This is a genomic window from Clostridium sp. CM036, from assembly GCF_055081135.1.
Genome location: NZ_CM143652.1, coordinates 1,326,445 through 1,557,130, shown reverse-complemented (window position 1 = coordinate 1,557,130; position 230,686 = coordinate 1,326,445). Strand labels below are relative to the sequence as shown.

Annotated in this window: 220 protein-coding genes, 2 tRNA genes, 10 pseudogenes, 1 CRISPR repeat array, 1 riboswitch and 1 other annotated feature (1 of these 235 cut by a window edge); of the genes and pseudogenes, 166 read left to right on the top strand and 66 right to left on the bottom strand. The window is 31.3% G+C overall.

All coding sequences use genetic code 11. The annotated features are described in order from the left end of the window. The first annotated feature begins 765 nt into the window (after positions 1–765). Positions 766–1,371, top strand: coding sequence for a type IV toxin-antitoxin system AbiEi family antitoxin domain-containing protein (locus ACWJKE_RS07385; protein WP_216303545.1), 606 nt, complete (start codon positions 766–768; stop codon positions 1,369–1,371). Between the two features lie 48 nt (positions 1,372–1,419). Here ACWJKE_RS07385 and ACWJKE_RS07380 read toward each other — a convergent pair whose 3' ends face one another. After that, a complete protein-coding gene (locus ACWJKE_RS07380; protein ID WP_216303544.1) occupies positions 1,420–1,671 on the bottom strand; it encodes a hypothetical protein in 252 nt (83 codons plus the stop codon). On the opposite strand from ACWJKE_RS07380, the gene ACWJKE_RS07375 reads away from it, so the two are divergent. Then, positions 1,631–2,077: a nucleotidyl transferase AbiEii/AbiGii toxin family protein gene (locus tag ACWJKE_RS07375; RefSeq protein ID WP_216303543.1), complete on the top strand. Its 447-nt coding sequence runs from the start codon at positions 1,631–1,633 to the stop codon at positions 2,075–2,077. The genes ACWJKE_RS07380 and ACWJKE_RS07375 overlap by 41 nt on opposite strands. 390 nt (positions 2,078–2,467) lie before the next feature. Continuing rightward, positions 2,468–3,337, top strand: coding sequence for a hypothetical protein (locus ACWJKE_RS07370; protein ID WP_216303542.1), 870 nt, complete (start codon positions 2,468–2,470; stop codon positions 3,335–3,337). A gap of 423 nt (positions 3,338–3,760) precedes the next feature. Here ACWJKE_RS07370 and ACWJKE_RS07365 read toward each other — a convergent pair whose 3' ends face one another. Beyond that, complete coding sequence (locus ACWJKE_RS07365) at positions 3,761–4,102, bottom strand: cupin domain-containing protein (protein ID WP_216303541.1); 342 nt, start codon at positions 4,100–4,102, stop codon at positions 3,761–3,763. A 284-nt stretch (positions 4,103–4,386) separates the two neighbouring features. Between ACWJKE_RS07365 and ACWJKE_RS07360 the strand changes: the two genes are divergently transcribed. The 15 genes and pseudogenes from ACWJKE_RS07360 to ACWJKE_RS07290 all read left to right on the top strand — a co-directional run bounded on the left by ACWJKE_RS07360 (position 4,387) and on the right by ACWJKE_RS07290 (position 17,663). Then, positions 4,387–4,692: a DUF4158 domain-containing protein gene (locus tag ACWJKE_RS07360; RefSeq protein ID WP_216303540.1), complete on the top strand. Its 306-nt coding sequence runs from the start codon at positions 4,387–4,389 to the stop codon at positions 4,690–4,692. Positions 4,693–4,867: 175 nt separating this feature from the next. Continuing rightward, positions 4,868–4,990: a hypothetical protein gene (locus tag ACWJKE_RS07355; protein WP_375294757.1), complete on the top strand. Its 123-nt coding sequence runs from the start codon at positions 4,868–4,870 to the stop codon at positions 4,988–4,990. Positions 4,991–5,209: 219 nt separating this feature from the next. Next, on the top strand, positions 5,210–5,884 hold the full coding sequence (locus tag ACWJKE_RS07350) for a response regulator transcription factor (protein ID WP_216303539.1): 675 nt from the start codon (positions 5,210–5,212) through the stop codon (positions 5,882–5,884). After that, complete coding sequence (locus tag ACWJKE_RS07345) at positions 5,881–7,617, top strand: sensor histidine kinase (RefSeq protein ID WP_216303538.1); 1,737 nt, start codon at positions 5,881–5,883, stop codon at positions 7,615–7,617. The genes ACWJKE_RS07350 and ACWJKE_RS07345 overlap by 4 nt, the downstream gene beginning before the upstream one ends. Positions 7,618–7,839: 222 nt before the next feature. Next, positions 7,840–8,445: a GDSL-type esterase/lipase family protein gene (locus ACWJKE_RS07340; protein ID WP_216303537.1), complete on the top strand. Its 606-nt coding sequence runs from the start codon at positions 7,840–7,842 to the stop codon at positions 8,443–8,445. Between the two features lie 12 nt (positions 8,446–8,457). Further along, positions 8,458–9,864, top strand: coding sequence for an MBOAT family O-acyltransferase (locus tag ACWJKE_RS07335; protein WP_216303536.1), 1,407 nt, complete (start codon positions 8,458–8,460; stop codon positions 9,862–9,864). Between the two features lie 14 nt (positions 9,865–9,878). Then, on the top strand, positions 9,879–10,166 hold the full coding sequence (locus tag ACWJKE_RS07330) for a DHHW family protein (RefSeq protein ID WP_216303535.1): 288 nt from the start codon (positions 9,879–9,881) through the stop codon (positions 10,164–10,166). 149 nt (positions 10,167–10,315) lie between these two features. Continuing rightward, a complete protein-coding gene (locus ACWJKE_RS07325) occupies positions 10,316–11,020 on the top strand; it encodes an N-acetylmuramoyl-L-alanine amidase family protein (RefSeq protein WP_462959301.1) in 705 nt (234 codons plus the stop codon). A 51-nt stretch (positions 11,021–11,071) separates the two neighbouring features. Next, positions 11,072–11,980, top strand: coding sequence for a polysaccharide deacetylase family protein (locus ACWJKE_RS07320; RefSeq protein WP_220286608.1), 909 nt, complete (start codon positions 11,072–11,074; stop codon positions 11,978–11,980). A gap of 28 nt (positions 11,981–12,008) precedes the next feature. Further along, positions 12,009–12,212: pseudogene (locus tag ACWJKE_RS07315) on the top strand (cell wall hydrolase); the annotation flags it as partial. A gap of 614 nt (positions 12,213–12,826) precedes the next feature. Continuing rightward, the gene (locus tag ACWJKE_RS07310) at positions 12,827–13,483 is read left to right on the top strand and encodes a response regulator transcription factor (RefSeq protein WP_216303531.1); all 657 of its coding nucleotides are present in this window, start codon (positions 12,827–12,829) and stop codon (positions 13,481–13,483) included. 3 nt (positions 13,484–13,486) lie between these two features. Next, positions 13,487–14,935: a HAMP domain-containing sensor histidine kinase gene (locus ACWJKE_RS07305; protein WP_216303530.1), complete on the top strand. Its 1,449-nt coding sequence runs from the start codon at positions 13,487–13,489 to the stop codon at positions 14,933–14,935. Further along, positions 14,925–15,680 (top strand): hypothetical protein, encoded by a 756-nt coding sequence (locus ACWJKE_RS07300; protein ID WP_216303529.1) that lies wholly within the window; start codon positions 14,925–14,927, stop codon positions 15,678–15,680. Before ACWJKE_RS07305 ends, ACWJKE_RS07300 begins: the two co-directional genes overlap by 11 nt. A gap of 294 nt (positions 15,681–15,974) precedes the next feature. Next, positions 15,975–16,703 carry an N-acetylmuramoyl-L-alanine amidase family protein gene (locus ACWJKE_RS07295; protein ID WP_462959300.1) on the top strand — a complete coding sequence of 243 codons (729 nt, stop codon included), beginning with the start codon at positions 15,975–15,977 and terminating at the stop codon, positions 16,701–16,703. Positions 16,704–16,754: 51 nt separating this feature from the next. Further along, positions 16,755–17,663: a polysaccharide deacetylase family protein gene (locus tag ACWJKE_RS07290; RefSeq protein ID WP_220286608.1), complete on the top strand. Its 909-nt coding sequence runs from the start codon at positions 16,755–16,757 to the stop codon at positions 17,661–17,663. A gap of 311 nt (positions 17,664–17,974) precedes the next feature. On the opposite strand, the gene ACWJKE_RS07285 is transcribed toward ACWJKE_RS07290, so the two are convergent. The 3 genes from ACWJKE_RS07285 to ACWJKE_RS07275 form a co-directional block, all read right to left on the bottom strand. After that, positions 17,975–18,649, bottom strand: a complete 675-nt coding sequence (locus tag ACWJKE_RS07285) for a helix-turn-helix transcriptional regulator (protein WP_216303526.1) — start codon at positions 18,647–18,649, stop codon at positions 17,975–17,977. A 135-nt stretch (positions 18,650–18,784) separates the two neighbouring features. Then, positions 18,785–20,041 carry a dicarboxylate/amino acid:cation symporter gene (locus tag ACWJKE_RS07280; RefSeq protein WP_216303525.1) on the bottom strand — a complete coding sequence of 419 codons (1,257 nt, stop codon included), beginning with the start codon at positions 20,039–20,041 and terminating at the stop codon, positions 18,785–18,787. 22 nt (positions 20,042–20,063) lie between these two features. Further along, positions 20,064–21,248: a MalY/PatB family protein gene (locus tag ACWJKE_RS07275; protein ID WP_216303524.1), complete on the bottom strand. Its 1,185-nt coding sequence runs from the start codon at positions 21,246–21,248 to the stop codon at positions 20,064–20,066. A 314-nt stretch (positions 21,249–21,562) separates the two neighbouring features. Here ACWJKE_RS07275 and ACWJKE_RS07270 point away from each other — a divergent pair, with 314 nt between their 5' ends. After that, positions 21,563–22,414: a polysaccharide deacetylase family protein gene (locus ACWJKE_RS07270; RefSeq protein WP_216303523.1), complete on the top strand. Its 852-nt coding sequence runs from the start codon at positions 21,563–21,565 to the stop codon at positions 22,412–22,414. Between the two features lie 149 nt (positions 22,415–22,563). Here ACWJKE_RS07270 and hcp (ACWJKE_RS07265) read toward each other — a convergent pair whose 3' ends face one another. The 3 genes from hcp (ACWJKE_RS07265) to ACWJKE_RS07255 form a co-directional block, all read right to left on the bottom strand. Continuing rightward, a complete protein-coding gene (gene hcp, locus ACWJKE_RS07265) occupies positions 22,564–24,282 on the bottom strand; it encodes a hydroxylamine reductase (protein WP_216303522.1) in 1,719 nt (572 codons plus the stop codon). A gap of 193 nt (positions 24,283–24,475) precedes the next feature. Continuing rightward, a complete protein-coding gene (locus tag ACWJKE_RS07260; protein WP_216303521.1) occupies positions 24,476–25,033 on the bottom strand; it encodes a hemerythrin domain-containing protein in 558 nt (185 codons plus the stop codon). A gap of 225 nt (positions 25,034–25,258) precedes the next feature. Then, entirely contained in the window at positions 25,259–25,969 is a 711-nt protein-coding gene (locus ACWJKE_RS07255) for a Crp/Fnr family transcriptional regulator (protein ID WP_216303520.1), read from the bottom strand. A gap of 344 nt (positions 25,970–26,313) precedes the next feature. On the opposite strand from ACWJKE_RS07255, the gene hcp (ACWJKE_RS07250) reads away from it, so the two are divergent. The 12 genes and pseudogenes from hcp (ACWJKE_RS07250) to ACWJKE_RS07195 all read left to right on the top strand — a co-directional run bounded on the left by hcp (ACWJKE_RS07250) (position 26,314) and on the right by ACWJKE_RS07195 (position 38,752). Then, complete coding sequence (gene hcp / locus ACWJKE_RS07250; RefSeq protein WP_216303519.1) at positions 26,314–27,960, top strand: hydroxylamine reductase; 1,647 nt, start codon at positions 26,314–26,316, stop codon at positions 27,958–27,960. Positions 27,961–28,337: 377 nt separating this feature from the next. Next, positions 28,338–28,556, top strand: coding sequence for a YuzB family protein (locus ACWJKE_RS07245; protein ID WP_216303518.1), 219 nt, complete (start codon positions 28,338–28,340; stop codon positions 28,554–28,556). Between the two features lie 78 nt (positions 28,557–28,634). Beyond that, positions 28,635–28,823, top strand: a pseudogene (locus ACWJKE_RS07240) (anaerobic nitric oxide reductase flavorubredoxin); the annotation flags it as partial. Between the two features lie 265 nt (positions 28,824–29,088). Continuing rightward, entirely contained in the window at positions 29,089–30,321 is a 1,233-nt protein-coding gene (locus tag ACWJKE_RS07235) for an FprA family A-type flavoprotein (RefSeq protein ID WP_216303517.1), read from the top strand. 20 nt (positions 30,322–30,341) lie between these two features. Further along, positions 30,342–31,067: an iron-sulfur cluster repair di-iron protein gene (ric, locus tag ACWJKE_RS07230; RefSeq protein WP_216303516.1), complete on the top strand. Its 726-nt coding sequence runs from the start codon at positions 30,342–30,344 to the stop codon at positions 31,065–31,067. A 36-nt stretch (positions 31,068–31,103) separates the two neighbouring features. Next, the gene (locus tag ACWJKE_RS07225) at positions 31,104–33,665 is read left to right on the top strand and encodes a RyR domain-containing protein (protein WP_216303515.1); all 2,562 of its coding nucleotides are present in this window, start codon (positions 31,104–31,106) and stop codon (positions 33,663–33,665) included. 109 nt (positions 33,666–33,774) lie between these two features. Next, positions 33,775–34,983 carry an NAD(P)/FAD-dependent oxidoreductase gene (locus tag ACWJKE_RS07220; RefSeq protein ID WP_216303514.1) on the top strand — a complete coding sequence of 403 codons (1,209 nt, stop codon included), beginning with the start codon at positions 33,775–33,777 and terminating at the stop codon, positions 34,981–34,983. Positions 34,984–35,050: 67 nt separating this feature from the next. Beyond that, entirely contained in the window at positions 35,051–35,212 is a 162-nt protein-coding gene (rd, locus tag ACWJKE_RS07215) for a rubredoxin (protein ID WP_165414173.1), read from the top strand. Between the two features lie 67 nt (positions 35,213–35,279). Further along, a complete protein-coding gene (locus tag ACWJKE_RS07210) occupies positions 35,280–35,468 on the top strand; it encodes a ferredoxin (RefSeq protein WP_216303513.1) in 189 nt (62 codons plus the stop codon). A 330-nt stretch (positions 35,469–35,798) separates the two neighbouring features. Further along, positions 35,799–37,292 carry a YjjI family glycine radical enzyme gene (locus ACWJKE_RS07205; protein ID WP_462959299.1) on the top strand — a complete coding sequence of 498 codons (1,494 nt, stop codon included), beginning with the start codon at positions 35,799–35,801 and terminating at the stop codon, positions 37,290–37,292. Further along, a complete protein-coding gene (locus ACWJKE_RS07200) occupies positions 37,285–38,121 on the top strand; it encodes a YjjW family glycine radical enzyme activase (protein ID WP_216303511.1) in 837 nt (278 codons plus the stop codon). Before ACWJKE_RS07205 ends, ACWJKE_RS07200 begins: the two co-directional genes overlap by 8 nt. A 196-nt stretch (positions 38,122–38,317) precedes the next feature. Next, positions 38,318–38,752: a hypothetical protein gene (locus tag ACWJKE_RS07195; RefSeq protein ID WP_216303510.1), complete on the top strand. Its 435-nt coding sequence runs from the start codon at positions 38,318–38,320 to the stop codon at positions 38,750–38,752. Positions 38,753–38,846: 94 nt separating this feature from the next. Here the strand turns inward: ACWJKE_RS07195 and ACWJKE_RS07190 are convergent, their stop codons facing one another. Further along, entirely contained in the window at positions 38,847–40,265 is a 1,419-nt protein-coding gene (locus tag ACWJKE_RS07190; RefSeq protein ID WP_268064117.1) for an IS1182 family transposase, read from the bottom strand. A gap of 636 nt (positions 40,266–40,901) precedes the next feature. On the opposite strand from ACWJKE_RS07190, the gene ACWJKE_RS07185 reads away from it, so the two are divergent. From ACWJKE_RS07185 to ACWJKE_RS07065, 25 genes and pseudogenes are all read left to right on the top strand, one after another. Further along, the gene (locus ACWJKE_RS07185; protein WP_216303509.1) at positions 40,902–42,326 is read left to right on the top strand and encodes a YfcC family protein; all 1,425 of its coding nucleotides are present in this window, start codon (positions 40,902–40,904) and stop codon (positions 42,324–42,326) included. 557 nt (positions 42,327–42,883) lie between these two features. After that, positions 42,884–43,891, top strand: a complete 1,008-nt coding sequence (gene selD, locus ACWJKE_RS07180) for a selenide, water dikinase SelD (protein WP_253198215.1) — start codon at positions 42,884–42,886, stop codon at positions 43,889–43,891. Between the two features lie 20 nt (positions 43,892–43,911). Then, positions 43,912–45,303, top strand: coding sequence for an L-seryl-tRNA(Sec) selenium transferase (gene selA / locus ACWJKE_RS07175; RefSeq protein ID WP_216303508.1), 1,392 nt, complete (start codon positions 43,912–43,914; stop codon positions 45,301–45,303). A gap of 25 nt (positions 45,304–45,328) precedes the next feature. Further along, positions 45,329–47,236, top strand: coding sequence for a selenocysteine-specific translation elongation factor (gene selB / locus ACWJKE_RS07170; RefSeq protein ID WP_216303507.1), 1,908 nt, complete (start codon positions 45,329–45,331; stop codon positions 47,234–47,236). An 81-nt stretch (positions 47,237–47,317) separates the two neighbouring features. Then, positions 47,318–47,414, top strand: a tRNA-Sec gene (locus tag ACWJKE_RS07165). A 231-nt stretch (positions 47,415–47,645) separates the two neighbouring features. Then, positions 47,646–48,359, top strand: a complete 714-nt coding sequence (locus tag ACWJKE_RS07160) for a CRISPR-associated endoribonuclease Cas6 (RefSeq protein ID WP_216303506.1) — start codon at positions 47,646–47,648, stop codon at positions 48,357–48,359. A 15-nt stretch (positions 48,360–48,374) separates the two neighbouring features. Next, complete coding sequence (locus tag ACWJKE_RS07155) at positions 48,375–50,027, top strand: transcriptional regulator (RefSeq protein WP_216303505.1); 1,653 nt, start codon at positions 48,375–48,377, stop codon at positions 50,025–50,027. Between the two features lie 2 nt (positions 50,028–50,029). After that, on the top strand, positions 50,030–50,980 hold the full coding sequence (locus tag ACWJKE_RS07150; RefSeq protein WP_216303504.1) for a type I CRISPR-associated protein Cas7: 951 nt from the start codon (positions 50,030–50,032) through the stop codon (positions 50,978–50,980). A gap of 5 nt (positions 50,981–50,985) precedes the next feature. After that, entirely contained in the window at positions 50,986–51,717 is a 732-nt protein-coding gene (locus ACWJKE_RS07145) for a hypothetical protein (protein WP_216303503.1), read from the top strand. 143 nt (positions 51,718–51,860) lie between these two features. Then, positions 51,861–52,611: a CRISPR direct-repeat array (repeat unit 30 nt; unit sequence ATTAACTATTAACATGAGATGTTTTATAAT). 154 nt (positions 52,612–52,765) lie between these two features. Continuing rightward, on the top strand, positions 52,766–55,174 hold the full coding sequence (gene cas3 / locus ACWJKE_RS07140; protein WP_216303502.1) for a CRISPR-associated helicase Cas3': 2,409 nt from the start codon (positions 52,766–52,768) through the stop codon (positions 55,172–55,174). A 903-nt stretch (positions 55,175–56,077) separates the two neighbouring features. After that, on the top strand, positions 56,078–56,266 hold the full coding sequence (locus tag ACWJKE_RS07135) for a hypothetical protein (protein ID WP_216303501.1): 189 nt from the start codon (positions 56,078–56,080) through the stop codon (positions 56,264–56,266). 380 nt (positions 56,267–56,646) lie between these two features. Beyond that, positions 56,647–56,871: pseudogene (locus ACWJKE_RS07130) on the top strand (IS5/IS1182 family transposase); the annotation flags it as partial. Between the two features lie 168 nt (positions 56,872–57,039). After that, a complete protein-coding gene (locus ACWJKE_RS07125; RefSeq protein ID WP_216304459.1) occupies positions 57,040–57,888 on the top strand; it encodes a site-specific integrase in 849 nt (282 codons plus the stop codon). After that, positions 57,881–59,068: an IS91 family transposase gene (locus tag ACWJKE_RS07120; protein ID WP_216304460.1), complete on the top strand. Its 1,188-nt coding sequence runs from the start codon at positions 57,881–57,883 to the stop codon at positions 59,066–59,068. Before ACWJKE_RS07125 ends, ACWJKE_RS07120 begins: the two co-directional genes overlap by 8 nt. 278 nt (positions 59,069–59,346) lie before the next feature. Next, a pseudogene (locus ACWJKE_RS07115) lies at positions 59,347–60,546 on the top strand (IS1182 family transposase); the annotation flags it as partial. Positions 60,547–61,041: 495 nt separating this feature from the next. After that, entirely contained in the window at positions 61,042–61,743 is a 702-nt protein-coding gene (sdaAB, locus tag ACWJKE_RS07110) for an L-serine ammonia-lyase, iron-sulfur-dependent subunit beta (protein ID WP_216303798.1), read from the top strand. Further along, positions 61,724–62,602, top strand: a complete 879-nt coding sequence (sdaAA, locus tag ACWJKE_RS07105; protein WP_216303799.1) for an L-serine ammonia-lyase, iron-sulfur-dependent, subunit alpha — start codon at positions 61,724–61,726, stop codon at positions 62,600–62,602. The genes sdaAB and sdaAA overlap by 20 nt, the downstream gene beginning before the upstream one ends. A 27-nt stretch (positions 62,603–62,629) precedes the next feature. Then, a complete protein-coding gene (locus tag ACWJKE_RS07100) occupies positions 62,630–63,673 on the top strand; it encodes a PTS sugar transporter subunit IIC (RefSeq protein WP_216303800.1) in 1,044 nt (347 codons plus the stop codon). 383 nt (positions 63,674–64,056) lie between these two features. Continuing rightward, a tRNA-OTHER gene (locus tag ACWJKE_RS07095) sits at positions 64,057–64,133 on the top strand. Positions 64,134–64,328: 195 nt separating this feature from the next. After that, positions 64,329–64,619, top strand: coding sequence for a hypothetical protein (locus ACWJKE_RS07090; RefSeq protein WP_462959298.1), 291 nt, complete (start codon positions 64,329–64,331; stop codon positions 64,617–64,619). 666 nt (positions 64,620–65,285) lie between these two features. Then, a complete protein-coding gene (locus ACWJKE_RS07085; protein WP_216303802.1) occupies positions 65,286–67,358 on the top strand; it encodes a penicillin-binding transpeptidase domain-containing protein in 2,073 nt (690 codons plus the stop codon). 91 nt (positions 67,359–67,449) lie between these two features. Beyond that, the gene (locus ACWJKE_RS07080) at positions 67,450–67,827 is read left to right on the top strand and encodes a BlaI/MecI/CopY family transcriptional regulator (protein ID WP_216303803.1); all 378 of its coding nucleotides are present in this window, start codon (positions 67,450–67,452) and stop codon (positions 67,825–67,827) included. A gap of 7 nt (positions 67,828–67,834) precedes the next feature. Beyond that, the gene (locus ACWJKE_RS07075; protein ID WP_216303804.1) at positions 67,835–69,613 is read left to right on the top strand and encodes a BlaR1 family beta-lactam sensor/signal transducer; all 1,779 of its coding nucleotides are present in this window, start codon (positions 67,835–67,837) and stop codon (positions 69,611–69,613) included. Positions 69,614–69,649: 36 nt separating this feature from the next. Continuing rightward, positions 69,650–70,582 (top strand): class A beta-lactamase, encoded by a 933-nt coding sequence (gene bla, locus ACWJKE_RS07070; protein WP_216303805.1) that lies wholly within the window; start codon positions 69,650–69,652, stop codon positions 70,580–70,582. A gap of 446 nt (positions 70,583–71,028) precedes the next feature. Then, complete coding sequence (locus ACWJKE_RS07065) at positions 71,029–71,535, top strand: GNAT family N-acetyltransferase (protein ID WP_216303806.1); 507 nt, start codon at positions 71,029–71,031, stop codon at positions 71,533–71,535. Positions 71,536–71,706: 171 nt separating this feature from the next. Here ACWJKE_RS07065 and ACWJKE_RS07060 read toward each other — a convergent pair whose 3' ends face one another. Genes ACWJKE_RS07060 through ACWJKE_RS07040 form a run of 5 tightly spaced genes read right to left on the bottom strand, consistent with a single transcriptional unit; the run spans position 71,707 to position 73,294 of the window. Further along, on the bottom strand, positions 71,707–71,829 hold the full coding sequence (locus ACWJKE_RS07060; protein ID WP_258280721.1) for a hypothetical protein: 123 nt from the start codon (positions 71,827–71,829) through the stop codon (positions 71,707–71,709). A 32-nt stretch (positions 71,830–71,861) separates the two neighbouring features. Beyond that, entirely contained in the window at positions 71,862–72,299 is a 438-nt protein-coding gene (locus tag ACWJKE_RS07055; protein ID WP_253198243.1) for an FAD-dependent oxidoreductase, read from the bottom strand. After that, positions 72,278–72,490: a hypothetical protein gene (locus ACWJKE_RS07050; protein ID WP_253198244.1), complete on the bottom strand. Its 213-nt coding sequence runs from the start codon at positions 72,488–72,490 to the stop codon at positions 72,278–72,280. Before ACWJKE_RS07050 ends, ACWJKE_RS07055 begins: the two co-directional genes overlap by 22 nt. Further along, complete coding sequence (locus ACWJKE_RS07045) at positions 72,469–72,993, bottom strand: oxidoreductase (RefSeq protein ID WP_268064185.1); 525 nt, start codon at positions 72,991–72,993, stop codon at positions 72,469–72,471. Before ACWJKE_RS07045 ends, ACWJKE_RS07050 begins: the two co-directional genes overlap by 22 nt. Before the next feature lie 40 nt (positions 72,994–73,033). Continuing rightward, on the bottom strand, positions 73,034–73,294 hold the full coding sequence (locus ACWJKE_RS07040) for a hypothetical protein (protein ID WP_216303807.1): 261 nt from the start codon (positions 73,292–73,294) through the stop codon (positions 73,034–73,036). A 553-nt stretch (positions 73,295–73,847) separates the two neighbouring features. On the opposite strand from ACWJKE_RS07040, the gene ACWJKE_RS07035 reads away from it, so the two are divergent. The 17 genes from ACWJKE_RS07035 to ACWJKE_RS06955 all read left to right on the top strand — a co-directional run bounded on the left by ACWJKE_RS07035 (position 73,848) and on the right by ACWJKE_RS06955 (position 92,893). After that, positions 73,848–74,627: an acyl-CoA dehydratase activase gene (locus ACWJKE_RS07035; protein WP_216303808.1), complete on the top strand. Its 780-nt coding sequence runs from the start codon at positions 73,848–73,850 to the stop codon at positions 74,625–74,627. Positions 74,628–74,644: 17 nt separating this feature from the next. Next, positions 74,645–75,790, top strand: a complete 1,146-nt coding sequence (locus tag ACWJKE_RS07030) for a double-cubane-cluster-containing anaerobic reductase (RefSeq protein ID WP_216303809.1) — start codon at positions 74,645–74,647, stop codon at positions 75,788–75,790. 239 nt (positions 75,791–76,029) lie between these two features. Beyond that, positions 76,030–76,098: riboswitch (glycine riboswitch) on the top strand. Positions 76,099–76,180: 82 nt separating this feature from the next. Continuing rightward, a complete protein-coding gene (locus ACWJKE_RS07025) occupies positions 76,181–76,558 on the top strand; it encodes a GrdX family protein (RefSeq protein ID WP_187351433.1) in 378 nt (125 codons plus the stop codon). A gap of 31 nt (positions 76,559–76,589) precedes the next feature. After that, positions 76,590–77,510: a thioredoxin-disulfide reductase gene (gene trxB, locus ACWJKE_RS07020; protein ID WP_216303810.1), complete on the top strand. Its 921-nt coding sequence runs from the start codon at positions 76,590–76,592 to the stop codon at positions 77,508–77,510. An 18-nt stretch (positions 77,511–77,528) separates the two neighbouring features. Then, positions 77,529–77,861 carry a thioredoxin family protein gene (locus ACWJKE_RS07015; protein ID WP_216303811.1) on the top strand — a complete coding sequence of 111 codons (333 nt, stop codon included), beginning with the start codon at positions 77,529–77,531 and terminating at the stop codon, positions 77,859–77,861. 32 nt (positions 77,862–77,893) lie between these two features. Continuing rightward, positions 77,894–79,180, top strand: coding sequence for a glycine/sarcosine/betaine reductase component B subunit (locus ACWJKE_RS07010; protein WP_216303812.1), 1,287 nt, complete (start codon positions 77,894–77,896; stop codon positions 79,178–79,180). A 25-nt stretch (positions 79,181–79,205) separates the two neighbouring features. Further along, positions 79,206–79,670 carry a glycine/sarcosine/betaine reductase complex selenoprotein A gene (gene grdA, locus ACWJKE_RS07005; protein ID WP_165413475.1) on the top strand — a complete coding sequence of 155 codons (465 nt, stop codon included), beginning with the start codon at positions 79,206–79,208 and terminating at the stop codon, positions 79,668–79,670. Positions 79,671–79,720: 50 nt separating this feature from the next. Next, positions 79,721–81,025 carry a glycine reductase complex selenoprotein B gene (gene grdB, locus ACWJKE_RS07000; protein WP_165413476.1) on the top strand — a complete coding sequence of 435 codons (1,305 nt, stop codon included), beginning with the start codon at positions 79,721–79,723 and terminating at the stop codon, positions 81,023–81,025. A gap of 76 nt (positions 81,026–81,101) precedes the next feature. Beyond that, positions 81,102–82,637 (top strand): glycine/sarcosine/betaine reductase complex component C subunit beta, encoded by a 1,536-nt coding sequence (grdC, locus tag ACWJKE_RS06995; RefSeq protein ID WP_220286630.1) that lies wholly within the window; start codon positions 81,102–81,104, stop codon positions 82,635–82,637. Positions 82,638–82,663: 26 nt separating this feature from the next. Then, entirely contained in the window at positions 82,664–83,821 is a 1,158-nt protein-coding gene (gene grdD / locus ACWJKE_RS06990; protein WP_220286631.1) for a glycine/sarcosine/betaine reductase complex component C subunit alpha, read from the top strand. Between the two features lie 104 nt (positions 83,822–83,925). Beyond that, positions 83,926–84,741 carry an alpha/beta fold hydrolase gene (locus tag ACWJKE_RS06985; protein ID WP_216303816.1) on the top strand — a complete coding sequence of 272 codons (816 nt, stop codon included), beginning with the start codon at positions 83,926–83,928 and terminating at the stop codon, positions 84,739–84,741. A 438-nt stretch (positions 84,742–85,179) separates the two neighbouring features. Then, positions 85,180–85,920 (top strand): hypothetical protein, encoded by a 741-nt coding sequence (locus tag ACWJKE_RS06980; protein WP_220286632.1) that lies wholly within the window; start codon positions 85,180–85,182, stop codon positions 85,918–85,920. Positions 85,921–85,991: 71 nt separating this feature from the next. Continuing rightward, positions 85,992–86,420, top strand: a complete 429-nt coding sequence (locus tag ACWJKE_RS06975; RefSeq protein ID WP_462959297.1) for a hypothetical protein — start codon at positions 85,992–85,994, stop codon at positions 86,418–86,420. A 433-nt stretch (positions 86,421–86,853) separates the two neighbouring features. Then, positions 86,854–87,903, top strand: a complete 1,050-nt coding sequence (locus ACWJKE_RS06970; RefSeq protein WP_462959296.1) for a PocR ligand-binding domain-containing protein — start codon at positions 86,854–86,856, stop codon at positions 87,901–87,903. 270 nt (positions 87,904–88,173) lie between these two features. Next, on the top strand, positions 88,174–89,331 hold the full coding sequence (locus ACWJKE_RS06965) for an iron-containing alcohol dehydrogenase (protein ID WP_165414189.1): 1,158 nt from the start codon (positions 88,174–88,176) through the stop codon (positions 89,329–89,331). A gap of 211 nt (positions 89,332–89,542) precedes the next feature. Beyond that, on the top strand, positions 89,543–91,948 hold the full coding sequence (locus tag ACWJKE_RS06960) for a glycyl radical protein (protein ID WP_165414188.1): 2,406 nt from the start codon (positions 89,543–89,545) through the stop codon (positions 91,946–91,948). Between the two features lie 15 nt (positions 91,949–91,963). Then, positions 91,964–92,893, top strand: a complete 930-nt coding sequence (locus ACWJKE_RS06955) for a glycyl-radical enzyme activating protein (RefSeq protein ID WP_220320229.1) — start codon at positions 91,964–91,966, stop codon at positions 92,891–92,893. Between the two features lie 110 nt (positions 92,894–93,003). On the opposite strand, the gene ACWJKE_RS06950 is transcribed toward ACWJKE_RS06955, so the two are convergent. Further along, on the bottom strand, positions 93,004–95,394 hold the full coding sequence (locus ACWJKE_RS06950) for a sensor histidine kinase (protein ID WP_462959295.1): 2,391 nt from the start codon (positions 95,392–95,394) through the stop codon (positions 93,004–93,006). A gap of 274 nt (positions 95,395–95,668) precedes the next feature. Between ACWJKE_RS06950 and ACWJKE_RS06945 the strand changes: the two genes are divergently transcribed. The 4 genes from ACWJKE_RS06945 to ACWJKE_RS06930 all read left to right on the top strand — a co-directional run bounded on the left by ACWJKE_RS06945 (position 95,669) and on the right by ACWJKE_RS06930 (position 99,579). Beyond that, on the top strand, positions 95,669–96,040 hold the full coding sequence (locus ACWJKE_RS06945; protein ID WP_462959356.1) for a GGDEF domain-containing protein: 372 nt from the start codon (positions 95,669–95,671) through the stop codon (positions 96,038–96,040). A gap of 81 nt (positions 96,041–96,121) precedes the next feature. Continuing rightward, on the top strand, positions 96,122–96,844 hold the full coding sequence (locus ACWJKE_RS06940; protein ID WP_216303822.1) for a LytR/AlgR family response regulator transcription factor: 723 nt from the start codon (positions 96,122–96,124) through the stop codon (positions 96,842–96,844). A gap of 708 nt (positions 96,845–97,552) precedes the next feature. Beyond that, complete coding sequence (locus tag ACWJKE_RS06935; protein WP_462959294.1) at positions 97,553–98,149, top strand: sensor histidine kinase; 597 nt, start codon at positions 97,553–97,555, stop codon at positions 98,147–98,149. 236 nt (positions 98,150–98,385) lie between these two features. Next, on the top strand, positions 98,386–99,579 hold the full coding sequence (locus ACWJKE_RS06930; RefSeq protein ID WP_216303824.1) for a phospholipase C: 1,194 nt from the start codon (positions 98,386–98,388) through the stop codon (positions 99,577–99,579). Between the two features lie 128 nt (positions 99,580–99,707). Here ACWJKE_RS06930 and ACWJKE_RS06925 read toward each other — a convergent pair whose 3' ends face one another. Continuing rightward, a complete protein-coding gene (locus tag ACWJKE_RS06925) occupies positions 99,708–100,361 on the bottom strand; it encodes a pentapeptide repeat-containing protein (RefSeq protein ID WP_216303825.1) in 654 nt (217 codons plus the stop codon). A 451-nt stretch (positions 100,362–100,812) separates the two neighbouring features. On the opposite strand from ACWJKE_RS06925, the gene ACWJKE_RS06920 reads away from it, so the two are divergent. Together ACWJKE_RS06920 and ACWJKE_RS06915 are read left to right on the top strand one after the other, a co-directional pair. Next, the gene (locus tag ACWJKE_RS06920; RefSeq protein WP_216303826.1) at positions 100,813–101,727 is read left to right on the top strand and encodes an ABC transporter ATP-binding protein; all 915 of its coding nucleotides are present in this window, start codon (positions 100,813–100,815) and stop codon (positions 101,725–101,727) included. A 7-nt stretch (positions 101,728–101,734) separates the two neighbouring features. Next, positions 101,735–102,571 carry an ABC transporter permease gene (locus ACWJKE_RS06915; RefSeq protein ID WP_216303827.1) on the top strand — a complete coding sequence of 279 codons (837 nt, stop codon included), beginning with the start codon at positions 101,735–101,737 and terminating at the stop codon, positions 102,569–102,571. 314 nt (positions 102,572–102,885) lie between these two features. Here the strand turns inward: ACWJKE_RS06915 and ACWJKE_RS06910 are convergent, their stop codons facing one another. Continuing rightward, complete coding sequence (locus tag ACWJKE_RS06910) at positions 102,886–103,326, bottom strand: hypothetical protein (RefSeq protein WP_216303828.1); 441 nt, start codon at positions 103,324–103,326, stop codon at positions 102,886–102,888. A 248-nt stretch (positions 103,327–103,574) separates the two neighbouring features. On the opposite strand from ACWJKE_RS06910, the gene ACWJKE_RS06905 reads away from it, so the two are divergent. After that, positions 103,575–103,922: a hypothetical protein gene (locus tag ACWJKE_RS06905; protein WP_216303829.1), complete on the top strand. Its 348-nt coding sequence runs from the start codon at positions 103,575–103,577 to the stop codon at positions 103,920–103,922. Between the two features lie 157 nt (positions 103,923–104,079). Here the strand turns inward: ACWJKE_RS06905 and ACWJKE_RS06900 are convergent, their stop codons facing one another. After that, positions 104,080–104,379 (bottom strand): HNH endonuclease, encoded by a 300-nt coding sequence (locus ACWJKE_RS06900; protein WP_216303830.1) that lies wholly within the window; start codon positions 104,377–104,379, stop codon positions 104,080–104,082. A 148-nt stretch (positions 104,380–104,527) separates the two neighbouring features. Beyond that, positions 104,528–104,944: a 2-thiouracil desulfurase family protein gene (locus ACWJKE_RS06895; RefSeq protein WP_220320224.1), complete on the bottom strand. Its 417-nt coding sequence runs from the start codon at positions 104,942–104,944 to the stop codon at positions 104,528–104,530. A gap of 350 nt (positions 104,945–105,294) precedes the next feature. On the opposite strand from ACWJKE_RS06895, the gene ACWJKE_RS06890 reads away from it, so the two are divergent. From ACWJKE_RS06890 to ACWJKE_RS06875, 4 genes and pseudogenes are all read left to right on the top strand, one after another. Beyond that, on the top strand, positions 105,295–106,551 hold the full coding sequence (locus tag ACWJKE_RS06890; protein WP_462954069.1) for a Y-family DNA polymerase: 1,257 nt from the start codon (positions 105,295–105,297) through the stop codon (positions 106,549–106,551). 130 nt (positions 106,552–106,681) lie between these two features. Next, a complete protein-coding gene (locus ACWJKE_RS06885) occupies positions 106,682–106,945 on the top strand; it encodes a hypothetical protein (protein WP_165414698.1) in 264 nt (87 codons plus the stop codon). A 100-nt stretch (positions 106,946–107,045) separates the two neighbouring features. Next, a pseudogene (locus tag ACWJKE_RS06880) lies at positions 107,046–107,852 on the top strand (IS1595 family transposase); the annotation flags it as partial. 119 nt (positions 107,853–107,971) lie between these two features. Next, positions 107,972–108,460: a hypothetical protein gene (locus ACWJKE_RS06875; protein WP_462959293.1), complete on the top strand. Its 489-nt coding sequence runs from the start codon at positions 107,972–107,974 to the stop codon at positions 108,458–108,460. Between the two features lie 149 nt (positions 108,461–108,609). Here ACWJKE_RS06875 and ACWJKE_RS06870 read toward each other — a convergent pair whose 3' ends face one another. Together ACWJKE_RS06870 and ACWJKE_RS06865 are read right to left on the bottom strand one after the other, a co-directional pair. Further along, on the bottom strand, positions 108,610–109,440 hold the full coding sequence (locus tag ACWJKE_RS06870) for an IS3 family transposase (RefSeq protein WP_462959355.1): 831 nt from the start codon (positions 109,438–109,440) through the stop codon (positions 108,610–108,612). A gap of 5 nt (positions 109,441–109,445) precedes the next feature. After that, positions 109,446–109,982 carry a transposase gene (locus ACWJKE_RS06865; protein WP_462958831.1) on the bottom strand — a complete coding sequence of 179 codons (537 nt, stop codon included), beginning with the start codon at positions 109,980–109,982 and terminating at the stop codon, positions 109,446–109,448. A 114-nt stretch (positions 109,983–110,096) separates the two neighbouring features. On the opposite strand from ACWJKE_RS06865, the gene ACWJKE_RS06860 reads away from it, so the two are divergent. Next, positions 110,097–110,780, top strand: a complete 684-nt coding sequence (locus tag ACWJKE_RS06860; RefSeq protein ID WP_258280590.1) for a helix-turn-helix domain-containing protein — start codon at positions 110,097–110,099, stop codon at positions 110,778–110,780. A 74-nt stretch (positions 110,781–110,854) separates the two neighbouring features. Beyond that, positions 110,855–111,673 (top strand): IS3 family transposase, encoded by an 819-nt coding sequence (locus ACWJKE_RS06855; RefSeq protein ID WP_253198320.1) that lies wholly within the window; start codon positions 110,855–110,857, stop codon positions 111,671–111,673. 378 nt (positions 111,674–112,051) lie between these two features. Here the strand turns inward: ACWJKE_RS06855 and ACWJKE_RS06850 are convergent, their stop codons facing one another. Both ACWJKE_RS06850 and ACWJKE_RS06845 read right to left on the bottom strand, forming a co-directional pair. After that, entirely contained in the window at positions 112,052–113,329 is a 1,278-nt protein-coding gene (locus ACWJKE_RS06850) for a sensor histidine kinase (RefSeq protein WP_462959292.1), read from the bottom strand. Between the two features lie 8 nt (positions 113,330–113,337). Then, positions 113,338–114,051 (bottom strand): LytR/AlgR family response regulator transcription factor, encoded by a 714-nt coding sequence (locus ACWJKE_RS06845; RefSeq protein WP_462959291.1) that lies wholly within the window; start codon positions 114,049–114,051, stop codon positions 113,338–113,340. Positions 114,052–114,386: 335 nt separating this feature from the next. Between ACWJKE_RS06845 and ACWJKE_RS06840 the strand changes: the two genes are divergently transcribed. The 16 genes and pseudogenes from ACWJKE_RS06840 (at position 114,387) to ACWJKE_RS06765 (ending at position 127,304) form a co-directional block, all read left to right on the top strand. After that, complete coding sequence (locus ACWJKE_RS06840) at positions 114,387–115,139, top strand: ABC transporter ATP-binding protein (protein ID WP_462959290.1); 753 nt, start codon at positions 114,387–114,389, stop codon at positions 115,137–115,139. After that, positions 115,117–117,177, top strand: coding sequence for an FtsX-like permease family protein (locus tag ACWJKE_RS06835; protein ID WP_462954064.1), 2,061 nt, complete (start codon positions 115,117–115,119; stop codon positions 117,175–117,177). Before ACWJKE_RS06840 ends, ACWJKE_RS06835 begins: the two co-directional genes overlap by 23 nt. 599 nt (positions 117,178–117,776) lie before the next feature. Next, the gene (locus ACWJKE_RS06830) at positions 117,777–118,307 is read left to right on the top strand and encodes a signal peptidase II (RefSeq protein ID WP_220286643.1); all 531 of its coding nucleotides are present in this window, start codon (positions 117,777–117,779) and stop codon (positions 118,305–118,307) included. A gap of 159 nt (positions 118,308–118,466) precedes the next feature. Continuing rightward, entirely contained in the window at positions 118,467–119,375 is a 909-nt protein-coding gene (locus tag ACWJKE_RS06825; protein WP_220286644.1) for a PhzF family isomerase, read from the top strand. 189 nt (positions 119,376–119,564) lie between these two features. Beyond that, positions 119,565–120,185 carry a DUF4303 domain-containing protein gene (locus tag ACWJKE_RS06820; protein WP_220286645.1) on the top strand — a complete coding sequence of 207 codons (621 nt, stop codon included), beginning with the start codon at positions 119,565–119,567 and terminating at the stop codon, positions 120,183–120,185. A gap of 67 nt (positions 120,186–120,252) precedes the next feature. After that, complete coding sequence (locus ACWJKE_RS06815; RefSeq protein WP_220286646.1) at positions 120,253–121,071, top strand: DUF2262 domain-containing protein; 819 nt, start codon at positions 120,253–120,255, stop codon at positions 121,069–121,071. 438 nt (positions 121,072–121,509) lie between these two features. Next, positions 121,510–121,620 (top strand): annotated as a pseudogene (locus tag ACWJKE_RS06810) (ATP-binding protein); the annotation flags it as partial. A 103-nt stretch (positions 121,621–121,723) separates the two neighbouring features. Then, entirely contained in the window at positions 121,724–121,846 is a 123-nt protein-coding gene (locus tag ACWJKE_RS06805) for a hypothetical protein (RefSeq protein ID WP_258280718.1), read from the top strand. A gap of 68 nt (positions 121,847–121,914) precedes the next feature. Continuing rightward, positions 121,915–123,196, top strand: a pseudogene (locus ACWJKE_RS06800) (esterase/lipase family protein). An 18-nt stretch (positions 123,197–123,214) separates the two neighbouring features. Beyond that, positions 123,215–123,406: a hypothetical protein gene (locus ACWJKE_RS06795; RefSeq protein WP_216303605.1), complete on the top strand. Its 192-nt coding sequence runs from the start codon at positions 123,215–123,217 to the stop codon at positions 123,404–123,406. Between the two features lie 118 nt (positions 123,407–123,524). Continuing rightward, positions 123,525–124,058 carry a flavodoxin domain-containing protein gene (locus ACWJKE_RS06790; protein ID WP_216303606.1) on the top strand — a complete coding sequence of 178 codons (534 nt, stop codon included), beginning with the start codon at positions 123,525–123,527 and terminating at the stop codon, positions 124,056–124,058. 73 nt (positions 124,059–124,131) lie between these two features. Continuing rightward, positions 124,132–124,362, top strand: coding sequence for a hypothetical protein (locus tag ACWJKE_RS06785; RefSeq protein ID WP_220320222.1), 231 nt, complete (start codon positions 124,132–124,134; stop codon positions 124,360–124,362). Positions 124,363–124,668: 306 nt separating this feature from the next. Further along, on the top strand, positions 124,669–125,232 hold the full coding sequence (locus tag ACWJKE_RS06780) for a flavodoxin family protein (RefSeq protein ID WP_462959289.1): 564 nt from the start codon (positions 124,669–124,671) through the stop codon (positions 125,230–125,232). A gap of 2 nt (positions 125,233–125,234) precedes the next feature. After that, on the top strand, positions 125,235–125,477 hold the full coding sequence (locus tag ACWJKE_RS06775; RefSeq protein ID WP_220286648.1) for a hypothetical protein: 243 nt from the start codon (positions 125,235–125,237) through the stop codon (positions 125,475–125,477). Positions 125,478–125,630: 153 nt separating this feature from the next. Continuing rightward, positions 125,631–126,107, top strand: coding sequence for a GNAT family N-acetyltransferase (locus ACWJKE_RS06770; RefSeq protein ID WP_220286649.1), 477 nt, complete (start codon positions 125,631–125,633; stop codon positions 126,105–126,107). A gap of 162 nt (positions 126,108–126,269) precedes the next feature. Next, positions 126,270–127,304: an L-threonylcarbamoyladenylate synthase gene (locus ACWJKE_RS06765; RefSeq protein ID WP_220286650.1), complete on the top strand. Its 1,035-nt coding sequence runs from the start codon at positions 126,270–126,272 to the stop codon at positions 127,302–127,304. Positions 127,305–127,503: 199 nt separating this feature from the next. On the opposite strand, the gene ACWJKE_RS06760 is transcribed toward ACWJKE_RS06765, so the two are convergent. Then, the gene (locus tag ACWJKE_RS06760) at positions 127,504–127,671 is read right to left on the bottom strand and encodes a hypothetical protein (protein ID WP_220286651.1); all 168 of its coding nucleotides are present in this window, start codon (positions 127,669–127,671) and stop codon (positions 127,504–127,506) included. 1,080 nt (positions 127,672–128,751) lie between these two features. On the opposite strand from ACWJKE_RS06760, the pseudogene ACWJKE_RS06755 reads away from it, so the two are divergent. The 7 genes and pseudogenes from ACWJKE_RS06755 to ACWJKE_RS06725 form a co-directional block, all read left to right on the top strand. Next, a pseudogene (locus ACWJKE_RS06755) lies at positions 128,752–128,838 on the top strand (hypothetical protein); the annotation flags it as partial. Between the two features lie 119 nt (positions 128,839–128,957). After that, positions 128,958–129,644: a response regulator transcription factor gene (locus tag ACWJKE_RS06750; RefSeq protein WP_220286652.1), complete on the top strand. Its 687-nt coding sequence runs from the start codon at positions 128,958–128,960 to the stop codon at positions 129,642–129,644. Beyond that, a complete protein-coding gene (locus ACWJKE_RS06745; RefSeq protein ID WP_220286653.1) occupies positions 129,631–130,620 on the top strand; it encodes a sensor histidine kinase in 990 nt (329 codons plus the stop codon). The genes ACWJKE_RS06750 and ACWJKE_RS06745 overlap by 14 nt, the downstream gene beginning before the upstream one ends. Before the next feature lie 82 nt (positions 130,621–130,702). Beyond that, complete coding sequence (locus tag ACWJKE_RS06740) at positions 130,703–131,386, top strand: ABC transporter ATP-binding protein (RefSeq protein ID WP_220286654.1); 684 nt, start codon at positions 130,703–130,705, stop codon at positions 131,384–131,386. Further along, positions 131,383–133,956, top strand: a complete 2,574-nt coding sequence (locus ACWJKE_RS06735; RefSeq protein ID WP_220286655.1) for an ABC transporter permease — start codon at positions 131,383–131,385, stop codon at positions 133,954–133,956. Before ACWJKE_RS06740 ends, ACWJKE_RS06735 begins: the two co-directional genes overlap by 4 nt. Positions 133,957–134,867: 911 nt before the next feature. Then, complete coding sequence (locus ACWJKE_RS06730) at positions 134,868–135,245, top strand: DUF3888 domain-containing protein (protein WP_220286657.1); 378 nt, start codon at positions 134,868–134,870, stop codon at positions 135,243–135,245. An 841-nt stretch (positions 135,246–136,086) separates the two neighbouring features. Beyond that, positions 136,087–136,257, top strand: coding sequence for a hypothetical protein (locus tag ACWJKE_RS06725; protein ID WP_220286658.1), 171 nt, complete (start codon positions 136,087–136,089; stop codon positions 136,255–136,257). Between the two features lie 578 nt (positions 136,258–136,835). Here ACWJKE_RS06725 and ACWJKE_RS06720 read toward each other — a convergent pair. Then, complete coding sequence (locus ACWJKE_RS06720; RefSeq protein WP_220286659.1) at positions 136,836–137,021, bottom strand: TetR-like C-terminal domain-containing protein; 186 nt, start codon at positions 137,019–137,021, stop codon at positions 136,836–136,838. Positions 137,022–137,083: 62 nt separating this feature from the next. On the opposite strand from ACWJKE_RS06720, the gene ACWJKE_RS06715 reads away from it, so the two are divergent. Next, positions 137,084–137,329 (top strand): hypothetical protein, encoded by a 246-nt coding sequence (locus ACWJKE_RS06715; protein WP_369811898.1) that lies wholly within the window; start codon positions 137,084–137,086, stop codon positions 137,327–137,329. A gap of 292 nt (positions 137,330–137,621) precedes the next feature. Here ACWJKE_RS06715 and ACWJKE_RS06710 read toward each other — a convergent pair whose 3' ends face one another. After that, positions 137,622–138,233 carry a TetR/AcrR family transcriptional regulator gene (locus tag ACWJKE_RS06710; protein ID WP_220286661.1) on the bottom strand — a complete coding sequence of 204 codons (612 nt, stop codon included), beginning with the start codon at positions 138,231–138,233 and terminating at the stop codon, positions 137,622–137,624. Between the two features lie 293 nt (positions 138,234–138,526). Beyond that, complete coding sequence (locus ACWJKE_RS06705; protein ID WP_220286662.1) at positions 138,527–140,128, bottom strand: DHA2 family efflux MFS transporter permease subunit; 1,602 nt, start codon at positions 140,126–140,128, stop codon at positions 138,527–138,529. Between the two features lie 531 nt (positions 140,129–140,659). Between ACWJKE_RS06705 and ACWJKE_RS06700 the strand changes: the two genes are divergently transcribed. From ACWJKE_RS06700 to ACWJKE_RS06675, 6 genes are all read left to right on the top strand, one after another. Next, positions 140,660–141,433: a GNAT family N-acetyltransferase gene (locus ACWJKE_RS06700; RefSeq protein ID WP_462959288.1), complete on the top strand. Its 774-nt coding sequence runs from the start codon at positions 140,660–140,662 to the stop codon at positions 141,431–141,433. A gap of 477 nt (positions 141,434–141,910) precedes the next feature. Then, positions 141,911–142,225, top strand: coding sequence for a hypothetical protein (locus tag ACWJKE_RS06695; RefSeq protein ID WP_462959287.1), 315 nt, complete (start codon positions 141,911–141,913; stop codon positions 142,223–142,225). An 84-nt stretch (positions 142,226–142,309) separates the two neighbouring features. Then, a complete protein-coding gene (istA, locus tag ACWJKE_RS06690) occupies positions 142,310–143,905 on the top strand; it encodes an IS21 family transposase (protein ID WP_462959286.1) in 1,596 nt (531 codons plus the stop codon). Continuing rightward, positions 143,902–144,666 carry an IS21-like element helper ATPase IstB gene (gene istB / locus ACWJKE_RS06685; protein ID WP_258876041.1) on the top strand — a complete coding sequence of 255 codons (765 nt, stop codon included), beginning with the start codon at positions 143,902–143,904 and terminating at the stop codon, positions 144,664–144,666. The genes istA and istB overlap by 4 nt, the downstream gene beginning before the upstream one ends. A gap of 126 nt (positions 144,667–144,792) precedes the next feature. After that, positions 144,793–145,296: a methyltransferase domain-containing protein gene (locus ACWJKE_RS06680; RefSeq protein WP_462959285.1), complete on the top strand. Its 504-nt coding sequence runs from the start codon at positions 144,793–144,795 to the stop codon at positions 145,294–145,296. Between the two features lie 343 nt (positions 145,297–145,639). Continuing rightward, positions 145,640–145,828 (top strand): hypothetical protein, encoded by a 189-nt coding sequence (locus ACWJKE_RS06675; RefSeq protein ID WP_220286665.1) that lies wholly within the window; start codon positions 145,640–145,642, stop codon positions 145,826–145,828. A gap of 113 nt (positions 145,829–145,941) precedes the next feature. Here ACWJKE_RS06675 and ACWJKE_RS06670 read toward each other — a convergent pair whose 3' ends face one another. Next, entirely contained in the window at positions 145,942–146,439 is a 498-nt protein-coding gene (locus ACWJKE_RS06670) for a hypothetical protein (RefSeq protein ID WP_258280716.1), read from the bottom strand. Between the two features lie 417 nt (positions 146,440–146,856). Here ACWJKE_RS06670 and ACWJKE_RS06665 point away from each other — a divergent pair, with 417 nt between their 5' ends. From ACWJKE_RS06665 to def, 3 genes are all read left to right on the top strand, one after another. Continuing rightward, positions 146,857–147,744, top strand: a complete 888-nt coding sequence (locus ACWJKE_RS06665) for an acyl-CoA thioester hydrolase/BAAT C-terminal domain-containing protein (RefSeq protein ID WP_258280764.1) — start codon at positions 146,857–146,859, stop codon at positions 147,742–147,744. Between the two features lie 478 nt (positions 147,745–148,222). Beyond that, positions 148,223–148,459, top strand: a complete 237-nt coding sequence (locus tag ACWJKE_RS06660; protein ID WP_220286667.1) for a helix-turn-helix transcriptional regulator — start codon at positions 148,223–148,225, stop codon at positions 148,457–148,459. After that, a complete protein-coding gene (def, locus tag ACWJKE_RS06655; protein WP_220286668.1) occupies positions 148,460–148,909 on the top strand; it encodes a peptide deformylase in 450 nt (149 codons plus the stop codon). Positions 148,910–149,106: 197 nt separating this feature from the next. On the opposite strand, the gene ACWJKE_RS06650 is transcribed toward def, so the two are convergent. Together ACWJKE_RS06650 and ACWJKE_RS06645 are read right to left on the bottom strand one after the other, a co-directional pair. Beyond that, positions 149,107–149,607 carry a dihydrofolate reductase gene (locus tag ACWJKE_RS06650; RefSeq protein WP_220286669.1) on the bottom strand — a complete coding sequence of 167 codons (501 nt, stop codon included), beginning with the start codon at positions 149,605–149,607 and terminating at the stop codon, positions 149,107–149,109. A gap of 82 nt (positions 149,608–149,689) precedes the next feature. Next, a pseudogene (locus ACWJKE_RS06645) lies at positions 149,690–149,833 on the bottom strand (thymidylate synthase); the annotation flags it as partial. Between the two features lie 569 nt (positions 149,834–150,402). On the opposite strand from ACWJKE_RS06645, the gene ACWJKE_RS06640 reads away from it, so the two are divergent. From ACWJKE_RS06640 to ACWJKE_RS06615, 6 genes are all read left to right on the top strand, one after another. Further along, positions 150,403–151,035, top strand: coding sequence for a CatB-related O-acetyltransferase (locus tag ACWJKE_RS06640; RefSeq protein ID WP_462959284.1), 633 nt, complete (start codon positions 150,403–150,405; stop codon positions 151,033–151,035). A gap of 337 nt (positions 151,036–151,372) precedes the next feature. Then, complete coding sequence (locus ACWJKE_RS06635; protein ID WP_220287052.1) at positions 151,373–151,666, top strand: hypothetical protein; 294 nt, start codon at positions 151,373–151,375, stop codon at positions 151,664–151,666. Positions 151,667–151,901: 235 nt separating this feature from the next. After that, a complete protein-coding gene (locus tag ACWJKE_RS06630) occupies positions 151,902–152,510 on the top strand; it encodes a class I SAM-dependent methyltransferase (protein ID WP_220287053.1) in 609 nt (202 codons plus the stop codon). Between the two features lie 237 nt (positions 152,511–152,747). Further along, the gene (locus tag ACWJKE_RS06625; RefSeq protein ID WP_369811897.1) at positions 152,748–153,269 is read left to right on the top strand and encodes a ComEC/Rec2 family competence protein; all 522 of its coding nucleotides are present in this window, start codon (positions 152,748–152,750) and stop codon (positions 153,267–153,269) included. A 120-nt stretch (positions 153,270–153,389) separates the two neighbouring features. After that, complete coding sequence (locus ACWJKE_RS06620; RefSeq protein ID WP_220287055.1) at positions 153,390–153,527, top strand: hypothetical protein; 138 nt, start codon at positions 153,390–153,392, stop codon at positions 153,525–153,527. A gap of 16 nt (positions 153,528–153,543) precedes the next feature. Further along, a complete protein-coding gene (locus ACWJKE_RS06615; RefSeq protein WP_220287056.1) occupies positions 153,544–153,756 on the top strand; it encodes a DUF3006 domain-containing protein in 213 nt (70 codons plus the stop codon). Between the two features lie 28 nt (positions 153,757–153,784). On the opposite strand, the gene ACWJKE_RS06610 is transcribed toward ACWJKE_RS06615, so the two are convergent. Next, a complete protein-coding gene (locus ACWJKE_RS06610; protein ID WP_220287057.1) occupies positions 153,785–154,018 on the bottom strand; it encodes a GNAT family N-acetyltransferase in 234 nt (77 codons plus the stop codon). 365 nt (positions 154,019–154,383) lie between these two features. On the opposite strand from ACWJKE_RS06610, the gene ACWJKE_RS06605 reads away from it, so the two are divergent. Beyond that, on the top strand, positions 154,384–154,875 hold the full coding sequence (locus tag ACWJKE_RS06605) for a recombinase family protein (RefSeq protein ID WP_220287107.1): 492 nt from the start codon (positions 154,384–154,386) through the stop codon (positions 154,873–154,875). Between the two features lie 75 nt (positions 154,876–154,950). On the opposite strand, the gene ACWJKE_RS06600 is transcribed toward ACWJKE_RS06605, so the two are convergent. From ACWJKE_RS06600 to ACWJKE_RS06590, 3 genes are read right to left on the bottom strand one after another with little or no spacing between them, the layout of a single operon-like run. Next, positions 154,951–155,130: a hypothetical protein gene (locus ACWJKE_RS06600; RefSeq protein WP_165414627.1), complete on the bottom strand. Its 180-nt coding sequence runs from the start codon at positions 155,128–155,130 to the stop codon at positions 154,951–154,953. Between the two features lie 8 nt (positions 155,131–155,138). Further along, positions 155,139–155,594 carry a hypothetical protein gene (locus ACWJKE_RS06595; protein WP_462959283.1) on the bottom strand — a complete coding sequence of 152 codons (456 nt, stop codon included), beginning with the start codon at positions 155,592–155,594 and terminating at the stop codon, positions 155,139–155,141. Then, complete coding sequence (locus tag ACWJKE_RS06590; protein WP_165414625.1) at positions 155,591–155,896, bottom strand: PadR family transcriptional regulator; 306 nt, start codon at positions 155,894–155,896, stop codon at positions 155,591–155,593. Before ACWJKE_RS06590 ends, ACWJKE_RS06595 begins: the two co-directional genes overlap by 4 nt. 269 nt (positions 155,897–156,165) lie before the next feature. On the opposite strand from ACWJKE_RS06590, the gene ACWJKE_RS06585 reads away from it, so the two are divergent. Together ACWJKE_RS06585 and ACWJKE_RS06580 are read left to right on the top strand one after the other, a co-directional pair. Further along, on the top strand, positions 156,166–157,227 hold the full coding sequence (locus tag ACWJKE_RS06585; protein ID WP_216303626.1) for an ArsR/SmtB family transcription factor: 1,062 nt from the start codon (positions 156,166–156,168) through the stop codon (positions 157,225–157,227). Between the two features lie 19 nt (positions 157,228–157,246). Beyond that, a complete protein-coding gene (locus ACWJKE_RS06580; protein ID WP_216303627.1) occupies positions 157,247–158,944 on the top strand; it encodes an ABC transporter ATP-binding protein in 1,698 nt (565 codons plus the stop codon). 304 nt (positions 158,945–159,248) lie between these two features. Here ACWJKE_RS06580 and ACWJKE_RS06575 read toward each other — a convergent pair whose 3' ends face one another. Further along, positions 159,249–159,800 carry a DEAD/DEAH box helicase family protein gene (locus tag ACWJKE_RS06575; protein ID WP_220287061.1) on the bottom strand — a complete coding sequence of 184 codons (552 nt, stop codon included), beginning with the start codon at positions 159,798–159,800 and terminating at the stop codon, positions 159,249–159,251. 561 nt (positions 159,801–160,361) lie between these two features. Between ACWJKE_RS06575 and ACWJKE_RS06570 the strand changes: the two genes are divergently transcribed. The 3 genes from ACWJKE_RS06570 (at position 160,362) to ACWJKE_RS06560 (ending at position 162,758) form a co-directional block, all read left to right on the top strand. After that, positions 160,362–161,117, top strand: a complete 756-nt coding sequence (locus ACWJKE_RS06570; RefSeq protein ID WP_220287062.1) for a PHP domain-containing protein — start codon at positions 160,362–160,364, stop codon at positions 161,115–161,117. A 238-nt stretch (positions 161,118–161,355) separates the two neighbouring features. Then, positions 161,356–161,868, top strand: coding sequence for a DUF3189 family protein (locus ACWJKE_RS06565; protein WP_216303632.1), 513 nt, complete (start codon positions 161,356–161,358; stop codon positions 161,866–161,868). Between the two features lie 500 nt (positions 161,869–162,368). Next, the gene (locus ACWJKE_RS06560) at positions 162,369–162,758 is read left to right on the top strand and encodes a VOC family protein (RefSeq protein WP_216303633.1); all 390 of its coding nucleotides are present in this window, start codon (positions 162,369–162,371) and stop codon (positions 162,756–162,758) included. Between the two features lie 198 nt (positions 162,759–162,956). Here ACWJKE_RS06560 and ACWJKE_RS06555 read toward each other — a convergent pair whose 3' ends face one another. After that, complete coding sequence (locus ACWJKE_RS06555) at positions 162,957–163,247, bottom strand: hypothetical protein (RefSeq protein ID WP_216303634.1); 291 nt, start codon at positions 163,245–163,247, stop codon at positions 162,957–162,959. A gap of 320 nt (positions 163,248–163,567) precedes the next feature. Here ACWJKE_RS06555 and ACWJKE_RS06550 point away from each other — a divergent pair, with 320 nt between their 5' ends. The 3 genes from ACWJKE_RS06550 (at position 163,568) to ACWJKE_RS06540 (ending at position 166,686) form a co-directional block, all read left to right on the top strand. Further along, the gene (locus tag ACWJKE_RS06550) at positions 163,568–164,485 is read left to right on the top strand and encodes an ABC transporter ATP-binding protein (protein WP_462954321.1); all 918 of its coding nucleotides are present in this window, start codon (positions 163,568–163,570) and stop codon (positions 164,483–164,485) included. An 18-nt stretch (positions 164,486–164,503) separates the two neighbouring features. Next, on the top strand, positions 164,504–165,298 hold the full coding sequence (locus ACWJKE_RS06545) for an ABC transporter permease subunit (protein WP_216303635.1): 795 nt from the start codon (positions 164,504–164,506) through the stop codon (positions 165,296–165,298). Between the two features lie 359 nt (positions 165,299–165,657). After that, positions 165,658–166,686 (top strand): DUF2087 domain-containing protein, encoded by a 1,029-nt coding sequence (locus ACWJKE_RS06540; RefSeq protein WP_258280714.1) that lies wholly within the window; start codon positions 165,658–165,660, stop codon positions 166,684–166,686. Between the two features lie 345 nt (positions 166,687–167,031). On the opposite strand, the gene ACWJKE_RS06535 is transcribed toward ACWJKE_RS06540, so the two are convergent. The 7 genes from ACWJKE_RS06535 to ACWJKE_RS06505 all read right to left on the bottom strand — a co-directional run bounded on the left by ACWJKE_RS06535 (position 167,032) and on the right by ACWJKE_RS06505 (position 172,345). After that, the gene (locus ACWJKE_RS06535; RefSeq protein WP_220320033.1) at positions 167,032–167,541 is read right to left on the bottom strand and encodes a hypothetical protein; all 510 of its coding nucleotides are present in this window, start codon (positions 167,539–167,541) and stop codon (positions 167,032–167,034) included. After that, complete coding sequence (locus ACWJKE_RS06530) at positions 167,525–167,842, bottom strand: hypothetical protein (protein ID WP_216303638.1); 318 nt, start codon at positions 167,840–167,842, stop codon at positions 167,525–167,527. The genes ACWJKE_RS06535 and ACWJKE_RS06530 overlap by 17 nt, the downstream gene beginning before the upstream one ends. Next, positions 167,818–168,363, bottom strand: a complete 546-nt coding sequence (locus ACWJKE_RS06525; RefSeq protein WP_216303639.1) for an RNA polymerase sigma factor — start codon at positions 168,361–168,363, stop codon at positions 167,818–167,820. The genes ACWJKE_RS06530 and ACWJKE_RS06525 overlap by 25 nt, the downstream gene beginning before the upstream one ends. Before the next feature lie 5 nt (positions 168,364–168,368). Beyond that, entirely contained in the window at positions 168,369–169,343 is a 975-nt protein-coding gene (locus ACWJKE_RS06520; RefSeq protein ID WP_220287066.1) for a hypothetical protein, read from the bottom strand. A gap of 288 nt (positions 169,344–169,631) precedes the next feature. Further along, positions 169,632–170,165: a cysteine hydrolase family protein gene (locus tag ACWJKE_RS06515; RefSeq protein WP_216303641.1), complete on the bottom strand. Its 534-nt coding sequence runs from the start codon at positions 170,163–170,165 to the stop codon at positions 169,632–169,634. Positions 170,166–170,460: 295 nt separating this feature from the next. After that, positions 170,461–171,891, bottom strand: coding sequence for an MFS transporter (locus ACWJKE_RS06510; protein ID WP_220287067.1), 1,431 nt, complete (start codon positions 171,889–171,891; stop codon positions 170,461–170,463). 19 nt (positions 171,892–171,910) lie between these two features. After that, positions 171,911–172,345: a MarR family winged helix-turn-helix transcriptional regulator gene (locus tag ACWJKE_RS06505; RefSeq protein ID WP_220287068.1), complete on the bottom strand. Its 435-nt coding sequence runs from the start codon at positions 172,343–172,345 to the stop codon at positions 171,911–171,913. A gap of 195 nt (positions 172,346–172,540) precedes the next feature. On the opposite strand from ACWJKE_RS06505, the gene ACWJKE_RS06500 reads away from it, so the two are divergent. The 6 genes from ACWJKE_RS06500 (at position 172,541) to ACWJKE_RS06475 (ending at position 178,206) form a co-directional block, all read left to right on the top strand. Beyond that, complete coding sequence (locus ACWJKE_RS06500; protein ID WP_220287069.1) at positions 172,541–172,795, top strand: hypothetical protein; 255 nt, start codon at positions 172,541–172,543, stop codon at positions 172,793–172,795. A 155-nt stretch (positions 172,796–172,950) separates the two neighbouring features. Further along, on the top strand, positions 172,951–173,286 hold the full coding sequence (locus ACWJKE_RS06495; RefSeq protein WP_216303644.1) for a cupin domain-containing protein: 336 nt from the start codon (positions 172,951–172,953) through the stop codon (positions 173,284–173,286). 380 nt (positions 173,287–173,666) lie between these two features. Beyond that, positions 173,667–174,869: a NupC/NupG family nucleoside CNT transporter gene (locus tag ACWJKE_RS06490; protein ID WP_216303645.1), complete on the top strand. Its 1,203-nt coding sequence runs from the start codon at positions 173,667–173,669 to the stop codon at positions 174,867–174,869. A gap of 308 nt (positions 174,870–175,177) precedes the next feature. Continuing rightward, entirely contained in the window at positions 175,178–175,774 is a 597-nt protein-coding gene (locus ACWJKE_RS06485) for a sugar O-acetyltransferase (protein ID WP_220287070.1), read from the top strand. Positions 175,775–176,416: 642 nt separating this feature from the next. Further along, entirely contained in the window at positions 176,417–177,100 is a 684-nt protein-coding gene (locus ACWJKE_RS06480) for a hypothetical protein (RefSeq protein WP_216303647.1), read from the top strand. A 215-nt stretch (positions 177,101–177,315) separates the two neighbouring features. Beyond that, positions 177,316–178,206, top strand: coding sequence for an ABC transporter ATP-binding protein (locus ACWJKE_RS06475; protein WP_216303648.1), 891 nt, complete (start codon positions 177,316–177,318; stop codon positions 178,204–178,206). Between the two features lie 345 nt (positions 178,207–178,551). Here the strand turns inward: ACWJKE_RS06475 and ACWJKE_RS06470 are convergent, their stop codons facing one another. Then, on the bottom strand, positions 178,552–178,782 hold the full coding sequence (locus ACWJKE_RS06470; protein ID WP_462959282.1) for a hypothetical protein: 231 nt from the start codon (positions 178,780–178,782) through the stop codon (positions 178,552–178,554). A 497-nt stretch (positions 178,783–179,279) separates the two neighbouring features. Here ACWJKE_RS06470 and ACWJKE_RS06465 point away from each other — a divergent pair, with 497 nt between their 5' ends. After that, entirely contained in the window at positions 179,280–179,642 is a 363-nt protein-coding gene (locus tag ACWJKE_RS06465) for a hypothetical protein (protein ID WP_462959281.1), read from the top strand. Between the two features lie 270 nt (positions 179,643–179,912). On the opposite strand, the gene ACWJKE_RS06460 is transcribed toward ACWJKE_RS06465, so the two are convergent. The 3 genes from ACWJKE_RS06460 to ACWJKE_RS06450 all read right to left on the bottom strand — a co-directional run bounded on the left by ACWJKE_RS06460 (position 179,913) and on the right by ACWJKE_RS06450 (position 183,393). Continuing rightward, positions 179,913–180,941: an alpha/beta hydrolase gene (locus tag ACWJKE_RS06460; protein ID WP_268064179.1), complete on the bottom strand. Its 1,029-nt coding sequence runs from the start codon at positions 180,939–180,941 to the stop codon at positions 179,913–179,915. 405 nt (positions 180,942–181,346) lie between these two features. Next, positions 181,347–181,964: a TetR/AcrR family transcriptional regulator gene (locus ACWJKE_RS06455; RefSeq protein ID WP_216302938.1), complete on the bottom strand. Its 618-nt coding sequence runs from the start codon at positions 181,962–181,964 to the stop codon at positions 181,347–181,349. 73 nt (positions 181,965–182,037) lie between these two features. Continuing rightward, positions 182,038–183,393 carry an MATE family efflux transporter gene (locus tag ACWJKE_RS06450; protein WP_462959280.1) on the bottom strand — a complete coding sequence of 452 codons (1,356 nt, stop codon included), beginning with the start codon at positions 183,391–183,393 and terminating at the stop codon, positions 182,038–182,040. Positions 183,394–183,896: 503 nt separating this feature from the next. Here ACWJKE_RS06450 and ACWJKE_RS06445 point away from each other — a divergent pair. Continuing rightward, positions 183,897–184,655, top strand: a complete 759-nt coding sequence (locus ACWJKE_RS06445; RefSeq protein WP_462959279.1) for a hypothetical protein — start codon at positions 183,897–183,899, stop codon at positions 184,653–184,655. 218 nt (positions 184,656–184,873) lie between these two features. On the opposite strand, the gene ACWJKE_RS06440 is transcribed toward ACWJKE_RS06445, so the two are convergent. After that, positions 184,874–185,089, bottom strand: a complete 216-nt coding sequence (locus ACWJKE_RS06440) for a Tn3 family transposase (protein ID WP_220287075.1) — start codon at positions 185,087–185,089, stop codon at positions 184,874–184,876. A gap of 851 nt (positions 185,090–185,940) precedes the next feature. On the opposite strand from ACWJKE_RS06440, the gene amrA reads away from it, so the two are divergent. From amrA to ACWJKE_RS06405, 7 genes are all read left to right on the top strand, one after another. After that, positions 185,941–187,314, top strand: coding sequence for an AmmeMemoRadiSam system protein A (gene amrA, locus ACWJKE_RS06435; RefSeq protein ID WP_220320082.1), 1,374 nt, complete (start codon positions 185,941–185,943; stop codon positions 187,312–187,314). A gap of 11 nt (positions 187,315–187,325) precedes the next feature. Next, a complete protein-coding gene (gene amrS, locus ACWJKE_RS06430) occupies positions 187,326–188,312 on the top strand; it encodes an AmmeMemoRadiSam system radical SAM enzyme (RefSeq protein WP_462959278.1) in 987 nt (328 codons plus the stop codon). A 46-nt stretch (positions 188,313–188,358) separates the two neighbouring features. Beyond that, positions 188,359–188,547 (top strand): hypothetical protein, encoded by a 189-nt coding sequence (locus ACWJKE_RS06425; RefSeq protein WP_462959277.1) that lies wholly within the window; start codon positions 188,359–188,361, stop codon positions 188,545–188,547. 151 nt (positions 188,548–188,698) lie between these two features. Next, positions 188,699–189,187 carry a hypothetical protein gene (locus tag ACWJKE_RS06420; RefSeq protein ID WP_462959276.1) on the top strand — a complete coding sequence of 163 codons (489 nt, stop codon included), beginning with the start codon at positions 188,699–188,701 and terminating at the stop codon, positions 189,185–189,187. Positions 189,188–189,362: 175 nt separating this feature from the next. Further along, the gene (locus tag ACWJKE_RS06415; RefSeq protein WP_462959275.1) at positions 189,363–189,800 is read left to right on the top strand and encodes a LytTR family DNA-binding domain-containing protein; all 438 of its coding nucleotides are present in this window, start codon (positions 189,363–189,365) and stop codon (positions 189,798–189,800) included. Positions 189,801–189,824: 24 nt separating this feature from the next. After that, positions 189,825–190,226, top strand: coding sequence for a hypothetical protein (locus tag ACWJKE_RS06410; protein WP_462959274.1), 402 nt, complete (start codon positions 189,825–189,827; stop codon positions 190,224–190,226). Positions 190,227–190,242: 16 nt separating this feature from the next. Then, complete coding sequence (locus ACWJKE_RS06405) at positions 190,243–190,848, top strand: methyltransferase family protein (protein ID WP_462959273.1); 606 nt, start codon at positions 190,243–190,245, stop codon at positions 190,846–190,848. Between the two features lie 327 nt (positions 190,849–191,175). Here ACWJKE_RS06405 and ACWJKE_RS06400 read toward each other — a convergent pair whose 3' ends face one another. Genes ACWJKE_RS06400 through murQ form a run of 4 tightly spaced genes read right to left on the bottom strand, consistent with a single transcriptional unit; the run spans position 191,176 to position 195,446 of the window. Beyond that, positions 191,176–192,021 carry a MurR/RpiR family transcriptional regulator gene (locus tag ACWJKE_RS06400; RefSeq protein WP_216302943.1) on the bottom strand — a complete coding sequence of 282 codons (846 nt, stop codon included), beginning with the start codon at positions 192,019–192,021 and terminating at the stop codon, positions 191,176–191,178. 33 nt (positions 192,022–192,054) lie between these two features. Then, the gene (locus ACWJKE_RS06395) at positions 192,055–193,134 is read right to left on the bottom strand and encodes a DUF871 domain-containing protein (protein ID WP_462959272.1); all 1,080 of its coding nucleotides are present in this window, start codon (positions 193,132–193,134) and stop codon (positions 192,055–192,057) included. 27 nt (positions 193,135–193,161) lie between these two features. Next, positions 193,162–194,523: a PTS transporter subunit EIIC gene (locus ACWJKE_RS06390; RefSeq protein WP_216302945.1), complete on the bottom strand. Its 1,362-nt coding sequence runs from the start codon at positions 194,521–194,523 to the stop codon at positions 193,162–193,164. 17 nt (positions 194,524–194,540) lie between these two features. Further along, positions 194,541–195,446 carry an N-acetylmuramic acid 6-phosphate etherase gene (murQ, locus tag ACWJKE_RS06385; protein WP_220287081.1) on the bottom strand — a complete coding sequence of 302 codons (906 nt, stop codon included), beginning with the start codon at positions 195,444–195,446 and terminating at the stop codon, positions 194,541–194,543. 392 nt (positions 195,447–195,838) lie between these two features. Here murQ and ACWJKE_RS06380 point away from each other — a divergent pair, with 392 nt between their 5' ends. Continuing rightward, the gene (locus ACWJKE_RS06380) at positions 195,839–197,491 is read left to right on the top strand and encodes a thiamine pyrophosphate-binding protein (RefSeq protein ID WP_220320041.1); all 1,653 of its coding nucleotides are present in this window, start codon (positions 195,839–195,841) and stop codon (positions 197,489–197,491) included. Between the two features lie 129 nt (positions 197,492–197,620). Here ACWJKE_RS06380 and ACWJKE_RS06375 read toward each other — a convergent pair whose 3' ends face one another. Next, on the bottom strand, positions 197,621–198,079 hold the full coding sequence (locus ACWJKE_RS06375; RefSeq protein WP_258280710.1) for a LemA family protein: 459 nt from the start codon (positions 198,077–198,079) through the stop codon (positions 197,621–197,623). Positions 198,080–198,200: 121 nt separating this feature from the next. Then, positions 198,201–200,132, bottom strand: a complete 1,932-nt coding sequence (locus tag ACWJKE_RS06370; protein WP_220287083.1) for a DUF2207 domain-containing protein — start codon at positions 200,130–200,132, stop codon at positions 198,201–198,203. Between the two features lie 94 nt (positions 200,133–200,226). On the opposite strand from ACWJKE_RS06370, the gene ACWJKE_RS06365 reads away from it, so the two are divergent. The 6 genes from ACWJKE_RS06365 to ACWJKE_RS06340 all read left to right on the top strand — a co-directional run bounded on the left by ACWJKE_RS06365 (position 200,227) and on the right by ACWJKE_RS06340 (position 205,221). Continuing rightward, positions 200,227–200,502 (top strand): hypothetical protein, encoded by a 276-nt coding sequence (locus tag ACWJKE_RS06365; RefSeq protein WP_220287084.1) that lies wholly within the window; start codon positions 200,227–200,229, stop codon positions 200,500–200,502. Beyond that, positions 200,495–200,659 carry a family 4 glycosyl hydrolase gene (locus tag ACWJKE_RS06360; protein WP_220287085.1) on the top strand — a complete coding sequence of 55 codons (165 nt, stop codon included), beginning with the start codon at positions 200,495–200,497 and terminating at the stop codon, positions 200,657–200,659. Before ACWJKE_RS06365 ends, ACWJKE_RS06360 begins: the two co-directional genes overlap by 8 nt. A gap of 191 nt (positions 200,660–200,850) precedes the next feature. After that, positions 200,851–201,945, top strand: coding sequence for a radical SAM protein (locus ACWJKE_RS06355; RefSeq protein ID WP_220287112.1), 1,095 nt, complete (start codon positions 200,851–200,853; stop codon positions 201,943–201,945). Positions 201,946–201,998: 53 nt separating this feature from the next. After that, positions 201,999–202,817, top strand: coding sequence for a DUF4037 domain-containing protein (locus ACWJKE_RS06350; RefSeq protein WP_220287087.1), 819 nt, complete (start codon positions 201,999–202,001; stop codon positions 202,815–202,817). Positions 202,818–202,979: 162 nt separating this feature from the next. Next, positions 202,980–203,345, top strand: a complete 366-nt coding sequence (locus ACWJKE_RS06345; RefSeq protein WP_220287089.1) for a hypothetical protein — start codon at positions 202,980–202,982, stop codon at positions 203,343–203,345. 217 nt (positions 203,346–203,562) lie between these two features. Then, on the top strand, positions 203,563–205,221 hold the full coding sequence (locus tag ACWJKE_RS06340; protein WP_220287091.1) for an oleate hydratase: 1,659 nt from the start codon (positions 203,563–203,565) through the stop codon (positions 205,219–205,221). Between the two features lie 124 nt (positions 205,222–205,345). Here ACWJKE_RS06340 and dhaS read toward each other — a convergent pair whose 3' ends face one another. Further along, positions 205,346–205,900, bottom strand: coding sequence for a dihydroxyacetone kinase transcriptional activator DhaS (dhaS, locus tag ACWJKE_RS06335; RefSeq protein ID WP_216302954.1), 555 nt, complete (start codon positions 205,898–205,900; stop codon positions 205,346–205,348). Between the two features lie 203 nt (positions 205,901–206,103). On the opposite strand from dhaS, the gene ACWJKE_RS06330 reads away from it, so the two are divergent. After that, a complete protein-coding gene (locus tag ACWJKE_RS06330; protein WP_216302955.1) occupies positions 206,104–207,831 on the top strand; it encodes an oleate hydratase in 1,728 nt (575 codons plus the stop codon). A 320-nt stretch (positions 207,832–208,151) separates the two neighbouring features. Then, positions 208,152–208,694 (top strand): annotated as a pseudogene (locus tag ACWJKE_RS06325) (glutathione peroxidase); the annotation flags it as partial. 225 nt (positions 208,695–208,919) lie between these two features. Here the strand turns inward: ACWJKE_RS06325 and pknB are convergent. From pknB to ACWJKE_RS06295, 6 genes are all read right to left on the bottom strand, one after another. Beyond that, positions 208,920–210,581 (bottom strand): Stk1 family PASTA domain-containing Ser/Thr kinase, encoded by a 1,662-nt coding sequence (gene pknB, locus ACWJKE_RS06320; protein ID WP_220287095.1) that lies wholly within the window; start codon positions 210,579–210,581, stop codon positions 208,920–208,922. A 211-nt stretch (positions 210,582–210,792) separates the two neighbouring features. Then, complete coding sequence (locus ACWJKE_RS06315) at positions 210,793–213,090, bottom strand: glycoside hydrolase family 65 protein (protein WP_220287097.1); 2,298 nt, start codon at positions 213,088–213,090, stop codon at positions 210,793–210,795. A 31-nt stretch (positions 213,091–213,121) separates the two neighbouring features. Beyond that, positions 213,122–213,769 (bottom strand): beta-phosphoglucomutase, encoded by a 648-nt coding sequence (gene pgmB, locus ACWJKE_RS06310; protein ID WP_216302959.1) that lies wholly within the window; start codon positions 213,767–213,769, stop codon positions 213,122–213,124. A 67-nt stretch (positions 213,770–213,836) separates the two neighbouring features. Further along, complete coding sequence (locus ACWJKE_RS06305) at positions 213,837–214,724, bottom strand: DUF4380 domain-containing protein (RefSeq protein WP_216302960.1); 888 nt, start codon at positions 214,722–214,724, stop codon at positions 213,837–213,839. A gap of 18 nt (positions 214,725–214,742) precedes the next feature. After that, a complete protein-coding gene (locus tag ACWJKE_RS06300; protein ID WP_220287099.1) occupies positions 214,743–215,552 on the bottom strand; it encodes an endonuclease/exonuclease/phosphatase family protein in 810 nt (269 codons plus the stop codon). 1 nt (position 215,553) lies between these two features. Next, positions 215,554–217,221 carry a PTS transporter subunit IIBC gene (locus tag ACWJKE_RS06295; protein ID WP_220287101.1) on the bottom strand — a complete coding sequence of 556 codons (1,668 nt, stop codon included), beginning with the start codon at positions 217,219–217,221 and terminating at the stop codon, positions 215,554–215,556. 356 nt (positions 217,222–217,577) lie between these two features. Next, positions 217,578–217,804: a binding site (T-box leader), on the top strand. Positions 217,805–217,843: 39 nt separating this feature from the next. Here ACWJKE_RS06295 and thrS point away from each other — a divergent pair. Beyond that, on the top strand, positions 217,844–219,613 hold the full coding sequence (thrS, locus tag ACWJKE_RS06290) for a threonine--tRNA ligase (RefSeq protein ID WP_220287103.1): 1,770 nt from the start codon (positions 217,844–217,846) through the stop codon (positions 219,611–219,613). Between the two features lie 119 nt (positions 219,614–219,732). Here the strand turns inward: thrS and ACWJKE_RS06285 are convergent, their stop codons facing one another. The 5 genes from ACWJKE_RS06285 to ACWJKE_RS06265 form a co-directional block, all read right to left on the bottom strand. Beyond that, positions 219,733–220,377, bottom strand: coding sequence for a YidC/Oxa1 family membrane protein insertase (locus tag ACWJKE_RS06285; protein ID WP_220287105.1), 645 nt, complete (start codon positions 220,375–220,377; stop codon positions 219,733–219,735). 26 nt (positions 220,378–220,403) lie between these two features. Beyond that, positions 220,404–220,649 carry a hypothetical protein gene (locus ACWJKE_RS06280; protein ID WP_216302965.1) on the bottom strand — a complete coding sequence of 82 codons (246 nt, stop codon included), beginning with the start codon at positions 220,647–220,649 and terminating at the stop codon, positions 220,404–220,406. 306 nt (positions 220,650–220,955) lie between these two features. Beyond that, positions 220,956–222,416, bottom strand: a complete 1,461-nt coding sequence (locus ACWJKE_RS06275) for an IS1182 family transposase (RefSeq protein ID WP_462952569.1) — start codon at positions 222,414–222,416, stop codon at positions 220,956–220,958. Between the two features lie 142 nt (positions 222,417–222,558). Then, positions 222,559–223,272: an NAD(P)H-dependent oxidoreductase gene (locus ACWJKE_RS06270; protein WP_220287512.1), complete on the bottom strand. Its 714-nt coding sequence runs from the start codon at positions 223,270–223,272 to the stop codon at positions 222,559–222,561. 102 nt (positions 223,273–223,374) lie between these two features. Next, positions 223,375–223,770, bottom strand: coding sequence for a ribosomal maturation YjgA family protein (locus tag ACWJKE_RS06265; protein WP_216302967.1), 396 nt, complete (start codon positions 223,768–223,770; stop codon positions 223,375–223,377). A gap of 425 nt (positions 223,771–224,195) precedes the next feature. On the opposite strand from ACWJKE_RS06265, the gene ACWJKE_RS06260 reads away from it, so the two are divergent. The 7 genes from ACWJKE_RS06260 to ACWJKE_RS06230 form a co-directional block, all read left to right on the top strand. After that, entirely contained in the window at positions 224,196–225,359 is a 1,164-nt protein-coding gene (locus tag ACWJKE_RS06260) for a dicarboxylate/amino acid:cation symporter (RefSeq protein WP_462959271.1), read from the top strand. A 163-nt stretch (positions 225,360–225,522) separates the two neighbouring features. Beyond that, positions 225,523–225,675, top strand: coding sequence for a hypothetical protein (locus ACWJKE_RS06255; RefSeq protein WP_220287513.1), 153 nt, complete (start codon positions 225,523–225,525; stop codon positions 225,673–225,675). Between the two features lie 13 nt (positions 225,676–225,688). Further along, positions 225,689–226,360 (top strand): response regulator transcription factor, encoded by a 672-nt coding sequence (locus ACWJKE_RS06250; RefSeq protein WP_216302969.1) that lies wholly within the window; start codon positions 225,689–225,691, stop codon positions 226,358–226,360. Positions 226,361–226,512: 152 nt separating this feature from the next. Next, the gene (locus tag ACWJKE_RS06245) at positions 226,513–227,373 is read left to right on the top strand and encodes a sensor histidine kinase (RefSeq protein WP_258280709.1); all 861 of its coding nucleotides are present in this window, start codon (positions 226,513–226,515) and stop codon (positions 227,371–227,373) included. 131 nt (positions 227,374–227,504) lie between these two features. After that, complete coding sequence (locus ACWJKE_RS06240; RefSeq protein ID WP_216302971.1) at positions 227,505–228,272, top strand: ABC transporter ATP-binding protein; 768 nt, start codon at positions 227,505–227,507, stop codon at positions 228,270–228,272. Continuing rightward, the gene (locus tag ACWJKE_RS06235; protein ID WP_220287517.1) at positions 228,262–230,238 is read left to right on the top strand and encodes an ABC transporter permease; all 1,977 of its coding nucleotides are present in this window, start codon (positions 228,262–228,264) and stop codon (positions 230,236–230,238) included. The genes ACWJKE_RS06240 and ACWJKE_RS06235 overlap by 11 nt, the downstream gene beginning before the upstream one ends. A gap of 323 nt (positions 230,239–230,561) precedes the next feature. After that, a protein-coding gene (locus ACWJKE_RS06230) for a sigma-70 family RNA polymerase sigma factor (protein WP_220287519.1) crosses the window boundary here: on the top strand, positions 230,562–230,686 show its beginning. 448 nt of this gene lie beyond the right edge of the window; the window shows 125 of its 573 coding nt (coding positions 1–125); its start codon is at positions 230,562–230,564; the stop codon falls past the right edge of the window.

Here is a 230,686-nt window from a genome sequence, read left to right as displayed (position 1 = left end):
TAGTTATCGTGTTTTCCTTCTTGGATATCGAAATATTCTTATAGTATATATATTTTATAAAACCTTATTATAATAATTATTATATTTTATATCTATTGTAGTTACTATTACTAGTAGTATAGATATTTCGGAAGGACAAGTTCTGGGCACGTATACCGTCACCCAAAAGAGAACAAGCTTTAACATAAGTATCTCTAAGCTTCCCATTGTTTTCGTCCCTCAACCACTGGTAACTAAGAAATTCTAATGATAAAGCTGGTCTTTTTTTGGGTACCCGACGGCGTGCATCGATTCTAGTTAAATTTAACTTTCACTTAATTTAATCATTCTATATAACTAATCAAAAACCTAAGTCTACGCACGCATCTGTAGTTTAATCATACCTTTAAATCTAAATACGTACATCGCCGATGGACAAGTTGTGATGAACCCACAACTTGCACAAGGTGGCTGAGTATTTCAAATATACGTGCGTAGTATTGTTTACATCTGATACATATTAAATTTAGCTATGGCAGCACTTCGCATAATAAATTTTGCTACCACTAACCCTAATCTATATTTTTTATTACTGTTTTAGTTAGGATTATCAATACTACAACTGCAGCTCCGTAGGAGATGATTTAACAAAAACAATACAAGTATGAATTTTTGCAGTAGTTTTGTTAATTAACATTGAAAAAAATCATAAATAATGTATAATTAATTTAACACATATACTGCATATTAGAACAAGTGAAGAATATTTGTTAGAGAGGTGAGAGTATGAATGAAATAATAAAACAAGAAATTAAAGAATTATTTTTCAAGAATAAAGGCTATGCTACAACAAAAGAAATATCAGGAATGGGGATAAATAGATACTATGTTAGCACCCTTGAAAAATCAGGTGTTGTTTCAAAAATAAAAACGGGATTATATAAGTGGGTAGATTATGGTTTTCAATACAATTTTGAATTAGTTGATGTATTTAAAATAGTCCCTAAAGGGATATTGTGCCTTACTTCTGCATTAGATTATCATGATTTATCAACTATTAACCCCTGGCAGTATGAGATTGCTATAGAAAGAAGCAGTAAAGTTATAATACCTAAGTATCCACCAATTAAACTTCTATATTTTTCACAAAAGCAGCTAAATATAGGTATAACTAATATAGAAGTAGATGGACATTTAATTAAGATATATGATATAGAAAAGACAATATGTGATTGCATAAGATATAGAAATAAAATTGGAATTGATATTGTAAAAGAAGGAATTAATGAGTATATAAAAAGGAAAGATAGAAACTTTAACAAATTAATGAAATATGCGGAAGTTTGTAGAGTTCAAAAAATACTAAAACAGTATTTGGAGGTGCTTGTATGAGTAAGCAAATAAAAGACATTACTGCATCGGTAAGAGCAAGACTTGCGATTATAGCAAAAAAGGAACAAAGAAGTTTATTGGACACTCCATCATTTGTGGCATTGGTACAACAACATCGCCAAACCCAATATCTAGTTGTAACACATTTCTCGCATTCCCTAAAAAACAATTAGTTTTTACTCTTATACCGTGATATTCTCCATCTTTTTTTATCTCTTCAACTTCAATTTCATCTCCACTAAAAACTAGTCCACTTGATATGAAAGCACCATTAATAAAAGTATATTCTTTAGAGTCCATTATTTCAGAAAAGTTTCAAGCTATGATTTCATTATCAGTAATTAATGGTAGAATGAAAGATTTCTACGATATATTTACTCTTCTAAGCACTAATAGTTTTGATGGACGGAAGCTACAGGAGGCTGTAGATAAAACATTGCAAACAAGGCACACGGTGATTGAAAGAGAAAATATTATTTTCACAGAAGACTTTATGAAAGATGTAAATAGAATTAAAATGTGGAAGGCTTTTTTAAGAAAGATAAACTCTGTTAATATTGAGTTTGACGAAGTTATGAGAGAAATTATAATATTTCTTAAACCTATTTATAATGTAATTGTTCATGAAGAAGAATTTTTCGAGTTTTGGGATCATGATAAAAAGCGGTGGGGTAAGTATAAAAATAATATTGAGGAAATAAAATAGCTGTTCTGATTTAAATGGAAGTATCAAGTAGTTATATATTTGTTTTTTAGCAAGTAAAATCTGTCCGCATACGCTTCCATATTTCACACTGGGATCGCACCTGCAACCTAATAAATGTAAGGAAAATATGCTTTACCATAAACATTTCTGCTCAACTTATTCTCATTTAAATCTTAATGGCAGATCATTCTAGCCATGTCTCTGCTTTATGTGATAGCATACGCAAAAATGATATTTCGTACTTAAGGAAATTAAAACCCCATAAATATAAATACTTTACTCGTTAAGTAACGGTAATAAGAGTATAATTAAATAAATGTTTTGTGTCGCAACAGTATAAAAGTCCGAAGTTAGAATTATTTATTTTTAAATGTATATGGGGGAAATTAGATGGATACAAAATGTATAAGTACAAAGCGATTAATTATAATAAATACTGTTCTCATTCTATTTTCTGCACTTTTTGCGATTATTGTTCATGCACTTTTGCCCACTTCTGTAGATGTTGCGCAGTTTGATAGTATTTTTGTTAAATGCTTTGGGTTTCCTACCGTAGCAATATTTTATTTCATTCTGCTATTTATACAGTGTGTAATGGTGGTAAGATACATAGGCGTGAGAGCAGATGCGCCTAAATTACAAATAGGGATTAGATTTGGGATAGCCTTCGCAATGATTTACTTATTTGGAATGCAAGAGATAGTAGTTGAGGGGTCTCTTTTTTCAAATTGGGGACTCGGTTTTGTTAAGTATCAGCTTATAATGGGAATAGGAGATGGTCTACCTGCAATATTGTTATGTGTGGCAATTGCTTATTTTACATTAAGTGAAAGTAAGAAAATTAAACCAATTAGTAAATTACAAATGACGAAATGCATAAAAACCATTGCTATTATTGCAATTACTATTTTTGTGGAGAGAACAATTGGTTATGAAAGCGGTCTTATAAGCAGTGACAGTGCTACATATCCAGTTCCGTGCTATATATGGACAGGTTTCTTTGGAATACTGATGGGTTATGTTTATGTGATTTTGTATCCTTTGTTAGTATTCGAAAAAAGGCAGTGTGGTATAGGTGTACCATTAAGGTTCATAGCAACTATAGGTGTGAATTGGATGATTTTTAATAGCTTTATTGGCTTAATAACGAAAGGTGCTATGCCTCAAATGTTATTACGGAGTGGATTAGATGTTGTGGTGTTGTTTTTGGCTTCAGCAGTAGCCGGTAACTATATTATTGAATTAAATGACGCTAAATAATTAACGTAATGTGAAAATATTTTAATTCACAATTTTCATATAGTATGACTAAAATCCTACCTTTTTCATTTTCTAGGAATATGTTTGAAATATGTTTTAGAGTAATTAAAGCACCGATATATTCAAAAAATTCTTTGAGTATATCGGTGCTTTGGTAATATATGTATTAATGTATAAAATCCGCATTTTGTGGTTACTACCCCCTAGGCGGAGTTCTTTGAAAATTTAAAAAATTAACCATAGTAAATATAATAAGAAATCTATAGTCTATTATTGAGATGATTACAATTAACCCATATCGATTATGATGTGGGTTTTTAACATATGATATTCTGAACGTAACACAATAGTGATTGAGTTACATTCACTTTGGGTCTATAGGCTAGATGTTCATATACAATAAATGACGTGGTATTTATATTACTAATCGTTTGAACGACGATAGTGAACTTCGTAAGTCAAAGCACCTACAGGAGCTTTAAAAGGTCCATGCTGCATGCCTGGTGGACGAACTGCAACCATTCCTTTAGTAAATGTTTGTTCTCCGCAAATCAAACCACCTTCAATAATATAAACTTCTTCCCAACACTCGTGAATCAGAATATTTGTTGTCTCTGTTCCTGGCGCAAATTTTAGAAGTCTAGTAAACTCACTCGTCTTTTTATCCTGAGTAACTATTAGTTCCAATACTCCTTCTGGATAACCTTTTGGCCGGTTCCAGCCTGACTTATTTGGATTAAAAAACTCTTTTTCTTCTTTCGGCATGATAGTCACTCCTTTTTTGTATTTTAGTTATTATTCTATGGCATATTGTATATTCCTTCTTATACGGGGTATAAAGAACATAGCTGTCCTGTACTGAAAACTCGATTCCTAAATGTGGTAATAACTAACCTAAGCTTTAATTAAAAGTTCCGAATCTTATTTTGGAACTTGAACTTAGGTGTATTTAAAGCATTTTATTGAGTATTTTAGATTCATATGGTAAGCTACTCTTAAAATAAGTTCCTACTCTTGTACTTATAGGAACTTTTAAAGGTAGGGCACATATGATAAAAGATTTTAATTTAAACCTAAGAGAGCTCCAATTAGTTTATAATAAATCAAATGAGGCAAAAATAGGATTTGCAGTGCTGTATAAATATTTACAAAATTACGGTAAATTTCCTGAGAGTAAAGAAGCAGTGTCAGAAAAAAGTATTGAGTTCATTGCAAAACAACTTAAAATTGATGGAAAAACTTATTTAAATTACGATTTTAATAGCAGAAATGCTTTTTTTCATAAGGAGCAAATTCGAGAAGAACTTTGCTTTCGTGAATATAGTAAAAATGATATGGAATCAATTAAAGAATAGCTTATACAAATAGTTTTACCTGTTAATGATGATATTGAGTATTTAAAGCAACAACTATATAAAAGGTTTTACGAAATAAAAATTGAGTCTACTACTGAAGAAACTTTAGAGCGTATAGTTTCTTCAGCTATAAATACATTTAGATATAGGTATAAACAATGTTTTTTTATCCAACATGGCTGATATTTATTTATCAAGTGCCAATAAAGATATGAATGTTGTAGATAAGAAATATGGTAATGGCGCAGTTAAATTTATTGGAGAATCTCTAAAATTTTATTCTGAAAATAATAAGTAATGAATTAAAATGGGATATTACGCAGATGATAATAGACTAAATACTCAATATTGCATATGCGGATTCACTATAGCTTAACGGGGGCGAATTATTAAAAAACCATACATTTTATTCCTTAGCGTGGGTTTTGTCGGAAATGTTGGCTGCACCCCAGTATAATAAGACTAAATGTGTAAATGCAAAAGATTTTACTTGTAATGACACAAATGGAGGTATGGGATGAATAAAATATTGGTTGTTGAAGATGAAGATATTTTACGTGAAGTGATAATTGACTATCTAATTGAGTATGGATATCAGGTATTAGAGGCCGAAGATGGGGAAAAAGCTTTAGAGCTATTTCAATTAAATTCTGTTGATTTAGTTATACTAGATATTGTTCTGCCGAAGATTGACGGCTGGTCAGTATGCCGTAGAATACGGAAAAATTCCAGTATCCCTATAATCATTTTGACTGCACGTTCAGATGAGGATGATTCTCTTCTGGGATATGAGTTGGGAGCGGATGATTATCTGATCAAACCATATAGTCCTCTGGTTCTAATGGCAAAAGTGAAACGATTTCTTGAAAAATACCCAGGTACTATGGATGGAATGTTGACGTCAGCCGGCGGTATTGTTATAAATATGGGGTCAAGACTTGTTTCTATTGATTGTAATACTATTAATTTGACTCATACAGAATTTGAGATTCTAGCTTACTTAATGCAAAATAGAGGGATTGTAATTACCAGAGAACAATTAATAGCTAAAATATGGGGTTATGATTTTTATGGTGATGAAAAGACAATGAACAGCCATATCAGAAACCTGCGTGCTAAGCTTGGAAGTAAAGGCTGCTACATTGTTACGGTTATCCGCTCGGGATATAAATTCGAAGAGGGGCAGCTATGAAAAAAAGTATTGTTTTTAAATGGTTTGTGCTAACAGTTCTATTATTATCTACTATGTTTTTATTCATTGGAATAACGCAAAATTACTTTTTTAAGAAATATTATATTAATGAGAAATTGGATACTCTCGAAATGTATATGAAGGAGTACCCAGATATAGTAGCGAAAAAAGGAGCGGAAGCAGCATCTGGTGAAATATATAAGAATAACCAAATCTGGATTACAAAAATGGACAAAAATGGTCGTATCGGCGATGTGGAAAATTACTATCTCGAAGTGAAATTGAAAAATGAATCTCAGGGTACTTTGCGGATACCAATGTACTCCTTTGAAGGAGAATATTCTTCTGATGTACTCGCTTCATTTAAGGTCGGCGATGAGGTGATTATTGATACAGTTAATATAGCAGATGAAAAGATACCTTATATGATAAATACTAATTCAACGGGCGTCGTAAATTTAAATATTGCAAACAAGCTGAATGGTCCTAATGCTGATAAAGCGTATAGTCACCTTGTAACTGACGTATTGAGGGGAAAGATAACGAAGACTGCATTTCCCGAACGAGGGTTGGATATTTCGTTTCCCTACCATGAACTTTATTTTTTGAAACAGATAAAAGAATTTCAAGCCGGTTTGCTAGCTAATAATGCGAAACCTCTTCAGGGTACAGAAGAATTTAGTGCAACAGAAAATCTTGTGGAATATAAGATAATTATTAAACCGGTTGTTGAAAATGGGGTAACGGGATATATTTTTGCTATGACATCTCTTCAGCCGGTAGATGAAGCAATATCGGTTATACAGCAATTCTATCCTTACTTTTTTGGATTTACATTTCTGTGTGTTATATTCTTGGCATTTATTTTTTCTAAGTGGCTGGCGAAACCTCTGATATCCATCAACCAGGTCACAGAGAAAATAGCAAACATGGATTTTACGGAAAAACTGCCGGTGCGTTCCGCCGATGAAATTGGTCAGTTATCCCAAAATATTAATTATCTGTCGAACCAGATGGAAGTATATATTGGTCAGCTTAAACAGGATCTTGATAAAGAGAGAAAATTAGAAACTATACGAAAGGAATTTATTGCAGGTGTATCTCATGAGCTGAAAACGCCTCTTGCGGTTATGAAAAGTTGTCTGTCTATTTTTAAAGACGGAATTGCAGCTGAAAAAAGGGAACATTACTTACAGGCGATGGAAGATGAAATACAACGGATGGACTTGCTGGTTGTAAACATGTTGGATCTAGCTAAATTTGAATCTGGTACCTATAAGCCTGAATTAGCTCCTTTTGAAATGGATAAAGCAATTACCGAAGTATGCAAGTCCCTGGCTGAGCAAATACAGGAGAAAAATATCTCTCTTATATTAAGACTTTGCCCTAAAATTGTAGTGGGGCATAAATGGCTAATCAGTCGCGTTATTACTAATTTTCTCAGTAATGCAATCCGGAATACGGAGAATGGATATGCAATCGTAATTGCTATAAGCTGCAATGGAGAGACAGCAGAAATCAGCATAGAAAATCAGGGGAAGCCAATATTAGAGGAAGACAGGAAAAAGATATGGGACCAATTCTACCGTGTGGAGGCACGGACATCCAAAGCAGGTACGGGTCTTGGACTTTCCATATCCAAGGGGATATTGGAGCTTCATCATGCAATTTATGGTGTGGAAAATACGAAAGATGGCGTCCGTTTTTTCTTTTCTCTACCGGTCCAACCATAAATCATTGATTATATCTTCAGAGAAAGATATATGCCTTCTTTAAGATACTTTTATTCAAAAAAATTAATATTTTACTGACGAAAAAGCTATGAAGGGTACTTCATGGCTTTTGTTCTGCAAAAAATTAGAAAGAAATAATATCCGAACTCTATCTTATCTGCACCTGTTCTGCATTTTACTATTGTAATATAAGTTTATCAAATAAAGAAAAGAGGTATTTTTATGAAAAAATTAATTATTAGTTTCCTTATGGGTATTCTTTTGATAGGTATGACTGCCTGCGGGAATACAAATGCTGCAAAGGATGTTACAGCTAAGTCTAAGAACAATGTGTTTATCGGAGATTCCATTACCGAAGGTTTTGTCATCAATGAAATTCTTCCTAAAGAAAGTGTAATAGCTGCGGCAGGAGCCACAGCCGGGTTTACGTATGATAAAATTGATGGCTTGACTAAAAAGAAACCGGACAACGTCTTTATCATGTTGGGATCGGATGACCTGTTCATGCCTGTGAAGGATCCTAAAGAATTATTCAGAAATGATTTAACAAAACTGATTAACAAGATAAAGGAAGAACAGCCCAATTGTAAGATATATCTCCAGTCCATAACACCTGTAACACAGGAGGCATTAAAACTAGAACCCCGCTATAAAAATGTAGATGAATACAATGAGCTTTTAAAGGAGTTGGCGGGCAAGTTATCAGTTAATTATATAGACATAGGAGCATTGGCAAAGGAAAACCCTGATTTATTTGCGGAAGATGGTGTTCACTTCAAGAAAGAATTTTATCAGCTGTGGTTGAAGAAACTTTCTAAATTATTATAGTGGAGGGACCATATGATATTCAGTAGTCTGTTTTTTACATTTGCTTTTTTGCCTATCACAGTAATTCTATATTATTCCTTAGGAAAGCACTTTAGGAATATTGTCCTGCTGACTGCAAGCCTGTTTTTTTATGCATGGGGAGAACCTATCTATGTGTTATTGATGTGCGGTTCCATAACGGTTAATTACTGTCTAGGCACTCTCTTAGGTAGATCTGATACCAGTAGCCGAAAAAGGAAGCTTTTTTTAATAATAAGCCTGGTGCTCAATTTAGGCTGTCTCGCTTATTTTAAATACATCGGCATGATCATAAGTACAATAGCATCAATTGGCAGTTGGAATTTGAATGCTGGAACACCAACGCTTCCCATAGGAATTTCGTTTTATACCTTTCAGACACTATCTTATGTGATTGATGTATATAGGGGAAAAATAAAGCAGCAGAAAAGCCTGATTCTATTTGCCCTTTATATTACTATGTTCCCGCAGTTGGTGGCAGGGCCTATTGTGAACTATGCAGACATTGAATCACAGTTAGCTTACAGGAGCATGAACTTCAAAAAATTCAACTCCGGGATGCAGCGCTTTCTGTGTGGTCTTGCGAAAAAGATGCTTCTTGCAAATAATATAGGACTACTATGGTCTGAAGTAAAAGCCATGCCAGGTACAGAAGTTTCAATGCTCATGGCATGGGCCGGGATTATTGCCTTTACATTACAGATTTATTTCGATTTTAGCGGGTATTCAGATATGGCTATCGGATTGGGAAAAATGTTTGGATTTCGTTTCAAGGAAAACTTCCAGTATCCATATATTTCGCAAAGTATTTCGGAATTTTGGCGCAGGTGGCATATCTCCCTAGGATCATGGTTTAAGGAATATGTATATATTTCTCTTGGTGGAAACCGTGTCGGTAAGTGGAAACTGATACGGAACATGTTCATTGTATGGTTTCTCACCGGGCTCTGGCATGGTGCAAGTTGGAATTTTGTTTTATGGGGGCTTTATTTTGGAGCTTTAATATTAATAGAAAAATTGTTTTTGCAGAAAAGCATGACAAGATGGCCAAAGGTTGTCCGTCATATATACTTATTGCTGTTTGTTGTTATAGGCTGGGTGCTTTTTGAATTTACCAACCTGACGGATATGCTCGGTTTTCTGCGGATCATGTCTGGAGTAGGAGGTAATGCGCTTATTAATAACCAAGCAATTGTGAAGCTAAAAGCTTATGCCATCTTATATATTGTTTGTATCATTGCGGCTTCACCTTGGCCTAAGGAACTGGCGTTAGTATTTGAAAGAAGTCATTACAATATTTATAAATTAGCAGTAACCGTGTATTATTGTGTACTAATGTTTTTTTCAACGGCATACATGGTTAGTTCAACCTACAACCCATTTATATATTTCCGATTTTGACCAGGAGGATTGATATGAGAATAAGTAACAAAAAAAAACTTGCCGTTATACAGAATATCGTGTGTATGTTGCCGCTTTTATTTATACTTGCTATGTTTATATTGAATCTTGCTCTACCGGCTAAAACCTATTCAAGAGAGGAGAGGCGTTACTTAGCACAATGGCCTGTTTTTCGTATTGAAAAAGTATTAGATGGCAGTTATGAGACTAAGGTTGAATCATATTTTTCTGATCAGTTCCCTTCTCGAAATTTTTGGGTTCATATCCAGAAAGGCTCCAATCAAATTTTATTTAAAAGGTAATTTTTATTACATTGCTGTGGATAGTAACATTAGCAACGATTGATCAATATGAGAGAAAAATGCTACAACTACAAGATCCTTCTGATACATATCAAATATGTCAGATAAACGATGAAGTTCAAGACAATGTAGAAAGAGGGTAAAAATCCATGAAAAAAAAGTTGTTGAAAATAAATATAAAAGCACTCTTTGTATTCTTATTAATCCTGGGATTGCTATTTATTAGTAATATGGTGAAAAAAGGAGAGAATGCTAATTCACAGAGTATTACTTCTAATTTTACAGTATGTATTGATGCAGGCCATGGCGGATATGATGTTGGTGCTACAAACTCATCGAATATTTTTGAAAAGGATGTAACATTAGCAATTGCTCTTAAAGTAGGCGATCTCTTAGAAAAAGATGGTATTAAGGTGTTATATACAAGGACTACTGATAAAGTGTCCTGGCCCTCTGATAATAAGCTAGATCTTAGAGCAAGAGTTAAAGTATCAAATGAGGCTAAAGCAGATGCATTTGTATCTATACATTGCAATGCTGCTACTGACTCTAGTTATCATGGAGTAGAAACCTGGTGTAGGTTTCGTAATACTGATGGTGAAAAACTTGCTAAAAGCATCCAAAAGGAACTTGGTAATAGTAAGTACTCCGCCGATAGAGGTTTAAAATATGAATCTAATGGACACTCATTGGCTGTATTGCGGCTTAATAATTCTGTTTCCGCATTAATTGAAATAGGTTTTTTAAGTAATTCTTCAGATGCTAATTTTGTAACATCTGAAAGTGGACAAGATGTATGTGCTAATAGTATAGCAAAAGGAATTTTAAATTATAAGTCATCAGTTAAAAAGTAATTAATTTTACACTAAAATTAATGTTTAGATATAACAAAGGAGAAAAAAATTATGAGAATAAAAAGCAATAAATTTAAGACAATAAGAAACACTGTAATTATAGTATTTTCTATTATATTATGTGCTTTATTTTATACAGGGTATACATGGGTTTCAGAAGTGAATGTTCAAGCCAAGGGAAATCAGGTATTACAGGCTAAGGCACAGGAAATAAAGGAAAAAGACGAAGCGGATAAGAAAGCTAAAGATTTAAATACTAAAGCCGCCAATGCTGCAGCTGATTATGATATACAAAAAGTATCAGATATATCTAGCGGTAGAGGCGTGAAAGATGGTAAGAAAATCGCGTTTCTTACTTTTGATGATGGCCCATCTACTACTGTAACACCACAAGTACTAGATGTATTAAAAGATAATAAAATAAAAGCAACCTTCTTTACTGTTGGAAACCTTATAGAATCTAATAATTCAAGTAAAGAGCTTATAAAAAGAATTTCCAAAGAAGGACATTCTATAGGAAATCATAGCTATAGTCATTCAATGAAAACATTATATCCTCATAACAGACTTGATGTAAGTATTTATATGGCTGAACTTGAGAAAACTAACAATATCTTAAAAGATATTTTAGGACAAGATTTTAATGCACGAGCAATGAGAATGCCAGGTGGATATATGTCTAGAGTATACTACGATGATCCTAATTTGACTGAATTGAATGCCAAGTTAAAGGAAAAAGATATGTATAGTATAGATTGGAATGCATATATTTTCGATGCTGAGGGTAAAAACAAAACTGCCCCCGAATTAGTAGAAGCCTTTAAAAAAGATGTAGGTACACAAGAAAAAATAGTAGTATTAATGCACGATACATATGGTAAGGAAGAAACTGCAAAGGCATTACCTGAAATTATAGACTATCTAAAAATAAATGGATATGAATTTAAGATTATAAAATAACTTTCGGAGGGCACTGTAAAGTAATTTTGGAGGAGGTGAAAATGGGATGAAAGCTGTTGCTTCTGTGGTCATGAACGGAATTAATGAAGCTTATGACGAATATCTTAGGATAGGTCAAGGTGATTTAAGAAAAGTTATATTCCAGACAGGACAATTTGATCGTGTAGCCTCCGAACTTGGTGGCATTGCTAACCCTAAAACCATTTGGGCAAGTCCACTAGAACAAATACATTAGGGGGTAATAATCGCAAAACGCGGATTTTATACGTTAAGACATATATTACTAAAACACCGATATATTCAAAAAATTTGTTGAATATATCGGTGTTTTGCTTCCTTTTTTCAGTTTATCATTTGCCATTTTTATCTCTCGCTTAGTTAGTATTATCAATACTATAATTGTATTTTAACTAACTTGTTTTGATCAAAAAAATAAGAGCTTTATCATTTAGTGATTAAACCCTAGATATATCAGTGCTTTACACTGATGGTATATACTTTTTCGAGTTAGAACTATTACATATAATTGAAGAGAGATTTTCTGATTCACTATCATCTTTACTAATTATCATAGCTGTAAAAAACGTCAAAACGGCAATTAATTTTAACGATGATAAATATTATTAAAACTTTTAAGATTTACCTATACAAGGAAAAAAGTTAAAGTAGATATCAGACAATAGGATTAAAATATAATAATTTATTAGATAAGTATCTAAAACTTTACAACAACTTTACATATAGGATAATCTTCTCATATATAAATAGTTTATAATTTTACTTGCTAATTATTTATATTAATAAATTTGAATAAATAAAACAATAATATTATTGGAGGTGATATGGTTGAAACAAAAGATTCTAATAGTAGAAGATGATTTAGCAATATCAAACTTAATCAAATTAAATTTAAATATAGCAAATTATGAAACTAAAGAAGTTTATGATGGCTTAGAAGCAATTAATATAATTGAAAATGAACCTTTTGATTTAATACTACTGGATGTTATGCTTCCAAATGCTGATGGTTTTACTATAATGGATAAAATAAGATATTTAGATATTCCTGTTATATTTCTTACTGCTAAAAACTCAGTTATTGATAAAGTAACTGGATTAAAATTAGGAGCAGAAGATTATATTGTAAAGCCCTTTGAGGCTCTAGAACTGTTAGCAAGAATTGAAACTGTTCTTAGAAGATATGGAAAAGCTAATGATGCTTTGGAATTTAAAGATATTAAAATATATTTAAAAGAAAGAATAGTAAAAAAAAGTGGCAAAATAGTAGATTTAACTCTTAAGGAATTTGAATTATTATGTATATTGGTGCAAAATAAAAATATAGCATTAACTAGAGATATACTATTAGAAAGAGTATGGAAATATGATTATTTTGGAGGAACTAGAACTGTTGATATGCATATAGGTTCAATTAGAAAAAAATTAGACCTAAATGATAATATTAAGACGGTTTATAAAATTGGCTACAGGTTGGAGGACTAATAGATGAAATTTTGGCAAAGAATATACATTTTATTTTTGACTTTATTTATTTTAACCTTTAGCTTTGCAGGAATTTTAATAATAGAAAAGATTCATAATGAAACATTAAAAAGAGAAGTAGATAGATGTTTAAGTGAACATTTGAGTATTTATTCAGGAGTGAATTTAAGTATTCCGGTGTATGACACTTTAAGAAGGTATTCCCGTAATACCAGCTCGGATGATGAAATTTTATCTAATGCCATCAATGATTATTACAAAAAATACAATGATAAAAATGTTTATGTAGAGATTTTAGATACAAATAATAAAAGTGTGTTTAGTAATATGAATTTTAAAATGCCTGATAAAAGAGAAGAAATCAATTCACTTCAACCAGATAAAAGACAATATATAATTAAGGATATAGGTAATAAATCATATATATTTATATCAAACTTGATAAATATAAATAATAAATCCTATAAATTTACTTATGCGCGAAATATTTCAGGAATTTATAAAGAAAGAGGAAATCAGTATGTTTTCTTTTTTAAACTAGACGTAGTAGTATCTTTAGTTTTCATGGCGTTTATGTATTTTGCAAGTAAATATATAACAAAACCAATCCAGAATCTTATAGGGGCTACTAAAAGAATAGTTAAAGGAAACTTTTCAGAAAAGGTAGAAATAAAATCTAAAGATGAATTTGGCGTGCTGGCAGAAAATTTCAATACAATGGCTGAGGTTGTTGAAGAAAAAATAAATGAATTAGAAAGAAATAATAATGAAAAGCAGAGGTTCATCGATAACTTGGCCCATGAATTAAAAACACCATTAACTTCTATAATAGGGTATGCAAATTTACTTCGTACCACCAAATATAATGAGGAAATTTTTATAGACGGTCTTGGCTATATATATGGAGAGGGAAAGCGGTTAGAGGAATTATCTTTTAGGCTAATGGACTTAATACTATTAAGAAAAGAAGAGTTTAAGCTGCAAAATGAAAGCATAAAAAACATTGTTCTTGAAGTAAAAGGGTCATTGCTTCCAAAACTTATTGAAAAAAACATAAGCTTAGTAATAGAGGACAATGATTTTGAAATGATGATGCAACGTGATTTAATGAAGGTACTACTAACTAATCTTATAGACAATGCTATAAAAGCTTCTAAGGTTAAATCAGAAATTCACATTGGTATTAACAAATATAAATATGAAGTTGAAATAAAAGATCATGGCATAGGGATTGCTAAGGAACATATAGATAAGATCTTTGAACCCTTCTATATGGTTGATAAAGCAAGAACTAGGGCAAGTAATGGTGCCGGATTAGGTTTATCAATATGTAAAAAGATATTGGATATTCATAGTGGATGCTTTGTAGTTGAAAGTGAAATAGATAAGGGAACTTCAATTAAATTAATATTTAATACTTGTAAAGGTGGTGACTCCTTTCATGAAACATAAAATAATACTTCTCGTATTATTGATTTCTAGTATTTTTTTAACTTCCTGTAGTGATTTTAGTAACATAAAAAAAAATCAACTGGTAGTTATAAAGCTTGATAAAAATACTATATCTACTTCAGATATAGTGAATGGAAAAAAAATCTTAACAGAGGAAGGGGCAAAATTAAAAGCTCTAGAAATTTTAGAAAAATATTTTAATGTGAAACTTTACCTGACAGAGGTTGGAAGTAATGTTCAGTTCTTTAGTTCATCAATGTTAAAAAGAGATTTAGAGCTGATAAAGCCAAGTAATTATTCAAAAACGCAATTGGAATATAGTAAATCTGTGTTAGAAAACGGTTTATATAATGTAGAATTTTTTACAAGAGTAGAAAAGAAAACACAAAATACAAATTACACAGGCTATTTTATGAAAATAGATTCAAAAACAGGAGAATGTATATATTTTAACAGTTATGATAGTGAGATTATACCTTCTTCAAACAGTAGTATTGATATAACCGAAGCAAAAAAAATAGCAAAAGAATTTATACTAAAAAATAATATTGGTAATATTAAAAATATAAAGTTCGTTAATCAAAATCCGAAAAGCGTAAAGGAGCCAGTTGGATGCAGTTTAGTATACGAGGATGCTGACGTAGCTAGTAATAAAGTAATAATTTCTATTGATGAGAGCACTAAAAAAATATACAGTTTCTCAATAGGAGTAATGGCGAAAATTCAATCTAATACTAGTTGGTAAGAAAATAAACAAATGGAATAAAATCATAAAACTTACTACTTTAGTGTAAGTGACATAAATAAGAAAAGGCATCCCATATTCGGAATGCTTTTTCTTATATATGTCTCTTTACAAAATACTCACTTTTAACAAAATCTTATTTTGTTAAAAGTGAGTATTTTTTTAGAACTAGATAATTCTTTTCTTTACATATGCTTTACAACTATTAAAAACTTCTGATATATTCTCCTATTATAATTAAATATATCAGATAAACGATAAAAAGCAAAAACAATGTAGAAAGAAGGGAAATCTATGAAAAAAAAGTTGTCGAAAATAAGTATAAAAGCACTCTTTGTATTCTTATTAATCTTGGGATTGCTATTTATTAGTAATCCAGTAAAAAAAGGAGCGAATGCTAATCCACAGATTATTAATAACCACGAGCAAAAGAGTAATACTTCTAATTTTACAGTATGTATTGATGCAGGCCATGGCGGATATGATATTGGTGCTACAAACTCATCGAATATTTTTGAAAAGGATGTAACATTAGTAATTGCTCTTAAAGTAGGCGCTCTCTTAGAAAAAGATGGTATTAAGGTGTTATATACAAGAACTACTGATAAAGTGTCCTGGCCCTCTGATAATAAGCTAGATCTTAGAGCAAGAGTTAAAGTATCAAATGAGGCTAAAGCAAATGCATTTGTATCTATACATTGTAATTCTGCTACTGACTCTAGCTATCGTGGAGTAGAAACCTGGTGTAGGTTTCCTAATACTGATGGTGAAAAACTTGCTGAAAGTATCCAAAAGGAACTTGGTAATAGTAATTACTCCGCCGATAGAGGGTTGAAATATGAATCTAATGGACACTCATTGGCTGTATTACGGCTTAATAATTCTGTTTCCGCATTAATTGAAATAGGTTTTTTAAGTAATTCTTCAGATGCTAATTTTGTAACATCTGAAAGTGGACAAGATGTATGTGCTAATAGTATAGCAAAAGGAATTTTAAATTATAAGTCATCAGTTAAAAAGTAATTAATTTTACACTAAAATTAATGTTTAGATATAACAAAGGAGAAAAAAATTATGAGAATAAAAAGCAATAAATTTAAGACAATAAGAAACACTGTAATTATAGTATTTTCTATTATATTATGTGCTTTATTTTATACAGGGTATACATGGGTTTCAGAAGTGAATGTTCAAGCCAAGGGAAATCAGGTATTACAGGCTAAGGCACAGGAAATAAAGGAAAAAGACGAAGCGGATAAGAAAGCTAAAGATTTAAATACTAAAGCCGCCAATGCTGCAGCTGATTATGATATACAAAAAGTATCAGATATATCTAGCGGTAGAGGCGTGAAAGATGGTAAGAAAATCGCGTTTCTTACTTTTGATGATGGCCCATCTACTACTGTAACACCACAAGTACTAGATGTATTAAAAGATAATAAAATAAAAGCAACCTTCTTTACTGTTGGAAACCTTATAGAATCTAATAATTCAAGTAAAGAGCTTATAAAAAGAATTTCCAAAGAAGGACATTCTATAGGAAATCATAGCTATAGTCATTCAATGAAAACATTATATCCTCATAACAGACTTGATGTAAGTATTTATATGGCTGAACTTGAGAAAACTAACAATATCTTAAAAGATATTTTAGGACAAGATTTTAATGCACGAGCAATGAGAATGCCAGGTGGATATATGTCTAGAGTATACTACGATGATCCTAATTTGACTGAATTGAATGCCAAGTTAAAGGAAAAAGATATGTATAGTATAGATTGGAATGCATATATTTTCGATGCTGAGGGTAAAAACAAAACTGCCCCCGAATTAGTAGAAGCCTTTAAAAAAGATGTAGGTACACAAGAAAAAATAGTAGTATTAATGCACGATACATATGGTAAGGAAGAAACTGCAAAGGCATTACCTGAAATTATAGACTATCTAAAAATAAATGGATATGAATTTAAGATTATAAAATAACTTAAGGCAGTATTTGTAATATAATGGTATAAAAGAACTTATAAGTGTTGCCTAATTAGTGTAGCGAAGGCGCGATAATTAATGATGCCCGTAACTTACTCGGAAATGGTGGGTATTAAATTCAAAGCGTAGATATGACAGGCGCCATCGCTGAAGATGAAGGGATGGTATGTGGAGGAATCATGGAGGTAATAATAGAGTCTTTTTAAACATCACGAGTACGGTTGCATTTATTTTTAGTTAAATAAAATATACTTGTCCATATCTAAAGGTTACAATTAAAATAATTACAAAAGCTATAAGTCTTAATCTTATTCTTGGTTTTTTATTTTCTGAACATATCTATAAATGGTGGCTTCTGATGAGCCTAATGTTTTAGCAAGTTGTTTAACGGCACCTTTTAATAGAAAGATTCCTTTTTGATGAAGTTCCTCGACTATATGAATCTTATCTTCTTGTTTTAAATATTCAATAGTAATACCTTTAGAAGAGGTTATTTTATTAATTGAACATTGAGCTAATTCTTCAATGATTGAAGAGAGATTTTCTGATTCACTATCATCTTTACGTTCTAATTCAGGTTCTTTTTTATAAAGAGAATATACCTTTGAAACAGTTTCCATCAAAGTATTAAGTGCTGTTTCATCAGTGTTCACAGATATAAGACCAATTAAATTCATATCATCATCTCTTATAAAAAAAGTTGATGAACGTAGGGAGTTATTTATTTTATTATCTCCGTTATAATTAGTAATAAAATCATTTTTTTCATTTGAATTTTCTTTTAGTATTTTTAAAATTAAATCTGTTGCAGGAGCACCAACTTCTCTTTTGGAAATATAGTTATTTTTTATACTAATAATAGAATGGTCTAAATCTGTTAAGTCGTGTAAAGCCACTTCACTATTTTTACCCAAAATCGCAGCAATAAAATCTACCAACGGAATATATTTATTTAATTTATTCTGTATAAGTTTAGATGACATTTTTTCACCTCATAAATATCTTTATATTTAGCCTTGTGCATATTGCAAAGTGTTGTCTTTATAGAATTTTAACTGAAGAGATATAATTCCAGTAAGTGTTATATTTTCACTGGAATTATAGTACTATCTCCTAACTTACATAAATGATTCTGTTTCTATATGAGATATTTTATTAGTGGCAATTTTTTTATCAGCCCAGTTTTTACCTTCAATAATGCGAGAAATAATCATTGCAACCCCAGTATCACCAGTAGCGTTAATTGCTGTTGCTGGTGCGTCTGTTATTGTTCCAATTAAAACCATAATTGGAATTGAAACAGCCGGAAATCCAAAAGCAGCTACAATAAATATTTCTCCAACATAGCCACCTGCCGGTATTGCACCCATTACTGATGAGGCTACTACAGATACTACAATAGCAGTCAATAAGTTTTTAGGATCCAGAAAGTTAATGTTAAAAATAGAACACATAAATGCAATTTTTAAAATTGAAATTAAACACGCTCCATCTTTATGAAGATTACAACCCATAGGAATAGTAATATTCTTAATATCTTCTGGAATGCCAATGTTTTTTGAGGCAATAAGATTACTCGGAATACTTGCAGCACTAGAGCACGTACCTAAAGATGTTAAAGCTGGCGGAACAATGTGTTTCCAAAAATTTCTAATTCCTCTATTCCCATCACCAATGAAAGCGAAAATAGTATTTGCTAAAAAGAAATATATTAGAGCCGCTATAAAATATATTATTAATGCTCTTGATAGTGGTCCTGCAATTTCATCACCATACTGCCCAATCAAAGTAGCGAAGAATGCACCTAGTCCTATTGGGGCTAAAAGCATGACATATCCAACCATTTTCATAATAACACTAGATAGTGAGTCAAATAATTGCATTACAGGTTTTCCTTTTTCTCCTATAGCAACAGTAGATACTCCAAAAAACATAGAAAAAACAATTAAAGCCATCAAATTTTTTCTTGACCATAACAGTGAAAAGTCATTTACTGTAAACATCGATAAAAAATTACTACTGCTCGTCATATCCTTTACTGTTTCATTCATAACGATATTTGCTCCATGAGCTGGATCAAACACTCCACAGATGACAGCCATATAAACGCTGGCTATGATTTCTGTTACAATAAACAATACCATCATGATAGATAACACTTTACCAAGTTTGTGCAAATTCTCCATATTAGCAATGGAAGATACTAAAGATACGAAAATCATAGGGACTACACAACAATATAATAAATTTAGAAAAACATCTGCTATAGGAGTAAGAAGTACAGCTTTTGGTCCAAGTATCCATCCTACAATGGACCCTACTAACATTCCCCCAAGGAGGATAAAAGAAAATTTATAGTTCTTTAAAAACTTCATTAGTGTTCCTCGCCTTCTATTTTTACAAAGAATTGATATTCTTTATGATGTTGTCTACAGCCATTTCAACATATTTGGGATCAGTAGCCATATTGAGTCTAACAAAACCTTTGCAATCTTTACTAAACAACTCACCTAAATCAACAGCAAGTCTACATTTGTCCTGTATAAAGGTTTTTGTGTCCTTAGGATCTATATATTCTCGTAAATCTAACCAAGCAAGATAGGTTCCTTCTAATGGCGTAATAATTATTTTTGGTGCTTTTTCATTTAGTCTGGTTTTAACATAGTTATAATTATATCGTATTACATCTAGTAAAGAATCTAACCACTCTTTTCCATGGCTATAAGCAGCTTCTGCTGCAGTGAGTCCCATGATATTTACTTCTGTTTGATTAACAGTTTTTGCATAAGCGTCATATTTAGCTCTTATTTCTTCATTGGATATGATTATATGGGAATTTAATAACCCAGCTAGATTGAAAGTTTTTGACGGTGCTGTAACTGTTATTAGATTATCTGCATACTTTCCGCAACTTACAATCGCTGCTGGAATTTGAACATTTTTTCCAACTATAATATCCTGATGAATCTCATCTGAAACAACAAGTACATTGTGTTTTTTACATATAGACAAAACTTTATCCAATTCTTCTTCTGTCCAAACTCTACCAACTGGATTATGAGGAGAGCATTGGATAAATAATTTGACGTCGTTTTCAACAATATTCTTTTCAAAATTCTCGAAATCAATAGTATATACTCCGTTAGTATTAATTAATTCCGATGTAATCAATTTTCTTCCATTATCGTTTACCGCATTGTGGAAGGGATAATAAACTGGAGTAATAATCATTACTGAGTCATTGGGTTTTGTAAAAGCATTAACAAACCAGTATAAGGCAAGAACAACACCAGTTGAAAAACGCATCCATTCTTTATTTATCTCATAATTATGTTCATTCTTTTCCCACTTAATGAAGGCATCATAATAGGATTCAGGTACATAAGAATATCCAAATATTCCGTGTTGAATTCTTTTCTTCAGTGCATCAACTACAACTTCAGGAGTTTTAAATTCCATGTCTGCAACCCACATAGCAATTAAATCTTTATCACCATAACGCTTATCTAGTGCATCCCATTTTAAGGAGTTTGTCCCTAACCTATCTATTGAATACTTTTCACAAAATTCTTTGATATTCATTATAAAAGCTCCTTTTTTTTTATAAATTAGCTATTGCGTAAACTTCGACTAATACTTTTTATACGTTTACAATATTATATAAACTAAATAGCCATTAATTTATTATAACAATATATTATCATAGCTGTAAAAAAACGTCAACATAATAAATTATCTTAATCTTGATAAATTTTTATTAAAATTAAGATAATTTATTTTAGAATAATTTATGGATTCGAAGCATATGGTTATGTGAAAGATGAAATATTGGCTGAAGATTATTTAGTTTTTGTACTAGAATTAATGGTTAGATATAACAGGGGGAGAAAAGAATTATGAGAAGAAAAAGTAATGATTTTAATACAACAAGTAGCACTGTAAATATAGTGTTTTTTATTGTATTATGCAGTTTATTTTATACAAGCTATACATGGTTTTCTAAAGGGGCGAAAGCCGCTAATGCCGCTAATGCCACTAATGCCACTAATGCTGCAAATGTTGCAGCTGATTATGATATACAAAAAATATCGGCCATAGCTAGCTGCAAAGGGGAGAAGGATGGCAAAAAAATGGCATTTCTTACTTTTGATGATGGGCCGTCTACTACGGTAACACCTCAAGTACTAGATGTATTAAAAAATAATAACATAAAAGCGACCTTCTTTACAGTTGGAAAATTTATAGAATCTAATAATTCGAGTAAAGAGATTATAAAAAGAATTTTCAAAGAGGGACATGCTATAGGAAATCATAGTTATAGTCACTCATTGAAAACCTTATATCCCCATAACAGACTTGATGTAAGTACTTATATGGCTGAAATTGAGAAAACTAACAATATCTTAAAAGATATTTTAGGACAGGATTTTAATGACCGAGCAATAAGGATGCCAGGTGGTTATATGTCTAGAGTGTACTATAAAGATCCTAAGTTGATTGAATTGAACGCTAAGTTAAAAGAAAAAGATCTGTATAGTATAGATTGGAATGCATACATTTTCGATGCTGAGGGTAAAAAGAAAACTGCACCCGAATTAGTAGAGGCATTTAAAAAATCTGTAAGTACACAAGAAAAAGTAGTAGTATTAATGCACGATACCTATGGTAAGGAAGAAACTGCAAAAGCATTACCTGAAATTATAGACTATCTAAAAATAAATGGATATGAATTTAAGATTATAAAATAACTTTAAATATGTTTGGAACATAATGGTATAATTGACTTAGAAGTGTTGCCTAATTGTAGGAAAATAAGAAAATTATAAATTTAACTAAAAAAGCACCCATAAATGAGTGCTTTTTATTACTGATATTAAGAACAAAGGTAATTCTAAAATTATGCTCCCATAAACATTTTTATATCATCATCTACATTACTTATTCCACCAATACCAAAGCTGTCAACCAATACCTTTACTACGTTTGGTGATAGGAATGCTGGTAGTGTTGGTCCTAAATGAATATTTTTAACTCCTAAATGCAGTAATGCAAGTAATACTATAACTGCCTTTTGCTCGTACCATGCAATATTATAAGAAATCGGAAGTTCATTTATATCATCTAATTCAAATACTTCTTTTAGTTTAAGTGCAATTACTACTAATGAGTATGAATCATTACATTGTCCTGCATCCAATACTCTTGGAATTCCACCAATATCACCTAAATTTAACTTGTTATATTTATATTTCGCGCAACCGGCTGTAAGTATAACTGCATCCTTTGGTAGCTTTTCAGCAAATTCTGTGTAGTAATCACGGCTTTTCATTCGTCCATCGCAGCCTGCCATTACAAAGAATCTCTTTATTGCTCCAGATTTAACAGCGTCCACAATTTTGTCCGCAAGAGCTATCACTTGATTATGAGCAAATCCTCCTACTATTTCACCTTTTTCAATTTCTTTAGGTGCCGCACATTTTTTAGCCTGTTTAATTATTTTAGAAAAATCTTTTGAATTTCCATTTATTCCATCTGCTATATGCTTAACGCCTTCAAAACCTGTTAATCCTGTAGTGTATATTCTATCTTTATAAGATGCTTTTGGAGTTACAATACAGTTTGTAGTCATAAGTATTGGTCCATTGAAGCTTTCAAATTCCTGGTTCTGTTTCCACCATGCATTGCCATAATTTCCAACTAAGTGCTTGTACTTTTTAAATGAAGGATAATAGTTAGCTGGAAGCATTTCACTGTGAGTATATATATCTACTCCCGTGCCCTCCGTTTGTTTTAATAACTCTTCCATATCTTTTAAGTCATGTCCACTAATTAATATAGCGGGATTATTTTTAACTCCTATATTAACTTTTGTTATTTCAGGATTCCCGTAACTCGTAGTGTTCGCCTTATCAAGTAAAGCCATTGCATCAACACCATACTTACCACATTCAAGTACTAAGGCCACAAGTTCATCAACGCTTAAATTATCGTTAAGCGTTGAAGCTAACCCCTTTTGAGTGAATGCATGAAGCCCATCATCGTTGTATCCAAGACTACTCGCATGCTTAGCATACGCAGCCATTCCCTTCAGTCCGTAAATAAGCAATTCTCTTAAAGATCTTACATCCTCATTCTCTGTTGAGAGTACTCCAACTTTTCCTGCTTTTTCATCAAATGCTTTTAAGTCATTAGAAAACCAAACTGCTGCATCGGGTAAGTTTAATTCCTCCTCTTTGCCAAATCCAAACGTATTAAATATCCTTGTAAGCCAACTAGCATTTTCGCCTTTATCACTTAACTTAATTCCAGCTTTAAGAAGCTGACCTTTTAATTCTTCCCTTAATCTTAAACCTTCTCTTATTCTTTTAATAAATACATTTCTATCAAAATTTGCATTAGTTATAGTTGCAAATAAACTTTCCATTATAAAAGCATCTACTTCTTTATTAACGATACCATTCTCTCTAGCACGTACACTGTATATAGATATTCCTTTAGTTACATAAATTAGCAGGTCCTGAGCTTTTGCGAGACTTTCAGTCTTACCACAAACTCCCTTTACCGTACAACCTTTGCAATTAGCTGCTTCTTGACATTGATAACAAAACATAGCCATATTAATAAACCTCCATTTTTCTCTTTTGTAAGCACTGGTTGTGCCTGTTCTATGTGATTATTATACTGATATATAATCATGTTGTCGGTAACATATGTTACTAACTTATTTTATTACTATACGATGTCTAGTGTATTTTTGTTTCTTCTAATTTTCTGTGTACAACACTTGCCTCTTTTATGTATGTTTAAAATTAATCTAAATACTTCTTCTCTAATTCTTCTAAAACACTTATATATTCTTTTTGTAATTGATTTTTAGTTGCCTCTAATTCAATATTTTCACAACTTACATTTACGCCCTCCATGTCCACTTGGCTTAATGCTCTTCTAGCAAAGGTATATATCAATTTATCTTCTTTATCAATATGTCTTGTTAACAGATTAGCATAGCATACGGAATTTGCGATTATATCCACTCGTGAATCTAAGTCACCATTTTTAACTCTTAAAAGAGCTTCTTCTAAAAGCGTTATATGTTGCCTTCCTAAATCATGTTCTATATACATTCCAGATAAGGGTCCTTTTACCATATTTTGCCCTAGTTGAGTTTCCATCTTCTTAAAAAGGACAACCTCTTCCTTATTGTGATGGTGCTTATCACCATAGTTTCTAACAAATAGAATCATCTTTTCAAAAGATACAAAATCAACAGTATTGCTATTTAATATTTCTACGCTTAATTTCTTAAATAATTTTAATCCACGTAAAATATATTTATGTTCGTCCATCATTAAATCTATTGCATCCATAATTAATCCTCCTAATTTTTTCAATTCAATACTTATTTCAAATTATAATTATATTATTAACTTGTTTAATAATATAATACTAGTCCTTATAGTGTAAAACAGTAGATTTCATACTCCTATGTTATAATTCTACTTAACTTTAATTTGAAAAAATATGATTTAAATCAAAATTATAAAAAAACAACCTAAGGCTTATGTAATAGGCCTTAGGTTGCTTGAAAATTACTATTCTACATATGATCTTAAAATATCTATTTGTTTTATAATTACCACTTTATTACCCTTAAGGATGATAATACCCGACTCTTCAAATATACTGAGCTTCCTGCTTATGGTTTCTCTCGTTACCCCAACATAATTTGCCATCTCTTCCCTATTTATAGGTAAGTTGATTTGCAAACCCTGATTTGTAGCAACTCCATACTTTTCACCAAACTCTAAAAGCATAAACGCAACTCTTATTTCTGCATCATTAGTAGCCAGATTTTGGGCAAGATTTTCAGTCTGAGTTAGACGCTTTGAAATAACTTGTAATAGCTTTATTGATATTCCTGGGTTGCTCATGATAATTTTATCCATATCTTGTTTGGTTAATGTACATATTTTAACATCTGATATGGCGTAAACATTAAAATTATATATTTCATCACTACTGAACAGGCTTAGTTCTCCAAAGAAATCTCCACTAGTGAAGATATGAACTATTTGCTCTTTACCCTCTTTTGTTAACTTAGATATTTTTACTTGACCTTCATTAATAATAAATAATGTATCTGATTTTTGTCCTTGACTACACAGCATATCTCCTTTTTTATAGAATTTATGCCCTGTCATATCAACAATTTTTATAAGTTCATCGTCAGAGAGGAATGAAAATATAGGTACCTTCTTAGCACATAGGCTATGATTACAATTTCCACAACTACACTCTTTCATATATATCACCTACCATTTAGTATAATAACATCTTTAATTTAGCCCAGTCAAATAATAATCAATATACTTTTTTAGTACTTAAAGATTTTGATTTTCTGTTTCCCCTTATTGAAACCTTGAAATAACAAAGGATGATAGTGTCTTATCAAAAATACATCAGGTTATAAAGGATACAGAGGATGAGCATGATGCTGCTGGAAATATAATTAAAGAATTAGAGAAGATAACCAGAGATTTCAATGCTTCGGAAGGGGTATATGAATATTCTCATTAATATCGTGTATAATCATGCCAGTAATGTGCAAAATATTATATAGAAGTTTTAAAAATTAGGAGGGTTACATATGCAAGGAAAAATGTTTTGTTTTCAATGTGAACAAACTTTCGGCGGAAAAGGTTGTACCAAAGTAGGAGTCTGTGGAAAAACGCCTGAAATTGCAGCAATGCAGGATTTGCTCATTTATCAGTTAAAAGGAATAAGCTGTTATGCTACTAAACTTTTAGCCAAAGGCGAAAAAATTGATAAGTCATGGGTTTCATTTATTGAAAATTCATTGTTTATGACATTAACTAATGTAAATTTTGATCCTGAATCTCATATGGATATGCTTAAAAGATCTCAAGTAATAAAAGAGGATGCCAGGAAAAAAGCAGCAGGGGAAGAAGTAAATTCTGAGGAAGCTTTATATAATTTAAGTGATACTAAGCAGCAGATACTTGAAGATGCTAAAAAAGCTGGCGTTATGTATAATGAAGACTTAGATGCTGATATCCGTTCAGTTCGCGAAACTATAAAATATGGATTAAAAGGGATTGCAGCTTATGCACACCAAGCTAGATGTATTAAATATAATAGCGATGAAGTAGATGATTTTTATTTTATAGGCTTAGCAGTAATGACTGATGATAGTTTAAATCTACAAGATCTTATCAAGTATTTAGTTAAAACTGGAGATATGTGTGTTAAGGTTATGGAGGTATTAGATAAAGCCAATAATGAGAAATACAATTCTCCAACACCTACAAAGGTTAATGTAAACATTAAAAAGGGTCCATTCATTGTAGTTTCTGGTCATGATTTAAGGGATCTTGAAATGTTACTTGAGCAAACAGAAGGCAAGGGAATAAATATTTATACACATGGTGAAATGTTACCATCGCATGGATACCCAAAGCTCAATAAATACAAACATTTAGTAGGTAATTTTGGAGGAGCATGGCAAGATCAACAAAAAGAATTTGATGGTATACCTGGTTGTATTTTAATGACAACAAATTGCTTAATGAAACCAAGAGATTCTTATAAAGATAGAATATACTCAACAAGTGTTGTTGGTTGGGATGGTCTAAAACATATATCTAATGATGAGAATGGATATAAAGACTTCTCTGAAATGATAAATAAAGCACTAGAACTCGGTGGATTTGAAAAAGATGAAGAAGTTAAAGAAATTCTAGTAGGATTTGGTCATAAAGCAACTTTAAGTCATGCTGAAACAATAGTAAATGCAGTTAAGGAAGGAAAAATTAGACACTTCTTCTTAATTGGAGGATGTGATGGTGCAAGACCAGGAAGAAACTATTACACTGAATTTGCTCAGCAGGTGCCTAAAGATTGTATTATTCTTACTTTAGCTTGTGGAAAATATCGTTTTAATAAGTTAGAGTTTGGTGAGGTAGCAGGACTTCCAAGATTACTAGATGTAGGTCAATGTAACGATGCATATTCTGCTGTGAAAATAGCCTCAGCACTAGCGGATGCATTTAAATGCAGCATTAATGATCTACCACTGGCAATTGTTTTAAGTTGGTATGAGCAAAAAGCTGTTGCTGACCTATTGGCATTACTTTCACTTGGAGTGAAAGGGATTTACCTTGGACCAACGCTTCCAGCTTTCTTAAGCCCTAACGTATTACAATTTTTAGTTGATACTTTTGATATTAAACCTATAAGCAATCCAGAAGATGATTTAAAACAAATACTCGGATAAATAATATTAATTTTATAATTATAATTTAAAATAAACGGCTGCTAAATGTAATTTGAATACATTTAGCAGCCGCTTATTTTACGTTTTTAGATTTTTTGTGACTTCAATCATATTCTAATGAAAAACAAATATGTATAATCAAAATAATATAGTGTCAATAATAAAAAATTCATTATAAAAACAAGTGATTTATAATCGAGGTCGAAGATGTAAGTTATTAGTAAATAACTTTAATTAAAAAAGGGAATATTAAAAGTAAATATTAAAATGAAATGGGTGATAAAGTAAAAATATTTATTAATACAAAGGTAAAATATAGATAGTTGATGAGTTGTTGGATAAATTAAAGAACAATAAATAATGATGGAGGTATAAATATGACAGATATTAAATTTTGTGAGAATAACTTTACTTTTGGAACAGATGAAACTATGAAAAAATTAAAAGAGAACTATCCAGGTGTAGATATAACAGCTGAGGAATGCCTGGGATATTGTGGAGATTGCGCAGTGGGACCTTATGCTTTAGTAGATGACGAACTGATACAGGCTGGTACTGCAGATGAATTATATGAGAAAATTAAAAGCATGATGTAAGAAACAGATAAAACTATATTTTAGGATATTCATTTTAAGAACAATGCCTTATTAAAAAATATATGAGAAGGGATTTTAAATCTACCATTAGATATGATTTGCCCAAGTTGTGGAATTATTTGGAAAGATAATCCGCTTCAAATTGCAAATAAATATATGGAATGGGCAAAAGATTATAAAGAAAATCAAGTTACAATAATTTATGATACTATGTGGAATGCTACTAGAATAATGGCAGAGGCAATAGCTGTCGGAATAAAAAAACTGTGGAACCCTGATGAAGTAGGGCTAGACAGGTGTAAAGATTTTGGTAAGAGTATAGGAAAATCATATTGAAAGTCAAGGAGCTCTAATCACAAAGTGATTAGAGCTTCTTGACTTTATTGCATTCAATCATAATGATACTTAGTAAATAACTTCATTATTTTTAAATTTTGATTTAAATCATATTTTTATAATTAAAATAAATATAGAATAGAGCCATAGGAAAGCAAGAACATATGAAAATAAATTAATATCGGAGGGACACATTATGAAGAAAAACATTATGCTAAGTGAAAAAATATTTTGGGTTGGTAAGGTTGATGATAGAGAGGTACCTTTCCATAGACTAACATTAACTAAAGGAACCACTTATAATAGTTATTTATTAATGACTGAAAAACCTACAGTGATTGATACTGTTGATATAAGCTTTGGTAGAGAATTTGTAGAAAATTTAAAGAATATAATTGAACTTGATAAAATTAAATTTATTGTAATTAATCACACTGAACCTGATCATTCTGGTGCCCTTGGGAGTTTGGCGGCTAGAGCTAAAAATGCAGTAATTGTGTGCACAAAGCTGGCTGTAGCTGAACTTAAGGAAATGTATAATCTTCATAATAGAGAATTTTTAGTTGTGGGGGAGGGGGATACTCTTGATATAGGCGGCAAGACCCTAAAATTCATAGAGACGCCTTATCTTCATACGCAGGAGACTATGATAACTTATTGCATCGATGATGAAATTTTATTCCCTTGCGATATCTTTAGTACCCACGTAGCTAACTATGAGTATTTTAATGATATGGCAAAAGACGATATCAATGATGACTATATTGGCTACTACAAATTAATAATGCACCCACATAGAAGATATGTTCAGAATATGATCGAAAAAATTAGAGATTTAGACATAAAGATAATAGCACCATCCCATGGATTTATTATTAGAAATAACGTTCAAAGTTTTATAGATATTTATGATAATATGAGTAAGAATACAGAGGTAGGTAAAAAAACACTTATTTTATACTCGACTATGACAGGTAGGACAAAAAAAATTGCTGATATTTTTAAGGAAAAATTTGAGAAGCAAAATATAGCTTCCCAAATCATGGATGTAAATAAAATACCAAGAGAAGAAGTAATGAAGGCTATCAATGAAGCCGATGCAATTTTCTTTGGCAGCTCTACTAAATATGCAGATATGATTGGAAATATGGAAGATATATTGAAGAATCTTCATGCAATAAATCTAGAAGATAAGATAGGGGCGGCATTTGGTTCTTATGGTTGGAGTGGAGAAGCTGTGGAAGTAGTTCAGGATTACTTGAAGGAAACCGATATTAAAGTTTTGAATACTTCTGATGTAATTAAGTCGACGGGTATGGTCGATATAGAATTCCCACTAAGGATTAGGTTTTCACCAAGCGAAGATAACATAAAGAGCATTGAAAGGGCAGTTGTCTATACTGCTGATTTATTACTTAGTACAATTTAAAATATGAGGAGGTATTTATTATGGGAAATATTATAAATAAAAATCAAAGCCTTGGAGAAATAGTTTCAACTTTCCCAGGTTCTACAGAGACCCTTAACCGGTATAAAATAGATTATTGCTGTGGTGGACACGACACGTTAGCAGAAGCCTTGGAGGTCATAGATTTAGACGCTGATGAAATTATTGAAGAACTTAATAACGAGTACGAGAAGTTTATAAAAACTAATTCAGAGTATAAAGACTGGAGAAAAGAAAAACCTTCCACCTTAATAAGACACATAGTAGAAACACATCATGAATTTACCAAAAAACAGCTTAAAGAAATAGATACTTTATTATTAAAAGTACTCAAGGTACATTTTAAGCTTCATAGTGAAGAACTATTAAAGGTACACAAATATTTTGGAACCTTGAAAACAGAGCTAGAAGAGCACCTTATCAAAGAAGAGGAGAATCTATTTCCCCTTATTGAAAATTTTGAAATAACAAAGGATGATAGTGTCTTATCAAAAATATATCAGGTAATAAAGGATACGGAGGATGAGCATGAAGCTGCCGGAAATATATTTAAAGAATTAGAGAAGATAACCAGAGATTTCAATGCTCCAGAAGGGGCTTGCACTTCTTTCAAACTTGTATATACAAAACTTCATGACTTAGAAAAAGATTTATTTATTCATATTTATCTGGAAAACAGTGTTTTGTTTAATATGCTTTGGCAGAAAAAGAGTTGCTCTATAAATTAATTTTTAGAGTAAAATTATTATAATAGGAGTTCAAATATGGAAAATAAAAATATAAAAGTTGTTGTATCAGGAGACATATGTGTAAATTTGTTGCAAAGGATAACATGTCCTCAGAATAATACTGGTTTGAATTGGCAAACTAATTTAAATATGCATAGTACTTTAAAACCAGGGCAAGCTTTGCTTCTATCAAAACTTGTATCTTTGGCAACAGGAGCATCTGTGCTTTCACCACAGATGCATAATATAGAATTAATTCTACCAGGAGAGGTTCTTAGTTCTAGTGCAGAATTAGAGCTTTTTCCGAAATTTGATGATAAAAACAATAATGAAAAAGTTTATAGAATAAGGCGTTTTATGGGTTTTACAGGGCCGGTTTCTGGTGTGCCGAGGTTACTTCCTATTATTAACGACGACGCTAATGCAGAGATAATTATATTAGATGACGAAAATAATGGATTTAACTCTAATAAAGAATTTTGGCCTTTAGCTTTAAAGTCATCCGAAACATCACCAATAATCTTATATAAAATGGTTAATCCTATTGATTCTAGTGCACTTTGGAAATGCCTACAAAAATTTCATAAAGAAAAGACAATAGTAATTATAAATGGTGATGATTTGCGTTCGAAGGGAGTTAATATAAGTAAAAGTCTTTCTTGGGAAAGGACAGCGCAAGATTTTGTTTGGCAAATTAATAATAATCCAAATCTTGCTTTTCTAGCAAGTTGCCGCCATCTTATAGTACCTTTTGGTCTTGAAGGTGCCATCTATTATAAAAATGAAGGTGTGCCTGAAATTAAATTGTATTTCCTACCATATGAATTTGAAGGGGGCTTTATTAAAGACTCCCAAGGTAAAATGTACGGACTTACCTCCAGTTTTGTTGCAGGACTTGCAAGCACTATTGTTTCAGGAAGTCAAGATAATGAAGAATTATCTGAATTGATAAGCATAGGAATACGCAAAGGGACTGTTTCTGCTCAAAAATATTTTATTGAGGGATTTGGTAAAAATATTGAAAAATCTCAATTTTTAAGTCCAGATATATTTGTTGAAAGGGAAGATGATTTTGTACATACGGAGCATGTACAGGATGTATTAGTACCTACTTCAACTAATCCTAATTGCCGTGCTTGTTGGTATATTTTAAAAGACAAAAGCGCTACTAACTTAGCAGAGATAGCTTATGACATTGTTAAAAATGGAGTGAAAAATGCACTTGAATTTATACCAATAGCCCGATTTGGAAAGCTAACAACAGTTGATAAGGCAGAAATAGAAAGTTATAGGAGCATTAAAAATCTTATGCTTGAGTATATCTCAACTAAAAACACAGTTCGGCCTCTTTCAATTGCAGTATTTGGAACGCCTGGATCTGGAAAATCTTTTGGTATACTGGAAGTAGCTAATAGCATTGCGTCAAATTTAATTAAAAAATTAGATTTTAATTTATCTCAATTCCGTACACCATTAGATTTAGCAATTGCTTTTCGTAAAGTAAGTGATATTGCATTGGAAGGAAAAATTCCATTAGTGTTTTTTGATGAATTTGATTCTGTTATCGAAGGAAAACTTGGATGGTTAAAATATTTCTTAGCACCTATGCAAGATGGTGTATTTAGAGAAGGAGATTCTATTCATCCTATTGGAAAAGCTATTTTTGTATTTGCTGGAGGAACAAGCAGTACTCTCAAAGGATTTTGTGGAGAAGACCTTGAAAATGAAAAAGAACAAAAACAGTTTTTACTTGAATTTAAAAATGCGAAGGGTCCTGACTTTTTAAGTCGTTTGAGGGGTTACGTAAATATCCTTGGGCCAAATCAAACCGATAATAAGTTGGATTCTTTATTTATAATTCGAAGGGCAATGTTATTACGTTCACTTTTGGAGCGTAAGGTACCTCATCTTATAAATAACAAAAAAGAGGCTCAAATTGATAATGGGGTATTACGGGCGCTTCTTAAAATTCCAAGGTATAAGCATGAATCAAGGTCTATGGAAGCAATACTCGAGATGAGCATGCTAACTAATGCGAAAAAATGGGAACAATCTCATCTACCTTCTAAAGAACAGCTACAACTACATGTAGATGAAGAACAATTTTTACGCCATTTAATGCATGATGCATTCTATAGTGAAAAAATTGAAAGTCTTGCAACTGCTATTTATGAAAATAACAGAAATATGAATGGGGATTTTATAATGCCATGGCAGGATCTTCGTGAAGAGCTTAAAAATTTCAACCGTGATCAAGCAAAAAATATTCCTAATGCCTTACTTAAAATTAATTATGATGTTGTTTCTGTTAAAGAAAAACCAGCATTTATAGAATTTACAATTAAAGAATTAAATGCCTTAGCTAAGAAGGAGCATATGCGTTGGTATTATCATAGAAAAAAGGTTGGCTTTAAATATGGTGAAGTTGAAGATAATAAGAAAAAAACTAATCCTGCACTTGTACCTTGGGGCAAGCTGACAGAAGAGAAGAAAAATAAGGTATGCCAAATGATTAAGATTTGGCCAGAAATATTGGCCAAATCAAATTTTAAGATAGAACCACTAAAGAGTCTATGTCATTGTGAGACTATACTTTAACGACATTTCAGAAGGTGCAGCTCCGCAGGAGATGATTTAACTAGAAAATAACTTTAAATGAAAAAGGGAATAATAAAAAATAAATATTAGAATAAGATGGGTGATATAAATGGCTAAAAGAATCGTAATCGTAGGGACTGGTATTGCATCAGTAACAGCAATCAAGGCAATTAGAGAAATAGATTTAGGTTCAGAGATATGTTTGATCGGACAAGAAAATTTTTATCCATATAACCGAATAAGGCTGTCGAAGGGTATATTTGATGACCTGGAGGAAAATAACATACTTCTTCAAAAAAAAGAGTGGTATGAGCAAAATAAAGTAAAAATAATTATTAATACAAAGGTATTGAATATAAATACAGATAGCCTTGAATTAATATTATGCGATGGACGTAAAATAAAGTATGATAAATTGCTAATAGCAACTGGATCCAGCAATAATATACCACCAATTGATGGTATAGGTAAAGAAGGTGTCTACACATTAAGAGGCCTTAATGATGCTTTAAATATTAAAGATAGCCTCAATGCAAGTGCACAAGTGATAGTTATTGGAGGTGGAATACAAGGAATTGAAATGGCTTGGATATTACATCAGCATGGCAAAAAGGTTACGATTGTTGAATTGCAATCAAGGCTTATGCCTCTCCAATTAGACAATAAAGCATCAGAAATATTAAAGGATATAATGCATGGTTATGGGATAGAAATACTAACAAATACTGGTGTAGTTAAAATAACAGGAGATGCTAAAGTAGCAGGCATTCTTATAGACAAAGAAGTGGAATTAAAATGTAATATGATTGTGTATTCCACAGGAATTAAACCTAATAAAGAACTAATCGCGTATACTAAAGTTAAAGCAGTAAGAGGAATATTAGTAAACAATAAAATGGAAACCAACATAGAAAATATTTATGCAGCAGGAGATATTGCTGAATATGATAATGAAGTTAATGGACTATGGAATATTGCTATAGCACAAGGAAAAGTTGCAGGTTACAACATTGCTGGGAAGGAAACTGTTTATGAAAAAATAATCCCAGTTACAACATTAAATGCTTTTGGCATTTTGTTATTTTCTATGGGGTGCATTGATGAATTAGAGTCTACAAAGGTACTAATAGATGAAGATACTAATCTTAAAATTTATAAAAAAATATTTATAAGAAATAATAAGGTAATCGGTGCGATTGTTATAGGTGATATGAAAAGATCGCCACTTCTTAAATCAGCTATAGAAAAGGGAATAACGGTAGGTGATGTTGATCTATCTGTTGATGAGTTGTTGGATAAGTTGAAGAACAATAAATAATGGTAAGAGTATAGTGAAAATTATAGGGGAGACTATAATATTAAGTAAATTTAAAGGGGATGTTTTTATGGATAAATACGTTTGTTTGGTGTGTGGATACATTTATGATCCAGAAGAAGGAGATTCAGATGGTGGAATAAAACAAGGTACTAAATTTGAGGATATACCAGAAGATTGGGTTTGTCCATTATGTGGAGTTCCAAAATCAGACTTTGAAAAAGTTGAATAAAGTTTCGTCTACTTTTAAAGTTACGGATTAAATCTTTTCTAATAACTATATTGAAGGGGTGATATTAATGAAGGCTCACGTTGATAAAGATATATGCATTGGATGTGGATTATGCCCAGGGGTATGTCCAGAAATCTTTCAAATGGAAGATGACGGAAAAGCTGTGGCATCGCCAGATGAAGTGGCAGAAAATCTCGTAAGTAGTGCAAAAAAAGCAGAAGAACAATGCCCTGTTGATGCAATTTCTGTAGAATAGTAATATCATAATAAAAAATATAATAAACTGAAAACTTGTGTTGTCAACAAGAAAATCATATTGAAAGCCAAGGAGATTTAATCACAAAGTGATTAAATCTCCTTGGCTTTAGTGCATTTAAAATATAATAAAACTGAAGAAGAGCCCTAAGGCTCTAGTTATATGCATATCCAAAAGATTTATGGAAGGGTTAGGGAGTAGAAAACCTTTGCAAAAGAAAGACATTCAATATAGAATATTAATAACAGCATATAACAAATTAACATACTTATATGTTAAACAACCAATTTGAAAATGTGGTTAAAATAATTTAAATGGAGTGGTGTTATAATGAACAACATTTTAGAAATTATTAAAAACGGAACCTTAACCTACGAGCAAAAGGTATTAACCCTCGCTAGAGCAGCGGAAGACAGTATAGACGTTCTAAATATTAGAAGGGATACTCAGATGCTTCGCGATGAGGGAATAATATGTGATCTTTTTGAAGGCCATGCACCGTATAGACCTAGGTATATAGTACCTAACTATCAGAAATTCATGAAAAATGGAAGTGAATTTTTAGGACTCACGCCACCAAAGGATATTTGGGAGGCTACAAATAGTTTATTAATATTATACAAACATGTGCCATCAATTTCTTCATTCCCAGTATATATAGGGAATATTGATTATCTCTTGGAACCGTTTGTCTTAGATGAAGAAGAAGCTTTTCATGCTATAAAATTATTTTTAACACATATAGACAGAACCATAACAGATTCTTTTTGTCATGCAAATATAGGGCCAGAAGATACTAAGGCAGGAAGATTAATATTAAGAGCGGAAAGAGAACTGCAAAATGCAATTCCTAACTTAACTTTAAAATATAGTACAAGTACTCCAGATGATTTTGCTATTGATGCAATTAACACTGCCTTAATAACTGCAAAACCAAGTTTTGCTAATCATGAAATGTTCTCAAATGAGTTTGCTGGGAATTACGGTATAGTTAGTTGCTATAATGGATTAACTATAGGTGGGGGAAGTTACACTTTATCTAGATTAAATTTAGCGAGGCTTGCTAAAAAAGCAAAAAACCAAGATGAATTTATAAATGTTATATTGCCGGATGCAGTAGAGAAAATGGCTGGGTATATGCGTGAAAGAATTAGATTTTTAGTGGAGGAAAGTGGTTTCTTTGAGACCAATTTCTTAGTAAGGGAAGGATTAATAAGTAAAGATAACTTCACAGGCATGTTTGGGATGTTTGGACTTGCTGAATGTGTAAATTGTTTTATTGATTCTTCTAAATTAGAAAATAGGTTTGGCCATAGTGAAATAGCTAATACTTTAGGATATAGAATTATTGAAAAGGTAGAATCTGAGGTTAATAAATATAATGATCCTCACTGCAATATATCGAAAGGTAGATATCTGTTACATGCTCAAGTGGGTATTGATTCTGATATGGGAATAAGTCCAGGATGCAGGATTCCAATTGGAGATGAACCTGAACTTCCACAGCATATAGTGGAGTCTGCTAAATTTCATAAGTTCTTTCCCTCAGGAATAGGCGATATATTTAATTTTGATAGCACGGTTAAAAGTAATCCGGAGTATGTGCTTGATATTATCAAGGGTGCTTTTAAAAAACAAATGAGATATTTTTCAGCATATTCTACTGATTGTGATGTAATAAGAATTACTGGATATCTTGTTAAAAGATCAGAAATGAAAAAATTGCAAGAGGGGCATCAGGTGTTACAGGATACAGTAGCATTAGGACTTGGGGCAGTTCTGAATCAAAAGGTACTGGAAAGAAAGGTAAGAAAAAATGATTAAGGGATTAGTTAACCGAATTATTCCCTTTAGCTCGGTGGATGGACCGGGAAATAGGACTGCCATATTCTTGCAAGGGTGTAATTTTAACTGTTCTTATTGTCACAACCCGGAGACTATAAATATTTGTAATAGTTGTGGGGAATGCATAGATGCTTGCCATTATAATGCATTACAATTTAAGTCCTCTAATGTAGTATGGGATAAAAGAGCCTGTAGTAAATGTGATGAATGTATAAGATTTTGCAAAAGGAATAGCTCCCCTAGAGCACAAAGCATGACTGTAGAAGAAGTCGTACGCGAGATAGAGAAGAATAAAGTTTTTATCTCTGGGATTACAGTCTCAGGTGGTGAGTGCACCCTTCAAAGTGAGTTTTTAATACATTTATTTAGAGAAGTTAAAAAAATGAATTTAACATGTTTTGTGGATACCAATGGTTCGGTACCTTTATGGGAACATGAAGAGCTAGTGGATGTAATGGATATGGCAATGGTAGATATAAAATCCTATAATAACGAGGAACATAAGAGACTTACGGGTATGGAAAATACTATTGTTATAGAAAATGTAAAATATTTAGCTAAGTTAAATAAAATTTATGAGATTAGAACGGTTGTTGTACCAGAAGTTTTAGAGAATCACAATAATGTAGATAAAATCAGCAAGTTTATTGCGCTATTAAATCCAGATATAAGATATAAACTTATAAAATATAGGCAAATGGGCGTACGATCTGAAATCATAAACAGTTACACTCCTAAGGAGGAATTCATGGAGGAATTAGGAGAGATAGCGACGTATAATGGTTGCAGAAGTGTAGTTATAGTATAGTAATTATTAGAAACCTCACAAAATGTGAGGTTTTTAGTTTACCTACCGTTGTTGGATACTGAGAAATTGGTATCTTTTTTAGATTCTGGAATAGCTTAATAGTAGGAGATATAATGTAGGTACCTTTATATTTCTAACGATATAAGATATTACCTTCTTTAATAGAAGGTAATATCTTATAGGGGCGGTGAATAAGATGAATTGGAAAGAAGAATTAGTTTTACAATTAAGAAATTTGACTATTGATAAAAGCATTATTGGCAGAGCAATGCAAAACTTTGTTGAGGTATTTAATAGTAATCTAGACAAATACAATATAAAGAATATTCGAGCAACAACAGATTCAAATGAATATATAGATATAAAGTATTATAAAAAAATCAAAATAGAATGTTCTGATAAAAATGTTACTTTTATTTTATTTAACAAAGATAGGATTCAGCAAAACATATCTATTAAATTAAGTATTGCTGAAAAAGTAGGAGGTTATTTTATTCAGTATATTAATACGGAAGAGCGTAACCCAAAATTGAGAGCATTTATTGATGAAAATACTATTGATGGAATTTTTGAAGATTTATTTGAATTGAATGAAGAAATAATAACTATGAATGAAGAAACAATCAATTAAATAATAAAGAGCATCCGCTTGGATGCTCTTTATTATTCAGGTTGTTTACAAACCCAGTATAATTTTTTTATTATACTGGGCCTTTTACATGCAATTATGCGATAGCATTTTGAGTTATGGATAAATTTAAAATAACAACTATCTTCTTAGTTAGAAAATCAAAAAACAGTAAAGATAGCAGGCTAGCTATCTTTTTCATATTCTGCACTGCTGCTGTAAGCAGACACTGCTCTTGCACATTTTCTAATCCACGCATATGGCAATAGCGAAGCCCATGCAGTTGTTTTGAATCTGCGAAGCTTCGCTCTATAGTTTCTTTTCTTCTTCTATATATATTTCTGCCTTTATCTGTTCTGGTGAACTTTACAACATCTTCTTTATACGTTTCCCAAACATGTCTTCTAATAGTTTTAAACTTGCTTTTTGCAGAAAAGCATTGAGCTCTATTTGGACATATCTCGCAATATTTTGCATTACCAACATATTCTTTATATCCTTCTCTTGTTGTCGTTTTATAATGTAAAGCCCTTAAGTCAGGGCATACGTAAATGTCCTGCTCTTTAACATATTGGAATTTATTTTTTGTGTACATTCCTTTTGTATGTGGAGACCTACGGTATCCCATTACAGATTTTAATTCCCTCTCATATAGTTCTTTACATATAAGATTTGTAGCATAACCAGCATCTGCACCAACATATTTTGTATTAAAATTAAACTTTTTTATTTGCACATCTAATCTATCGATATAAGGATCAACATCATTTATGTTTCCAGGAGTAACATACACATCAGTAATTATATTATGTCTGCTATCGACAGTTCTGTGATCTAAATATGAGAAGCCTTCCGGCTTGCCATCTCTCATCATATATCCACTGTCGGGGTCGGTTGTGCTAACTTTAGTTTCTTTTATTTTGGTAACAGGTTCTTTTTCCTTTAAAGGTTTTTTACCATGGTTTATTCTATCTTCTTCCACTGCTTTATTAAGTTCAGCTACATATTCTTTCGGCGTTTTTTCAACTTCAATTTTCACAAGCTTTCGCTTATTAGCATTTGCTTTTAGGTGTGTAGAGTCTGTGTAAAGTATTTTACCGGTTACCATCTTAAGATTTATAGCCTTAAATACTACTTCGTCAAATATTTTTTGAAACACATCTGTACCTTTAAACCGTCTACGTCTATTTTGGCTAATTGTTGAATGATCTGGAATAGGATCAGTAAGACTTAGTCCTAGAAACCATCTATAAGCCACATTTACTTCAATGTCCTTTACAAGTTGTCGTTCAGATTTTATTCCAAATAAGTACCCAATAAACAGCATTTTAAAAAGTATAATAGGATCTACGCCAGGTCTTCCATTATCTAAGCAGTAATATTTTTTAGTCAGTTCTCTTATAAAAGAGAAATCCATGTATTTATCTATATTTCTCAGAATATGGTCTTTAGGAACTAAATCTTCTAAATACACCATTTCTAGTTTTTGTTGTGTGAAGTTCTTTTCATTAATCATAATAATGCCCTCCGAATTATAAAGTTTGTATACTATATATATTCGACATTGATGTCCTAAAATCCTTTTTGAATATGAAAAAAAACACTCCAATTTTAAATTAGAGTGTTTTACATTTTATGTTTGTCAACGGTCTGAATAATAAAGAGCATCCGCTTGGATGCTCTTTATTATTCAAAACATCTTATTTCCCACGTGCTAGGCCTCTATCCATTTTCATTTTTTCTCTTAATTATAGCACTGATAATAACATTTCTATTCTGGTTTATTGTAAAATAATCATATTAATTACATCATCTGGTGCTAATTTAATTAGTTAAAAGTATTTTAATTAATTAATTGGTTAAAAATGGTGGTAATTTATTTAATTTACGATATAATATAAGTACTAGTGGTCTAAATTTATTGTATAATTGTGTCAATAATTGACAGAGAGCTTCCAGTATTTCATACAAGGGATGATATTCTTGGAAGACTTACGATAACTGTAAATAATACATAGGTAAATAACTCAGAAGTAAGAGATTATTCAGTTGATACTAATAAATTTAAAGAAACTCTACATTTTAATATGTTTAGAGAAAGCAGCAAAGAAAGAAGGTAATAAAAGCAAGTAATTGATAGGAGGACTAACATATGAAAAAGAAATTCAAGATGCCAACGGCTTATACTATTTTAGCTATTATAATTGTAATGGTAGCGATTCTTACATGGATAGTGCCAGCAGGACAATATAACTTTCTAGATCCAAACGCTGATAAACTACAGCTTATCCCAGGAACATATCACGCAGTTCCTTCAAACCCACAGGGTTTTAAAGATATTGTTTTAGCTCCTATAATTGGATTCTATGACGCAGTAGATGTTATATTATTCGTTATTGTAATAGGTGGATTCTTAGGAACAGTTATGAAGACTGGGGCAATAGATGCAGGTATAGGTAGACTTGTTAAAAAGCTAGCTGGAAAAGAACGATGGCTTATACCATTGATAATGCTATTCTTCACAATAGGGGGAACAACTTTCGGTATGGATGAAGAAACACTAGCATTCTTCCCAATATTAATACCAGTGTTTCTTGCAGCTGGGTATGACACGCTTACAGCAGTTGCCGTTATAAAGCTAGGGTCAGGAATGGCAGCTATGGCATCTTTAACTAGCCCATTTGCTATTAGTATAGCATGTAAATTTGCCGGCATTTCCATTGGTGAAGGAATTGGGATAAGAATGGTACTTCTTGTTACTTTTGTAGCTTTAGGTATATTCTGGACTATGAAATATGGTGAAATGGTTAAGGCAGATCCTACTAAATCATTGATTTATGATTTGCACCATGGACATAAGAAGCATTTTCTTGGAAATAGAAATGAAAACGATATCCCTGAATTAACAGGTAGAAGAAAACTTATACTTACTGTTTTTGGGTTAACTTTCGTAGTAATGGTAATGGGAATTATTCCGTTTAGTGATTTAGGTATTAAATTCATTCCAACACTAGGCTGGTGGTTTGGTGAACTCGCAGGAGTATTCCTTGTATCTAGTATAATTATAGCTATAATAGCAGGGTATAAAGAGGAAAAATTCCTTCCTATTTTTATAGACGGTGCACGTGATTTGTTAGGGGTTGCGATAATAATAGGTTTGGCAAGGGGTATTACTGTTGTAATGGATGCAGGACATATTTCTGACACAGTTTTACATTTGGGCGAAATTTGTCTTAAAGGAAAAGGATCAATAGGGTTCACTGTATTTACTTATTTATTCTATTTACCTATGTCATTCTTAATACCTTCAACATCAGGGCTTGCAACTGTTACGATGCCAATTCTGGCACCTTTAGCCGACTTTTCTGCTGTGCCAAGACATATAGTAATAACTGCTTATCAAGCTGCAAATGGATTGTTAAGCTTATTTTCACCAACATGTCCGGTTATTATGGCTGGATTAGTTATGGGTAAAGTACCATATGAGAGATGGTTTAAATTCATATGGAAGTTGATAGTAATAACATTTGTTGTTACACTTGTACTTTTAGTATTATCTATGTTTGTATATAGATAAATAATATATTTTAATAGTATGATGTATTTATATGAAAATGATGAAGACCACTAGGCAACAGTATAATGTACCTTATAGAGTAGACAGCTAAAAAAGCCTACCCTATAGGGTACTTTTATATATAATTAAACATTATTGTCATGAATTTTCTTAGGATATGGAAATTTTAAAAACTATTCACCTTCTAAAAAATTATGGATTTAAGGTTTGCGGTTGACTCTCATGACTTGTGATTTCGAATATAAGATGTACTAGGACCACCTCACAAAATGTGAGGTTTTTAGTTTATAGAGTTAAGTTACAAATATAAAAGTAGTATCTATTTATAATTCGTCTAAAAGCTCATTTTCATAGTGGACTACGACCAGCATTCAACATTGACCTAGTCATAGTAGCATGGTAATATATTCTTATTAGGCGATTATATGGATAAAGATTATTTAGTAACTGAATCAAATTATTTTATTATGTAAAGTACTATATAATACTTTACATATTAAAGATTTTAAATATAGAGCAAAAAAGGAGGGATCATTTTGACAAAAAAACTTACAGAAATGACAAGATCCTCTGGTTGAGCAGCTAAAATAGGGCCGGAGGCTCTTTCTAAAATTTTAAGCCAATTACCTAAAATGGTGGATGAAAATTTGATTGTCGGAATTGAAACTTCCGATGATGCAGCTGTTTATAAGATAAATGATGAAATGGCAATGATACAAACTTTGGATTTTTTCACTCCTGTAGTGGATGATCCATATACTTTTGGACAAATCGCAGCGGCGAATTCTTTAAGCGACATATATGCAATGGGAGGAAAACCAGCGCTTGCACTTAATATAGTTTGTTTTCCGACCTGCATTTCTATGGATATACTTGGAGAAATACTTAGAGGTGGAGCAGATAAAGTAATTGAAGCAGGAGCAATTGTCATAGGAGGACATTCAGTTGATGATAATGAGCCCAAATATGGCTTATCAGTCACTGGTTTTGTGCATCCGGATAAAATTCTGAAAAATTATGGATGTGAGGTTTGCGATGTACTGATACTTACAAAACCTTTAGGTACGGGTATAGTGAACACTGCAATAAAAGGAGGCGTCGCGTCTGTTAATGCATATAATCAAGCAGTAAAGGTTATGACTACTTTGAATAAATATGCTGGAGAAATAATAGCATCACATGAAATAAACGCCTGTACTGATATAACTGGATTTGGAATTATGGGGCACTGCTTTGAAATGGCTAAGGCTTCAAAAGTTACACTAAAGCTTTGGAAGAATAAAATACCATATATCAAAGAGGCAAAAGAGTACGCTGAAATGGGTTTAGTCCCGGCAGGTTCTTATAAAAATAGGGATTATATAAAAGAGGAATACGAGCTTAGAAATATTGAACCTTGGCTGGAGGATATTATATTTGATCCTCAGACATCTGGAGGGCTACTGGTTTCATGTACTAAAAGAGAAGCTGAAAAACTAATTGAAGAACTTTCAGAACTTGAATTGAAATCTGAAATTATTGGTGAAGTTCTTGAATATGGAGATAAATATATTATTGTAGAGTAAAAACAGAATGGAGAATAAAAATGGAAAAAAAATTACTGCTACGAAAATTACCAAAAATTGATGGTCTTTTAAATGAAGCTTTTGTAATTGATGTTTTGTTAAACACATCGAGAGTCAAGGTTGTTGATGCACTTAGGGAAACAATTGATCTATTTAGAAAAAACATTTTATCTGGAGATTTAGAAAACTTTGAAACAAAAGATATCCTTGAGCAATTTAAAAGAAATATAGAGGAAAAAAAATCTGTAAGTTTAAAAAAGATAATCAATTGCACTGGAGTAATTATTCATACAAATTTGGGAAGGTCGAGGCTTTCGAAAAATGCAGTAGAAGGTGTATTAAATATAGCTAACAATTATAGCAATCTTGAATATAACTTAGCTGATGGGAAAAGGGGATCTAGATACAGTCATGTTGAGGATATCCTTACGAAAATTACGGGGGCCGAAGCTGCATTGGTTGTTAATAATAATGCCGCAGCAGTACTTTTGGCTTTAAATACACTGTGCAGCGGGAAGGAAGCAATTGTATCAAGAGGACAGCTTGTAGAAATTGGTGGATCTTTTAGAATACCAGATGTAATGAGATTTAGCGGCGCAAAGCTAATGGAGGTTGGAACAACTAACAGAACCCACCCTCATGATTATGAGAGTAACATAAATGAAAATACGGGGGCATTATTAAAAGTACATACTTCAAACTTTAAAATTCTTGGGTATACACTTGAGGTTCCTAATGAGGAATTAGTTGAAATAGGACTTAAGAATGACATTCCAGTAATTGAAGATATTGGTAGTGGAACTCTCGTTGATTTTTCAAAGTACGGTTTTACTCATGAACCAACAGTTCAAGAAAGTGTAAAAAAAGGGGTAGATGTTATTACATTTAGCGGAGATAAGATGCTCGGAGGACCTCAAGCAGGGATTATAGTAGGTAAAAAGAAATACATAGATATGATGAAAAAAAACCAACTTACTAGAGCACTTAGGATTGATAAAATGACTCTTGCGGCGCTTGAAGGCACACTTAAATATTACTTTGATGAAAGTGAAGCTGTGGAAAACATTCCTACACTTTATATGATATTAAGCTCTAAGGAGCTTAATAAAAAAAGAGCATTGAGGCTTAAAAGAAAACTGAATTCAAATTCAGAAAATTTTACATTTAAAGTTTGCGAAGATTTTTCTATGGTAGGTGGGGGTTCAATGCCCGAGGCGCGGATAGCAACCTTTGTAATTAAAGTAAAAGGTAGTAATTTACCCTCAGAGGAAATTGAAAAGAGGCTTAGGCTAAATAAAGTTCCGATTATAGTGCGCGTAAGTAATGATGAGGTCATACTCGATTTAAGGACCATTGCTGATAATGATTTTGAAGTAATATCAGAAGCTTTTAAAAAAATGGATCTAAATTGAAATTTTATTTGGGGTGGTGATAACTATGAAACATATTATAATTGGTACAGCGGGGCATATAGATCATGGTAAAACATCACTCGTAAAAGCACTTACAGGTAGAGAAACTGATACCTTAAAGGAAGAAAAAGACAGAGGAATATCGATAAATTTAGGGTTTGCCTGTTTTGATCTCCCATCTGGAAGAAGAGCAGGAATAATAGATGTTCCTGGTCATGAGAAATTTATTAAAAATATGCTGGCGGGTGTAAGTTCTATTGATATAGTTTTAATGGTAATTGCTGCTGATGAGGGTATTATGCCTCAGACAAAAGAGCATTTTGAAATACTTCAACTACTTGATGTAAAAAAAGGAATTATTGTGCTTACTAAAATTGACATGGTGGAAGAAGAATGGCTTTCAATGGTAAAAGATGACGTTAAGGAGCAATTTAAAGACAGTTTCCTAGAGAATGCACAAGTCCATTGCGTATCATCTAAAACTAGGCAAGGAATATCGGAACTTGCATGTGAGATAGATACGATGACGCAGGAGGTACGTTCAAAGGATATAACAGGGCATTTTAGGCTTCCTGTTGATAGGGTATTTTCGGTAAGTGGTTTTGGAACTGTTGTAACTGGTACTGTTATTAGCGGTAAAATTGAAGAAGGGCAAACAGTTATGATGTACCCCTCAAAATTAATGTCCAAAATAAGAGGAATTCAAGTGCATGATAATCCAGTTAAAATTGCAGAGGCAGGTCAAAGGTGTGCAATAAATCTTGCAAATGTTAAAACAAAAGATATCGAAAGAGGAGATGTTATTTCAATAGAAAGCGTAATGGAGCCATCTCTTATGGTAGATTGTAAGATTTACTATTTATTGAGCAATTCAAAACCTCTTGTAAATAGACAAAGGGTAAGATTGTACCATGGAACAAGTGAAATTATTTGCAGAGTAGTAATACTTGACCTTGAGGAAATAAATCCTGGAGAGGAAGCGTATGTACAGCTTAGGCTTGAAAAGCCTCTTACAGCTCAAAGAAATGATAGATTTGTAATTAGAAATTATTCACCAATGTATACGATTGGTGGAGGCTCGATAATAGAGCCCTCAGCGCCAAAGGCTAAGAGGTTTCATGATGACTACATAGAAGAGCTTAAAATAAAAGAAAGTGGGCACTCTGAGAGTATTATTGAAAAAACTGTAGAAAAATTAAGCTCAGAATTTCCAAGGATTTCTGGTATATTGAAATCATTAGGTAAGAATGAAGGGGATGTTCAGGAAAAACTTGACATTTTAGTTTTAAATCAAAAGCTAATAAAGCTTAAAGGTGGAGATTCTCCAGTTTATATTCATATAAACTATTTAAATAAAAAGGTAAATACTCTTTTAAAGCTTGCTTCGGATTATCATAAAAGTAACCCGCTCAAGATTGGAATCTCAAAGGAAGAAATTAAAACAAAGGTATTTGGAAAAAATATAAAACAGAAGACCTATGATGATTTGCTATTTAAGCTTGAGCAACAAAAAATAATTAATCTTAAAAGCAAGTTTATAGGTGAATATGGCTATGAAATAGTACTTACCAAAGAGCAACAATCAGAAAGAAACACAATAATAAAAGTCTTTGAAGATGCACGTTATATCCCACCCAAATATGAGGAGTTGCTCGAGGGTTCAAAGGATAAAAAGATTTTTACTATGGTATTTGAGCTACTGCTTGATGAAGAAATACTCTTTAAAATAAACACAGAATGCTACTTATTAAATGACTATTATAAAGAAGTAAAGGATAAGGTTAAAAAATATATTGATGAAAATGAAAGTATTACTATTGCACAGTTTAAAGACATGATGAATACTAATAGAAAATATGGACTTATTTTACTAGAACATTTAGATGGAATAAAATTCACTAAACGTGTGGGAGATAGTAGGGTACTTTTATAGCAGGTGAATAAAATTTAATTTTACAAAAGATATCATAGTGTGAGTATCTGTGATAAAATGGTACTAGAGTTAAATTTTTATGGGAGTAGATAGGTGCTGGTGTGCCTGCCAGTCTTCAAAACTGTGTTGACCTGCTAAGACCAGGTTGGGTGTGTTCGATTCACACATATTCCCGCCAATTAAACAGGCAGACTGCGGCTTAGATACATATTTTTATGTTATCTGAGCCGCGTTTTATTTTGGCTTTGACAACGGATAATCTATGGTTGCTATTGACGAATTTTAAAGAATGGATGATAAGTGTACAGGCTTTGTCGCTAAATGTAAGAATGACTACGATAGACAGTCATTTCAATAGTAAAATGATAGAGTTAAATATACTTAATATAAGTTAAAGAGAGGTATTAAAATGGGTAGTAAAAAATATTATGAAATTGAAGTAAGCTTATACACAAACAATGATATACATAGTTCAGATATGTATGAAAAATTATCAAGATTTATAAATTTTTCTTTTCATAATTCACAAATGTTAAGTTCTTTGCATAAAACTACGGATTTTAAGCATTATAGTTTTTCTGGTTTGTATCCAATTGAAAAAGATAATATCTATAAAGCTGACGAAATATATAGTTTTTTATTTAGAAGTTATAAAAAAGGAATTATAGAAGAAGTTGCGACAGCTATAAAAGGTTTGAAAAATTATGACTTTATAGTTACAAATATAAAAACAAAAGATTGGGAGCATAGAGATATAAAATATATAGACAACTTAACCCCTGCTGTTATTACATTGAAAGATGGAATGAGGTGGAATAAAGATACACATGGAGTTGGAATTGCTAAAGAAAGTATATTTAAAAATCTAATGAGAAAATATAATTCTTTGAATAGCACAAAATTTGAGCTTAACTATGAAGATATAATAAAAGATATAGCAGTTAAAAGTAAATGTGCGATAATTTTAAATTACAAGGGAATTAAAATACTTGGATACAAATTCAGAGTGGAATTCCAAGAAAATAGCATAGCGCAAGAAATTGCTAATTTAGCAGTAGCAGAAGGAATAGGTGAGAAAAACAGTAGCTTTGGTATGGGGTTTGTTAAACCATATTTCAGATAGAATGGAGGAGAAAAAGTGCTGAATGAAATTATAAGAAATGTAGGTTATGAGAATATAATTAAAACTATAAAAGAATCAGTAAAGATAACTAATAGTATATATGTAAGGCTTCCTATTAATGGTGGTATAAATGAAGAAAATTTTTTGATAATTAAAAAAGAAGCAGAGATCAGCCAATTAGAAAGCATACAATGGTTTAAAGATAGAGAATTTTATAGTAATCGCATAACTCCCAACAAATCTGTAATAAAAGGCGGATTATATTCAATGTTTGTCTATAGCTGTAATCCAAACGCCATAACATTTGATTGGGATAAATTTAAAGAACATAAAAACACGAGCAAAGAAGATTTAAAACAATCTTTCAAAAATATGGTGGAAGAATTTTTAACTAAAATAGGGTTGATTGCTAATTTAGGGATTTTCTTCAACAACTTTGATAATATTTTAAAATTTATATCTAAAACCGATTTACCTAAATTTCATTTAAAATTATTTTTAGACCTTCCAACTGAAGATTATAAAAATGAGTATCTAAAATACATTGCAAACATGTTGTTTGATAAAGGTACACAAGTAAATATAAGTGACAAAGATAAAGGTAGAGTAAGTTTATTTTATACATTAAACACAGCAGATAAACCATTCTTGGCACATATGTTATCTAATACAGATGAAATTCATCTGCTAGATGTAGAGGAATCAGAAAAAATACTCAATTTAAAAAAATATATGGACTTAAAAAAACGAGAAGAATTAGAAAGTAATATTTCTATAACAAAATATAAAATGGAACTTGATAGAGCTACTAAGAAATGGTATTTAGATGATTTTAATGTAAACCCCACACAGCTTAGAGATGATATTGTAAATTTTAATATAACGAATGCATTAGAGGATAAGTGTTTTAATGAAGCCAGTATAGGTAAATATAGTGATTTAACAAATTACATTTTAAGATTATTGTTAGAATCTAAAGTTAGGAGTTATTATTCAGAGAAAGATAAAACTGAAACTAAATTCAAAACTTTTAGTTCACTATATTATGAATATATAAATGACATTAACAACACAAATATAGATGTGTTTAAAAATATATATCCAAATATGATAAAGAATATATATGGACTATATAAAAATGACGAAAGTATATATGGAATGATAAATATTATAAATTTTGATATATCAATGAGAGATTATTTATATAAAACAAATATTAAGGAGGGTTTTAGAAAAATGTTGAAAAATATTAAAAGTAAAATTTTATCTGATGAATTATACATTATAGAAAGTGAAGCTGAGTTTTTTACAGTATGTGGGCAGTTGGCTAAGTTTTTAAAGATACAGACGCAAACAGACGAAAAAACTAATAGTTTATTTAGTGAATATCTAACAGCAACTAATGTAAAAAGATTAATGACTGTATTATCAAGGGATAAAAATAGGCTGGATTATGATAGTAACATATACGGTAGGTCTAATAAAATAATGTATGCCATTTTAGAATATTATTCAGTAAATAGAGGCGATTTAAGGAAAATAGATACATTAGAATTTAATAAGGGCTTATATTACGGGGATTGTTTATTATATAGCAAAAAAGATAAAGAAATAATAGATAAAAAAGAAAAAGCACATGGAACTGATAATAAAGAGGAGGAAAAATAATTATGGAAATGATTTATAATGTTTTTGGATTAATTGGAGTAAGAGTTAATAATGCGAATTGGAATGCTGGATTTGATAAATTACCTAAGAGAGATGGAAATGATGTTATAAAGGGTAGCACATATGCATTGCAGTATTGTATAAAAAACCAATGGCTAAATAGAGGTGAAAGGGTTTTAGGAATAAAAACTCTTAGAGCCAACGGTGGTTGTAATAAATTAAGTGAAAGATATTTTGACCTTTTTGAAGAAGAGGATAAAAAAGTAGATAACAAAGATTCTGAAGAAATAAAGCAGAAGAAAATAGGGTCTGTTGTAACCAACTTATTAAGTTGTAAAGACGTTAATAATTTTGGGGTAGCATATACTGGAGTAAATTCTATGTCTATTAAGGGCGTAGTCCAGTTTACAGATGGAATAAATAAATATGAAGATACTAATATAGTTGAAGAACAGATTTTATCTCCATATGCAAATCCCAAAAAAGGGGATGTAACACGAAGTACATTAGGAACGAAATATACAACTGATGAGGCTCATTATGTTTACGATTTTTCAGTATTTCCTAAAGAATATAATAAATATAAAATAAATGGATTTAAGGGGTATACAGAAGAGGATTACAAGGACTTTAAGATGACAAGCTTAATTGCAGTATCTAATTACAATAGCAAAGCTAAAGCAGGATGCAAGAATGAATTTGCAATGTTTATAGAGGCTAAAGAAGAATGTAATTATTTATTAGATTTAAATTACTTACAAGAATATGTAAAAGTATATAAAGAAGATAAAGTAGTTTATGATTTAACTTCCTTAGGTGAATTATTAAATAAGGTTGTAGATAAAATTAAGAATATAGAAATTTATTATAACTTTAGAACCATAGAGGTTAAAGGAATGATTGAGAGTAATTTAGTGAAAAATTATGATTTAATAACTAGAGAGGAATTATAAATTATATGGAAACTGCATTAAAATTTGATTTATTAGGAAAGTATGCTTTCTTAAAGAATCCTGAGAGCAATACGGGTACAGAATTCAGCTTTGAACACCTCCACAAACCTTGCTTATTAGGCATTTTAGGTTGTATTTTAGGAATGAATGGTAAAGCACAGTTAACAAAAGAAAAACCTGATTTAGAGTATTACGAGAATTTAAGAAATATTAAAGTTTCAATAGTGCCAAGTAAACCAGTATTTAACAAGTTTAAAGAAACGATAACTGATACAACAGGATATGCAAATGATGGGAGTACTCAGATATTAGATAAAAAAATACTCCAAAATGTGTGCTGGACTATTTATATATTAAAGGATAGCATACAAGAACAATACTGGAATGAGTTATGCTATTTATTACAAAAACACGAAAGTAAATATCCTTTGTATCTAGGTAATAACAGTTATAAAGCAAAAGTTGATGGGTTTGAAATAGTTAATTTAGATGAAGTTGAGGATACAGATGATATAACCATAACCAGTATATTTAAGGAAGAAATAGTAGAAGAATTTAACGAGTATACTGAAAGTGATATGGTGATTCCTTATAATTTGGAAATATACGCTCCTGGCACATTAAATGAATTGACACTATATGAATATAAATGGTTTAGATTTACTAATTTAATGGTAACTACTAAAGATAACAAGAATTTATATTCATATGATAATAGTATATTAGGTTTTATATAAGATATTTTACCAACCTAAACGCTGAAAATGACTATTTGCCTATATTCCTAAAAATGACGTTTGGTTGGTAAAAGTATTAAAAAGTGTTGATTTTACTAAGGTTAAAGCCAGTTAGTAAAATCAAGGATGGCTTGGTTACAGTCATTAACTATTAACATGAGATGTTTTATAATCACCCTATGTAATTCCTATGTAATTCTTTTGCTTATTAACTATTAACATGAGATGTTTTATAATATTCTTTTCACATCAACTACTTTTTTAATTTTTCCTATTAACTATTAACATGAGATGTTTTATAATTGTTTTATTTGTTTTACAACTTACGTAAGAAAGTATTAACTATTAACATGAGATGTTTTATAATGTCACAGTCTCATACATGGTAATAGCATAATAATAAATTAACTATTAACATGAGATGTTTTATAATACGTTATAAACTTCATCGTAGCCTCTACTAATAAATTAACTATTAACATGAGATGTTTTATAATTATTCTAAAATTTCTTCATATGTTAACCACTCTGGCATTAACTATTAACATGAGATGTTTTATAATCGTCTTATTGATACCTTTGTTCCATTTTCAAATTTAGATTAACTATTAACATGAGATGTTTTATAATGGTTAATACATGAAGTTATAATGCCTATGTGTAAACATTAACTATTAACATGAGATGTTTTATAATATGGAAAACATAATTATAATAATTTTGGCTTAATTAATTAACTATTAACATGAGATGTTTTATAATCCTGTTAATTCCTCAGTTCTACACATAAGTTCAACTATTAACTATTAACATGAGATGTTTTATAATCACAACCCATCATATAGGGTTTCTCCTGTTGTTTCGATTAACTATTAACATGAGATGTTTTATAATATGCTCAAATTATCCTTATTTTCAGTATAGTGACTTCATTAACTATGTTTTATAATTACGCTAAGTTGAGTGCGGGACTTGAAAGAACTTAATTAGCTATTAACAATAGTTGGGTGCTATATAAATTAAAATAATAAAAAAAGGGGGGGATAAAATGTATTTAAGTAGACCAAACGAAACACTAGACAAACACATAGACTCAGTGTTAAGACAATTTAAAAACTTAGATAAAAGTAAGAATATAGATTCAATAATAAATAATATAATAAACAAGTTATGTAAAGAAAACAAAGATTTAATTGGCCAAGAAAATGATGTGAAAACGTTAGTATTAGAAATGACTAAATTGCATGATGAAGGTAAAAAGAATCCTTATTTTCAAGCTTATTTAGGAAATTTAGAATATGCAAGTTACAAATTTACACAATTAAATAAACACCACACAGAAATAGGTGCTATATATTACTGTATAACTATGTATAACAATTATGTAAGCACGGTTAAAAGACCTGTACAAGAGGCATTAAAAGACATTATACTATCTTTGGCATATAACATTTATAGACATCATAGCAGCCTGGAGGATTTAGACAAGTCTGTATTCATTGAGAAATTAATATATTATTATGAGAATAATAAAGAACAATTTATTAATATAAACTTAACTAATATTGAATATCTATATAGATTTAAAAACAGAAATAAGATTGTATACAAAAATCCATATACATATTATCTACTGTGTAAATTAGCATATAGTATTCTTATAACTTGCGATTTTACAGCAGTATATGGTTTTAATAATAAAGGAGATTTAGAAGTTAATACCGTAGATGTCTACATTAAGAATGAAATAAATAAAAAGTTTAGCAATAGCGAGGTAATAAAAGCTATAAGGCAATTTGAAAACAACACTAACTTCCCATTAAGTGAACTCAATAAGTACAGAACAGAAATGTTCTTAGAAAGTGAAAAACAACTAATTAAATCTAAAGATAATAATATATTCTATTTAGAAGCCCCTACAGGTTGCGGAAAAAGCTTGACTAGTCTTAATTTAGCTTATAATTTGTTGGATAATACTATAAATAAAATATACTATATAGCCCCTTTTAACAACATTGCAGAACAGACGCATAAGGTTATTAAAGATAGTTTTTACAATAATGTAGTTACTGTAAATAGTAGAGAAGATATTTTCATTAGCAACAATGAAGAAAATGATTTTATTAACTATGATAAGGATTTTTTAAATTCACAAATGATAAATTACCCAGTATCTTTAATTTCCCATGTAAGACTATTTGATATTTTATTTAGTGCCAATAGATTTAAAAATTTAATGTTATCTAATTTATGTAATAGCGTTATAATAATTGATGAAATTCAAAGCTATAAAAATCAATTATGGATTAATATTATAAATACACTTAAAGAATTTGCAGAAATGTTAAATCTAAAAGTTATAATAATGAGTGCAACACTACCAAAAATGAATGAATTATTAGAAGATAAAACATACCAGATACCAGATTTAATCTGCAGTAGAGATTATTACTATAATTATTTTAAACAAAGAGTTGAATTTGATTTCACATTATTAAAGAAAGTAAAAAATGATATAAAAGAAGTTTTTGACAAAATTGACGAAGTTATTAAAAATACTAATAAGCATAGGATTTTAATTGAATGCTTAACCACAGCAGGAGCAGATAACTTTTATAATGAAATGAAAAAGTATGAGAGTGAAGGATTTTTAGTTTTTAAAATGACGGGTATAACCAATTCAACAAATAGAGAATTTATTATAAGAAAAGTACAGAACAAATTTAATAAAGTATATGAAAATGATAAAATAATACTGGTAGGAACACAATGTATTGAGGCTGGAGTTGATATTGATATGCAAATAGGATTTAAAGACATATCTATATTAGATGCAGATGAACAATTCTCAGGGAGAATAGAAAGAAATTTTAATGATACTGGAACAGTATATTTCTTTGATATTGATAATGGCGACTTTATTTATAAGGGAGACTTTAGGACTGAAAAGAATTTAAAAGATGATGATTGGAAAGAAATTTTTAGAGATAAGGATTTTAGTGAGTTTTATAAAAGAAATTATAAATGGCTACTTGAAAAGAAAATTGATGAATATAAGGAATACAAGGCAAATTTAGGTGAATTAAAATATGCAATAACACAAGAAAATATGAAATTAATAGATACTAAAAATTATTCATTCCTGTTTATATGCAAATACGAAGGAAAGAGGGGTGCTGATGAATTATTTAAGGAATATCTAGAAACTCAAAAATCAGATTTGAAATATACTGAAAAACAAGTTAAATCAACGTGTATTAGAAAGGAACTAAACAATTATATATATAACATCAACACGTATAAATTTAAAAATAATATACTGTTAGAAAAGGTAGGGAATTTATATATAGTTCAAGAAGGAACCAGCTATTTTGATAATTTAAACGAAGGGGAACTTACTAAGAGTAGTACATTAGAGTTAGTAAAGTTTGTTAGTGAGGTAGGATTATTTTTATAGGAATTTACCAACCGATATGAGGTAGGTATTGGTATAACTACATTCTTAATAATGAAATTAGGTTGGTGAATTCTCTTAAAAAGGGCTAAGATAGTGAAGTTATAAGGGATTTGGATTTTAACGAATGGCTTAACATCAGTCATTAATAATTAACATGATATGTTTTATAATTTGCTCCTGTTATAGTTTTACACATTAATAATGTAATTAATAATTAACATGATATGTTTTATAATCCAGCAAACCATGCTATTACTCTTGCTTCAATAGCATTAATAATTAACATGATATGTTTTATAATGAAAATAGTATGAATAATTATAACTTTGACTACCATAATTAATAATTAACATGATATGTTTTATAATTTGAAAGTGGTATTTCTTGTTGTGAATCTTTTAAATTAATAATTAACATGATATGTTTTATAATATGTATGGTTTTTTAGCTTCTTCTCCTACTTGATATGTTTTATAATTACGGACCATTTACACCAGTGCTACTATGTCCAAAGATTAATAATTAACATGATATGTTTTATAATTAAAAAATATGGTTTGCAGTAACTTTTACGCTTATACATTAATAATTAACATGATTTGAAGCATTTAAGGGGGGATATATCACAATTATAAAGAAGTCTGGATGGACAGGAAAGGTAAAAGTATTTCATCAAAGACAAAGACTTCATTTTTAATTAAATGTAGTAAATATAAGGGAAAAGCAAGATTGCTATTGCTATAGAATTAAACATTCATTTTAGGAACAGATTAGCAAGAAGAAACTGTTTCCGGTTTCTTCTATGGGGTCCATAGCCGCAAACCTAAGAAATCCAAATATTGTATATATGCTATGATATCTAATGTAACTTTAAAATATACATTAGAGAAGGGGTATCATAGAATGCACAAAAAAATTAGGATGATAATAAAAAACATACAAAATTTGTACAACTCTGAAACAATAAAAAGGATGGCCGAAAAACATCTTTTCACCAAAAGAAAAGGCAAACTTAGCGCAGAAAACTTTTTAAACCTATGTACATTTAAAGGTGAAGATTTATGTAGCTATAAGCCTATTGGAACATTATAGAAGTATTAGGTTTACGTCTATGGACCCTATTCCAGAGAGTGGAAGTGAAACGGATAATCTCTGGTTGCTAATAACACAGAAACAAATCAAAACATTATAAAACTAGCTAAATTATATAATGTTACAACTGACTATATTGCTACGAACTTAATATAGAAAAAAGTGAGATAAATAGGTTAAAAAAATAGAATAGCAACGGAAAGAACATAGCAAAAGAGCATACAATTCGTATGCTCTTTTGCTCAGACCGTTGACAAACATAAAATGTAAAACACTCTAATTTAAAATTGGAGTGTTTTTTTTTATATTCAAAAAGGATTTTAGGACATCAATGTCGAATATATATAGTATACAAACTTTATAATTCGGAGGGCATTATTATGATTAATGAAAAGAATTTTACACAACAAAAACTAGAAATGGTGTATTTAGAAGATTTAGTTCCTAAAGACCATATTCTGAGAAATATAGATAAATACATGGATTTCTCTTTTATAAGAGAACTGACTAAAAAATATTACTGCTTAGATAATGGAAGACCTGGCGTAGATCCTATTATACTTTTTAAAATGCTGTTTATTGGGTACTTATTTGGAATAAAGAACTAAACCGCTAAAAACGGTGGCAGACAAGTGCTAATCATATTAATTTAATTTTTACTTAAATAAAATAGAAAGAAGTATCCTTATTTGACTAAGATACTTCTTTATTATAATACACACTTCCTATAAACTTTTATTGTCGAAATAAAAAATAAGGAAGTGTTATTATTTATGTCAGAATTAAAAGAAAAAATGAAAATGGATATGGAACTAAGGGGTTATAGTCCAATGACTATAAAAAGCTATATCAATCACGTTAGTAACTTTGCTAAATTTTACAACAAATCACCAAAGTATTTAGGTGAAAAAGAAATTTGTGACTATCTACATTATTGTATCATTAAAAAAAAATTAAGTGAAGGAACAGTTAATTATATTAATTCAAGTCTTAAATTTTTTTATACTAAAACTCTAAATAGATATTGGAATTCGGACAAAATTGCAAGGATGAAAGAACCATCAAAATTACCTGCTGTATTATCTCCAGATGAGGTTAAATCCATCTTTGATGTTACTGAAAACCTCAAGCATAAGGCAATTCTCATGACGGTCTACTCCGCAGGATTAAGAGTTAGTGAAGTTTGCAACCTAAAAATAACAGATATTGATAGTAAAAACATGCAAATATTAATTAGAGAGGGCAAAGGTAAAAAAGATAGATATTCATTGTTGTCTAAAGCAAATTTAGAAATCCTCAGAGAGTATTGGAGCAGATATCATCCTACGGAATATTTATTTTCTGGAAAGGGTCGTACAGATTCTATAAGTCCACGTAGTGTTCAGAAAACGCTCGAGAAATCTATAAAAAAAACTAAAATTACTAAGCATGCAACTGTCCATACGCTTCGCCATAGCTTTGCAACTCACTTATTGGATGCTGGTACGGATATCTGCTACATTCAAAGACTTTTAGGACATACCCGAATTACTACTACCACTATCTATTTACATCTTAGAAGGATGGATTTACTTAATATAAAGAGTCCGTTGGATATCCTCTTAGGAGAGAACGATGATTGAGATTCAAGATATATTCAATCAACATGGTGATGAATATAGGAGGAATCATCAGCTTCCGCTGAATATTTTAAAAACTATGATAGCTATTGAAGCTTGTAGAACAGCAGAGCTTGGTGGTCATGTAGACGAATGTGATGAATGTGGACACGTTAGGATTTCTTATAATTCCTGCCGAAACAGGCATTGTCCTAAATGCCAAACTTTATCCAAGGAAAGATGGCTTGAAAAAAGAAAAGAGGATTTATTATCCGTAGGGTATTTTCATGTAGTTTTCACTATTCCTGAAGAGCTTAACTATATAACATTAACAAACCAAAAGGAAATGTATTCTATTCTATTTAAATCTGTTTCTGAAACACTACTTGAACTTTCAAGTGATAAAAAACATTTAGGAGCAGAAATTGGATTTATGGCAATTTTGCATACGTGGGGTCAAAATTTAATGAATCATCCACACGTACATTGCATAGTTCCTAGTGGCGGATTAACTTTAGATGGTAACCGATGGATAAATTCAAAAAAAGATTTCTTTATCCCAGTGAAAGTGCTTTCAAGAAAATTTAGAGGTAAATTTTTATTTTACCTTAAAAGAGCTTATTATAGTAATGCACTTAAATATACTACAGGAATTGAGGAATTAACAAAGAAACATATATTTCAGAGCTTCATAGATAAGTTATATAAAAAAGAATGGATTGTATATTGTAGACCTCCTTTTGGGAGTGCGGAGTACGTACTTGAATACCTTGGTAGATATACTCATAGAGTAGCGATATCTAATCATCGAATTGTAAATTTAGAAAATGGATATGTAACATTTAAATGGAGAGATTATAAAGACCATAATAAAGAAAAGTTTATGACACTTACAGTAGATGAATTTATTAGAAGATTTCTCATGCATGTTTTACCAAGAAAGTTTGTTAAAATTAGACATTATGGAATATTAAGCAATAGAAATAGGTCAACTAAGCTTCAAAAATGCAAAGAACTTACAGGGACAATAGAAAATAAAAATCAAAATTTAGAAGTTAAGTTAAGTGCAGCGGAGCTTCTTTTAAAGCTTACAGGGATAGATATAAATATCTGTTCTTGCTGTGGTAAAGGTAAAATGATTACAAAAGAGAAATTAAATCGCCAAAATTATTCGCCACCAGGAGGAATAAATAAAATAGCATAAAGTTTTTATTTAGGGGAGGGGGAAATTACGTCTATTTTTAGAAAATAATCAAGGCTTAGAATGATTTAAGATGCATTTGTGGAAATTAAAGTTAATACTCTTAGTGTTAAAGAAAATTTCAGAAAGAGGGAAAAGATTGAATCTCCATAGTAGTGGAAACGCGGCATCGTTCTTTAGCTTGTTTCAGAAATTGAGCAACTTTAGTGGCTATCATCATTTAAGCATATACTTATGGTGATAGTTTTTATCGGCTCAACATCTGAATCCAAACCTATTCAAAATCTGAACGACAACTTGTAAAGGACATTGAAGTAAATGTGGCTTATAGATGGTTTCTAGGACTAAGTCTTACTGATCCTATTCCAGATCATTCAACAATTAGCCAAAATAGACGTAGACGGTTTAAAGGTACAGATGTGTTTCAAAAAATATTTGACGAAGTAGTATTTAAGGCTATAAATCTTAAGATGGTAACCGGTAAAATACTTTACACAGACTCTACACACCTAAAAGCAAATGCTAATAAGCGAAAGCTTGTGAAAATTGAAGTTGAAAAAACGCCGAAAGAATATGTAGCTGAACTTAATAAAGCAGTGGAAGAAGATAGAATAAACCATGGTAAAAAACCTTTAAAGGAAAAAGAACCTGTTACCAAAATAAAAGAAACTAAAGTTAGCACAACCGACCCCGACAGTGGATATATGATGAGAGATGGCAAGCCGGAAGGCTTCTCATATTTAGATCACAGAACTGTCGATAGCAGACATAATATAATTACTGATGTGTATGTTACTCCTGGAAACATAAATGATGTTGATCCTTATATCGATAGATTAGATGTGCAAATAAAAAAGTTTAATTTTAATACAAAATATGTTGGTGCAGATGCTGGTTATGCTACAAATCTTATATGTAAAGAACTATATGAGAGGGAATTAAAATCTGTAATGGGATACCGTAGGTCTCCACATACAAAAGGAATGTACACAAAAAATAAATTCCAATATGTTAAAGAGCAGGACATTTACGTATGCCCTGACTTAAGGGCTTTACATTATAAAACGACAACAAGAGAAGGATATAAAGAATATGTTGGTAATGCAAAATATTGCGAGATATGTCCAAATAGAGCTCAATGCTTTTCTGCAAAAAGCAAGTTTAAAACTATTAGAAGACATGTTTGGGAAACGTATAAAGAAGATGTTGTAAAGTTCACCAGAACAGATAAAGGCAGAAATATATATAGAAGAAGAAAAGAAACTATAGAGCGAAGCTTCGCAGATTCAAAACAACTGCATGGGCTTCGCTATTGCCATATGCGTGGATTAGAAAATGTGCAAGAGCAGTGTCTGCTTACAGCAGCAGTGCAGAATATGAAAAAGATAGCTAGCCTGCTATCTTTACTGTTTTTTGATTTTCTAACTAAGAAGATAGTTGTTATTTTAAATTTATCCATAACTCAAAATGCTATCGCATAATTGCATGTAAAAAACCCAGTATAATAAAAAAATTATACTGGGTTTGTAAACAACCTGAGCAAAAGAGCATACAATTCGTATGCTCTTTTGCTATGTGTGTTTAAATAATATTTATATAATTGGTACAGAAAGTAAAATATGTTCTAAATTCCACAAAGGTATAAGTTATTTTAATGTTTTTTAATAAACAAATATAGACAAGTATAGACAGTTATATGCAAATAATTTTTATAAGGGAGCTTCAAAAAAATAACAAGGCATATTCCGCCATATTTTGCACTACGCTTCATCACCACAACATTTACATAGCCTAGCTATGTAAATATGAATGTTCTTTGCCTGGCACAAAACATTCACATAATCTCTGACTTGTTATTTTCTTTCAGCTCCCTTATTAATTAATAATCAAGTTTTCTTGACTTTTAAATTGAAATCGTTTAACATTAAAAATGTAAAAAAAATTGTATTATATTGACGAAAGGAGGAACACCTAACATGAAAAATTTTGGTGTTTTTGATATTATAGGTCCTATAATGGTCGGTCCATCATCTTCTCATACAGCGGGTGCTGCTAGACTTGGTAAAATAGCAAAAACTATTGTTGGAGCTGATATAAAAGAGGTTACATTCTTACTTCATGGGTCCTTTGGTAAAACTTACAAAGGTCATGGAACTGATAGAGCGCTAGTCGCTGGCATACTTGGAATGGAACCAAGTGATGATGATCTTAGAAATTCTATTTCAATTGCTGAAAGTAAAGGCTTAAAAATAAAATTTATTGAGTATGATCTTGGACAAGTACATCCAAATACAGTTAAATTGTTAATAACAGATGTTAATAATGATTATTTTGAAATAATGGGTTCGTCTATTGGTGGCGGTAATGTAGAAATAAATGAAATAAACGGAAATAGTGTTCTTATAACCGGTTTATATCCTACTATTATCACTTGTCATGATGATATCCCAGGAACAGTAGCAAAAGTGTCAGACCTTATTTATGAGGATAAAATTAATATTGCTTTTTTAAAACTTGTTAGAGGCGAAAAAGGAAAATCTGCAACTATGACTTTTGAAGTAGATAGTACTATTAGCGATTCTTTAGTAAAAAATATAAAAAAAATTACTGGAATAAACAAAGTAATAGTTATTAATCCAGAAACAAGGAGGAAACATAATGATAGCGAAGTCAGCTAGTGAACTTATCGAAATATGTAAAACAGAAAATATAAAATTAAGTGAATATGCAATAAATCTTGAAAGTGAACAAAAGGATACTTCACGAGAAGAATTATTTCTGCATATGAAAGAAATCCTTGATGTAATGAGACAAGGTGCTACTTCTGGAAGAGAAAAAGAAGTTTATTCATTAAGTGGTCTTATAGGTGGAGATGCTTATAAACTGCAAAAATATTTAGAATCTGGTAAATCACTTTTAGGAGACACTGCTGTAAAAGCTATGGCTATGGCGTTATCTTCTTCAGAAGTTAATGGTTCTATGGGTAAAATAGTAGCGTGTCCAACAGCTGGATCCTGTGGGATACTTCCAGCCGTAATATTAACTGCTGGTGAAAAGCTTGGAAAAAGTACTGATGAAATGATTGAAGGATTATTTGCAGCTTCTGCAGTTGGTATGATTATTGGAATGAATGCAACCTTTGCAGGTGCAGAAGGTGGTTGTCAGTCAGAGTGTGGTTCTGCAGCTGCCATGGCCTCAGCTGCAGTTGTGGAAATGATGGGAGGAACACCAGAGATGAGCTTAAATGCTGGTGCCATCGTATTTAAAAATGTATTAGGACTTGTTTGTGATCCAGTTGCAGGGCTAGTTGAAATTCCTTGTGCAAAAAGGAATGTAGCTGGTGCAATTAGTGCACTTTCTACCGCTGATTTAGTTATGGCTGGTGTTTCTTCAAAAATACCATTTGATGATACATTATCTGCAATGTATAAAATCGGCATAGAATTACCAGCTTCCTTAAGAGAAACAGCTCTTGGTGGCCTTGCTGTTACTAAAACTGGTCTAGCACTTAAAGATAAGGTGTTTTCAAAAAAATAAATTTGGAATTATAAGGAGAAAAAAACAATGAACATTTTAATAGGAACTGGTCTTTTATTATTAGTATTAGCTTTATTTACACTTTTTAGTTGCAAAGCACCTGAAGGAATGAAAGCGATGGGTGCACTAGCAAGTGCTGCCTGTGCAAGCTTTCTAGTTGAAGCTTTTCAGTCTGCATTTTTTGGTGATGTATTAAAATTAAATTTTTTGAAAGAAGTTGGTTTATCTAATGGTAGTTTAGGAGGAGTAGCCGCTGCAATACTTGTACCTCTAGCTCTTGGAGTTTCACCAATATATGCAGTATTGATTGGGCTATCTTGTTCTGGTATTGGTATCTTACCCGGATTTATAGCTGGATACCTTATGTCATTTGTAGTTAAATATCTAGAAAAGAAATTACCAGGAGGCTTAGACTTAATAGTTATAATTGTTTTTGCAGCTCCATTAACTAGATTTATAGGAAACTGTATGACTCCTGTAGTAGATGGCACACTATTAAATATTGGTAGAATTTTAACTTCTGCGTCAAGTTCTAGTCCAATAATAATGGGTATAGTGCTTGGAGGAACAATAACCGTTGTTGCCACTGCACCTCTTAGTTCAATGGCTTTAACCGCAATGCTTGGGCTTACCGGTGCACCTATGGCTATAGGCGCATTAGCAGTATTTGGTTCATCATTTATGAATTTCGTATTATTTACAAGAATGAAATTTGGAAGTAAAAAAGATACAATTGCAGTAGCTATAGAACCTCTAACACAAGCTGATATAACCACAGCAAATCCCATACCAATTTATGTAACTAATTTTATAGGTGGTTCTTTATGTGGAGTAATAATTGCATTAATGGGACTTGTAAATAATTCTCCAGGAACAGCAACCCCTATAGCAGGGTTCGCAGTAATGTTTGCATATAATCCAGCTTCTAAAGTGTTAATAGCAGCCTTAGGTTGTATTATAGTTAGTATTTTCAGTGGTTACGTAGGGTCTATTATGTTTAAAAATTATAAAATACATACTGCTGCAGAAATTCGTGGAGAGATTATCCCCGATTTAAAAGAAGTATCATAAATATATGTTTTTTTTAAACAATATAAGAAAAGGCTGAGTTTACTTTTATGTAAAACTCAGCCTTTTTTTAGGTGTTGTAAAATTATCAAGGCGGTAACTTTCAGTTATCGCCTAAGGGGTCTGGACAGCAAACTAAAAAAAGGGAGCAAAGCGACAGTTTGGCGAAAGCCAGTGAGGATAACTATTTATATATATTTTGGCAGTTTTTCTTCGTAAAATATAATTTGATTGCATTGCTAAGGTATCTCTCTTGACTGCATTTTGACAACCCTGCATATATTTCCATACTATTTCATACTGGTATCAAAACAATGTAAAAAGACGTTAAAGCACTCAAAACACTAACTTTTGAGTGCTTTATATTATAATAAAATTTGTTATAGATAAGCATTTAAACAGTCTTCAAAACTGTGTTGACCTGCTAAGACCAGGTTGGGTGTGTTCGATTCACACATATTTAGAGATATGTTCGCATTTCATTGAAGAGTGGAGGCAACAGAATAATCCGTCATCAAGCTGGTACAATTATGTAAGGACAATCATTAATCGTTTAAATGATATCTTAGATGAAAAACCCTATGTTCGTATGCATTCTTCGAAAGGGTTGATATATCCTGCTGTTTTACGTTCCTATCCGAATGATTATCTGTCCTTTATGCGAAAGCATGGAAACAAAGAATCAACTATAAATGTACGACGAGTATACTGTACGCAGTTCCTTTGTTATCTTGAATCACAAGGGCTTAGATCTATAGGGGAATTGCAGCCCATTCATATTTATGATGCATTCATTTCGACTTTATCCAAAGAAGGCTTAGCTGCTATATTTAACTTTAAAAAGAAATTAGGCATACATAAAGAAGATAAATTAAATGTAAGGCTAAATCCCAAGTATGCTACTCAAAAAGTAACTAGGTTAGCAAAATATGGAAAATCTCTTCCGTAAATTTCAAAACATTAGGCATAACTGTTTCTACTATCAGTAAATATAGAAAAAAGCAGTGAGAGAAGGATTGTTAGAAAAAGCAGAAAAACGGAATAAAGAACAAATGTTTATTTGAAATGTACTTATATTATTTTTTTGCTCAAAACAAGTTAGTTAAAGTAGAAGTATAGTATTGATAATGTTAACTAAAAAGGTAATAAAAAATATATGTTAGCTAATTTAAGATCTTTGAGAAAAATATTAAAATAACACGAGTATAATTAATATTCCCCCTGAAGTTATCGTTATTTTAGTAATATATGTCTTAACTTATAAAATCCGCGTTTCGCGGTTACTATCCCTAAGGTAAATAATTCAAAGTAAATGTTTTGAGTCTGTATAACGTTTTATTTGCTGCCACTACCCCAATATGGGGAGCGGAGTTTCGCCACCGCCAATGAAACCCACGAATACATATTAACGTATTGGAGAGATCTAGTGCGGTTTTTGTTGTAAGTGAAAGAGGATGTCAGAAGTATGTTGTGTCTCTATGTCCAGGTATAAAAAAACAGTTGACATTTATGGATTACAGTAGTAATCTTTCTATAGATTACTACTGTAATCTATAGAAAGAAAGTAAAAGTTATATTGAATTAAGTACAATATTAAAGGAGAGGTATTTATTAAATGAAAAACAAATTTTTGAATGGTAGGTTTTATAGATGTAAAAAATTAGTCTTAGTTATTTTAGTGATAGTTACGCTAGTATCAGGTATATATTTCCTATGGTGGAATAAAACTAAAACCATTTCAGCGAATAAATATTTTGATAGTTATGTGAATTCATGGAAGAAAAAAGATTTTGCATTAATGTACAATATGATTGATGCGGAAAGTAGAAAAAAGATTAGTGAAGCAGATTTTGTTCAGCGTTATAAAAATATTTATAGTGGAATTGAATTAAAAGAAATTGATGTTAAAATTAAGGATTCAGAAAAAAAGAAATATGATTCAAGCATAGAGAGTGTTAAGTTTGAGGTTATAATGGATACGATAGCAGGTAAATTAACTTTTGATAATACTGGTGAATTAATTAAAGATAGCAAGAATAAAACATGGAAAATTCTATGGAGCAGCAAGATGATTTTCCCTGAACTTGAGAATGAAGATAAGATACGTGTAGCTACCTTGTATGCTAAAAGAGGTGAAATAAAGGATAAAAATGATAAATCCTTGGCACTGGATGGTACAGTAGCTGAAATAGATATTATACCAGAAAAGCTTGGTAATGATGCAGCTAAATCAAAGGGAAATGTTTCAAAAATACTACAAGTCTCCCTAGAAGATATTAATAAAAAGCTGTCAGCTACATATGTAAAACCAGACATGTTTATTCCTATAAAAACAATATCTGAGGATGAAACAGAAAAAATAAGTGCGCTATTAGAAATACCAGGAGTAATGGTAAATGAGAAGAAAGCAAGAGTATATCCGTTAAAGGAAAAAGCTGCACATCTAATAGGATATATTCAAGCAATAAGTGCGGAGGAAATTGAAAAAAATAAGGAGGAAGGCTATAGAAAGGATGATATAATTGGGAAAACTGGTTTGGAGAAAATATATGAAAAAACACTTAGAGGAAAAAATGGATATGAAATATATGTAGTAGATAAAAATAATAAAAAGAAAAAGTCTTTAATTAGTAAAGCAGTACAAAATGGTGAAGATTTAAAGTTAACCATAGATGCTGATATGCAGAGTCTTCTTTATGATGAATTAAGTAAAGATGCAGGAACTTCAGTTGCAATGAATCCTAAAACTGGTGAAGTACTCGCTCTTGTTAGTACCCCTTCATATGATCCTAATAATTTTGTCATGGGAATGTCGCAAGATTTATGGAAAAGTTTAAATGAAGATAAGAAAAAGCCTTTGTATAACAGATTTCAAAGCAATTTATGTCCTGGATCAGTTTTTAAGCCAGTAATTGCTGCCATAGGACTTAAAACAAAGAAGATTGATGCAGAGATTTCTAAGAATATTTTAGGGCTTAGATGGCAGAAGGATAAAAGCTTTGGAAATTATTTTGTTACAAGAGTTGTAGATTATGGACAACCATCAGATCTAAGAAATGCTTTTATTCATTCGGACAACATATATTTTGCACAGGCAGCATTAGATATCGGCAAGGATACGCTTCAAGCAGAGTTAAAAGAATTTGGCTTAGGCGAAAAAATTCCTTTTGAATATGGATTGTCTAAATCTCAATTTGATGCGGATGGAGATATAAAAGGTGAAGTTCAGCTGGCAGATAGTGGATATGGACAAGGTGAAGTATTGATAAATCCTCTTCATTTAGCAGCTATTTATAGTTCCTTTGTTAATAAGGGCAGTATGATAAAACCATATATTAAATATAATGGAACTGCAAAGTCAGAAATGTGGAAGTCTAATGTTTTTACAGAAGAGGTGGCAAGCACAATTTTAAAGGATTTAACTCAGGTTGTTGAAAATCCTAGAGGTACTGGACATCAAGCATATATTAAAGGACTAAGCTTAGCAGGAAAGACTGGAACTGCAGAAATAAAGCTTTCTCAAGATGATGTTAATGGTACAGAATTAGGCTGGTTTGCGGCAGTTAATACGGATAGTCCTGATCTTCTTGTAATAGCTATGGCTGAGGATGTAAAAGAAAGAGGTGGAAGCCATTATGTAGTGCCAATGGTAAGAAAAGTATTTGAAAAATTTCATCCTGTTAAATAATAGAGGATGTATTTTAGAAGGAACTCTAATAAGTTTCTAATAAAAATATATATAGATGTATTAATATAAATTATGAGGGGAGTTAAGAAGAATGAAAGAAATACCAAGAATTGCTGAAACTGAGTGGAAGGTTATGAAGATTATATGGTCTGATGCTCCAGTGACAGCAAATAATGTAATAGAAAAATTAAGTGGTGATGTTAGTTGGAAACCTAAGACTGTAAAAACGTTGATTAACAGGTTACTAAATAAAAATATTATTTCCTATGAAAAGGAAGGACGAATATATAAATATTACCCTATTTTTACTGAAGAACAATGTGTAAAAATTGAACGCAACTCCTTTCTTGATAGGATATATAATGGGGGCTTTAAAGAAATGCTTTTAAATTTTATAGAGGATGAAAATTTATCAACAGAAGATATAGAAGACCTTAAACAAATTCTTGATTGCAAGAAAGATAGGTAAATTTATTATGTTAATATCTAAGTTTTTTTCTCATTTAATTTATTCTTCCATTACTAGTAGCATAGTGATATTTGGCATATTGTTAATTAAAATTTTATTTAATAAGAAATTGGGGGCAAGATGGAATTATTATATTTGGTTTATACTAATTTTAAAATTGCTAATTCCTTATTTTCCTCAAAGCCCAGTAAGTATAGATAGAATTATAAGCTTTTTTTCAAATATTGCACACAAAAGTATGAATATTACCAATGTAACAGTTTCAAATAATTCACATAAAGAATTATCTATGGTAATGAACTCAACGAAGGACTATGCTATTTCTATAAATAGAGATTATTCAATATTTTATATTCTATGGTTAATGGTTTTTCTTATAGGCTTTGCCTTAATTGTTATAACCAATATTAAGCTTAGGGCAGGAATAAAAGATAAACCACAAATTTATGATGAAAATATTAAGGTTTTATTGGAAGGCTGTAAAAAAGATCTAAATATAAATCGAAGCATAAATATTGTAAGAATAGATGGTGATAGATGTCCAGCACTTTTTGGATTTATAAACCCCTATATTCTTATTCCTGATGGAATAGAAGAGAAAATTACACAGGATGAGATGAGATATATATTGCTACATGAACTAGCTCATTACAAGAGAAAGGACATGGCTGTAAGTTTGTTAATAAGTCTACTACAATTAATTTATTGGTTTAATCCTATTATATATTATGGTTTTTATCTTATGAAAAAAGATATGGAAATAGCTTGTGATGGACATGTTCTTTCAAAAATAAATGAGGAAGAGATAAAAGGCTATGGCCTTACTATTATTAAACTTCTAGAGTTAATTGCTTATAATAGAAATAATATTTTCACACTTGGTATTATAAAAAGCAAAAATAATGCAAAAAATAGGATAAAAATGATAGCTGGATTTAAGAAAGATTCAAAAGGTATAGTGTTGACTAAAACAGTTGTTTTTATTATTTTAACATGTATGTTTTTAGGTAGTACACAAGGAAATGCCATAGTAAAGGATAAAAAAGTATTAGAAAAAAATAGTGTTCATAAAGATTTAAGCAGATTTTATAAGGGCTTTGAAGGAAGCTTTGTATTGTTTGATGTTAATAAAGGAGACTATATAGTTTATAACAAAGAGAAAAGTGAAAAAAGAGTATCACCTTGCTCAACCTATAAAATAGTAGAAGCTTTGATAGGGTTAGAAACAGGTGTTATTAAAGATGAGAAAGAACTTTTCAAATGGGATGGGAGTAAATATCCTTATAGGGAGTGGAATCAAGATAATACATTATTTTCTGCAATGAAATATTCTGTAAATTGGTATTTTGAAGAAGTAGATAGAGAAATAGGCAAAAATAAATTGAAGTACTATATAGATAAGATGGATTATGGTAACAAGGATATTTATTCTCTACAAGCTGATTACTGGCTTCAAGCTTCTTTAAAAATTTCACCTATAGAACAGGTGGAAATGCTAAAAAAAATGTATAATTATGAATTGCCTTTTTCCAAGAAAAATATAGACATAGTAAAAAATTCAATAAAAATAATGGAAGATGGGGAAAGAGTAATGTATGGCAAGACCGGTTCAGGTGTTGAAAATAATAAAGAAGTTAATGGTTGGTTTGTAGGATATATAGAAGAAAATAATGATATGTATTTTTTCGCGACAAATATTGAAGGAAAAAATGGTGCTACAGGCGTAAAAGCCAAGGAAATAACATTACAGATATTAAGAGATTTAGGTATTGTTATGAAAAAATAACTTAACAGATTGATTAAATAACAAAGGAGAATTTATATGAAAAAATTAGTAAAATCAAAATTCAAGGTAAATAAGTTTAAAATTGCTATATTTATGCCGCTTATGATCTTTTCTCTTACTAGCTGTGGAAAGGTAGCAACTCAGCCACCTGTAAACACGAAGTCTGACACACAATATAATTCGGCATTTTCAAAACTTGAAAGTGATTATGGTGTTAAACTTGGTGTATATGCTTTTGATACAGAGGCGAATAAAGAAGTCGTATATCGAGCTGATGATAGGTTTGCTTACTGTTCTACATTCAAAGCTTTAGCCGCTGGTGCTGTTTTAAAACAAGATTCATTAGAGCAGCTTAAACAAGTAGTTAAATATAACAAAGAAGATGTTCTCTCTCATGCTCCAATTACAAAAGATAACGTTGATAAAGGCATGACCATTGAAGAACTTTGCAATGCAGCAATACGTTTTAGTGATAATACAGCTGCAAATCTTTTATTTGATCATATAGGTGGACCTAATGGTTTTAAATCTGCACTTAATCAATTAGGGGATAACGTTACGCAACCTACACGTATAGAACCAGATCTAAACGAAGCCATACCTGAAGATATTAGGGACACTAGCACACCACGACAATTGGCAACTGATTTGCAAGCATACACAACTGGAGATATATTAACAGACGATAAGAAAAAAATTCTTATTGATTGGATGACAGGAAATGCAATAGGTAATACACTAATTCGTGCAGGAGCACCAGATGGCTGGGTAGTTGCTGACAAAAGTGGAGCTGGTTCTTACGGAACAAGAAATGATATTGCCATAGTAATGCCACCAAACAAAAAACCTATAATTATTGCAATATTGTCAACTCACGATAAAAAAGAGGCTAAATACGATGATAAACTGATTGCTCAAGCTTCTAAAATTATATTTGATTCTTTTAGCACAACTGAAAATAACAATTAAAGTAAGTTTGTCTATGTATTAAATTAGCGGAAAATCTCTAGCAAGTAAAACAGGAACTGCTGAACTGGAAAAGAAAAGTGCAGATGATAAAAATGGAAAATAAACTCAATATTATTAAAAGGAAAGATTAAAATGGCAAATAAATAAGTTGAACTTTCAACTAAATTATATGAATTTATAATGGATGAAGAAATTAAACAGTTAAAAATATCATTTAAAGGTTTTAGTGAACAAGAAAAGCAAATGGCAACTGAATTAGTAAAAAGAATGAGTGAAATATAGAAAAATATTGGCTCGATATAAAAAATAAATCAGTGTTAGCAAAGCAAAATAATTCAAGGTAATATTTGGGTGTAATAGATTAACAAAGTAGAAATATGGTAACTAATACAGAAGTTTATATATAGGCAAAACAGGGGCTATTTGTAGCTGTAAGGAGGATTGAAATGGAATTTAGAAAAGCAGTTGAAACAGATGCTAATGATATAATGAGTATTATTATGCAGGCACAAGCATACTTAAAAAAACATGGGATTAACCAATGGCAGAATAACTATCCCAATGTTGAAATAATAAGTAATGATATTGATAATAAAAATGGTTATGTACTGTTAAAAGACGATAATATTGTTGCTACGGCAGCAGTTTCTTTTGAGGGAGAAAAAACATATGACTCTATTTATGAGGGGCAATGGATTAGTGATAATGAATATGCAGTTATTCATAGAATCGCTATTGACAACAATTATAAAGGATTAGCATTAGCATCACAGATTATCAAAAATATAGAGCAGATTTGTTTGAATAAAGGTGTGTACAGTATAAAAATGGATACACATGAAGAAAACTTATCTATGCAAAAGCTGCTTAAGAAAAACAAATTTCAGTATTGTGGAATAATTTATTTAGAAGATGGAAATAAAAGAATAGCTTTTGAGAAAACACTATACTAAAAAATAGTCACAAAATCATGAGTAATCTTAATTAATGGATCTTCATTAGAATTACTTATGGATATATTTAATCATTCGTCAAAATCACAGACTTTAAGATACATTGAGATTACTGAAGAACAAAAGAGGGAAGTTTATTTGAAATCTAACATCGGATAGAAAAATGTACCCCTATTTCTTTATATAATCTGTAAGATCAAATTCTCCATCTTTTTGAGACCAATTGTATATCGTCCCCCTTGAGATTAGAAGCAATTCATCACGAATTTGATTTGCTCGATAATCAGTTCTCAAAACACTCTCATCCTGTGATTTTTGTATGAGTATCAACAAATTGCTTGAATTGCTACTTTAAATGCGTCCCAAATAGATTTCATAATGTTCTTAACTTCCCTAGAATCCCCAATGTTATATGTTTCCTTTTTACTTTTGTCAAGTATGCTTTGTAGTGGATTATGAGGCTCGTACCCTGTTGCAGCTATTATTGTGTCTGCGTTTAATATACTTTCTCCATCTTTATTAGAAACTTTAACACCATTCGAATCTATTTTTTCAATCTTTGTGCTAGTCATTACTTTAATATTGTTGAATGGAAGTAAATCCTTCATCATATCCCAGTTCATAAATGGCATATTGTGAGGACCACCGCAAATAACCGGAAGCATTTCTATTATGCTAACATTTTTGCTCATTTTTGACAACCAAAGACCGGTTTCACAACCAACAAGACCTGCACCTATTATTACAATATCTTTACCAGCCAAGGATCATCCATTCTACCTGAAATAGTGACTGGAACATCCACAACCTGCTTAACTTGTCTACCGAATTCTCTGTACATTCCCTTATCGTTAAAATACATTGGTGGGTGATTCCAATACCAAGAATCATAAGTCCCAGCATCAACATTTAGCATATCATAGCCCGCTTCTACTAATATTTTAGCTGCTTCCAATCCTTCTTCTGTGTCCTTACCAACTTCATCAAATTTTTCTCCAGGTAATGACGAAGTCCCTTCATCATACTCTTAACACTGAAACGTAGTGAAACTGGGAAATCTTCACCACATTGTGCCTTGATTCCCTTAACTATATCAGTTGCGATTTTCAAACGGCCTCTTAAGTCTCCGCCATATTCATCAACTCTTTTGTTAAAGAAACCGATTGCGAATTGATCTAAAAGATATCCTTCGTGTACAGCATGGACCTCAACTCCATCAAAACCTGACTGTTTTGCCACTGCTGCTGATTTTATGAAGTTTTCTATTAAAACTTTTATATCTTCAGTAGTCATTGCTTCATGAGTTAATCTTGGGTCAAAGCGGTTTTCTGCCTTTGAAGGAGCAATTGGCTTTTTATATAGTCCAGGCATTGCAGAACGTCCCAAACCACCTGTCAATTGTAAAAATATTTTTGCATTATAAGAATGAATTCTTTCATTCATTGGAGCTGTTGACATATTAAAGCATAGTGGATTATAAGTAGGGCAAGGTTGAATTTTATTTATCCCAGTTTTCTGGTACAGGCTTAGTGATGTATTCAGTTCCTGAGAATATAGGGCAAGCACCACCAAATTTACCAACCACACCATCAATCATCTTAATTGAATGAGGAACACCTGCTGGAATATAAACAGCACCTGGAGTTTTAATTTCGTAATAGTCATCACCTAAAGTTACTGCGATAGTAGCTGCATTTTCTTCTCCTAAGATTAAATACATTTCATCTCCATAATGAATATGTGGAGTTGCCTTTCCCATAATGCTTTAGCTTCTGGAACAATGCTAGAGCTCATAATCAATTCTAATTGTTTTAACAACATACCCCATAGAGAATATTTACATAACATATTCACCGAATGCGTTATGTAAATATATTCTATAACAATGATAAAAAAATGTAAACAATATGATTTAAAACCATAAATTACAATTAAATTTACGCTGCAAATTTAATTGTAATTTATGGACTATCATTGCTTACAGAAGTGAACAACAAGTTAATAAAGTAATCGATGAAAACGAATCTGATATAAAAGAAAAAAATACATACAAAATGAAACTTGCAACATTAGAAGGTTATAAAAAGTTAAATAACAGTAACACACTCTGATTCAGAAATCTATACCTGAAAAACAGTTATAATTCCAATATAATGCATAATGTTCATTGTGAATAAACTGTAAATATAGTAAAATAATATTATGTTTTATATATTATGGAGGGAATGAAAATGAATTGCAAAAATGTGTGATTAGTTTAGAGGGTTATTATTTTTTTAATTATTTACAATAAGAAAGTGAAGGTGAAGGACATGCTATACATAGGAATTGACATTGGATCAACTGCTTCTAAGGTATGTATTCTTGAACATGATAAAATTAAAAATACTTTTATTTACCCAACAGGTTGGAGTAGTGTCAAAACAGCTGAGGAAATAAAACAAGCAATAGAAAAGCTAGGAATGACCTCTAGTAATAGTAAAATAGTTGCAACAGGGTATGGAAGGGTTTCTGTACCCTATGCAGATAAAACAATAACTGAAATAACTTGCCATGCAGTTGGAGCGTATTACTTATTACATGAAGATTGTACAGTTATTGATATAGGTGGACAAGATACAAAAGTCATAACTGTTGAAAGTGGTAAGGTTACAAATTTCTCTATGAATGATAAGTGTGCAGCTGGCACTGGTAAATTTTTAGAATTAATGGCTGGAACACTAGGATTCGATATTGATGAACTTTGCACTGAAGCCGCAAAGGGGAGTGGAACAACTATCAGTTCAATGTGTACCGTTTTTGCAGAATCTGAAGTCATTAGTCTTATTGGTAGTGGAAAAAAACGTAAAGACATTGCATTTGGTGTAATAGAATCTATTACTGGTAAAGTAAAATCTCTGTGTCAAAAACATTCCGATTCACATAATTATTTCTTAACAGGAGGACTTTGCGATAGCCCATTTATTATGGATCAACTTTCAGAAAAATTAGGTTCACCTGTAGCTACTCAAAAAATGGCAAGATATGCAGGTGCTATTGGAGCGGCTATAATGGCAAGCAGAATTGAAAAAAGTTCTAATAAAACGTTATAACGGAGGGGGATATATTAATGAATAACTTACCAGAAAAATTTGAAGATTTTAGTGAGGCAAGAAGAAATGCTTTTTTAAGCATCAAGAATTTAAAAGATGAAGGCAAGAAGGTTGTGGGTGTATTTTGTACTTTCACACCAACAGAAATAATAATGGCCGCAGATGCTATTGCAGTTTCATTATGCAGTATGACTGAGGAACCTATAGCTGATGCCGAAAGGGATTTACCAAGAAATCTATGCCCATTAATTAAAGCATCTTATGGCTTTGCAATTACAGATAAATGTCCATTTTTTTATTTTTCCGATATGATTGTTGGAGAAACTACATGTGATGGAAAGAAGAAGATGTATGAATATTTAGCAGATATTAAGAAGACTCATATTATGCAGCTTCCTCAAAACTGTAATGATGAGGATTCTTATAAACTATGGAGCAATGAATTAGTAAAGCTAAAGAAATGTCTAGAAAATTTTTATGGTGTTGAAATTACGGATGAAAAGCTTAAAATAGCGATTAAGCTTAAAAATAGGGAAAGAGTAGCTCTAAGAAAGTTTTATGAGCTAGGCCAGCTAGAGCCACCAGCAATTACAGGCTACGAAATGCATAAGGTTCTATCTGGAGCAGGATTTAAATTGGATAAAGAAGTATTGATAAAAGATCTTGAAAGCATAACAAGTGAGTCATTAGATAGGTATAATAGTGGGGAACGAAAAGTTTCGAGTGATGCAAAGAGAATACTTATTACAGGATGTCCTCTAGGACAAGGAACTGAAAAAATAATTAAGGCAATAGAAGAGAATGGTGGAGTAGTGGTATGCTATGAAAACTGCGGTGGAGCTAAAACAACAGAGACATTGGTTGATGAAAACAAGGATCCTCTTTACGCTTTAACAGAAAAATATTTAAATATTGGATGCTCTTGTATGACTCCAAATGATAACAGAATAGATTTGTTAGAAAAGTTATGTAAAGAATATAAAGCTGACGGAGTAATAGATGTAATACTTCAAGCTTGTCATACGTATAATGTAGAAACTCTTAGATTAAAAAGAGTTTTCAACAAGAAAAATATTCCATATATGAGCATTGAAACAGATTATTCTCAAGCAGATATAGGACAAATTAATACAAGAATGTCAGCATTTATAGAGATGTTATAATATAAATGATTTAAGTGGATATTATTTCAATTTATAGATAGTATTTGAATTAAAAGCTTTACATTGTTAAAAAAAAGATTATAATAAAGTTGTAATAACTTTTAAATATTGATAGATGATGTTTTCGGGAGATTAAGCTTAAGCTTAGTTATTTAATATAACATCCTTAAATGGATAGCCGAAGGGCCAAGTATTACATGCGCTGTAATATGAATATCTCAGGCAAAAGGACCGAAGATTGATATACCTCTGGAAAGCAATTGCACCGAAGGAGTAATTCTCTCAGGTAAAAAGACAGAGATAAAGGCTTAAATGAGCTTCTTATCTTTGTCTTTTTTTATGCGCAAGCGGAAATAAATTGAATTAATGTATTTGTAAGGGGGGGATTAATTGATAGAAGAAGTATTGATTGTAACTAATAACCCATTATGTCTAGACAAATTTGGTGAAAAATATAAAGTCGAATTTTTAAGTACTGGAATAATGAATGTACTAAAAGCTGTAAGAAATCATATTCATAAGGGACACCTTTTGCTCACACATCCGCTTTCTAGCAGCATAAAGCCAAATGAAACGCCCTACAAAACTGTAATAATAACAAAATCAAAAAAAGAAGTAATAGATTTACAGTCAGTTAATTTTATTGAAGAATCAATACACACAACTGAAAAATTCATTAAAGATAGGGGAACACCAGCATGGTCAGATGCGGTGCGAAATGATTTCATGTTAATAGATTACGATATTATAAGTCATGGTCTAAATTGAAAATAAATGCAATATACTGGGAGGGCTTAAAATGGAGCATATTTATGACACTATAATTATAGGAGGTGGCCCAGCTGGGCTATCGGCAGGGCTTTACGCATCAAGGTCAAAACTTGATTCTATAATAATTGAACGAGGAAAATTTGGAGGACAGGCCGCAATAACAGATGAACTTGCAAATTATCCTGGCTCAATTGAAGAGTGCACTGGTCCAAAATTGATTAAAAGAATGAGAACTCAAGCCGAGGAATTTGGTACAAAGTTTGCAAAAGATACTGTAGAAAATATTTTACTTGAAGGTGAAATAAAAACTGTTAAATGCAAAAAAGAAACATATAAGGCTAAAACTATTGTAATTGCAACAGGCGCTTATCCCAGATTAGCAGGTTTTAAAAATGAAAATGAGCTACGGGGCAAGGGAATCTCATATTGCGCTACCTGTGATGCTGATTTCTTTACGGAGCTCGATGTAGCCGTAAATGGCGGTGGAGATTCCGCCATAACTGAAGCAATTTATCTCACAAAGTTTGCAGATAGTGTAACAGTAATTCATAGAAGAGATGAATTAAGAGCTTGTAAATCAATTCAAGAAAAAGCTTTTGCTAATCCAAAAATCAAGTTTATATACGACTCAGTTATAGATGAGGCAGAAGGCGATGAAATACTTGAAGGCCTTAAGGTCAGAAATGTTAAAACAGGCGAAGTTCAAAAAGTGAAGGTTGATGGATGCTTTGTATTTGTCGGATACATTCCTATTTCAGAAATATTCAAAGGTAAGGTCAATATGGATGAAAGTGGTTATGTAATGACGAATGATGATATGGTAACCAACATTCCAGGCGTTTTCGCAGCTGGAGATATTAGGGTCAAGAATTTGAGACAGGTTATAACTGCAGCAGCTGATGGCGCAATAGCAGCAACTTCTGCAGAAGTATATATAGCAAATAAATAGAATTAGGGGGTATTTAAAATGATTAGTTTGACAAAGGAAAATTTTGATGAGGAAGTAGTATCTTATTCTGAAAAAGCAGTATTTGTTGATTTCTGGGGTGACAAATGTGAAGTATGTAAGGAACTTATGCCTGGAGTACACGAACTAGAAAACAAATATAGCGATAAAATCAAATTTGCAAGTCTTAATATCGGTGGTTCTAGAAGACTCGCTATATCTCAAAGAGTACTTGGACTCCCAACGATGATAATTTATAAAAATAACGAAAAAATAAGCACTATTACCCCTGAAAACATCGAAACAATTGATGATGTAGAGAATTTTATTAAAAGCGTTTATGAAACATTGTAATAAATGGCTAAACTATTTCGGAGGTGGAAACTTTGCGTTTAGAACTTGGTGAAATTAAAATTAATGATGTTCAATTTGGCACTTGCACAAAGGTTGAAAAGGGAGTTCTTTTTGTAAATAAAGAAGAACTGCTTGCACATATAGGCGGAGATGAAAGAATTGAAAGTATTAGCATTGAAATTGCAAGACCCGGAGATGAGACAAGAATAATTCCAGTTAAAGACGTTATTGAGCCAAGGGTAAAGGTATCAGGTAGCGGTGGGATATTTCCAGGATTTATAAGCAAGGTTGATACAGTTGGAAATGGAAGAACAAATGTTTTGAAAGGCGCAGCTGTTGTAACTACTGGAAATATTGTTGGGTTCCAGGAAGGAATCATTGACATGAGTGGAATTGGTGCTAAATATACACCATTTTCAAAATTAAACAACGTTGTAATAACATGTGAAACAAAGAAAAGCGTACTTCCACATGATCACGAAGAAGCTGTTAGAATGGTTGGATTTAAGGCTGCAACATATCTTGGTGAATGTGCAAGAGAACTTGAGGCTGATGAAATTAAGACTTTCGAAACACTTCCTCTTTTAGAACAGGTAAAACAGTATCCTGATCTTCCTAAAGTAATATATGTATATATGCTTCAAAGTCAGGGGCTTCTTCATGACACTTATGTATATGGAGTTGATGCAAAGAAAATAATACCTACATTCATATACCCAACGGAAATATTTGATGGTGCTATTGTTTCAGGAAACTGTGTTTCAGCTTGTGATAAGAACCCATCGTATGTTCATATGAATCATCCTGTAATTGAGGATTTGTATGAGAGACATGGTATTGACTACAATTTCCTTGGATGTGTATTAACTAATGAAACTGTATACCTTGCAGATAAAGAAAGATCTTCAAGCTATACTGCAAAATTAGTTGAATATTTAGGTGCAGATGCAGTAATAATTTCTGAGGAGGGTTTTGGAAATCCAGACGCAGATTTAGTTATGAATTGTAACAAGATTTCAGCACTAGGAATTAAAACAGTACTAATAACCGATGAATATGCTGGTCAAGATGGAGCTTCACAATCACTTGCAGATTCAACTCCTAAGGGCGATGCAGTAGTAACTGCTGGAAATGCAAATGAAGTTATTGTACTTCCCACAATGAAGAAAATTATCGGTCATCCAGAAAATGCAAATGTTATTGCTGGAGGACATTTTGGAAGTTTGAGAGAGGACGGCTCAATTGAAGCTGAAATCCAGGTAATTACTGGAGCAACAAGCGAAGTTGGTTATAATACTTTAAGTACAAGAGGGTACTAATTTTTTTATAGAAAGGATGATATAAATGTTAAAAGGTAAAAAAGTAATTGCTATAGGTGATAGAGATGGAATACCAGGTCAAGCAATCGAAGAAAGCGTAAAAACTGCAGGAGCAGAAGTAATATTTGCTTCAACAGAATGCTTTGTCTGAACTGCCGCTGGTGCTATGGATCTGGAGATCCAAAAAAGAGTTAAAGAATTAGCAGACAAGAATGGTGCAGAAAACATTGTAGTTATACTTGGTGGAGCAGAAGCAGAAGCTTCAGGACTTTCAGCTGAAACAGTAGCTGCAGGAGACCCTACATTTGCAGGCCCACTTGCAGGAATTGAACTTGGTCTTGCTGTTTATCACATGATCGAGCCAGAAATAAAAGATGAATGTGATGCGACGGTTTATGATGAGCAGTGTGGAATGATGGAAATGGTTCTAGACGTTGACGATATAATTAAGGAAGTAAAGACAATAAGAGATGAGTTTTCAAAATATTAATTTTAAGTTTAAAAAGTAAATTCAAAATATGAGAAAAGGGGGAAACCCAATTGATTAAGGTAGTTCATTATATAAATCAGTTTTATGCTGGTATAGGCGGAGAAGAAGAGGCAAATTATAAACCAGAAGTAAGAGAGGGTTTCGTTGGTCCTGGAATGGGGCTAAACAAAATTTTTAAAGGTGAAGCTGAAATAGTTGCTACTGTTATTTGCGGAGATTCATATTTCAATGAAAATCTAGAAAAAGCAAAAGCTGAAGTAATTGAAATGATAAAAAGTTACAACCCTGATTTAGTAATTGCAGGCCCAGCTTTCAATGCAGGAAGATACGGAATGGCATGTGGTGCTGTTGCAAAAGAAGTTAAAGAAAAATTAAATGTTCCTGTGCTTACAGCAATGTATATTGAAAATCCTGGTGCTGACATATATAAAAAGGACGCATATATTATTGAGACTAGAAATAGTGCGGTTGGTATGAGGCAAGCTCTTCCCGCTATGGTAAAGCTTGGTTTAAAACTTGTTCACGGTGAAGAAATAGGATCACCTGCAGAGGAAGGTTATATTGAAAGAGGAATAAGAAAGAATTATTTTGATACAGTTAGAGGTTCAAAAAGAGCAGTTAATATGCTCGTTAAGAAGCTTAAAGGAGAGGAATTTGCAACTGAGTTTGTAATGCCTGTATTTGATAGGGTAGAGCCAAATGCAGCTATAAAAGACATAACCAAAGCTAAAATTGCATTAGTTACATCAGGTGGAATAGTTCCAAAAGGTAACCCTGACCATATTGAATCCTCAAGCGCTTCAAAGTTTGGTAAATATGACATTTTCGGTGTTGACGATTTAACAGAGGCGACATATGAAACTGCACATGGTGGATTTGATCCAACTTATGCCAATTCTGATTGTGATAGGGTTCTTCCAGTAGATGTATTAAGACAAATGGAAAAAGAAGAAAAAATAGGTTCGCTTCACAGATATTTTTATTCTACGGTTGGAAATGGTACATCCGTTGCCAATTCAAAGAAATTTGGAGCACAAATTGTAAAGGAATTGTTAGCTGATGGTGTGGATGCTGTTATATTAACGTCAACATGAGGAACTTGTACACGTTGCGGTGCAACACTCGTTAAAGAAATAGAGCGTGGAGGACTTCCAGTAGTCCACATGTGCACAGTAGTTCCAATTTCACTTACAGTTGGAGCAAATAGAATAGTACCGACAATAGCTATCCCACATCCACTAGGAAACCCTAGTTTAGAGAAGGAAGCTGAAATGAAGCTTAGATATAAACTGGTAGCTAAAGCACTTAAAGCATTAGAAACCCAAGTTGATGGGCAAAAGGTTTTTGAAGAATAAAACTATTATTAAAAAATGCAAAAGTGAAGGTGTTTATCTTCACTTTTGTTAATTTAAATAAAGGAGGAATGAAATAATGAGCTTTCCAGTAGTAAAAAAAGCATCTTATATTCTTATTAACACTCCAGATATGGTAATGCATTGCGGAACAACAGCTGCAGTTGAGAGAAAAAACAATCCGGATTCAGAATTCTTAAAAGAGGCAAAAAATCATTTAAGAACTTTTGAGGATGTAGTAGCATATCCTCCTAATCAAACTTATATAGGTAACATAATTCCAGAGCAGCTTTTAGAAATTAAAAGACCTTGGAACAATTCAAAAATTGAAGGTGCTCAAAAAACAGGAAAATTCGGAGAAATAATGCCTCAGGATGAATTTTACGGATTGCTTAAGGTTTCAGATGTATTCGATTTAGTAGTCTTAGAAAAAGGGTTTACGCAAAGTGTTAGAGAAAAATTTGCGAATCATGAATTGCTTAATGTAAAAGTTGAAGCACTTGGCGTTGGCGAGGATATAGTCAACATAAAAGAATTAGTCGATACTCAAGATGCAGAGGGGTTGTATCTTGGTGATGATCTAATTGGGTGTGTAAAAAAAGCCCATGATGTAGATATAAATCTTTCAGCACATGTTATGCTTGAAAACCTTGCTGTTAAGGCTTCAGGTGTTCTTGCATTAATGCAGTTAGTTAAGATTACCGGAATTGATGTAAGCGAAGTTGATTACTTAATTGAATGCTCTGAAGAAGCAGTAGGAGATATGAATCAAAGAGGGGGGGGCAATCTTGCCAAAGCATGTGGTGAAATTGCTGGTATTAAAGGAGCAACTGGTATTGACATGAGAGGTTTTTGCGCTGCACCTGTTCATGCAATAATAAATGCTTCTGCTCTAGTAAAATCAGGAATATTCAAAAATGTTATAGTTTTTGCAGGCGGATGTACTTCAAAGCTTGGAATGAATGGACGAGACCATGTAAAAAAAGGACTTCCAATTCTTGAGGATTGCCTTGGAGGATTCGCACTACTTATAACAGAAAATGATGGCATAAGCCCTGAAATAAGAACAGATATCATTGGAAAACATACAATTGGAGATGGCTCAGCACCTCAAGCTGTACTTGAAGCTTTAGTATTAAAACCGTTAACTAATGCTGGAATGAAAATAACTGATGTTGATAAATACGCTCCAGAGCTTCAAACTCCCGATATAACGGAGCCTGCTGGAGCCGGAGATGTACCAACTCAAAACTATAAAATGATCGGTGCTCTTGCTGTTAAAAACGGACAATTAGACAGAAAAGAACTTCCAAGCTTTGTGAAAAAGCATGGCTATCCCGGATTTGCTCCAACACAAGGACATATTCCATCAGCAGTACCAATAGTTGGACATGGAATTAGTGCAATATTGGAAGGAAGAATGAATAATTTTATGTTAATTGGCAAAGGAAGCTTGTTCCTTGGAAGAATGACTAATTTATTTGATGGAGTTTCAGTACTTGTGCAAAAGAATTCCGGAAAGCAAGATGATGGAGCTGAAGTTTCAAATGAAGAACTAAAGCTTATGATAGCCGGCAGCATGAAAAAATTTGCGGAAATGCTAATGAACGAATAATTGATGATTGTAGGGAGAGTGATTTTATGGGAAACATAAAAACAAAAAAGGCTATAGCTGAGGCTTTTAATGAAATAGCAGATGGTATTAAAAGTGGAAGCTTTAAAAAGAGAATTAAAATAGGCCTAACAACATATGGCTCGGAGCATGGTATTTCTGAAATGTTAAAAGCATGCATACTAGCATCAAAAAAATATGGCAGCTTTGATATTGTACTGATAGGTGAAAAGATTGATTGTGAATTTGAAGTAGTTGAAGTAGCTTCTGCAGAGGACGGGCACAATAAAATGTTAAAGCTTTTGGAGGAAGGTGAAATACAAGGTTGTGTTACCCAACATTTTAATTTTCCAATAGGAGTTTCTACAGTGGGAATGGCTGTTACTCCAGCAAAAGGACGCGACATGATAATATCTACAACTACAGGGGCGACTTCAACTAATAGAGTAGAAGCCATGCTTAAAAATGCTATAGGTGGAATTGCAGTTGCAAAAGCTACAGGAATAAAAAATCCTAAAGTAGGAATTTTAAATATTGATGGAGCAAGGGAAGTTGAAAGAAACTTAGGTGAATTAAAAAAGTCTGGTTATAATTTTGAATTCGCCGATTCATTAAGAGCAGATGGTGGACCAATGATGAGAGGGAATGATGTACTTGCAGGAACTCCAGATGTACTAATTTGCGATTCACTTACTGGAAACCTTCTTATTAAAATGCTTTCATCTTATACAACTGGTGGAGATTATGAAACTTCAGGTTATGGATATGGTCCAGGAGTTGGAGAAAACTATGATAAGATTATTAACATAATATCAAGGGCATCTGGTGCACCTCTTATTTGTGAAGCACTTAAATATTGCTTTGAGTGTGCACAAAATAACCTTATGATAGTAGCGGGGAATGAATATAAAGCCGCAGAAAAAGCTGGAATTAAAAAGTTAATTGATGGGATACTAAGCAAAAGTGGAAAATCATCAGAAGAAAAAGTTGCGATGCCTTCAAAGGAAGTAGTTACTTTTGCTATACCGGGTATAGACATTTTAGAACTCGATGATGCATGTGCTGCTCTTTGGAAGGAAGGCATATACTGCGAAAGTGGAATGGGTTGTACTGGACCTGTATTAATGATAAATGAGAAAAATTCTGAGAATAGCACAAAGATACTTGTAAAATGTGGTTATAAATAAAAATATTGGTTATAGAGAAGAAAGAGGTGTAGCAAATAATTAATTAACATAATTGTCTCCAATAGAATAATATATGAATGTAAGATTATTATTGGAGGTATTTAGTGGGATATTATATTAGAGTAGAAGAAAATGTAAAAATCTATGTAGAAGATATTAACCCTAAGGGTGAAAAGACAATAGTGTTTCTTCACGGTTGGCCCGGAAGCCATAAGTTGTTTGAATATCAGTTTAATGAACTTCCAAAGATGGGCTACAGGTGTATCGGTATAGATCAGAGGGGATTCGGTGAATCCGATAAGCCGTTCGAGGGCTATGACTATGATAGGTTATCAGACGATGTTCGAGGGGTAGTAGATGCACTTAAATTAAAGAATTTTACACTAGCGGGACATTCAACAGGAGGAGCAATTGCTATTAGATACATGTCCAGGCACAATGAATACGGGGTATCCAAACTAGCTCTTTTTGCAGCAGCAGCACCCAGCCTTATCCAGCGCCCATATTTCCCTTATGGATTGCAAGCGGAAGTTGTCAAAGATATGATTAAGGAAACATATAATGATCGACCTAAAATGTTAAGGGGATTTGGAGACATATTTTTCTTTCAGCATATAACCCAGGCATTTTCAGATTGGATTTTTCAATTGGGGCTACAAGCAGCAGGTTGGGCCACTGCGGCAACTTCAACCAGTTGGTTAGGCGAGGAACGTTTATTTTTTGATCTTTCTAAAATAAGTGTTCCAACTTTAATTCTTCATGGTATTCATGACAAAGTCTGTCTCTTCCCATTAGGACAGGCACAAAGACAAGGCATTAAAAATTCTAAACTTGTACCATTTGAATTCAGTGGCCACGCATTATTCTATGATGAGAAAGATAGATTTAACAAAGAATTGGCTTTATTTATTGAGGAGTAAGAAATTTAAAAGAGGCAATGGTTGAGTATGATGGATAGGCTTTTTAATACGATAAGAAGTATCTTAATTAACTAAGATACTTCTTTCTTATAATACACATTTCCTTTAAAACTTTATGAGTGAAATAAGGAAGTATATCTATTAGAAAAAAATCAGAATTTAGAAGGAGTGTAGATACATATGTAGAAACTATAGTTAATAATATTAATATCTACAAGTGCATTTGAAACATATGGAAGATTGAATCCATACCTAATAATAAAGTGGTTTAAATTGAAGGCATTACCCTTTCTTATGGTTCCTCATAGAAAAGGACAAATTAAAGATTATGTAAGTGGTAATTATAATTTAATTAAGACGTTAAAGGACTCTAATTTGATTATAAAGATTTCCAAGTTTGTAAAAAGGTAAAATTGTGTTGCATGAGGGGGATAAATTATGGAATGGATTAAAATAGAAAGTGATAATTATATATTTAATTATCATGTTGGTTCTATTGCAGAAAAGGACATAGAAGAAATAATTGACATACAGGAAACTTGTTATGATTTTATTTGTAACTGTTTAACTATTAAAATGGGAACTAAAATTAAATACTACTTATGTGAGTCTTCTATAGAAGTTGGCAAATTGTATGGAGACAATGAACCATGCAATGGATTTGCCCGTAAACCAAATGAAATATATGCTGTATATAATAAAAAAGTTAAGTGTGTAGGATTTCATGAAGATGCACATATAATTTCATATAATATATCAATGCCTCCTCAAACATTTATAAGAGAGGGACTGGCAATGTGTTTTGACAAAGTTTCCTTGGGTATACCTAATTACAGTTGGGTAAAATTTTTTATTGATAATGATTTGTATGCAAATATAGAAGATTTAGTAATTGATGAAAATTTTTATAAGTATAGTTATTTAATAACTTATCCTATTGCTGGGGCATTTGTAGATTATCTTATTTCACTTTTTGGTATCGACAAATTCAAGCTATTCTATTGCTCACTAAAAGAAGAGGATTTTAAAGTGAATTTTTTTGAAATATTCAATATCACCCTATCTAATGCAAATAGAAAGTTTATTAAATATATTAATAGTATAGGAAATAATAATGCTATTTCTAATATAATAAAAGGTGAATTAGAAGAGCGAAATATCTTAAAATTAATAAAATGATATAACACGTATGGGCGTGGAACTTAAATATTTTCAAGAAATATTAACGTAAAAAAAGGAGGTTGATAACAATGGGAAGAAAGAAAAAAATTATAATTGGATGTATACTAATTTGTTTAGTTTGTATCATTGGAGCTTATAAGTATGTAAATAATAATCAAAAGAATAACTTTAAGATAAGTCAAGTAAGTTGGAATGGCGACACAAAAATTTGGACTGATAATACTCAAAATAACATTTATGATATTAAATTTCAAATATTTGATGGAACAGATTTAAAAGAGATAACTTCTGAAAAATCTACTTATGCTATGAAAATTAATTCTACTGCTGAGAAGGGGGAATTAAAAATTAAGATTTATAACGATAAAAAAATATTATTTGAAAAAAATGGAACTATGAATAAAACTATAACAATTTCAAATGGTGATAGTAAAAATATAAAGATTGAAATTACAGGAAAAAAGTCTAAAGGTCATATTAAAATTAAACTAACATAAAAAAGTTGGTGTATCACAATTTTCTTTAAATGTAAGTTCTAATACAAGGTACTTTCTATCATGTGATATATATAGTTTATATAATGGATTATATTATTTTAGAGTAAATGAAACCCAATAAGGGCATACTTTTAGTTATGTTCTTTATGGGTTTTTTATTATATGAAATTTGGGTAGGAATTTTCATTAAAATAACTAATATAAAAAAACTGCGTTAAGAACGGTGAATAGTGTGGTGATGTTATAGTAGAAATACATACTGATATAGGTAATTAATAAAAATTAGCTTCTATTTTTTTGTTTTTGATGGTAATATACTTATATAGAAAAATAGTCGTAAAAAAAGCACAAAATATTTCTATTTGAACTTATTCTAAGAGCCAAAACATATAATGTGAAATTTAGAGATGATTTAATTATAATACCTTTATAAATGAATGGAGGAAGTATTTTGCGGAATGGTTTCTTGCATCTAGATAATATTATTAATGTAGATAATTTTCAAAAAATCCAGGATAATATAGCGGAGGTAACCGGCATTGCTATGGTGACGGTTGATTATAAAGGTAAAAGGATTACTACACATAGTAAGTGTAGTGAATTTTGTAAATTTGTAAGATTGCATCTAGACGTGGGTCACCTTTGTGAGAAATGTGACGCTAGAGGAGGACTCGAGGCTGCTAGATTACAACAACCATATCTATATATATGTCATGTAGGTGTAATAGACCTTGCAATTCCTATTGTAATAGAAGGGCAATACTTTGGTGCGGTAATGGCAGGGCAAGTTATTATTAAAGATGAAGAAAAGGAAGATTTAGAACAAATAGTTAACAATAAATATTTTAATATGGAATTAGAAAAAGAAGGCGAACTTAAAGTTTTATATGAAAAGTTACCTATGATGACTTTGGACAAGGTTAAATCTGTCGCTAACATGATTTTTCATATTAGTAACTATATTGTAGAAGAAGCCTTATTAAAAATAACTTCAAATAAACATAATGATAAAATTTTAACTGTGGGTTCATTTAAGACGACAAATTTACAATTTAAAAAGGCTAATAAAGTGAAAACAGTGGAAGAAAATTTAAAGAATAATGTTAACTTAGATTTTAGTGAAGATAAAAATAATATAAAATGTGAGAATAAATGCGATATTATTTTAAAACCAGCATTAGATTATATACAAAAGAATTATAGGTACGCAATTACCCTTAATGGTATGGCATCCTTGTGTAACATTAGTCCTAGTTATTTTAGTAAGCTTTTTAAAAAATGTATTGGAGATAATTTCTCGAGTTATATAAATAAAGTGAGAATAAAAAAAGCTAAAGAGTTGCTTGAGGCGTCTGATGTCCCAATAAGCAATTTAGCATTGGATTTAGGGTTTGAGGATTGTGGTTACTTTATAAAAGTATTTAAAAGGATTGAAGGGGTAACCCCGGCGGTTTATAGAGATGAATATAATGTAGAAAAATAGCACTAGGCTAAAACTAGTGCTATTTTTTTCATGTAAAACACTAAATGCGACAAATTACTGTGGAAATTTACATAAAGTGAGCAATGTTTTTCTACAAGAATGCAATATTTTTCAATGAAAATTTATTTATACAAGCTTATACTTTAGATAGTTAGTAAATTAACAAGGGCTGTGTTAACAGTGAAGAAAATGTTAATATCACCTTAAAATAGAGTTCAGGTTACAATTCAACAAATTACAATGTTTAAAAGAACTAAGGAGGAATAATATATGAGAATGTATGATTATTTAGCACCAGCGGTTAATTTTATGGGAGCAGGAGCTGTAAAAGTAGTAGGCGAAAGAGCTAAAATTTTAGGTGGAAAAAAAGCGTTAATAGTGACTGATAAGTTTCTTCGTAGTCTTCCGGGCGGTGCAGTAGCACAAGTTGAACTTTCATTAAAGGAAGCAGGAATTAGTTTTGTATTCTATGATGATGTTGAACCAAATCCTAAGGATAGAAACGCAATTGCAGGCGTAAAAATATTTAAAGATGAAAAATGTGACATGATTATTACAGTTGGTGGCGGAAGCTCACATGACTGCGGTAAGGGAATCGGTATATTGGCAACTCATCCAGGAGAATTAGTTGACTATGCAGGTATAGAAACTCTTGCAAATCCACTTCCTCCAATCATTGCTGTTAATACAACAGCTGGAACAGCTAGTGAAGTTACTCGTCACTGCGTTATTACAAATACTAAAACTAATATTAAATTTGTTATAGTTAGTTGGAGAAACTTACCATCAGTTTCAATCAATGACCCACTAACAATGGTTGGAAAACCTGCAGGACTTACAGCTGCAACTGGTATGGATGCTTTGACTCATGCTATAGAAGCATACGTTTCAAAGGATGCTAATCCTGTTACAGATGCTGCTGCTATCCAAGCTATTAAATTAATATCAAACAACTTACGACAAGCTTATGCACTAGGAGAAAACTTAGTGGCTAGAGAAAATATGTGTTATGCTTCACTGCTTGCTGGTATGGCATTCAATAATGCTAACTTAGGTTATGTACATGCAATGGCTCACCAATTAGGTGGACTTTATGATATGCCTCATGGAGTAGCTAACGCTATATTACTTCCATTCGTTGAAAAATGGAACGTTATTTCAAATCCACAGAAATTTGCTGATATAGCAGAATTCATGGGTGAAAATATACAAGGACTTTCAGTACTAGATGCAGCTCAGAAATCTATCGATGCTATGTTTAGACTTGCAAATGATGTTGGAATTCCAACTAACTTAAGATCACAAGGAGTTAAAGAAGAAGACCTCGAATATATGGCTGAATGGGCATTAAAAGATGGTAATGCATTCAGTAACCCAAGAAAAGGAAACAAGAAAGATATTGTTGAATTATTTAAGTCAGCATTATAAATTCTCTTTAACGACATTTTCGAAGAAGATAATTTAATATAAATTAAAACAATTATAATATGTCCTTGATGCAATCATCGAGGACATATTATAAATTATATATGTCTTTGATAGTTATAAATTTAACAAAATCTTACGTTTTAGAAGATGTTTTAATAAATTGTAAACAGTAGTTAAATAAAAAAATTATATTAAGAGAGGAAGTTTTAATATGTATATTCTACAAGATGGATTTAGTAAACCAACAAAGAGGATAGTAGCATTAAAGGAACAAATACTTTTAGCAGTTCCATGTATTGAAGTTGATAGAGCGTTATTAATAACAGAATCATTTAAAGAGACAGAAGGACAACCTGCAGTAGTTCGTAGGGCTAGAGCACTTGAAAAGATATTAAATGAAATTCCTATTATTATAAGAGATGAAGAGCTAGTAGTTGGAAGTCTTACTCAGGAAGCAAGATCAGCTCAAATTTTTCCTGAATTCTCAAATAAATGGATTAAAGATGAATTTGAAACCATAGGAAAGAGAAAAGGTGATTCATTCCAAATTACTGAAAAGGCAAAAGGACAACTTACAGAAGTCTTCAATTATTGGGAAGGCAAAACTACTAATGAACTTGCTACTTCATATATGTATCCAGAAACTATTGATGCAATTAATGAAAATGTATTTACAGTTGCAAACTATTATCTTAATGGAGTAGGACATGTATCTGTAGATTACGCTAAGGTTTTAGCTAAAGGATATAAAGGAATTATTGAAGAAGTTGAATGTGCAATTGCATCTGCTGATAAAGAAAATCCTGAATATATTAAGCAAAAACTATTTTGGGAATCTATCATATGTTCTTGTAAAGCCATAATAAATTATGCACATAGATATGCAAAGCTTGCTAGAGAAATGGCTTCAAAAGAATCTAATGACGTGCGCGCTAAAGAATTATTACAAATAGCTAAAAACTGTGAAACAGTACCTGAAAATGGAGCAACTAATTTTTATGAAGCTTGCCAATCATTCTGGTTTGTACATGCAGTTATAAATATAGAATCAAATGGACATTCTATTTCTCCAACAAGATTTGATCAATATATGTATCCATATTATGAAATAGAATTAAATTCAGGAAATTTTGACATAGATGCAATTCAAGAACTTATTGATTGTGTATGGGTTAAATTAAATGATATTAACAAAGTTCGTGATGAAGTATCAACAAGAGCATTTGGTGGATATCCACTGTTTCAAAACCTATGTGTAGGCGGACAAACTAGAGAAGGCAAAGATTCTACAAATGATTTATCATACATGTGCATAGACGCTACAGCTCATGTAAGATTAGCAGCACCTTCATTCTCAGTAAGAATATGGAACAAAACTCCAGATGAATTCCTATTAAGATGTTGTGAGTTAAGCAGATTAGGCCTTGGTATGCCAGCATTTTATAATGATGAAGTTGTAATTACTGCATTAGTTAGTAATGGATTAACAATTGAAGATGCTAGAGAATATGGAATTATTGGTTGCGTTGAACCACAAAAACCAGGTAAAACAGAAGGATGGCATGATTCAGGTTTCTTTAATCTAGCAAGACTATTAGAAGTCACTATAAATAATGGTATGAGTAATGGAAAACAAATTGGACCTAAGACTGGAGAATTTACACAGTTCAAGTCTATTGAAGAAATTATTGAAGCTTATACGAAACAAATGGAATACTTTGTTTATCAATTATCAGTGGCAGACAATTCTATTGATATTGCTCATGCAGAAAGAGCTCCATTACCTTTCCTATCTTGTATGGTTGATGACTGTATAACAGATGGTAAATCACTTCAAGAAGGCGGAGCACATTATAACTTTACAGGACCACAAGGTGTTGGTGTTGCGAATGTAGGAGACTCTTTTGCAGCTATTAAAAAGCTTGTATTTGATACTAAAATGATAACTTTAAAAGATTTAAAAGAAGCTTTAGATACTAACTTTGGTCAAGAAGATTCAACTTCAAAGATAGATTTTGAGGACTTAAGACAAATGTTAATTCATAGAGCACCTAAGTTTGGTAATGATATTGATGAGGTTGATGAATTAGCAAGTCAAGGAGCATATATTTACTGCAAAGAAGTTGCAAAACATAAAAATCCAAGAGGCGGTAATTTCCATGCGGGATTATATCCAGCAGCAATTAACATCCTATTTGGTGATCTTATAGGAGCAACTCCAGATGGTAGGAAAGCACATGAAGCATTAGCAGATGGTGTATCTCCAGTTAGAGGCGCAGATAGTAATGGACCAACTGCCGCTATAAATTCAGTAGCTAAATTAGATCATTTTATTGCATCTAATGGTACTTTATTAAATCAAAAATTCCATCCAGGTTCAATTCAAGGAAGTACTGGATTAAATAATTTAGCGTCACTTGTTAGAAGCTTTTTCGATCAAAAGGGTATGCATGTACAATTCAATATAATAGATAAGGAAACTCTTGTTGAAGCACAAAAGAATCCAAGCAAATATAGAGATTTAGTAGTACGTGTTGCCGGTTATAGTGCGCAATTTATAACATTAGATAAAGCAATTCAAGATGATATTATAAAGAGAACTGAACAAACTTTCTAAAAGGAGGAAAAGCAGATGCCGATAAGAAGAATTAATTATAAGCAAAAAGGCAAAATTTTTAATATGCAACGCTTTTCTATTCATGATGGACCTGGGATTAGGACAATAGTGTTTTTTAAAGGTTGTCCTTTAAAATGTGATTGGTGTAGTAATCCAGAATCACAGGATCCATTAGTTCAAATTATGTATAATGAAAAAAATTGTATTGAGTGTAAAAAATGTGAAAAAAATTGTCCAGCAGGCGCAATTGATATGCTAAGACCTGGAAGAATAGATAGAGAAAAATGCACAAGTTGTGGACTTTGCGCTGAAAATTGTTATCCAGGAGGTATTGTGAAATCTGGGGAAGAAACTACTGTAGAGAAGGTAATGACTGAACTAAAGAAAGAAACTATTCAGTTCAGACGTTCTGGAGGTGGAGTTACATTATCTGGAGGAGAAATGCTTATGCAACCAGAATTTGCAATTGAACTTTTAAAAGCTTGCAAGTCAATGGGATGGCATACTGCAATAGAAACTACAGGCTATGCTAGTGAAGAGACAATAGATAAGATAATTCCTTTGGTTGATTTAGTGCTTTTAGATATAAAACATTTAGATGATGAAAAACATAAAAAACATGTTTATGTAAGTAATGAAATAATAATAAGAAATGCTAAAAAAATTGCTGCTTTTGGCACAGAGCTTATTATAAGAGTACCTGTTATTCCACAATTTAATTGTGATAAAAACAGCATATCTGATATTGCTAAGTTTGCAAAAAGTTTAGGGATAGTAAAGCACTTAGATTTATTACCATATCATAAGCTTGGGGCCAATAAGTATGAGAACCTAGGATTAGATTATATAATGGGACAGGAAATTAAAACGCCAGATGAGGATACTATGAATAGCTTTAAAAAAATAGTAGAGGAATATGGATTGGAATGTTCTATTGGAGGCTGAAGATGCTTACAGTATTTCAAGCATTCAGCATATTATATTGCAAAGAATAAAAGAAGTAATTGTTGATTATGATGGATAGGCATTTAATGCCTATCCATTGTTTTTTGTTTTTAATCATATATATCAGATAACTCTATTTTAATCCGTTCTACTTTAGTTTCTTTTGTATAAATACTATTTTCATTAAATTTTTCATCTTTAGGGAGCAATTTTACAGGAATCTCTACTCTAAATTCACTGCCATTATCTAGAGTACTTTCTAATTCAATAGTTCCATTATGTATAACTACTAACTCCTTAACTAATGAAAGCCCTATTCCACTTCCTTCTCTGTTTCTAGATAGAGACTTGTCTACTTGAACAAATTTTTCAAATATAGAAGATTGTTTTTCGATAGGTATTCCTATTCCTGTATCTTTAACAGATATAACTACACTATTTAGCTTATTATATATATTAACTTCTATTTTCCCACCACTAAGAGTAAATTTTATAGCATTTGATAACAAATTCAGTATTATTCTTTCCATTGCATCTGCATCAAAAGCCATAAATCTTTCTTCTATTTCTGTATCAAAAAGGATAGAAATATTTTTGTTTTCTACATAATCAACAATTGATGATACAATATTTTCTACTACATTTACTATGTCATTGTTTTGCATTTGTATAAAAAAATGACCTGCATCAATCTTTGTTATATCTATAAGATTACCAATAATTCTAAGTAACCTATAGCAATTTTGTTTCATTATATCTGTATATTTTTCTATGTTTTTATCTTCTTGCTTAATTTCACTATTTTTTAATTCTATAACCTGAAGAGCACTAAAAATTAAATTTAGAGGTGTTCTGAGTTCATGAGAAATATTTGAAAAAAAGTTTGTTTTCAATTTATCATAATTCATAAGTTCTATAATCATCTTTTCATTTTGCTGATTATTCTTAAAATCTGTTATATTAAACCCTAACAAAATCAACCCTTTATAAGTTCCATCATCACTAAATAGAGGTATTCTCAATGTATCATAAATTTTATTAATGTTCTCTCTTTCATCTTGCACTACTTCCTCACTTCTATATACAGTGCCTGTTTTCAATGCTTCCTCATCCTTATTTGACCAATTTTCTAATACATATTTTGCCCGAGTTGATATATTAGTTAATTCCCCGATATTTTTATCCTTACAATCTTTTTCATCGATATTTAGTAATGTTAAAAGTACATTATTTATATCAAGAAACTTACCTTTAGCACTTTTAAAATAAATTATATTAGTAGTAGAATTTATTAATGTATTTAACAAATTTTCACTTTCAGATAATAATCTTTCAGCACGCCTAAGTTTGTTTATATTAATAATGACAAAAATCGTTGCTCCTATAATTATAAATATAACAATAGATGAGGCATATAAAATTTGTTTTTTAGACATATTATAAGATTTATGAGGTTCATTAACTATCTCTGATCCTTTAGGCAAATCCTTCATATCAATAGTAAATTGTTTTAATTTATCATAATTAAATACGTATCTATGAGATGAATCCTCAGTAACAGGTATATCAGAAACTTTTTCACCATTCAATATTTTCAAGGCTAGTTTACCTACTTCTTTTCCTAAGTCATTACCATATGTAACCACGCCTCCAACACTTTCTTTGTTAGTCTGGATATAACCTGTAGAATATATGGGTATAAATGTATCTTTGAAAAGTACATTTACAGTTTCCCCAATTGAAATATCCTTACCCTTATTATTTTTAGTTGTTCCATTAGAATCAAAATAAATAATAGTATCTTTAGGTAAGCTTTTTACTCTTTCTTTAAGTTTTGTAACATTTTCCTCATCAGAAAATAAAAATTTAACTTTGTCTTTATATAAAGGTATTAAACCTTCTATAAGATTTTTAGTAATTATTCCCCTTGGGTTTTTATTTGTAATTATAAATATTTGCTTAGTACTTGGATGAAGCTTTAAACCAACATCAATGGTACTTTGAATATCCGGACTCTTTGAAAGCCCTGTAAAAAGAGGATTGGCGTTAATCATAGACTTATTAAAGTTATAGACTCCACAAAATACAACTGGAGTTTTAGGAAACAAGGTATCTCCATATTTCTGTAAGAATTCAAATGCATTATCATCTAAAGTAATTACAACATCAAATTTTGTGCTTCTAAATTTATATTTAAATAATTTATAAACTATCTGCGAATACTCTTCTTCAAAATTATAACCTGAGTCCAAGTATTGAATTTTAACATCTATATTTTTTTTACTATTTACAAACTCTGAATTTATTGCAGATGTAATTTGTCCAGTCCAATTTATGGATTGATTTCCAGCGGCAATACTACTATCATTACCATATGAATTTAAAATCAGTACATTTTTCTGAACTGTATTTTCGGCATGAACAGAACTTTGAAGAAAAAGAAAAAAGATTATAAAAGATATTAAGAAAATATAATATTTTGTATATTTATTAATTGTCATATAAGAATTAAATCCTCCTGAAAAAAATTATATACATTGATTACTTCAATGTTAATTACTTTTTATATATTTTTCTACTTTATATTACAAGTTATGTATATGTATTCTACATAAAATATAAATTTCCTTTTTTTTTCTGTGTTTTACACAATTTTAGGAACACTCTTTTAGCAAGTTCAGGCGGTCTTCCTTCGCAAATACACTTGAGATAATTATTTTTATTTTTTATACAAATTCCGCAGGATAATTGCGAATGTATGTTGAATTATGCTAAATAGAATATTTTGGAGGCCTGAATAAAAAATATAACGATAACTTTGGCCATTTAGAAGGGGATAAATGTTTAGTTAGTGTTGCTAAAACTTTGAAAAAATTGAGTGATGGACATTATTTTGCTGCAAGGTATGGTGGTGATGAATTTGTAATTGTGTTACCAAAGTGTTCAATTGAGCATGCAATTAGATTTGGGGAAAACAAAAGAAATAAAATGGTAGAGCTAAATATTTCACATAAATTCTCGAAAATTTCAAGTAGAGTTACGCTATCAATTGGGATCTCTTTTGTAATTCCCAGCAAAAATGTTTCAATAAATGAATTCATAGAAAAAGGTGATACCCCGCTTTATATTGCTAAAAGAAATGTTTGATATTCAATAGGAACCAGCGGGAAACTTAATAACAAGTACGATGTTACATTGTATGGTAACGTATAAAAGGAGTTGATTTTTATGAAATATACAATTGCAATCTGTGATGATGAACCTGTTCAAGTAAGAGTTATTGAAAAATATATGGAATCATTCAACAAAGAAAAAAAATTTCATATCATTTGTTCTAACAGTGGTGAACAATTACTTTCCCAAATACAATACAAGCCTGCACACATTTGCTTTTTAGATATCCAAATGAAAGGAATGAATGGACTGGAAATAGGAAAAAAAATTAGAGAACTTAATAAAAATGCAATCATTATATTTATTACAGGATTTAAAGATTATGCATTGCATGCTTTTGGCATAAAGGCTTTTGACTACATTATCAAACCGATTACGGAGGAGAGATTTAAAAATTTATTTCAAGAAATATCCGAAAAGCTGAAAAGTACCTATCCTTATGCAGAAGAGGAAAAAGACCTAACTATCAAAACTAAAGAAGGTATCTACAACATTAAATACGATTCCATCTACTATTTTGAAAAACATTTGAGGAAAATCATTGCTGTGTGCAAGGGAAAAAATTTAGAATTTAATGAAAGTTTTAAGAACTTAAAGGATCATTTAGATATGACCTGTTTTACCCAATGTCATCAAGGATTTATTGTAAATAATAAGAAAATTTCATTTTACAAAAATCAACAAATTTGTGTGGAGAAAATAAATCTATATGTTCCTGTAAGCAGAGCATGCGTGAATGAAGTTAGGAGAATTTCCTGTCATAATTTATTCCGTTAGGAGGTGGGATGCATGTGCTTTTTATGGGGAGCTTATGAATTCTCAATTAATCTATTAGAATATTACATATTGTATTTTTTTCTTACTCTAGTTCTTCAAAAAAAAATTAAAAATAAGTATACGGTTGTTTTCATTATTCTATTTCAAAGCATCCTTCTTCAACTTATAAATAAAGTGTTAGGGCATGCAAACTTTTTAGGGGTTATCCTTATTTTATGTGTTACTATTGTAATTTATTTTATAACCCTTAATTGCAACTTAAGAAATCTATTTTTTGTAATGATTCTGTTTATGGGATGTCTGGCAACCTTTGATTTTCTCGGTGTTATTATTACAAGTATTGTATTTCATGTTTCTCCAGGTCTTCTTGTGCAAAAAAACATTTATAGAGTAATCAGTGCAGTGACCACCCGAATAGTCATGTTATTTTTTATACAATTTAAAGTGAGTACTTCTTATATTAGAAAAATTCTTATTTACCAAATTACTATTGTTTTAATGATAAATATATTTTTCAATTCTATTTTTTTTAATATATATGAGGGGAAATCTTTTTTTAAAACTAATTTTTTTATAGGATTCATTACCCTCTGTATAATACTTTTCAGTTTTGTTATCATGAAAATTATCCAGCAAATTTTAATCTATTCAAAAAAAGAGGTAGAATGGTCTATACAAGAAATAGAATATAAAAAGCAGATCTTTTATATGAACAATATACAAGAGTTAATTCATACATTAAGAGCACAGAGACATGACTTTAACAACCATATCAGTTGTATCTACGGGCTTTTAAAGACAGGAGAAATAAATGTCGCAAAAGAATATTCTGAAAAACTAGCAAATCAAACATCAGAAATTAATACTATTCTAAACATAGATATTCCTATTATTGCAGCGCTGTTAAATTTCAAGTTATCTATCGCAAAAGAAAGAAAAATTGAATTGTATATAGATATAAATTTACCTAAAAGTATTAAAATAGATCCTGTGAATATCTCTATACTTTTAGGAAATGCACTAGATAATGCCATAGAAGCTTGTGAAAATATAGCAAATGGAAATAGGTTTATTCGAATCAAGATGTATATAGAAAAAGTACATCTAATCATTAAAATTACCAATAGCACAAACAAAGCAACACAGGAGGGGACAGGGGAACATAAAACAACGCATCCCGATAAGGAAAACCATGGGTTCGGACTTGGAAATATAAATTACATAGTAAACAAATATGATGGTTTAATACAAATAGAAGAAGAAGAAAATTTATTTATACTGAATATTGCCCTATTAATAAAATGACAGACAGATTACCCATAAATTTACAAAGAAATATTCGATTATGACATTTCAACAACCAATCATGCAAACTCTATTTAAACCTTTACATAAATATGTATAATTGTAATAAAAGAGGCAATATTTAATTTCGAATCAAACAATTTATTAAACTTTCCAAAAGAAAATATGTAAATCAAAGATAATTTAGTACATTTACTTATAAAAATAATGAAAGTAGAAAAGGGGGAAATGTAATTATGAAGAAAACAAAACCTTTGATTATATTAATCTTTACAGTTGCAACATTTTTTATGACAGGTACAGCTTACGGTTGGAATGGTAATAAGGATGGAACAGGAACTCATGCAGTGATTACGGATCAAGCAATGGAAATGTTAAATAACGACTTAGATCCAGGTGAACCACAGAAAGTAAAAGAAAATGTAGAACTTTTAAATCAATATATTAATGACTTGAAAGTTGGGTCTACTTACCCAGATTTTGATCCAAATGGATATGATTTGTATCAAGACCACTTCTGGGATCCAGATACAGGATATAATTTTACTCATACGGCGCCATGGTATACTAGTTATACGGTTACAGAAACAGCAGACAGTCAAAGTAGAAAATTTTCAGCATTGGCTTTAAATGAATGGAAAAAGGGGAATTACCAAAATGCTTCAAATCTACTTGGACAAGCTATTCACTACTTAGAAGATATCAACTGCCCTTATCATGCTGCGAATATAACGGCGGTAGATAGCGCAGGACATGTCAAATATGAGACATATGCTGATAATAACATAGGGAAATACCTTCTTAATACAATGAATGGAACAACTAAGGAGCCAGTATATGCAAACGTTATTACAACGGCTGATTTTTCAAATTGGATTACAAAAAACAATACTTACTGGGGAAAGCTTTCAAAATCATTATATTTTTCAAAATCTACTATGTCTAACTCATATGCAGATTGGGATTATTCGCTAGGAGAAGCACTACCAAATTCTCAAAAAAGTATAGCAATGTTCCTATATAGGTTTATAAATGAAGCGGCGAATACTGTACCAGCAGCATCACTTAACTTTAATCAATTACAAGTTGTTATTAAAACAGCAGACTTTGATTATGCAAGTACAGACGATTATGTTTACTTTGGCATTGAAACACAGGATGGGCAGAAATTTGAATTGCCCTTGGACAATCCGGGGAATGATTTTAAAAGAAATCAAACAGACAGCTATAATTTGACTTTACCTAAAACTATTAATGCAGATACTATTACAAATACATGGTTAAGAAAAGCTATATATACCGCTCCGGGAGATGATTGGAAGCCTGAAAATATAAAGGTAATCATTTGCGGAGAGGTAAGACAAGATTTAAATATTACTCCAGTGTTAAGCGGAAATGTTAAATATACGATGCCTTTTAGTTTGAAATAAGAGTGATAGAAATGCTATGTATTTAGTATTTTATAAAAGTTGAAAATAATTTTTTCAAAAAAACATCATATAAAAGGGATTTCTAAATATGGAAATCCCTTTTGCATGCACTCGATAAATAAAGGTGATTATTTAACAATGAGACCTAGTATGCTCGATATAGAAACGGCTTGCATAGTGGTAACTATTGCGCCCTTAACATCAGCAATGTTTACTCCTATACCTTCAAGATTGCAACTGGTAAAATCTATTCCTTTAAGACTTGTAAAATTAAATTGAGCCTGGAGTAGATTAGACTCTTGAAATTCAACTTTTAAAAATTTTGAATTTTGAAAATCGGAAGAGCGTAATTGACATTGAAGGAAGGCGACTTGTTTACAATTAGAATAACTAAAAAAAGCAAATTGACCGTTACAATTTTCAAAAATCACATTTCTCAAGGTAGCTTCATTTAAATTAATACCAATAATCTTACAATTTACAAATTCTACTCTATGTAACGAAGCCTCATTAAAATCTACATTTGATAAATCACAATTTTCAAATCTCACATCCATAAGTTCTATACGTCTAAAAGCTATTTTATTAAAAATAACTTTTTTAAATATAACTTGTTTAAAATTTACCATGTCTGCTTTATGGTTTTCTAAAGAGCAATCACTAATTTTTCCATAAGAAAATATAGCTTCATCCACTATGTTTTCTTTAGATAACTCTAGGATATCTAAATCACTATCAAAGGTAGGTCTTAAAACCTTCGTTTTTAGTTTAGTGTTTTCCATGTGTATTACCTCCATTTTAATCTAAAAACAAATAACCCTATGTAAAGGTATGCTCTAAACGAACATTTCATTTATTCTTTCTCTATAATTATAACATTTTTTCACTAAATAAAAAGTTAAAGGACTGTCTTTTGTAGGGCAAAATTTTGGAGCAGAAAAGTGGGATAGAATTTATAGGAGATTTTAGAGGTTGAATAATATAGTGTCTATGATATACTTTAAAAGTAAAAATTATTTATGTTTTAAAAATATGAGGTGAGTGAATATGATGTATCCACATGGAAATATGTAAGGGCTATACTTTTTATAAAATAAGTTGTATTTAGGCGAATTATCGGTATAATTTTAGATAGGAAAGCAGATCATGTAAGCGAAGCAAATTTCGCTTTGAGCATTGTGTATCTGCTCGTTATGTTAGTTTTGTAATTATTCAGTTGATAGGAGTGATACCATGAGAAACATAATAGAAGTTAAGGATTTTGTAAAGAAATATGATAAATTCACAGCAGTCGACAATGTTTCATTCGAGGTAGAAGAGGGAAGCATTTTTGCGTTTTTAGGTCCAAATGGAGCAGGTAAAAGCACAACCATCAATACTCTGTGTACCATATTTGATAAGACATCAGGAACCCTGACTATTGACGGAAAAGACGTTTCGCATGAAAAGGATGATGTTAGAAGTGTTATTGGGGTTGTTTTTCAGGAAACGACATTGGATAATAAAATGACCGTTCTTGAAAATTTAATTATGCATTGTCATTTTTATGGTATACCCAAAAGTGAAGTCACAGAGCGTATCCAATTTGTTTTAAATTTAGTGGATTTACTGGAGTGGAAAAAAGCAATGGTAAGCAGTCTGTCCGGCGGGATGAAACGTCGTGTGGAAATAGCCAGATCGCTACTACACTACCCAAAAGTATTGTTCTTAGATGAACCAACCACAGGTCTTGACCCTCAAACAAGGGCTCATATATGGAATTATATTGTAAAGCTTCAAAAGGAGAAGAATATTACTATTTTTTTAACTACGCATTACATGGATGAGGCCGAAATTTGCAGCAAAGTTGCCATTATGGATGGTGGTAAAATAGTTGCAATGGACACTCCGTATCGTTTGAAACAGCAATATACAAAGGATAAAGCAAATATTACAACTAGTGACGAGCAAGGTCTTGAGGCACTGCTAGACACTGCGGGGTTTAAATACATGAAAAAAACTGGTTATTATTCGATTGAAGTTAATAGTATACCAAAATTGATGGAGTTATTAAGTCAGCAGAAAGAGTCGATAACGGATTTGGAAATTAAAAAAGGCACATTGAATGATGTATTCTTAGAAATTACCGGAAAAGATATAAGGAAGTGAGAAATTTATGGATATTATATTAGCTTTATGGTTTAGAAACATTAAAATTTTTGTTCGCAATCGTGTTCAGCTTGTTTTCACGATTATCATGCCATTCTTCTTTTTATATGTGTTTAGTTCGATATTTAAAAATGACAATATTCAAAATCCAGTAAACTATATGCTCGCAGGTATTGTAATAACGACCGTCTTTCAAACTTCCCTTACTATTGCGACAAGTACAATTGAAGATATTGTTTCGGGATTTATGAAGGAGGTGCTAGTAAGTCCTGTTAAAAGAATTCAGATTGCCGCCGGTCAGCTATTATCAGCAGCAACAATAGCAACCATGCAGGGTATTATTATTCTAATGATTGGTTATTTTATAGGGCTTAAATTCACATCCTGGATAACACCATTTGCGGTAATCTGCGTGATGATTGTTGTTGGACTTGTGTTTTCGGGGTTAGGATTGTTTTTAGCAGCTCTGGTTAAAAATTCACAAACTTTTCAAATTGTAATAACGGCGATAACAATGCCGATGACATTCCTTTGTGGCGCATATATTCCGCTTTCAATGTTACCAAAAACAATGCAATATGTTGCTTATCTCAATCCAATGACATATACAACAGCATTTTTTAGAACTATCATACTGGAAAAGACGTCTTTAACAACCGATCAAATGGTTGCGGAACAGCTTGCTTTTAAAATAGGGGATTTTGTAATTACACCTCTTATTAGCATGGCGATTGTAATCATTTTTGGGATCGTGTTTTTACTATTATCAACCTATGTTTTCTCAAGGGTGGATTTTTCAACAATTAATCGCTCAAAAAGTAAAGAGGCTGATATATGGAGTTAGTAATAATATGAGCAATGAGTATTAGCTAAGCAAAGTAATAAAGATAAACCTATATGTTCTGATATGACTGACGCTGATAAAAAGGCGTTAGTTTTTATTATTTAAGGTATAAATTCCTCCCCCAATTGCTAGAATAGTAAAAATTGCTCCTACTATATTATATAACATAAATTTGTACCCCTACTTTCTTCATAATAGATTAGAGTTGCGACTTAATCCGTAGAAAAATTATACCATTAAAGTATTAAACTCCAATCTATCCTTTGCTTTTATATTAAATATGCCTTGACCTTCTGATATTAAATAATTAGTACTTAAACTCCGCTCTGTTCAACTTCACATTTCAATGGTACATATTTCTCAAAAGGTATTTTAAAATTATCCATATTTTCAACTTTGTTAAAAAATTCTTCTACAGAGTTGCAGTCGTATTCCCATAAATTTGTATCTAACCCTTGTAATTTAGCATTGGGTTTAAAGTATATTGTAAGTCTTAATTGCTCCATACCGTTATATTCTCCATCATCTAACTCAAAAGTAAATTGTCTAACAAACTCCGAATAAAATAAGGCTTCACCTTTAACTTCTTCTACTCCACATTGAAACAACAGACCATCATCAGCACAATCAACTTTGATACTAAAAAACTTTTTAAAAATTTCCAATGCCAATTTAGAATTTGGATTATTAAAATCAAACTTTGATTCACTTAACATATTAATTAATACTTCTTTGGATTCATTAGCATTTATCATTTTACCCTCCATTAAAATCTTATTTGGTACATAATTTTTTATTAATCTGACGCAACTCATAGGAATATTGTACCATTGAGTTATGCAAGTTGTCACAAATACCCTATTTTTATAAACACTAGCTATATTTCGGCATAATTTTTAATTTATGTATGTTATAATGCGAATGCAACATATCCAATAGGGGGAATATTAAATGAATAAAAACAAATTTTTAGCTAAGATTATAAGTTGGAGGTTCCTATAAAATGAATAATGCTGATATTAGCAAACGGTTATTTGAATTAGAGAATAAACAAAGAATGCTATTTATAGGAGTTTGTAGAGCACTAGAAAAGCTTGGAATAGAACAAGATGACAATTTAGAATTGTTTTGTATATCGCGATTTTCATATGAAGGTTTTGAAAATTTTAAGACGTTTTTATTAGAAAATTCAATTAAGCTTCATAATGAAAATTTAAGCAAAGTTAAGTTCATAAATGATTACAACGCCATTTTCTCAGATAAAAAATTATTATTATCTAAGTTAATGGAATTAGTTGATAAATCAGATGAATTTGAACAAATATGTAGTTTATATTTTGATAGAATATAAGTATTTATTCAAAAAAATGGTGTGATTCCATTAGGTAGGAAGCCTTACGGCTCCTTTCCCCTCTAAGAACCGTACTTGTGTGTTTCCACACATGCGGCTCAAGCCCTCTCTTTACCTCAAACAAGTTGGTATTTGAACTTTTTGAAAGCCTTCTTAATCAGTTTGTATCCTTCTTTGCTGTTAGGGTTCCACTTGATTGTTTTTGATGTAATAATTCCAAGTTGTCATACCTTTCATCACCGCCTAATTTAGTAGGTACAACATGATTAATATTTAAAGACTCTTCTCCAACTAATGATTGTTTACACACTCTACATTTGTAATTACTGAGTTTTGCTAACTTCATTCTGGTCGAAACAGTATCATTTATGAAATCTTTCTTATCTCTTTTTTCAAAATATTCTTTTAAACTACCATCATCAGGACTATTCGTATATTTAACTACAGCGTGCCTCACTACCGGTAACGCAGTTTATCACGAAACACTACTAATTAGCGACTTCTTGTCGCACAGTAATATAAGAATATTGTTCAATTAGTTTACTATAGGTTGTGCTCATAACCGGTTTCATTTCCATAAGTAGTAACTTACGAATTGAGTAAACTTAAAAATTATTGGAGTCTACTACCCTAATACCTTTTTCAATGATGGCTTCAGTAAATAAACCATGCCCCTCAATTAAAGTACCACTAAAAGACCCATCATAGATAGTGTTTACACCACAAGTAGGACTTCTTGACTGTAATATTGCTAAATCTATCTTTTGTCCCTTAATTTTCTCCATTGCAAGTTCTACTCCTTTGCGATATTCTGCATCTACATTCTCACCATTCTCAGACATTACAATGCCGTTTACTATCTCAGCACATGCCCTTGGGCATTTCATACCTGTCAGCAGTTCAGGACATATTTCAATCACAGTATGTCTTTGTATAAATTCAACTACACTTCTATTCAAATTATTTCCGCCATTATATTTGCAGTTTTGTCCTATTACACAGGCACTTACTAAAATATTCATGTACATCTCTCCCAACAATTCGGATTTATCCACGCATTATATAAATAATGTTTACTTCACAATAATCTACTGTTGCGACTAATACAATTATTTAATTATACTATTATTACCGTAAATTGGATATTAAAAAGAATGTATGATTTTAACCAAATATTAAATGGTTACATAAGAATTTAAAACTTGAGATTATAAAAATAATCTGAAATTTTCATTAACTACGAAATAATATTTTTGCGTATGCTATCCCAAATTTGCTTTTAAAAAGTAAGCAAGTAGTATATAATAAATATAACGAACTGATGTTCTAATATGAGTAAATAAGATTAATAAAAAGGAAGATGATTTATGCTATGAGTAAATTAATATTTCATATTGACGCAAATAGTGCCTATCTCTCATGGGAAGCTGCGTATAGACTTCAACAAGGTGAGCAGTTAGATCTTAGAACAGTACCATCTGTAGTAGGCGGAGATGAAGAAAGCAGGCATGGAATTGTTTTAACTAAATCAATGCCTGCTAAAAAATTTGATATTCACACAGGCGAGACTTTATATAGTGCTAGGGCTAAGTGTCCTGGAATAATAATTGTACCTCCAAGATATTCATTATATATGAAATGTAGCGAGGCTATGCATCAAATATTTTTAGAATACACTCCAATTATTCAGCGTTTTTCAGTTGATGAAAGTTTTTTGGATTTTTCTAATATGGAACATTTATATCCTGACTATTTGAAACTCGCTGAAACTATAAAAGAGAGGATAAAGAATGAGCTTGGGTTTACAGTGAACATAGGGATATCAAATAACAAACTGCTTGCAAAGGTAGCTTCAGATTTTAAGAAGCCAGATAGAATTCACACACTTTTCCAAAATGAAATAAAAGATAAAATGTGGCCATTACCTGTTGAAGATTTATTTATGGTAGGTAGAGCGACAGCACCTAAATTGTACAATTTAAATATTAATACCATTGGGGAATTAGCAAATTATAATTTAGATATTTTAAAGAATAAATTAAAGAGTCACGGTCAAGTTATTTGGAATTACGCCAATGGCATCGAGTTTTCAGAAGTCCGCAAGAGCAATTATATTAAAGTGAAGGGTATAGGCAATTCTACAACAATAGCCTTTGATGTGGAAGATAAAGACACGGCTCATAAAGTATTACTATCCTTGTGTGAAACAGTTTCCATGCGTTTAAGAGATTCACACAATTGTTGTACTGTGATAAGTATAAGCGTCAGGGGTAGTGACTTAATATTTTATTCTCGTCAAAAGAAAGTAGATGTAGCAACTGACTCTACTCGCAAAATATATGAAATAGCATGCTATTTATTTGATAATGTTTGGAAAGGTAATCCAATAAGACACTTGGGGATACATATCACAGACTTTTGTAGTAATGAGCTTTATCAGTGTTCGTTACTAGATAGTTTTGATTATGAAAAAGATAAAAAGATAAATGATACCGTTGATAAAATAAGATTAAAATATGGGCCAAAAGCTGTAGTTCGGTCTTGTTTTCTTCATTCAGGACTAAATAGTATGTGTGGTGGAATGGCAGATGGTGAGGAAGATTATCCATTAATGAGCGCAATACTTTGAGGAGGTTTATAATAAATGAAGGTTTTAGCATTACCTGTAGAAATGGTAAGGAATTTAGCAATTAATAGTTTTGTACAATATTGGTTTATATATGGAGAAAACTAAATATATAATGGTGGTGTAATTTATTATGAAAATAATCGCAAAACCTATCGAAATGATTTGTTGGTTTGATAAAAAGGGTATTATTCATCCTTTGAAATTTAGATTCGAAAATCTAGATGACTCCAATTCTGTAGTGAAAGTAGACAGGGTCATAACCAGGGATAAGGAAAAATTGGCTGGAAATGAAATGTTAGTATTTAGGTGTCAAAGTATTATAGCAGGTATAGAAAAAATATATGAACTTAAATTTGAAGTTAGAAGTTGTAAATGGATGATCTATAAAATGTGAATGAATATAACTAATTACTATAGAGATAAAATTTACGGCATTTCTAGTTTGCAATTTACTTATATTTTAGGCTTTGTTTTAATTTAGTGTTGAAATTTGATATATTTGTAAGTCTTGCAATAAAACTTTCACCGATTTTACAAACTCTGCTACTTATAAGAGTAAGAAACCATTAGATAAATGGCTTAAATATGCTAAATGTATGATTGCAGGTTACTCTATTAGAAAGAGTGCTAAAATTGTAGAGATTAACATTGCAACAAGTTTCTTTTGGAGACATAAAATACTTGATTGCATTAAGTCATTTTTTGGTGTAGGATCTGTTGATGGTGTAATTGAGGCTGATGAAGTATTCTTCGAAGAGAGTTTCAAAGGTACAAAACCTTCTAAAATGCCGACAAAATCTCGTAAGAGAGGTAAATAAGTTAAAAAAAGAGGTATTTCTAACAAGCAAGTGTGTATTGCTAGTGCCATTGATAGACAAGGTAATTTAATTATGGAGTTACTATGTAAAGGTAGAATGACACACCAAGAGTTAGAAAGGCTCTATGAAGGTCGTATAGGGGATAACTCTATCCTTTGTACCGATAGTCATAAGGGTTATGTTCAATTTACTAAAGATTTTTCATTGGAACATAAGCGAATAAAAAGAGGGAAACACAAAGAAGGAATTTACCATATTCAACACATTAATGCTGTACACAGCAAATTGGAAAAGTGGATGGATAAGTTTAATGGTGTTGCAACTTAATATATCAGCAATTATATGTACTGGTTCAAATGGTTGCAACTATTTGAAGAAGATAAAGAAGTTATTAAAATCAAAAAATTTATGGTTCAATGTAATGTAGCCCACGCTTATACTAAAATATCAGATTTCAAAGAAAGAGAACCTATTTTTGTTTAGTGTACATTTATATTGGAATTGATTATGTAATTATTATTCAAATATGATATAATTTAGTGCACAATTATGATATTGTAAAATTAATTTTTATTTGACTTATAGAGATAGGAAGTGATGTAATGGGATTGTTAATAGAAAGCATTATTTTATGTTTAATCTTTTTCGTAATTTGCTTTTTAGGAACTGGAAGTGACGAAAAAAATATTAAAAGTTTTGGTTCATACCCAGATGAAATACAAGGCATAATAATCAATAATGATAGGTTGAAAAATAAAATTGTAAGGAAAAGTTCTCATATGTCGTTTATATCAAATGTTTTTATATTCTCTATAGTGTTGTTTTTATTTGGATTTATTATAAGAACTGATAGTTGGAAACAAAATTTTATAAATATCTTTATTTTAGGTGAGGTTCTTAATGCTTTTGATTTTTTCTTTATTGATATGATTTGGTGGAGAAATACAAAAAGAGTAAGATTTAAAGGAACAGAAAAATTAGATATTGCATATAAAAATCCTAAAAAGCACATTAGTTCATTCTTGAAAGGAATTATTGTTTTTGTGATTGTTGCATTAGTTGATACAGTAATGTTAACTTTTTTAAAATAAATTTCAATTTATCTGATTTAAAAAGCAAAACAAGGGAAATCAAATGATATGCTCCCCTTATGGTGAATTGAACCCTAAAAGTTGAACAAAATATTTGAACAAAATATTTCATGTATGGGACTAGTAGTTTAATGTAACTGCTGGTCCTTTTACGCTACTGATTTTCTATAATTAACTGGACTTAACCAATTCAAACTTTGTTTGATTCGATCATTGTTATAGTATTTGATATAATCGATTAATTCCATCTTTATTTCTTCCATTGATGTAAATTCCCTTATATACAATAGCTCAGTTTTTAAAATACTAAAAAAGTTTTCTACTACTGCATTATCATGACAGGTTGCTTTACGTGACATACTTTGTTGAATTCCTTTTGCTATTAATTTATTTCGATATGATTTTTGTTGATATTGCCATCCCTGATCCGAATGCAAAATAAGTCTCGTGTTATCGGGTATTTTTCTAAAAGCCTCTTCCAATGTATGATTAATTTGCATCATATTTGCATGGTCATTAAGATCATAACTAATAATTTCACGATTATATAAATCCAGAATTACTGATACGTATGTTTTTTGCCCACAAAATGAAATTTCACTGATATCCGTTACCCATTTCTGATTAGGTTTGTCCGCTTTAAAATTCCTGTTTAATATGTTAGGTGCGATTTTCCCAACATCACCCTTATAAGAGTTATATTTCTTCATTCTTACACAACAAAACAGTCCCAGAGAATTCATTAATTTTAGTACCGTCTTATGATTAATTATATATCCGAGTTTGTGTAACTCCGCTGTAATACGTCTGTAACCATATGTTTTTTTATTTTTATCAAAGAGTTCTATAATCTTTTGCTTTATTTTTTTATACTTATCTAGTCTGTTCATTCGTTTTATATAATAATAGTAAACACTGTGTGGAATTTGTGCTATATCTAAAAGCAGCGTGATTGTGTATTTATGCCTTAATTCATAGATTACTGTTACCTTTTCTTTGGTGTTTGCCTGGATTGAATTAAGGCATTCAATTTTTTTGTGTAATCTAGCTCCGCACGAAGACGCTCGTTTTCATTGTAAAGAGCCTTCTCCGTTTTTGTTTGTAAATCGCTTAGTTTTAAGTTTTTACAAGTGCTGATTATATTCTTTATAGGTTCTCCTTTTTTTCGGCCACGATGATCTATAGCTAAAAATTCTTTGCCATTTTCAATATAGAGTTTTTTCCATCTAAGAACTAAAGATTCATTAAGATTATATTTAGAACATATCTCATGTTTTGAAAGACCACTATTTATTAATTCTTCTGCAACCTTTATTCGAAAGTCACCTGTATATTTATTCCGTTTTCCATTACGAGGTATAAGTGCATCGTCGCCATGTAACTCCTGAATTTTTTCCCATCCTCGTATTGTTTGGGGAGCGACATCATATTTTCTTGCTAGAGCATTGCGTGAGCCATTATTAGCTTTCTTCCATTCATCAAGTATTTCTAAACGCTTTTCAAGTGTGTATTTTACTTTCAAAAAAAATCACCCCTTATATAAACAATTATAATACTTTGTCCAATAAAAGGGGAGCAGTTCATGGTAGACAGTTAAAATAATAAAACTGTTTACTATAAGGAGGGCTATTTTTTTATGGGAAGAAAATCAACTATATCAGACCAACAAAAAATTAAGGCTGTAACATCATATTTAAATGGAAAAGCTAGTATGTTAAGTTTATGCAACAAACTTCAAGTACATAAGAGTTCTTTTCAAAAATGGGTAATACGATATAAATCAGAAGGTGAAGCTGGGTTAAAACATTCTAGCAAAAATACTTCTTATACTGCCAAAATCAAGATTAACATTGTAAAAGAATATCTTGATGGGCATGGCTCACTGAATGATTTATGCATTAAGTATCATATTTCGTCAAATACAGTTTTATGCAATTGGATAAAGAAGTATAATGGTCATGAAAACATAAAATCTTCTGGAACAGGAGGAAAAATAATCATGACCAAAGGACGCAAAACTTCTTATATTGAACGCATTGAAATCATAAAGTACTGTATTGAAAACAATAACAGTTATAATAAAACTGTTGAAAAATATAAGGTATCTTATCCTCAGATTTATACCTGGATGAAGAAGTATAATCAGTTTGGTATTGAAGGGCTTTTGGACCGACGTGGAAAGCCAAAGGCTGAAGAGTTAATGACAGAAGATGAAAAGCTAAAAGCTCAATACAAGCTTTTAGAAGCACAAAATAGAAGATTACGGATGGAGAATGCTCTTCTAAAAAAAATCCAAGAGATAGAAAGAAGGCGATATTAAGCGAAGCTAGATACGAAGATACTTATCTTGCAATCCAAGAATTATCTAACAAAGATAAATTTCCTATAACTGAGTTGTGCATTATAGGCGGCGTTAGCCATTCTGCATATTATAAATGGCTACACAGAGAAAAAAGTAACCGAGTATTGAAAAACGAAGAATTATTAAAGCTTATTTGTGAGTTATATGAGGAAAAAGACGGTATCTTAGGCTATCGCCAGATGACGATTAAAATCCGTAGAGAATATAATAAAAAAGTTAATTATAAACGAATTTATCGTCTGATGCAGATATTAGGATTAAAATCCGTATGCAGAAAAAAAAGATATAATTATATTAAGTCAACTCCTGAAGTTACTGCAGAAAATATTTTGGATAGAAATTTTAAAGCAGAACAAGTCAATAAAAAATGGCTTACAGATGTAACCGAGTTTAAATATGGGAGAAGTGGACAAAAGGCTTATCTAAGTGCAATATTTGATTTAGGTGATAGAAGTATTGTTTCATATGTCATTGGTCATTCTAATAATAACCAATTGGTTTATCAAACCTTTAATCTTGCTGTTAAAGTATACCCTGATGCTAAACCAATATTTCATAGTGACCGAGGTTTCCAGTATACTTCAAAAATATTTAAAGAAAAACTAAAAAAAGCTGGAATGATACAGAGCATGTCGAGGGTTGGGCATTGTATTGATAATGGTCCAATGGAAGGATTTTGGGGAATCTTAAAAACAGAAATGTATTATCTTCATAAATTTGAAGACTATGAAAGCTTAAAGAAATCGATTGAAGACTATATAGAATATTATAATAATAGACGTTATCAAAAACGTTTAAAGTGCATGACACCAATGGAATATCAGCGATATCTATTAGGTAATGCAGCATAAATAAAGCGCCTACCAAATGATAGACGCCTTACATAAAATCTTTAATTATTTCCACTGTCTACTTGACAGGGGGCAGTTCAAAATGGTTTCCCTTAAAAATCTCTATATTTTCAACACTCTTTTAAAACATAGCCATATTTTAAAATTGAGAGCAAAAATTTTGCTCTTTTATTAGTTAATTTAGTATACTACAGACGAACGCTAACTAATAGCCATAAAGTTTATTGAAATTGCTATTTTGTTAAAACCAAGGTAGATATAATACTTTCAATGTAATAAGTCATGCTAGGCACATTGTAAGCTATAGTTCTTGGCAAAGGCATTTTGTGCAAGAATTCACACAACAGCAGATGGTTATTTAAATATTAGTAAAAATCTTTACACCTTTATAAAAAGTGTTATTTTAAAAGTATTATCTGTGTATTCTGTATCAATATCCCCGCTATATTTAGATACCACAGTTCTAATGATATCCACGCCATATCCATGTATTAGGTTATTTTTTTTATTAGTGATAAATCTCAGGCCATTTACTTTTATCTGATTTATCTTTGAGTTTTCAACCTCATAAACAAAATATCCTTTATCTGTATTTGACTTAATATTTATAAATCTGGAGTTTTTATCTTGTATTTTTGAACATGCATCTATTGCGTTATCAATAGTATTAGAGAACATGCTACATAAATCTGGTTGAGAAATATTTAATTGCTCAGGAACATAAATATTTATGTTAACATTTATACCCAAATCAATAAGCGTTTTGTGTTTGTTATTTAAAATTGAATTTACTACTTTATTCTCACAAAATGTATGAATTGACATAGAGCTTATACTTTCTGTCACATTGCCAAGGTAATGCCTTGCATCTTCAATGTTCCCCTCATACAAAAATGAGTTTATAACCCCTAAGTGATTTTTCATATCATGCAATATTTTCTTTGTGATATTCTGATTTTCTTCTATATCCATATAATGTTCCATCTGCATTACTAATTGTTTATTTAAGGAGTCAGCTTCGGAACCTAAAGCAATTTCTTTAATAACATAAAACGTAGCAATAATGCCAAAAATATATAAAGTCATTATCGTAATGACAATGAGGTTGTAAAAGGTGGTTACTTTAAATATAAAAGGAACAATGCTAAAAACAATGGAGATGAAGGTAGCTAAAGACATAATACATATGAGTGCCCATATTTTGCTAGATAAAATTTCTTTAGCCCATAATACAACCTTATAAAGAGCAAAATATATTAAAATAAAAATCAGAACTCTTAAAGAAGATTCAATTATGTCATTAAATCTATATTTGTAGATTGGGAAAAAAGAAGCTATTCTAGCAGCCAACATTTTCACACTTACAGAGATAGTTGAAACCATGGACACGGCACAAATCCTTTTTATTTTTACGTCTTTATAAAAGATTAATCCTATAATCAAGTAGATAACAAATGAATATATAATATTTTCGATATCTCCTGACATAATAGGTATCATACACATCACAAATAAGGCAAAAAAATTTAATGCAGAAAACATTTTCGAGTCTCTTTTCGTTAAAAATGCATTAAGTAATTTAAATAAAATAATTGTTTCTATAAACGAAATAATAATTAAAATAATGATTGGAATAATAACTGCAATTATCTCCATAAAGCACCCTACCTCAGTATTTGTTTTGCAAACGTTATTAAAGTCTTTTTATATCTGTTTCTACTTATTGGAACGTTGTATCCAAGTGTAGTAATAGCATGATTTTGTTCAATGCTATTTATATTAGTTAAGTTTATTAAATATCTTTGGTGACAGCGTATAAAATTTCTATTAATAAGTTCTTTTTCTACATCATCAAGCTTTGAATAAAATTCATATTCCCCCTGCTTACAGATTAGTCTAATAATCCTCTTATCACTAAAAAAATACACAATATCCAAAAAGTTAATTTTATGAGTTTTATCTTTAAAATTTATTATATACACATCACTATTTATCATATCCAAACTATCAAGAGCTTCTTTAAATACCTTAGCTATTTTGTCAATTTTAAAAGGTTTTAGTATATAATTGAAGGCTCTGACGTTATAGCCTTCGAATACATATTCCATAAGTCCTGTTACAAAAATAATTATAGCAATTTTATTTGTTTTTCTGATTATTTTGGCAGTATCTATTCCTGATATCTTTTTCATTTGAATATCTAAAAATATTATATCAAATTTATATGAATTATTTTTTATGGTATTTATAAGCTGTTCTCCGCTTTCATAATCGTTTATTTTAGCATCAAGGTTGTTTTCTTTAATCTGGCCTGCCAGAATATTTTTCAGCATATTTCTTTGTTTAAATTCGTCTTCACATATAGCAATTTGTAACATAAACGTTGTTCCTCCAATATTTTAAGAAAAATTTTTAAAATTTCTTATATTTTCAAAAAAGATCTTGATAAAGTTGGTAAATTTCAAAAATTCCCAATATGATGTTGATTACGAAATGACTTTTGAGGTGTTTACAAATTTACTCTAATAATATTATAACATGATTTAACAGTAGTATTTTACAATTTATACAGCGTTAATTATGAGATTTCCACAAACATTACCAAACGTTACAAAATAACTACCAAGCGTTACAACACCTCAATTTATGAGATTGAACTTCGCATATTAACATGCTAATATTTGCTTATAATATAGAATGAGGAGGAGAAAAAATGTTAGAAGTAAAGAGTTTAAAGAAGACTTATGTATCAAAGGGGGGTGAATATATTGCTCTTAGGGATATTGATTTGAAAGTTAATGAAGGCGAATTTGTGGCTGTTATGGGGCCGTCTGGTAGTGGTAAAACCACACTACTTAATTGTATATCAGGATTTATACATGCAGAATTGGGTCAAATTCTTTTGGATGGAGTAAATATTTTAAATATTAATGAGGATAGGCTTGCAGATGTGAGACAGAATAAATTAGGATTTGTATTTCAGGATTATATGCTGATTAATGGACTTACAGTAATTGAAAACATATTTCTGCCCCAAATTATTGCCAGTAAGGATATGAATAAAATGATGAAAAGAACAGAAGATCTTATGGAAAATTTCACAATAGAAACGATAAAAACCAAATATCCTAATGAAATATCTGGTGGAGAGAAACAACGAGTAGCAATAGCGAGGGCACTCGCGAATAAGCCCTTAGTTCTTTTGGCAGATGAACCAACAGGTAATCTGGATTCAAAGTCTAGCTTAGCGGTAATAAAGGCATTCATGGATGCTAAGAAAAACTTAGGAGCAACAGTATTTATGGTTACACACGATGCCTTTGCAGCATCATATTGTGATAGAGTAGTAGCTCTTACAGACGGACACATTGTTAAAGAACTTATTAGAACTACCTCTCCGCGGGAATTTTTAAATGACATTCTAACTTTCATGAAGGGAATAAATGGTGAGACTTATGACGCTTAACGCTATTGTTAGAAAGCTATTTAAAAATAACATAAAGGAATATGCTTTGTTTATTTCATCAATCATATTTGCAGTTACAATGATTGGGGGATATGGCATTCTCCAATTTAGTCCAACGGTTACCAAAGTACTCATGGATGGTGGTTCGACGCAACAAATTACGTTAAGCATGTTTGCATTTACACTAATAGGAACATTTGTATTTGTAATATATGCTTATTCGTTATTTATAAGATATAAGTCAAGGGAAATAGGTGTTTTCATTTCTCTTGGAATCAGACGTAAAAATGTAAGGAAAATTGTTATAAAAGAGCTGAATATAATTTTCCTAGCAGCTACATTATTGGGATTACTCTTTTCAATATTAATTTCATGGCTAAGCTGGACTGTTTTAACCTTCTTTCTAAAAACAGAAGAAACAGCTTTTTCTATTGGATGGACTGGAATAGCTATTGCAATTTTATTTTCAGCTTTATGCATGATTATTACTAGAGTACTAACTTCACGATATATTAAAAAGATAGACATAATAAAGATACTTAAGGCTGAAGAACAGGTCGAGGATACTAAAGGTGATAGTTTCGTTTTGGGTTTAATTGGTATAGTAATGATACCTGTAGGAATCATTCTATTTACTTCAAGAAATATGCCATATTTTTTAATTGCATCTTTAGTGGGGTTGTATTTATTAATAGTACAGATTACATCAATAGGTGTTTTGTTTAAAAAAATTAGTCCTAGCTATTATTATAAAAATATTGTGTTTTTTAATTTGATAAAATCAAAGGGAAAACAATATACTTTACCATTATTTGTATCGACTATTCTAATTGGAGTTGGGATTTTCGGTGTTGCTTTTACTTCCGTTCCAATGATATCGGGTATTTTAAGTACAATCTATGTTGATCCTTATGATTATATGGTTAAAGTAGGATTTCAACAAGGAAATTTTAATGAAAGTGATATAAAAAAATTAGCAATAGATAATAATGTTACACTTAAGGACTTCAAGAAGTTTGATACAATCATTTTAGGTGAGTACTTTAAAAAATATAATGAATGGGCCCCTATCAATTTTGTAAGTGAAGAAACTGTATATAAACTTACTGGCAAAAAATTCGATATTGATCCAGGTTCTTATGTTACTATTATATCTGCTGACGAAAATAGTGATTCAAGTAAATATCACTCACAATCTATTGGGCCTATAACTCTACTAAATCCTACTACCAAAAAAGAATTCACTCTTAATAATAAAGGAATAAAATTTATTGATAAGATTATGAATCCGGATACACTATTTGATCGAAAAAGTTTTTGTGTTATGGATACCGCTTTGTTTAATAAGTTGCGAAGCGAAACAAAAGAGGAATGTATATTTAAAACATATATATTCAATACACCAAATTGGAGGGAAACAGGTGTTTTTAGTAATGCATTATTTGATTCAATAGTTAATGCTAGCGTAGGGAAATGGTGTCCAAACTATAGCACCGGGGTTATATTTGATAGAATAAGAGCACAAAGACCAAACGAACCAGTAAACTATGAATATAAGGAGTATAAAGAAAATAGCTTTAAGGCAAATAGATTGTGGGGATTTACACCATATTCAAGATATCACATATTTAATAGTGGCATTTCTGATTTTGCTGTTTATTTATTGCTTACTCTATATATTTCTATAATCGCAATTGTTTCAGCAATTATGACAATCGGTCTTAAAATATTAAATACAATGTGGCAAGATAAGTTAGTATATAAAAATATTACATTCCTTGGAGTAAGAAAAACTAAGATAAAATCAATTATATCAATGCAAGTTGCTTTAATATACTTTGTTCCAGTAACACTAGGAACTATTATCACCTTATTTTTATTTAAGTCAATAATGACTACTAATGTTTGGGCGTTTTCAAATGTATCATTTTTATTTGCTTGTGGATTATCCTTATTAGTAGTTTTAATCCAAGTTGGATTATTTTTTGTAATTAGAAAGCAGGCTATTAAAGAATGTGTTAATTTTATAGATTTGTAAATTAGAAAAAATGTAACAAAGTTATAGAAGCAAATGTTTTAAGAAAGGTGAGTTGAGAAATTGGCAGGTAATATTATGATTATTTATAAGTGTCAGAGTGTAATTGACGGAGCTGAAAAGTTATATGAGCTAAAGTATGAGATGGGTACTTGTAGGTGGATATTATTTAAAATTTAGATGTTAGAATATCAATTACTGAAATAATATAGCCTGTACACATTTTATATTATTTCAGTTTCTCATATTATGAATTGTGATTAATATGTTATTTTAATCATTAAGGAGAGAGATAAATAGAACGGCACCTGGGCAGTTAGTTAGTTTTATTATGTATGATTATATGAAATTAATGGCAATCATGGTATGATATAAAATATATTTTGCGTCTGGATTGTATAATACGGCGAGGCAAATGGTATGAAATTAAATTTTCAGATTGGATGTTCCTCTTAAAATGAAATTGATTAAAGCAAATAAAAAGCGGAATTTGAAATTGAATATGCGGTGCCTGCTAGATACTCAGATAGATATAGCGATAAGCGCTAGTTAAATGTGAAAGATGTAAAAAAATTAATTATATTAGGTGGTGCAGAATAAATATGAAAATTCAAAACAAAAAGACATATATAGTAGTGCTTATTTTAGTAACAATAGATCAGGTTATTAAAATAGTAATTAACAACAATTTTCTTGACAAGAGATCTACAATATTGCCTCATTTGCTATACTTTGAGCCTATGTTCAATAGGCACTATTCATGGTTTAATTCTATGTTGCAATTAGGTATCAGTAAGTATATACATATTTCACTAGTGGCAATTATGAGTATATTAATATATCTGTTTTATCAATATTTAAATAAACAATTTGGAACTAACAAAACTATTAATAGCATGTATGCTTTTATATTTTCTGGTGCTATGTGTTCATTAATTGACAAGATTTTTTGGAACGGTAGTTTAGATTACATATTAGTAAATGGTTTTTTCACGTTTGACTTAAAAGATGTATATATTAATATTTTTGTTGGGTTGCTAATCTTAACATTGCTCTTAAAAAACAAAGTTTTAGACCAAATTGATGATAATATAGTAAAAGATTTTACTGAATATATTCTACGAAAATTATAAACATAAATTACATCACTGAAAGAATAAGAATTATTAACAATTGTAGTTAAGTCACATTGTTCGTAAATCTCGTAATAAACAATTGCAAAATTACTTGAGAGAGCAGACGAAATAGACAGATTGTGTCATATAAATTGATACTGCCTTAGGGGGGATATTATGACAAGGAAATATAATTTATACCAAATTGACTCATTCACTAAGGAGAAGTTTTCTGGAAATCCAGCTGGAGTAATAACAAATGCTGACGGATTAACTGAAGCTGAAATGCAGAAAATAGCTAGGGAACTTAATAATTCTGAAACAGCATTTATTCTATCTTCAAATAATGATGAGTATGATGTTCACATACGGTTTTTCACTCCAACAAATGAAGTGCCAATTTGTGGACATGCAACTATTGCGGCTCACTATGCCCGTGCAATTGAAAACAGGCTTGTTACTTCTAGGGTTTATCATAAAACTGGTGCTGGAATTTTACCTGTTGATATAGTAAAAGAAAATGATGACTATAAAATTATTATGACACAAGGTAAGATTGAATTTGGATCGATTATTGATGGAATAAATATAAAAAATATTACATTGGCGTTGAATATAAGTAATAAGGATTTACTAGAAGATTATCCAATACAGGTAGTTTCAACAGGTCACTCTAAGGTTATGATTGGTATAAAAAACATTGAAACTTTAAATAAAATGAAACCAAATTATGATGCCCTTTCTAAATTGAGCAACGATATTAAGTGTAATGGATATTACGTTTTTACAGTTAATACTCAAGATACTGATATTTTAGTACATGGCAGAATGTTTGCTCCTGCGATAGGCATTAATGAAGATCCTGTAACTGGTAATGCAAATGGTCCTTTGGGTGCATATCTGGTTCATCACAAATTGGTTAATCATAATAATTCTTTATTTAGATTCAAAGCTAAACAAGGTGAAGCTATAAAAAGAACAGGTATTATCGACGTTGAGGTAAAGATAGAAAATAAAGAACCTGTAGAAATTAAAATTTCAGGAAATGCCATAATAGCATTTAAATCTGAATTATCATTGGAATGACTATCTTAAATAACAACCAATTTAGATAAGATAGAATAAAGTTTAATAGATAAATGAAATGCTGGGAGTGGATTTAGCGTGATTGAAAATCCGATCAAAAAAGAAGGTACAAACTAATTGATACTTTGATGAAATAGTGACAAATAATTAAATATTTATAAGTTTTCATGAAACCGGGGAGGTGTGTATATGGAGTATTGTGCGTGGCTACAGCAATTAATTAATGGTGAAAGAACTAAAGTTGGTGAGGGATACAAAGTTTACTATTCAAATAAGACCTTTGAAGAGCTTGATAGTATTAAAGGAAAAGAAGTATTTCTAGTTAATGAAAAAGAAATTGAAGATTTATTGTTTTTAGACTGCGAAAGGAAAATTATTGAGTTTAGCAAAGAAAAAGAAAACAGAGATGTATATGTTGTTGTATTAGAAATAGATACTGAGGTTGGAGGGATAGGGATATCAATTAATACCAATGAAGCGCTAGAAATAAGTGTGAAAGAAGACTCAAATTATAAACAAGTTCAGACTTTAGGATTAGATGGACTGAGATATAACCCAGCTGATTTTTCATATAGGTTTTTTGAAGAAATCTTATCTAAGGAATCTAAGGAGATTTTAGATGCTTATTATTGTATTAATAATGAACATCATATTTTAGATATTAGTAAAGCAATAGCGTTTAAAAGCGATTTCTTTGATAATGCACTCTTGTTGATTGGGATTAATTTAGTAAATAGATTAAAGCCAGTTTTTCAATATTTAAATAAAACACCGGATTTTATCGCTTATTATAAGGATGGTTTTTCCTGAAGTAAATTGTGGTATAAGGTGCTCCCATAGAAAAGTAAATGAAATTATAGAATTAGGAGGATAAAAAATGAAAGACGTGGCTAAAAGTGAAAAACAGTTGTTAGAACAACTTGGATCATGTCCTATATCAGAGGTTATAGGTATAGTGGATATAAACGGAGTTAGTGCTGGAAGAACAGGTGGTGAGAAGCTATGGACTTTAGGTGTGAAACTTGTTGCATGGAGAGTTGTGAAGGAATATCTAAAGACTGAACCATTACATATTAGACGAAAAGTTACTCATGAGGAACTGAATGATATTAGAAATATGATTAGGCCTGAGACAATAATAAAAATTAATGCTCGTGTTATAGAGGAGAGTGTATTTGGTAGATCTGATGCACTTTTTGAAGGATTTATTGAATTTGTTTCAAATGATAATGAATTAAACGTATATTTAGAGGAACTTAAAAAACCAATTATTTATATTGATAGTATCTTAGGAACATTTACTTTTAATAGGCAAGTTAATTGGTATATAGGAGATATAAGCTGGAATGGGAAAAGTATTAAACTGAATTTGTCGGTAGATGAACCAGAGGGCATAAATTTAGGTCTACAGGTTGCAAAAACCTTATGGGAAGATCAGGTAACATGGAATAACCGTGTATGCAAATATGCTGTACATGAATTATTGAAAATCAAAAATGAAAGTTGGCTTGAGGAAGAAGAGGACAAGGTAACATCTGAGCAGTTCAGAAATTGTATAATACTTGAAGAAATTACTATAAACCCAAATGGTGAATTCGAATTTTGGCACAATGATGGTGACTTATTCTGGGGACATTCAATTTTAATTTCAGGCAATTTGACTGACGGGCCAAATGATGCAGATATTACTGGATAGAGGAATAAATGATTGAAGTAGGGACAATGTTCTCGTATAACAGAATGTTGTCGTTTGCCTTGCTCGAGAGTATTTCGAATAGGTCATGTGATGTACTCAAGTCTATTTTTCAAATCAAGAAAATCTTCAAATCTTAGACAAGACACATTTCTTCACCAAGTCTGGTTAGGTTCAGAAATGTAGTCAACTGTGTGATGAAGTTTATGGGTAGATATTACTGCAGGGTCAAGTCCGGATGAAATAATGCGACCACTGTTTCTTGAATTCCGGTTTTAATTTTGGAAAGTGAACTTGGGCATATTGTAAGCATTTTATTGAGTATTTTAGGAGGATATGGTAAATTAATGTCGAAAAAGTTCCCACTCTTGTACTTATAGGAATTTTTAAAGGTAGGACATATATATATATTTTAATTTAAACCTTAGTCAAGAGGATTTAAATCAACTATTTAAGCCGTTTACACAGGCAGATAACTCAAATACTAGAAAATTTGGAGGAACTGGTCTTGGTCTTGAAATTAGTAAAGAATTAGTAAGGCTTATGGATGGCGCTAGAGTTAAGTGTATAGAAGCTGGTATGGATGATTATATCAGTAAGCCTATTAATTTTGAAAATCTGTTTAAAATTATAGAAGATGGCATAAAGAAGACATATGAGTAAAGGCAATAATCATAAAAAATTTCCGAAAGTTAGTAATAGAAATAACTATAATAAACAAAGCAAACCTAGTGATGAATCAATGGAAAAAGATTCTTTGTTTGGAATACCAATATAAGTAATGTTAATACATGAATTTTAAAACATTTTATATTAAGAATGTGCAGAATTAAAGGGTGGATTTAAATGATAGTATTTATAATAACGTTTGCTTTAGCAATACTAATAATAAGCATCATATGCTTAGATCTTAGCAATAAGGTACTTTTACTCAATAAAAAATTCATGAGCATATATTTTATTTTTGCACCTCATATTGTTTTGTTAGGGTGGCTTTTTAGCGAACGCACTAAATTTGGACAAGATAAAGTTATATGCAAATGGATTATTTTAATCCAAATAATTATTTTCAGTTTTTATATTTGGTTAAAAATAAACATAGCCCCAAACGCATTTAAGCAAATTGTTAACATTAGATTAAAGGTAATGTTAGGTGGCAAACGTCTTGTTCTCTATGGATTGTATGTAGCGTTTATTCAAATCTTAATATACATAATAGGGTTTAAAGCAATAAAAGACTTCGTTATTTCTAATAATATCGTTGTAATAGATGTTATTATTATGGTATTGACTACTATTACTTTACTTGCAAATGGAATGTTACGAATCTTATGTACTTCAAGAAGGCTAAGTATATTAAAAAGATATATAGTAGCCGTTATGGTCTTTATTCCAATTATAAATATTTTTATAATGTTGTATGCTTGTCATATTGCAAAAATAGAATATGATCATGAGTGTTATAAGGTAATTAATAATGAAGCACGTGTTGACTTAGAGGTATGTAAAACAAAATATCCTCTTGTGTTAGTTCATGGAGTTGGATTTAGAGATTTAAAATACATTAATTATTGGGGAAGAATACCTAAGGAATTGATTCGTAATGGGGCAACAGTTTATTATGGAAATCAAGAAGCTTGGGGAACAGTGGAATGTAATGCGCAGGACATTAAAGATAAAATTCTTGATATTGTTAAGGCAACAGGATGTGAAAAGGTAAATATTATAGCACATTCAAAAGGTGGATTAGATGCACGTTATATGATTAGTAAGTTAGAGATGGGGGAATATGTTGCATCGCTAACAATGGTGTCATCACCTCATAGAGGATGTAAGTTTGTTGATATTGCTTGTAATATGCCTGATAAGCTTTATAAAGCATATGTTTAGTGATTATATAGTGACCATTCCTTATATTTTAGTGAAGTTAACGGAAGGTGAAAATGATGGTTTAGTATCTATTAATTCTGCTAAATGGGGAGAATTTAAAGGTGTGCTTAAAAATAAGCATAGGCGTGGAATCTCTCATGGAGATATTATAGATTTAAGAAGAGATGATTATAAAGGATTTGATGTAATGGAAAAATATGTAGAGATTATATCAACCCTTAAAAATGAGGGATATTAAGTAAACCTACTTGTAAATATGCTAAATAAAGGTGTTTCCTCAGATGATTTTGTTATAAATGATACAAAATTTACAGCAGTTTTAATGACTACAAGTATATTGGGTGTGGTTACTATGATTGTGTTAAATAACGTTTATGATGAAAATATAATAACTGCTACAACAAATGCTTATGTAGAACTCCTTGTTAAAGGAGTTTCAAGAAAATAAAAGGAGCCAATAGATTATGATTTGGAACGTAGAAGCTATCTCTTTATTGATTTTAGGTAGATGTAAGGCTTAGTTGTATTTTAATTCCAAGAAATTTATATTGAAAGAGGTTCTAATAATGAAAGTTGTAGTAATTTACAAATCAAAAACAGGTTTTACAAAGCAATATGCAGAATGGATTGCAGAGGAGTTATCGGCTGATATTTTTGATGTTTCAAATGTTGCAACCAATATAGTGGCAGCCTATGACATCGTGATTTACGGTGGCAGTTTGTATGCTGTTGGTATCAATGGAGTAAAATATATAACAAAGAACTTGGATATACTTAAAGATAAAAAAGTCATTATTTTTGCAACGGGAGCATCTCCCTCTAGCCAAGAGGCGATAGATGAAGTAAGAAATACAAACTTTACTCCTGGAGAACAGAAACATATACAGTTCTTTTATTTAAGAGGTGGATTTAATTATAGTAAACTAAAGCCTTTTGATAAGGTGCTTATGACATTACTAAAATGGAAGATGCAGATGAAGGTGAAGATGAAAAAAGATTTAACACCTGATGAAAGAGGCATGCTAGCCTGCTACGATAAGCCCGTAGATTTTACAAGAAAGAAAAATATAGATAAAATAATCACTTATGTTAATTCATAACAGTATTTTATTGTTTAAGAACTAAAGCCATGTACTGGAATCAATATCCAGAATGTGGCCGGTTTTTACACGTATGTCAACTGTACCTGTAATTTTAGGTATTGATGAATTGACGTGTATGGTAGTTACACACAAACTTGTTGATGAAGTACTCAGAATGTATGATGGGATAATAGTAGCCAACAATGGAAGGATAGAGGAGATAGGTAATTTTGATGAATTAACACAGAAAAAAGGTTATTGTCCAACAGCCACAAACGGCAGCAATGCCTTTTTTCTTTTTCCTAAGATTGATGATAAATAGGTATAGTACATAAGATGAATCTTTGTACTATACCTATTTACCTGCCACTTATCATATATATATTGGGTTAGTATACAATTTACGGTAATGATAGTATAATTAAATAAATATTTTGTGTTACAACAGTATAATATTGCGTATTAAATATTATTTATACTACCTTTGAAAAAGAAAATAAGGATGAAGGGATTCATAAACATCACTGCTCTATGAACTATGAATATTTTTAGAAGGAGATGAAATAATATTAAATATTTAATATTTAATGGAAGCCCTCATAGGGGTAATACATGGCGGTTAGTTAAATTGATTCAGGAAGATTTACATGAAATCTCACCTGAATCAACATTTGAGGAAATACAGTTAACAGATTTGGAACTACCCTTTTGCACTGGATGTAGTCTTTGTTTTAGAAAAGGGCATGAACACTGTCCGCATCATAAAATTATGCAGAGAATAATTGATAAAATTGATGAAAGTGATGGCGTGATTTTTGCAATGACAACCTTTAATATGCAACCAAACGCTTTGACTAAAAATTTGATTGACCACTTGTGCTATATGTTTCACAGACCTCACTTTTTCAAAAACAAAGCAATAGTTGTTACAACAGTGGGTGGAGTAGGCGGTAATAGTGCAGTAAACTACCTTTCGGCGTGGCTAAAAGGAATTGGATTTAGCTATTGTTATAAATTACCTGTCATATCATATAGTTGGAATGATTATACAGTAAATAAAAGAATAAAAATAAAATGCAGAAGGTTGGCAGAAAAATTTCATAATGATGTTTCATCTAAAAAAATGCATACACCGAGTTTTGCTGTTTTAATACCATACAATCTATTTAGAGGAATGAGCCTTGGATTGTGACAATGTTAAATTCTAAATACAGGGGATATTTCAACTATTACGGAGTAATAGGAAATAGTAAGGGACTTAGTGAATTCTATGGACCATCCCTAAGAATATTGTATAAATGGATGAATCGTAGAAATCAAAGAAAGGGTTTCAACTTGGAAGAGTTTAATAAAAAGATGAATTGGTATGGACTAATTAAACATAGAGTAGTGGAAAGAGCAGAAACACAAATGAGAATCGAAACCTGTTTTGAGTGATTACGTAAGCGAATATATTTGAAGAGCCCGCTGCGGTAGTTCCGCACGCTGGGATCTGTGCGGAGTGTACTGGGTGACTAATACGTCTACCGTGACATTCTACGATACATGAATAATTGTAATATATAACGAACTAATGGAGGAGGGATTTTTATGAATTTAACAGTAAGAGAAGCAATTAGTAGTGATTACAATGATATTAGTAACCTTAATGCCGAGGTACATAATTTGCATGTTGAAAATAGACCAGATGTTTTTAATATCAATAATCCTTTATTAAAAGAGCATTTTAGTAATTTATTGAATACATATAATACAAAATTATTTGTTGTTGAAAATACTGATAAAAAAGAATCAATTGCTTATAGTACAGTGAAAATTATTGATATGCAAAGCGTATCAATATTAATACCAAGAAGAGTGGCTTATATAGATGATTTCTGTGTCAATTCAAATTATAAGAAAAATGGGATTGGAAGATTATTATTTCAATATATTGTAGATTATGTAAGAGCAGAAGGTGCTTCATCATTACAATTAGTTGTATGGGAATTTAATAAAGGTGCAATTTATTTTTATGAAAAAATGGGAATGTTAACAAGAAACAAAAAAATGGAATTAAATTTATAGTGGTTATAATTTACAACATTCTTTTATTGCTCGTCAACTGTATAAGCACCATAAACGGTTGTTTTTGGAACTGAATAGGTGTGTGGTATAACAGCCATTAGTGGGATAAATAGTAATGGTTATTATACCAAACAAATTACGCAAATAGGAGGCAGTTTATCTATGGAAACAGAAATATTAAATGTTAAAGATTTAAATATTAATTATAAAAATATTGTAAAAGGTGCAGAGTATCTAAGAAATGGTGAAGTGATTGCAATTCCAACAGAAACTGTTTATGGATTAGCCGCAGATGCTTTTAATGAAAATGCAATAAAAAAAATATTTGAAGTTAAAGGAAGGCCACAGGATAATCCATTATTGGTACATATATATAAATTGGAACAAGTGTATGACATATGCAAAGATATTTCAAAAGAAGCAGAGAAAGTATTTGGTACTTTTTGGCCGGGATCAGTAACTTTGATTTTTAATAAGAAAGATTGCATTTCAGATACAATTACTGCAGGAATGAAAACTGTAGGAGTTAGATTCCCAAAAAGTGAAATAGCAAGGGCTATAATTAAAGAAAGTGGAACTTTATTAGTAGCTCCATCTGCAAATTTATCAGGAAAGCCATCAACTACTAGTGCCGAGCATTGCTACAATGATTTAAATGGAAAAATTTCTTGTATTTTAGATGGAGGGCCGTGTTCAATTGGGTTAGAGTCAACAATTATAGATATGTCTACTCCAGCCCCAATACTGCTAAGGCCAGGAGCAATAAGCTTGGATGACATATGTAATGTGATTCCAAATCTTATATATAAAAAGGATTTATTAAGCGTGAAAGAAAATGAAATTCCAAAGGCTCCAGGAATGAAATATAAACACTATGCACCAGATGCACCACTAACATTGGTTGAAGGAGATTATGTAAAAACTTCTAAATGGATTAAAGAAAATGCAAATGAGAATGATGTTGTAATTTGTTTTCAAGAATTTTTAAACGATTTTAAGGACTATCAACATATATATAGTTTAGGAAGCTTTAAAATGTTAAATATAGCTGCACAAAAGATGTTTGATTTGATTAGAGAATGTGATAAATTGAGTGTAAGTCATATTTATATACAAGCTCCCAATAACAATGGGTTAGGGAATTCTATAATCAATCGATTAGAAAAAGCAAGTGCAGGAAACATTATTCATATATAAATCATATCGGTTGTTTTTAATTACAATAACAGGAACAGCTGTGATTATTAAGAGCAATATTGAGAATATATTGTAGGATATAATTGACGAACAAAATGCAGTAACTGTGATATGTCGAACTTACTAAACAGTGCGAATTGTAAATAATTTGTAAAAAGCAAAAGGCAACTTCTTTTTATTGAAGCTACCTTCCGGCTCATTATTCAAGCCAGGATGAAATAATCGCTCCTAGCATAGTACAAGCTATCCATACAGCAATATTTCCTACATTCTTTGACAGGATATTAAAATTAATCTCAACTACCTTATAATGTATGGAAAGTATTATGATGGATACTACGAAAAATCCTACTTTAAGATGCTTCATGACAATTCCTCATATAAATAATTCTCAAATTATTCATCGGATGTAGAATTACTTTTGCATCTTTTGCTAATCTATTTATAAGCTTTTGTAAATAATTTTTTAACTAAAGTAGGATATCTAAATTATTGACAATCTTATAATAATTATTCAATGAGGGTGATGAATAATTATTATAAAATTATTGTATAACTGTGGAAGAATAAGTAAAATTGCAATGCCATTCCCAAAAATAAAATAGTCAATTTATTTTTGGGGTAGTGTCAGCGAAAATGATATTTCGTACGTCAAGGAAAGTATAATTACAAAAATGTAATTATTTTACTTGACAAATTCATAAATCTAACTATTTTTATGAATTTAAATTTTAAAATCATTGTGTACGAATGTGGGTGTTTTTGCCTATCCCCCCCAATATTCGTTGCGTTTTGTCGAATTACGATAAAATTATTCCAAATAAGACGGTTAAAGTTAATACGTCAATTAGGTAAAATTATATTTATAGCAATAAGATGAATTGCAAGCAGGAGGTATATATGAGAAAAAAGATTTCAATGTAACCGTGCAAAGGCGGCTTTTGATGAGCTGGGCGTTAAAAAGTTGCATACTGTCAAGGCTCTGCAAATAGAATATTCCGAGCTACTCACCCAAAAGAAAAAAGCCTATACAAAGTACCATTCGGTAAAAAAAGAAATGTAGGAAGTAGTTACCGCAAATGCAAATGTTGATCGTCTTATAGGCGACGATATGGCTCATCGAAAAAAAGAAAAATAACAGGAGCAGAGATAATCTGACCTGTGATTTTTTCAGCTCACGGAGTGAGCGTAGCCACACAATTTATTGTGTGTTCAGTGGGGATTGGGGATACTCCCCAATAAGCAGATTTTCCAAAAATCCCGCAAGGGGATTTTGAGCAAATTCGCAAGGTATGTACCACCTTGGCCTGCTTGCCGGAATACTGACATTTAAAGCCGCCTAACATCTTTAGCCTTTGCGGGAGCGTGAACGCTTTTCAACGCTCCTGTAATTTTTTGTTTTATACCTCAGCATGTAAATTTCCGTCAAAATAAATACAATAGAGTTATGAAGGTATTATGCGTGAATTATATAACGACAAAAGAAGCAGCGAAAATTTCGGGAATCACAGACAGAATGGTTGTGTGCCATTGCTCTTCCGGGCGGATTAAGGGAGCTAAAAAAATGGGAAATACATGGCTTGTTCCTGCTGACACTGAAAAACCGGCTGACGGACGATATAGGAGCAGTAAAGTAAAGGATGGTGAAAATAAATGAAACGGATATTTTTGGTTGAGGACGATAAGGCAATCGCTAAAAACCTTATGCTTTTGCTCCGCGCGGAGAAATTTACAGTCACCCACGCCCCTACGCGGAGTGAAGCCCTTGCCGCTCTTGCCGGGAATAAATTTGACTTGGCGTTGATTGATATTTCTTTACCTGACGGAAATGGCTTTATGGTTTGCACGGAAATCAAAGAAACGCAAGATATTCCCGTTATCTTTCTGACGGCTTACGACGATGAGGCGAGTGTTGTTACCGGCCTGAATATGGGCGCGGACGACTATATCACCAAGCCTTTTCGTCCGCGTGAATTGATTGCGCGAATTGGAACCGCCCTGCGAAAAAGCGGGCGTTCTAGGTCGGCTTTTGAAATCCGAGGGCTTTATGTCGATACGGCAAGCGGCGTTGTGAAGAAAAACGGCAACGAGGTTTTCCTTTCAGCATTAGAATACCGCTTGTTGCTGGTGTTTATTAGAAACCCCAAAAGCATTATCACGAGGGGCAGGCTACTTGACGAATTGTGGGACGCGGCGGGCGAGTTTGTCAATGACAATACATTGACCGTGTACATCAAACGCCTGCGGGAGAAGATAGAGAACAACCCCGCAAGTCCGCAAATCGTTCTGACCGTTCGCGGAACGGGGTATAGATTGGGGGGCGAGTATGCTTCGGAATAGAGAGTTTCGGCAGCTTGCAATCTTGTTCTCCTTAATAGCTACCACCACTGTAACGCTGGGATTTACAATAAATAGGTTGGCTGGAATCCTTGCCATTGCTTCTGCCGCCGTCTTTGGCACAGCGTTTTTCGCGTTTACCAAAGCCCGATACAAAAGCATTGCTCGGATTTCAGATCAAATCGATCTTGTGCTTCATAATGCTGACCATTTGTATATTGGTGAATCGGACGAGGGCGAACTTTCCATTCTGCACAGCGAGATAACAAAAATGACGTTGCGCATTCGGGAGCAAAACGACGTGCTGAAAAAAGAAAAAGAACATCTTGCAGGTTCGCTGGCCGACATAGCCCACCAACTCCGAACCCCGCTCACATCCGTGAACCTCATTCTGTCATTGTTAGCGAATAACCCTGATGAAACCGAGCGGAAAGCATTTGTGCGGGAAACAGAGGAATTGCTTGTGCGGATGGATTGGCTGATTACTTCCCTATTGAAGTTATCCCGCTTGGACGCGGGCATTGTGGTGTTCCAAAGCGAGCAGATAGATGTAAACAACTTGATATGTGCCGCGATTCGCCCGTTTCTAATCCCAATGGAACTGCACGATATTGATTTTCAAATAGATGCACCGAAAGGTATGATTATTCAGGGTGATTCAGGTTGGCTTTCGGAAGCAATTCAAAACATCCTCAAAAATTGCATGGAGAGCGCAGGCGAGAACGGGAAGATTGAGATTGTCTGCACGGACAACCCACTGTTTACCGAGATTGCCATCCACGACAGTGGCGCGGGCTTTGAAAAAGAAGATTTACCCTGCCTGTTTAACAGGTTTTATCGTGGGAAAAACCCAAACGCTACAGGATACGGGATTGGATTGGCTCTCTGCAAGATGATTATAACACGGCAGGGAGGGACGATTACCGCAAAAAATCACCCGCAGGGCGGCGCAATATTTGCCATTCGTTTCCCAAAGTGACTAATCTCTCACCTGAAAGTCACAGAGATGTAAGTTTAAGGTGCTATTATATGGGTAAGACATGAGAAAGGAGACTCACATAATGGAGTTTTTAAAAATTGAAAATTTATACAAGGTCTACGGAAAGGGCGAAAACCAAGTTACCGCGCTTGACCATGTTTCGCTTACAATCGAAAAGGGGGAGTTTACCGCAATTATCGGCTCCTCCGGCTCCGGTAAATCCACATTGCTTCACATCATCGGCGGCGTGGACGTGCCGACAAGCGGAAAGGTGTATTTGGAGGGGCAGGATGTATATGCCCAAAACAATGAAAAACTCGCCATTTTCCGCAGGCGGCAGGTAGGGTTGATTTACCAGTTTCACAACCTCATTCCCACTCTGAATGTGGTGGAAAACATCACTTTGCCTATACTGATGGACAAGCGCAAGGTCAACGAGGAACGGCTGAATGACTTGTTGGAACTGCTTGGGCTAAAAGACCGCAAAACGCATTTACCCAATCAGCTTTCGGGCGGTCAGCAACAGCGCGTTTCCATAGGACGCTCTTTGATGAACTCCCCGGCGGTCATGCTTGCCGATGAACCCACGGGCAGTTTGGACAGCCGAAATGGACATGAAATCATCAAACTGCTGAAAGAAAGCAATAAAAAATATGGGCAGACCCTGCTCCTCGTCACCCATGACGAAAATATCGCCCTGCAAGCAGACCGCATTATCGGCATATCAGACGGCAAAGTAGTGCGAGACGAGAGGGTGAGACCATGAATATTTTCAATAAAGTTACCCTGCAAGGCATGAAAAAAAGCCAAACACGAACGATTGTAACGGTTATCGGGGTTATCCTGTCCGCCGCCATGATTACGGCAGTCGCTACCTTGGGTGTTTCCATACTGAACTATCTGGCAAAAGGCGCGGCCCAGGAATACGGCGATTGGCACGTCGAGTATTTGAACGTTGATTCCTCTTTCGCACAGGAACGAACTCTCGACAATGGAGTTGCAAACACCGCAACATTTGAAAATATCGGCTACGCAAAACTTGACGGAGGGAAAAACCCCAAAAGGCCGTATCTTTTTATAGCCGGATTTAGCAAGAAAGCCTTTGATACCTTGCCCATAACCCTGGTTTCAGGTAGATTGCCGAAAAACAGTGGGGAGATTCTTGTTCCGCTGAGCGTCGAAGCAAGCGGCGGCGTTCAATTTGCGGTGGGTGACACGCTTTCACTTGCTGTCGGAAGCCGCATGGAGGTCAACAAAAATCTCAGTCAACAAAACCCTTACATTTCTGGAAAAGAAACTCTTATGCCAAAAGCCAAGAGAACCTATAAGGTTGTCGGAATCTGCGAAAAACCCGGTTTTGATGAGTCTTCCGCGCCGGGATATACCTTGATAACGAAAGCAGATGCAGAAGGCAAAGCGGACAGCTTAAACCTATTTGTCACGCTTAAAAACCCGCATGGGGTTCACGCTTACGCAAGCAGCACAGCCCAAAGCCATAGCTATGTATTTAACGATAATGTGTTGCGCTTCATGGGTCTTTCGGAGGATAAGTTTTTCAACACGCTTCTGTACTCGATTGGCGGCATTTTGGTTGCATTGATAATGGTAGGCTCGATTTTTCTGATTTATAATTCGTTCAACATATCAATGAATGAACGCACACACCAGTTCGGGATTCTCTCGTCGGTGGGAGCCACAGCGAGGCAGCTGCGAAATTCGGTGCTAGTTGAGGGACTTTGTATAGGTGCGGTCGGCATACCGATTGGCGTTATCGTTGGCATAGGCAGCATCGGGCTTGTGATTTCCGGTGTCGCCAAGAATTTTGAGCACGTTCTCTACAGCAACGTCCATTTCACCTTGACAGTGTCCGTCCCCGCGATTGTCGGCGCGGCGGCAGTCAGCATAGTTACAATTCTGATTTCGGCCTATATCCCGGCCAGAAAGGCCGCAAGCACTCCCGTTATGGAGAGTATTCGCCAGACGAACGAGGTCAAAGTTGAATCCAAAGCCGTGAAAACGTCAAAACTGGCGCAGCGTATTTACGGTTTGGAGGGAACCCTTGCGCTAAAGAATTTTAAAAGAAACAAGAAACGCTATCGCAGCATTGTGCTATCACTTGTTTTAAGCGTAGTGCTGTTTATATCGACCAGTGCTTTTGTAACGGATATAAAACAGGTGTCGGAGCGGACAGTAGAGGTTACTACCTTTGACATCGGTTTGGCCACACAGGACATGGACGATAGCGAAATGTTGTCGCTTTACGACAAATTGAAAACCGCCGACGGTGTTTACGAAAGCTCGTATCAAGCGCTTATGAAGTATTCATGCGCGGTTAAAGCAAGCAATTTTTCAGACCGCTACCGGAAATACGCGGGTTATAATTTGCCGGACAAAACGGTTAATCTGCCAATGGACATCCAGTTTCTTGGTGATAGCGCCTATCTGAATATTATCAAAGGCTTGGGTTTGCCCGTAAAGGAATATACCGGGAAAAACGCGAAAATGATCGCCGTTGCCCAAAAAGTAGACAACGCGAAAGCCGGGCAGAGCGAGCTGATTGATATATTCAAGAGTTCTTCCATGAATTTTACCATCGCTCCCGAAACAAATGGCAAGCCGAAGATAAAACAGGGGCGAAACGTAAGCATTACGTTTGTCAATACCGTGCTGCCTGATACACTCCCGATCCTAGGAAACTCCGGGTCGAAGAATCCGTGCATTTTTAGCGTGATGGTCCCCTATTCGCTCAAAGAGAAGTTTGAAACCTCCGATACCCATGCGGTTATTAAGGGATTGACCTTTAGATTAAAGAATCCCACAAAGTCGATGGCTAAAATGGAAGCGATGATTAAGGGTATGGGAATTAAATCCAATTATAAACTGTACAATTATTATGAAATGTTTGATCAGAGCCGCAATTATATATTAATTGTCAACGTGTTCGCTTATACTTTTATCATTATGATTTCGCTGATTGCGGTTGCTAATGTGTTCAACACTATTTCCACTAATATCAAGCTGCGTCGGCGAGAGCTTGCCATGCTCCGATCTGTGGGGATGTCTGACCGCGATTTCCAAAAGATGATGAATTTCGAGTGTGCCTTTTATGGCATGAAGGCGTTGCTCTTCGGGCTTCCCATAGCGGCAATCTCCTCTTGGCTGATTTACAAAGGGATGGTCAGCAGCGGGGAGGACATCGGTTTTATGTTCCCGTGGGGCAATATGGCAATCAGCGTGTTCAGCGTGCTCTTTGTAGTGTTCATTACAATGCTGTATTCTGTTAGCAAGATAAAAAAAGAAAATATTATTGACGCGCTTCGGGATGACATGAATTAATTCAAAACCGATATTGACTTGATAGAAAATCAAAAAAACATTTAGTTCAAGTGATTCGCAATCGCCCCGAAGTTGTACCACAATAAAATACGGCAAAAAACCCGCCGCGCAAGCGGAAAAAGAAAAAAACGTTATTCGGCGGGGGTTCGTTATGCCATAAAAAGATATACAGAAAACGGTGGTTTTGAAAATCAAAATCGCCGTTTTCTGTATACCGGAGGGATTGATAAACTGTGCCCCTTTTTCGGGACACGGCGGCGTAAAAGGAGGACGTTGCCGTGCTTTGTTATTACTGTATTTCAAAACAGCACATCAAGCCGTTATGGAAACATAACGGCTTGATTTAGCCAGCCGACAGCAAAGTATCTTGTAACTTCGGGCCGGGCCTGTTTACTGCCCCAGCCGCCGTTCCCCGCCATCTCCCTTCATCAGCCATAGTCTGTGGAGCATCCGCAAACATGATAAACGAGGATCTTTAAATGAAACTTAGATGGTAAAATTTAGGACCTGTGTTCCGGTACTACACAGACCCATGCCACATCAGGTTTTCGTATGAAGAATGAATGAGAAAATTTGATGTGGACCAGCCTTTGAGTGCGGCATCTTAGTCTCATACTAAGATTGATTTATAATTCATTACTTCTGCGCCAATCAATTTTCAGGTAAATTGAATGATACCTATCCTCAATATCTATGTCTTTAGTCTCTCCATCCTCAATATTTCCATAAAGGATACCGACAATCAACATATCATGATATGTTGATTGTCTTGATAGCTGAATTATAAATACATTCATAAAATATACATTTGATCATACCATAATTCTCATAAATTATTAATTATAAGATAATAATATAATTAATAAATAAAAGAGGTGATATATATTAAAAAGAATATATTATTTTTAGTAATGACATTATTGTTGTCTTTATCTTTTTCAATTAATTCCCATGCCTCAGTTTCTAGTATCCCACAAAAAAACTCTACGGAAGAATTATATCAGGATATTTTTACTACATTGCTATTTGAAAATATACAAGATGGCTTGGAATCATACTATAAAAAGCCAGTGCAATATGACCTTTTTGATATAAAAGTTTTAGAGGCTATTAGACCTGATGGTTATAGGACATTTGGATTTTTATTAAAGCTTCAAGTTAAACCATTTGTGGGTGCGCATAATACTATTGGTATTGATAACATTACATTTGAAATATCTCCGTCAGGTGTTATTATGAAAAAATTTGAACATATTAAAAGTTTTGAGTTACCTCTATATTTGCAATGATTTTGCAACTTAATATGGACTTTGTTTTCTGTAATAGATTTGCTACTGCATATGGGGGTAGTGCTCGCAAAACGCGGAAAATATACGTTGAGACAGTTATTACCAAAAGAGTCTTTTATCAAAATATTCCGACTTAGAATTAATACTAAAAAGTTCTAACTCGAAAAAATATATAACATCACTGTAAAACATTGATACACATAGGGTTTAATCACGAAATGATAAAGCTCTTATTTTTTTGCTCAAAACAAGTTAGTTAAAGTAGAATTATAGTATTGATAATGCTAACTAAAAAAGTAATAAAAAATATATATTAGCTAATGTAAAACCTTTGAGAAAAATATTAAAATAACACGAGTATATTTAATATTCTCCCTGTATTTATCGTTATTTTGGTAATATGTATCTTAACGTGGTAAATTTACGCTTAGCGGATACTACCCCCTAATATAAGACAACTTGAATACTTCATTACCTAATGGTAATTCTAAAACCATTTTTTCTGTATTAGGGGTTTAGGTAGTAACGGAACAGAAATCAGCTATAGGTCTGTAAATATATGGCGATAACTAAACCTAATCTGTACACAGTAGGTGTTTGAGAATACTAATTATTTAATATGAACGTTCAAAAACACAAAAATTAGATATAGTGAACGCTCTATATACCGTTTAAAAAAGTACACCTTTACGGAGAGTAATTCGTTTTAACATCAAACTAAATTATGAAATGTATAAAGATAGGCTGTATTGGTTTGTAAAAATAGTATTTAATGGTATTATATTTCTAGTGATTAAGTCGCAACTTAAAGCGATGACGAAACAATTTTAAAGGGGGTACTATGAAATATAAGTCTTATTATATATATTTTTTTGGTGCAATAATTGGCTTTTTAGCCTTTGCATTTAGTATGAAATATGCAGAATTTGAACCAATATTGATTATAGTTGGTTGTGGTGGCACAACAGGAATGGCGTATTGCGTTACAAAATTAGTTAATTTCCATAAATGACGCAACATTCATATATTGCTCAACAAACCAAAAGGCAGCGATGCCTTTTTTTCTTTTCTTAAGATTGATGATAAACAGCTATTTAAATTTAAAATTCCATTTTTTTTGCACACTTATAGTAGTTTTTGGTTCCGTTACTACCTGTACCCCTATTTGCAGCAAAATTTATTATGGGAAGTGCTGCCATAGCTAAATTATATGCGTATCAGATGTAAACAATACTACGCACGTATATTTGAAATACCCAGCCACCTTGTGCAAGTTGTAGGTTCATCACAACTTGTTCAAGGTGGACCAGCCCTAAGGTGGAATAGGCAAATTATCTAAAAAACCTTTTAGGTATTTTATGCAATTTTTTTCTGTATATAGATAAGTGGTATATATTTGTAACACCACAACATCCTGAGTATAAAGGTCATCAGGGTGTCGGTTACCACAACAGCGAGTGCTACAGAGCATACCTCCTTTGAACAGAAAAACAGGCGCTCCGGCTGTTAAATAAGTAGGCTTTTCTTACATTGGAAACACACTTTTTTCAAATATTTATTGTCATGGGTCATTCCTCATTGAAGCTAAATTCATGACTGATTCGCTTTTTTTATGGGATTCGAATAATTGCAGATTGAAACAAGATCTTTCACTACTATTGCCATTTCTTCTGGCGATTTCTGTGTACTGTCGTTCAGCCACCTGAGAAGGATGTGCATAAACCCACCAGTGCTAGATGTTAAAGCGTACTGAATATTTTCTTTAGGAAAAGGCATCTTTTCACCCTTTACCTCATCAAAAGCGGGCAGGGGTAACTTTACATTTGGTTTTTATCCATATGTTTATATGCATCCGTTTTAAGCACTATGTACCAGGAGTCATCACATCAATTATTTTACCACTGCCTAGTGTCTGGTCCTTATATACCGCTGAGAAGATATTGCATTATGGCATGAATACAATCATGTTAGCCTCCTTGTTGGGAATTATTCTAACTCTAATTCTGATACCGGCGCTTCACAAAATTATGGGTTCCTGGTCTAAATATTTGTACAAATATTCAGAAATACAGGAAAAAGAATAAATAAAGAATGAAAAAGGAACGGGATCTGTTTTCAGAATCTGTTCCTTTTTACGTTAAAAAAAACAGTTAACTCTGTCAAAAGTGCTTAGCAATAAAACACAATTGTGACTTAATCACTAGAAAAGTTATAACATTAAACGTTAATTTTTTACAAATTAATAAATACCTTATATATATTTCATATTAAATGCGGTAGTATTAAATAATTACGCACTTTTATTATTAGTAAATAAGGTTCAAAATTTCAGTTCTTCTTTCATTTAAGATAACATCTTATTATGTTGTATGTTACTCAATCCCTATTATCAAATATAAATTTATATAACATATCTATTAAGTTGTTTATGTATTCATTTCTTTGTTTAGTATCTTTTATTGCAACGATAGCATTTGCATTACTTTGAACAGTATTTAATATTATTTGACATTTTATATTCCAATTAATGTTTTTCTCTCCATGATATAAACTTTTAATAAAATCTTGAAGAAGTAAAATCATTTTATCATTGTTATAATTATAAATGTTGTATACTTCACAGGACTCTTTTTTTAATGATTCTAAATCATCATATAGATGTCTGTTTTTACAAGATGCTTTTATACCATTACGAATATAGTTTATAAACAAAGGTTTGTAATCTACATTTTCTATAGATAAGTTACTTATTAAATTCTCTAGATAGTTATATGAATATGAACAAGTGGTTTTATAAATTTCTATAAATATATCCGTTTTGTTATCAAAATAATTATAAAATACACCTGTTGAAACTCCAGCATGTTTTGCTATTTCTTTTGATGTTGTATTATAAAAACCCTTAATCATAAATAGATCATCGGCTGATATAACGAGCTTTTCCTTGTTTTCTATAGTTCGTACTTGAATTTTACGTATGTTCTTCACTAATATTTACCTCCATACTTTTACATTATCATTGTAAAATTTCTTTTGAAAAAAGTCAATAAAACAACTTTAATATTATAAAAATTATATTATAATTTTTATAATATTAAATGAACTTTTTTTCATGTTTTATATAAAAGTTAACTAAAATATTTTATTTAATAATTAAATAAAGGTCATTATTTCATGAATTATATATATTCTCTTAAAAAAATTCAATTCATAATAACCTACCGATTCACTGTAGCATGTTAAATACGTACTTGAAGGAGGCATTTAACATTTGAAGTTTACTATTCTTTTTTTTTATATAAGCATTCAGGATTTACAAATAGACTTAAAATAAGGGCTGGAACTAATCCTAAAATAGAAATTCTGAAGGTATCAGTAAACGCTTTTGATGTATTCTCTCGTGTATATTTTGTATCTCTACTTATTATATTACTTAATATATAAGCTTCTTCTTTAGGCGTACTTGTATTTTTTATCACAAAATTTATTCTTTCTGGTAATTTGTTATAGTTACCCTTATCCATATTCTCTAATTGAGCAATAATTTTATTTTTTACATTTGAGTTTAATCTAGATTCAACCTTTATTGAATTAATCATTTCATTTTTAGATGAGTTGAAATAATAATTTTCATTGCTTATTAATATAGCTGATAATATTGAGATACATAGTAAATTCCCTATATTAGCGATCATTCTATTAACTCCAGAAGCTTGACCATTTTTTTCTTTAGGGATGTCTGCTAAAGCAGATGCAACTAATTGACCACCGACTATACCGTTTCCTAATCCTCCTATGAATAAGTATAATCTTAATGTATTTATACTAACATTGGGGTTGATTGTTGATATTAAGTATAATGATGCCATACATATTATTACAGCTATAAAAGATAGAGTTGAAAATTTTAATTTAGTAGATAAAATTCCAGCTATAATAGATGAGACTAAAAAACCTATGGACATAAAGGCTATTATATTTCCAGATTGTGAAGTAGTATAATTCAATATACCTTTTAAATAAAAATTTATTAAGCTTCCACATACAGCATAAACAACACCAACAAAAGCCAAAGTAACTGATGCTACTGTAAAACTTCTTATTTTGAAAAGGGAGAGATCAAATAGAGCATTCTTATTTCTTTTTTCAATAATTAATAAAATTATTGTTGATATTATTGTAACACCAAATAATGTTAATATTTTTATAGAATCGAATCCATAATTATTCCCTTCTAACAGCCCATAAATCAGACAGAATAAGGATATTGAAAGAAATAATATTCCACCCAGATCTATTTTCTTATTGTTTAACAATATTTCATCTTTAGATACAAACATTGTAACCAATATATAAGAAATTATTGCTAAAGGTATATTAATATAAAAAATATACCTCCAATTAATCTTTTCTGTTATAAAACCTCCAAGAGACGGACCAATAGCCATTGCAAGTGCCATTGATGATCCCCATGCTCCAGCTATCATTCCACTTTTTTCTTTTGGAAACATACCTAGAGCTATCGGTATAGCTATAGTCATTAATCCTGCAGAAGCTATACCTTGAACAGCTCTAGCAATGATAAGTATTAATAAAGATGGTGAAATACCACATAAGACAGATGATATAGTGAATACAGATAAAGATATTAGAAATAACGTTTTCCTACCAAACATATCTCCTAATTTTGCTAAAGTAACAAGAGAGCTTGCATTAAATAATAAGAATATTGTACTTATCCACATTACGCCCTGAAATTCTACATCAAAGCTTTGTTGTATTGCTGGTAGAGATACATTTACAACTGTAGAATCTAATGAGCCTATAAACCCAGACATAACTAGACCAATTAGAGCCAGTAATTTTTTTTTGCTATCCTTCATATAAAATATCCTCCTAATTAATATATTTAAGCTTATATATTTTAATAAAAATGAAACAAAGTTCATTTTTTAAACGATAATTAAATTATATAATTAAGATATATAGAAGTCAATTAAAAGTGAAATAAAGTTCATTTTTATTAATTATATATTAAATGTATAAGGCCTTTTGAGAAAAGCTATGCATTAAAAAAAAGCCATATAGGCAAAAGGCTACCATAAAAACTATACAGTAAAAATGTTGTCTGAATACGAATGTCAAAATAAAAATAAAAATAAATAATAGTTAGTAGCATTAATATATGTCGTCACAAGTAAACCCATATCTGATGATATGGGTTTACTTGATTAAGTGTGTATTGAGTTACTTTCACTTTGAGGCTATTACTCATTTTAAAAAAATTGTAAATATACTCAATTTATGGTTGTTGTGATATGATTAAATATATATTATATGTCGTACTCGTAAAGGAGAGTGTCGGCAACACGATACGTTAGGCGTCATACTAATTAAAGGAAAGGGTGAAAAAGATGAAAAAATTAACCAAACTAAATAGCGATAACATTGCAGAAGAACACATTTGCTGCGCTATATCGGATAAGAAATGTAAAGAAAGTTATGAACTAAAAAAAGATTGGCTAAAAAAAGAATTTGATAATGGTTATGTTTTCCGAAGAATTGATGCAAGAGCAAAAGTTTTTATTGAATATGGACCTGCTGAAATGAGCTGGGTTCCTATAGATGCTCCAAATTATCTAATGGTCAACTGTTTTTGGGTTTCCGGACAATATAAAGGTCAGGGTTATGGAAAAGAATTGTTGAAAACCGCTATTGAAGATGCAAGAAGTCAAGGAAAAAGTGGATTAGTTACTGTTGTTGGGACAAAGAAATTCCATTTTATGAGTGATACAAAATGGCTTTTGAAACAAGGATTCGTAGATTGTCAGAGAATATTATCCGGTTTCAGCCTTTTAGTGATGAAAATTGACCCCGATGCTGAAACACCTAAGTTTAAAAAATCTGTACTCAGTGGTGAATGTTTTGACAAAAAAGGAATAGTTGTATATTTTTCAAATAGGTGCCCATTTGCAGAATTTCACGCAAAGACTTCTTTGATTGAAACCGCTACTAAAAGGAATTTGCCCTACAAGATTATTAAACTTGAAACAATGGAACAGTCACAATTAGCACCAAGTCCTGCAACTATTTTTAGTTTATTCTTTAATGGTAAGTTTATTACAACAGATATAAGTGTCTGCATGGACAGCCACTTTGACAAAATATTAGAAAAAGAATTGAAATGAAGTACGAACGCCTAACAACGCACTCAAGTAGAAGATAGCCAATGCACATTCCTTCGCCAATCGCGTCGCGCTAGGGCTTAGGAACGTCTTGAGTTCAAAACGTTATTTGAAATAAAATGTTAGCAAAAATAATGTTCTGAATTAATTTTTTAATGATGGGTGTTTTTGTGTGTCATAGGTACATCTTATTTATTTCTGACATATGTCAAATGGATAGTACATGTTTTGAAATATAAATATAGGAAACTAGTTTGGGAATGGCTACATTTCAGAGAATATCGAATTAGTGATTTGCCTATTCCCCCTTTTCGGGGGGGTGGGCAAAATAACCACTATCTATTACTTTGGGGGGAAGTCTAAAAGTTTGTGAATTAGGAATAACAAGTACACTTATAAACAGATTACTTATATAACAGGGGGTAAAAATTCAATGAAAAAATCCAAGATTTACTTATGTGTCCCGTATGCAAATGTGACTTGTCTGAAAAATTGGAATGTAAGAAGTGCGGAAATAAATTCTCTTATGAGCACGGAGTTTTTGATGTTGTTTCTCCAAAATTGTCAAGTAATCAGGAGATATTGTGGGAGATAACGGATGATATGATTGAAAACGATATTGAAGCCACAAAACAGAAAGATAATGATAATGCCTGTATTAAAGATTACAATGTACATAAAAACAAAGAAACACTTGAGGCAGAAAAAATGCTGAGTGAGCACATGGACAGCTTGATTGAAGGCTTTTCAGGCATAGTTTGTGATCTTTCTACGGGAATGTATATGTTAATCTAAAACTACCCCACAATTCTAATTGAAATATCCCCCACCTTACAGTAAACTTTCTTATGAGAGGCATCATAAGAGGGGGAAATGGAGATGATTAAATTGAGTGAAAAACAACACATCATAATATCGGCACATCTAAACGGAAAGTCTCAAAGGTCCATAGCTAGAGAGACCGGAATTGATAGAAAAACCATTAGTAAATATGTTAAAGAATACGAAGTGGCAAGACAAGAAATTTTGAATTTTAATGGAGGAATTGATGATATAAGAGAACTTCAGGACAGTATTGTTGAGAAACCTAAATACAATTGCATAAATAGAAAAAAGAAAAAATTAACCGATGAAATTATAAATAAGATAAAGGGGTATATTGAAGAAAACCAGCAAAAACGGCATGCCGGGAGGCATAAGCAGCAAAAAAAGAAAATTGATATATATGAAGCGTTAAAAGAAGACGATTACGATATAAGTTATCCAACTGTGAGTAACTATATAAATAAATTACTTGAGAATGGAGCCGAGGCATTTATAAAATCAGAATATGAGCTTGGGGATATTTGTGAATTTGATTGGGGGGAAGTAAAGTTAACTATTAATGCTGTGGATAGAACATTTCAAATGGCTGTATTTACATCTGCAAAAGGGAATTATAGATATGCACAGTTATTTGCTAAACAAAATTCAGAGTGTTTTCAAGAAGCTCATGCTTTGTTTTTTGAACATATAGGACAAGTATATAGAACAATCGTTTATGATAACATGAGAGTTGCAGTTAAAAAATTTGTAGGACCTACTGAGAAAGAACCTACGGATGCATTGCTTAAAATGTCCATGTATTATGGCTTTGATTTTAGGTTTTGCAATACTCGAGCTGGAAATGAAAAAGGTCATGTCGAGCGAAGTGTAGAGGTAGTACGACGTAAGTCTTTTAGTAAAAATGATAGTTTTAAATCATTAGAAGAAGCTAATAAATATCTGATGGAAACATGCGATAAATTGAATAGCCAACCACATAAAATAAAAAATATGAAGACTGCAAAAGAAATTCTTAATGAGGAAAGACAACATATGGGGCCTTATATTGCAAAACTTGACACTGCTAGGATAGAAGAACCTAGAGTGGATAAATATTCGACATTCTCAGTGAATACCTGTCGGTATTCTGTACCTGATATATATGTTGGAAAAAGAATATTCATAAAAGTATATTCCAATGACATTGTTTGCTTTAGTGAGGGTAAAAAAATAGCTTCCCATGAAAGGAAGTTAGGATTTTATGAATGGTCTATTAAGCTTGAACATTATCTTAATACCTTTAAAAGAAAGCCAGGATCATTAGCTTCAAGCACTGCAATGCTACAAGCAGACCCTAGGATTCAAAACATCTATGATACCTATTATAACAAAAAAGAGAAAGATTTTATAGAATTACTTTTATTTATAGGTAAAAGTAATATCTCTAAGGTCCTAAATGCAATAAATTTATTAAATAAAATAAATCCTACGGATATAACAACCGAAAAAATAAAGTCTATTTGTAATAGAGATTATACTAATTTTATCGAAAATAATGTTATCCAACTAAATTCAACTGTTGAATTTAAACCTAACGGTTTACTAGATGTGTATAAATCTTTAATACCAATATCAACGGAAGATTTTAATAATGAGGTGGCTATAATATGATAAATAAGAAGAAATTATATAAAGATATTGAAGAATTAGCAATAGATCTTAAACTTGCAGGTATAAAAAACAACTTTGAGGTGGGTGCGAAAGATGCTTGCATTAATGACATAAGCTATGAAGAATTTCTTTACAAATTATTGGAAAAAGAATCTGTTTTAAGAAGTGAAAGTAGTAAACAAAATAGAATTAGAATAGCAAAGTTTCCTTATAAAAAATATATCGAAGATCTTGTAGTTGAAGATTTACCAGTTGATGCTAAAAAGAAATTAAAGACGTTAAGTTCACTTGAATTTATTAGTACAGGACAAAATGTAATTTTAGCTGGAAATCCTGGGACAGGCAAGACCCACATGAGTATTGGCCTTGGAATAAAAGCTTGTTTAGCTGGCTATAAAGTTCTTTTTATTACGGTATCATCGCTTATCACCCAATTAAAAGAAAGTCGTTCTCAGAAAGTATTAAGAGCATTTGAAAATAAATTTGATAAATATGATTTAATTATTGCTGATGAATTGGGATATATTTCTTATGATAAAGAAGGTTCAGAACTTTTATTTAGTCACTTATCATTAAGAGCAGGTAGAAAATCAACTATAGTAACCACAAATTTATCCTTTGAAAGGTGGAATGAGATATTTAAAGACCCTATTATGACCGCTGCAATGATCGATAGACTTACGCATAAGGCATATATAGTAAATATGAATGGTAACTCCTACAGATTAAAGGAAACTAAAGAATGGCTCGCAAAACAATAATAAAATTTCCCTTCACTATATAATTAATTTGGAGGGAATATTATTTTTTTTTACAATTTTTGGTGGAGGAGTTTTGGGTTAGAATATGGGGGAGTTTTCACTTGACAAATACAGGGAATGGGCTGCATGCTTCAAAAAATGCTCAACGCAAATAATAAAAATTTCTCTATTGTTTGTACTGATATAGATAAACGCATATTAATGTGGACTAGAAAATTAAAGCAAACAGATGATCATAGAGTATTCTATATAGCAAGCGACGGCAAATATATGTCAATAAAGGATAAAAGCTTTGATTATATTGCCTCATTAGCCGCATTTGGAAATATTCCCGAGAATGATAAGGTTGCAAAAGAATTATATCGAATACTTAAACCTAATGGCAAAATTGTCATTCAAGGCAATTATATTGAAAAAGACAGTAAAAGCTTTGAGCTTGCCCAAAGCAAAAGCCTTGAAAGAGGCTTGGTTGAAGAATATTTGGTTAATGATTTAAAAAATGCAGGCTTTGAAAATATTATATCAACAGTTGTAGCAGAAGTTGTATGGGCAGAAAATCCATATGATTTACTTCCTGTGGCAGGCGACACTCAGCGTTATTGCATAATTCAAGCTCAACGCACAAAATGAGCATACCACGAAGTTGATAAATTCGAATTTATCTAAGCTATTAAATAGAATTTAATAATAACAATTTTCTTATAGTACGTCATAACAGCCACAAAATAGTAGTTTCATTTTTGCTTTACAGTTCATTTAAAAGGCAAAATGCTGTCTTGTGGCTGTTTTTTGCACGAATCGTCGCCGTACCCCATAGCCATCAAGCTAAGAAAATTCTATAAAAATAAAGACCTCCATTTGTAAAAATGTTATTATTTGAATGATAATAAAAACACATTGATGGGGGTATTTTACAAATGATAGAAGAAAAGGTAAAATTAATACGTGGGAATTCGTTTGCTTATGCTGTTTTATGGATGCAGAGGTTGCGAATAATACACTTGTTACCTTATGTACAAAGCTTAGTGCAAAAATAGGAATAGTTATTTCTAATCAAGCATTAGATCAACGTTTAAATGAAAGATGTGTGGAATTTTTAAAGAAGATTTTTGAGAACCTATTGCGCCAAACAATAACAGGTTTTGGGCGTAGAACCCCTTAATGTAATCAGCTTTTAAAAGCAGTTGGTTACATTTAGGACATCTTACTTCTTCAATTTTGATCACTTCATTTTGTATAAAAAAATAACGCCTAGTTTCCTAAGTGTCATGATATTTACAAGTATACTTCTGTAGTATCTTCCATGTGTTGAGTATTTATCTTACTTTTAAGCTCTTTTATAAAACTGGGCCAATTACTAAAACCAACCATCTTAAAACTTAACACTTTTACATCTCTACTTTGAGATTTATAGTTTATTACCATGTAATATTTAGTTTCCGTAGTATGTTTATCGCCTATTCCACTCATACCACCTACAATAGCGCCTAGCGGCCCTAATAATACTCCACCTACTGCAGCTCTACCGACAGTACTTTTATTTTTTTGGATTATATTACTTTTTGAAATACGTTGTACTCCTGTTATTTGTTCTAACATTAGGTGTATAGGTGGGTTTTTAAATACTCTTGCGTTAATTGTTAAACATTGTTTGTCATTATCTATAGTTAAACTTACCAAAGTTTCTTTGCTATATCCGTCTATTCCATCCACTAAAGATAAAGTTATACTTCTGTTTTTATTTTTCTTACTAAATATACCTATTGCAATCACTCCTCGTGTGTTTTATATCATAATTATACAGTACAAGGGTGCATACTACAATAATTTGGATAAATCCCCACCATTAATCAGCCATAGTTAGTTAAATTTCATTTAAGTTGAAAGGTGCAAGTACCTTTCAACTTCTTTTTCTCTGTACGTTTAGATATTTCACCAAGTCCATATGTGACACTTAGAGAAATACCCATTCAAGATAACATTCGTTATGTTGTATGCTTTTTATCGCTTAGAACTGTAAAATTCTCGTATGAAATATATGTTATATATAGTATAATTAAGCATATAAGTTAATTCGTATTTGTAATCAAGGACGAAGTAAAGATTATTTATATAATAAGCATACAAATTGGAATTTAAACTGCAGATTATTTATATTTTCTGAACATCAAGGAGGTGTTGATTGTGCAGATGTTTTCTTTAGATAAAGACGGATTTTGCGGAACATTTTATAAAGGCAATAAATATTTGGAAAAATCCATAATTTTCATGAGTGGTGCAGGGGTCGGATCAAAACGGGCGCAAGCATCGGCTTCATTTTTAGTTGAACAAGGATACTCTGTTCTTGTCCTTGGTTTTTATAAATGGAGCGGACTCCCAAAAGAAATGCATGGCATTCCGGTGGAATATGTACATAAAGCGATAAAGTGGTCGCTTTCGTACCAAGAACAAAAAATTAAAAAAATAGCCATTATCGGAACATCCACTAGTGCAGGATATGCTTTGTTATGCGCATCGCTTTTTCCGGAAATTAGTTGCGTTATTGCAATTTCGCCGTTTGACCATGTAATGGAGGGGGCAGACAAGAAATTCAGAAGAACACATAAGTCGACCTATACATACGGTGGAAAAGACATTGCTTTTACTTCCAGTACGCTTTTGGATAAGGGCCTTTTTACTTTATTGCATCAAGCCCATAAAAATAAAAAGTACACTCTGCGGCGAGCTATGCGTTATATTTATGACATAAATCCGCCAATACCTTCCTCACGTATAAAGGTTGAGAATATAAAAGCCGATATATTGATGCTTGCTGCGCAAAATGATGATTGTTGGCCAGCTGATGAAGCCGTTCCAAGAATGGAAACCGTGCTATTAAAATCAAATTATCCATATAGAGTAAAAAGCATTGTTTACGAAAAGGCAAGTCATCTACTTGGAAATATACCTATAGTAAATCCATTAAAAAAACTATTTATTAGAAGGGCTATTGAAGCTGAGCAAAAATATCCGAAAGAGTGTGCAAACGCCAGAAAGGACAGTGTACAGCAGATTTTGTCATTTTTATGTGAATGGTAAATCAATGAACAAAATGTGAATTCTACAAAATTCCAATTTGTAGAGTTGAGATAAGAGATAACATAAGTTTAGATTCAGTTATGTCGTCTCTTTCTTATACTATGTACTAAATATTATTAAAATGGTATAGAGTTTAGAGCATGGATAAATTGTTAAAAAGTGCATAAATGGAGTGCATATTCTCAATTAGACACCTTTTATGCAGTGAAATAGTTGCTTAGTGCATATGGAAAAAGAATGAATGAAGCTCTAGGCTATATATAGGTACATAACAAATGTCGTTAAATTAATTATTTCACGACATTGTGTTTTTTTGATACCATAATATAAACTATTCTTTTTACCCCAATATTAACGAACCCTATTTTGCTTTTCTTATATATAATTTAATGTAATTCTATACATAGTGTTAAATTGACATAATAGTAAAATAATGCTATATTAGCAATGTAAGGTTAACCTTACAAAGGTGGTACTAATGAAAAATAAAATAAAACAATTTCGTGAATCTTTTGGATTAACGCAACAACAATTAGGAGAACTTGTGGGTGTATCAAGACAAGCAATTAATTCTATTGAAACAGCAAAATTTGAGCCGTCTATATGGTTAGCCTATGATATTTGTAAAACATTTCGCAGTTCCATAGAGGATGTTTTTCTTTTTGAAGAAAGTGAAAGAAAATCTAGAGCACAGCAAAGTAGAGGGGTAGTTTAAATGGCATTAAGACAAATTAGATTTTTTGATGATGAAATATTGAGAAAAAAAAGCAGATTAGTTGAAGTAATAGACGATAAAATACGGCTTATTCTAAATGATATGGCAGATACTATGTATAATTCAAAAGGTGGAGGGTTGGCGTCTCCACAGGTAGGCATACTAAAGAGATTAATTGTAGTAGATATGGGTCAAGGACTTATAAAATTAGTTAATCCAAAGATAATTAAGTCGGAAGGTATTCAAGAAGTTGTAGAAGGATGTTTAAGCATTCCAAATAGATTAGGGAAGTTAAAAAGACCTGCAAAGGTAACGGTACAAGCGTTGAATGAGAATGGAGAGGAAATTATAGTGACTGGCACAGGAGATTTAGCAAAATGTTTTTGCCATGAAATAGACCATTTAGAAGGTATTCTTTTTACTGATCTAATTACTGAATATATAAAGTAATGCAAATCAATAAACGAACTTATAACACAAATGACGTGAAAGTTATCTTTCACGATATTTGTATTTTTCCTTATTATATTAAGAGTTATTAAGTAATCTATCAATAACATTATCTTTACCAATAACCCATACAATATAATTTAATTATGTTGTATGGGTTATTGGTAGTTTTAAAAAATGATATTCCATATATATTTTTATTTCACCTTAATAATACGTTCCAGTGTTAAAAAAGTGTATGATGTTGTTTTATCATCATTGATGTACCCAGTTTCTTCTTCTCTACTATTCCACTCTAAATAGTTTAGTTTAGGGAAAAAAATATCAGCATTATATTTCTTATGTACTTTTGTTAAATGTATCTTATTACAATAAGGCAATAATAACTTGTAAATCTTTCCGCCACCTATAACAAAGTATTCTTTACTGTCTTCCATAAATGCAAATAGCTCTTCCTTAGAATTTAAAATAGTAACTCTTTCATCATTTATAACAAAATCTTTATTTTGTGTAATAACAATATGATGTCTACCAGGAAGGATACCAGGAAGTGTCTCAAAATTCTTTCTTCCCATTATAATAGTATTTCCACCTGTGATTTGCTTGAATCTTTTTAAGTCTTTTGAAAAATGCCAAAGTAAATTGTTATTTTTACCTATAGCAAAATCCTCTCCAATTGCAACAATACATGTAAGCATTATACCGCCACACTCCCCATATTTATTTTCCCAAGGTGTTTATAATCTATAAGTTTAATATCTTCTGGTGTAAAGTTATAGAAGTTTTTAATATCTGGAATTCTTCTTCTAAATCAAATTGCATAATTTGATGAGGTAGTTTGTAAGTTGCAACTCCAGTACGGTTTTAGTCATGATATCCTCTTTTCAAAATCTTCTCACCCATTTTAAGATATTGTCTATCCATTTCATTTAACATAATTCATCTTTAGTGAGAGGGTATTCAACAATTACCCAAACCCACTAAATATTCACTTCCTTACTATATCCCGTGTACAAAGCACTAATAGTTAGCTGCCCATATTATACAAATACAACATAGCATTCTATAAATGTGTTTTAAATATTATATCATGAATAGCCGCATATGAGTTTACCACAAGGGATATTTTGTATAACTCATACACTGAATTGCATAAAAAGCCACATAAAGAATAAAGTACAAATGACGTGAAAGTCTGTTTTCACGACATTTGTTGTGTTTTCCTTGACTGTTAAATTACACTTTAAGGGGGAATGGTCTAAGATTTTTTTATTGGATTATAGTTAGCACTCTTTGTAAAATTCCCGCTAAATAATAGTAATATATCGTACATAATGGTATTATTTACTTGTGAATTAATCCGTAATTGTATAAAACAACGAAAGAAATAAGGATTATTTTAGGAGTGGTTCTATGAAAAAATGTATTGTAATAATGGGATAGTCAAAAAATTAGCATAATTCATTAGCATAATACAAAGGAGAGAGGTAAACATGACTATTCCAAATACAAATAAAGTATATCCAAGAAGTAACGATTACCAAACAATATATCTTAAAAATATAATTACAAGAGATAATATAAAAGTTGGAGATTATACAATATATAATGATTATTATAATGATCCAAGGGATTTTGAAAAAAATAATGTATTATATCAGTATCCTGTAAACAATGATAAATTAATAATTGGGAAATTTTGTTCAATTGCATGTAAAGCGAAGTTTCTCATGACAAGTGGAAATCACACAATGAAATCACTATCTACTTATACATTTCCAATATTTTATGAGGAATGGGGCTTAGACGTCGGCCATATAACAAATGCTTGGGATAATAAGGGGGATATTGTAATTGGAAATGATGTGTGGATAGGTTATGACGCTATAATTATGGCAGGTGTGAAAATTGGAGATGGTGCAATTATTGGAACTAGGGCAGTAGTTACCAAGGATGTTCCGCCATATACTATTGTTGGAGGAGTACCCTCTAAAGTTATAAAGAAAAGGTATGATGATGACATAATTTCTAAATTGCTTAAAATTAAGTGGTGGAATTGGACATATGAAAAAATCCAAGCAAATATTAAATATATTCAATCAGGAAACATTGATAAGTTAAAGTGATAGTTTAAAAATATCAACTCATGTAAAAGTGAACAACTCAAGTAACCCCATATCATTAGATGTGGGGTTTAGTGTATTAAGGATGTACTAGTAATAATATTTATTGCGATTGCAACGATGTTAATCTCTTAAATGACGTGAAAGTGATCTTTCACGACTTTTATGTTTTTGAATTCCTAATAATATACTATTTAATTTATCATATAATTAACAAAACCAATTTTAATTTATATATATAATTAGGTAAAAATAGTATAATTAGCTAAACATCTATGTCATAATCGTAGATTATTGCGTCTTAGATAATAAAATAATAATTAATCATATGGGAGGTACAATGGGAAAAGTGAGAGGTAGCTGGAGTCAAAAACAATGGAGTAAAAAACAAACAGATGAAAAAGTGCTGTCTGTACTTAGCAATATTTGTTCTATAAGCATAATAATATTTGTATGTACGCAGATTTTAGGTGTTTGGAAAATTGAAACAGGTGTATTTGTTCCATTGTTGGGTGTGTCAATGTTAATTCAAGCCATTCAGTATTGGAAGAAAAATAAAGAGGTTGCTAAAAGTCATTTATTGGCTGCGATACTTGCTTTAGTGTTTTCAATTTTTGAATTTATAATAAAATAAACTCAAATTTGTAAAATGGATTGGATTAGCGAAAGTAACACAATAGTAATTGTGTTACTTTCACTTTGGCTGGATACCATGCATATCAAAATGGATCTTCATTAGAATTACTTATGGATATATTTAACCATTCTTCAAAAGCACAGACTTTAAGATACATTAAGACTTATAATTAATGTATTATTACTGTATCATTACAAATATGAATTAAATTTAATTATTAGGGGGTAATTTCATGAACATTGTGTACAGACAAACTGAACTTTACAAATTCTTAAAACATTGCCAGGATATTTCCTTAGAAAAAACGGTGTTAGATTGTGGAGCAGGAGGAAACTGCCCACCCCTAGGACTTTTTCATGAATTTGGATATGAGACCTATGGAATAGAACTAGATGATACCCAAGTCCAAAAATCCAAAGAATTTGAACTACTTCACGAAATGATACTAAATATCGCCAAAGGTGATATGAGACACCTACCCTTCGAAGATAATTCAATTTCCTTTGTATATTCCTATAATTCAATCTTTCATATGAAAAAACAAGATATAGCCCTTGCAGTCAATGAAATTAAAAGAGTACTTAAACCTAATGGCTTATGCTTCATTAATTTTCTTTCACTGAATAACTTTGGATTTGAAAAGGGTGAAAAAGCTGGTGAAAATGAATTCCTTGAAGATGAAGATGGTGAAAAAGTCCTTCATTCATATTTTGATATAAATGAAGGTGACCAATATTTTAGTGATATGAATATACTATTGAAAGAGAATAGAACCTTGGAAAGAATATATGAAGGCAAAATGATAACTCAGGGATATATTGATTATATAGTAAAAAAATAAAAAAGTTTATATCCCATTAAAAACAAAAATATTGTTTAGGATATTTAGAAATCTTATGAGTAGCTATTCGGATGGTCATCAAGATAAAGAATATTGCAGAGAAAAGGGTTGGTTATAAGGAAAAAGACATTGGTAAGATTAGGATCAAAATCTTGTTTGCAGATAAGTCTCATTATTCTTATATTGTTCATCAACTTTAAAAGGCATTGCTGCTTTTTTTCTATATAATCTACTAATATACCTTTTTGGCGGGATAGGCAAAAACACCCTAATACTTTTAAAAGTTTTGGAAGTGCAGTCAATAATAAAGGACTGAAATTAACAGTTCCATCAGTAGGCAGTACATTTAAAATAGGTGATGCGACTGTTACTATATTAGCACCTAATGGAACAGGATATGAAGATCCAAATGATTACTCTATAGTTGCAAAAGTCACTTTCGGAAATACGTCCTTTTTATTAACCGGAGATGCAGAAGCTGAATCAGAAAGTCAAATGTTATCAAAAGGGTTAGATTTATCGGCAACAGTACTTAAAATAGGTCACCATGGAAGTAAATCTTCTACAGGACAAAGTTTTTTAGATAAGGTAAATCCTAAATATGGTGTTGTAAGTGTGGGCAAAGGAAATAGCTATGGACATCCTACACAATCAACTATGAACAGATTAAAAGCTAAAAATATACCAGTTTATAGAACTGATGAAGACGGCACGGTGGTTGCTACTTCTAACGGTACCAATGTAAGTTTTAATGTGTAACCAGGTAGTTATAATGGGGCCACTTCTACAAGTAGTTCATCATCTAGTAATACATCAACCAGCAAGGCAGTATCAACTCCTAATCCAACAGTTACAACAAGTCAAAATCAAAATACAACTGTGTATACTACTAAAACTGGAAGTAAGTATCATGTAGATGGATGTTCCTCCTTAAGTAAAAGTAAAATTTCAATAAGCTTAAGTGATGCAAAATCAAAAGGATTAACTCCATGCAGTAAATGTAATCCACCACAATAAGAGGAGGATATAATTTATGAAAATAATTATTGATAGATTTGAGGGGCTTTATGCAGTATGTGAAAAAGAAGATAGAACTATGATAGATATTAAAAGGATTACATTACCTTCTCAAGCTAAAGAAGGCGATGTACTAATTATCAATAATAATACGATTACTATTGATATAAATGAAACTGAAAAAAGACGTAAAGAAATCCAAAAATTAACTGAAGATTTATGGGAATAAAGAATGATTTTAATTTGGGGTTCTACGCCTAAAACCCCGAAATTTTTGAGTAAATTGCCCATCTGTACCAATCATCAGAATCTATTTTGCTTAATTCTTTTTTCACCCAGTTAACAGTTTTGTTTATATCATTATGACTGGTCCAAAACATATATTTTGCTACCTCAGGATCACTTTCCCAACACTCAAATACTTCCTGTGCATCTTCCATACAAAATGGCCGTAATATTAATCTATCCGTTTCTAATGTGGGTGTTTTCATACCTATATACCCCTTTCACTATGTTATATATGAATAATCTATAATTCGCAATTTCCTACAGTTGCGACTTAATCACTAGAAATATAATACCATTAAATACTATTTTTACAAACCAATACAGCCTATCTGTATACATTTCATAATTTAAATAGAAACTATAGTTTGATGTTAAAACGAATTGCTCTCCGTAAAGGTGTACCTTTTTAAACAGTATATAGAGCGTTCAATATATTTAGCTTTTGCATTTTTGAACGTTCATATTAAACAATTGATATTTTCAAACATATCCTGTATTATTTTAATAAATATTGTCTTAGAAAGAGGTTATTTATATGTAAAATATTGCATACATATGAGTTTCATCAATTGAACAGCATACAGATAGACAAGAAATAGCACTGTGTGAATTTAAAATTAATAGATATTTTATTGAAAAAGTTAGTGGCAAAGATGCTGAAAGAGCAGGGTATAAAAAAATGATGGAGTACGTTAGGGATGGTGATACTCTTTATATAGAAAGTATAAGTAGACTCGAAAGAAGCACTAAGGATTTACTTAATATTGTTGAACAACTAAAAATTAAAGGTGTAGAACTTGTTAGTCTTAAAGGGAATATCGATACAAAAACAATCATTCATTTTTTACTTCTTACATATACATTATATTGTCTTAATAAAATTAATAAAAGTAGAAAACATTATACTAAATTAATCTTTATGTTGGGTATTATAATAAATTATATGACATATAAGCATTCTCAATATCTTGGATATGATGGTTATTTTTTAGATATACTTCAGGGGGATCTCTTTATAGCTTATGGCCTGTATTTTAAATTTATTTATCTACCGCACTAGATTACTTTACTTGTAAAAAATACGGTAATCCTCAGCAAGATTAAAAACGCAATACTTTCAAAATCTGTCTTAACTTTATAAGTCATCTTCTTCAATAATAATCATAACAGAATATTGAGTTGAAAACATAAGACTGCCCCCATTTGAACTATATTGAATGTCATTAATTTTCACTTTATTATTTTTGATAAAATCATTTACCTCTGTTACTAAACAAAATTTATTGGTATTATTAAATATCCTTATTTGTTTCAAATTCGCCATCACCTTTCTATTTTATCAAACTTTAATTTGCCAGTTGGTAAGAACACATCTTCTTTTTGCGTTATTTTTATGACACGCATGATTCCTCTTACCACTCCAGCTACATAACCTACAAAAGTCCCTAAGCCAACTCCAATTAGGAGAATCATTTTAGGAGATAATTCAAAAAAAGAAGGAGTTCTTTCGCCGACCCAATATCCACTGATCACCCCTAATAAAACTATTGAACCAATTATTAATGAACGCTTAAAAACAGATTTAAGCATGATATCACTTATATTATTACCCATACTTATAATCACCTCCACTAAATTTAAAAGTCGTGCATCCATTGCATTAACAAATACATCAATTATTTCTTTGAAAGAGAGCTTCCTTTTCTCTAAAATATATAAAAACTCATCTTCATAACGTTCTCTCCACTTTTTAGGATATAGATAAATAACCCATTTCATATCATACCTAACCTCTTAAAACCTAAGTTTGTAACATTCTCCATTTCTCTCAATTTTCCTTGTAAATATTCTCTGCCTTCAGGAGTAATTTGATAAGGTTTTCTCCTATCTTTTGAGGGAACACTCTCAATGAACTTTAGTTTTTCAATACGACTAATAGCACCATATAATGTACCTGGTCCAATTTTAATATTGTATGAAATTTCGATATCTTCCATGATCGCATAACCATGTTTGTTACTCTCTGCTAAACTAATTAAAATAAATAATGTAGGTTCTGAAAATCGTTCAATTGAGCTCATTATTCTTTGTTCATCTCCTATAACTTATTATGTTGCATGGTATATCACATAACGTAATAGTAAACTGCAAAAACCTATTTGTCAATATTAATATGTAGTAACCGTGTGATTACATTAATTTCGGCTCTATTTAGAATTAGATGGATATATAAATTACATTCAAATATATATCGAAATTATATTGACATTATATAGAGAATTGTCTAAAATGTATTTAGATGACATTCTAAGTAATGCTTAGATACAAATATGAAGAATGAGGGGATAAAATGAAGATAATTTTTGATAAAAGGCGAGGTGTATTACTTGATTTGTTTGATAGTATATCCTGGGTATTGAATGATTGCCACAGGGAAATGCATTCAAAGTTTGAAGCAGAGGTCAACAAAGATGTAGAAAGAGCCGTAAAAGCACTATCTAAGATAGTTAATAAAAATATTGAGCTTTTAGAGGTATATTTTAAAGAAGGGTCACCATTAAATTATCCAATAGGTAAGAACTCAGATATATGGGGCTGCTCTGATAAGGAGGAACTTATAAATTTTATAAGAAAGTTGAATGGTCAGCAAATTAAATATGAAGCGATTAAATCTATGGGAGAATTTAAGGAGGATGCTGCTTCTAAGGAAAAGATTAATGAGATACTGCAAAGTGATATCAAAATATTAGACTTAATAGAATCTTTAAAAGTGGATGATAACATGAAGTGGAAGCTACTAAAACTTATTAATAATAGTGACAAATGGGTAAGAGAATTTATGCAGTTTATTGAGGGATATATCTCTCAATATGAACAGACCATGGAGAAATATGAAAAATCAATACAAGTATTTAATAATTATGTTGAAGAAAATATAAATAACGACGGAATTAAATTTTTAGAGAAAATACTTGGAAACTTCAAGGATGTATTTTTAAAATTTGATGATTATGAGGAAATATACGTTAATACTATTTTTTTTAATTCAATAAGTTGTGCTTTTCATGAATCAGATAAAAAATTATATATGTTCTTGGGGAGGGATTTTGAAGCAACAACAAAACGATTAATTGGAGAAAATGAATTTGAAAAAAATATCAACATATTCAAAAATTTGTGTGATAAAACAAGGTTTAATATACTAAATTATCTTATGGATGGAGAAGTCTATAGTCAGGAAATAGCTAATAAATATGGGATTTCCATGGCCACAGTGTCATATCATATGAATTATTTGGCAAGTGTAAAATTAGTTAAATCTGAAAAAAGAGCGCAAAAGACTTATTATGTTGTTAATAAGGATACTTTAAGAGAGTCTATTGAGTTTTTGAAGAAAACATTTAAATTATAAATAGTTGGGGGGGAATAAAATGAAGAGGTATTTTTTCAAATTTAAGGGTCTACTTTCTGTAAATATTTTTATGATTGCACTTACAGCAGTAGCAAATGTGTATCTTGCTTTTATATTAAAATCAATTGTTGATATAGGAACAAAGGGTACGGTGAGTGAATTAAAGACAGCTTTGGTATTTTCTCTATGTTATGTGGTAGCAACATTTGCTATAGGTTATACAAGAAAGTTTTTGGAAGCTTTGTATATTAAGAAAACGTTGGTATCATTAAAAAATGATGTATTTGGTAAAATACTTGGGCAAAATTTAAAAAGCTTTAATGAAGAAAATAGTGCGAAATATATTTCTTTGATTACAAATGATATTAATATTGTTGAGCAGGATTATTTTATAAACATTCTTCAGATTATTTATAACGCTATATCCTTTGGAATTGCTACTTTTGCTATAATAAAAATGAATGTTTATATTACAATTGGTGTTTTTGTTGTTGGGGCAGTTACTATTATAATTCCTATGGCGTTTGGAAAAAAATTAGGAAAAAGCAAAAATATATATTCTGATAACCTAGGTATATTTACAACAAAGGTTAAGGATATGTTTTCAGGATTTGAAGTGATAAAAAGTTTTAATATTGAGGACAAAATTCAAGATGAATATAAAATATCAAATTATAGGGTTGAAAATTCAAAATATAAGTATTTACTGCTTAGTGCTTTTGTTGATGGTTTATCTGAAATAGGTGGATTTTTAATGTTTTTTACAGCAATGGGACTGGGAACTTATTTTGTTATTAAGGGTGAGTTAACAGTGGGTGCAATGATTGCTACAGTTCAATTGATGAATAATATAGTTGGGCCGCTTGTTGCAGTGTCAACAAGATTAAACAAGGTTAAAGCAGTTAAATTAATCGGTGAGAAGCTAGTGAAATTTGTAGGTGAAAATCAAAATCGCGATAGTGGGATTGATAAGTTAAGTTTTGAAAGGGGAATAACCTTTGAAAATGTAAATTTCTGCTACAGTGAAGAACGGAAGGCGCTAGATCGTGTATCTTTGAATATTAAAAAAGGTAGTAAATATGCAATTGTTGGGGGAAGTGGAAGCGGTAAATCTACTATAATCAAATTGTTTTTAAGGTATTATGAGAATTTTGAGGGAGCTATAAAAATTGATGGAGTTGATAATAGAGAGATTAAAGTTAGTGATTTGTATAAGTTGATTACGGTAATACATCAAAATGTATTTATGTTTGATAATAGTATAGGAGAAAATATTGCGTTATTTAAGGAATATGGTGAGGGGGATATTAAAAGGGCGGTAAAGCTTTCAGGACTTGAAGAATTAGTAGGTAGACTTTCTGGTGGACTCGATAGTAATGTTGGTGAAAATGGTTGTAATCTATCAGGTGGAGAAAAGCAGAGGGTGGCTATTGCTAGGGCATTGATTAAAAACACTCCAATCCTTGTACTTGACGAAGCAACATCATCACTTGATAATGAGACAGCTTATAATATAGAAAAATCAATTTTAGGTATTAATGAATTGACGTGTATGGTAGTTACACACAAACTTGTTGATGAAGTACTCAGAATGTATGATGGGATAATAGTAGTCAACAATGGAAGGATAGAGGAGATAGGTAGTTTTGATGAATTAACACAGAAAAAAGGATACTTTTTTAGTCTTTATAATGTTACAAAGGAAGATGACAAGTGAAAGTATGTGGAGAAAGCGAATGCCAGTAGGACGAAAGTTCAGGAAAAAAGGTTATTGTCCAACAGCCACAAACGGCAGCAATGCCTTTTTTCTTTTTCATAAGAGTGATGATAAATAGGTATAGTACATAAGATAAATCTTTGTACTATAGCTATTTACCTGCACTTCTCATATATATAGGTAATAAATTACTCCCATTAAAACTGGTAGCATACCAATCCAGTTGGTTTTATTCCACCACTTTTTTTAATTCGTAATATGTCTTCCTGTTGCGATGTATAACTAATATTTGTATTCTAATATATTATAAGTCAAATCGTTCTTTTATCATCTTTGCAACCATTTCTGCTGGAAGAGTGGAATTATCGATTTTTATATAATTTTCAAATGGAATTTCGCCATCATTGCTGACACAACGATAGTTGTTGTCATCATTAATGAGTCTTTGGGTTGACATTTCAACATCTCTTTTTGTTGCTTTGTGCTTCAAACGATTTTCAGTAGCATTCCTTTGTAGTCTGATAGATTGAGGTGCAACAAGTTCCACATAATATATATCTGCACTATGTTTTTTAAAAATGTCACAGACATGTTCTACATAATTCCAATCGGATTGCTGGTCAAATGCCCACATATATGTGAAAATTAATCCGTAACAGTCAGAATTCGCAAATTCCTCAAAAATAACATCCCTCATTCGTGTTATTGCTTTTCCGTAAAAATATCCAAATGTCTCTATTACAGGTTCAATAAGTATATGATTATGGAATAACCGAAAATCCGTAATTTTGGCCAGCTCCTGTCCAACTGTCATTTTACCGACAGCAGTATCTCCAATTAAAAATACTAATTTCAAAACAACACCTCTTTTCTCAAATATAAATATTACTTCGCAATATTTTACGGTTGCAACATAAATATATGGTTAATTATCCTATTTTAACTTCGAACAATATATAAAATAAAAAGATTTTATATATTAGGGATCAAAAAAATAAAATGCCGTGAAACAAAAATTTAGGGTAGGGGGAAAGTACGTCTATTTTTAGAAGATAATCAAAAATAAGAAGGAATATAGATACAATTGTGAGAATTAAAGTTAATAATCTTAATGTTAAAGCTAATTTCAGAAAGAGGAGAAAGATTGAATCTCCATAGTAGCTAACGCGGCATCGTTCAATAGCTCGTTTCAGAAATTGAGCAATTTTCGTAGCTATCATCATTTAAGTATATACTTAAGGTGATAGCTTTTATCGCATAATTAACAAAATTGAGGTAAGTATTATCCAGTAATATGGGCAAACTAAAACTGGATGATAAACATGCCATAGGGAAATTACATATGTGGATACAAGAAGCTTTTCAATTTGATAATGAAGCGGTTAATTAAAAGATATTAAACCATGGAGGGGATAAAATGAGTTTTAAGATTATTGCAGACTATCATACTCATACTAATATTGCAAAGGGACATATTCCCTTATTTAATATTATTTTGGGAGAACATGCAAAAGGAAGTATTGAATCAAATGTTAAAGCTGGAATAAAAAGAGGATTAAAAGAAATTGCTATAACAGACCATGGTTATAAACATATTACCTTCGGGATGAAACTAAATCAATATGAAAAATTACGCAAATCAATTGATGATATTAATAAGAGTTCATTATTGAAGGAGAATGACTTTAAGATTCTTCTTGGCGTAGAATGTAATATTGTTACTAAAAAAGGTGATATAGATATTAAAGATGAAGTAATTGATTACCTGGATATAATTTGTGTGGGTTATCATCCTGGAGCAGTGCAAAATCCATTTTTATTGAGGAATTATACAGAAGCTGCGATTAATGCCATTAAAAAATATGAAATTGCAATATTAAATCATCCTTTAGAGCATGTTAATCCAGATATTATCGAAATTGGAAAGGTTGCTGTTGAAAGAAATACTGCTTTGGAAATTAACAGAAGTCATAAGAATATGGATATTGAAACAATAAAAAAGTTAAAGAATATGGGTGTTAAATTTTCATTGGGAAGTGATGCACACAAATCGGAGGATGTAGGGTATTTTGGTAAAGCTTATAATATTGCAGTTGAGGCAGGTCTTACAGATGATGATATTGTTAATGCTGATGGAAGTGCACATAGATCAATGAAATTATTAAGATATTAGTGTGGCTAGATTAAACTTTATTTCCATTCCGACAATTACTCTTAGAGTCTGTAAGAGCTACCTTTTTTTTCGTTGCAATATATTATATTTATTTTATGTATAAAGAATTGTAGAAACATTTAAGGCATTAGAGAAAGTGTGTTCAAAGAATGTTTAATATCAATGGTTAATATCAATGTTTAATGCATATACTACAATTATTAAAACAAAGCTAAAAATAAGAAATAAGGTGATTTAAATGATATACATATATAATTGTTATGGAGGAACCCACTCATCTATTTTAGCAATCGCTTATCACTTAAAAATGCTGGATGAAACCCGAGAACCGACTAAGGATGAAATATTGGAATTACCTAACTTTAATAAGTTAGTATATGGAAATCGTGGAGAACTTTTTTATTATGGAAGTGATGAGGATGGTAACAAAGTCTATGTTGTAGGTAGGGGACGTTCAAAGGTTTTAATTCCTGGATTATATAATTTAGCATCTATGCTTCATAAACAAAATCTATTAAATGAAAAAATTATATTTTCCAATACGTCACCAACTGTTCCATTACCAATGACCTTTGGTGGATTATTTTCTAGATGGCTAAAAATTGATTTTATAGGAGTGCCCTTGCTTGTAAAAGGAGCAAAACAATCATACCAGGACGTTATAAAACTTGTAAATCACACAAAGAAGGCAGCAAAGGAAGATAAGTCAGGGGTTATTATTTTAGATAATAAGGAATTTAAGAAAAAATGATTTTTAACTATTATACGGGTTACATCAACTAAAAGCTGATGTAACTTTTTATTTCAAAATGGGAAAGTAATTGATACTGAGTTTAATGCTTTTTGTAATATACTCGTTTATTCTATCTTCTGAAAGATTTTATCATTCAATTAACAACTGCGTATCAAATCTGTATTCAAGCATAACTATTCTCCTTTTTCGTTTTACCAATTCTGATTTATATTTTGGTTAATTATAATATATTTTTTAAATATCACACTATTTAATAAACAAAGAACATCTTTTATCAGTTGCTACGTAATACGGATCTTTCACGACATAATGTTTTTATGTAGGTTTATATATTAATTGCCTTTTCCTTGTATATTATAAATATATTCATGCTATAATTACTACTATATACAAATGGTTGGAAGAAGAATATGTTGATAATAATTCATTAAATAATACACATTCTGGAACCCCGCAAGGGCGGTTTGTCTAAAATATAGGATTAAGGATGTGTTAATATGAAAATCGAACATGTAGCTATATGGACTAAAGATATTGAAAAATTAAAGAAATTTTATGTGGATTATTTTGATGGCATTGCTGGTGATAAATATACTAATATAAAAAAACATTTCGAATCATATTTTATTAAATTTGAATCAGGTGCTAGACTTGAAATTATGCAGATGACGACAATTCCTTCCAATTTAAATGATGCTATTAGTCAATATATTGGCTTAATTCATATTGCTTTTTCTGTAGGGAGTGTCGAAAAGGTTAATAGACTTACTGATACATTAAGAAAATCAGGTTACATGGTAGTAAGTGAGCCACGTTATACTGGAGATGGTTACTATGAGAGTTGCATTTTAGACCATGATGGAAATCGAATAGAGATAACAGAATAAGGCTGATATTTAACATTATTATGTTATTGTCCAACAACCACGAACGGTAATAATAGTATAATTAAATAAATGATTTGCGTCGCAACAGTATAAAAAGACGACGTAAAAATACTGTAAAATTCATTTGAATTTTACAGTATTTTTAAATATTATTCGGTTTTATTAGTTGTGACGTTTTATAAGAAAATTATTCGGTTTCTATATCCTTTTATAATGGCCACTTATTTTATAATACGGAATTAGAACGATTGGCTGATTTGCAGGTGTAAACAAATCTATTCCCCCTTGGTTTTCATCTGGTCTAAAATATTTCATCCCAAACTTTTCTACCACCCATCCTTTAACTCCAATAGGGATTGAACCATAATTGCCATTTTTCTCAACTGATTCAAATGATGGCATTGCATTACCTGTCGCGCCAATCAGTGTGCAGTAACATCTTTCTGTAATTTCAATTCTGTATAAATTCTTTGTTTCTAAAGGACTCATAGAAATCTTCTCCTTTCTTTATTTAAAAGTTACACGGTCTAATGTTACAACTTCAACCTAATCCCATATAAATTATAACATATTATCCATATTTATACACAATTACATTCATATAATAGAGATGGATATAAAAGAATATATATTATTTACCACGGATGGGAAAAACCAAAGGAGAGAAGTGGATTATAAATTCAGATGTAATGCTAGATATTGTAAATGATTTTATTGGGAAAATTATCTCAAGTGAAAATTTTATGCTTGCAGTAAATTTTTTGAACTTTTTGTCCCAGTGTACGTTTAATAATTGTGAGGTTAAAAAAATGAATGCAATAAATATATCGAATCTTAAAAAATCTTATGATGGAAAGACTAATGCAATAAACAATATAAGTCTGCGCATACCCAAGGGTGAAATATTTGGATTTCTTGGTCCTAACGGCTCGGGAAAAACTACTACTGTTAGAATTCTCAATGGAATTCTTTCATCAACCTCAGGTCATGCTGAAATTTTAGGAAAGCCTGTGAATGAACATAATCTTGAACTCCATAGATTATGTGGAGTTATGACCGAAAGTTCTTCCTGCTATGAAAATCTTACGGCTGAGGAAAATCTAAAATTCTTTGGAAGAATGCATGGTATGGAAGAAAAGCTGCTGAAGGAACGCATAGATTTCATTTTAAAAAGGCTGGAATTACTAGATATAAGAAATAAGAAGGTTAAAGCTTTAAGTACAGGGATGAGGAAGAGAGTTTCTCTAGCTATAGCTATTATTCACAATCCTCAAATTTTATTTCTTGATGAGCCTACTTCTGGCTTGGACCCAGAAAATGCACTTAATGTCTCAAAACTTATAAAAGAACTTGCAGAAGAAAATGAAGTTACAATCTTTCTTTGCACTCATCAGTTAAAATACGCTGAAAATATTTGCACATTGTATGGCTTTATAAATGATGGTAATATTCTTGGATTCGGTACTTTTGATGAACTCGCGTCAAAGAAAAATGCAAGTCTTCAATTAAAAATCAGGGGAAAAAATATTTCAGAGAAATTTGGACTTATTCATGAAGATCATAATCTATATAGTAAATCTATTTCAGGGGACGCCGAAGTGAATGCTATTATACATAATATAATAGCAAACGGCGGAGAAATTTATGAGGTGCTGCAACAGAAATGGTCCCTGGAGCAGCTGTATTTTATGTATATAAAAGGCACAGCCGACGGTGTAACATTGTAATAATGGGGGGGGATTAATATGAATAGAAATGAAAAAGTATTAATTAAAAAAGATTTAAATGAGATAACAAGTTCAAAGCGGGTAATTGTGCCAATGGCTATTGTACCCATTGTTCTCACCGTACTTATACCTTTGGCGTTAATTATCGGTGTCAATTATATCGGGAATGCTTCAGATGTCTTAAGAGGGTTCGGCTCTCTTCTTAAAAAGCTACCTTCTGAATATAAGGCATATAGTCCTGCACAACTTGTAATAAAAATTGCTATAAATTATATGTTTCCATCATACTTTCTTATAATTCCCATAATGTGTTCAGGGATTATTGGAGCCAGCAGTTTAGTAGGCGAAAAAGAACATAAGACAATGGAGACACTACTTTATACACCAATATCCATGGAACAACTGCTAAGGGCAAAGATTTTAGGCGTTTTTATACCATCCTATATTATAACCCTGCTTTCATTTATAGCTTTTGGCATAATAATCAATATAGGTGGATTCATATATTTTGGAGGACTTATTTTTCCAGATATAAAATGGCTCATTATAATACTTTGGATTTCACCTGCTATTAATTTGTTATCCTTAACCTTCACTGTAATGGTATCAGCAAAGTCAAAAACCTTTCAGGAAGCACAGCAGGTAAGCGGCATTCTTGTTCTTCCTGTAATTATTCTATTGGTAGGTCAAATGACAGGTGTAATTATGCTCAATAACCTTATTATGTTTACAGCGGGTGGTGTTCTCCTGATAATTGATTATATATTAATAAAGAGAATTTCTTCTAAATTTATTCCTGAGAAGCTGATTTAAATATAGGGTATTGTTCTATTTACATTCCCACTATCACTTGCTTTTGTTATCCATTTAATCTAACGACTTAAGTGCATATTGGAAAGATTAGAATTAGATAGGATAAATCGTATTACAAATGACACAGGCTTTCTGTGAAAGCATTGATATAGCTTAATTTAAATAATGAAATTATCATCTAAATAAATTGCAGATATAGAGTGTATTTCAATAATCATAAATGAGATAGCCATTAAAATAATAAAGACGTAGAAATTCACTTTAGATGAAATATATACAGATATTTGAGAAGTAATAAAGAAGGAGAATCCTCTGATGATGTGGGTTCTCCTTTTATTTTATTTGTTACAAATTTATAGTTGACAAAAATAAAGAAAAAATGTTATGCTGTCTATGAAATTAATAGACAGGAGAAAGATATGAATGAGTTTATTCGCAGTGCAACTATTGAAGATTTTAAAAGAAGTTATGTATGGGATGGTAAAAAAGCAGAATTTATTTGTTTAATATGTGGAAAATATATTGGCGAAAATGATGAAAGTGTAAATATTCATACTGCAAATCATGGAACTCCTATTGAAATGCTGCTGATGCTGGACAAGAAATATACAGGATTGACTGAAATTCAAAAAGAGTTTTTAGATATGGTATCTAATAAATATAGTGACAAAGAAATAGCAATGAAGCTTGCATGTGCAGAATCCACAGTAAGAAATATGAGATTTGCATTGAGAGAGAGGGCAAGACAAGCACGGGCATTTTTGGCGGTTATGGAATTAGCTGAGGAAAAGATGCCAAAAATAAAAAATCCGAAGCTTCGTGTGTTCCCTGTTAAAGAAGAGAAGCGGAAAGCATTATTACCAAGGTTTGCTGATTTGTTTGAACCTGATAGAGAATATACGGAAGCTGAAGTAAAGAAAATCATTAAAACTATTTATGAAGATGATGCAATAATACGACGGTACCTGGTAGACCATCGATACTTGAGCAGAACCAATGATGGCAGCAAATATTATAAGAATTGTGAGGAAAATATCATGAGAAATATAAATAAAAAAGAAATTATAAACAACTATAAGCAGCAAGAAATACAGATGGGTATAATTCAAATATATAATACGGTTAATGGATATTCTAATGTGAATATATGTACAAATTTATATAAGCCCTTTGAATCAATTAAGTTTCAATTAAATTTAGGTAGGATTAAAATTAAAAGATTACAAGAGGATTGGGCTGCTTACGGAGAGAATGCCTTTGAGTTCAAAGTTGTAGAAAAACTTAAACCTAATGAGGTATCTACAGATAAAGAAAAGGTTGATGATTTAAAAGATCTTTTAAATATGTGGATTGAAAGTCAAGGAGAGAACCTAAAGTTATATAAATAAATATTAGGGGCAGAAACGGTAAATGTATTTTTAGCAGAAAAAGATATTAAACACTGTAGAGGTCGCCATTTATGCTGGTTCAAAAGTCCAGGACAATGTGTAATTAAATAAATTGAAAATTAAGGACATTCAATATAGTACAACTGGTGGTATGTTTTCAACTCAATATTCTGTTATGATTGTTATTGAAGGAGATGAAATACTCTGTTAAGACAGAGTTTTCTTAAATTGCGTCATAAACGAATGTACGATTTAATATAAAATCGTACATTCATAAAAATATAACTTTTTATTGTATAGGAAATAGCTTGGGATGACATATAGGAATGTTATAAAGGAATTATACTATTTCTTTTGATGTGGCTTCACTAGAAGATATACCCCAATAAATATAAAAAGTACTGGTACAAAGTATATTCCTATGCTCTGTTTTATAAAATCATATATTGCATTACTTCCAAATAATTTATTAATAATTGAAAGAACACCTATTATCACCAATGCACAGCCGACTATTAGCCCACTTTTGTCTTTCATGTTTTCTATAGTATCATTATTTAGATTTTCTTTCTTATTGAAATTATGATAATTACTAAATATAAAGTCAGAGTCACATACATTTTCGCCTCTATCAAGCTTATGAGCGATATTGAATGTGTCAAAGAGCAAATAGAACCAAAGTGGAATTTGAATTACGCTTGTTAATCCTCCTAACCCAATAAATCTAAATAAGGGTTCCACCATGAAAAATATAACCATTGCTTGTATTCCTTTTTTCATAAGTCCTAAGTACATATATCCAAGCCCAGGAACTAAGGCTGCCATAAAGGTTAAAAAATCATTTCTTTTTTGCATTATATCCATCTCCAATCAAATATTTTAAATCATTCATGTTTTCATTATATTTATATTGCACAACCATAATTTCTGTTTTTAATCTGCATTGTGTTTTAATTATTTTATATTGTAAGTTAGTACTAATTATCAGCATCATAGTCAGCCCTGCAACAATTAGTGACATAGCAGGAATATCTATTGAACTTTTTTTATTCTTTTCAATTCTGTTTATTAGCTTCTCATTATAATTGCTACTTAGCTCATGTTCTTCAAAGGAATTTAGTATTAGTCTATCTAAATCATCCCATTTTTCGTGCATATTTCGATATCCCCCCTTTGAATTTCTATCCTCAGTTTTTGTTTTGCCCTATAAACTCTTCCCTCTACAGTTTTTTGAGATACATTTAAAACCTTAGATATTTCCTTTTCCTTTAACCCTACATAATAGTATAATACTACAGCTTCTTTTAAATCTCGTGGAAGGCTACATATGCATTTCCTGACATGATTTTTCTCATCTATGTCACATTCCGTCGGTTGAATATTATTAGTAAAAAGTCCGGTTAAAAATCCCTTTAGATTTCTCTTTCTCTTATAATCTAAAGCTTTTGATATTGATATTTTATAAATATATGTGGATAACGAACATTCTTCTCTAAATTTTGCTATATTATTATACAAGGCAATAAATACTTCTTGCGACAAATCTTCAGCTTCAAAGTAATCTTGAGTATATGCATAGCATAAAGAGATAACCTTTCTTTTGTACTTATTTACTATTTCAATAAAGCTCTCATTGTCCTTGTTTCTAAGTCTCTCTACTATTTGGTGTTCTTCCAAAAAAATCACTCCTGACTATTAACACTCACTACCCCATTAGCAATATCAACTTTTAATTTACCGTCCCCATTCCCAATTTTTGTTGATATTCCTTTATTTACTCTTTTCTCTCCATTTACTATACATGCTCCACTATTTATATTCGCGTCTACATTTAAGTTCTTACTCTCTGTGTATACAGTAATCTTACCATTACTTGCATTCATATTTATATCTTTACAAAGTTTATTTCTAAAATATATATTAGCATTAGAAACATTTATATTACTTTTTTCAATATCTCCCTCTAAGGAAATATTTGCATTACTTGCATCAATATCTATATTAGATTTTATATTTGAATCAATAGTTTTTATCTGACAATTAGCAGCATCGATTTTTAAATTGTATCCATAAGGTACATATATATATGCCTTGACATGTTTAATATAACTTTCTTTAATATTAACCTCATACCCCTCCATAGTTTTTTCCTCAGCTATTTTATAATCGTTAACAGAACTATTTTCTTTCACATAGATATCTGCTTGGATTTTTATATTTTGGTCTTGTGATCTACAAATCTTAATATCCGCATTGGGAGCTTTAAATACAAGTCTATTTCCATTAATAGATAAGGTTTTAGATGCACTTATTTTTTTTGTGTTATTTAAAGAACCTATTTTAAAGTTTTCGTCGTTAAATTCAATGCCAGACCCAACTTTATCTATTATGCTTCCAAATTTTCCGGATAAATTAAGGAATACATTTATTCCTAAATACAAAAATATAATTAAAATCGTCAAGTAATTAAATTGATTTCTACAGCTCTCATGCTTTCTATTAGACTGTATTAATATCTCTACTCCCAGTAGAATGAAAATCCCAGGCCACCATATAAAAATTTGCTTACCAAGTTCTGGATTATTCATATATATAATCATCCAGATACCAAGAAAAATTAGCCCTATTGAAGAAGTAATCGTACCTATTTTTCTCATAAAAATCCCCCTTTAATTTAGTTCTCATAGGTTTAGACGTATGTACTATGAAAAAACCCACAGACTTTTTTAAATTTTGTGGAATTTTTTATTATATTATTAAAATGTAGGTACATGGACCTTGGGAATAGTCTAATAGAATACCATAATAGGTATAACTTCTTGTCCATCACTAATTCCGATATTGGGGTTAGAGGCTAATTGGCTATAATATCAAATATTAGCTATAAATAAAATAAAAAAGCCATCCAATATAAATTTCGTTATATTGGATAGCTTTATTATTAGTTAACCTATTAATCTTTCTATTGTATTATCTAGGCATTCTACAATACCGAATCTACCATTAAATATATTAAAGTTATAATGTTCATATAGATCTTTAGCTAATATATTTCCATTATTAAATGTTGTATTTGTTTTCTCAGGTATAATTAACTTAAACCCATACTCAAATGCAACTTTACAAGTAGTATCAAAGCAATACTCTGTTTGCATACCTGTCATAATTAATTTGTTAATACCTTTATTATCTAAATAATCTTTTAAAATTGTCTCCTTAAAAGCAGAATTAAAAGTTTTACTTATTACCGTTTCATTTATAGCAGGACTTATTTCTCCATAGATTTTCCAGCCTTCTGAATTAGGCTCTAATTCACCCCCAATTTTATCAGTATGTTGAATATAAATTACTTCTACATTTTTTTCTCTACATGTTTTAATTAATTTTTTTATATTACTAATGACCTCTTCTACTGCGAAAGGCTTGGCTAAGACTAGTGCATTTTGAACGTCTACAACTAAAAGGGCTGTATTTCTCATAGTTATATCTCCTTTTTAATTTAATCTATATAAGACTAATATTTACTTAATTATACTATTAATGATGTATATTCCATAGAAAAATATGTTCAGATTGAATACCTAATGCATAATTCATATGTATCTTTAGTTGACTTCGCCGTTATTTTATCATGATTATGTCAATTTTATGTCTTAAAGTGGATTTTGTCGTGAATGTTGGCGGTACGTATAAAAACTATTAAGTTAAAAATAAATAACGCAATCAATAATACTATTGATACGGGAATATAATATTGTGTAGATCAGGTATTTTTTAGTTTTCTAATTTATCTTTTCGATTAAATAATCTCAAAGAGGTTAAAATTGCCCCAATCATACAAATAACCGCTGCAGTTATATATACAGTTTTCATGCCGTAAATAAATGCATCATTTCTTCCTACTACGTAATCTGTTACATGATATCCAATTTTATAGCTCATCATGCTATACAAAAGAGTAGTAGATAAAGCTATGCCGCATACCATTCCCAAATTTCTTACAAGTCCATTTATACTCCCTGCAATGCCTAGCTTATCCTTTGATACTGTTGACATTATTAAAGAAGTATTAGGTGATTGGAATAACCCAGTACCCAGTGACATAACCCCTATAAAAATTACCATGCTTATAGTTGAAGATTTCTCATTTAGAGTTGACATTAATATTAAACCTAAACTTAAAACTACTAACCCAATAAAAGTTAAAATTTCTGAGCCTATTTTATCTGAGAAATGTCCACTAAGAGGTGCCACCACAGACAAAACTAATGGATAGATCATAAGTAATAAACCAGTAGATGAAGGTGAAAAATTCATCACATCCTGAAGATAAAAAGGTTGAATAATACTTGAGCAAAAGATGGCTACAAAGAATATGAATCCACAAAATATACTAAGTGAAAACAATTTATTTTCGAAAATTTCTAGCTGTAATAAAGGGTCTTCACATTTCTTTTCCACCATAACAAATACAATAAAAGAAATAATTGCGATTAAAAACCCTAATAAAATTATGGGCTGAGTAAATCCAACCTCTTGACCTTTACCTAAAGCTACAAATAGAGGAACTATAGCAAACATAAACAATAACGCTCCTGGCACATCTAATTTTCCTTTTGCTCTTTTGTGTTCTTTAGGAAGTATCTTAAAACTATAAAGTAAAGTTATTATACCTATTGGGACATTTATTAAAAAAATATATTCCCAACTAGTAGCTTGTACTATAAATCCTCCCAGTGGAGGCCCAACTAAAGCTCCAAGTGCCACGAAGGATCCTGAGATTCCTAGTGCTTTCCCTCTTTCATTTGATGGAAATACTGCAGTGATAATCCCTTGGCTGTTTGCCATAGTGGCTGCGGCCCCTACGGCTTGTATTACTCTAGCTAGGACTAAAACAAACAGTGAACTTGTTACTCCACAAAATAAAGAACCAAGTGTAAATAAAGCTATACCAAACTTAAATATCTTTGTTTTAGAAGCTATATCCCCCAATCTTCCAAAAACTAATATAGTTGCTGAAATTATAATTAAATAACTGGTTACTACCAGTTGAATACCTGCTGATGTCACATTTAAAGATTTAGCCATCATAGGTAAAGCTACATTTACAATGCTACTATCTAGGGTAGACATAAAAACTACCATTACAATTATAATTAGAATTACCCATCTATGTTTATTAATGCTATTATTTGCTGCTTCCATTTATATTCTCCTTTTATCCTTATAATTTAAAATTTTTCATATTATTTAAAATCTTATTCAATGAATCTAGGGTAATAACTTTCTCCTTTTCACTTAAATCATTTGTTATTAGACCTTCCAACTTATGAATTTCATTGAGCACATTTGGAATTATAATCTTAGCCTTCTGTGTTAAATATAATTTATATGCTCTAGAATCGGCCTCATCCTCTTTTCTATCTAAGTATCCAAGGTTTATAAGTTTTGTGACAGTCCTAGCTGACATTGCTTTATCAAAACCTAATTCTTTACTTATTTTATTCTGGCTTATACCTTCATTTTCATTTAATACAAGTAAATATGGGTAAGAACCACTGCTTAATTCATATTTCTTTAACACCTTATCCAAATAAACCTGGGTGGTTCTAAAAATTTTATTATTGAGCTTAATTAAATGTATTATATCTTCTTTCAAAATTTAACCCCCTTATACTCAAGTATATTAAAAAACTTCTTGTTTTAATTGATAAGTCAACCTTATTATAGAACGATTTTGTTGACTCGTCAACCATATATTTAAACCAAAAATACAGGTATATTTTAAGATTTCTGTAGAACATTATATATATATAGTAGGTTAAAAAATATTAATGATATGGCGGTGTATAAAATGTCAATGAAAAGTACAATTTATGATGTCACAATAACAGAAGAGGGGCTTGAAGATTATAAAGCTGATACGATTAGTGCAAAAGACATGGCTGAAAATCTAGGTATTGATGCCGTTATGACTGATTTTCAGTGGGATGAAGGTATAGAGAGAGGTTTAATTCTTACTGCCAGAATCATAGATGATATATCAGTAGAAGATGCTTTATCCGAATTGAAAAATGTTGACTATATTGATCATGTAGAAGAAAGTTAGCAAAATAAGTTGTGCCGCAATTTGGTAATATACCCCGGGAAATTTTCTGAAGGAGACTGCAACTGCCGATAATTATTATAAAAGGTAACGTAAGTTACGGACTTTTATCACTAATAGTAATATACTGTAATTAAAGAATTTAAGGGGGTAACAGTATGAAAAGCTTAATTAAAAATATAGAATTCTCAAAAGTAATTGATTTAAAGAATTTAATATCTTATCAAGAGGCCCAGGTTATAAGTAGAACGATTGCGCAGACACCATCTGTGAGTATTACATTATTCTCACTGGATAAAGGAGAAGGTATCAGCACCCACGTAACTCCTGGAGACGCTATGGTTCAAGTATTAGATGGTGAAGCGGAAATTACCATAGATAATGATATTTTCAATGTTAAGGCAGGCGAAACAATAATCATGCCTTCTAATGTTCCTCATGGACTTGAAGCTCGCGTAAGATTCCAAATGCTTTTAACGGTGATAAAAGGTTAAATAATTAAGGTTGTAGCAATAGTAGCTCCGCATATGATTTAATTAAAAAAAGCACTAAAAACTTTTCTATTGATTAGTTTTTAGTGCTTTTGTTTGCCAGAAAATAAATAAGGGCTAGTAGCTGCAGTATCCTATTTTTTTAGAAACTTAATTTATTTTATTAAATTCGACAATTTATTTAAATAAAGACACCAATAATTACTAGCCTTTGGTATAATATAGTTATAAGATTTTAAAATAGTTGTATAAAATAAACTAATAAGGCATGCTGAAAAATAGACAAGCGTATTGACTTGTTATTTTTGAAGGTTCTTAAAGGGTTAAATTATCAATAATTAGTAAAATTGTATAAGAATAAGGAAAAGGTGGAGGAATAATTTATGATAATAATAAGAAACTTATTAGGGATTGTAATGTTATTTGGTGTTTTATATCTAGTATCAAATAATAAGGTCAATATTAATAAGAAATTAATTATTAAGGCATTTGCTATACAATTTGTAGTGGCAATCTTATTAGTTAAAGTTCCATTGGGAAGGGTAGTTATACAAAATGTATCAGATGGGGTTAGTAACGTTTTAAACTATGGTAGTGCGGGGTTAAACTTTATATTTGGATCATTAGCAGACGGAGCTGCACCAACAGGAATGGTATTTGGTATACAAGTATTAGGTAACATAATATTTGTATCAGCATTGGTTTCAGCTTTATTTTATCTAGGAGTTTTAGGGCTTGTAATTAAAATAATAGGTGGAGCAATAGGAAAGGTTATTGGAACAAGCAAAGTAGAAAGTTTTGTGGCAGTAGCAAATATGTTTTTAGGGCAAACAGATTCACCATTACTTGTAAGCAAGTATCTACCTAAAATGACTGAAAGTGAAATAATGCTAGTGCTTGTATCAGGTATGGGTAGTATGTCCGTTAGTGTAATAATGGGATATGTTGGTCTTGGAATACCTATGGAATATCTTTTAATTGGTAGTACATTAGTGCCACTCGGAAGTATAATTATCTCTAAAATATTAATTCCTGAGGCAGAAGTGGCGAGTGAAATAGAGAATTTAAAAATAGATAATAAGGGTGATAATGAAAACTTAATATCAGCTATTTCAGAAGGCGCATCTGCAGGGCTTAATATGGCTCTTGGAATTGGTGCAGTACTTATAGCAATAGTAGCACTAGTTGCAATGCTTAATGGATTTCTTGGAATCTTTGGAGTATCACTGGAAGGAATACTCGGATATGCATTTGCACCAATAGGTTATTTAATGGGTGTTCCGAATGACCAAGTATTACTTGCAGGGCAATTACTTGGAAGTAAGATGGCGTTAAATGAGTTTGTAGCATTTGGACAACTTGGTAAAGTAATTAGCACATTAGATTATAGAACAGGACTTATGCTTGCAGTATCATTAACAGGTTTTGCAAACATATCAAGTATGGGAATCTGTGTATCAGGAATATCAGTATTCTGTCCAGATAAGAGAGGACAACTATCAAAACTTGCTTTTAGAGGAATGATAGGTGGTTTCTGTGTAAGTATATTAAGCGCATTAATTGTAGGTTTAATTATTGCAATATAGAATATTAAAGTTAGTCATATAAAATAATAATATAAAAAAAGATATGGGATTCATAGTTTAAAATGAAGCCCATATCTTTTTTTGTAAACTGAAGTTTTCTATTTGCTATAGTACATTTAATGATTTCCCTATCTCGAGATTTCTCAATGTTCTATATATAAACATAATAAACTAGTTTTACAACTTTTCAGTTCAAATTATCTGAAAATATATTTATTGGTATTTTGGATTTAAATTACAGTAAATATGGTAAAATAATAAGAGAAAATGCGATTTTCAAGCGTTATATAATATGGAGGGTAGAGGCTATGACAGAAAAAGAAAAAATGTTAAGTGGAAAACCATATAAAGCATTCGGAGAAGAACTATTATCTGAACGCCAATATGCAAAAGAAATGATATTTGACTATAACACCCTACGCCCAAGCCAAGGTGAGAAGCAAATGGAAATTGTAAAGAAATTATTAGGTGTAGTTGGGAGTGGGTTCCATATAGAATCACCATTTCGATGTGACTATGGATATAATATTTCTATTGGAGAAAATTTTTATAGTAACTACAATTGTACTATTTTAGATTGCGCTAAGGTTACAATTGGTGATAATGTTATGTTTGCACCAAACGTAAGCCTTTTTACCGCAGGTCATCCTATTCATTTTGAACCACGCAATGCAGCACTTGAATATGCATTTCCAATTAATATAGGCGATAATGTTTGGATAGGAGGTGGTGTTATAGTAAATCCAGGAATTACTATTGGTGATAATGTAGTGATTGGCTCTGGTAGCGTTGTAACTAAAGATATTGCATCTAATTCTATAGCTGTAGGTAATCCTTGTAAAATAATAAGAGAAGTTACAGAGGAAGATAAGAAATACTACTTTAAAAACTTTAAAATTAAATAAATAGGGTTCTCATATAAAATAGATATTTACAAATAACACCGGCTAGATAGCGGTGTTATTTTTTGTACGCCAGCATGTATGCTTCCTGAAATTTGCAACAAAATATAATTTGAAGTTAAAGCTTTTTTGTAAACGACATGGAATCTATTTTATGTATGGAGTTACTTTATATATATAAAAGGGGGAATTAATATGACCAATAAGAAACGAAAAAATCTGTTCCGCAGCTATACTTTTAGTAATTCTGGTAATATCAACTGTAGTATTTGCGAGCAGCTACGCTTCTACTTTAAGTTTTGATACTACTAGATGAGGAATAACCCGAAGTTTTACTGGAACAAATCTTACAATGTCAATGACTGCATCTAGCGCTAGAATGGGTGGCTCTGGAGTAATTTGATGGATGGACAATTAAGAGCGGTAGTGTAAGTATGCATAACTAAAATTTATAACAAAATATATTTTTGGTAATAACTGTCTTAACGTATATTCCCCGCGTTTTGCGAGTAAAATCAAATAAAGCTTTTCCATAACGCAGTAAAAAAGTAATTCTTAAATTTTGCATTTTAAATTGGAATGTAAAAAACTAATTAATTAGTTTTTTAACATACTCTATTGTTAATATAAAAAGGATTGATGGTTATGATAAAGAAAAAAGATGATGTTTCTCTTTTTAAAATATTTAAAAGATTACTAACTTTTACATTAAAAGCTTGTCCTATATATATATCTATATATTCTTTGATAAAAATTTTATTAGGAATATTTTTAGCATTAAATACTATAGCTATAAGTAACCTTTTTGATGCCGTGTCTAATTATATTTTAGGTAAAATAACATTTGTAAATTTATTAATCCAGATTTTTTTATTATTTGGATGTATTGTAACCGTTCAAATTTTGAATGGAGCTTCAAATGTAGTATACAAAGATTTATTTAAAAAAGTATCTGGGAAAATAATAAAAAAAATCAATATAAAAAGTTCAAAAATGAATCCTATTGATTTTGAGAATCCTCTTTTCCTTGATGATATAAATAAAGCCGAAGAGGGTGCTAACAGAGGAATGTCTGCAATAGACGTACTACTTGGTGTGCTTTTAGTGTATATTCCGTATTTTGTGATTATGGGTATATATCTTTACAAATTAAAGCCTATACTTGTACTATCAATATTTATTATATTTGTTCCAGTAACTTTAGCACAGGTGTTAAAAGTTAAACTTTTTGCAAATCTTGAAGATAAAGTTGCTCCATTAAGGAGAGAATACCAATACTATGAAAAATGTATTATGGATAGGGAATATTTTAAAAAACTAGAATTTTAGGATGTTTTGGATACTTTAAAAAACTTTATAAAAATGCTTTATCAATAATTAATAATGAAGCTTTCAAAACTCAGAAAAAATCTGCAGTTATAGAATTCAGCTTAAAGCTTTTAACTTTAAGCGGTTATATTATAATTCTTCTGATTCTTGTAAAATGTGCATTAGATAAATCAATATCAATAGGTGCTTTTGGTGCAGTATTTGGATCTTTAGATATGCTTATAGGAATGATGGAAGAAATGATATGTTGGAATATAGGCAGCGTACTTCCAAAGATTGGTACTGTGAAAAATCTTATAAGATTTTTTGACATGGACGAATGTAAAGGAGAAGATGTAAAAACAAAGGGGATTCCTGGAATAAATATAGAAGATGTTTCTTTTGTTTACCCTGGAAGTACTAAAAATTCACTATCACATGTTTCTTTTGATATAAAACCTGGTGAAACTGTTGCAATAGTTGGTGAAAATGGTGCGGGAAAGAGTACCCTTGTAAGACTTCTTATAGGGATATATTTTCCTACTAAAGGAAAAGTTGAATTTAATGGACATGATACTCGATATGTTTCTAAAGGAAGTATATTTAAAAATACTTCAGGTGTATTTCAAAAGTTTCAGAAATATAAAATGACTCTTGATGAAAATATCTCAATAAGTGATACTACTTCAAATGTAAGCAGCTCACGCATTAATGCGGCCGTAAAGAAAGCTGCGCTTTCAGTATCTGTTGACAAATTTCCAGAAGGCTATGGAACTATGCTTTCACGTGAGTTTGATGGTGTAGACTTATCAGGGGGAGAGTGGCAGCGAATAGCAATAGCAAGAGGATTTTATAAATCACATAACATGATAATTCTTGATGAACCTACTGCTTCAATAGATCCTATTGAAGAAACTAAGCTTTATAAAAAATTTAAGGAAATGTCTGATGGTAAAACATCTATAATTGTAACACACAGGCTTGGATCTGCAAAAATAGCGGATAAGATAATTGTCTTAGATAAAGGAAGAATTGTTCAGTTAGGAACACATGATGAACTTATAAGCATAAATGGGGAATATAAGGATATGTATAAATCTCAAAGTAAATGGTACATTTCTAACTAAGAATCTACGATATAGGTTAAACTCAAAGTATAGACTATCAATATATTTATGAACTATTTCACAAGTTTTAAGTTCACTGGCTTCAAGGTCTTTATTTTATAAAGCTAAAGTCCTCATTTTAAATATTACAGCAGAGCTTATTAGTAGCAAGATAAGTTTTCCATAAAGCTGACATTAAAACCATAGCGTGGGTTTTGTCGAAAATGTTGGCGCTATCCCGAATATAACTCAATTGTATTTTAATGCAAGGCTTATTTGAAAAATAAGCTGCTTGTGTAAAGCAGCTTATTCATATCTATATCAATCATTCATAAATATAATAGGTTTTATTTATGAATACATTTATTACTTGTCAAATTTTTCAAGATGGTTAATCACACTCATTGCATTCGCGTCTTTTACATTCATCGCATTCATGTCTTTTACAATCATTACAATCGTGTCTTTTACATTCATCGCATTCATGTCTTTTACATTCATTGCATTCGCGTCTATTACATTCATCGCATTCATGTCTTTTACATTCATTACAATCGTGTCTTTTACATTCATCGCATTCATGTCTTTTACATTCATTACAATCGTGTATGAGGGACTTTTCACGTTGTTGTTTATCATATTCGCTCATATCAGCGTGCCAATAACTATACATAGTTTTACCTCCTAGCAGTATCAGTTTTTCTAACTGCTACTCTATGTTATTCAAATAAAAATATACTGTGATTAATTATCTAGTATTAAAATTGAAAATAATAAACAATTGGAACATTTAATGCAATTTAAAAGATAAAAATTTATTTTCGAGTCCGGCATAGGAGCCAATAATTTTATGTATACTGAGTAAATAAGTTAACAGAAAGTGTTTCACAAGCTTGGGCCAAAAGAGAGGGGAAGAAATATTTCTTAATAAATGAAAAATACTCTTCATTAATGTATATGTTGGAATGTCCCGATGTACAAGTTAGCCTTGCCTTACGAAAGGGCCTGATGGATATTTTCGCTTAAATAAAATTATAGATAATAATTCAGCTGTTGCTATATTAGATGGTCCAGATGTATTATCACGTGACCTATTGGACTACACATTTTATAAAAAGGATGAGGTTGAATACCTAAGGGCAGGTGGTGCTACTTATGTATCAGAAGATGCAATTGAAACTTTTCCAACAAAGAATAAATTCAAATTTACAATTAAGAAAGACGGATATGCTAGCTGGTATAAAATAGATAAGGAATCAGCTGGTAAGGAAATTACTGTAGATATACCGAAGAATACAGCCTTTGTAGTTTATGATAGCAATGGAGTTTTAGTGAATGATTCTCTAATTACAGGTATTAAAAAGGTTACATTGTCTAAAAATGGAACAATCGTATTTTTAGGTAATGCACAATCAAAGTTTACGATTCAATATAAGGAATTTTCAAAGCGATTATAATCATAAATTAGAATATTATTAATTAATAATATTCTAATTTACAAATTGTATTGTAATCAATTCACCATATTTTAAATATTATGGTGGAGATATGTATTGAGGGAAAAAGTGTTAGTTATCCTTATTATTTTAATTTCTATAGTATATTCACATTTACGTAGATAGTATAAAATTGCTACTGGTGTGGTTCAGACTTTTGTTGGCGAGGTCCCATACATAAAACAAGGATTTTTTAATATCCTTTAAAATTAATTTTTATAACGCTCATGTTTACTTTAATGCATTTAACTTATTTATAACTTCTATTATATAACTATTTACTTCATTAGGTTCATATTGATGTATATAATGAGGACTGTTATTAACAATTTTCTGCTTACTATCCGTTGACCAAGACTTAAAATCTTCTTGACTATTTTTCCATTCACGATCTTTTGCTTCTTCACCAGACGTTAATATTCTTAAAGGTATTTGACCTAAATACCCAAATTTCTTTACAATCAGTGCATTTGATTTTAAATTTACTAATTCAGCTGTTTTGTTCTTGTTTGTCATAGTTTTTAAATACATTGCAGTATCAACATTTTTTAAATCTAATGGCACAAGTGATAGTTGATTTCGAGATGAGTATGTTGAATTATAAAATTTTTTTGAGTAATTAAACAATAATCTGATTATTCCTTCATTTTTCAAAACTGATTTTAGTTTCATAGATGATATTGGATTTTGATTAATTTCTTCATTCGCATAAAATTCTGGACTTCCACCATCTATCATGACAATTCCTTTAACCTCATTTTTATACCTTTGGGCAAATCTTATAATTTCCAATGAACCCATCGAATGTCCTACAAGTATATATGGAGCCTTTTCCCCTGATTTTTCAAGCAATTCATGCATTTCTTTTGTAATTGTATCAATATCTCTACTTGTATTAGACACTTCGCTGTATCCATATCCCGGTCTTTCATAAACCACAGTTCTTGTATACTTTGATATCTCATTATATAAAGGATAAAAATCAGCATATGGACTTGGTGTGCCGAAGCCTGATACAAAAACTACCGTTGAATTTCCTTTTCCTTCTGAATAAACATGCATATTATGACCATTAACTTTAACGATTTTTCCTGGTACACTATATTTCTTGCTATCAGAATATAACCCGATTCTTTCATATATTAAGCCTGATATACTTATTAATAGGATCACTGTAATAAAGAAAATTGTAATATTCCTAAAACCTTTAAAAATTTTCTTTCCAATATTCATTTGAATTTTCTCTGTTTTATTTTTCATGTAATTCCACTCCTTATTGATTTTTAATTTCACGGAAAATTCTCTAATAGGAGAAAACTTGTCGCCAATTTTAACATTTTTCATAATAATATTCAAAACCTATCTACAATATTAGTGTACTATATTAACAGTACGCTGATATTATACTCGTGTCAACAAAGAAATTGTAGTTATAAAAAAACCAAAAATCCATACAATATAATATATACAATCTTTTAATTTCAGCTGCAAAATGGTTCATATCTTTATCTAATTTAAGTTTTCTTCTATCATAGGATTGTTTTGACACCTTATTAATGTTAAAAAGGCATACAAGATAATTTAAAAATTATCTTGTATGCCTTTTATAAAACCAAAAATAAATTAACATATAAATGTATCTATAGTATTTATATGTTATGTTAATTATAATGCTATTACAAAACTACCCTTTGGTAAGCCTAAAATTTTCTCTACCATATCAGTTAAAGCCTCTGATTTCTTTATGATTTGTTCTTTATTAAATCCAAAGACTCCAGGATCAAGTACAAAACCACATTCTGTCAGTATGAATTCTGCCACTTCCCTTGGATATTCCGTATGAAATATACCTTCATCCACTCCCCGTTTTATAATATCAGTAAAAACAGGGAGTTTACTAGTTATTCCCTGAACAATAACTTTATGATGTAAACTCGTATTTTCATCATAATGAAGTACTTCAACGAGTTTATCCTCTTCTTTATTTTCTTTTGATTGAGCATAGATTTCAACCACTCTTATTAACATTTGAAGCGCATTAATATTGTCATCTTTTGTTTCTTTCTGAAGCTTATTAATCAACACCTCAGAATTCCTTGCAAATATAGCAATAAACATATCTTCCTTGGATTTAAAATAGTAATAAAATGTTCCCTGTGATACGGATACTTTTTTTACTATATCGCTTACCGAAATTTCATTGTAACCTATAGTTGAAAAAAGTTCTTCTGCAGCATCCATAAGCTCATTTTTTCTTTCTTTTGGATCTTTTGAAATTCTCAAATAAAAGTCCCCTTTCTTCCTACTAAGGCTATTATATTAAATCGATTGACATAAGTCAATTAACTAAAGTTTATTATAATGTACCTATTATTTTAATATTTAAACGCTTAATCTTAGGACATACTAAAATTAACATAATTACAGTGATAATAAAATCTGTAATAGGCGTTGAAAACCATATTCCATTTATACCTATAAATTTAGGCAGAATAATAATAAGTGGAACTATTATTACAATTTGACGTAGCAAACTTAAAACTATAGAATATTTTGCTTTCCCAATGTATTGGAAATAGCTTACCCCTATTATAATAAAGCCTATTATGGGTGTGCTTATAGAGAATATTTTCATAGCTGGAGTTCCAATAGATATCAATGCCGAACTATTTTTCCCAAATATAACGAAAATGTTTTTACTAAACAATTGAAAAATAATAAATCCAATTGAAGATATAATACTGGCGGCTATAACAGATAATTTAAGAGCCTCAAGTACCCTGTCATATTTCCTAGCTCCATAATTGTATCCTATTATAGGCTGCACACCTTGATTTATTCCATATATAGGCATGTAAATAAGCATAATAAGACTGTTTATAATTCCATAAGCAGCTACAGTAGTATTTCCACCATAATGCAAGCACTGTTTGTTAAAGAGAATAGTAATAAGACTCATGGACAGCTGCATTACAAAACCGGAAACACCTATAGATAGTGAGGAAATAATAATATCTTTTCTGAGTTTTAAATTCTTAATATGAATTTTGATTGAAGCATTCCTTAAAAAGTATGGTGATGTAGAAAAGATTGTCCCTATGGCTGTAGAGAGTATAGTTGCCAGTGCAGAACCTGCAATTCCCAAATGAAATACAAATATGAATAAAGGATTAAAAATTGCATTTAGAATAATTGATATAAGAAAGTTTATCATAGCTCTTCTAGCTTTTCCTTGCCCTTTTATAATATTATTCATGGAATAGCTTAAAATTTGGAAAGGGGTGCCAATTAATAAAATTCCAGTATATATTTTTGCATACTCTAGAACTTTACCACTTGCTCCAAATATGGAAAGCATAGGTGTCAGAAAACTGTAGCCTAGGATCATTAAAACAATAGAAACTATAAAAGATAATGTAAATGTATTTCCGACTATAATTTCACATTTTTCAATATTATGCTCACCTAATTTTATTGATACTAATGAAGTCGCTCCTAAACCAACCAACATTGAAAATCCCATTATTGCTAAGGTTACAGTATAAGATATGCTTATAGCGGAAATTCCCAAAACACCAATGCCAATACCTACAAATACTCTGTCGCAAATATTGTATAGTGAATTAGCAAGCATAGCTATTATAGATGGAATAGAGAACTTGAATAATAGTTTTCTTACACTTTCTGTTTCGATTTCATTAATTTTTGACATGTTATTACCTCCCAGACAATTATTGACTTAAGTCAGTCATTTATTATTCTATACTTATGACTGACTTAAGTCAATAATGTAAAATAATAACTCAATATATATGATACGAACATTGCTGATTTGGGGGTCCATGGGAGTGGTAGGTCGACCGTAAGGGAGAGACAATTCTTTAGAGGGTAAAGGAACGTTAGAAAAAGCAAAAGCTACCATGGTTCAAACCAACAGGAATAAAGCGAAAAGCAGTAATTCCAAAGGGAGGTAACAGATGAGAAATACTTCACTAATAATGAAGTCCACATTACCCAACAATGTCATATGGAAACAAATTAATTTTATTCATGTTTACAGATATGTAGAAAAATTGGAACAACGAATATATTAATATTTTTGCATATCATTTAGAATTAGAGGTATTGTAAGAAAAATGTAGAATAAGTATGAATGCAGTATATTTATAGTAATTACTTGTAGAATAATTTTGTTTTCGGAGGTATGCGTAAAATATGAAGGATTTTTTAATTATGGGTTTTCTAGTTTTAATTGGAGGAATTATCTTACTTTCAATAGCAATAACTATTATGTTTATTACAAGGAAAATAAAAATAATAAATCCTAAAATAATATATATTATGCTAGGATTATTTCCTATTATTTTGTTAGTCATTCCTACTGCATTAGTTTCACCATATAAAGGCTATTCTATTGAAAATTTATCACTTTCAATTCCAAGATGTATATATTCTTTGGAGATACTATTAACTGTAATGGTGATTTTAGGTATAGTTAATATGTTCCCAGGGTCTACCTTTGTCAGTAAAGATATAAATTACAGTGCTAAGAAAATTGGCTCAGGAGTAAGACTTTTACAGTATTCTATTTTTGGTAACATACTTTATATAATACCAACATTAATATTCATAATATATGCAATTAATTTGATAATTAACACTCCAAATTATGGAAAAGACGCTTTAGGTACCTTCTCTTGGTTTTTCATATGGGGTGTATTGCTTTTTCCAGCAGCTGCACAGCTTTATGTTATTCTAGCAATTTGTATAATTTCTATATTAACTTTAGCAGTTATATTCTTTATAACATCTGTAAATGGAACTATTCGAGTAACTTCAGTAGCAGTAGCAAATAAAAAAATTCGTATATTATACACTATTTCTATGGGATTACCTGTAATCAATGTTATTAGCATGCTTTTCCTATGTTATATTGCAAAGAACAAATTAAAGATTGAATCTATTTATTTTTAAGTTTATTTTTGTTGAAAATCTATGGATAATAAGGGGCTATAGGTACGGCGCCTCTGAATCTTTGTAAAACGGGTGGACAAAAAAGTGGATATAAAATCAAACCAACTAATTAAGAGATCAATTATTAGTACTTACCAATCGTATCTGACTTTTATTTTTACCATAATAACAACTTCCTTGCTCTAAAGAGGTTGTTATTATAATACTTTATGTGTTAACTAATGTTCATTTCTGATAGCATCCAATGCCTTTTTTTCGTATACAACGATTCTTTTAAGACCATTTTCTGATTCTCCACGGTTTAGCTGTGCTAAAATACGCCTACGATAATCTTTGTCATCCAAAAATGATAGTTTATGAGTGGTCTTAAAAATTAGTCCAAATTCTCCAATTGCATGACCCAGTATGGTTGGATGTCCACCTCTTAGGAACATTTTGATAGGGGTTCTAATGTTGGTAGCTCTAAGGAAGAGGTTCTTAGAGAAAAACTTGCATGGTTATTCCAGGAAACATTTGGTGAGGTGATAGTGTACTGGCGTTTGTTGTAAATAATAGTGTTAAGAAAATCTTAGAAAAGAGTTTTATTATTACTATCACAACTGCTTATGGCCTGTATTTTTAATTTATTTATCTATCGCACTAGATTACTTTACTTGTAAAAAATACGGTAATCCTCAGCAAGATTAATCTAATCATATATTTACAAATAAAGGTAGTCATACTGCCGTTTCGGTTCCATTGCTATAAATGCCCCCATATTTGATACAAAATCATTCCATATAATGAGATGTTATATTTAACAGACTTTCTCGTATCCATTTCTTAATATACCTAATAGCTTGGCATTACTGAGTCCAGTTTCCGTAAGTTCCCCTACAACATTCTCTACCATCTTTAAACCTTGTAAAGCATAAGGATGTAAATTAAATTGGCTAAAAAGATTATGTATTTAATATAGCAATAATTATAAAAATCAATAGAAAAATATTAACAATAGTAGAAATACACATGGTAATTAATCTTTTCTTAACGGAAAGCATGGTATAAGAATAGAAAACTTTGTTGTTGTGGAGGAAATTGAAAACATATTATTTCATTATAAAGTGGCCAAACTAAGCTAATGCTAAAAAACCTTTATGGATATGAACACTAAGTAGTGGGTAAAATATTTATGCATATAAAAATAGATTAGGCTAGAATACTGACTTGATATTTTTTTAAATGATATTTAAAGTAATGAATAGGAGAGGTGATTACAACGGGAAAAATAAAAGCTTTTTATACAATGCCACATCCACCTATAATAATTCCAGAAGTGGGACGTGGAGAGGAAAAAAAGATAAAAAACACATACGATGCTTGCGTGCGCATTGGAGGCGAAATATCAGAGTTAAAACCAGAAGTAATAATAGTAGTGACACCACATGGAACTATGTTTTCAGATGCCATAGCTCTTTCTTTTGAAAGTTCTATTTCAGGAAATTTAAAGCAATTTGGGGCGTCAAAAGTTTCTATGAATTTTGAAATAGACATGGATTTGACAGGGAAAATTATGGCTAAGGCACGCAGTAATAATATACCAACGGTAGAAGTAAGCACAAGTTTTCTTAAAAAATACGATAGAGAATATGAATTAGATCACGGCAGCATAGTTCCACTGTACTTTGTTGTTGATAGGTATAATTCTTTTAAGCTTGTTCATATTACCTATGGGGGGCTTAGTCCTATACAGTTATATAAATTTGGTAAACTCATTAAAGAGGCAATAGAGGAGAGCAATGAAAATGCTGTATTTATTGGAAGTGGTGATCTTTCACATCATCTTAAAGATGAAGGACCTTATGATTATAATCCCTATGGAGAAGTGTTTGATGCCGAAATAATAAGTCTATTAACAAAGGGTGATGTATCAGGAGTATTTAATATAAATACAGAAATGGTTGAAAATGCTGGAGAATGTGGCTTAAGGTCTTATTATATAATGCTTGGAGCAATGGAAGGTAATGAAATAAAGGGAGAACTCCTTTCCTATGAAGGCACCTTCGGAGTGGGCTATGCGGTAATGAAATTTGACCTTAAAAACAGTGATAGAGATATATTATCAGAAATTACTAATGAAAAAAGAAAAAAATATGAGGAAAGAGTAAATAACGAAGATGTTTATGTTAGGCTTGCCAGAGAAAGTCTTACTCATTATCTAATAGAGGGTAATTCCATGGATCAGCCAAACTATGTAACAGAGGAAATGATAAATAATAAAAGAGGGGTATTTGTGTCTCTTAAAAAATTTGGGCAGTTAAGGGGCTGCATAGGTACAATTTTTCCTGTAACAGAAAGTGTAGCAAGTGAAATAATGCGAAATGCCATTGAAGCAGGAGAAGGGGACCCAAGGTTTAGTCACGTATCGGAGGGAGAACTTGAGGATATTGTGTTTTCCGTAGATGTTTTAACGGAGCCTATAGCAGCTATAAAAGAACAATTAGATCCTAAAAAATATGGAGTTATTGTGAGAAGTGGTAGAAAGAGTGGACTACTATTACCAGATCTTGCTGGTGTTAATACCATAGAGGAGCAAATAAGTATAGTATTAAATAAAGCATCAATTTCCCCAAATGAAAAATATTCTATAGAAAAGTTTGAGGTTATAAGGCATAAATAGGAGTGGTAATTATGGAAAAAGAAGCTTTGTTTTATGAAAAACAAGGAGAGGTAGTTAAATGCAAACTTTGCCCTCATAATTGCCATATTCCATCAGGCGCTCATGGCATATGTAATGTACGGGTAAATAGCAAGGGAAAACTTTATACGATAAATTATGGAGAAATAACTTCTATGGCTCAAGATCCCATAGAAAAAAAACCACTATATCATTTTAAGCCAGGAAGCAATATACTTTCTGTAGGAAGCTTTGGTTGCAATTTTAGCTGTGGGTTTTGCCAAAATTACTCTATATCCCAAGGGAGAGCAAAGAGCGAATATGTACCACCAGAAAAATTAGTGGAAATATGCAAAAGTCTGGAAGGTAATATTGGGATAGCATTTACATATAATGAACCTTCTATTTGGTATGAATATGTATACAATTCATCAAAACTATTAAAAGAAACGGTAAAAGATATAAATATAGTGGTGGTTACGAATGGCTATATTAAAGAAGAACCTCTAAAGATACTTCTTCCATATGTGGATGCTATGAATATTGATTTAAAAGCGTTAAACAACAAGTATTATAAGGATATATGCGGAGGCAGTGTGACACCTGTTATGGATACTATTAAAATAGCATCAAAACAGTGTCATGTAGAGGCTACTACTCTACTCGTAAATGGAGAAAATGATTCTGCAGAAGAAATTGAGGGAATTGCAGGATTTATTGCCTCATTAAATAAAGATATTCCACTTCATTTATCAAGATATTTTCCAAACTATAAGATGGATAAATCTGCTACAAAAGTTGAGGTAATGTATAAAGATAAGCAAATAGCAAAAAAATATCTTAACTACGTATATTTAGGCAATGTAGCGGGCACAGATAACTCAACTTACTGCCCAAAGTGCAGTTACAAGCTTATTGCAAGAGAGGGATACCAGCTTCATGTTAATACTAGTGATGATATATGTCCAAAGTGTGGTTATAAAATAAATATTATACTTTAAATTAACAATAATCTCCAAAGCTAAATTTATTTTGCATAAATATAGTTTGGAGATTTTATTTCAAGAGATGTCTGTTGACTTAAAACCAATTCAAGCAAATATAATGAGTCACGAATGGTTCCTGTTCAATGAGAATATAAGCTTTAAAGAATATTTCACTTTAAATGAACAGAAGACTGGTAAAGAAAAGAAATACTATTATGGATGGAATAATTTTAAAATTAACTTTATGTAATTGTAAAAATTTCATTGGTGATTTATGTTCCATCTTTAAGAATAAAAAGAAGCAAATCGTTGATACTGCACATAGGGTATCTTAGAACTCTATTAATGTACTTTATTTACATATAAGAATATTTATGTTATATTTATAAGCAAATACTCATTTGGCGGTGATTTTTATTTTTGTATTAGAAGGATTAGGCTATTTGCTTTTGCCTGTATTGTTTTTAAATGTTATATTTATAAAAAAATTTGATGATAAAAAATTATCAATATATACCAACATTCAAAAAAATGTTATGGAGGTTTCATTTTTATACTTGATTGGCATAGGTATGATATCTTTAAGTAATAAAAGTATATATATTGGATTAAGACATATAGTGATATCATTAATCATAGTTTTAATATTACCCATGATTATATTTAGTTTATTAAAAATTAAAAGTATTAATATATTTTTTTTGAACTTAAAACTAAAACTGATAAAAGTGTTTAATGCTACATATTGTATCCTCATAGTGTTAATAATATTATTCCATTTTTTTTATAAAGAAAATTATTTAAATAAATATTCATTTAATGCTATGTTTTATTTGATCTTTATATATTTTTTAATTAATTATACAAAAGAAAAGAAAGAAGAGTTCTAATTATAATGGTACCTATAGACATGACACTTTGAAAAAAGGTGTTTAGACTATAGGTGTTTTTTATGCTTAATATTTTTAAAAAATGTAACTTACGAGGTGCTATAAGCAGCATAAGTGTGTGACGATTGTTACCATCTAATACCTATGATATGCTTTTTTTGAAAGGAGGGAAGTTATGAGAATAATAATAATTGAAGATCCTTTAATGGAAGATATCGAGGTGAAAATACTATGTAAAGAAAGAACTATCTATGTTGATCATTTAGCAGCTGAGCTATCTAAGGATCAAATAACTATAAGTGGCAAAATAGAAAATGAGTATACACGGATTTTTTCCGATGATATCTATTATTTTGAAGCTGTTGATAATAAAATCTATATTTATTGCGAAAAAGACGTATATCAAAGTGATATGAAATTATATGAGTTAGAAATAAAATTATCAGGTGCAAAATTTGCTCGAATAAATAAGTCTTGCCTTATGAATATTGCAAAATTAGAAAAAGTAAAAGGTCAAATTAATGGCCGGTTGCTTGCAACTTTATCAAATGGAGAAAAACTAATTATTAATCGTAGCTATGTACAGGAAATTAAACGAATTTTAGGGATATAATTTATAATAGAATTGGAGGAAGCAATGAAAAAAATAAATCAATATTTCTGCAGTGGTTGTGTTGCCTTTACTATAACAATAATTTTAGTAATTATTATACATCTTATAAACCATCAAGTAACCATTGGTGTAAAATCAGAGGCTAGTTTGCTATTTTTGATTTTATTAATACAATCAGTTCTGTATTTTATGGAAAATATTCATGTTAAGTCCCCAATTATACATATAGCTTTTGAATTATTCATAATTATAAGTGTGGTTTTTTCTATTGGAATACCACTGAAGGTTATTAAAATTATTTCTTTACCTTCAGTAATAGAAATAATTTTAATAATTGCTGTGGCCTATGCAATAGCTTGTTTAAGCTTATATAAAGATAGTAAAAATGATGCAAAAGATATAAATAAGAAATTACAAGAAAAATAATAAGGAGGTAATATATATGTATTTGTTTGGGAATACATATTTCGAGTTAATAACTATTAAGAGAACTTTTCAAGTGGTATTCATTTTTTTTCTGATTTCAGAAATATTTATTTGGTGTTTTACTTCTTGGATCAGTAGAAAACATTCAGGAGAGAAACGAAATGGAGACAAAGGGTCTTACTTCTTACTTGTAACTGGTTTTGTATCCATAATATTTTTAAATCTTGTTTGTAGAAAGCAAATCCACTTTATACTTCCAATGTTGTTTTTCTGGATAGGTATTTTTTTTATTATCATTGGAGTTTTGTTCCGATCTTATTCTGTATGGACTCTACGTAATTTTTTTACACTATCTGTACAGGTGAATTCAACGCAAAAAATAATTCAAACTGGTCCATATAAATACCTAAGACATCCATCCTATAGTGGAAGTATATTATCCTTAATTGGTATTACATTATCTTTTAGAAGCTTTGAGGGGGTTATAGGAACTTTAATTATTATTGTTGTAATCTATGGATATCGAATTACAATTGAAGAAACAATATTAGAAAAAACCTTTAAAGGAACCTATAAGGATTACAAAGATAATACTTATAGAATTATTCCATTTATTTGGTGACTAATAAACGTTTTCTTGAATGGGTTTTCGGCGCATAGGGTTAAGTACCTAAGGTATTGCGTTACGTAGAAGCGATACCTTAGGTGAAAAATGGAAAGTATAAACGAAAGGTGAGCCTTCGTAATCTTCGTTAAAGAAGATAAGCTTACTGCGTTGTGACAAGCTTAATATGGATAGGAAAGATTGAATCGCAGTGCAATAATAGATGTTGAGGTACCCGACCACCTACATTCAAACTAATAAAAAAGCCACAGTAAAAAATATACTGTGGCTTTTTTGATTCAATATAACATCTTGGTTTTTTCACACCAATATACTTAACTTCCCCTATTTATACAATTCTTTAACTGCTTCTCTTGTTTCAATTAAGATTTCTTCTACTTCTTTTATATTATTTCTAACCATGCCTATAAATAACATATCTATTATTGCTAGCTGTGATATTCTCGAGCTAATTGCACCTTCCCTTAAAGATTTTTCTACTGCTGGCACACGTAATACTACATCTGAGATATCAGCTATCTTATTATTTACACTAGCCTTTGTTATTGCTATTACTGGAACCTTTCTCTTTTTTGCATTTTCTACACATTTAATAACTTCTCTTGTTTCCCCTGAGTAGGATATTGCTATTGCTACATCACCTGGCTCCATTAGTATAGATGAGGTTATTTGCAAATGTGTATCTGTATGTGATATACATCTCTTATTTATCCTGCTTAACTTATAATAAAGATCTTGACCTACTAAAGCTGATACTCCTACACTGAATACATATATATTTTTAGCATTTATAAGTAATTCTATTGCATTATCTAGTTCGTCTTCCTTTAAAAATCTAACTGTCTGTTCCATGATAGAATCTACTGAATTTTTTATTACATGAATTATATTCTTTGTTCCTAAATCTTTATCCAAGTATTGAAACCCTATATCTTGATCCATTTTATCTAAATTTATGGATAACTTAAGCTTCATTTCATTTAAGCTATTAAAACCTATTTTTTTAGCAAACCTAACCACTGTTGGAGCTGATGTTTTAGTAGTATAGGCTATATCCTTAGCTGACATTGATATAATACTTTTCTTAGTTTCTAATAAATAATTTGCTATTAATTTTTCACTATCTGTAAAACTATCGTAATTTTGCCTTATATATTGTAATACATTCATAATATCACACCCTATTTACATTTGATGTTAGCTCTATTTATTTACTATATTAAAGTAAAATTTTTTACCACCATTTATATATTTTAATAGATAAATATGATCTTGTAAAACAGAAGCTACAACATTTGTCCTATAATCACTCTTTTGACTTGTTTTTAATATTTGTAATTCTCCCATATACCTCATGTAATTTTCGTTATCTATAATAATATCTCCATAATTTTTATCCACTGTATTTAAGGCCTTTATTTTATTTCCATTAAGAACTAATCTACTTTCACTAGCTCTTATAGCATCTCTAGCCTCATCTTCTCTTTGGGTGTAAGTTTCAGTAAGTAATCCTAGGGTCACAGTATCATATTCTTTTAATTCTATAAAAAGCTCTACTGCATCTGGATTTAATCCAGATAGATCTTCTAGTTCTTTTTTGCTTGGAAGTGAATCACCTATAAATACAGATTTATTTCCTAATGCAAACAAATGATTCGCAGCCTCTCTTACTTCTATACCTCTATGATCTTCTAAACTTGGTAGGCCATCATATAATGGGCCTCTTTTTCTATTATTTGATTGTACAAAAGCAGAAGATTCTATTCCTCTTTTACTTAAAATAGAATTTTTTTCTTTCATACATTCTTCTGAAATACCTGTACCCACTCTTGGATAAAAATTATGTAATGCATCAACATTTTTATAATTAGGGGAATATCTATCTAGGTTTTCAAAAAACTTTTTAGTTATTGTTGATGCATTTAGTTGTATTTTAATTCCATAAGTGTTTTTGCTCATTTTAGATACTTCTTCTTCTGTATATCCAAAATCTATTCTTATAGTCTTAACCCCTATATCAAATAGTCCCTTCAAATCCATATCATTTAAGTCTAAAAACTTAAATGTGTTAGGAGAAATATCGCTTATTATATCCATATTATATTTTTTAGCCAATTTGAAAAATTCTTGTGCCTCAGTCTTTAAGATACTATAATTTGCCTCTGGTATATGAAATGAGGTAAATATTCTAGTAAATCCAAGTTTATGGGCCTCATTTAATAACTTTATATTTTCTTCCTTTGTATTGTCTAGTCCAAAATAAATAGAAAAACCATAACTCATAAAAATCCCTCCTCAAATCATAGATTGTTATTCTACTGGATCTTCAAAACCTAACATGTTAGTAAAGAAATATCCACCTATATATGATACCAATACACCTAATAAGAATACTGGCATTTTTCCATTTGCAATTAATAATGCGAGTGGTAATCCTGATACACCTAATGCAACTGCTCCTACCTTAAATATTGCCATAACTGCTCCACCTAGTGCTGCTCCAAAACAAGCTCCAACAAATGGCTTTCCAAGTGGTAATGTTACTCCATATATTAATGGCTCTCCTATTCCTAAAAATCCTGGTATTAATCCATTTTTAGCTACTTTCCTTAATCTTTCATTTTTTGTTTTTCTAAGTACTGCTATAGTAGCTCCTACCTGCGCCATTCCAGCTGTAGCTAATATAGGAAGTAATACTGTAAATCCAACATTAGCTATTAAATCTGCATGTATTGGAGTTAATGCTTGGTGCATTCCTGTCATAACGAGTGGTAAGAATAACCCTCCTGATACTGATCCTGATATAACTGATATTATCATATTATCGGATGCAATAGTTTGAGCTACAACTATTCCTATACTATCTGAAACAAATCCCCCAATTGGTTGAAGTATAAATATTGCTACTAAAACCGAAAGTGTAAGTGTGACGAGTGGTGTAACGAATAAATCCAACACATCTGGTACAAACTTCCTGCAAACCTTTTCAATGTAACAAGCTAAACTTACTACTAATATTACTGAAATAATCCCCCCACGTCCTGGAGTTAATGCTGTTCCAAAAAGAGTTATCTTTGCAAGTGCTGCTGATGATAGAATACCACCTAATACTCCACCCATCATTGGCATTTGTGAACCGAATTCTTTAGCTGCATTTACACCAACTAAAATTGATAATATAGAGAATACGCCATTACCTATAAGCCCTATTATTTGAGCTGCTGTTGTGGTTTTATATACATCACCCAAATATACTCCTGCTATATTATTAACTGCAAGTACAAGCCCAGAAGCTACGAATAGTGGTATTAAGGGAATAAATATATTCCCTAGTTTTTTAAGTATGTTTTTAAACTTAGTGTTATTCTTTTCTTTTAATTTATTTTTAGTTTCTGCTACTGCATCTTCACCTATAACTGGATTTCCCCCAAGTATTTTTGTTACTTCTTCAGTTACCTTATTTACCTTTCCTGGGCCATAAATAACTTGTAACTGTCCCTCTGACTCAACCACTCCAAGGGCTCCTTCAGATTTTTTTATTTTATCTATTTTAGCTTTTGAAAGATCGTTAAGTTCTAATCTGCATCGCGTCATACAGTTTGTAACAGATTTTATATTACTTTTCCCTCCAACTAGCTCCACTAAGTTTTTAGCAATATCTTTATTTACCATAATATTTCCTCCCTATTTTAGATATTATTTAGTGCTTTTGCTATATATCCTTTATTTTCATCTAATATGATTTTTGCTTCCTCTTTATTAAGCTTTGATAATATCATGAATATTGAAAGCTTAACATCAAAATCTGTTTTATTTAATACTTCGGATGCTTCTTCAATAGCTACTCCCGTTGCTTCACAAATTATTAACTTAGCTCTCTCAACTAGTTTTTCATTTGTTGATTTTACATCTACCATAAGGTTGCCATATACTTTACCTAGCTTTATCATAACCCCTGTTGATAACATATTTAGTACTAGTTTCTGAGCTGTTCCTGATTTTAATCTTGTTGATCCTGTCACAACTTCTGCTCCAACTACTGGTTCTATTGATATTTTCGATGTTTTTGAAACTTGTGAATTAGCATTACAAGTAACTGAAATGGTTAATGCTCCTATTTCATTTGCATACTCTAGTCCTCCTATAACATATGGAGTTCTACCTGATGCTGCAAGTCCTACTATTGTATCATTCGCTGTTATATTTTTATTTTTCAAATCTTTTACTGCGAGTTCCTTAGAATCCTCAGCGCCTTCCTTTGCACTAAACATAGCTTGTTTACCACCTGCTATAATCCCTTGTACTAGTTCTTCAGAAATTCCATATGTAGGTGGACATTCTGATGCATCTAAAATTCCAAGTCTTCCGGAAGTTCCTGCACCTATATAAATTAATCTCCCACCTTTATACATTCTTAAAGTTATACAATCTATGGCTTCTACTATTTTAGGAAGTTCCTTTTCCACGGCTTCTGCTACCTTTTTATCTTCATTATTTATTATTTTCACCATTTCTAAGGTTGAAATTTTATCTATGTCCATGGTATTTTCATTTCTACTTTCTGTTGTTAGTTTTTTTAAGTTTAATATATCCATATTTCCTCCTTTAATGCTGATCATTTTTCTTTTGTGTACGGTTTCATCTTATGAGATTATATTAGCATAACTGAAATTACATTTCAAGTATTTTTTAAAAAAAAGTTATTTCATTTCATTCATGTTTTGTGAATATATTCCTTATCCTTCTTGCTTTCATTAATAATAACGTAATCAGTGATAAACCTAAGTATTTTCAAAAAATATAATGCATAAAACTTGAAAATTGTGCTACAATTAGTATAAAAATGTATAAAATATTCATATGATAGCATAGATTGGAAATATGAGCTTAATTGTATATAATGAATATAACAGAGAAATAAAGCTCAATTTTATCTAACATAGCATAATTCATAAAAAATAATTGAAATTTACGGAGGATATAACATATGAGAATAGCTGACGCTATAATAAAGACACTTTCACTTAATGAAGTGAATTACGTATTTGGAATACCATCTGCAACATTTGCGGGTATACTTGATGCTTTAAATGACAGTGATATAGAATTTATAATAACAAAGAATGAAGCAGGGGCTACTTACTGCGCTACAAAATATTCTGATTTATCAAATAAATTAGGGGTATGTATGTTGGCAGGTGGTGTAGGTGTAAACAATGCCATCAATGGAATTGCAGACGCGCAAAGAAATAAACTTCCTATGCTTGTTATAAATGGGGATATAAAAAGGTCTTTCATGGGCAAAGGTGCTTTGCAAGAATTTGATAATATAAAATTGCTTAGTAGCTTAACAAAATACTCGAAAAATATTCTAAATGAAGATGAAGTTATTGAAGAGATTGAAAAAGCGATTACAATAGCCATGACACCACCATGTGGTCCCGTTGCATTATCAATTCCTTTTGATATTCAAAATAATGAATTTAAAGGAATTCTTCCTACTAATAAAATAGTCATTGAAGCAATGCAGTTTGATGAAAAAAGTTTAAAAGAAGCTATTAATGAGATTAATAATACTCAAAAGGGATTAATCTTAGTTGGTAGAGGTTCAAGAGGTATTAGTAAAGAAATAAAAGCATTAAGCGAAAAACTTAAATGGCCTGTAATGTCTACACCCAATGGTAAAGGGATTGTGCACACAGACTTCCCTTATTATATTGGAAATTATGGATTTTGTTCAGCAGATGGAGCTGTGGAGTATGTAGAGAAAGAACAATTTGGTTGTCTATTAATCCTTGGTTCATCTTTAGGACAAGCTGCAACAAGGGATTACAAGGATATTCTCGTTAAAGATAGAAAAGTTATAAGAATAGACTGGGATGTAGCGGAGTTTAATAAAGTTTTTAAAGAAGATATTTCTGTTTGTTGCGACCTAAAACAAGCAGTAACTTTGATTAGTAACAATGTATCAGTAAAGGAAAATCCATTCATTAAACCTTTGATGAATAAGCCTTATGTAAAGAACCATACAGGGATGTCTTTAAGACTATTTACTGAAAAAATATCAGACTTACTGCCTGCGGATACTTGTTTCGTAAGTGATATGGGGGATTTTTTTAATTGTTTATTTAAGTATATGCCAATAAAAGAGACAATGGATTTTCAAACAAGTATAAATTACGCATGTATGGGAACCGGTGTAGGGGGAGTTGTAGGTTCATACTTAGCTAATCCTGATAGAACATATGCCGTAATGGTAGGCGATGGTGGATTTTACATGAATGGAATGGAAATACTAACAGCTAAAGAATATAATATACCTATTATCTACTTTGTTGTAAATAATTCAATGTTAGGACTTGTTAATAATGGATTAAATGTACTATATGGTAGAAGTTGCAAAGGCAAAGTTAAATTTGCTAAAAAAAGTATAGCTTCTATTGCAGACGCCATGGGAGTAGAAGCTATACAGATAACCTCAAATGAGGAAGTTAATAACATAAAGGACTTGCTACACAATAGAACACAACCATTACTTATTGAATTAGTTACTGATGGTTCAGAAATTGTTATAGATACTGATAGATTACAAAAAGTTAAATCATCTCCTGCGGAGAGCTGTGCAGATTCGAGAAGATGAATTTGAATTAAATGAAGAAGTAATAAATTAAGAGCATCCGTTTGGATGCTCTTTTATCAATCTCAGTCGCAAGTTATTTAGGGGAATGTCCCGGGGGACATTAACAAATTGGGAATACAATTTGTCTTGCTAAAACTTAATCTGCGGAGTAGCTTTTTCTTTCTCATCCACATTGAAGAAAGGTTCTTCTTTGAAACTAAACATGCTTGCAATCAGGCTTGATGGAAACATTTGTACAGAGTTATTGTAATCCATAGCAACATCGTTGTAAAATTGCCTTGCATAGCTAATTTTATCCTCTGCTTTTGACAATTCTCCCTGAAGCTCAAGAAAATTTGTATTTGCCTTAAGTTCTGGATATGCTTCTGCTACAGCAAACAATTTTCCAAGAACCTGTGTTAACTCACCATTAGCCTTCATCATATCGCCAGGTGTATTTGAGGAAAGATAGTTAGTTCTGGCTGAGGTTACTTCTTCAAAGGTACTACGTTCATGATTAGCATAGCCTTTTACAATTTCAACTAGGTTAGGGATAAGATCAAATCTTCTTTTTAGCTGTACGTCTATTTGGCTCCATGAATTCCTCACCTTATTACGTTTGATTATGAGGTTATTATAAAGAAAAATCAGTATCAGTACTAGTGCAGATATTATAATTACTGGAATTAACATAAAAATCGCTCCTTTATTCTTTTTTAATTATGACGCATTAAAATGCGCCACCGCCGCCACAACCGCCACCGCCACCGGAACTACCGCCACTAAAGCCACCACCACCACCAGAAGATGATGAATTCTCAGAACTTGCAACGCTTTGTGCTGTGGAAATTGCACCCTCCACGGTATGGATAGTATCATCAAACATTGCACCAAAGCCACTGAAGTAACCATAGCTTGCCCCATACATATAGGTGAGATTATTATTATTATTTAGATCCTCATCGCTGAAAACAATAGGAAGCTGTTTTATAACTTCCTTTGCGACGCCAAGAGAAATGGCGTATACAAGATAGTGTTCCCATAATATAATAGACGGAATTTCAGCTTTATCTAATCTGCTGAAGTCTTTTAAAAAGTTTTTGAAGGACTGCCACATTGCATGCTGCTCATTTCCATATGCTGTTCTTCTTTTTATTAATGTTGAGAAAATCACCATTATAACCCCTTGAATTATGGCAACTACAGCAATTGGAGTAAACAGTAGTAATGTAACAGCTATTCCAATTAATAAATAAGAAAATCCTGTTAATGTTCCAAGTAAGATTCCCTTTTTACAGGTTTGATCAAAAAAATCATTTTTAGCAGCTTCCTCACATGCGAGTGTATTCCATTTATCATAATCAGCCTTAAATTCTAGTGCTTCACTCTTTTCTTTAACATAATCCTTTATTTCATCAAGGGCAACATAATTTCCGTTTCCTATTTTACCTATAAACCAGCTTATCAAAAACTCTTCGTGCGTCTTTAAAGTTATTGATGGTGCTTTTTCATTTAAGGTAATTACATATTTATCTATCTCCTTACTATTAAAGAAACCCTTTTTAGTAATCTTATTTTGAGAAATTATAAGTTTCTTCTTTCTTGCAAGATCCATAAGGGTAGCCATTACATCTCTAGTATTTACTTTGCCAAAGGACATTAAAACACTCATTTCTGCGGGGGTATAATCACCCGGAAGCTCCCTGTAATACTTGCCATAAAAGTTTGGTTTAATTTCTTTATCATATTTTATATATATATAATAAATTATTGGAAACCATAACAGTATGAGAACTATTGCTAGAGGGTTGCCTACAGATTTACGCTGCGATTGCATTTCAACCTGCTGCTGCACCTCCTTCCTTGATTCCTCTCTTGTTTTATTTGCTTCATCCGCAAGGGTAGCTTCATTTGCCATTATTCTAGGTAGTGCAGTTTCATCTACTACATTACTCGATCCAGGAACAAGATTTATAGGGAATAAAACCAGGGTTTCTATAAAAGTACCCGGTGACACTGTAGGCACAGTAAATTCTACAGTACGGTTATCTAATATGGAAGATTCGCCTATAAGGGGCCCATGAGTAAATATTTTCAACTCCTCTTTTGTAGCTCCAGGTGGAAGTGTTATTTTTATTTTTATGTTATCCAATCTAGTTTTCCACCTAGAGTCAATTATCTTTCTGTTAAACTCTGCAGTGTCCTTATATTTTGTAACAGCATCAATTAACTTGTATTTTATAACAAAGGTTTTTTCTTGATTTTTTGAAACCTCAAAAAGCTTAAGCCTCGCCAAGGTTCCTTCCTCTATAAAGTTATAGGTGCCTGGTTTACCTGTGGCATCAAGAGAATTACCGGGATTTAGCTGAAGTTCTTTCAAATTATCATTTTCCAGTACATAAACTTTTTTGTCTTTTATGCCTTTTGTAAAAGAAAAATCAACATCTCTAGTAACTCCATTAAACTTACCGTCGAAATTATAAGTAAGCCGCTCTTCAAAGTTAGCTGAACCGTCCTTATTTACTATTACATTAATAGCATACCTAGATAAATTATATGTTTTAGTTCCCGAAGCATATACTTGTTGTCCAAATGTAGAGAGAGTAAAAAGAACAATTGCCAAAAACATTTTAGTAAAAATTATTGTGAAACCCTTTTTCATAAATTCACCTTCCTATAATCTTATTATATACAATTTATTCAAGGAATTCACTATATTTCATATTTTAACGTCATTTTAAAAGGAAAGTTTAATTATGAATGTAGCTAAAGATTTAAAATCAGTAAATAGAGAATTATGTTTTGAAAAATTTGAATTATTTAATACGTCATGCAAAGTCATTTATGAAAGTGACGATAAGGCTAGTGGATTTTCAGCTATTGAAATAGCTGAAAAATTAAACATACAAAGAACTAATGCCTGCAGTGATTTAAATGCTTTAATTAGAGAAGGAAGAATAGAGAAAATTAAAGGGAAGCCAGTTTTATATACAGTGAATAATTATGAGAAACCGGCTAAACGTGATGAATAATGGTACATTATTAGATTTACCAGACAATGTTGGTATTGAAAGAAATGTTATAGTTGATGGTAATGGTGCATACCCTATAAGTGTAGGACATCTACCAGTAAATAGACAAATACAAAATAAAGAATATTCAGGAATTCTGCTACAGCAAAATTTCTGATATAACGGGTGCTATCACTTCACCATTTTCAAGAGGAACAATGATTGAACTCTGCACACCAATTTAAGGTAATTATGGTATAATTAAATAGGAATTTTCTGTCGTAATACTTGAAAATGATGATTACATAAAGCTTGTAAAACAGTTTGATAGACAAATATAAAGTAATTATAGCTGTAGGAGATGAAGGAATGAATAGTAATTTCAATTTATCTGAATATATGAATAATGGCATTGAAAATGTTGTAAGGGGGATATTAAAGGCATCCTTTAAAAATACAAAAGAAACAGCATTTGTATTAAAATATGTATTATCAAGTAGGGAAGCAAAAAAGAAGAGAGGGAGATTTGAAAGAAAAGGAGAAAATGTTCCTGCATTTTTGATTTCTAGCATAACCAGTAGATGTAACCTGTTTTGTAAAGGTTGCTATGCAAGGGAATTTAACTCCTGTGGAGAAGGAGTACAAAAACAACAGTTGTCTACCGAAAGATGGGAAAGTATTTTTATGGAAGCTAGGGAGATTGGAATTTCTTTTATACTGCTTGCAGGTGGAGAACCTTTAATGAGAAAAGATGTTATAGAAAAAGCAGCAAAGGTGAAAGAGATTATGTTTCCTATATTCACCAATGGTGTAATGCTCCAGGAAGAGTATATAAAGCTATTCCATGAAAATAGAAATCTTGTACCTATACTTAGCATTGAAGGAGATATGGAGCAGACAGATGGTAGGCGAGGGGAAGGAACTTATGAAGTTTTAATGAATGTAATGGACAAACTTAAGGAAAAAGGTATTTTGTTTGGGGCTTCTGCTACGGTGACAACTGAAAATTTCATGACTGTCTCCAGTAAAGCTTTTTTTGACAAGCTATACAATAAAGGCTGTAGGGCATTAGTTTTTGTAGAATACGTGCCCGTGACAAAAGAAACATGGAAGCTTGCACCTACTGAGAATGAGCGCAAAAAATTGGAATGTGAGCAGCACAAACTTAGAAAGCACTATGAAGATGCTATTTTTCTATCCTTTCCTGGTGATGAGAAATACTCAGGGGGATGTCTTGCAGCTGGAAGAGGCTTCTTCCACATTAATGTAGATGGTTCAGCAGAACCCTGTCCTTTCTCACCTTATTCTGATACAAACTTAAAGGAATGTACTTTAAGAGAGGCTCTGAAGTCGCCACTATTTACAAAACTTAATGAAACAGGAATGCTGATTGGAGAACATGCGGGTGGTTGCCTTCTTTTTGAGAAAGAAAAGGAAGTGAAAGAATTAATTAATAGCGGTTAATAAATTTAAAACATATATACGCAAATTTAATAATGAAAAGGAGTGAATTTTTTATGAATATTAATGCAAATGTAAGGTCACTGGTTAATGCTTTCTCAAAAATAGAAGAAGTGGAGGGCATCTTATTAGCTGGATCACACGCAACAAAAACTAATGATAAAGATTCGGATTATGATATATACATTTATACATCTAAGGAAATACCAATATTAAAGAGAAAGGTAATTACTGATAAATATTGTAGTTACATGGAACTAAATAATACCTTTTGGGAAACCGAAGATGATGGATTTCTAAAAGAAGGTAATATCCCAGTAGAAATTATATATAGAGACTTAGATTGGATTGATGGTTTATTAAATAGAAACTTAGTAAAATGTGAAGCAGATGCAGGATATACAACTTGCTTTTGGGCTAACTTCATAAATTCGATTATACTGTATGATAAAAATGGTGATTTAAATAAGCTGAAACAGAAATATGAGATAGGATATCCTTATGAATTAAAGCAAAACATAATAAAAAAGAACTATCCACTACTAAAGCTTCAAATGCCTTCATATTATTATCAAATTGAGAAGGCTTTAAAAAGAAATGATTTTATTAGTGTAAATCATAGAGTAGCAGCATTGTTTGCAAGTTATTTTGATATTATATTTGCAATAAATGAAATGCCGCATCCAGGTGAGAAAAAAATTCTTAAGATCATAAAAGATAATAATTTAAGAGTGCCTACAGATATGGGAATAAACGTTAATAATATTTTAAAGTATTCAGCAGTAAATGATATAACAATATTATTAGAAATAGATTTATTGATTGATAAATTAGATATATTGCTAAAGAATGAGGGGATACCATATGGTAGATAGTTCTTATTAACAACCCCCTCGACGAATCAAGATTGAAAGTGAAATATCATTATTTTGAAACTTCCATAGAGTTGGATTTTAGCTAGCATTTTATAAACTATATTAGTTGAAATAAAATCTGAATTTTGAAAAATAAGAAATATGAATGCAGAGGTGAATGATTTGTCATGTAAATCTAAATATGCTTTGATTATTGTAAGTTTAGTTTTAGTAGGGATTTTTTTTATGTATGGTAGTGTAAATTCTAAGAATAAAAATCCTAAAACTATACTTCCTGAAACTACTGGGGTAGAGACTTTTAGTGGCGTTGTAAAAAATATTGAAACTATTGAAAACATTGTTTTTATAGTTGTCGGTAAAGATAGTAAAGAAACAGTTTATTATACAAGCACAGGTAGGGCTGTTGCAAAGGAAGTTTTAAAGCTCAAGGTTGGTGATAATGTGGATTTAAAATATGCACGTGGAGCTCCCAAAAAATACAAAGAAGTAATTGCAATGCCACTATTAAATATTAAAGTTATAGAATAAATTAATTTTTATTTACTATACACTATAAGACATATGTATGTTTTTTAGACAGTTTTACAAATTTGATTATATACAATCCTTTCGTTTGAATTTATATTGTATCTATAGCAAGTGCATGCAAGTGATTGAAAGTGCATGTACTTGGTTAACTTGGTAAATACAAAATTGACCTAGGCTTATGGCTTATGGCATAATTTTTCAAATGGAGGGGTTTAAAATGAGATTTAATTTTGATCAAACTATTGATGTAGAAAAAATAAATGCTTATATGGTTGGTGCTGGACTTGCATCACTTTCTGCTGCGGTATTTTTAATTAGAGATGGACATGTTCCAGGAAAAAACATTCATATATATGAAGAATTAAACATCACAGGTGGGAGCATGGACGGAAGTGGTGATGCTGAGAATGGTTATGTAATTCGTGGTGGAAGAATGTTTGATAGGGAAGCTTATGCTTGTACTTTTGGAGTAATGGAAAGCATTCCTTCATTAACTGATCCTAAAGTTTCAATACTTGATGAATTTAATGCTTTTAATAAAAAAATTCATACCCATGCAAAAGCTAGATTAATAGATAATGATGCTAAAATAACTGATGTATCAGCTTTGGGACTTGTTCGCGCTGATAGAATGGCATTAATGGATATAATGATTAATTCTGAAGATTCTTTGGGAACAAAAACTATTAGAGAATGTTTCCCAGAACCATTTTTTAAATCAAACTTCTGGCTTCAATGGACTACACTCTTTGCATTTGAAACTTGGCACAGTGCTAAAGAATTAAAGAGATATCTTCATAGATTTATTCAAGAATTACCACGTCTAAGTGATTTATCTGGAATACGTCGTACACCATATAATCAATATGATTCAATGTTATTACCTATGACAAAATGGTTAGAGGCGCAAGGTGTTAATTTTGAATTAGATTGCAGGGTAACTGATTTTGAATTTAAACCATCAGATACTGAAACTACGGTTACAGCATTCAAATGTGAAAAAAATGGGAAAGAAACTAGAATAGAAGTTGGAGAGGGAGACCTTGCATTTGCTACTATCGGCTCTTTAACAGCGGGTACTAGCCTTGGATCAATGACTACACCAGCAAAGATTAACGACAAAAGTGTAGGTGGAGCATGGGATCTTTGGGAGAAAATTGCTAAGGGACGTCCTGAGTTTGGTAAACCTCAAGTCTTTGATGAACGTGTTGAAGAATCAATGTGGCAGTCTTTCACAGTTACTCTTAAAGACCCAACAATGTATAAAAGAATAATAGAATTCTCAGGAAATCAACCAGGAACTGGTGCTCATATGACATTTAGAGATTCTGCATGGCTCATGACAATAGTTGTACACAATCAACCACATTTTCTTAATCAACCTGATAACATACAAACTTTCTGGGGTTATTCTTTGTTCCCATATGCAAAAGGTGATTTCATAAAGAAGAGGATGGTGGATTGTACTGGTGAGGAAATATTAACTGAGGTATTATATCACCTAAACTTTAAAGAGGATATGGAGAAGATTCTTAAAACGTCTATTTGTATACCTTGTATACTACCTTTTACAACAGCACAATTTTTAACTAGAGAAAAGGGCGATAGACCACAAGTTATTCCAGAAGGTTCAACTAATTTAGCATTACTTGGACAGTTTTGTGAAATAGAAGATGATGTAGTATTTACTATGGATTATTCTGTAAGAGGCGCACAAACTGCTGTTTATAAATTCCTAAATCTAAATAAAAGAGTTACACCTATTTATAAAGGACAGCATGATGTTCGTGTACTAATTAATTCTGCCCTTGAAATGATGAAGGATGATAACTTAAGTAAAGAAATAAATGCACTTAAATCTATGATATTGAAATAAGCTAATCACAGTTCAGCTTCGAAGAAGATGAATAGCACCGAAGGTGATAAATAGCACCGAAGGTGATAATTAATGGGACGGTTGTCCATTTTTCTATAAAAAGAAGATTGGACAACCGTCCTCATTAATGTCTAGATAAAGCACCAAGCATGCTGCCTTCAACCACATTTCGCATCTTTTCTACCATGATTTGAGGTGAGTCTTTCATGCCGGTTTTAATCCACTGAACGATTATACCTACAAAAGCATGGGTATAAAAATCAGCAATAAACTTTTTGTCCATATCAGGAACATTCATGCCTAAGGATACATCATTAACAATCCCCATAATAAGTTCGCAACTAAAGTCAAAGAAATATCCATTAAAAGCATTTTGACCAGGTGTGTTAAGCGCATTAATATAAAAGGAATTATTATTCATTAGGTAGCACAAGGTTCTATACATGCCATCAGTCCAATTTTCATAACGATTGCAGTTAGCGATGCATTCTGTAACTTCAGTGTAATAAATCCAATTCACAAGATCGAATTTATCTTTAAAATGATAATAAAATGTTTGTCTATTAAGTCTACAATTGTCTGCAATGTTTTGAATTGAAATCTTTGACAAAGGAACTGTTTTCATTAATTGTTTTAAGGATAAAGCAAGGGCCTTTTCTGTTATTATTGATTCAGACATAATAATCACCTACAAAAACTAGTTTTAATAGTAATTATACACCATAAATATGGATTTTTTGTAGATAGTTCTATAATAGAAAATTAAATTTCACGTGTTTTTTAGACAAACACTCAAAAGTGTGTAAATACAATTAACGTTACTAGGTTTATAATAATAGATAAGATATTTATTATTAACGGGACAAAATGGAGGGAAATTTTATGAGTAAAAAATCAAGCAAAAATGGTATGAACGTATTACTTACGTTAGGTGCAATAGCTGGTGCGGCTGCTGTAGCAACTATTAGTGCAAAGAAGTTTAAAAATAATTCTAAAACAACGATAGATTTATCAGAAAATAGAAATAATGAAGATAGACAAGTTTATTTTATTGGTGGAGGGTTAGCTTCCTTAGCTGGTGCTGCTTATCTTGTACGAGATTGTAACTTTAAAGGAGAAAATATTCATATTATTGAAGGAATGAAAATCTTAGGAGGCAGTAACGATGGTGCAGGAGATGCCATAAATGGTTATGTATGCCGTGGCGGTAGAATGTTAAATGAAGAAACCTATGAGAATTTTTGGGAATTGTTTTCAGGTATACCATCCCTAGATATGCCGGGTAAAAGCGTTAAAGAAGAAATTCTTAATTTTGATCATTTACACCCAACACATGCACAGGCACGGTTAATTGATAAAGATGGAGTAATTCTAGATGTGACTAGTATGGGCTTTAATAATTCCGATCGTATGGCTCTTGGAAAACTTATGATTACTTCAGGAGAAAAATTAGATAATAAGACTATTGAGGAATGGTTTAGTCATACGCCACATTTCTTTGAAACTAATTTTTGGTATATGTGGCAAACAACCTTTGCTTTCCAAAAATGGTCCAGTCTTTTTGAGTTTAAGCGTTACATGGAACGTATGATTTTTGAATTTTCTCGTATTGAAACTTTAGAGGGGGTTACACGTACTCAGTACAATCAATATGAGTCTGTTATTCTTCCATTAAAAGCTTACTTAGATAACTTTGGAGTTGATTTTAGTATAAATGCAACTGTAACTGATTTAGATTTCAAATCAGGAGATGAAATTACAGTAACGGCTATGCATATAGAAGAAAAAGAAGGTGAAAGGGTTATTCAGTTAAACCCTAGAGACGTTTGCATTATGACAAATGGATGCATGACTGACTGCGCAACTCTTGGTGATATGTACACACCTGCAGAATATAATCCAAGCAAACCAATATCTGGTGAACTTTGGGCGAAAATAGCTAAAAAGAAAAGAGGTCTTGGAAATCCAGAACCCTTCTTTGGACATGCAAATGAAACTAATTGGGAAAGCTTTACCGTGACTTGTAAGGGTAATAAATTGTTAAACCTAATTGAAAAATTCTCCACTAATATTCCAGGTAGTGGCGCATTAATGACATTTAAGGATTCTAATTGGTTAATGAGCATAGTTGTTGCAGCTCAACCACACTTTAAAAATCAGCCCATTGATACAACTATGTTCTGGGGCTATAGCATATATACTGATAAAGTTGGTGATTTTGTAAAGAAATCAATGCGTGATTGTACAGGTGAGGAAATGCTAATAGAACTTCTACACCACATGCATATGGAAGACAAGCAAGAGGAAATTATGGACACTATAATTAATGTTATTCCATGTATGATGCCGTATGTAGATGCTCAGTTCCAGCCTCGGAAGATGACTGATCGTCCAAGTGTTGTACCAGAATGCTCAACAAATTTCGCTATGATTAGCCAGTTCGTTGAAATTCCAGAAGATATGGTATTTACAGAAGAATATTCTGTACGCGCAGCAAGAATTGCGATATACACGTTATTTGATGTAAAAGATAAAACTATTTGTCCAGTAACTCCTTATAGAAAGAATACGAGGATATTAAAAGAAGCATTAAAAACTTCATTTAGATAAAAAATTCGGAAATATAAGTAGGTTGCTTTTGCAAATCTATTTATATTTTTTTGAGCGGGTAAAATTAAGTTCTATCTGTTACATTCTTTATTGAGTCCTTTCAAAATGAATTTTAAGTGTACTTTATTTTATTTCTATGATATAATATCTTTATACAATACAAACAATAATAATTATTAAGAAATATTTATTGGTGTTTATTAAAAAAATTGTCGTTATAACCAATAAAAGTTGAGAATTATTTGTTGAAATAGGAATACTATAATGTTAATGATAACATTTTAATATGGATAAATTTATATAATATGGAGGGATAGCAAATGTCAATTTATGATTTTAAAGCAATTACAATCGATGGTGAAGAAATATCTTTGGAACAATATAGGGGAAAGGTATTGGTTATAGTTAATACAGCAAGTAAGTGTGGATTTACACCACAGTATGAGGGTTTGGAGAAGATTTATGAACAGTACAAGGATAAGGACTTTGAAATACTAGGCTATCCAAGCAATCAATTTGCTGGGCAGGAACCAGGTGAAAGCAATGAAATAAAGAATTTCTGCACAATTAATTATGGAGTGAGTTTTCAATTGTTCGAGAAGGGTGATGTAAGAGGGGAAAATGCCCTTCCGCTTTTTAAATATTTGACAGAGGAAGCAACTTTCAGAGGTTTTGATCTGAATAAGCCTAATGAAAAAAAACTTAATGATATACTCTACAAAAGATTTCCTGAATTCCTAGAAGGGGATTCAGTGAAATGGAATTTTACAAAATTCCTTATTGGTAGAGATGGCAATGTAGTCGGAAGATATGAACCAACAATTGAGCCGTCAGCTATGTCAACAGATATTGAAAAATTATTAGCGGAGAATGATATATCTGAAATTGACAAATCAGAAGTTGACGTAGACAATAAAAAAATTTATACTGGCAAAGATGATGAAGAAGTTTTAAATTGTGAAGGAAAACCTTGCAACTTTGTATATAATGATAAAAATGATTAGTTAGTTAATGACATTTCAGAATGGAATTTAAAAGGATTAGTAATGAGAATTTTACATAAAATTCCTCATTGCTAATCCTTTGATTTACTTAGATAAATCCTTTTTACTTCCATAATAAGAAACATTTATTTTTGTTCCTATATCTACAAGGGTACCGGCCTCGGCATTTTGCATGAATATTTTTTTATTGTTATTTTTGGAATGATTGCCCTTACGGGCTTTGTCATCCATATTTATAGGTGTTTTCTCCCCAAGCTCTAATTGAATGTTATCTAGAATTTCTTTAGCATCATCAAGGGTTTTGCCATTTAATTGTGGGACAGTAACCTGTTCAATTTTTTTTCCTTGGCTTATAACTAAATCTACTTTGCCATCTTTTTCATAGGATGTATTTACCTCAGGTGATTGACTAATAACTAAACCCTGAGCAATACTATCACTATATTCATTTGAAATATTGCCAAGCATAAAGCCATTATTAACTACAGTCTGATTTGCAATATCTTGGGTCCTTCCAATAAGTGAGGGCACAAATTTATTTTCAACAACGGATAGTTGTTCATCTGCCTGTTGTTTTTTATCAACATGCTGTATCTCATCTGACTGTAATTTTTCATCTGCTTTTGGAACTGTAGTTTCGACAATGGGAGCTGGTGTATTAATAGAAGTCCCGTTGGATATAAATTTACCTAAAATGGAAGCAATCACAACTAAAATAATTGAGGCAATAATAATTACTGCCTTTTTATTATTAACGGTCTTCTCATTCCCCGTTATTACTTCGTTATCTTTTTTATTTGCTGCTTTTTCAGCGATGGATGCTCCACTCATAACCGTTGTGAAATTGTCTTTTATATCAGAAAATATTGTTGCACCCATAATATTTGTAGCATCATCTAGGTCATTATTTACCTTAACTTCATAATTAGAATCTTCTTTAATTGCATTTATTATATCTGCCATGTCCTTAGCCGTTTGGTATCTTTTAAAAGGCTCTTTTTGCATTGCCTTCAAAATTACCTGGTTTATATTTTCAGGAATATCTGTAATGATTTCTTTGGGCGCAGTAACGGGTTCATGAATATGCATTATAGCTATGGAAATAGAGCTTTCTGAATTATAAGGTACTTGTCCAGTAATCATTTCATACATTACAATACCTAAGGAATATATGTCTGTTCTACAATCTATAAAATTTCCTTTTGCTTGTTCTGGAGAAAAATAGTGTACGGTACCCATAACTTTACTAGAATTGGTTATGGTTCTTGAATCAGCAACTTTAGCTATTCCAAAATCCATAACCTTAACTATATTATCTTCTGTTATCATGATATTATCCGGTTTTATATCTCTATGAATTACATTGTTAATATGTGCACATTGAAGTGCTTTGGCTATTTGGAGTGAGATATCTAAAGCCTTTTGCGAAGTAAGTCTAACATTTTCATTTATTAATTGCTTTAATGTTATTCCATTAATATATTCCATAACTATAAAATTAATATGGTTTTCTGCACCAACATCATGAATATTCACGATATTTGGATGTGACAATCTTGCGATTGAAGTAGCTTCCCTTTTAAATCTTAAAACAAACTCTTCATCATTACTTAACTCTGCTTTTAATATCTTTACAGCGACAAATCTATTTAACAAGTGGCACTTTGCTTTATAGACAGTTCCCATACCGCCTTCGCCAATTTTCTCTAATAACTCATATCTATTTAAAAGTAATTTTCCTATCATATTTAGCCTCCCATGAAAAACGGCAATGTATTTATTATAACATAGTAGCACTTATGAGACGTTTATCTTTAATTAAACTACTAAGTTTTTAATTGCTTGTTTTGGAAAACCAATGTCCGCATCTGATTTTCAATATAATTTTATCAATAAAAAATGAAAACAGAAGGCTATTTTACTTTTTAAAAGTAAAATAGCCTTCTGTTTTTTATTTTTAAGAGGAAATTTCAATTTCTCCGTTTATTGTATAATCTTTACCGTTAACGCATAAAGTTATTTGTTGCTTATTTTCGCTGGTAATAATAACTTTATGTGTTTTGATATTTATTTTAAGTAATGATTCTCTAAACAAAACATTAAAAGAGAATGAACTCCAATTTTTTGGTATAAAAGGATTTAAAAGAAGCTTTCCATCTTTTACTCTCATCCCAGCAAAGCCTTCAACTACGGACATCCAAGTTCCAGCCATACTAGTAATATGACATCCATCTTTTGTATCGTTATTGTAATTGTCTAAATCTAGTCTTGCAGTTCTAAGATACATTTCATAAGCTTTTTCATGTTTTCCTAATTTTGCGGCAAGGATAGTATGCACACAAGGAGATAAAGATGACTCATGTACTGTTCTTGACTCATAAAATTCAAAATTTCTTCTTATGGTATCTAAATCATATCTATCTTGTAGAAAATATATTCCTTGCAATACATCTGCTTGTTTTATAAAGCAAGATCTAAGAATTCTATCCCAAGACCATTTTTGATTTAATGGTAAATTTTTGCGATCCAAGTCTTTTACAAGAATCTGCTGCTTATCCATATATCCATCTTGTTGCATGAATATCCCTAGCTCTTCATCTACTGGATAATACATATTTTTAATGATATCTTGCCATTTACTAACTTCTGCTTCTTTTAAACCTAATTTATTTACTAACTCTGAATATCTCCCAGGTTCATTATTTTTTAAATGATTAATTACACAAGTAGTATATTCTAGTGTCCAAGCAGCAATTCTATTAGTATACCAGTTATTATTTGAATTATTTTCATATTCATTAGGGCCAGTAACTCCAAGTATTACATATTTTCCTTTGTTTGAAGCAAAACTAACTCTTTCTTCCCAGAATCTTGAGATCTCTACTAATACTTCTAATCCATATTGACCTAAATAACATTTATCTCCAGTATAATTAACATAATTATATATACCATATGCTATAGCACCATTTCTATGAATTTCTTCAAAAGTTATTTCCCATTCATTGTGACACTCTTCTCCATTCATAGTAACCATTGGATATAGAGCACCTTTTGTAAAACCTAATTTTCTTGCATTTTCTTTAGCTTTTTCTAATTGCTTATACCTATAAAGCAAAAGATTTCTAGATATACTTGGATCAGCAGTACTTAAATAAAATGGTATGCAATATGCTTCTGTATCCCAATAAGTACTTCCACCATATTTTTCTCCTGTAAAACCCTTTGGGCCTATGTTTAATCTATCATCTTCTCCAGAATATGTCTGATTCAATTGAAAAATATTAAATCTAATAGCTTGCTGCGCCGAAACATCTCCTTCAATAACAATATCGCTTTGTTTCCATTTTTCACCCCAAGCTATTGCTTGATCTTTAAGTAATAATTCAAAACCGCTTCCATAAGCTTTATCTAAAAATTTTCTATTAACAGCCAATAATTCTTCTACAGCGTAATCTCTTGAAGTTACATTGCAAACATACTTATACACTACGATTTCTTCATTTTGTTTTACATTTAAACTAACTATATTACCTACAAATTTTTCTGATTCTATAAATTCTGCATTAAAATCTACCTTTTTATCTGCTCGAAAAATATCTAGTTTCATTGAAGAACACACATAAAAATCAAGTTTTTTTGTTTTTACTATTAAAGATGATTGTTCTTTATTGCACTGCTTTGAGATTTCATCCCAAAATTTTTCATCATAATTAGAATCCGCATTTTTTATATCACCATCTAAGTAAGCGGATATACACAATGTACCTTCAAAATTAACTGGTGTAATTGAATATCTAATTGCTCCTATTTCTTTTGCAGCAATACTTACAAATCTCTTTGCATCTACATTTACTTCTTTTCCGCTAGTAAGCTTTGCGGTAAAGCATCTATGTAGATATCCTTCTTTCATATTTAAAATTCTCACAAAATTTTTCACTTCACATTTTGCAAGGTCTAGTGTTTCTCCATCAACACTAACATCTATTCCAATCCAATTGGTAGAATTTAATACCTTTGCAAAATATTCTGGGTATCCATTTTTCCACCAGCCAACTCTTGTTTTATCCGGATAGTAAACTCCTGCCATATAACTTCCCTGAAGAGACTTTCCGCTGTACGTTTCTTCGAAGTTAGCTCTTTGTCCCATATACCCATTTCCTATACTAAAAATTCCTTCAGATACTTCATGATTATCTTGGTTAAAACCTTCCTCTATAATATTCCATTCATCTAATTTTAAATATTGTTTCATATTGAGTCTCCTTTACAATAAATTTAATAGTTTAATAATTTAATTTTTCAAATGTCATTTCTTTCAAAGAAGAAACAACGATATTAGCTTTATTTAAAACAAGTGGATCGCCGATTCCAACACTATACATTCCAGCATTTATTGCGGATTCAATACCCGCCTTGGCATCTTCGAAAACTACACATTCAGAAGGGGATACACCAAGTTCCTTTGCACCCAATAAGAAAACTTCTGGATCGGGCTTTGCATTGCTTGTTTTAGTTCCATCGATTATTGCATCAAAGTGATTAACTAATTTTATATTATTTAATATGGTCATGGCATTTTTACTTGCAGAACCTAGTGCAATTTTAATCCCATTATTCTTTAATTCTTCTAAAAATTCCACTGTACCAGGTAAAATTTCATCAGGGGTCATCTTTAAAATATACTCACGATACCAATTATTCTTTTTCTCTGCAAGAGTCATTTTTTCTGCTTCAGTTAAAGTTAAACCTCCTATATTTAAAAGTATTTTAAGAGATTCCATTCTACTTATACCTTTTAGGCTTTCATTTTGCTCCTTTGTAAAATCAAACCCTAATTCCTTAGCTAGTCTTCTCCATGCTAAATAATGATATTTAGCAGTATCTACAATCACCCCATCTAAATCAAACAAACAAGCCTTAATCTTTGTCATTGCTTTTTACCTCCAGTTTTTATTATTAATAAACTTTTAATACTTATATCTAAAAAAGCTATATTATTTATACTAATTCTAATTGCCAAACCATTTGGATACTTTTACTTTCACCTGGCATTATGCTGCTCATACCTCCAAGAATTTCAAGCTCAGTGTAGGCTAGCTTATCATCCACATAAACTTCAACATTACTTCCATGTGGATATACAACTTGTCCTTCATACTGAAATTTCTGCGTAAGTAAGAGGGTTTTGTGTTTATATGCACTGCAATAATATCTTAGTATCGCATCATCTGTTACTACACCTACTTTAAACTTCTCTTCATTGTTACAATTCAATCTTAAAATTTTTCTATCTTCTTTTCTCAAAGAATAAGCATTGTTTGAAGGTATATCAAAATCTTGATAAAATGTTATTCCTCCTATAAATACGTCAGAGTTTAGTTTTATATCTATATATCCAGGAGATAATGCTTGGGTATTACCCCAAACTGCCCATTGTACTGGTTCTTCATTTAAGTTAACTATGGTTTCCTTTATAGTTATATGATTACATTTATCTTCAAATAATATTTCCCTTATAAATTTAAGACCAACAATGTTTGATATAGGACTACTTAATGTAACTACTAATGAATTTTCTAACTTAGCTATGTCGTATTCAAAAACATTTAAATCAATATCAAATATTGGAGGCCATGCCCATTTTGTTTGTGGAGCAGGCCAACCTTTATATCCTCCAAAATTAAGCCAGTTTTCTGGAATATATTCAGCTTTTATATCACCTTTAATTCCTATAAGATTCGCATTTCTATATAACACATTTAAATTTTCTGTTGAAAACTCTAAAATCCTACCACCCTGCTCTGGGACTATAATTACTTTTATTATTCCGTTTTCAAGTATTATCTCTTGTGTGTTTTTACACTTTACTATTGAATAATTTAGCATACTCAAAACCCTTCCGTTTTAGGGGAATAACCCCAAACTTGTATCTATTTCTACTCCATAATGGTCTGACACCACGAAGTCGTTTTTGCCATTAAATATTACTTTAGAATATTTAACATCTACACATTTATTTGTTAAAATTAGATCCAGCCTTAAATCATTTTTATTTAAATCCCATCCATCTATTTTACCTTTTACAGTTATACCACAATCTTTTTCCTTAGAGAGGGTATAAGTATCCTTTATTCCTTTTTTCATTAAATAATCATAGCCTTCATTTGATGCAAAAGCGTTATTATTAAAATCTCCCATAAAGAATGTTAATCTGTCATTTTTCATATTATTAAGTAACTTATCTACTTGCTGACTGAACGGTTCTTCTTCATCTTGCCACCAGCCTAAATGACAAGAGTAGAAATCTATAATTTCGTTATTTATTCTAATTGAAGCTTTTACGACCTTTCTAGTTTTCCAAAAATCCAAGTCCTTGCTGTTGCTTATGAAAAATGAGTAAGAATCTTCTTCTATTATTTTATGTTTAGTTATAATACTTACCCCTTCTTCATATATTCCATAACCTATATGAGAAAAATCCCACAGCATTGAGTATTCTTTGCATCCTAAGTTCTCTAATTCTTTTAATAAAACTAAAGCAAAATTATCTTGTTTTATGTTATTAAAGGCTATATTTTCCTTTATAGATTGATTTACTTCTTGCAGGGCAATTACATCAAAATTTTTTTCTTTTATAGTATTTGCAATAATGCTCATCTTTTCTTTTGGGCTTTCTTCCATCCAAGAATGACAATTTAAAGTTAATAATTTCATTTTAGACTCCTAATATATCTATAATATCCGATTTTAAAACATCTGCCTTTGGTCCATATATAGCCTGTATCCCTTTACCTTTAATTATTAAGGCTAAAGCCTTATTTTTTTTCCATTCATTTTCTTCGGCAACTAATAAATTATCTTTTACTGTTACACGAAGACGGGTCATACATGCGTCCACATCTACAATATTTTCGTTCCCTCCAAGTAATTCAATAATGGTTGCGGCTTGACTTCCTTTTTTACTAGCCTCAACTTTTTGATTTACAGTAGAATCAATTGAATTTTCCTCCATATCAATTTCATTTCCGTTACGGCCTGGAGTTGCTATATTAAATTTCTTGATCATAAATTTAGATACAACATAATTTATGCAGAAAAATACGACGGTCACCAGTACATATCTTATAAGATCACCTATAATCCCTGCTTTTACAATCATCGGTATACGTGCTACAAGCTCTATAACACCAAAACTGTGAACTCGCAGATTAAATATGTCCGCACACATAAATGCAAAGCCTTGCATAACTGCATAAGTACCATATAATATTGGTGAAACAAACATAAACATGAATTCTAATGGTTCAGTAACACCTGTTAAGAAAACTGCAATGGCTGCTGAAAAAAATACTGATTTATATTTTGATCGTTTTTCATTTGGTACACTTTTATACATAGCAAGTGCAACACCCATTAAGGAGCCAGCTCCGCCAATCATTTGGCCAACTTTAAAACGTGCTGGATGAATTGTTGCAAGTAAGTTATTATATGCACTCATATCTCCAGCGGCTTTTAAGTTACCTAAGTCAGTAGCCCATGCAAGCCAAAGCGGATCTTGTCCAAGTATAAGACTGCCTGCATTAGCTCCAGTTAATACTTTATATGCTCCACCAAGATCTGTATAATTTATTGGTATTGTAATCATATGATGAAGTCCAAAAGGTAGTAATAGACGCTCAAGCGTACCATATATAAAGGGTGAAATAAATGGTGCAGTATTTTGTGATGTTGCAATCCATTTGCCAAATCCATTTATAACTGATTGAGCAAATGGCCAAACTATTACAAATAAAAGTGCAACAACGCTGGAGCCTGCGATAACAACGAATGGTACAAATCGTTTACCATTAAAGAATGCAAGTGCATTTGGTAATTTATTATAGTTATAATACTTATTAAATAAAACTGCTCCAAGAAAACCTGATATAATACCAACAAATACTCCCATATTCAATGCTGGGGATCCAAGAACAGAAATAAAGTAATCTTTAACCAAAAGGTGCTGACCTGTTAAGGAAGTTACTGTTGCATGAGCATCCGTGAGCATCTCATTGGTAATATTAAATACATTACCAGTAATTTTATTTATTAAAATATATGCAATGAGTGCTGCAAATGCTCCACCAGCACGCTCTTTAGCCCAAGAACCACCGATAGCTACAGCAAATAATAGCCCTAAATTAACTATTAGCCCCCATCCTATACCTCCCACAACTTGCGATAACGTTTGCACAAATGAAGAATTAGGTGCTGCTATTCCTATAACTGATCCTAATGAAATCATTAGTCCACCTGCTGGCATAACTGCGACCACCACTAATAATGCCTTACCAAATTTTTGCCAAAAATCGAATGAAATTATTTTTGATTTGTTCTTAACCATAGTCCAATTACCTCCAATATTGATTTAATGAATATGTATTTATAAAAATTTCAATACGCAATTGTATTTTTATATTAAACATGTGCAAACGTTTGCGTTCTTTATTAAAGTATATTTCATAGTGAAAATATTGTCAATGAAATATTAAAATAAATTTCTAAATAAAATTGTACCCATGTTTGAACTGTACACCATGTTTCATCCAATAAATATTTTTCAATCAAGTCATTTGCAAGAATGTTGTTGAAATTTTAGGATATAATATATAAATAATCACTTATATGTGGAATAGACATATTATAATAATTAGAACACATATTGACAATTGGAATAGGTTGGAATACAATAGTTTTAAATTAAAAACTGTGAAGAGGAAAAGTAAATAGTATACTGTTCAAAGAGAGAGAAACTCACCGGCTGAAAAGTTTCTTGAATAAGCAATATTGAAAACCACCTCTGAGTTGATTACTGAACTTAAGTAGGTAATTCCGCAAACCGGCGTTAGTGGTATTGAGTGACAGAGGTGAGTTTAAACTAAGCCTTCTGTAATTTGGGTGGAATCGCGATAAAACTCGTCCCTTATTTTGGGACGGGTTTATTATTTTTTGAAGGAGGAATATTTATGTTAAAGGTTGTAATAAAAGATGGAAGTGTAATAAATTCTAATGAAGAAGAAGGAAAAAGGGCGCTTAGACACACCACATCCCATATACTCGCTCAGGCAGTAAAGAGATTGTATCCAAATGCTAAATTGGCTATAGGTCCTGCAATAGATAATGGGTTTTATTATGACTTTGATGTGGAAGAACCCTTTACTATGGATATACTCCAAAAAATTGAAGAAGAAATGAGAAAAATAGTTAAGGAAGACTTAAGACTCGAGAGATCAGTTATTTCTCGAGAAGAAGCTTTAAAACTTATGAAGGATAAGGGCGAGATTTATAAAATAGAACTCATTAATGATTTGCCAGAGTATGAAGAACTAGTTTTCTTTAAGCAAGGAGATTTTATAGAACTCTGTGCAGGGCCTCATGTACTATCAACTTCAAAGGTAAAAGCTTTCAAATTATTATCAGTTGCAGGCGCTTACTGGAGGGGTAGTGAAAAAAATAAAATGCTTCAAAGAATATATGGAACGGCATTTGCAAGGAAAAGTGAACTTGATGAATATTTGAATATGCTTGAAGAAGCGAAGAAAAGGGATCATAGAAAACTTGGGAAAGAGCTAAAATTATTTGCTTTAATGGATGAGGGACCAGGATTTCCATTCTTTCTCCCTAATGGTGTAGTTTTAAAAAACAAATTAATTGAGTACTGGAGAGAAATTCATAAGAAGGCAGGTTATGTTGAGATAGAAACTCCTATGGTGTTAAACAAAGAACTTTGGGAAACATCTGGGCATTGGTCTCACTATAAAGAGAACATGTATACAGTCAATATAGATGAAGAAGAATTCGCTATAAAACCAATGAACTGCCCGGGAGGAATGCTTGTATATAAATCAGAAACTCACTCTTACAGGGATCTACCAATAAGAGCGGGAGAACTAGGTAAAGTGCACAGACATGAACTATCTGGAGCTTTGCACGGACTTATGAGAGTTAGAGCATTTACACAGGATGATGCTCACATATTCATGTTACCAGAGCAGATAAAAGAAGAAATAAAGGGCGTAGTTAAACTTATAAATGAGGTTTATGGAAGGTTAGGGTTTAAATATAGAGTAGAACTTTCAACAAGACCAGAAAATTCTATGGGAAGTGATGAAGAGTGGCAATTAGCAGAAAGCTCACTTCAGGGCGCTCTCACGGAAATGAACATGGATTTTAAGATAAATGAAGGAGACGGGGCATTCTACGGACCTAAAATTGACTTTCACTTGCAAGATAGCATAGGACGGGAATGGCAATGTGGAACTATACAACTAGATTTACAGCTACCACAAAGATTTGACCTTCAATATATTGGCAGTGATGGAGAAAAGCACAGACCAATTGTTATACACAGAGTAATTTTTGGTAGTATAGAAAGATTTATTGGCATTTTGATAGAACATTTTGCAGGCAAGTTCCCAACATGGATATCACCTGTACAAGTTAAAGTACTGCCTATATCGGAGCAGTATAATGATTATGCAAAAGATGTAGTAAATAAACTGGAAGAAAATAATATCAGAGTTAGTTTAGATGGTAGAGCAGAAAAAATAGGATATAAAATTAGAGATGCTCGAAACGAGAGGTTGCCATATATTATTGTTATTGGTGAAAAAGAAGAAAACTCAGCGAGTATATCCCTTAGAAGTAGAAAGAATGGTGATGAGGGCAATTGCTTACTTGAGGACTTTATTTCAAGAATCATACAGGAAATCGATAGTAAAAGGCTAGATGATTAATTGTAAAAAACATGAAATTTAATTGTGCCATTTCGCTTATGTTATGAATAAGTTATTCTACTGTAAATGTTAAAAATCCTGCTAATAAAATAAATTAGCAGGATTTTTTCTAACATTTATTAATTTTCAGTTTTTAAATTTCTCATATATATTCTAAAAACAAGCTCTTCTAAAAAGTTGAACACACTTGTGGTTATCAAGTATATCCCCACTGCAATTGGAGCTGCTTTAGCAACAAATAAACCAGCTACTGCCATTATTATGATATTACTCTTGCTCATTGTAGCCTGGCCTTTAATTTCTAAAAAAGTTACATATGAAAGCAGGCTTGGGGTTAAGGATACAAGCATATATATCAGTGGAACGATAAAATAACTGTCTGAGATCTTAATACTAGACACCCAAGGTATAAGATATGTACCTACGCTCACAGGGATTTTATTAAATACACTCCACATAGTCATTAATATAGGCAGTTGGAGTAGTGTTACTAAGCACCCCATCATACTTTTTGCACTTTGGACAGATTGTTTTTTAACTTCTGCTTCAAGTTTTTCTTTGTTATCTTTATATTTTTCCTTAAGTTCTTTCATTTTTATAGCAAACCTTTGCTGCTGTTGCATGGATTTTTTTTGTTTGAAAGACATTGGTGAAAGTACTAATCTTACACTTATCGTAAGTAAAACTATTGCTAGGCCCCAATCCCCAGTGAAATTAAAAATTGAATTTAATAAACTACTTAAAAAATTAAAAATGATGTTCATATTTATCCTCCTTCGAATAATTTTGGCTAAAACATCATTTCAATTTTAAAACGATCTGTATATATCCACATACCATATTTCTCATAAATAATATAATCTTCTGGAAGTATTTTTTTTATAAATCCAAGCCACTGAATTAAAATATTTCTTGCAACATTTTCTTCAGTTTTATACTTAAGATTTTTATAGGAGTATACAGTATAAGAGACTATGCTAGCAAAACATATAACTAAAAACATTAACTGAATTAAATTTATTAAGTCATAATTCAACTTACACACCTCCTCACTTGCTATTTTTAAACATTATAACATATATTATGGACAATATTACATTTGTAAAAAACAATAGGATCTTTTTATAAAAATTTCTATTTCCTGTAAGTCAATTTTGTCTTTGCCCCCATCCTCTTCGCAAAGGAATATGTGATATTTCCAAAAAAACATTTGTAAAAAGGGAGGCCGCTGAAAAAAGCACTCTTTATTTAGTAGAGTTTTCAAGCTTGAATAGAAAAAGCATGAGATATTCATATTTTGGATATCTCATGCTTTTTATTTTATAATTAAGTTTTAAAAGCCCTATTTCATGCTTTTCAACTTAATTATTCTCTTTAGATTCACAGTGAAGATTGATAATGCACCTTGAATTTGCATACTAATTAAGCCTGACGATATTGCTACATCATAGCTATGTTGGTGCTTAAGTTCACTGTTTTTAGCCTCTATCATATAACGTTCCCTAGCTCGTTTTTTAAAATATTCACTTTTTTCGAACTCTATTTGATCTTTGTGAGTATTTGACTTTATTGAAACTGAATAAGTTTTAGATTTAGCGCCTTCTTTATAACACCCATCTTTATGAACACAATTTTTACACTTTTCTACATTAAAATAGTAGGTTAGCACTTGATTTTTACCAACATTCTTCTTTCCCTGTTTTGCTTTTTTAATAGCCATATGACCTGCCGGACATACAAATAAACCAGCATCTTTATTAAACTCAAATTCATCTTCTTTTTTTCGCATTCCTTGTGAAATTACAGGATTTAGTCTTGAAATTAATGCAATTTTATTTTCTTTTGTATATTCTAGGTTTTTCTTTTCAGAATAAGCTGTATCTCCAATTACTTCATTTACATCTATACCAGCCTCACGGCTTTTTTCTATTAAGGTTATGAGCTCCTTTCCATCACTTTTTTCGCCAGTTGTAATAACAGCTGCTGTAATTAAACGTTCTTCACTCATAGCAAGGTGTGATTTATATCCAAAAAAAGAACTATCCTCAGTTTTATGCCCCACTTTTGCATCCTCATCTTTTGATATTTTTAGATTTTCTAAGTCATCATTAATAGCTTCCATTAAGTAGTTTAATTTAGTTTTCACAGCTGGATTTGCTGCAGTTTCTGGCTTCTCGTTTATGGTATCAATTAATAATTTGCAGTACTCAAGAATATCTTCAAGTACTCCAGTTGTAACTTTATTAGGTAACTCTTCTTTAATACCAGGATGTACTCCGTACAATGTTTTTCTTAAGTTTTTTGCACGTTTCAATAATTCCTCGCTTGCTGACTTTTGGTTATAACGTGACTTGGTATGCGTAGCATCAACTATTATTGCTTTACTTTTTAAAACTCCCTCTTTTATAGCAAGTTCTACAGTCTTGTTTATTAATAAATCCAATAAATTCATGTCTTTAAGGCGAAGCTTTCTAAATTTAGTTAGTGTACTTGAGTTTATTAAATTTGTTTCTTCTGGGGCTAAATTTAGAAAATATTTAAAGGACATGTCATAAAGAGTTCTTTCAACAACATCTTCATCAGACAATTCATATATTACTTTCAAAAGTAAATATTTAAATAGCATTATGGGGTTAATAGCACCTCTACCCATAGATGAACTATAGTTAATCATCAATTCGTCATAAACAAATGAAAAGTCAACAAGGTCATTAATTTGCTTTAAAATGTTATCTTTCGGAATAATTAACGAATATAAGCTATGGTATGTATTTATTTTTATTTCCAATTGTCCTTTTAGCATAATAGTTTAGCCCCTTTTATTTTATTCTACTATACTAATTCGACATATCTTTTAAAATTCCTTTTTGTTTTTTAGTCTTTTATATAAAAAAATCGCCATCTTTAATTAGATGACGATTTTTCATATAGTTTTTCAGTGGCCTCTAAAAAGGAAGGGGTATTTTTGTCGCATATGCAACATCAACTAGTCCAGTTTCTTTCCAATACTTATTGTCATAAAATTCATCCTCAGTTCCAGCATGGCTCATCCCACGAAAAATATTATAAACCAATAAATTCACAAATGTTGGAGAATATAACTTCTCACTATCAACGTCCTTGTAGAATTTCTCAGCAACTCTTTCGCATCTTTTAGTCACTTTTTGCGGAGGTTCATACTCTCCGTAACTATTCGATATAACTGGAAGTTCATATCCACGATTAAATCCCCAACACATAAATGTTTCTCTTAAGTATTTGGTACAGCTTTTAGCGCCATTTCCACCTGCAGTGGATACCGCGAGCATTTTCTTTCTGAAAAAGCTTGGTCTGTGAGTTTTAAAAGCCAAATGATCTATAAAATTCTTCATCAATGCGCTCACATGATTGCTATAGCAAGGACTCGCAATAATTGTCGCATCATTTTCTTCAATTTTATCAATAAGTTTTTGCACTTCCAAGTGATGAGGGCAACTTTTATTTCCTCTAATAAAGCATGAACTACATCCGGCACAAAAGGGGAGTCCTATTTCTTTTAAATGTACCTCGTCAAAATCTATATTTCTATCTGAAAGTTCTTGCATATGTTTTTTTACTATTTCCACAAGTGCCCAGGTATTTCCTTTATGTGCACTCCCATTGATAATTAGTATTTTCAATTAAATCATCTCCTTCGGAGCTGAAAGATTAACGACTTCAGAAGGGGATTTATACTCCCACTTATATAAGTGGGAGACTTCCCTTCTGAAATGTCGTTAACATCACCACCTATCTAAAGGCTTATTTATAATAGTATATCTTGTGATTTTTTCCCACACAACCAAAAGTATGCTTCCAATTAGGTAGCATACAATATCTTTTATATCAAATGAAGTTCCGATAATTGTTGAAATCATTTTATTGTTTTCTAAATGTAGCAAATCTACAATATGATAATATTGACCCAATTCTACGGCTGAAGCAAAAAAGAATAGGTAAATAGGTAAAAACTTTATTGGTTTTTGTATAAACCCTCTTATGAAGGTGTACATTAAAATAACTACCAGAATATCTCCAATGTATGGTCGAATAATGGTGTCATTTATAAAAAGTGCAATAATTGTTTCAGTTATCAATAAAATAATAAAACTCAATATATACTTAATGTTTATTTTCATAAAGACCCTCTACTTTCACTCATTTACTTTAAAATAAACAGAAATACTTAAAGTGGTTTTACTCTAAGTCATTCCAATATTACGTTCATTCCTTGTTGCAAACGGCTTATATTTTCCATGATATTATATATTTATACAATACAATTGAATAACTAGTACCTTTATTATATCGTAAAGCAAACAAATTACCATCATTTTGAATTTATTTTAATTTTAACGACATTTCAGAAGTCAAGTCTCCCACTACTATAAGTGGGAGTTATATACATTAACAAAGAGAAAACTTCAGTGAGAGTATAAATATCCTTCTGAAGTCGTTAATATTGTAGCACCGCAGGTGATGATTTAATGTTATACTTGATGATATAAAAAAAATGGAAATAAAAATACATTTTTTAATCGTAATAACGGTAGGGGGGAAAACTATGAAAAAAAAATCTAATAACTTAATTATCAAACTAATTGTCGGTGTAGCACTAGGGTTAGGTATTGGTTTAGTATGTCCTAAAAGCTTAATGGTTGTAATTGTTACCATTAAATATATACTAGGACAAATAATCTTCTTTGCTGTACCACTTATCATCATTGGATTTATAGCACCATCTATCACTAAGCTAAAACAGAATGCTACAAAAATGTTAGGTATTGCTGTTTTTATAGCTTATGTATCCTCAATTGGTGCTGCAACTATGTCAGCAATCGCTGGATATGCAATTATACCAAGTCTTTCAATAACACCTGCTACTGAGGGATTAAAAGAGCTACCTGCATTAATCTTCAAACTTGATATACCTCAAATTATGCCAGTTATGAGTGCATTAGTATTCTCTATGGTTATTGGATTAGCTGCAACATGGACAAGCGCTAATACAATTGAAACCGCTTTAGATGAATTTCAAAACATGGTTTTAGAAATTGTTACAAGAATAGTCATTCCTATTCTTCCTGTTTTCATAGCTTCAACATTTGCGACTCTTGCTTATGAGGGATCTGTCACAAAACAACTTCCTATTTTCTTAGGTGTCGTTTTAATAGCAATTGTTGGGCATATTATCTGGCTTACTGCTTTATACGGCATTGCTGGTATATACGCAGGTAAAAACCCTATGTCTGTTTTAAAACACTATGGTCCTGCATACTTAACAGCAGTTGGGACAATGTCTTCAGCTGCTACACTACCGGTTGCATTATCATGTGCAAAAAAATCAGATTCACTGAGACCGGATATGGTAGACTTTGGTATTCCTCTGTTTGCAAATATTCACCTTTGTGGTTCTGTTTTAACTGAAGTTTTTTTTGTTATGACTGTTTCACAAATTCTTTATGGAAAGCTTCCAAATCTTACATCTATGGTAGTATTCGTTATTCTACTTGGTATTTTCGCAATAGGTGCTCCTGGTGTTCCTGGAGGAACTGTTTTGGCTTCTTTAGGTCTTATCGTAAGCGTTTTAGGTTTCAATGAAACGGGTACTGCACTAATGATTACAATTTTTGCGTTGCAAGATAGCTTTGGTACTGCGTGTAATGTTACTGGGGATGGTGCGTTAACACTGATGCTTACAGGATATGCAAATAAACATAAATTATAAATATATTAAAAGGCCAGGCACATCATGGAATTATTATCTATGATGTGCCTGGTTTTCTAATATGGTAGTTTTTAATATCCATATAAGGACATTAATAGAATATTGGAGAGGGAAACCTCTCCTTCTTTATTAGCAAAAATCTGATTGCTATTAGTGTTTTTTATTGGTAAAATATACCGAAGATAATAAAGAAACACTAGAAGTTGTTGCATGGATATATGGTAGTAATATTATTTGTAAAAAATATAGTAACCAGTGGATGCGCCAAAAGCCTAAAGTATTGGCAAAGTATAAAGCACAAAATAAAAACATATAAAGAGGAATTTAATATGAGTAAAATACTAGTTGTTGAAGATACACAAAGGCTTAGAACGGAATTAAAAGTATTATTGGAGCGTTATGGATATGAAGTTATAGCTCCTGAAACATTTGATAATATTATAGATGTTATTAAAATGCAGCAGCCGGAACTTCTGATGCTAGATATTAACCTACCTGTATATGACGGTTATTATATCTGCAGAGAAGTGCGAAGATTTTCAGAAGTTCCAATTATTATAGTAACCAGCCGTGACAGTGACATGGATGAACTTCTGAGCATAAAATTAGGTGCAGATGATTTTATAACAAAGCCATATAACACAGAGATACTATTAGCTAGGGTAAATGCAGTACTAAAACGGAGCGAGGCAGGGAATAAATCTAAAGAGGGGATGGAATGTAGTGGACTTACCATAAATTTATGTAACAGTTCAATGGCAGCAAATGGAGTAAAGATTGACATTACAAAAAATGAACTAATTTTATTGACAAGCCTTATAAAAAGAAAAAATGAAATTGTGTCAAGAGAAGAATTAATGGAAGAGTTATGGTCTGCAGAATATTTTGCTGATGATAATAGCCTTTCTATAAATATGACAAGACTTAGAAAAAAATTAGATGAAATAGGCCTTAAAGAGTTTATTAAAACAAAAAGAGGACAAGGGTACATAGTAGAATGAATATTAGAAAATATTTGAATGATAAGAAGCTATTTCTATGCTGTAATACACTACTTAGCATTCTGTTAATACTGTTCTTGATCTATATTAATATAGAGAGTATCTGTTTATTCGGTATTTTAATAATCTGGTATTTCCCAATTCTTTTATTTATGACAATTGATTACGTGAAGAAAAAGGAATTTTATGATTGTGTTATTGAAAGTACAGAAAAAATAAATGAATTATATCTGATAAAGGAGACACTTGATGAACCTGACTTTTTCGAAGGAAATATTATATATAATACATTTGGAAAAATTGAAAAAAGTGTTGTTAATAAAATTTGTGAATACCAGCAGGTGACAGATAATTATAAAGAATATTTAGAAATATGGCTGCATGAAATAAAAACACCATTAGCATCCGCTGAACTTATTATTGACAATAATCCGTCACAGGTGACAAAGAATGTTAAAACTGAATTAAAGCAGATAGAACGTTTACTGAATCAAGTATTGTATTATTCAAAGAGTGAGTATGCTGAGAATGATTATTTAATTAAAAAGCTTTCATTAGAGCGTGTTGTCAAAAAATGTTTTAAGACCTTTGCAAAATCTTTTATTTACAATAGAATACATTTAGAATTTGACAATCTTGAGGTGTTTGTATATTCGGATGAAAAATGGCTTAATTTTATTTTACAGCAGATTATAACAAATGCTATTAAATATTTAGATAAGGACGAGAAAATCATAAGAGTTACAGCAAAAAAAAGAAATAATCAAATAATACTTACGATTGAAGATAATGGAATTGGTATATCAGAATCGGATATTGAACAGGTTTTTAATCATGGATTTACTGGTGAGAATGGAAGAATCTACGGCGAATCTACAGGTATGGGGCTATATATATGTAAAAAGTTATCAGATAAGTTAAATATAGCTCTTAGCATAGAGTCAACCGGAGGAGAAGGTACAAAATTTAATATAGTATTCCCAGTAGGCGGAACAATGTGTTTTGAGTCATGATAATCATGACTTATTTTTTTGCTCAGTAATCTTTCAAAATTGAAAGATTACTGAAATGTAAATCAATATAGGATTATGTAAATACGTATTATACTTAGTACATAAAGTGTTAGACGAGGAGGAAATAAAAGATGAAAGAAATATTAAAAGTAAGTCATATAGAAAAATATTATGGTACAAAAGGAATGCTGACAAAGGCGTTAGACAGAATTTCATTTAGCGTTAATGAGGGAGAATTTGTTGGAATTATGGGACCATCGGGAAGCGGAAAAACAACGCTGCTTAATTGTATATCAACGATTGATGATATTACAGGTGGTGAAATAAATATTAATGGAACAAGAATAGATGGAATGTCTGAGAATAAATTAGAAAAGTTTAGAAGAGAAGAGTTAGGTTTTATCTTTCAGGATTTAAATCTCCTAGACACATTAACAGCATATGAAAATATAGCACTTGCACTAACGATTCAAAAGAAAAATCCAAAAGAAATAGCAGCAATGATAGAAAATATCTCAGAAAAATTAGGAATAAGAGATATATTAAATAAATATCCGTGTCAGATGTCGGGCGGACAAAAACAGCGTATAGCATGTGCGAGAGCGATTATTTCAAGACCATCCCTTCTTTTAGCTGATGAACCGACGGGAGCTTTGGATTCTAAATCAGCTGCTCAGTTTTTAGATTCATTAGAATATCTAAACCGGGATATGCAGGCAACCATACTAATGGTTACGCATGATGCATTTACAGCAAGCTATGCGAAAAGAATTCTTTTTATAAAAGACGGCAAACTCTTTACAGAGATAAAAAGAGGCAAAGATAGCAGAAAAGATTTTTTTGACAGAGTCATTGAAGTAATAACAGAAATGGGAGGAGAAACCAATCATGTATTTTAAGCTGGTATATAAAAATGTTAAAAAAAGTTTTGGCGATTACCTTATTTACTTTATTACACTGACATTTTCGGTTGCCATGTTTTTTACATTTAATTCATTGGATTCACAGGCTGGATTTTCGCAAATCCAAAGCAGTCAGGAAATGATACTTAATCTTTTGGAAAATATTCTAGGAATCATTTCGCTATTTGTATCAGTAGTCATCGGTTTTTTAGTTATATATGCAAATAATTTTCTGATTAAACGGAGAAAAAATGAGTTTGGTATCTATGGAAGCCTGGGAATGGGACGTAATGATATTTCAAGAATGCTTTTGATGGAAACTTTATTAATTGGAATAATAGCAATGTTTTTCGGTATTATTTTAGGAATATTTGCTTCAAAAGGGTTACAGGTAGTAACAATAGAGATGTTTAGAGGCGACAAATCGCTAGATTTATCAAAATATAAGTTCGTTTTTTCGTGGAGTGCATTACGTAAAACTGCTATATGTTTTGCAAGTATTTTTGCATGTGTTGCCGCATTTAATATTAAGATAATTAAAAAGAATAAGCTGATTAATTTATTATATGATATAAAAAGCGATAAAACAAAATTTATGTCTGTGAAAGCAGGTTTCTTAGCTTTTACATTATCGCTTATTATGTTAGTCATTTCCTATGCAATTATTTTGAATATAGGTCTTAAACCAAAAAATAAATTGTTCTTTGTAAGTTTGGGTTGTGGAGTAATAGGAACATATTTATTCTTTTTATCATTGGGAAGCTTTATAACAGAATGCTTACGTAAAGTAGATAAGCTATATCTAAAAAACATAAATTTATTTACAATAAGGCAGATTGGGAATAAAATAAGTAAAAATGTGATTTCATTGACAATTATCACACTCATGCTATTTTTAACAATTACGATTTTATCAAGTGGAATTGGTGTGAATAAAGCTATTATTGGGAATTCTAAATTTAACCAGCCTTTTGAGGTTACAATATATGGATTAGCAGATAAAAAAGCAGCATTAGAAATAATGAATAATAAAGACACGGTTATTAAAGACGACATAAAGGAAATCTATGCATATGAAGTTTATGAAAGTGGAATTCAGATTAAAAGTTTAATGAGTGACGAATATTTATCAGACATTACTAAAAATGACATGAAATTATTAAACACACAGCAGCAGATTGCAGTTATGAAACTGTCAGATTATAATAATTTGATTGGCATGGAAGGCAGAGAAAAATTACAGATTGATGATAAATCTTACGCAATCTGTTCTAACAATAAAATTGTTGTGAATGGATTAAAAGGAAAAGCTAATGAGATCTCAATAAATGGAAAGCAGTTTAAGTCAGAAAAAGATGAGTGTTTATATAGCAATTTTAGTAATATAAATGATCCAGCCTCGACAGCAATCATTATTTTAGCCGATGATCAAGTGAAAAACTTTAATGCGAGCATGGGCGGCCTTGTAATTAATACATTTAAGGATTTAGACATTGCGGTTATTGATAAGTATGATAATGAATTATTAAATTACGGTAATTACATTGCTGCATGTCGTGTAATGAGACAGATTGGAAATTTAACAACATCAATGTTGGCTTCTTTTGTGGGAATATATGTAGGCATAATCTTTTTAGTGTCAAGCGGCGCCATACTTGCAATTCAGGAGTTGTCAGAAGCGAGTGATAGCAAAAGAAGATATAAAATGCTTCGAAAACTTGGGGTTGGAAGAAAACAGGTTAATAACAGTATATTAGCGCAGATTTTGGTTTACTTCTTGGTTCCATTTGCAATGGCATTATTACACTCATGTGTCGCATTAAAAGTTATCGGTAAGCTTATTAAACAGTTGGGCACAACGAATATGATGACAAATATTATTATTGTTTCTGCTATTGTATGCTGTATATATGGAATATATTTAATGATAACTTATGCAGGTGCTAAAAGAATGAATAAGTAGTATGGGAATGTGCAACCATGGGTGCTGATTGAATGAGGCCAACTTAGAGATTTAGCAACCTTAGATGAATACAGAAAACATTTAACTAATCTGAAAAAATAGGTAGGCAACATAGTATTCTATGATGTTATATCTGTTTTTTTAGATTAGTATTTTATTAAGCTTTTAAAATATAACATAAGAATATATTATTGTAACAATAGTTTGTGATAGAGGTTGCTATTAAAAAAGTGAAATTTATGTAATGAAATGAAAAAATTTACGTATTAACATATGAGATTACTTGGCCGGGTAAAAAACAAAGAAGGGAGGGCTTTAAAAAGATGAAGCAACTTGCATTGTGTGATATTTCATATAAAAAAGAAGTTACAGAAGAATTATGTAAAGAAGATATTGCTCATATTTTTGAAATCTATTACAAAAGAGTTTTCAACTATATGTATTATCG

Bases quoted from the DNA above. Each gene is read 5' to 3' on its own strand.
- ACWJKE_RS07385 (WP_216303545.1), top strand. From the start codon at position 766: ATGAATGAAATAATAAAACAAGAAATTAAAGAATTATTTTTCAAGAAT.
- ACWJKE_RS07375 (WP_216303543.1), top strand. From the start codon at position 1,631: ATGAAAGCACCATTAATAAAAGTATATTCTTTAGAGTCCATTATTTCA.
- ACWJKE_RS07380 (WP_216303544.1), bottom strand. From the start codon at position 1,671: ATGGACTCTAAAGAATATACTTTTATTAATGGTGCTTTCATATCAAGT.
- ACWJKE_RS07370 (WP_216303542.1), top strand. From the start codon at position 2,468: ATGGATACAAAATGTATAAGTACAAAGCGATTAATTATAATAAATACT.
- ACWJKE_RS07365 (WP_216303541.1), bottom strand. From the start codon at position 4,102: ATGCCGAAAGAAGAAAAAGAGTTTTTTAATCCAAATAAGTCAGGCTGG.
- ACWJKE_RS07360 (WP_216303540.1), top strand. From the start codon at position 4,387: ATGATAAAAGATTTTAATTTAAACCTAAGAGAGCTCCAATTAGTTTAT.
- ACWJKE_RS07355 (WP_375294757.1), top strand. From the start codon at position 4,868: ATGGCTGATATTTATTTATCAAGTGCCAATAAAGATATGAATGTTGTA.
- ACWJKE_RS07350 (WP_216303539.1), top strand. From the start codon at position 5,210: ATGAATAAAATATTGGTTGTTGAAGATGAAGATATTTTACGTGAAGTG.
- ACWJKE_RS07345 (WP_216303538.1), top strand. From the start codon at position 5,881: ATGAAAAAAAGTATTGTTTTTAAATGGTTTGTGCTAACAGTTCTATTA.
- ACWJKE_RS07340 (WP_216303537.1), top strand. From the start codon at position 7,840: ATGAAAAAATTAATTATTAGTTTCCTTATGGGTATTCTTTTGATAGGT.
- ACWJKE_RS07335 (WP_216303536.1), top strand. From the start codon at position 8,458: ATGATATTCAGTAGTCTGTTTTTTACATTTGCTTTTTTGCCTATCACA.
- ACWJKE_RS07330 (WP_216303535.1), top strand. From the start codon at position 9,879: ATGAGAATAAGTAACAAAAAAAAACTTGCCGTTATACAGAATATCGTG.
- ACWJKE_RS07325 (WP_462959301.1), top strand. From the start codon at position 10,316: ATGAAAAAAAAGTTGTTGAAAATAAATATAAAAGCACTCTTTGTATTC.
- ACWJKE_RS07320 (WP_220286608.1), top strand. From the start codon at position 11,072: ATGAGAATAAAAAGCAATAAATTTAAGACAATAAGAAACACTGTAATT.
- ACWJKE_RS07305 (WP_216303530.1), top strand. From the start codon at position 13,487: ATGAAATTTTGGCAAAGAATATACATTTTATTTTTGACTTTATTTATT.
- ACWJKE_RS07300 (WP_216303529.1), top strand. From the start codon at position 14,925: ATGAAACATAAAATAATACTTCTCGTATTATTGATTTCTAGTATTTTT.
- ACWJKE_RS07295 (WP_462959300.1), top strand. From the start codon at position 15,975: ATGAAAAAAAAGTTGTCGAAAATAAGTATAAAAGCACTCTTTGTATTC.
- ACWJKE_RS07290 (WP_220286608.1), top strand. From the start codon at position 16,755: ATGAGAATAAAAAGCAATAAATTTAAGACAATAAGAAACACTGTAATT.
- ACWJKE_RS07285 (WP_216303526.1), bottom strand. From the start codon at position 18,649: ATGTCATCTAAACTTATACAGAATAAATTAAATAAATATATTCCGTTG.
- ACWJKE_RS07280 (WP_216303525.1), bottom strand. From the start codon at position 20,041: ATGAAGTTTTTAAAGAACTATAAATTTTCTTTTATCCTCCTTGGGGGA.
- ACWJKE_RS07275 (WP_216303524.1), bottom strand. From the start codon at position 21,248: ATGAATATCAAAGAATTTTGTGAAAAGTATTCAATAGATAGGTTAGGG.
- ACWJKE_RS07270 (WP_216303523.1), top strand. From the start codon at position 21,563: ATGAGAAGAAAAAGTAATGATTTTAATACAACAAGTAGCACTGTAAAT.
- hcp (WP_216303522.1), bottom strand. From the start codon at position 24,282: ATGGCTATGTTTTGTTATCAATGTCAAGAAGCAGCTAATTGCAAAGGT.
- ACWJKE_RS07260 (WP_216303521.1), bottom strand. From the start codon at position 25,033: ATGGATGCAATAGATTTAATGATGGACGAACATAAATATATTTTACGT.
- ACWJKE_RS07255 (WP_216303520.1), bottom strand. From the start codon at position 25,969: ATGAAAGAGTGTAGTTGTGGAAATTGTAATCATAGCCTATGTGCTAAG.
- hcp (WP_216303519.1), top strand. From the start codon at position 26,314: ATGCAAGGAAAAATGTTTTGTTTTCAATGTGAACAAACTTTCGGCGGA.
- ACWJKE_RS07245 (WP_216303518.1), top strand. From the start codon at position 28,338: ATGACAGATATTAAATTTTGTGAGAATAACTTTACTTTTGGAACAGAT.
- ACWJKE_RS07235 (WP_216303517.1), top strand. From the start codon at position 29,089: ATGAAGAAAAACATTATGCTAAGTGAAAAAATATTTTGGGTTGGTAAG.
- ric (WP_216303516.1), top strand. From the start codon at position 30,342: ATGGGAAATATTATAAATAAAAATCAAAGCCTTGGAGAAATAGTTTCA.
- ACWJKE_RS07225 (WP_216303515.1), top strand. From the start codon at position 31,104: ATGGAAAATAAAAATATAAAAGTTGTTGTATCAGGAGACATATGTGTA.
- ACWJKE_RS07220 (WP_216303514.1), top strand. From the start codon at position 33,775: ATGGCTAAAAGAATCGTAATCGTAGGGACTGGTATTGCATCAGTAACA.
- rd (WP_165414173.1), top strand. From the start codon at position 35,051: ATGGATAAATACGTTTGTTTGGTGTGTGGATACATTTATGATCCAGAA.
- ACWJKE_RS07210 (WP_216303513.1), top strand. From the start codon at position 35,280: ATGAAGGCTCACGTTGATAAAGATATATGCATTGGATGTGGATTATGC.
- ACWJKE_RS07205 (WP_462959299.1), top strand. From the start codon at position 35,799: ATGAACAACATTTTAGAAATTATTAAAAACGGAACCTTAACCTACGAG.
- ACWJKE_RS07200 (WP_216303511.1), top strand. From the start codon at position 37,285: ATGATTAAGGGATTAGTTAACCGAATTATTCCCTTTAGCTCGGTGGAT.
- ACWJKE_RS07195 (WP_216303510.1), top strand. From the start codon at position 38,318: ATGAATTGGAAAGAAGAATTAGTTTTACAATTAAGAAATTTGACTATT.
- ACWJKE_RS07190 (WP_268064117.1), bottom strand. From the start codon at position 40,265: ATGATTAATGAAAAGAACTTCACACAACAAAAACTAGAAATGGTGTAT.
- ACWJKE_RS07185 (WP_216303509.1), top strand. From the start codon at position 40,902: ATGAAAAAGAAATTCAAGATGCCAACGGCTTATACTATTTTAGCTATT.
- selA (WP_216303508.1), top strand. From the start codon at position 43,912: ATGGAAAAAAAATTACTGCTACGAAAATTACCAAAAATTGATGGTCTT.
- selB (WP_216303507.1), top strand. From the start codon at position 45,329: ATGAAACATATTATAATTGGTACAGCGGGGCATATAGATCATGGTAAA.
- ACWJKE_RS07160 (WP_216303506.1), top strand. From the start codon at position 47,646: ATGGGTAGTAAAAAATATTATGAAATTGAAGTAAGCTTATACACAAAC.
- ACWJKE_RS07150 (WP_216303504.1), top strand. From the start codon at position 50,030: ATGGAAATGATTTATAATGTTTTTGGATTAATTGGAGTAAGAGTTAAT.
- ACWJKE_RS07145 (WP_216303503.1), top strand. From the start codon at position 50,986: ATGGAAACTGCATTAAAATTTGATTTATTAGGAAAGTATGCTTTCTTA.
- cas3 (WP_216303502.1), top strand. From the start codon at position 52,766: ATGTATTTAAGTAGACCAAACGAAACACTAGACAAACACATAGACTCA.
- ACWJKE_RS07135 (WP_216303501.1), top strand. From the start codon at position 56,078: ATGCACAAAAAAATTAGGATGATAATAAAAAACATACAAAATTTGTAC.
- ACWJKE_RS07125 (WP_216304459.1), top strand. From the start codon at position 57,040: ATGTCAGAATTAAAAGAAAAAATGAAAATGGATATGGAACTAAGGGGT.
- ACWJKE_RS07120 (WP_216304460.1), top strand. From the start codon at position 57,881: ATGATTGAGATTCAAGATATATTCAATCAACATGGTGATGAATATAGG.
- sdaAB (WP_216303798.1), top strand. From the start codon at position 61,042: ATGAAAAATTTTGGTGTTTTTGATATTATAGGTCCTATAATGGTCGGT.
- sdaAA (WP_216303799.1), top strand. From the start codon at position 61,724: ATGATAGCGAAGTCAGCTAGTGAACTTATCGAAATATGTAAAACAGAA.
- ACWJKE_RS07100 (WP_216303800.1), top strand. From the start codon at position 62,630: ATGAACATTTTAATAGGAACTGGTCTTTTATTATTAGTATTAGCTTTA.
- ACWJKE_RS07090 (WP_462959298.1), top strand. From the start codon at position 64,329: ATGCGAAAGCATGGAAACAAAGAATCAACTATAAATGTACGACGAGTA.
- ACWJKE_RS07085 (WP_216303802.1), top strand. From the start codon at position 65,286: ATGAAAAACAAATTTTTGAATGGTAGGTTTTATAGATGTAAAAAATTA.
- ACWJKE_RS07080 (WP_216303803.1), top strand. From the start codon at position 67,450: ATGAAAGAAATACCAAGAATTGCTGAAACTGAGTGGAAGGTTATGAAG.
- ACWJKE_RS07075 (WP_216303804.1), top strand. From the start codon at position 67,835: ATGTTAATATCTAAGTTTTTTTCTCATTTAATTTATTCTTCCATTACT.
- bla (WP_216303805.1), top strand. From the start codon at position 69,650: ATGAAAAAATTAGTAAAATCAAAATTCAAGGTAAATAAGTTTAAAATT.
- ACWJKE_RS07065 (WP_216303806.1), top strand. From the start codon at position 71,029: ATGGAATTTAGAAAAGCAGTTGAAACAGATGCTAATGATATAATGAGT.
- ACWJKE_RS07045 (WP_268064185.1), bottom strand. From the start codon at position 72,993: ATGTCAACAGCTCCAATGAATGAAAGAATTCATTCTTATAATGCAAAA.
- ACWJKE_RS07040 (WP_216303807.1), bottom strand. From the start codon at position 73,294: ATGGGAAAGGCAACTCCACATATTCATTATGGAGATGAAATGTATTTA.
- ACWJKE_RS07035 (WP_216303808.1), top strand. From the start codon at position 73,848: ATGCTATACATAGGAATTGACATTGGATCAACTGCTTCTAAGGTATGT.
- ACWJKE_RS07030 (WP_216303809.1), top strand. From the start codon at position 74,645: ATGAATAACTTACCAGAAAAATTTGAAGATTTTAGTGAGGCAAGAAGA.
- trxB (WP_216303810.1), top strand. From the start codon at position 76,590: ATGGAGCATATTTATGACACTATAATTATAGGAGGTGGCCCAGCTGGG.
- ACWJKE_RS07015 (WP_216303811.1), top strand. From the start codon at position 77,529: ATGATTAGTTTGACAAAGGAAAATTTTGATGAGGAAGTAGTATCTTAT.
- grdC (WP_220286630.1), top strand. From the start codon at position 81,102: ATGAGCTTTCCAGTAGTAAAAAAAGCATCTTATATTCTTATTAACACT.
- grdD (WP_220286631.1), top strand. From the start codon at position 82,664: ATGGGAAACATAAAAACAAAAAAGGCTATAGCTGAGGCTTTTAATGAA.
- ACWJKE_RS06980 (WP_220286632.1), top strand. From the start codon at position 85,180: ATGGAATGGATTAAAATAGAAAGTGATAATTATATATTTAATTATCAT.
- ACWJKE_RS06975 (WP_462959297.1), top strand. From the start codon at position 85,992: ATGGGAAGAAAGAAAAAAATTATAATTGGATGTATACTAATTTGTTTA.
- ACWJKE_RS06970 (WP_462959296.1), top strand. From the start codon at position 86,854: ATGAATGGAGGAAGTATTTTGCGGAATGGTTTCTTGCATCTAGATAAT.
- ACWJKE_RS06965 (WP_165414189.1), top strand. From the start codon at position 88,174: ATGAGAATGTATGATTATTTAGCACCAGCGGTTAATTTTATGGGAGCA.
- ACWJKE_RS06960 (WP_165414188.1), top strand. From the start codon at position 89,543: ATGTATATTCTACAAGATGGATTTAGTAAACCAACAAAGAGGATAGTA.
- ACWJKE_RS06955 (WP_220320229.1), top strand. From the start codon at position 91,964: ATGCCGATAAGAAGAATTAATTATAAGCAAAAAGGCAAAATTTTTAAT.
- ACWJKE_RS06950 (WP_462959295.1), bottom strand. From the start codon at position 95,394: ATGACAATTAATAAATATACAAAATATTATATTTTCTTAATATCTTTT.
- ACWJKE_RS06940 (WP_216303822.1), top strand. From the start codon at position 96,122: ATGAAATATACAATTGCAATCTGTGATGATGAACCTGTTCAAGTAAGA.
- ACWJKE_RS06935 (WP_462959294.1), top strand. From the start codon at position 97,553: ATGAACAATATACAAGAGTTAATTCATACATTAAGAGCACAGAGACAT.
- ACWJKE_RS06930 (WP_216303824.1), top strand. From the start codon at position 98,386: ATGAAGAAAACAAAACCTTTGATTATATTAATCTTTACAGTTGCAACA.
- ACWJKE_RS06925 (WP_216303825.1), bottom strand. From the start codon at position 100,361: ATGGAAAACACTAAACTAAAAACGAAGGTTTTAAGACCTACCTTTGAT.
- ACWJKE_RS06920 (WP_216303826.1), top strand. From the start codon at position 100,813: ATGAGAAACATAATAGAAGTTAAGGATTTTGTAAAGAAATATGATAAA.
- ACWJKE_RS06915 (WP_216303827.1), top strand. From the start codon at position 101,735: ATGGATATTATATTAGCTTTATGGTTTAGAAACATTAAAATTTTTGTT.
- ACWJKE_RS06910 (WP_216303828.1), bottom strand. From the start codon at position 103,326: ATGATAAATGCTAATGAATCCAAAGAAGTATTAATTAATATGTTAAGT.
- ACWJKE_RS06905 (WP_216303829.1), top strand. From the start codon at position 103,575: ATGAATAATGCTGATATTAGCAAACGGTTATTTGAATTAGAGAATAAA.
- ACWJKE_RS06895 (WP_220320224.1), bottom strand. From the start codon at position 104,944: ATGAATATTTTAGTAAGTGCCTGTGTAATAGGACAAAACTGCAAATAT.
- ACWJKE_RS06890 (WP_462954069.1), top strand. From the start codon at position 105,295: ATGAGTAAATTAATATTTCATATTGACGCAAATAGTGCCTATCTCTCA.
- ACWJKE_RS06885 (WP_165414698.1), top strand. From the start codon at position 106,682: ATGAAAATAATCGCAAAACCTATCGAAATGATTTGTTGGTTTGATAAA.
- ACWJKE_RS06875 (WP_462959293.1), top strand. From the start codon at position 107,972: ATGGGATTGTTAATAGAAAGCATTATTTTATGTTTAATCTTTTTCGTA.
- ACWJKE_RS06860 (WP_258280590.1), top strand. From the start codon at position 110,097: ATGGGAAGAAAATCAACTATATCAGACCAACAAAAAATTAAGGCTGTA.
- ACWJKE_RS06850 (WP_462959292.1), bottom strand. From the start codon at position 113,329: ATGGAGATAATTGCAGTTATTATTCCAATCATTATTTTAATTATTATT.
- ACWJKE_RS06845 (WP_462959291.1), bottom strand. From the start codon at position 114,051: ATGTTACAAATTGCTATATGTGAAGACGAATTTAAACAAAGAAATATG.
- ACWJKE_RS06840 (WP_462959290.1), top strand. From the start codon at position 114,387: ATGTTAGAAGTAAAGAGTTTAAAGAAGACTTATGTATCAAAGGGGGGT.
- ACWJKE_RS06835 (WP_462954064.1), top strand. From the start codon at position 115,117: ATGGTGAGACTTATGACGCTTAACGCTATTGTTAGAAAGCTATTTAAA.
- ACWJKE_RS06830 (WP_220286643.1), top strand. From the start codon at position 117,777: ATGAAAATTCAAAACAAAAAGACATATATAGTAGTGCTTATTTTAGTA.
- ACWJKE_RS06825 (WP_220286644.1), top strand. From the start codon at position 118,467: ATGACAAGGAAATATAATTTATACCAAATTGACTCATTCACTAAGGAG.
- ACWJKE_RS06820 (WP_220286645.1), top strand. From the start codon at position 119,565: ATGGAGTATTGTGCGTGGCTACAGCAATTAATTAATGGTGAAAGAACT.
- ACWJKE_RS06815 (WP_220286646.1), top strand. From the start codon at position 120,253: ATGAAAGACGTGGCTAAAAGTGAAAAACAGTTGTTAGAACAACTTGGA.
- ACWJKE_RS06805 (WP_258280718.1), top strand. From the start codon at position 121,724: ATGAGTAAAGGCAATAATCATAAAAAATTTCCGAAAGTTAGTAATAGA.
- ACWJKE_RS06795 (WP_216303605.1), top strand. From the start codon at position 123,215: ATGCTAAATAAAGGTGTTTCCTCAGATGATTTTGTTATAAATGATACA.
- ACWJKE_RS06790 (WP_216303606.1), top strand. From the start codon at position 123,525: ATGAAAGTTGTAGTAATTTACAAATCAAAAACAGGTTTTACAAAGCAA.
- ACWJKE_RS06785 (WP_220320222.1), top strand. From the start codon at position 124,132: ATGTCAACTGTACCTGTAATTTTAGGTATTGATGAATTGACGTGTATG.
- ACWJKE_RS06775 (WP_220286648.1), top strand. From the start codon at position 125,235: ATGTTAAATTCTAAATACAGGGGATATTTCAACTATTACGGAGTAATA.
- ACWJKE_RS06770 (WP_220286649.1), top strand. From the start codon at position 125,631: ATGAATTTAACAGTAAGAGAAGCAATTAGTAGTGATTACAATGATATT.
- ACWJKE_RS06765 (WP_220286650.1), top strand. From the start codon at position 126,270: ATGGAAACAGAAATATTAAATGTTAAAGATTTAAATATTAATTATAAA.
- ACWJKE_RS06760 (WP_220286651.1), bottom strand. From the start codon at position 127,671: ATGAAGCATCTTAAAGTAGGATTTTTCGTAGTATCCATCATAATACTT.
- ACWJKE_RS06750 (WP_220286652.1), top strand. From the start codon at position 128,958: ATGAAACGGATATTTTTGGTTGAGGACGATAAGGCAATCGCTAAAAAC.
- ACWJKE_RS06745 (WP_220286653.1), top strand. From the start codon at position 129,631: ATGCTTCGGAATAGAGAGTTTCGGCAGCTTGCAATCTTGTTCTCCTTA.
- ACWJKE_RS06740 (WP_220286654.1), top strand. From the start codon at position 130,703: ATGGAGTTTTTAAAAATTGAAAATTTATACAAGGTCTACGGAAAGGGC.
- ACWJKE_RS06735 (WP_220286655.1), top strand. From the start codon at position 131,383: ATGAATATTTTCAATAAAGTTACCCTGCAAGGCATGAAAAAAAGCCAA.
- ACWJKE_RS06730 (WP_220286657.1), top strand. From the start codon at position 134,868: ATGACATTATTGTTGTCTTTATCTTTTTCAATTAATTCCCATGCCTCA.
- ACWJKE_RS06725 (WP_220286658.1), top strand. From the start codon at position 136,087: ATGAAATATAAGTCTTATTATATATATTTTTTTGGTGCAATAATTGGC.
- ACWJKE_RS06720 (WP_220286659.1), bottom strand. From the start codon at position 137,021: ATGCCTTTTCCTAAAGAAAATATTCAGTACGCTTTAACATCTAGCACT.
- ACWJKE_RS06715 (WP_369811898.1), top strand. From the start codon at position 137,084: ATGTTTATATGCATCCGTTTTAAGCACTATGTACCAGGAGTCATCACA.
- ACWJKE_RS06705 (WP_220286662.1), bottom strand. From the start codon at position 140,128: ATGAAGGATAGCAAAAAAAAATTACTGGCTCTAATTGGTCTAGTTATG.
- ACWJKE_RS06700 (WP_462959288.1), top strand. From the start codon at position 140,660: ATGAAAAAATTAACCAAACTAAATAGCGATAACATTGCAGAAGAACAC.
- istA (WP_462959286.1), top strand. From the start codon at position 142,310: ATGATTAAATTGAGTGAAAAACAACACATCATAATATCGGCACATCTA.
- istB (WP_258876041.1), top strand. From the start codon at position 143,902: ATGATAAATAAGAAGAAATTATATAAAGATATTGAAGAATTAGCAATA.
- ACWJKE_RS06680 (WP_462959285.1), top strand. From the start codon at position 144,793: ATGCTTCAAAAAATGCTCAACGCAAATAATAAAAATTTCTCTATTGTT.
- ACWJKE_RS06675 (WP_220286665.1), top strand. From the start codon at position 145,640: ATGGATGCAGAGGTTGCGAATAATACACTTGTTACCTTATGTACAAAG.
- ACWJKE_RS06665 (WP_258280764.1), top strand. From the start codon at position 146,857: ATGTTTTCTTTAGATAAAGACGGATTTTGCGGAACATTTTATAAAGGC.
- ACWJKE_RS06660 (WP_220286667.1), top strand. From the start codon at position 148,223: ATGAAAAATAAAATAAAACAATTTCGTGAATCTTTTGGATTAACGCAA.
- def (WP_220286668.1), top strand. From the start codon at position 148,460: ATGGCATTAAGACAAATTAGATTTTTTGATGATGAAATATTGAGAAAA.
- ACWJKE_RS06650 (WP_220286669.1), bottom strand. From the start codon at position 149,607: ATGCTTACATGTATTGTTGCAATTGGAGAGGATTTTGCTATAGGTAAA.
- ACWJKE_RS06640 (WP_462959284.1), top strand. From the start codon at position 150,403: ATGACTATTCCAAATACAAATAAAGTATATCCAAGAAGTAACGATTAC.
- ACWJKE_RS06635 (WP_220287052.1), top strand. From the start codon at position 151,373: ATGGGAAAAGTGAGAGGTAGCTGGAGTCAAAAACAATGGAGTAAAAAA.
- ACWJKE_RS06630 (WP_220287053.1), top strand. From the start codon at position 151,902: ATGAACATTGTGTACAGACAAACTGAACTTTACAAATTCTTAAAACAT.
- ACWJKE_RS06615 (WP_220287056.1), top strand. From the start codon at position 153,544: ATGAAAATAATTATTGATAGATTTGAGGGGCTTTATGCAGTATGTGAA.
- ACWJKE_RS06610 (WP_220287057.1), bottom strand. From the start codon at position 154,018: ATGAAAACACCCACATTAGAAACGGATAGATTAATATTACGGCCATTT.
- ACWJKE_RS06595 (WP_462959283.1), bottom strand. From the start codon at position 155,594: ATGAAATGGGTTATTTATCTATATCCTAAAAAGTGGAGAGAACGTTAT.
- ACWJKE_RS06590 (WP_165414625.1), bottom strand. From the start codon at position 155,896: ATGAGCTCAATTGAACGATTTTCAGAACCTACATTATTTATTTTAATT.
- ACWJKE_RS06585 (WP_216303626.1), top strand. From the start codon at position 156,166: ATGAAGATAATTTTTGATAAAAGGCGAGGTGTATTACTTGATTTGTTT.
- ACWJKE_RS06580 (WP_216303627.1), top strand. From the start codon at position 157,247: ATGAAGAGGTATTTTTTCAAATTTAAGGGTCTACTTTCTGTAAATATT.
- ACWJKE_RS06570 (WP_220287062.1), top strand. From the start codon at position 160,362: ATGAGTTTTAAGATTATTGCAGACTATCATACTCATACTAATATTGCA.
- ACWJKE_RS06565 (WP_216303632.1), top strand. From the start codon at position 161,356: ATGATATACATATATAATTGTTATGGAGGAACCCACTCATCTATTTTA.
- ACWJKE_RS06560 (WP_216303633.1), top strand. From the start codon at position 162,369: ATGAAAATCGAACATGTAGCTATATGGACTAAAGATATTGAAAAATTA.
- ACWJKE_RS06555 (WP_216303634.1), bottom strand. From the start codon at position 163,247: ATGAGTCCTTTAGAAACAAAGAATTTATACAGAATTGAAATTACAGAA.
- ACWJKE_RS06550 (WP_462954321.1), top strand. From the start codon at position 163,568: ATGAATGCAATAAATATATCGAATCTTAAAAAATCTTATGATGGAAAG.
- ACWJKE_RS06545 (WP_216303635.1), top strand. From the start codon at position 164,504: ATGAATAGAAATGAAAAAGTATTAATTAAAAAAGATTTAAATGAGATA.
- ACWJKE_RS06535 (WP_220320033.1), bottom strand. From the start codon at position 167,541: ATGCAAAAAAGAAATGATTTTTTAACCTTTATGGCAGCCTTAGTTCCT.
- ACWJKE_RS06530 (WP_216303638.1), bottom strand. From the start codon at position 167,842: ATGCACGAAAAATGGGATGATTTAGATAGACTAATACTAAATTCCTTT.
- ACWJKE_RS06520 (WP_220287066.1), bottom strand. From the start codon at position 169,343: ATGAGAAAAATAGGTACGATTACTTCTTCAATAGGGCTAATTTTTCTT.
- ACWJKE_RS06515 (WP_216303641.1), bottom strand. From the start codon at position 170,165: ATGAGAAATACAGCCCTTTTAGTTGTAGACGTTCAAAATGCACTAGTC.
- ACWJKE_RS06510 (WP_220287067.1), bottom strand. From the start codon at position 171,891: ATGGAAGCAGCAAATAATAGCATTAATAAACATAGATGGGTAATTCTA.
- ACWJKE_RS06500 (WP_220287069.1), top strand. From the start codon at position 172,541: ATGTCAATGAAAAGTACAATTTATGATGTCACAATAACAGAAGAGGGG.
- ACWJKE_RS06495 (WP_216303644.1), top strand. From the start codon at position 172,951: ATGAAAAGCTTAATTAAAAATATAGAATTCTCAAAAGTAATTGATTTA.
- ACWJKE_RS06490 (WP_216303645.1), top strand. From the start codon at position 173,667: ATGATAATAATAAGAAACTTATTAGGGATTGTAATGTTATTTGGTGTT.
- ACWJKE_RS06485 (WP_220287070.1), top strand. From the start codon at position 175,178: ATGACAGAAAAAGAAAAAATGTTAAGTGGAAAACCATATAAAGCATTC.
- ACWJKE_RS06480 (WP_216303647.1), top strand. From the start codon at position 176,417: ATGATAAAGAAAAAAGATGATGTTTCTCTTTTTAAAATATTTAAAAGA.
- ACWJKE_RS06475 (WP_216303648.1), top strand. From the start codon at position 177,316: ATGCTTATAGGAATGATGGAAGAAATGATATGTTGGAATATAGGCAGC.
- ACWJKE_RS06470 (WP_462959282.1), bottom strand. From the start codon at position 178,782: ATGAATGTAAAAGACATGAATGCGATGAATGTAAAAGACACGATTGTA.
- ACWJKE_RS06460 (WP_268064179.1), bottom strand. From the start codon at position 180,941: ATGAAAAATAAAACAGAGAAAATTCAAATGAATATTGGAAAGAAAATT.
- ACWJKE_RS06450 (WP_462959280.1), bottom strand. From the start codon at position 183,393: ATGTCAAAAATTAATGAAATCGAAACAGAAAGTGTAAGAAAACTATTA.
- ACWJKE_RS06445 (WP_462959279.1), top strand. From the start codon at position 183,897: ATGAAGGATTTTTTAATTATGGGTTTTCTAGTTTTAATTGGAGGAATT.
- ACWJKE_RS06440 (WP_220287075.1), bottom strand. From the start codon at position 185,089: ATGTTCCTAAGAGGTGGACATCCAACCATACTGGGTCATGCAATTGGA.
- amrA (WP_220320082.1), top strand. From the start codon at position 185,941: ATGCCACATCCACCTATAATAATTCCAGAAGTGGGACGTGGAGAGGAA.
- amrS (WP_462959278.1), top strand. From the start codon at position 187,326: ATGGAAAAAGAAGCTTTGTTTTATGAAAAACAAGGAGAGGTAGTTAAA.
- ACWJKE_RS06415 (WP_462959275.1), top strand. From the start codon at position 189,363: ATGAGAATAATAATAATTGAAGATCCTTTAATGGAAGATATCGAGGTG.
- ACWJKE_RS06410 (WP_462959274.1), top strand. From the start codon at position 189,825: ATGAAAAAAATAAATCAATATTTCTGCAGTGGTTGTGTTGCCTTTACT.
- ACWJKE_RS06405 (WP_462959273.1), top strand. From the start codon at position 190,243: ATGTATTTGTTTGGGAATACATATTTCGAGTTAATAACTATTAAGAGA.
- ACWJKE_RS06400 (WP_216302943.1), bottom strand. From the start codon at position 192,021: ATGAATGTATTACAATATATAAGGCAAAATTACGATAGTTTTACAGAT.
- ACWJKE_RS06395 (WP_462959272.1), bottom strand. From the start codon at position 193,134: ATGAGTTATGGTTTTTCTATTTATTTTGGACTAGACAATACAAAGGAA.
- ACWJKE_RS06390 (WP_216302945.1), bottom strand. From the start codon at position 194,523: ATGGTAAATAAAGATATTGCTAAAAACTTAGTGGAGCTAGTTGGAGGG.
- murQ (WP_220287081.1), bottom strand. From the start codon at position 195,446: ATGGATATATTAAACTTAAAAAAACTAACAACAGAAAGTAGAAATGAA.
- ACWJKE_RS06380 (WP_220320041.1), top strand. From the start codon at position 195,839: ATGAGAATAGCTGACGCTATAATAAAGACACTTTCACTTAATGAAGTG.
- ACWJKE_RS06370 (WP_220287083.1), bottom strand. From the start codon at position 200,132: ATGAAAAAGGGTTTCACAATAATTTTTACTAAAATGTTTTTGGCAATT.
- ACWJKE_RS06365 (WP_220287084.1), top strand. From the start codon at position 200,227: ATGAATGTAGCTAAAGATTTAAAATCAGTAAATAGAGAATTATGTTTT.
- ACWJKE_RS06360 (WP_220287085.1), top strand. From the start codon at position 200,495: ATGAATAATGGTACATTATTAGATTTACCAGACAATGTTGGTATTGAA.
- ACWJKE_RS06355 (WP_220287112.1), top strand. From the start codon at position 200,851: ATGAATAGTAATTTCAATTTATCTGAATATATGAATAATGGCATTGAA.
- ACWJKE_RS06350 (WP_220287087.1), top strand. From the start codon at position 201,999: ATGAATATTAATGCAAATGTAAGGTCACTGGTTAATGCTTTCTCAAAA.
- ACWJKE_RS06340 (WP_220287091.1), top strand. From the start codon at position 203,563: ATGAGATTTAATTTTGATCAAACTATTGATGTAGAAAAAATAAATGCT.
- dhaS (WP_216302954.1), bottom strand. From the start codon at position 205,900: ATGTCTGAATCAATAATAACAGAAAAGGCCCTTGCTTTATCCTTAAAA.
- ACWJKE_RS06330 (WP_216302955.1), top strand. From the start codon at position 206,104: ATGAGTAAAAAATCAAGCAAAAATGGTATGAACGTATTACTTACGTTA.
- pknB (WP_220287095.1), bottom strand. From the start codon at position 210,581: ATGATAGGAAAATTACTTTTAAATAGATATGAGTTATTAGAGAAAATT.
- ACWJKE_RS06315 (WP_220287097.1), bottom strand. From the start codon at position 213,090: ATGAAACAATATTTAAAATTAGATGAATGGAATATTATAGAGGAAGGT.
- pgmB (WP_216302959.1), bottom strand. From the start codon at position 213,769: ATGACAAAGATTAAGGCTTGTTTGTTTGATTTAGATGGGGTGATTGTA.
- ACWJKE_RS06305 (WP_216302960.1), bottom strand. From the start codon at position 214,724: ATGCTAAATTATTCAATAGTAAAGTGTAAAAACACACAAGAGATAATA.
- ACWJKE_RS06300 (WP_220287099.1), bottom strand. From the start codon at position 215,552: ATGAAATTATTAACTTTAAATTGTCATTCTTGGATGGAAGAAAGCCCA.
- ACWJKE_RS06295 (WP_220287101.1), bottom strand. From the start codon at position 217,221: ATGGTTAAGAACAAATCAAAAATAATTTCATTCGATTTTTGGCAAAAA.
- thrS (WP_220287103.1), top strand. From the start codon at position 217,844: ATGTTAAAGGTTGTAATAAAAGATGGAAGTGTAATAAATTCTAATGAA.
- ACWJKE_RS06285 (WP_220287105.1), bottom strand. From the start codon at position 220,377: ATGAACATCATTTTTAATTTTTTAAGTAGTTTATTAAATTCAATTTTT.
- ACWJKE_RS06275 (WP_462952569.1), bottom strand. From the start codon at position 222,416: ATGCTAAAAGGACAATTGGAAATAAAAATAAATACATACCATAGCTTA.
- ACWJKE_RS06265 (WP_216302967.1), bottom strand. From the start codon at position 223,770: ATGAAAATAAACATTAAGTATATATTGAGTTTTATTATTTTATTGATA.
- ACWJKE_RS06260 (WP_462959271.1), top strand. From the start codon at position 224,196: ATGAAAAAAAAATCTAATAACTTAATTATCAAACTAATTGTCGGTGTA.
- ACWJKE_RS06250 (WP_216302969.1), top strand. From the start codon at position 225,689: ATGAGTAAAATACTAGTTGTTGAAGATACACAAAGGCTTAGAACGGAA.
- ACWJKE_RS06245 (WP_258280709.1), top strand. From the start codon at position 226,513: ATGACAATTGATTACGTGAAGAAAAAGGAATTTTATGATTGTGTTATT.
- ACWJKE_RS06240 (WP_216302971.1), top strand. From the start codon at position 227,505: ATGAAAGAAATATTAAAAGTAAGTCATATAGAAAAATATTATGGTACA.
- ACWJKE_RS06235 (WP_220287517.1), top strand. From the start codon at position 228,262: ATGTATTTTAAGCTGGTATATAAAAATGTTAAAAAAAGTTTTGGCGAT.